The following is a 230,686-nucleotide window of genomic DNA, read 5'->3' on the forward strand; positions in this document are numbered from 1 at the left end:
ATATTCACCATGTTCTTGATAAGAGACTGTTAGAAGTACAGAAGGCAATGGAGGAAAAACTTTCAGAAATGACACTTGCTGATGTGAAAAAAGATATTGCAGTGTATACAGAGGAAGAGTAGTCTACAGAAGGCTTCGGATGAGTGATTATATCATCACAATTTCCGGAGCCTTTTCGTTTTTCATAATCAATGTAAAATCTTCAAAAGGAGTTGTAACAAAAAAAGTTACAAAAAGCTTGATGTAACTATTGACATTACATTAAATGGATGATATTGTATAGCTGCAAGATGTAATAACCATTGTTACAACATATCGAGGAGGTAATTTAAAATGCAGAAAGTAGTAGAATTTTTACAGAAAAACCCGGTTCAGTATTTAGCAACCGTCGGAAGAGATGGAAAGGCAAAATGCCGTCCATTCATGTTCTGTTTTGAGCAGGACGGAAAGCTTTGGTTCTGTACTAACAACACAAAGGATGTTTACAAGGATATGTTAGCAAATCCTGAAGTAGAAGTATCAGTATCTTCCCCTGAATACGCATGGATTCGCCTTCATGGCAAAGCAGTATTTGAGGACAACAAGAGTGTAAAGGAAGGATGCATGAACAATCCTATCGTTAAGGGACAGTACCAGACAGCAGATAATCCTATTTTTGAGGTATTCTATCTTGAAAATCCGCATGGTTTAATCGCAGATTTCTCTGGAAATCCACCTTATGAATTTTAAAGATAATTAACAGAAAAAATTACAGTCTTCGGGGCAAGGTGTAATTCCTGACCGGCAGTATAGTCTGCGAGCAAAAGCTGATATGGTGCAATTCCATAACCGACGGTAAAGTCCGGATGAGAGAAGATATGATAAAACAAGTCCCGCAGGGAATCCCGTCCTGCGGGCTGTTTTAATTGCCATGATGACATATAAAAAACTTACACCGATACTGAAAGGAGAGACTTTGAAATGACAAAAATGGATTATCTTAAACTTCTGGTGGATGAAATTCATTCAACAACAGTTGCAACGATAGGTTCAGATGGACATCCTCAGACAAGAATCATAGATATGATGTACTATGATGAAGAAGGTGTGTATTTCCTTACAGCAAAGGGAAAAGCATTTTATGACCAGTTAATGGAGCAGCAGTATGTGGCAATATCCGCAACAAAAGACAAAATTGCGGTGTCTCTGCGTGGAAAAATAAAGAACATCGGAAAAAAGAATCTTGATATTATGTTTGAAAAAAATCCATATATGAAGAAAATCTATCCGGGAGATACGAAAGATGCAATCGAAGTGTTTCGGCTGTATGAGGCACAGGGAGAGTATTTTGATATCAGCAATCCATCAAATATTGTGAGGGATACTATAACAATTGGAAAAACCGAGGCAGTTCAGACAGGGTATTTTATTGGAAAAGAATGTATTGGATGCAAACTGTGTTACTCTGTATGTCCGCAAAAATGCATTGATATATCTTCAGTTCCGGTTACTATCAACCAGAATCATTGTCTGCATTGCGGAATATGTGCAGAAATTTGTCCGAAGCAGTGTATTGAGAAAAGAGGTTCATTATGATTTTTAAGAAAATCAGAAAAGGGCATGCTGACTGGAGAAACTTTTTATGTAGTACTCCGGCAAGGGATTATGTATTCCAAAAGGATGCATATGAAGACCAGATTGACAGGGCAGCAAAGAATATAAGAAATACAGACTGTGTTATAATCGGGGCAGGAGCCGGGGCATCGACAGCTGCGGGAATCCAATATGGTGGTAAAAGGTTTACAGACAATTTTGCAGAATTTATAAAAAAATACGGTGAGTACTACATGACAGATATGTATGCAGCCGGATTTTATCCATATCCGTCTGAGGAGGCAAAGTGGGGATACTGGTCAAAACATGCATTGATGAACCGCTTTGATCCTCCGGCATTGCCGCTTTATACAGAGCTTTATGATATTGTAAAGAACAAAGAATATTTTGTACTTACAACCAATGTGGATCATCAGTTTTATAAAGCGGGATTCGATGAAAAAAGAATATTTGCAACACAGGGAGATTATGGGAAAATCCAGTGCCAGAAAGCCTGTCATCCAAAGACTTACGATGCAAAAGACCTGTTTCGTAAAATGGATAAAGCAAGAAGAGAATGCCTGATTCCATCAGAACTTGTACCAAAATGTCCGGTGTGTGGCGGCAATATGGCTATGAATCTCCGTTGTGATAATTATTTTGTGGAAGATGAAGCGTGGCATGAGGCAGCCGACAGGTATGCGGGGTTTCTGGAACAGCATAAAGATAAAAAGGTTGTTCTTTTGGAACTTGGAGTTGGATTTAATACGCCGATTATTATACGTTTCCCTTTTGAAAAGATGGTGAGGGAGAACTCGTCTTATAGTTTGATACGCCTGAATATGGATGAAGCGGTAGTTCCGGAAAGCTTCGGGGAACGTGCAATCGGTATTGGCGGTGATATGGCAAAGGCAATTACTGATATAAGGGGGCTGGTATTATGACACAGGATGAGCGAAGAGAATATCTGATTCAGTATCTTTTAAAAGAAGAAATACCGTTTGGCAGACAGAACATTCCTACGGATAAGCAGGGGCAGGAAAATCTGCTCCGCTCACTTATGAATGTCAGACCGCCAAGACCAATCAGTAATGATTTTTTGAAAATACAGGATGAGTATCTTACAGAAAGAAATATAGAGCGTGGAATCACAGATGTTGACACGCTTGCACCTGTAAAATCCGATTCGAGATTATATATCTGGCAGGGGGATATTACCACTTTGAAATGTGATGCGATCGTGAATGCGTGTAACTCACAGATGCTTGGTTGTTTTTCACCGATGCATGCCTGTATTGATAACTTTATTCATACTTATGCTGGAATGGAACTTCGTCTGAAAATGCATGAAATTATGGCAAAGCAGGGGCATGAAGAAGAGACCGGCAAAGCAAAGATAACATCGGGATACAATCTTCCGACAAAATATATTCTTCATACGGTAGGACCTATTATACAATGGAAAGTCACAAAAGAAGATGAAGACCTGTTGGCAAACTGCTACACAGAGTGCCTAAAGCTTGCAGCTGATACTGGTGTGGAATCTATTGCATTCTGTTGTTTGTCTACAGGTGTATTCCGTTTTCCACAGCAACGAGCTGCCGAGATTGCAACGAACACTGTAAAGCAGTATCTTAACAAAGACAGCAGAATAAAAAAGGTAATCTTTAATGTGTTTAAAGATGAAGATTTAAAAATATACAGTGGATTGTTATAAGCGTTTGTTGAAATATCCGATAAATCTTATTGTACTGTTACTGCCTGAGAATGTGATTTATATTGGAATCCGATGTTAAGTGAAAGGCTGGTGGGAAGAACGAGAATATTATTAAAAAAGTGGACAGTTCATATCGGCTGTTCTTTTTTTGTTTTCGGGCGTTAAAACGGCAATGTTTTTCTTGTGTACAGTAGAGAACTATAGTATAATGAAACCAGTTTTTTTGCATAAGTTTAAAAGCTATAATAAGGAAATCGGCAAACCAGATGAAAGTCTGGGACGCAAAGCTACAGGGCCTGTAAAATGGCAGCCAGCTGCATAAAATGAGGTGCACTGTCTGTCTGACAGTGCTTTTTACAATGTTATTTCATAGATGTAACAATAATGATTTTATTAGGAAAGAAAGAGGAAAATAAAAGTATGAAAAAGGCAAAACGTTGTCTGATTGCAGTGGTGTCAGGTGTACTTGTAGCAACTGCTGTCTTGTCTGGATGCGGAAAGTCAAAGAAAGAAGTATCTAAAAACGATGATCATCTTACAGTTTATCTGTGGGAAAATCGTTTGATGAAAAATATTGCACCCTATATCCATGAACAGTTTCCTAATCAGGATATTGAATTTATTATTGGTAACAATGATACCGATTTATACAGTTATTTTAAAGAACATGATGAATTACCGGATATCATAACAGTACGTCGATTTTCTGGAACAGATGCACAGGACTTACAGCCTTATCTAATGGATTTTGCTTCTTATGATGTTGTTTCTAAGTATTATTCCTATGCGGTGCAATATTATAAGAATGCGGAGGATGAAATCCAGTGGCTGCCAATCTGTGGTATTCCGCAGACGATCATTGCCAACAAAACACTGTTTGATCAGTATGGAATTAAGATTCCAAAAAATTATGAGGAATATGTACAGGCCTGTCAGCAGTTTTATGATAATGGCATAAAACCGTATTCCATGGATCTTGGTGAAGACTGGTCTAATAATGAAATCATCCAGGCTGCGGCAATCGGTGAGTTTACAAGCCTGGATGGTATTGAATGGCGAAACGGTGCAGAGACTGCAGCGGATGAAGTAAAGTTTGATGATACATTATGGAAACGTATTTTTTCAGAAACCAGTCAGTTTCTTAAGGACTCGCACTTTAGTAAAGAAGATATCAATATTGACATCGATACAGGAACCCAGATGTTTGTCGAGGGAAAATCGGCAATGTTTCATGGACATCCGACGGTTATGCAGCAGCTACAGAAACAGATGGATGCGGAGCTGATCCGTATTCCTTACTTTTCACAGATATCGGATGAATCCTATGTGTACATGACTCCATCCTTAAACATTGCATTTAACAAAAACCTAGAAAAAGACCGGGAGAAACTGGATACTGCACTGGATGTGCTGGATTGTATGATTTCAGAAGAGGGGCAAAAGCTGATTGCGGATGGAAGCGGTGTTATTTCATTGAATACAGATGTTCCAACCATGATGCAGGATGTGCCTGGACTGGAAGTGGAAATTAATAATAATGCTGTTTATATCCGATATTCCGCTCAAAAATCATTTGATGCAAGTCTTGAGGCTGTTCACGGATTACTGTCAGGGGAAATGGATGAAACACAGGCTTATGATACTTTGCGCAGTGTAATGAATCGTAAAGATCCAGAAGAAAAATCAACGGTGAATTTTGAAAATGAATATTCCATTTCACTGAACGATAGAAATGGCCGTGATGCAGCATCTTCCATTTTAACTACGATCAGAGAAGAAAATGATGCACAGCTGGCTCTGGCACCATATTATTATTTTACTTCTTCTATGTACAAAGGAGAATGCAGCAGTAGCCGGGTTGGCATGATGACAGCGAAGAGTTCAGATACAGCATTATATTTTGCAAAAATTAATGGTAAACAGGTTTATGAACTCGTGGAAAATTATCTCGACGATGCTGATGAGAATTTTTATGTAACCAATAAATACGAATTACCAATTGCATCCGGTATGAAAATGATCGTCAATCAAGCGGAAAGTGGATTTTCATTAAAGAACTTGACAGTTAATGATAAGAAAATAGACAAAGAAAAGGAATACTCTATTCTTCTTACAGACACCACAATGTCTGTTTTGAAAAAAATAAATCCACAATGTGAGATTGAGCAGCTTAAAGATACAACATTATCAAGTGCATGGATCGAAGCAATGTCAAAAGGACAGCAGCCGTCAGCACCGGAAGACTATATAGAGGTTGAACAGTAAAAGTGGAGATAGAACAAACGATAAATAAAAGAAAAAAAATAACAAGGCTGTTGCTTATACTACTTATTATTCTTTTAAGCTTAGTTTGTATAAAGTATCTTATAAGTAAGTCTAGTAAGTATATCAGCGAAAATGGAAAAAGCAGTATGAGAGCTGTTGTTGAACAGATACAGCAGACCTATGATCTTCAGGTGAGTGGGTACTACAGCCAGCTGCAGTTGGTTGAGGAATTTTTGCTTCATGAGAGGGAGCTGTCTCTTGAAACGGATACGAACAAAAGTTTCTTTGAAGCATGGGAAAAAGAATCGGAAAGTACACTTATATTCCTTCAGGAAAATGGTCAGGCAATATCAGCAGGTGGAACAAAAATGCGGATTGATATGCCAAGTAAATTTCTGCTGGACTTAAAGAATGGATACAATATTGGAAAACTGGTGCGTCTTGATTATGATCAGGAGAAAAAAGACGGTTATCTGGTTGCAATCCCATGTCAGGAATACACTATCAATGGGGAAACTTATACGGCAATTGGAACGGTGTATGATCATTCGAAACTGGATTCCATGTTAAAACTGAAAGGTTATGATGGGAAAGCATATTTGTTCATGCTGGATTATGACGGAAATATTACATATACGAACCTGAGTGGTGATAAATACCAGCGTAATTATTCTTTGTTAAAACATTTAAAAGGGGAACAGGCTATTACAGAAGAAGAGGCTGATTTGTTCAAAAAGAAGTTTGATAACAGAGAATCCGGAGTTGCACTTTTGGGAAAACAGAATCCCTATTATCTGGGGTATTGCCCGATAGAAAGCAACAACACCATTTTGGTATGCATTGTGGAAAAGGGAGTTGTTGACAATGTGCTGATGGATTACCAGAAGACGGTGTTGTTTACAACAATACTTATGGCAGGTTTTATACTTTTACTTTTTGCCGGATTATTCTACAGTATTTCCAGACTTAGTCTTGCAGATCAAAAAGCAGAATATGAAAAAAGAAATAATGACCTTCATTTACAAACAATGAAGGAAATGGAAGTAGTCAATCAAAAACTGAAAAAGGCAAAGAACGCTGCAACAGAGGCTTTGCAGACAGCTGAAAATGCAAATAAGGCGAAAACGGATTTCCTGTCTAATATGTCACATGATATTCGTACACCTATGAATGCAATCATTGGTATCACGTCTTTGATCAGACATGATGCAGGTAATAAAGCAAAAGTTATAGAGTATGCAGATAAAATAGATATTTCATCACAGCATCTGTTAGGAATTATTAATGATGTTTTGGATATGAGTAAGATTGAGGCAGGAAAAACAGTCTTCAAGTATTCTGACTTTTCTATTTTGGATTTTATGCAGGAACTTGACACTATATTTCATTCTCAAATATATGAAAAGCAGCAGACCTTTACAATCATAAAAGAAAATATTCAGCATGAGTGGGTGAATGGGGATCAGGTTCATTTGATGCAGATTTTCAGCAACCTGCTGTCTAATGCCATAAAATATACGCAGGAAGGTGGAAAAATTCAGCTTCTGGTAGAAGAATGTGAGACAAAGTCATCTGTCTATGCAAAGTACCGTTTCTTAGTTAGCGATAATGGTTTGGGAATATCGGCAGATTTCAAAAAAACAATCTTTGATCCGTTTACTCGCGCTGAAAGTTCTGTGACTAATAAGATACAGGGAACCGGACTTGGAATGGCTATTACCAGGAACCTGGTTGAGGCAATGGGAGGCACCATTGACGTGGAGAGTGAACTGGGACAGGGAAGCTGTTTTGAGGTTCTCATGGATCTGAAAATTGCAGAGGATAGAACGGTTGCTCTGGCGGCACAAGAAGAAACAGATGAGCAGGATGGTAATATCCTTCAGGGAATGAGATTCCTGTGTGCAGAGGATAATGAGCTGAACGCAGAGATCCTGACGGAACTGTTAAAGATTGAAGGTGCGGAATGTACCATCTGTGAAAATGGAGAAGAGATTTTGAAAGCATTTGAGCAGTCTGCTCCAGGTGATTATGACATGATCCTGATGGATGTGCAGATGCCTATTATGAATGGTTATGAGGCAACGAAAGCAATCCGCAGAAGTTCCCATGAGCTGGCAAAGAAGATTCCGATCATTGCCATGACCGCCAATGCATTTTCAGAAGACATTCAGCATTCTCTTGCGGCTGGCATGAATGCACATGTTTCAAAACCGGTTGAGATGAAGGTACTGGAAAAGACGATCAGAAGCATAAAATCTGGTGGGGGGGGGTACCGAACCGCAGGTTATTGAACAGTGACAAATGGATTTGATGCGGCAGTGCAATTTTATCTCAGTCGAGAAGACTCCCACTTCTGCAAGTGGTGAGTAATAACAAGTCTTTCTCAGTGGGAGTACAATCTCCGACTGAGATAAACGCTCCGCGGGGATGTGCAGTGATTCTGAGAAGAATATGTCAGCTTTCGCTGACCAGAATCACGCACCAAGTCTCACGTGCGTTCGACTTGAATAAAACAGGAGGTTGACAAGGAGATGTATAGAGAAATATATTTGACAGACAGACAGGAGATTTTATATGATTTCGAGAGCAAAGAAATATGTGGCAGTGTTACTGGTTTTTGTATGCGTGTGTATGATATTTTCTCCCCAGACTGTATATGCAGCCGAGGACAGTTCGCAGCATGAAACTGTCAAAGTCGGTTTCTTTGCCATGGATGGTTATCATGTGATGGATGAAGAAGGCAACCGCAGTGGGTATGGCTATGATTTTCTTCGGCTGATGGCCCGTTATTGGGATGTAGATTACGAGTATGTCGGATATGATAAGAGCTGGGATGATATGCAGCAGATGCTTGAAGATGGCGAGATTGACATGGTAACATCTGCCCGCAAAACACCGGACAGAGAAGAAAAGTTTGATTTTTCACGTCCGATCGGAACCAATTATGGGATGCTGACCGTCCGCAGTGACAACAGCACGATTGTGGACGGCAATTACAGCACTTACAACGGTATGCGTGTGGCGCTTTTGAATGGAAACACCCGGAATGAAGAGTTTGCGGATTTTGCAGACGACAAAGAATTTACATATGTTCCATCTTATTTTGATACGACCACAGAAATGGATGAAGCCCTTCAGAGCGAAAAAGTTGATGCGATTGTTACCAGTTCTCTGAGAAAAACAAACAATGAGCGAATCGTGGAGAAATTTGGCAGCAGCGATTTCTATGTCATTGTTAAAAAAGGCAATACAGAATTGCTGAATGAGATCAATTATGCAATCGATCAGATGAATGCAGTTGAGGGTGACTGGAAAACGACGCTTTACAATAAAAATTATGAAAGTATAGAAACTAAGAATCTGGAATATACGGAGAAAGAAAAAAGTATTATTTCACAGTATTCCAAGGACAACCCGCTTCATGTTCTGTGTGATCCGACCCGTTATCCATATTCTTATAATGAAAATGGTGAGATGAAGGGTATTATCCCGGATTACTTCCGGAAAATTGCAGACTATGCCGGGATTTCCTATGAGTTTCTTACACCTGCCACCAGAGATGAGTATATTGCTTATCAGAAAAATAAGGAAACCACAGATATGAGCATCGATGCGCGCCTGGAAACAGATAACTATGCTGAGACGAAAAAATGGGGGATTACTGCACCTTTCATTACGATGCAGCTGGCAAGGGTGACACGGCGTGACTTTGATGGAAAAATTAATGTTGTTACTACTGTTGACCAGACAGCATCAAATTCAATTGAAGATGCAATGGCACCCGGTGCAGAAAAACTGATGTGCAGTACCCGACAGGAAATGATGGAAGCTGTCCGTGAGGGTAAAGCAGATGCCGCCTTCGTCTACTATTACATGGCACAGGCGTTTGTGAACAGTGACACTACGGGCACCATGACATATACTATGCTGGAACAGCCTATATTCACCTACCGCATGGTAATTTCATCAACTGAGAACCATGCGCTGGCTGGTATTCTGACGAAAGCAATGTATGCCATGCCCCAAAATCTTGTTGAAAATCTTGCAGCACAGTATACCACATACAAAGCAACAGAGCTGACATTTGTTGACTGGATACGTCTGCATCCTGTTGTTACTGTTTGGGTTCTTCTTATTTTTGGATGGCTGCTGACTACTATGGCTGTGATAATGGTGCGTCTCAGTGCAAGAAAAAAAGCTCAGAAGGCGGCCCAGGAGAAAGCTGAGGAAATGGCGGAACTGGCAGAGCATGCACAGGCTGCAAACAAGGCAAAAACAGCATTTCTGTCACATATGTCCCATGATATGAGGACACCGATGAATGCAATCATAGGATTTACCGGTATTGCAATGAAAAACAATCCGTCAGACGAAGTGAAAAATTGTCTGGAAAAGATTGACGAAAGCTCAGAGCATTTACTGTCGCTGATCAATGATATATTAGATCTGACCCGCATCGAAAGTGGAAAAGTGAATTACAATCCGGTACCGGCGGATGTGAAAAACATTACAGATTCTGCATTGGATATTACAAAAGGTTTTCTTATGAACAGGGATATCAACTTTAAAATTCAGCGTGAAGAAGCAAAGATTCCAAATGTACTTGCGGATCCTGCACGCCTGCGCGATGTGCTGGTCAATATTCTGAGCAATGCCGTGAAATTCACTCCGGATGGAGGGACGATTACATTTGAAGCCCGGTGTCAGGAAAAGGACGGGGATGGATATATAAATATGCGTTACCGCATTTCGGATACTGGTATTGGCATGAGTGAGGAATTTACAAAAGAAGTTTTTGAGGAATTTGCACAGGAAGATTCCGGTGTGAGAACGCAGTACCATGGAGTTGGACTGGGGATGGCTATCGTAAAGAAGTATGTAGATATGATGGGCGGAACCATTTCCGTGCAGAGTAAAAAGCATGAGGGAACCACATTTACTGTGGATATTCCTTTGGAAATTACAGATAAGGAATGTAATAAGTCAGACACAGGCTTTTCTGAAAAGGTAAATCTTACAGGTGTGAATGTCCTTCTTGCAGAGGATAATGAACTGAATGCAGAGATTGCTGCCGTGCAGTTGGAAGAGTTAGGGATGAATGTAGAAAGAGCTGTGGATGGAAAGAATGCTGTTGAGATTTTCAGAAATCATCCGGAAGGCACATTTGATGTAATCCTGATGGATATCATGATGCCTGAAATGAATGGTTATGAAGCAACAAAAGCAATCAGGGCAATGAATGACAGACCGGATGGAAAAAACATTCCTATTATAGCAATGACAGCTAATTCATTTGCAGAAGATGTTCAGGCATCACTGGATGCAGGGATGAACGCACATTTGTCAAAGCCGATTGTGATTGATGAAGTTATAAAAACGATTTTAAGGTATGTATATAAATGATTAGCAGAGGTTCATGAATTAGTGGAATACAATTGACAGGAGGAACTTATGAGAAGAAATACCAATCTGTGCGCAGGTGGTATCGCTTGTTGATGTTTATGATGCACTTACAAGTGAAAGATGTTATAAGAAAGCATTTAATCATGACACAGCGATTCAAATGATTCTGGATGGGCAATGCGGACAATTTAACCCCATCCTTCTGAAATGTTTGAAAGAACTGAGTCTTCAATTTTCAAATATGTTTGATAAGGAAATGGATGAAAATAGCTATCGCCATGAAGTACAGAGACTTTCTAATGAAATACTCAGCGACAGATCTTTACCGAATCAAAATTATTCACAGAGTGTTGTCAAGGTCATGCAGGAAAAGATCGATTTCTTCAAATCAAACAGTGGAATGTACTCAATTGATTACAATGCAATTTCAGGCCAATTAACTATCTTAAACGGAGAACATCAGATATTATGTCAGAGAGATAATCCGAAATTCAATTTGTTCAAAGAATTTGGAGTAAATGAAGAAGAGGTTCAATGTATTCGTGTTTTATTACATCAGACATCTGTACAAAATAAAGAAATATCTGCCACGATAAAAGCGACGGCGGATAATAACAGTCAGATGTATAGAATGAAATTGCATACATTGTGGTCGCCTTTAAAGAAGGATGGATACATTGGAATCATTGGATATTTTGACACTGTAAAATAAATATGAAGATTACAATCATAGAGTGTATGGAATCAAATCCATATGCTCTTTTTCTTGAAATAAGTATGCTTCAATTAGCTGAGTGGATATGTTTGAAGATGAAAGAGAAAGAATACTAAGGTGGTCGGCTTTTACAGATGAACAAGAAGTTTAGGTTACTGTTCACACGCTACTATCCCGCGAGGCGTTTTGGCATGAATATGCCAAAATCCCGAAACATTGTACAACCTTTACAAATTCGTCCATTATCATTGCTATTTTTTGGTAAAAAGAGTATACTTTAAAGCACTAAACACCAGGAGTATAAAATTATGAACACACACTCATCCGGATATTACAGCATAGACAAAGACTATAATATCCTAAGCTATAACGACACTGCCAAACAACTGTACCCCAATCTCCAGCCGGGAGTGAAATGCTATAAGGCACTTATGGGGCTTGATTCCCCATGCCCGCCCTGCCCTGTAGCACTGGGGATACAGGGGCCAAAGACCTACCTGGATCCGATCCGTCATATTTATGAGACAGTTGATGCAGTAGAGACTGTACAGCCCGACGGTAGCAGAGGACATGCACTTGTATTCAGCACAGTAGCCGAAGGAGAAAGCCTGTCAAAGTCTATTCCCACAGGTGAGAACTCTCTCCGTCTGCTGGGTGCCATCAACCTGCTTGCTTCTGACTACATGTCTGTTTATGGCGTAAACCGGGAAACCGGGAAAATCTCCGTATATCGTTCCAGATTTACTGATGCTTTTGCGGATATTAAAGATAATGCGGACTATAAGCTGTCATTTAATTTTCTCATCCAGAAATATATTCATCCGGATGAGCGTTCCTATGTGTCCAGACACCTGAATTATGAAACCCTGCTGGAAAGACTTTCTCAGGAAGCCTCTTTCAAAATCCATTTCAGGGTTGTCACAGATACTGTCCATTACTATTATCTGCTCATTGCCAGAAACGGAAACGCCGATGACTATCGGGATTTCGTAATTGCAGTGGCCTGTGAAGACAATGATGTGACAGCACGCAAAATCTATGAAAATCAGCTCCACTCTCTTCTGGCATCCATTACCCATGCTGCCGGCTACTTTCATCTCGACCTTACAGATGATAAGATTCTGAAGATCGGAGGCACTTCTGCCCTGGCCTATAAGATAGATGCTGACGTTTCCATTGACCATTTTATTGCAGAGACTGCTGTTTTTATACCGGTATTAAAGGACAGAAACGATTTCATTAACGCATTTTGCCGCAGTTCCCTGATGAAAAGCTACGAGGACGGTCAGGTAGAGGTCACCAGAGTTTCCCGCTGTCTCTACGATGACAATATAACCAGGCTTTCCAAATATGTGACAAGACTGCTGCTCAATCCTTCCAATAACCATCTGGAAGCAATTCTCTACGGTGAGGATGTCACCAGAACACAGGAAGCCTATGAGACACAGGTAAGTATTGTCCAGACACTGAGCAGCAACTACCTGAACGTATACCTGATCAATCCCAGAGAAAAAACTCTCTCTGTGATCAAGCAGGAAGACCGCGATGTCCCTGCTCCAGACAAAAAACACAACAATACATACCCCTATGATCTTTTCCTCTCAGGCTATATCCGGCAGCGTGTATATCCGGATGACCGTACAATGCTGGAAGAATCACTGGAACTGGATAATGTAATGAGTGTTTTGTCCGGTCAGTCCGAATACAAGGGGAATTACCGGATAAATGACAGGGATGGTATCCATTACTATCAGTTCCGCTTTATCAAAAACGAAGACTCCGGTATCATTGTTCTGGGATTTTTGAATGTGGACGATGTGGTGGAATCAGAAATCAGACACCAGAAGCTTCTCAAAGAAGCTCTTGATACTGCCGAACGTGCCAATGCAGAGAAATCCAATTTTCTTTCCCGTATGTCCCACGATATGCGTACGCCGTTGAATGGGATCATTGGTCTGCTGGAAATTGATAAAAAGCACGAAAATGATATCGGATTCTTGAAAAGTAATCGTGAAAAAGCATTCATTTCAGCCAGTCATCTGCTCTCTCTTATCAATGATGTACTGGATATGTCCAAGATCGAGGAGGGCGGACTTGTACTCAACCATGAACCTTTTGATCTGATCAGATATGAAAAAGAGACACAGATGCTGATTGATATGCAGGCACAGAAAAACGGCATTGATTTCACCGTTCATATCGCACCGGAGATATACGAACATCCCTTTGTATACGGCAGCCCTCTGCACCTCCGTCGTGCCATGATGAATATTTACAGTAACTGTATCAAATACAACAGAGAAAATGGGGCAATCCATACGGAGATCCATGCTCTCCCTTCCCATGATCATAAGCTGGTCTGCAGATGGACGATCTCTGATACGGGAATCGGCATCAACAAAGAATATCTGGAGAAGATCTTTGAACCCTTTACTCAGGAGAATATGGATGCCCGAAGTGTATATCATGGCACCGGACTGGGTATGAGCATTGCCAAAGCGCTATTTGAACAGATGGGTGGTACCATTGAGATTTCCAGTACTCCGGGTATCGGAAGTACTTTTGTGATCACTTTGCCATTTGAAGAGGCAGAAGAAACGGATATCTCTTCTGAGCCAGAATCTGAGCGAAACTCCATTCAGGGCATAAAGATCTTGCTGGCAGAGGATAATGAAATAAACAGAGAAGTGGCACAGGTACTCCTTGAAGAGGAAGGTGCTGTGGTAACTGCAGTATCCAATGGCAGGGAAGCTGTAAAACTTTTCTCCCGTCACCCCGAGGGGACATTTGATGTGATACTTATGGATATTATGATGCCTCTGATGGACGGATACGAGGCCACACGCCAGATCCGGAAGCTTGACAGGACGGATGCTTCTTCCATTCCCATCATCGCACTGACCGCTAATGCTTTTGCAGAGGATGTACGCCATGCACTGGACTGTGGTATGAACGCACATCTGGCCAAACCACTGGATGTAGAAAAAATGATCCATACGATTGCCTGTTACTGTTCAAGGGTATGCATAAGTCATTGTAAAAAGTGACGAATTTTTATTTTTTTATATTGTGGATAATCATGTTCAGCAGAAAAAACTGTGTTTATAGTTTTTTCTGCTGTTCCTTGTTGTGTGATACGAATCATGTTCTGTCATCAGCTTATAGCGAAGTTGTTGTTGTCGGTGCAGGAGCAGATGCAGTAGATTATAAACTGATCAGTATTTGCCATAAAGGAGATATTGTCGTATCACAGGACTACGGTGTAGCTGCAATGGCATTGGGAAAAGGTGCTTATGCTATTCATCAATCAGGTAAATGGTACACGAATGATAATATTGATCAGATGCTAATGGAACGACAGAAGCTATAAAGACTTAAAACAAAAACAGAAGAGTGCAATATCAGATAAAACATACAAAATGTACTTGAAGTTTTATCTTGAGAATCAGCGAATGCCGGATGCTACTGAAATGAATGATATATGCAAAAGGTTGTTTACGGCAGTTCAATCGCTTGCTTCTAAAACGGAATATGAAGAATTTTATAAAATTGTGGAAAAGCGTGAAAAAAGTTATGAAGAACGTATCCTAAGAGACATTCAGAGTGGAATTACACTGGAAACACTTATGGCAAAAAAACATAAGAAAATGTCGGAAGTAAGTTAGAACTGCTCTCAGGAGCATCGAGCAGCACAGAGAAATTTTGCTGAATGATATCCAGTGTTTTCCGCTTTTTCTGTAATTCTTTTTTTCCCCGGACGGTAACAGCCTGTTCAGATTCAAGATTTTCAATTTGTTTCTGGATTTTATTAGAGCTTGGGATTTTGGTAACACCGAGATCCTGAAGCTCTTTTTTTAGTGAATCGTGGAGTTGGTATTCTGCCTGATGCTTGGTCCGGTATGCTTTTGGATTTTTAGAAGATTTATAATCTTCAATTACTTTAAGGCAAAGCCGGTAAGAATCACAGTGTTTTTGAATGATTTTCTGCATGCTCAGATCACTGGTGATTTGTGCTATTCTCAGATCAGCCGCTTTAACAGAAGCATCAACATCAGAAATATGCTGCTGGAAATCTTCATAATTCAGCAGGTTATTTTCAGAAAGGTAGTTGAAGGTACGAGCCGCTTCTTTCAGGTTATTGAGTTTTGCCCATCGTTCAAAACCTTCACGATTGCCTGTTGTTACATAGGTGGAAATATTGATATACAGGCGAGCTTCTCTGGATAGGTGCCTTGGAGCTTTCGCTTTGCTACGATTTTTAGCCAGACGTATACGGACATTTTCCTTTCAGTGCTTCGTCTGCAAATTGCTGCCCTAAGCGCTGGGCAGTTTCGGCATCAACTTCTCCAGGTTTGAAGGACTGGATCAGATGAAATGCCAGGTTATCACTTTTATCCATTCCATTCTTTTTTGCATGTTCTCTCGTCATGGCAAATTCCATATCAGCTGTTTCAGGAGAACAGCCAAAACTGGAAACTAAAAGTTTTTCATCTGTCTTATCTGGATTTGTAATATAGTCCAGTATTTTCTTGTCTGCTACTTTAATGGGGAAGATCTTAAGATACGCCATAATTCTTTCACCATCTCTTTCAATTCTTGCATTTCTTCTGGATATAGATCTCCGGTGGTATTTACCTTTTTTGCAATCTGGTTGATATTTACACCAATCTTGTGCATTTCCTCATACTGTTTCTTCAGTGGAGAGGTAACGTTGCTTTCAGCGTTTTTCAATTTAGGGCAGGGTACCCTAAATTGGGATTTCCCGGAAGTGTATCCTCACTTCCTGTCCTTGCTGTTTTACCCCTCTATTAGTTAAAGTCAGGAGAACCAGGAAAATGCAAAAGAATTTGGCAGGTAGTACGGGAGTTAAAAATATGGTATGATTATGGGCAGGATATCAGAATAATCAGGAGTTGAATAAACTGTGAAGAAAGAAGAAATTTTTGAATATGTGAAGAAACAGTATGGTACGGTGCGGAGTATTTATGGGCACAATCACCGGATAATGCTGTGCTGCGACATAAGAATGGAAAATGGTATGCTGTAGTTATGAGTGTTGAAAAATGCAAACTCGGATTGGAAGGAAATGAATTTGTCGATATTATGAATGTAAAATGTGATCCGGAAATGACAAGTGTGATTATTCAGAACTTTGGATTTTTGTCAGGATACCATATGAACAAACAGCACTGGATCACAATTTTACTGGATGGATCAGTAAGTGAAGCAAAGACATTAGATTTTTTGGATATGAGTTATGACCTGATTGATGGAGCAGACAGAAAGGAAAACAAATGAGAAAAGCGATTGTATATGCATCTGTACATCATGGAAATACAGAAAAAATAGTAAAGGGAATAGCAGAAGAGTGCCAGGTAGATTTGATTGATGCTGTAAAACAGCCAGATGCAGATCTGAGCAGTTATGATATGATTGGGTTTGCATCAGGAATCTATTTTTCAAAATTTCATCAGTCGATATTGAGATTTGCAGAGAAGAATCTACCGGACGATAAAAGGGTATTTCTGATCTGTACTTATGGTGGAAGTGCGAATTATAAATCCATAGAGCAGATTTTGGACAAGAAGCATTCTACAGCAATCGGAAAATTCGGATGCAAGGGCTATGACACATTTGGCCCATTTAAACTGGTGGGTGGTATAGCAAAAGGGCATCCAGATGAAAAAGATATAAAAAATGCAGTTGAGTTTGTAAAAGGACTTTAAATAGTTTAGCGAAAAAGAAAAACTGGGGAACAGTCCTCGGTTTTCTGATATTTGCGGGTCAGTCTTCAATTTGAAAAATCTCTTCTACTGGCATTTTCAGATAATGTGCCAGACGGATTGCAATTTCGAGAGACGCATTTCGCTTACCACGCTCAATGCGTCCGATGGTATCACTGCAAGAACCGACAGCTTTTGCAAGATCCGCCTGAACGAGATTTCGTTTTTCACGGATATCTTTAAGTGTGTTGTTAATTGCCATTTTATCACTTCCTTTATTATTTTCAGCAGGAGCAGGCTAGAAGTCTGCAGTTGATCTTTAATGAAAACCAGGGATTTCTGCCCCTTTGCATTTTCCGATTACTTTCCCAAAGATTTTAAAAGAATCAGATTCATAAATCTGGATTGGATGATACTTTTCATTCAATGAAACAAGGTAAACTCCATCTGGTCCGTCATGCAGCTCTTTGATATAGGTATTGCCATTGAGATAGAAGATACCGATTTCACCGTTGGAGATACTGTCTTGTTTATGAACCCATGCAACATCTCCGGTATGATACATTGGTTCCATACTGTCACCAGATATGCGGATTCCAAAATCCGTTTTCTCGGGTGCAAGATGACAGCAGGATAGCGCATTTTGAAAGGAGTTTTTATGAGTATACGTGTACTTTTCATCTGCCACGACAGTGTTTAAGGAATGGAGCAAAAGTCTTGATTTTATTGGATTTCTTGGATGAAAGTATAGAATTTACACACTATTTATACCTTTGGAAGACCGAATCGGCTTAGTTAGAATAGTAAAGACACAGGTTGAATCTTGCGTCTTTTTTCTTAGATTATGTGATCATATATTACTTGAAAAATTAAATAACACATGATAAATTATAAATGTGACGTAAAAAGAGTCACATTTTATAAAAAGGTGATTAATATGAAAGAATTTTTGGAAAAATCATTACAGCAAAATGTAATAATGACGGAGAATAAAGAGGTATATAAAAAGCTCCCGTTAGCATATCGTGGAAGATATAATATTTTTACGGTAGAGATGAATGCTGTATTATGGATGGCTATTCATCCCAAAGAGGATGTCGGACTTGTTATGTTACGTAGAGACAGAGCTGGCGTAGAAAAAATGACAGGATTAAACTGTGCAATATTTCTTGATCGAACTACATTTTATATAAAAGAAAAATTGATGGAAGAAGGAATTCCTTTTGTTATAGACGGAAAGCAAGTATTTCTTCCATTTATTGGTTATTTGCTGAGTAAGGAAAATGAAAGAGAATTGCCACCAGTTCATTTGATTTCGTTTTTGACACAAAAAATGCTTCTGATTGCCATTTATGAACGTTGGAATGAAGTGAGAGTATCTGGTGCGGCAAAACGTTTGGAAGTGTCAACAAAATCTGCAAGCCGGTGCTTTGATGAGTTGGAATATTTAAATGTTAAGGTGTTGGGCATGAAAGGTAAATCAAGAGTTATCAATATTCCGGATGACCGAGAACAATTATGGCAGCAGATTGAGAGTGTGTTAAGAAATCCAGTGATCCGAAGATTTATATTGAGAAAAGATATGAAACTTGAAAAGAAAGCAGGTATTTCTGCTTTATGCGAGTATTCTCTTTTGTCCGATAACGCTTATCCTACCTATGCGGTAACGAAGAAAGAGCTGAAAGCTAGTGGAGTGAAAGAAGAAAAGCAAGCAAGTGAATTGGAAGAAATTGGATGTGTTGTTTTGGAAGTTGGATATTTCACTGATTTTTTGGGAAAAGGCTTGCAGGACCCTTTGAGTGTAGTACTGTCACTGACAGAAGAAGAGCAAGAAGAGGAACGGGTAGATATTTCTATTAATGAGATGTTTGAGGAATATGTATGGTCAAGGGATTAGATACATTTCAGAAGTACTTTAAAGATTATGAAGAACAGTATGTTTTAATAGGTGGCGCAGCCTGTGATATTCTGTTTGAAAAACTAAGAAATGCGAGGTTATGCACAATGAAAAAAATACTATTTATCTGCCACGGCAATGTTTAAGGGATGCCGTGAAAGCCTTGGTTTTAAAGGATTTTTTGATGATTGACGAATAATTTGCACCTTATTTACACCTTTGGAAGACCGGATCGGAATAATAGAGAAAATAAAGAAATAGATAAATATAACAGGAAGTAATTTTGTCATATTGGAAATAATTAAAATTTGCTGAACCGTGTTGATTTTTTTGATTGATTGAGTATAATGAAAGTAAGAACAGAAATGTTCTCGATGTAAGAGCATCGTTAAAAGTTGGGCTGCAGGTGGAGCAGGATAAAATTCCATCTCATTAGATGTCTTAACTGGGCATCGAGCTTGGCAACTTGGATAAAGTTGTAGTCCACGTGGGGGACTTAATGATTTTCACGTCATTATTGATATCTTAACTGGATATCGAGGCTGACAACCAGCAGAAAACTCTTTTTAAAAGAAATTCTTAGAGGAGTGTGGTTAAGTATCACACTCCTCTTTATGTATGAGGTGTAAATGGCAACAAAGGTAGATAAGAAAAACGCAATACGACAAGGTATTATAGAGGCGGCAATTGTATATAGCCAGAGTTTGGCGGGTAAAACGTTTCTGTATGTATATGGAGATGAATATTTTGAAGTTTCTTTTCCGGTGGATCATTTTCTGCATTTAACAGGAGTGGAGACAATACTTTCTGCAAAGGATTTTTATAGGAATGCAAAAAAGGCTATTCTTACAAATAATCAGTTCTATTTTGATGCAAGACATATATATGCAAATGCCAAAAAGAAACTGCCATGTTTGAAGCGGTTGCCAGAATTAACAAATGAGATGGTTTGTGTTCTTAAGGATATGCAGACTATGACAATTACATATAAGCTCAGCGTTACAAATTTGGAATTTACATTGGGGCTGACAGAAAACACAGATAGAGGTGGAAACAAGATTAATGATTTTTTCTTGCCAATGTCTTTGCGAGTTAAGGATTCATCTGTTGAAAAAAGTAACGATGGAGAAATCATAGATTTCATTTTTTCAAAGGATGCCAGTGTAGCGAAGTATGATATTTTATTGGTTGAAGATAAGGATAAGAAAATTCCAGGTTGCATAAAGCATTTGATTAGTGACAGCTTTTATTATGAAGCAAATGAATAATTACATATAAAATAATCAGAGCATCGGGGAACTGGTGCTTTTTGTTTTGTAGGGAAATAGGAGTTATTGTATATGTTTAGACAAGACAAATTAGAAAGGAAGATCCTTCTACCGTAGCAGATGACAACTTTCATTTCATGACTGCTTTTTCTCTTGTCCGCCAACTGATCGGCACCCGAAGTTGTCCGGAAAAATCGGATTTTATGTGTTAGTTTACATGATAGGCATCCGTTTTAATAAATCTATCTGAATAGGAAATAGTTGCTATATCGGCTAAAAAAACAGCACAATAGATAAAATGAATGGTGTTTTTGCCGATAGTGTGATATACTAATCAGTAGATTAGTACGTTTTGGAGTTGATTTATGATGGAGGATGGTAGATGAAATACCTTTTAGTTGCTGATATAGCAAAAAAATGGAATGTGTCAGAGCGCAGTGTTAGAAATTACTGTGCCCAGGGGCGTGTGAATGGTGCGTTTCTTACTGGTAAGACATGGAATATTCCAGAAAACGCAGAGAAACCAGAGCGTATCAATAAGAAAAAAGAAGAACCGATTACGCTGCTGGATATTCTAAAAGAGCAGAAGACCAGTAAATATACTGGTGGGATTTATCATAAGACACAGATTGATTTGACCTATAATTCTAACCATATGGAGGGAAGTCGCCTGACACACGATCAAACTAGATATATCTTTGAAACCAATACTATTGGCGTAGAAAAAGAAGTGCTGAATGTGGATGATGTGATCGAAACGGCAAATCACTTCCGGTGCATTGACATGATTATTGATCATGCAAAAGCGACTTTGACGGAGAAATTCATCAAAGAACTTCACTTGATTTTGAAGAACGGCACCAGCGATTCTAGAAAAGATTGGTTTGCTGTTGGTGATTATAAGAAACTTCCGAATGAAGTCGGTGGTATGAATACCGCACTTCCGGAAAAAGTTGCCGATAAAATGAAGGCATTGCTGACGGAATACAACGCCAAAGAAGAAAAGACCTTTGAGGATATTCTTGACTTCCATGTGAAGTTTGAGCGAATTCATCCGTTCCAGGATGGTAATGGGCGTGTGGGCAGATTGATTATGTTTAAGGAGTGTCTAAAATACAATATTGTTCCGTTCATTATTGAGGATAATTTGAAGCTGTTCTATTATCGTGGATTGAAGGAATGGGACAACGAAAAAGGTTATCTGACCGATACCTGTCTGACAGCACAAGATAAGTATAAGGCGTATTTGGATTATTTTAGGATTGAATATTAAACGAGCTAATTTCCAGACTATATAATAGCTAAAATGACTTTTGGAAAAAGGCAAACAAAGAATTGAGTTATAAATGGAGAAAGCGGATATGAATGACAAAAAAGGTGTAATATATATTCTCACAAATCCTTCTTTTCCAGATTATGTGAAAATAGGATATGCAGATAATATAGATAAACGATTGAAACAATTGAATCGCAGCGAATGTATTCCATTCGCATTCCGAGTATATGCGACATACGAAGTGAATTCAAGATTGTCAGATTTGAAGTTACATGCGATTATTGATAAGTTGAATCCTGATTTACGTTCTGTTGATGAATTTAATGGTCAGAAAAGAGTGCGTGAATTCTACGCAATGAAGCCAGAAGAAGCATACGCAATTTTGGAGGCAATGGCAGAAATTCACGATTGCAAGGAGAATCTGAAATTAGTTGTTCCAAGTGATGTAGAAGCACAGGAGGAACAGTTGGCACAGGAAATTGACACAGAGAGCCATGAAAAAGCGGAGAATTTTTCATTTGCAAAATGTCAGATTTATGTTGGAGAAGAAATTGAATATTATGATGATCCAAGTATTAAGTGCAAGGTTGTTGGGGACAGAAAAGTGGAGTATCAAGGAAAAGAAATGTCGTTGACGGCTGCTGCAAAACTCATATCTGGAAAGAAATATTCGATTGCAGGTCCGAGATTTTTTAAATATAAAGGCGAGTGGTTAAATGATATTAGGGCTCGTATAGGATTTTAATTTTACCAATGATGTTCTGATAATATTTGTTATCAGGAACTATCTACAGAAGAGGGAGGCTGTATTCATGACGATAATATCTAAAAAGCAGATGTCCGAAGAAGATATAAAGCTTCAATATATTACACCAGCGATTACGGCAAAATGGGACATCAAGAAAATAACGATGGAAACCAATATAACAGATGGAAAAATTAATCTGAAGGGGAATTTTATTACCAGAGAAAAGCCGAAACGTGCAGATTATGTTCTATATTTGAATCCTAACAATCCGATTGCGATTGTAGAAGCAAAAGATAATAAACATAGTATTTCACATGGTTTACAGCAGGCGATGGCCTATGCCAGTATGTTGGATATTCCGTTTGCTTATAGTTCAAATGGAGACGGATTTTTTGAACATGATTTTCTGACTGGGAAAGAGCGTGAATTAGATCTTGATGAATTTCCAACAGAAGAAGAGCTATATTGCAGATACAAAAATGGAGCAAATAATGGAGAAGGTCTGTCAGAAAATCAGGAAAAAATGATTCAACAGCCATATTATAGTAGCCAGAAGACATATCCGCCTCGTTATTATCAACGTATTGCAATTAATCGAACAGTAGATGCAATTTCCATGGGTAAAGATCGCCTGCTTTTAGTTATGGCAACCGGAACTGGAAAAACATATACAGCGTTTCAAATAGTATACAGGTTATTAAAAAGTGGTATGAAAAGCAAAATACTTTATCTTGCTGACCGTAATAATCTCGTGGATCAGTCTATTCAACAGGACTTTGCACCATTAGAAAAAGTAATACATAAAGTTAATTTTTCAAAGGATGATCCGAGTACGATTACGTCATATCAGGTTTATTTTTCATTGTATCAACAGTTGGCAGGTGGAAATGATGACCAGGAAGAGGATATTAATAATACAATTCTTAAACTGAAACAGTTATTTAGACCTGATTTTTTTGATTTGATCATCGTAGACGAGTGTCATAGAGGTTCAGCCAAAAAAGAAAGCAACTGGAGGAAAATACTGGAATATTTTGCATCAGCAACACAGATTGGTATGACTGCTACACCAAAAGAAACAAAATATATATCAAACATTGATTATTTTGGTGAACCGATTTACACATACAGCTTAAAAGAAGGCATAGAGGATGGATTCCTTGCTCCATTTAAGGTAATTAATGTTATGACAGATATTGGAGAAGGGTGGAGACCTCGTAAAGGACAATGTGATATTTACGGAAATGAAATTGAAGATCGAATTTATACCAATAGTGATTATGATTACAATATTATTATAGAAGACCGTATTCAACAGGTTGCAGCAGAAATTACAAATTATCTAAAAAGCACAGATCGTATGGCAAAAACAATTGTATTTTGTGCGACAGAAGATGCGGCAGAAAGAATGAGGGTAGCATTAGTAAATCAGAATTCGGACATGGTACAAAAAAATCCTGATTATGTGGTTCGGATTACCGGTAGTGATACATATGGAAAAAGCAAGTTAGACTATTTTATATCTGTCAGAGAAAAATATCCGGTAATTGCTACAACTTCAAAATTATTATCCACAGGATCAGACTGTAAAATGACAAAATTGATTGTGCTGGATGAAATGATTGGTTCCATGACAGAGTTTAAGCAAATTATAGGTCGTGGAACACGTTTACGGGAAAAAGAAGGAAAAACACATTTTGTTGTTATGGATTTCCGAAATGTCAGTAGATTATTTGCCGATCCAGATTGGGATGGTCCAATTGAGATGGACGAGGATTTTAATCCTAAGTCCGGGTCGGGAAAAAATACTAAACCACCTGTAGGACCAGGCCCCGATCCTGTAGATCCAAAGCAGCCGAAGCCAATTGTGAATCGTGATGGATGTCAGGTGAAAATTGTCTATAAGACTGTATCCGTTTATGACGCAAATGGAAAATTGCTTCGTCAAGAAAGCATTATCGACTACACGAAGGAGAATATTCTGGGTGCATATGCTTCTTTGGATAATTTTATTCGAAAATGGTCGGCAGAAGAAAAGAAAGAAAAAATCAGGGGACTTTTGCGTGAACAGGGGATTGATCTTGAAACATTGAAGGAAGATCAGGGAATGTCAGATGTTGATGATTTTGACTTTATATGTCATGTTGCATTTGATAAGAAACCATTGACACGCAAAGAACGTGCTGAAAATGTTAAGAAAAGAGATTTCCTGAATAAATATAGTGGTGCTGCCAGAGAAGTATTAGAGGCATTATTGGACAAATATATGAATACGGGAATATATGAAATAGAAAAGACAGAAATATTGAAACTGGATCCTTTTATGAAAATGGGAAAGCCACAGAAGATAGCTTCTTATTTTGGCGGTAAGGATGGATATTTAAAAGCAGTGAAAGAACTGGAAAATGCAATTTATGATGGAGGAGCAGCATAAGAATGGGAAATATGTCAAATTTTGTAAAAAGAGTAAGAGATATCATGCGTAATGATGCGGGTATCAATGGTGATGCACAGCGTATTGAGCAGATAGCATGGATGCTCTTTTTGAAAGTATATGATGCAAAAGAACAGGATTGGGAATGGGATGAAGAAGACTATCAGTCCATTATTCCAGAAAAATGTCGTTGGAGAAACTGGGGACATGATGAAGATGGAAAAGGAATGACAGGAGATATTCTCTTGGATTTCGTAAACAATACATTGTTTCCAACGTTGAAAAATCTTCCAGTCAATGCAGATACTCCAATAAAAAAGGCTATTGTGCAGACAACATTTGCTGATGCGAATAACTATATGAAAGATGGTGTTCTTCTACGTCAGGTTATTGGTGTAATTGATGAGTTGGATTTGACAGATTATGAAGAAAGTCATGCTTTTGGAGAAATTTATGAAACAATTTTGAAAGAATTACAGAGTGCAGGCTCTTCTGGAGAGTTTTACACACCTCGTGCAGTGACAGATTTTATGGCACAGATGATAAAACCACAGATAGGCGAAAAAATGGCAGATTTTGCTTGTGGTACAGGTGGATTTATCACAAGCTGGTTAAAAGAACTAAAGAAAAAGGTTAAGACAACCGAGGATGAAGAAATGTATGCAAACTCTATATATGGAATTGAAAAGAAGCAATTTCCGTATATGCTTTGTATCACAAATATGTTATTACATGATTTAGATGTTCCTCAGGTTTTCCATGACAACACATTGTTGAGAGATGTTCTTGATTACACAGAGGATGATCAGGTGGATGTTATTCTTATGAATCCTCCCTATGGAGGCTCAGAGAAAACAGAAGTCAAAAATCATTTTCCATCCGATCTTGCGAGCAGTGAGACGGCAGATCTTTTTATGTCAGTTATTATGTATCGTTTGAAAGAAAATGGTAGAGCAGCGGTAATTTTACCAGATGGATTTTTATTTGGAACAGACAATGCAAAAGTAGCCATTAAAACAAAACTGTTTTCTGCGTTTAATGTACACACAATTGTTCGTATGCCTGGAAGTGTTTTTTCTCCGTATACATCAATCACAACCAATATTTTGTTCTTTGATAGAAATGGTACTACAAAAGAAACATGGTTTTACCGTCTGGATATGCCAGAAGGATACAAGCATTTCAGTAAGACAAAACCTATGAAATCAGAGCATTTTGCACCGGCAGTCGAATGGTGGGAAAACCGCCAGGAAATACAGGAAGAGGGATTTGATAAGGCAAAGAAATACAGCATTGATGAAATCAAAGAGAAGAACTATAACATAGACCTTTGCGGATATCCTCATGAGGAAGAAGAAATTTTACCACCAAAGGAATTGATTCAGCAGTATCAGGAAAAAAGAGCCAGTTTAAATGCTGATATTGATAGAATTCTGGCGCAGATAACTGATATTTTGGGAATAAATCTGGAGGAGAACTAATGACTGGACAGCAATTAAAAAATTCAATATTACAAATGGCCGTGCAGGGAAAACTGGTTCCGCAGGATCCAAATGATGAGCCAGCATCTGTTCTCTTGGAACGTATTAGAGCCGAGAAAGAACAGTTGATAAAAGAAGGAAAAATTAAGAAAGAAAAGAATCCTTCTATAATCTTCCGGGGAGCCGATAATTTGCCTTATGAGAAGATTGGAAAGAACGAACCGATATGTATTGCGGATGATGTGCCATTTGAGATTCCGGAGAGTTGGGAGTGGGTACGTTGGGGAACATTGTCAGAATCTATTCAGTATGGCTACAATGCCCCGGCACAAGAAAACGGACGAATAAAGATGGTTCGCATTAGTGATATTCAGGATAATTCTGTAATGTGGGAAACAGTTCCTTACTGCGACATAAAAGAAGGAGAAATTGATGCGTACCTTCTGAAACCCAATGACATTCTGTTTGCAAGAACAGGTGGAACAGTTGGAAAATCTTATCTTGTACAAGAAATTCCAGAAGAAGCTATTTATGCAGGTTACTTAATCAGAACCAGATATAGTAACCAGTTGTGTCCGCAATACTTGAAATACTTTATGGAGAGCGAATTGTATTGGTCACAATTACGAGAAGGCACTATTGCTACCGCACAGCCAAACTGTAATGGAAAAACACTGGGAAATATGCTTGTACCAATTCCTCCATCACATGAGCAAATTCGCATTGTTGAAAAACTTAATGCAGTTATGGCTCATGTAATTGAATATGGCACAATCGATTCAAGATCAAAACATTTGAACAATATTTTCCCAGAGCGACTTAAAAAATCCATTCTCCAAGAAGCCGTTCAAGGTAAACTTGTACCACAAGACCCTAACGATGAACCAGCCGCCGTTCTTTTGGAACGTATTCGTGCAGAGAAGCAAAAGTTAATAGCTGAAGGTAAAATTAAGAAAAATAAGCACGAATCCATTATTTTCAGAAGGGATAATTCTCATTATGAGAAGTTGGACGGAATTGAGCATTGTATTGACGATGAAATACCGTTTGAGATTCCGGAAACATGGGAATGGATTAGGCTAGGATCGTTATTTACTATCAATCCGAGAAACAATATAGCTGACGATACGGTTGTCGGATTTATGCCAATGCCACTATTAAAAGATGGATTTCACAGCGGTCATACCTATGAAACAAAGCTATGGAAAGATGTAAAATCTGGTTTTACACATTTTGCAAATAATGATGTTGTAATCGCCAAAATCACACCCTGTTTTCAAAATAGAAAATCTGCTGTGATTCACGACCTTCCAAGTGGCTATGGTGCAGGAACTACAGAGCTTCATGTTCTTCGTGATTACACAAAAATGTTATATATACCTTACTTTTTAATGATTTGCAAAACTCATGATTTTATCCAAAACGGCATGAAAAATTTTAGTGGAACAGCTGGACAACAACGTGTAGGGAAAGACTTTATTTTTAATTATTTAGTACCACTTCCACCGGTAAATGAGCAAAAAAGAATTGTAGAAAAAGTAAATGTTTTAATAAAATCTTGTGATATTTTGTAAAATCAGGCATACACTTCAAACTTCTGGAGTGCATGCCTTTCCCGTTACCAATTTATGATTGTATCTACGATTGCACGCTGTTCAGTGGATGTTTTTCTGAGATAAATACGGGTAGTTTCAATGCTTTCATGTCCCATAAGGTCAGCAAGAAACGCTATATCATTGCAGCGTTCCAAGAAACTTTTTGCAAATCGGTGCCGGAATGAATGTGGATATACCACTGCAGGATTGATATTATATCTCACCGCTAATTTTTTTAGCTGTCCAGAAATGCCACGAGTAGTAATACGCTCGCCATACTTGTTCAAAAAAATGAAGCCACTTTCTTGTTGCTTTTCAGCCAACCAAGAAAGGGCTTCATTTTGCAATTCTTTGGGGATATAAATTCTACGCAACTTTCCGCCTTTGGAGTATAAATCAAGATGTCCCAATTTAACATGTTCAGCTTTGATCTGAATCAATTCACTGACTCTTGCTCCCGTGGCGGCAAGGAAACGAATTACGAAATACCAAAACATTTCATCATCTTTTTTCAGACATGATTTGAAGTATTCATAGTCCGCTTCACTAATTACATTTTCCAGATAACTTTTCTGCTGCACTCGTACAAACGGTAACTTCAATTTTTCTTTCCCAATAGATTCCAGATAACAGTTCAGTGCACGCAGTCTGAGATTTACGGTCTTTGGCTTATAATTTTCTATAAGCCATACCTTGTATTCTCGTAGCTTTTTCTGCGTGATATCATCGTATTGTTGTCCGTACTGTTTAATAGCAAACATATACGATGATATCGTGTTTTCTGAGAGATTGCTTTCTCTCAAGTGTCTTTCAAATTTTTCGTTTTCTATCATGACGAAAGACCTCCTTTCGTCAGATATTATACAATCAAGGATTAAATCAAAGAGATTTTATCAAATAATTCTCTCTGCTTTTCCACGATACGTTTCTGTTCTGCTAACGGTGGAATAGGGAATAACATATTCATAACACTGTTTCGGTCTATTCCAGGGATAACTCCTTGCCCCTTAGACTTTATCTGATTAAAATTTGCTTGTAAGAATAAACGGATATAAAGCATATCAAGTGTTGAAAATTTTTTTATTGCCATAATTTGCCTTGCAATATGTGCTTTTTCAATATCGCAAATCACTGTTTTTCCATATCCAGAACCTTTGCATACCAACAAAATATCACCATAATTTACAATTATTTTAGGCATTTCCGTCCAACGATTTATTAAAACGCCATTTTCCGATAAACTACTGGCTCCTGTAATATATGGAATTCCATTGCATTTATCGTTATATTCTTCAGGCTTAAAATCAGTTCCGGAAAGCAGCGAAATAATCTGTCCTAACCTCGTCCACTCCCAACTTTCCGGAATCTCAAACGGTATTTCATCGTCAATACAACGCTCAATTCCGTCCAACTTCTCATAATGAGAATCATGGTGTGCTACTTTTTGAAATTACATCTGTCCAATAGGACTTCTAATTGCTCAACAATGCGTACCTGTTCATTATATGGAGGTAATGCTACTAAATATTTTTTAATTTCACCCATACCCAAATCAGGAACACCAATGGATTGTCTTGCCTTTATTGAATGGAGTAGTATCTGAGGACTTTCCAAATAATAACGAATATATGGAGCATAAACCAAAAGTGGACGAACAACGCAACATGAGTATGACACTAAGAATTCTCTGTCTATTTCTACCAATCTTGCTTTTCCTAATGCGGCACCAATTCTAGAGTAAATAATATCATGTTTCTTCGGTAAAGCCTTTCTGGACAACCTTTCAAAATCTGCTCTTGAAATATATTTGACATTTTGAGTGTAGTTTATTGTTCCATCATCCAACAAATCTTTTGCAGACAGAAAAAGTACACCTACGTCAGAAGATACAGATTTCGGCATATTGTGATCAATATCTCCAATCAAGCTACATATATTTTTCAGACGAGTCCATGTCCAGTTTTCCGGTATTTCAAAAGGAATTTCATCATCAATGCAAACTTCCTCTGAACCACGCTTTTCATAATGAGAATTATCCCTTCTGAAAATAACGGATTCGTGCTTGTCTTTTTTTATTTTTCCTTCAGCTATTAACTTTTGCTTTTCTGCACGAATACGTTCCAGGAGAACAGATGCTGGTTCATCTGATGGATTCTGTGGAACAAGTTTTCCTTGAACTGCCTCCTGTAAGATAGATTTTTTTATTCTATCAGGGAAAGCATTGTTTAGAGATTCTGTTTCAGAATATGTAGTACTGTAAGTATCAACATAAGGCAATATTTTTTTGAGCCTTTTAATAATACGTTTTTGCTCCTCTTCAGGTGGAACTGGTATAAGTGCTCGATATAGTTTAGCATCATTAATTGCAGGATAGGCAACGCCTTTGGCATTGTCAGTGCTATTTGCGTATGCATCGAAGTCTGGTGACATCAAATAATAAAACAGGAATTTATTGTAAAAACCAGTGTGACAAGTAAGCGCAGCAAAGCCAGTACTAGCAATAGGTTGATGGCTAAAAGTTCGATTAACAATGCACATATTATGCAGATATGGACGCACAGTAGAATAAAGAATATCACCAATAGCAACAATTTTTCTTGCCCTTGATGGTGCTTTATCTGCAGTGATAATAAATTCTTTATCATTAAGTTTTTGATTTTTGTTATCAATAGATCCAATATCTATATAACAAAAATCATCTATCGGTTTCATTTGCCCTCTATTGTAAACAATTTTACCAAGTCTCACCCATTCCCAACTCTCCGGTATCTCAAACGGCACTTCATCCGCAATACATACCGGCTCATTCCTTCCAATCTTCTCATAAGGCAAATTATCAGAAAATAGACATTAAAAACAAATCTGCAATGAAATATAATAAATCCACATTGCTTCCATAAAATCAATTCTACGATAAAGACATACCGTCTAGACAGCTACTTTTTAAGCTCTTACCCAAAAGACATATAATATATAGGCTCAAATGGTGAAAGCGCCCATTTGGGCCTATTATTGTATGAATTCATGTGTTACAACCAGAGCAAGATCCACCCGTGTATTACAGTATTGTTATTTTGACAATTTTGTATTACTTACGAGTAGCAGACTTGATGGGGGTTACGTCCCCATACCCACGTGAAAATATAATTGCTGGCAATTACATTTTAGCAGACACGCAAACGTTTCTGAGTAAGCGTCACAGACAACAAAATAAGGAAATTTTGATAAGGCATTCACCTGGAATGGGTGAGTGTTTTTTTGTTTTTAAGTATTCAATTAACCGAAAAAATAAAAAAATTTTCATCAGGGAGCTGTAAAAATACTTCTCAGCGTTTCGTTTTATGTAAGGGTATTTTGGACAGGAAAAAAATTTTATCAAGAGCCTGTATTTATGCCCTTCATCTTTTGAATATATGTAAGGACATTTTTTGAGCCGGCATAAAAATGTTTTTTACAACACTTAGAAATAGAAACGAGGCGAGAAAAAGAATGAAATATGAATACATGAAGGAGTCAGAGCAGATGATTCAGTACTTCCAGTTTCCGAAGTTTTTGCTAAAGCTTCGAATTTCTCAAAATGCAAAATTTCTTTATATGATTTTGTATGACCGGGCGCGGATATCAAGAAAGAATAGTTGGATAGACAAGTATGGAAATGTTTATCTGATATTTCCAATAGATGAATTGTCTGTTCAAATCGGCAAATGTAAATCTTCTGTAAAAACAGCATTGAAGGAATTAGATGATGAGGGATTATTGGTTCGCAGGTCTGGTGGATTTTCAAAACCAAATCATTTATATGTAAAAATTCCATCTGATGAGATTGGGCTACAGCCGGTTGAGAATAAAGCGGTTGAAAAGATGGCTGTAACAGAGCCGGAAAAGCAACCATCATCTGGCAGTAAAAATGGTTGTGCAGGAGTCGGAAATGTGGCACCTAGTGAAGTAACTGAGAAATATAAAAGAAATAAATATCATGAAGTAAATTATTACTATGAGGAAGGAGAGAGTTTGTGATGAGAGAAGAAGATACTGTATGTGTAGGCATTGATGGTTTGCAATACTGCAAAATCTGTGGGGAAGCGAAAGAAACATTTTTCCCCAAGGGTGGATTTATGGGGATGAAGAAACATTCCAGGCAATGTGCCTGTGACAGAAAAGCATATGAAGAAGAACAAAAATATTTTAAGGACAAAGAGCACCGGGAATTAGTCAGCAGAAATACGAGCATCTGTTTTGACGAGAGCAGAATGGAAGAGTGGACATTTGAGAATGCAGATATGTCAGATACGGTAATGCATAAGGCAAAAAATTATGTTGATAACTGGGAGAAAATGAAAAGAAATCATATCGGGTGTTTGTTCTGGGGACCGGTTGGTACCGGGAAAAGTTATATTGCCGGGTGTATTGCCAATGAACTTTTAAAGCAGGAAGTAACGGTAAAGATGACAAATTTCAATACCATTATCGATGATATATTTCCACTGGCAGACAAAACGGAATATATCAATGCATTGGTTTCCTATCAGCTTTTGATTATTGATGATCTTGGAGTGGAACGAAATTCAGAATATGCGTTAGGAATTATTTTTAGTGTCATAGACCGCAGAATCTGTTCGGGACGCCCTTTGATCATCACAACCAATCTTCCGCTGAAAGAAATAAAAAGTGAGACCATGTTGGATAAAAGGCGTATCTATGACCGTATTTTAGAAATGTGTACACCAATGTATGTTGGAGGCACAAGTAAACGAGAAGTAATTGCAAGTATGAAAATGGAGAAAGCGAAAACGTTGTTGAATACCAACAGAGAGGAGGAATGCGAATGAATCATACAGAAAAAACAATACCTGTTTGGAAGAAATATTCTTTAAATGTTTCCGAAGCAGCAGAATATTACGGAATTGGCGAAAAGAGATTAAGACAGATCGCAGGTGAAAGTGAAGGAGCAGATTTTATTTTGAAAGTAGGTTCTCATATCCGATTCAAAAGGAAATTGTTTGAAGATTATCTAGATACAGCCAGTACAGTTTAAGTAACAGAATAGAAGAAATAGTAATGAAAATAATGTTCATTTTGTCTTAGCGAAGGGAAGGTCTTGTGGTATAATGAAGAAATTGAGACGGTCTTCCAAGTTAAATGAACATTTGATGAAGGAGACGAAATATTATGAGTGAAAAAAGGAGAAATCATAGGTTGTATATTACACAATGGAGAAATTTTTAAATTGAAAATAGCAAGGTGTAAAATGGAAAAACATACACCTTATTTTACACCTTTTGCTGACGATATTATGCGAAAATAAACCAGGTTATGCCAGAAAGCAAAAATTCACAGAGGCTTACAAAGCCAGAAATATCAAGAAAAACTAAGAAATGCGAGGTTATGCAACAATGATAAAAATACTATTTGTTTGCCACGGCAATATCTGCCGTTCCACTATGGCAGAATATGTTATGAAAGATTTAGTTAAAAAATTCGGTCTGGAGGATTCGTTTTACATTGATTCCGCAGCTACCAGTCGGGAGGAAATCGGCAATCAGGTTCATCATGGAACACGCCGAAAATTACAAAAAATGGGAATCCCTTGTGGAGATCACAGGGCACGTCAGATGAAAAAATCAGAATATGATGAATTTGATTATATCATCGGAATGGATCGTGAGAATAGAAGAAATATGATGCGGATTTTAGGAGAAGATCCAGAGAACAAGGTTCAGTTGCTTTTGGATTTTACAGATTCTCCGAGAAGTATTGCGGATCCATGGTATACAGGTAATTTTGACATTACTTACGATGATATAAAAGAAGGATGCGAAGCCCTTTTGCAATATATTACAGAACATGATATGATAAGTGAGCGTTAGCAGAATAGAATGGAAAAGAATACATAACTTTTCATAACTGTTGACGTAAAAGAAACTTAAGCAAGAGGATTTTAAATGAATGTTTTAAATATTGAACATGTTAGTAAATTATATGGAGAGAAAAAGATTTTTGATGATGTTTCTTATGGAATTCACGAAGGCGATAAGATTGGAATTATTGGAATCAATGGAACCGGAAAGACAACATTATTAAAAATTATTGCGGGGTTGGAAGAACCAGATGAGGGACAGGTAATCCGCCAGAATGGATTGCGTGTAACATATCTTCCGCAGAACCCGGAATTTCCAGATGGAGCAACGGTACTGTCTTATGTCGCTGATGGGAAACTGAGTCAGGATTGGGCAACGGAAAGTGAAGCTAAGACAGTGTTGAATAATTTGGGGATTACAGAACATGATGCTTTGATTGAGCATTTGTCGGGAGGACAGAAAAAACGTGTTGCACTTGCGCGAACGTTAGTGAATCCGGCAGATGTACTGATTTTGGACGAGCCTACGAACCATATTGATAATGAGATGGCTATATGGCTGGAGGATTATTTGAACCGATTCCGTGGTGTTGTAATTATGGTTACACATGATCGTTATTTTCTGGATCGTGTAACGAACAAGATTTTGGAGATTAGTCATGGTAAGCTTTATTCTTATGTGGCGAATTATTCAAAGTTTTTGGAGATGAAGGCGCAACGCGAGGAGATGGAACTGGCAACGGAGCGAAAACGACAGAGTGTACTTCGTATGGAATTGGAGTGGGCAAAAAGAGGGTGTCGTGCACGTTCAACAAAGCAGAGAGCCAGATTGGAAAGATTGGAAGCTTTAAAGGCCGGGAAAGCACCTGTTACAGATCAGAATGTAGAGCTTGATTCAATTGGAACGCGAATGGGGAAAAAGACGATCGAGCTGCACCATGTAAGTAAGAGTTATGGAGAGAAGAGGGTAATCGACGATTTTGATTATATTGTGTTAAAGAATCAGTGTTTAGGAATTATCGGACCGAATGGGTGTGGAAAGTCTACATTGATGAAGATTATCACAGGAGTGATTCAGCCGGATGAAGGTGAAGTTGAAATCGGAGATACAATTAAAATCGGTTATTTCGCGCAGGAAGTCACAGATATGGATGGCAAACAGAGAGTGATTGATTACATTAAAGATGTGGCCGAGTATGTACCGACAAAGGAAGGGCGAATTACGGCTTCGCAGATGCTGGAGCGATTTTTGTTTGATGGGGCAATGCAATATACTCCGATTGAAAAATTGTCTGGTGGAGAGAAGCGAAGATTGTATTTATGCAAGGTTTTGATGGAATCTCCGAATGTATTGATTCTCGATGAGCCGACAAATGATTTGGATATTCCAACGTTGACTATTTTGGAAGATTATTTGGATTCATTTTCTGGAATTATTATTACGGTATCCCATGATCGATATTTTTTGGATAATGTAGTTGAGCGAATTTTTGCATTTGAAGGAAATGGTAAATTAAAACAGTATGAAGGTGCATATACGGATTATCTGGAAACAAGGCAGAGAATGGGAATGGGAGAAACCGGAAGTAATCCGGGAAGTGGTTCCGGAAAAGCGATAAATACGCCGGAAGAAAAGAAAAGTAACGCGAAAGAATGGAAACAGAATCAACCGGTGAAATTAAAGTTTAGTTTCAAAGAACAACGAGAATATGATATGATAGATGACGAGATTGCTGAACTGGAAGAAAAAATTGGGAATCTGGATGCAGCAATTATGGAGAATGCGACGAATTCTGCAAAACTTTCAGAATTGATGGGAGAAAAATCGGAGGCGGAAGCACAGCTTGAAGAAAAAATGGATCGCTGGGTGTATTTGAATGATTTGGCTGAAAAGATTGAAGCGCAGAAAAAATAGCATTTTTGTTACAAAAGATATAGACAGCGTGCAACAAAATTACATAAATTTAACGTATTATGCACGTTTCGTTTATTGATTTGAAAATATAGTCGAAGTATACTGATTACGATGAAGGATGGAGGAAGATAACAATGAAGAAACCTGTATTAGTAATTATGGCAGCAGGTATGGGCAGCAGATATGGTGGATTAAAACAGATTGATCCGGTAGATAATGAAGGACATATTATTATGGATTTTTCCATTTATGATGCAAAGCGTGCCGGATTTGAAAAAGTAGTATTCATCATCAAGAAAGCAATTGAGAAGGAATTTAAAGCGGGAATTGGAGACAGAATCAGCCAGTATATGGATGTCGAGTATGTATATCAGGAACTGGATACACTGCCGGAAGGATTTGAAGTTCCGGAGGGACGCGTAAAACCATTTGGTACAGGACATGCAATTTTAAGCTGTAAAGATGTAGTAGATGGACCATTTGCAGTAATTAATGCAGATGATTATTATGGAGTACATGCATTCCAGGAGATTTATAATTATCTGACTGAAAACGAAGATGATGAGAAGTATCATTATGCAATGGTAGGCTACATTTTGTCTAATACATTGACAGAGAATGGATATGTTTCCAGAGGAATCTGTGAGATGGATAAGGATGCATTTCTGACAGGAATCACAGAACGTACACACATAGAGCAGCGTGATATGGGCGTACAGTTTACAGAGGATGATGGGCAGACATGGGAAGATATTGCGGCAGATAGTATTGTGTCTATGAACATGTTTGGATTTACAGCAAGTATGTTAAAAGAACTGGAATGTCGTTTCCCAGAGTTTTTGGAAAAAGGATTGGAAGAAAATCCTATGAAATGTGAGTATTTCCTTCCATCTGTAGTAAGTGATCTGATCGAGGAAGATAAAGCAGATGTTAAAGTCCTGCGTTCAGAAGACAGATGGTACGGAATTACATATAAAGAGGACAAAGAAGCTGTTGTTTCAGCGGTCCAGAAGTTAAAGGATACAGGTGTTTATCCACAACATTTGTGGGAAGCATAAGCATGAATCCTAATTAAAGATTTTATGTTTGACAGCATTGTAAAAGAAAGGATGAAAAGATTATGGCAATTTTAGTAGCAGGTGGAGCAGGATATATTGGAAGCCATACTTGTGTGGAACTTCTGAATAGAGGATATGAAGTTGTTGTTATTGACAATTTGTATAATTCAAGTGAAGTGGCATTAGAGAGAGTACAGGAGATTACAGGAAAATCTTTGAAGTTTTATGAGGGGGATGTCCTTAATCGAGAAGATCTTGATCCTATCTTTGAAAATGAAAATATTGAAGCGGTGATTAATTTCGCCGGATTAAAAGCTGTTGGTGAGTCTGTTCAGAAACCTTGGGAGTATTACCACAACAATATTACAGGTACACTGATTTTGACAGATGTGATGAGAAAACATGGATGTAAAAATATTATTTTCAGTTCTTCCGCAACAGTATACGGAGACCCTGCGGAGATTCCGATTACAGAAAATTGTCCAAAGGGAGAGATTACGAATCCATATGGAAGAACAAAAGGAATGTTAGAGCAGATTTTAACAGATTTATATGTTGGAGATCCAGAATGGAATGTGATGCTGCTTCGTTATTTCAATCCAATCGGAGCACATGAATCAGGAAGAATTGGTGAGGATCCAAAGGGTATTCCGAACAATTTGGTGCCATATATTGCGCAGGTTGCAGTAGGTAAGTTGAAATGTCTTGGTGTATTTGGTGATGATTATGATACACCGGATGGAACAGGCGTACGTGATTATATTCATGTAGTTGATCTTGCGGTTGGCCATGTGAAAGCAATTGAAAAGATGAAAGGACAGACAGGAGTTCATATCTATAATCTTGGAACAGGTGTTGGATATAGTGTTCTGGATGTTGTGAAAGCGTATGAAAAGGCTTGTGGAAAGAAAATTCCATACGAGATTAAACCTAGAAGAGCCGGAGATATTGCAACATGTTATTGTGATGCAACAAAAGCAAAGGAAGAGCTTGGCTGGGTAGCAGAGCGTGGTATTGAAGAGATGTGTGCAGATTCATGGAGATGGCAGTCACACAATCCGAATGGATACAGAGACGAAGAGTAATAGGTAGTTAAAAACTATGAGTGGTTGTCAACGAAAGTTGGCAGCCACTTTTTCTATTGGGATGTGTACGAAAAAACTTTTGAGAAATAATGTAGAAAGTGTTGACAAAAACAAGTATAGTTGCTATTATAAAAAAACAGAACGCACTCTGTTTTATAAATAAAACAAAATAGCGTTTGTGGGAAAGTGGGAGATACTATGAGAAGACAAGTATATTCTTTACTCGTTGATAACAATCCGGGTGTTTTAAGTAGGATTGCAGGATTGTTCAGTAGACGAGGCTACAGTATTGACAGTATCACAGCAGGTAGAACTGCAGATTCAAGATTTACCAGAATTACGGTAGTAACATCGGGTGATGAATTGATTTTGGAACAGATTGAAAAGCAGCTTCGTAAACTTGTAGATGTGAGAAGTATTAAGAAATTACAGGATGAAGATTCTGTGTATCGTGAATTGATGCTGGTTAAGATTAGAGCAAATTCAAAACAGAGAAGTGAAGTTGTTTCTGTTGCAGATATCTTCCGTGCGAAGATTGTTGACGTAGAGCAGGATTCACTTATGATTGAGCTTACTGGAAATCAGTCAAAATTGGAAGCATTTTTAAATTTGCTGGATGGTTATGAGATTTTAGAGCTTGCAAGAACCGGAATCACAGGATTGTCAAGAGGAAGCAAAGATATTACATATTTATAATCCTTATAGAATATCGAAGTAGGGATTGCAGTAATTTTTAATTTAGAAGCTAGAGGTTTAAAAGCCTTTAACTAGATACAAATCAGTCGGGATAATCCGACATGAAATTTTAGGAGGAATGGCAAATGGCAGCAAAAATTTATTATCAGGAAGACTGTAACCTTTCAATGTTAGAGGGAAAAACAATTGCAATTATTGGATATGGTAGCCAGGGACATGCACATGCATTGAACCTGAAAGATTCTGGATGCAATGTTATTATCGGTCTGTATGAAGGAAGCAAATCTTGGAAGAAAGCTGAAGAGCAGGGATTTAAAGTATATACAGCAGCAGAAGCAGCTAAGAGAGCTGATATTATTATGATTCTGATCAATGATGAGAAACAGGCTGCACTTTATAAAAAAGATATCGCACCAAATCTGGAAGAGGGAAATATGTTAATGTTCGCTCATGGATTTAATATCCATTTCAATCAGATTATACCACCGGCAAATGTTGATGTTACAATGATTGCCCCTAAAGGACCAGGACACACAGTAAGAAGTGAGTATCAGGTAGGTAAGGGAGTTCCTTGTCTGGTAGCTGTTGAACAGGATGCTACAGGTAAAGCTCTTGATATTGCACTTGCATATGCAGCAGGAATCGGTGGAGCAAGAGCCGGAGTTCTTGAGACAACATTCAGAACAGAGACAGAGACAGACTTGTTTGGTGAGCAGGCAGTACTTTGCGGTGGTGTTTGTGCATTAATGCAGGCAGGTTTTGAAACATTATGCGAAGCTGGATACGATCCAAGAAATGCTTACTTTGAGTGTATTCACGAGATGAAACTGATCGTTGATTTGATTTATCAGTCAGGATTTGAAGGAATGAGATATTCTATTTCAAATACAGCTGAGTATGGTGATTATATTACAGGACCAAAGATCATTACAGAAGATACAAAGAAAGCAATGAAAAAGATCCTTACAGATATTCAGGATGGTACATTTGCAAAAGACTTCCTGTTAGATATGTCAGAAGCAGGCGGACAGGCTCATTTCAAAGCCATGAGAAAACTGGCAGCAGAACATCCATCAGAGAAGGTTGGAGCTGAGATTAGAAAACTCTATAGCTGGAGTGATGAGGATAAACTGATCAATAACTAATTAGAAAATCAGGAAAAGATAAGATTAGATAAAAGGCATTGTTCTACAACAATAATAGTTGTAGGGCAGTGCTTTTTTATATATTAGGAAAGTGCTTTCCTAATATATAAAAATCGCTCCGCTAAGGATGCACACTGTGGTGTACAATGTAGGTGTTGCAAGCGACCGTCACAAGCGCAATAAAAAACATCCGCCATGACGGTAGCGGATGTTTTAAAATCGTCTATATATTAATTAAGCAATGCTGTTTACAGATTTTGAAAGACGAGCAATCTTTCTTGAAACTGTATTTTTGTGGTATACACCTTTGCTTCCAGCTTTTGTGATTTCAACGATAGCAGCTTTGAGAGCTGTCTTAGCAGCCTCAACGTCTTTCTGTGCAACTGCAGCGTCTACTTTCTTAATAGCAGTTTTAACTTTAGATTTGATTGCTTTGTTTCTAGCAGCTTTAGTTTCGTTAACTAAAATTCTTTTTTTAGCAGATTTAATGTTAGCCAATCTGAGCACCTCCAAATAATAATAAATTTTCAAATGTAATAATATCTCAAGCGGATGATAAATCACCACTTTACTTGTCCACATTAGACTCGGACACGGACGTTCTAATGGAACATACTCGTTTATTTTATGCTAATAGGAAGAACTTGTCAATACATAATTTGAAAAATAATGTAAAAAATACAAGTAGAAAAAAGGAAAAGAGGAAAAATTGACGATGTTAGAAAAATATAATGTGAGAACCGATCTTGCGTTGGAAGAAAAAGAACGCTTTGAATCAGATCAGGTTGAAATTCCGGGAGTGATTTTAGAGGAAGAGTATGAAGACGAACTGGAGATTCAGATTACAAAGGTAAAAATCGAAACGGAAAACGGAGCTAAAAGCATGGGAAAACCAGTAGGAGTATATTTGACGATTGAAGCACCTAATATGGCAATGTCAGATGAAGATTATCACAGAGAAATTTCCGAAAAGCTTGCAAGAAAAATTGGGGAGATAATACATTTGCAGGAGAAAGAAATTTGCTCCGTTTTAGTTGTAGGACTAGGCAATCGTCAGGTGACGCCGGATGCACTTGGCCCGTATGTTGTAGATAATTTAAGAGTGACGAGGCATATTATGAAAGAGTATGGGAAATATGCAATGGAAATGGAAGAAAATGGAATTGTCAGCGCGATTGTGCCGGGGGTGATGGGACAGACGGGGATGGAAACGCTTGAGATTATAAAAGGCATTGTGTCAGAGACAAAACCAGATATGGTTATTGCGATTGATGCATTGGCTGCACGAAATTCAAAACGATTAAATCGAACGATTCAGATTGCAGATACGGGAATTCATCCGGGTTCAGGAGTAGGAAATCATAGGAGTGGTCTTACAAAAGAGACACTGGGTATTCCGGTAATCGGAATTGGAGTTCCGACAGTTGTAGATGCAGCGACGATTGTTAATGATACTATGGAAAACCTAATTAGTGCGCTGGAAACATCGGAGGTGTTAAAAGGAGTCGGAAATGTATTGCGAAGCTATAATAATAGTGAAAAATATGAGCTGATTAAAGAGTTGATATCACCACATTTAAATGGAATGTTTGTCACACCAAAAAATGAAGATGAGCTTGTAAAACAAATCAGCTATACTTTATCTGAATCGTTAAATATGCTTTTTACAGAAATGAAAACGAATAATTAAAAAAGTTATTTCATATATAAATATAACGGAAATATTGTGTGAATATGTCTAAGTATAAATGTCTGTCATTTAGATGCTGTTTAATATAGAAAGGAAAGGTCGTGGAAAATATGAAGATACCAAGGTGGGGGACAAAGGCGGCAGGTATTGTTGTGTTGACGTTGGTATTTTCATATGCTTGCGGAGGTATGAAACCGGGAGTAGCGATGATAAAATATCAATTCGATGAAATGTTGATACAACATCTTGGGACTATGTTTTTGCCATCCATTGTATTTGCAAGTGAACTGTCAGGAAAAAATGCTGCAAAACAATGGGTGCTTAAGAGTACGATGGGGTGGTTTCCGTTCATTGGGTATGTTACCGAACAAGGAGAATATAAGCAGGTGATGGAGGATGAAGATACAATTGCGAAGATTCTGGAGTGCCAGGCGAATGACGAAAATCATGTTGATGAAAAAGGAAGCCTGGTAACAAATGAAATTCAAGAGGAAGAAGTTGTGCCTGCACAGAGTCAACCGGTTCTTGATTTGTCGATAGAAAGATTAAGAGATTTTGATTATCTACTGAGTAATTTCTATATTGTAGACAGTTCAACAATGATTGGACCGGAGCAATTGAATGCGGACACATTGCTTAGTGAGAATATGAAAATAGATCAGAGCAGTCAAGGACCGAAAATTTTGATTTTTCATACGCATTCGCAAGAAACATTTGCAGACTCTATACCAGGAGATCCAGGCACCAGTATTGTAGGAATTGGAGAGTATCTGACACAGCTTTTAAATGCGAAAGGGATAGAGACAATCCATGACACAGGGGTTTATGATATTATCAATGGAAAACTAGATAGAAGTAATGCCTATGAAAATGCAGAGGCCTCTGTCAGACCAATACTGGAGGCGAATCCTTCCGTTGAAGTAGCAATAGATCTACATAGGGATGGAGTGGCAGAAGAGACACATCTTGTGACAGATATTGGAGGGAAGCAGACGGCGAAAATTATGTTTTTTAATGGACTTAGCCGAACCAGGACAAATGGTGATATTGAATATTTATATAATCCTTACATACAGGATAATTTGGCGTTTTCGCTTCAAATGCAGCTTGCCTGTGAACGGATGTATCCAGGATTTGCGAGACATATTTATTTGAGAGGGTATCGCTATAATTTACATTTACTTCCAAAATCTTTACTGATTGAGGCAGGGGCTCAAACCAATACAGTAGAAGAAATGAAAAATGCGATGGAGGTACTTGCTGTGACCCTGCAGAATGTACTGACAGGATAAAAATAGAAAAAGAACATATGTTTGTAAAATGGAGAAAAAGATATTGAAAAGTAATTGAGATTCGTGATAATATAAAGAAGTATGCCATGAGGCAGTCTGTGTCTGATGGAATAAGATCAAATTTCTGGAAAGATACAGGAAGCAAGAGAAGGAGAGAGGATATGGCGAATAAAAATACATATGATGCAGATAGTATTGCGGTATTGGAAGGGCTGGAGGCGGTTCGTAAAAGACCGGGTATGTATATAGGAAGTGTATCTACAAAAGGATTGAACCATTTGATTTATGAAATTGTAGACAATGCAGTGGATGAACATCTTGCCGGATACTGTTCTGAGATTCGTGTGACATTGGAGAAGGATGGTTCCGCTACGGTTGAAGACAATGGACGAGGCGTACCGGTGGGGATGCATCAAAAGGGAGTCTCAGCAGCGAGACTTGTATACACAACATTGCATGCAGGAGGAAAGTTTGACGATTCGGCGTATAAAACAAGCGGAGGTCTTCATGGGGTTGGATCTTCAGTCGTGAATGCATTGTCGACACATATGGATGTGTGGATTAGTAGAGAAGGGGCAATCCACCATGATGCATATGAGAGAGGTATTCCTACAATTGAATTGGAGAGTGGATTACTTCCGGTTGTCGGAAAGACAAGAAAAACCGGAACTAAGGTGAATTTTTTGCCGGATGATACAATCTTTGAAAAGACGAAATTTCGTGCAGAAGAAGTAAAGAGTCGTATGCATGAGACAGCCTATCTGAACCCGAATCTTACAATTGTCTTTGATGATAAACGTCCGGGAAGCGAAGAACACGTTGAATATCACGAACCAGATGGAATTATAGGTTTTATCCGTGATTTGAATAAAAAGAAAGAAGTACTTCATGATCCGATTTATTTCAAAGGAGAAGCGGATGGAATTGAAGTGGAGGCTGTTATTCAATACGTAAATGAGTTCCATGAAAATGTACTTGGATTTTGTAATAATATTTATAATTCGGAAGGTGGTACACATCTGACTGGATTTAAAACAACTTTTACAACAGTGATGAATCAGTACGCACGTGAACTTGGAATATTGAAAGAAAAGGATGCGAACTTTACAGGAGCAGATATTCGTAATGGTATGACTGCAATTGTATCGATCAAGCATCCGGACCCGCGTTTCGAGGGACAGACAAAGACGAAACTTGATAATCCAGATGCAGCAAAAGCAACTGGCAAAGTGACTGGAGATGAGATTGTTCTGTATTTCGACCGTAACCTGGAAACATTAAAGACAGTGTTGTCCAGTGCAGAAAAGGCAGCGAAGATTCGTAAGACAGAAGAAAAAGCAAAGACAAATCTTTTGACAAAACAGAAGTATTCATTTGACAGTAATGGAAAACTGGCGAATTGCGAGAGTCGTGATCCGAAGAAATGTGAAATATTTATTGTTGAGGGAGATTCGGCAGGTGGTTCAGCAAAGACTGCCAGAAACAGAAATTATCAGGCAATCCTGCCAATCCGCGGTAAGATATTAAATGTCGAAAAGGCAAGCATTGATAAAGTGCTGGCTAATGCAGAGATAAAAACAATGATCAATGCATTTGGATGTGGATTTTCAGAAGGATACGGCAATGATTTTGATATTACTAAATTGCGATACGACAAGATTATTATTATGGCCGATGCCGATGTAGATGGAGCGCATATTTCTACATTATTATTAACACTGTTTTATCGCTTTATGCCAGAATTGATTTATGAAGGACATGTGTATATTGCGATGCCGCCACTTTATAAGGCAATGCCGAAGAAGGGGGAGGAAGAGTATTTATATGATGATGCAGCCCTTGAACGTTATCGGAAAACTCATGAGGGTGGATTTACATTGCAGCGATATAAAGGTCTTGGAGAGATGGATGCCCAGCAGCTTTGGGAGACAACATTGGATCCGGAAACAAGACTTTTGAAATTAGTAGAAATTGAAGATGCACGTATGGCATCCAGTGTTACAGAGATGTTGATGGGGACAGAAGTGCCACCACGCAGGGCATTTATTTATGAAAATGCAACGGAAGCCGAACTGGATATCTAAGATGCCTGGAAGGAGAAAATTATGAGCAATAATGAATCACAGATTATCAGAACAGAATATTCTGATTTGATGAAAAAATCTTATATCGATTATGCCATGAGTGTAATTATTGCACGTGCATTGCCAGATGTAAGAGATGGTCTTAAGCCGGTACAGCGAAGAACATTGTATGATATGCATGAGTTGGGAATCCGCTATGACAAACCTTATAGAAAATGTGCCCGTATCGTCGGAGATACAATGGGTAAATATCATCCGCATGGAGATAGTTCAATCTATGATGCGCTTGTTGTAATGGCACAGGATTTCAAAAAAGGAATGGTACTGGTAGATGGGCATGGTAACTTTGGTTCCATTGAGGGTGATGGTGCTGCTGCAATGCGTTATACAGAAGCAAGACTTACTAAATTTACGCAGGAAGCATATTTATCAGATTTGGATAAAAATGTTATTGATTTTGGGCCGAACTTTGATGAGACAGAGAAAGAGCCGTTGGTACTTCCGGCACGTGTGCCTAATTTGTTGATCAATGGTGCGGAAGGAATTGCGGTCGGTATGGCAACAAGCATTCCTACACATAATCTTGCAGAAGTAGTAGATGCGGTAAAAGCATATATGAAAAATGATGCGATTACTACAAAGCAATTGATGAAGTATGTGAAGGGACCTGATTTTCCAACAGGAGGAATAGTTGTAAATAAAGATGATTTACTTTCAATTTATGAATCCGGACAAGGAAAAATTAAGATTCGTGGGAAGGTAGAAGTCGAAGATTTAAAAGGTGGAAAGAAACAGCTTGTTATCACTGAGATTCCATATACAATGATTGGTTCTGGAATTTCTAAATTTTTAAATGATGTGGCGAATCTGGTAGAAACGAAAAAAACAACAGATATTGTAGATATTTCAAACCAGTCTTCAAAAGAGGGAATTCGAATTGTACTGGAATTGAAGCGTGGTGCGGATGTAGAGAATCTGAAAAATATGCTATACAAGAAAACACGTCTGGAAGATACATTTGGAGTAAATATGCTGGCTGTAGCAGACGGGCGACCAGAGACACTGGGACTTAAAAAGATCATTGAATATCATGTCGATTTTCAGTTTGAGGTAACAACGCGAAAATATAAGACATTACTTGCAAAAGAACAGGAAAAACGAGAAGTTCAGGAAGGATTGATCAAAGCTTGTGATGTGATCGATCTTATTATTGAAATATTGAGAGGCAGTAAGTCTGTGAAAGATGCAAAAGCCTGTCTGGTAAATGGGGTGACAGATAATATCAAATTTAAATCAAATATTTCTAAAAAGATGGCAGCAATGCTTAGATTTACAGAACGTCAGGCGACAGCAATTCTTGAAATGCGTCTGTATAAATTAATAGGACTCGAAATTGAAGCACTTCAAAAAGAACATGAGATAACAGTGGCGAATATTAAAAGATATGAAGATATTTTGAATAATTATGATTCAATGTCAGAAGTTATCATAGGCGAATTGGATAACTTTAAAAAGGAATATGGAAGGAAACGCCGCACAGTTGTAGAGAATGCTGAGGAAGCTGTATTTGAAGAAAAGAAAATCGAGGAGCAAGAAGTTGTATTTTTGATGGACCGATTTGGATATTCTAAGACGGTTGATGTCAGTGTTTATGAGCGTAACAAAGAAGCTGCGGATAAAGAAAGCAAGTATGTTGTGCATTGTATGAATACAGGGAAGATTTGTTTCTTTACAGACGCAGGGCGAATGCATCAGGTGAAAGTGCTTGATCTTCCGTATGGGAAATTCAGAGATAAGGGAACCCCGATTGATAATCTGACAAATTATTCGAGTGCCGAAGAACAAATTATCATGGTATGTGATGCAGAGCAGATGAGATTTGTAAAATTACTGTTTGCGACAAAGCAAGGGATGCTCAAGCAGGTGGATGGAAGTGAATTCCAGGTTGCAAAACGTACAATTGCAGCAACAAAGCTTCAAGAAGATGATGAATTACTAAGTGTACAGGTTGTAACAGACAATCAGTGTGTGGTGCTGCAGACGAAGAATGGATATTTCTTAAAATTTTCTGCTGCAGATGTTCCGAAAAAGAAAAAAGGAGCTGTAGGAGTGAGAGGTATCCGTTTGCAGAAAAATGATGAGATGGAACATGTTTATTTATATGAAGATGGTATAGAGACAAAGATTCAGTATAATGAAAAAGAAGTGACATTAAATCGTTTGAAACTCGCAAAAAGAGATGGAGTTGGTACAAAGTATCGAGGATAAACGCTACGTGAGGATGCGCAGTGATTCTGATAGGAATATTAAAATAAAATATTAAAATAAAATGCAAACCCTCTTGCATTGTAGATTGAAAAGTGTTATAGTAGGCATTAGTTACATAAAGGATTTGGCAGAAGAGTGAACGAAAGTTCACTCTTCTTTATTGCATTGTGAGAAAGGAAGTATAACGTGTCAAGAAGAGAACAATACGAACAACAGACAGAAGAACTTTTAGAACCAATCGTTACCGGACATGGATTTGAACTGGTGGATGTGGAATATGTAAAGGAAGCGGGAACCTGGTATCTGCGAGCTTATATTGATAAGCCAGGTGGAATCACAGTGGATGATTGTGAGGTTGTAAGCCGTCAGTTTTCGGATATTCTGGATGAGAAAGACTATATTGAAGATGCTTATATTTTTGAAGTGAGTTCTCCGGGACTTGGTCGTCCGTTGAAAAAGGAGAAAGATTTTAAGAGAAGCATGGGAGAGGAAGTTGAGATTCGTACATATCGGGCAATTGACCGTCAGAAGGAATTTACCGGTATTCTGAAAGCATATGATAATGATACCGTAACAATTGCTTACGAAGATGACACGGAGCAGATATTTAATAAAAGTGATATCGCTTTGATCCGTCTTGCTCTGGATTTTTAAACAATAAAATTGAGCAGTAACAAGAAGTTGAAAAAATAGAAATGAAATTTTATAAATTTAGGAGGAATGAATAATGAACACAGAATTACTGGAAGCCTTGACAATTTTGGAAGAAGAAAAAAATATCAGTAAAGATACTATGATGGATGCAATCGAAAATTCATTGATCAGCGCTTGTAAAAATCATTTTGGAACATCTGATAACATCAAAATTATTATGAATCGTGAAACATGTGATTATTCTGTATATGCAGAAAAAGAAGTTGTAGAGGAAGTATTTGATCCGGCAATCGAGATCAGTCTGGAAGATGCTGAAAAGCTGGATTCATCTTTGCACATTGGAGATATCGCTCAAATTCCTGTAGAATCAAAATCATTTGGACGTATCGCAACACAGAATGCAAAGAACCTGATTTTGCAGAAAATCAGAGAAGAGGAACGAAAAGTAGTATTTGATCAGTATTTTGCAAAAGAAAAAGATATCGTAACAGGTATTGTTCAGCGTTATGTAGGCAAGAATATCAGCATCAACCTTGGTAAAGCAGATGCGATGCTGACAGAGAACGAACAGGTAAAAGGCGAAAAGTTTGAGCCAACAGAGAGAATTAAACTCTATATTGTAGAGGTTAAGAATACAACAAAGGGACCGAAGATCCTTGTGTCAAGAACACATCCGGAACTTGTAAAACGTTTGTTTGAAGCAGAAGTTGCAGAAGTAAAAGACGGAACAGTAGAGATTAAGAGTATTGCACGTGAGGCAGGTTCTCGTACAAAGATGGCAGTATGGTCTAATGATGAGAATGTGGATCCTGTAGGAGCATGTGTCGGAATGAATGGAGCACGTGTGAATGCTGTTGTAAATGAACTTCGTGGAGAAAAAATTGATATTATTAACTGGAGTGATAATCCGGCATTATTAATTGAAAATGCTTTGAGTCCTGCAAAGGTTATTTCGGTTATGGCTGACCCGGATGAGAAAACAGCAAGCGTGATTGTACCAGATTACCAGCTTTCACTTGCAATTGGTAAAGAAGGACAGAATGCAAGACTTGCAGCTCGTCTTACAGGATATAAGATTGATATTAAGAGTGAAACACAGGCAATCGAAGCAGGAGAACTTCCAGAAGATTACATGGATCAGATGAACAACATGGAAGAAGATGAAGAGGGATATGTAGGAGAGTACGAGACAGATGCAGAAGATGCAGATGCTCAGTATGATAATACAGAAGACGATGTAGAAGAATTCGAATTTGTAGAAACAGAAGAATAATTCATATTCATCTTTGGAAGGAGATAAGATAGTTGACGACAAAGCGAAAGATACCAATGCGAAAATGTGTTGGCTGCGGCGAAATGAAACCGAAGAAAGAATTGATGCGTGTTTTAAGAACAGAAGAGAATGAATTTGTTCTGGATACAACAGGCAAGAAGAATGGACGTGGCGCATATCTGTGCATGTCAAAAGATTGTTTTGAAAAGGCAGTAAAGAGTAAAGGGCTTGAGAGGTCTTTCAAACAGGCAATTCCGACAGAGGTGTACGATCGTCTGGAAAAGGAGATGAGTGAACTTGAAACCAGATAAGATATTGTCTCTGATAGGACTTGCAACAAAGGCAGGAAGATGCGTGAGTGGAGAATTTATGACAGAACGAGAAACAAAGTGTGGTCGTGCCACACTTGTGATCGTAGCAGAAGATTCATCTGATAATACAAAAAAGAAGTTTCGGGACATGTGTGAATTTTATAAGGTTCCAATTTATTTTTACGGAGATAAAGATACCTTAGGGCATGCAATGGGAAAAGAATTCCGTGCATCTCTGGCAATATTGGATGAAGGATTTGCAAAGGGAATTCAAAAACAATTTGAAACAGTCAACGAGTAATTGCATAAAGGAGGTAGTTTATAATATGACAAAATTGAGAGTACATGAGTTAGCAAAAGAGTTGGGAATGGACAACAAAGAGTTATTAGATATTCTTGCAAAGAAAAAAGTGGAAGTGAAAAGCCATATGAGTACTTTGGAAGAGCAGGTTACAGATACAATCCGTAGCGAGTATGCAAAGAAAAAAGCTGAGAATACAGAGGACGGAGCTCCGAAAAAGAAAACAATCGTACAGGTATTTCGTCCACAGAATTCTAAGAGTGGAAAAATGCAGAATGGAAATCGTCAGGGACAGCGTCCACAGAATGGAAACCGCCAGGGACAGCGCCCACAGAATGAAAACAGAACTGCAAAACCTGCAAATCAGGGTCAGAATACACAGGGAGTGGCAGCAGCAAAACCACAGTCAAACGGCGTAAACGGATCACGTCCACAGAATGCGGAACAGGGTCAGAGAAGAAATGACAGGCCTCAAGGCGGACGCTTTAACAATAATGACAGAAACGATAGAAATGATCGTGGCGGACGCTTTAATAACAATGACAGAAACGATAGAAACGATCGTGGCGGACGCTTTAATAATAATGACAGAAACGATAGAAATGATCGTGGCGGACGCTTTAACAATAATGACAGAAACGATAGAAATGATCGTGGCGGACGCTTTAATAATAATGACAGAAATGATAGAAACGACAGAAATGACAGAGGTAATTCACGTCCACAGGGAAGACAGGGACAGGGACGCAGAGAAGATCGTGATTCTATTCCGGCACCAATGGTAGAACAGCAGAAAACTCAGAGAAATAAAGCAAAAGACAAAGAGAAAGATTACAAGAAGAAAGAGCTTCGTGACGGAGAGTTTGAGAATAAAGGCAAAAAAGGTAAAAAGCAGAAACAGGTAGCTGAAGCGAAAAAACCTCAGAAACCACAGCCGAAGCCGGTTGAGGTGGAAGAAGAAATTAAACAGATTACAATTCCTGAAGTTCTTACAATCCAGGAACTTGCTGATAAGATGAAGATTGTTCCATCTGTAATTATTAAAAAGTTGTTTATGCAGGGCAAGATTGTAACAGTAAACCAGGAAATTGATTATGAGACAGCAGAAGAAATCGCAATGGAATTCGATGTTCTTTGTGAGAAAGAAGTAGTTGTCGATGTGATTGAAGAACTTTTGAAAGAAGACGAAGAGGATGAAGCAGATATGGTGAAACGTCCTCCTGTTGTCTGTGTTATGGGTCACGTTGACCATGGTAAAACATCATTGCTTGACGCAATCCGTCATTCGAATGTGATCGATCGTGAGGCAGGTGGTATTACACAGCATATTGGTGCATCTGTTGTAGAAGTTGATGGAGAAAAAATTACATTTCTGGATACACCTGGACATGAAGCATTTACAGCTATGCGTATGCGTGGTGCAAGTTCTACAGACATCGCAATCCTTGTAGTAGCCGCAGATGATGGTGTTATGCCACAGACAGTAGAGGCTATCAACCATGCAAAGGCTGCCGGAATTGAAATTATTGTTGCAATCAACAAGATTGATAAACCAAGTGCTAATGTGGAACGTGTAAAACAGGAATTGACAGAGTATGAATTGATTCCGGAAGACTGGGGCGGAAGTACAATTTTTGTACCAGTATCAGCACATACAAAAGAAGGAATCAAAGAATTACTTGAGATGGTTCTTTTAACAGCAGAAGTTATGGAGTTAAAAGCAAATCCAAATCGTGCAGCAAGAGGTCTTGTTATTGAAGCTCAGTTGGATAAAGGAAAAGGATCTGTTGCAACTGTACTTGTGCAGAAAGGTACTCTGCATGTTGGAGATGCAATCGCAGCTGGTTCTGCACATGGTAAAGTACGTGCAATGATGGACGATAAAGGTCGTCGCGTGAAAGAAGCAGGACCTTCACAGCCAGTTGAGATTCTTGGTCTTAATGACGTGCCAAATGCCGGAGAAGTATTTGTGGGATGTGAAACAGAAAAAGCTGCAAGAAACTTTGCTGAGACATTTATTGCACAGAATAAAGCAAAGCTTTTGGAAGAAACAAAAAGTAAGATGTCTTTGGATGATCTGTTCACACAGATTCAGGAAGGCAATTTGAAAGAATTGAACATTGTTGTAAAAGCTGATGTTCAGGGTTCTGTAGAGGCAATGAAACAGAGCTTACTTAAGCTTTCTAATGATGAAGTAGTGATTAAGATTATCCATGGTGGTGTTGGCGCGATCAATGAATCAGATGTAACATTGGCATCTGCATCGAATGCAATTATTATCGGATTTAACGTTCGTCCGGATGCAACAGCAAAAGACATTGCAGAGCGTGAAGGTGTTGACTTGAGATTGTATCGTGTTATTTATAGTGCGATTGAAGATGTGGAAGCAGCTATGAAAGGTATGCTTGATCCAGTATTTGAAGAAAAAGTACTTGGTCACGCAGAAGTGCGTCAGACATTTAAAGCATCCGGTGTTGGTACAATTGCAGGTTCTTATGTACAGGATGGTATCTTCGAGCGTAACTGTTCAGTGCGTCTGACTCGTGATGGTATTGTAATCTTTGATGGACCTCTTGCATCACTGAAACGTTTTAAAGATGATGTAAAAGAAGTAAAAGCCGGATATGAGTGTGGATTTGTATTTGAAAATTACAATGACATTAAAGAGGGTGACCTTGTAGAAGCATACAAGATGGTTGAAGTAGAAAGAAAATAATCTAAAAATACTGCTCCGGACAGAATCTGTTCGGGGCAGAACGTATAAGGAGCGATGAAACATGAGAAAGAACAGTATAAAAAATACAAGAGTGAATGCAGAAGTTCATCATGAGTTAAGTAATATACTGCGTGGCGGGATTAAAGATCCACGAGTTGCACCGATGACATCCGTTGTAGCGGTTGAAGTAGCTCCGGATTTAAAGACCTGCAAGGCGTATATCAGCGTGCTGGGAGATAAAAAAGCTCAGGAAGATACGTTGAAAGGCTTGCAGAGTGCAGAAGGATATATCCGTCGTGAGCTTGCAAGAACAATCAATATGAGAAATACTCCGGAAATTACATTTATTTTAGACCAGTCCATTGAATATGGAGTAAACATGAGTAAGATGATAGATGATTTGACAAAAAAAGGTGAGGAATAAACATGAGTATTGTTTTATCTGAAATTTTAGCAGAAAAGCAGACGGTTGCTCTCGGGGGACATATACGTCCGGATGGAGATTGTGTCGGTTCTGTAATGGGACTATATCTTTATTTGCAGGAAGAATATCCTAAGCTGCAGGTTGATGTATATCTGGAAAATTTAGCAGATTGTTTTCTTTTTGTTCAGGATACAAATAAAATTCATAGTGAAATTGATGATTCAAAGGTTTATGATCTTTTTATTTGTATGGATTGCGGAGATAAAGAACGATTAGGGTTTTCTGCACCACTTTTTGAGAATGCAAAGATGACGGCATGTATCGATCATCATGTGAGCAATGAGGCGTTTGCAGATTATAATGAGATAATTCCGGATGCAAGCTCGACATCAGAATTAGTTTATCGATTGATAGACAAAGATAAAATCAGTTTGCATTGCGCGGAAGCACTTTATATGGGAATTGCCCATGATACTGGAGTGTTCCAATATTCCTGTACAGCACCGGAAACAATGGAGGCTGCGGCAGAATTGCTCCGTAAGGGTGTAAATGGAAGTGATATTATCGATAAGACATTTTATGAAAAGACATATGTACAAAATCAAATCCTCGGGAAAGCATTGCTTGAGAGTATGATGGTATTAGACAAGAAATGTATTTTTTCTTATGTATCAAAAAGAGATATGGAATTTTTTGATGCAGTGCCATCGGATTTAGAAGGAATTGTAAGTCAGCTTCGGTACACCACAGGGATAGAAGTCGCAATTTTTATGTATGAGACAGGATATCAGGAATATAAGGTGAGTCTTCGCTCAAAAGATGCTGTTGATGTTAGTAAAATCGCAAAATACTTTGGCGGTGGCGGACATGTTAAAGCTGCAGGTTGTACGATGAAAGGTACAGTGCATGATGTGGTAAATAATCTTATGAAAGAAATTGATATACAGTTAAAAGCAATTGGCGCAAAGGAATAGGCTTCATGATAAACGGAATTCTGAATATATACAAAGAAAAAGGCTATACATCCCATGATGTAGTAGCAAAGCTTAGAGGAATCGTAGGACAAAAAAAGATTGGGCATACAGGAACACTTGATCCGGATGCAGAAGGTGTATTGCCGGTGTGTCTTGGTAGAGCAACAAAGCTTTGTGATATGCTGACTGACAAAAATAAGACATACGAGACAATACTGCTTTTGGGAAAGACAACGGATACACAGGATATTTCAGGAGAAGTGTTAAAAATGGGAGACACATCCGCACTGACAGAAGAACAAGTGAAAAATTGCATTTGTGGATATATCGGTGAGTATGATCAGCTTCCACCAATGTATTCGGCCTTGAAGGTGAATGGAAAAAAATTATATGAATTGGCTCGTGAAGGGAAAGAAGTAGAACGAAAAACAAGAAAAGTTCAGATTTTAGATATTCAAATTAAGGAAGTAAAATTACCGCGTGTAAGGATGGAAGTGAGTTGCTCGAAAGGAACTTATATAAGGACGCTTTGTCATGATATAGGCGAAGAGTTGGGCTGCGGTGGTTGTATGGAACAACTCCTTCGCACACGTGTGAGTTGTTTTAACTTAAAAGATAGTTTGAAACTTGATGAAGTCAGAGCATATCGCGAACAAGAAAGGCTTGCAGAAATATTGATTCCAATTGATGAGATGTTTTCGGATAAAAAAGCAGCTATTGTAATGAAAAAGTTTGAAGCACTTGCATACAATGGAAATGAATTGAAAATGTCTATGATAAAATTAAAAGAAGAACCAAAGGCAACAGAATTTGTTGAAGGGGAACAAATAAGATTATATGATCAGGCACAACATTTCATCGGCATTTTTGTTTATCATGAAAATGAACGAAAATTCGTGGTAGAGAAGATGTTTTTGGATCAGGAGGAATTAAAAAAGTAGCATGCAATATATAACAGACATAAATGCATATCAAAGCGAAAAAAAATCTGCAGTAACTTTGGGAAAGTTTGATTGCCTTCATCGTGGACATCAAAAGTTGATCGGACGTGTCAAGGAGTTGGCATCCGAAGAAATTCAAAGTGTAGTGTGTGCATTTGATATGGGAAGAAATTCTTTACTCACCAAAGAGGAGAGAAAAGAACGACTGGAACAAGAAGTGGATTGCTTTATCGCATGTCCGTTTACAAAAGAAATCCGAGAAATGGAAGCAGAACAGTTTATCTTGCAGATTCTTGCTGAAAAATTTCATGCAGCAGTAGTTGTTGTCGGAGAAGATTTTCAGTTTGGACATGAGAAACGTGGCGATGTGGTAATGCTGGAAAAATATGCAGCGCAATGTGGATATCAGCTGGATGTAATCAAAAAAGAAATGTATGAGGGCAGGGAAATCAGTAGCACTTATGTAAGAGAAGCACTTGCAGAAGGAAATGTGACGTTAGCCAATAATCTTCTTGGATATTTATACGGAACCGAGGGTGTTGTGGAATACGGACACCAGTTGGGGAGAACATTGGGATTTCCCACAATGAATATTACATGGGACGAGCATAAGATCGCACCGAAGTTCGGCGTGTATGCATGCGAGATTGAAATTGACGGTGCGAGATATTATGGAATTGGGAATGTAGGGATTAAACCGACAGTGGAAAATGAACCGCATTTGTTGACGGAAGTGTATGTGTTTGATTATTCTGGAGATACTTATGGAAAATATGTAAAGGTATGGTTTCATGAGTTTGAACGGCCAGAGACAAAGTTTGCATCGATTGATGAATTGAAAGCACGCGTAGATAAAGATATTTTGTATGGGAAAAACTTCTTTACAAAATAAGAGAGTTATGTTATATTTAATAACTGTGAGCCGACGTTCGGTAATTGGATGACTCCAACCATTGCTTAATGTCAGGCGGTCATAAAAGATATTTATTAGGAGGAAAAGAACATGATTTCTAAAGAAAAGAAACAGGCAATTATTGCAGAATATGGAAGATGCGAAGGAGATACAGGATCTCCGGAAGTACAGGTAGCTATCTTGACAGCAAGAATCAACGAGCTGACAGATCACTTCAAAGCTAATCCAAAAGATCACCACTCAAGAAGAGGTCTTTTGAAAATGGTTGGACAGAGAAGAGGACTTCTTGCATACTTAAAGAAAATTGATATCGAAAGATATCGTGCTTTGATTGAGAAACTTGGATTAAGAAAATAATTTTAGTTGCTCAAAAGCCTAAGAGATAACGAAAAGTCTGATATGAGAAAAATCATATCAGGCTTTTTCTTTGCCCTTGCGTAAGCAATGGACCTATGTTATAATGTAAAAGATTGCGGGCAGGAGATGGATTCCCGAGACCACTGAAAAGTGTAAGAATGTTTTCTTGTTTTTTTCAGTAGTTTCGGACACTTCTGCTGACAACGAAGGAAAAAGCAGAAGAGTGGATTATAGATGAGACACTTTTCAGAAAGATAAAATAAAAAGGAGAACAAACATGTATAAAAAGTTTGAAATGGAACTTGCCGGAAGAACTTTGAGAGTCGATGTAGATCGTGTTGCAAAACAGGCAAACGGAGCAGTTCTGATGCACTATGGAGATACGACTGTATTGTGTACAGCAACAGCTTCAGAGAAACCAAGAGATGGTATTGATTTCTTCCCATTAAGTGTTGAATATAACGAAAGAATGTATGCTGTGGGTAAGATTCCGGGTGGATTTAATAAACGAGAGGGAAAAGCATCTGAGAATGCAATTTTAACATGTCGTGTAATCGACCGTCCGATGCGTCCATTATTCCCAAAAGATTACAGAAATGATGTAACACTGGAGAATTTGGTTATGTCAGTGGATCAGGATTGTAGTCCTGAACTTACAGCAATGCTCGGAGCTGCGATCGCAACAAGCATTTCTGATATTCCATTTGATGGACCGATTTCTACAACACAGGTCGGTTTAGTTGATGGAGAATTTGTATTTAATCCAACAGCAGCACAGAAAGCTGTATCAGATCTTGCTCTTACAGTTGCATCTACAAAAGAGAAAGTAATCATGATCGAAGCGGGTGCAAATGAAGTGCCTGAAGATAAAATGATCGAGGCTATTTTTGCTGCACACGAGATGAACCAGAAAGTTATCGCATTTATTGATACAATCGTTGCAGAGTGCGGAAAAGAAAAACATGCATATGAGAGCTGTGCAGTTCCGGAAGAATTGTTTACTGCAATTAAAGAGATTGTTCCTCCGGCAGAGATGGAGGATGCGGTATTTACAGATGACAAACAGACAAGAGAAGAGAATATCCGTGTTATTACAGAAAAATTAGAAGAAGCATTTGCTGAGAATGAAGAATGGCTTGCGGTACTCGGAGAAGCTGTTTATCAGTACCAGAAGAAGACAGTTAGAAAGATGATCCTGAAAGATCATAAGCGTCCGGATGGACGTGCAATCGACCAGATTCGTCCACTGGCAGCAGAGGTAGATTTGATTCCTAGAGTACATGGTTCTGCAATGTTTACACGTGGACAGACACAGATCTGCACACTGACAACACTGGCACCATTGTCAGAAGCACAGAAATTAGATGGATTGGATGAAGCAGAGACTACAAAGAGATATATGCATCATTATAATTTCCCATCATATTCTGTAGGAGAGACAAAACCATCAAGAGGACCTGGACGTCGTGAGATTGGACACGGAGCATTGGCTGAGAGAGCGTTAGTGCCTGTATTGCCAAGCGAAAGCGAATTCCCATATGCAATCCGTACAGTCTCAGAAACATTTGAATCAAACGGTTCTACTTCACAGGCTAGTATTTGTGCATCTAGTATGTCATTGATGACAGCGGGTGTACCAATCAAGGCAGCAGTAGCCGGTATTTCAGCAGGTCTTGTAACTGGTGAGACAGATGATGATTATCTTGTACTGACAGATATTCAGGGATTAGAAGATTTCTTTGGAGATATGGATTTCAAGGTTGCCGGAACACACAAAGGTATCACAGCAATCCAGATGGATATTAAGATTCATGGTCTGACAAGAGCAATTATTGAGGAAGCAATCGCAGCTACTAAGAAAGCAAGAACTTACATTTTGGATGAAGTTATGAATAAAGCAATTGCGCAGCCAAGAGAAGAAGTAGGCACATATGCACCTAAGATTATGCAGATGCAGATTGATCCACAGAAGATTGGTGACGTAGTTGGACAGCGCGGAAAGACAATCAATGCAATCATTGAGCAGACAGGCGTGAAGATTGACATTACAGATGAAGGTGCTGTATCAATCTGTGGAACAGATAAAGAGAAGATGGAAGAAGCTGCAAAGATGATCCACATTATCGTAACAGATTACGAAGCAGGCCAGATTTTTGAAGGTAAAGTAACAAGCATCAAGGAATTTGGAGCATTTGTTGAATTCGCTCCTGGAAAAGAAGGAATGGTTCACATTTCCAAGATTTCGAAAGAGAGAATCAACAAAGTAGAAGATGTTCTTAATATCGGTGATGTTGTAAAAGTTGTTTGCATGGGCAAAGATAAGATGGGAAGATTCAGCTTCAGCATGCGAGATGTAGCAGAATAATAAAAAATAAGAGTTTAGGCGAGGAATGTGTATGAACACAGACCTCGCCTTTTTGTATATTAGGAAAGTGCTTTCCTAATATACAAAAACCGCTCCGCTAAGGATGCGCACTGCGGCGTATAATGTAGGTGTCGCAAGCGACCGCCGCAGGCACAAGAATGTGTCAAGGCACATTCTTTTTCCATAATATATTACAAAAAAGTCCGGTGAATATTTTTAGTCATAATTCTTCTGCCACTTCATATATTGTTTAAAGAGGTGGACAAGATGAGGGAAAATAAAAAAAGGCAACAAATATTAAATGTCCTGGCAAAGTCGATTCGAGCAATCATAGAAAATGAAGAATTAGATTTTGAAAAATTAGAAGAGATTCGTCTGCGTATTGACCAGCCATTGATTGTGGAGTATGAAAATGTAGAGATGCTACTGCCATCAAAAGCAAAAAACAAGCATATTGTAACAAAAGAAGAAATTCGAGAGACAATGGATTATATTTGTAAATATTCGTTGTATGCATACGAACAGGAATTGAAACAGGGATTCGTTACAATAGAGGGAGGACATCGGGCTGGCGTTATGGGAAAAGTGATATTAGAAAATAACAGAGTAAAAAATCTACAGTACATATCTTCGGTGAATATTCGTGTTGCACATGAAATAATCGGATGCGCAGATTCAATCATGCAGTATATAACAAAAAACAGAGAAGTATGTCATACGTTAATCATATCACCGCCACGATGCGGGAAGACAACACTGATCAGAGATATCATTCGCCAGATATCCGATGGAAATCAATATGTTCGGGGATGCACGGTGGGGGTAGTAGATGAACGGTCAGAATTAGGTGGGTGTTATCTTGGTGTGGCACAGAATCATCTTGGAATGCGGACAGATATTTTGGATTGTTGTCCCAAAGCAGAAGGAATGATCATGCTGATCCGGTCAATGGCACCACACGTACTTGCAATTGATGAGATTGGAACAAGTGAAGATGTTCATGCGGTAGAATATGCAATGCAATGTGGATGTAAATTAATTGCAAGTGTACATGGAATGGACATGGAGGAAGCATCGCAAAAGCCGGTACTTGGAGATCTGATAAGGAAGCGTCGGTTTGAACGTTATGTTATTTTGGAAAACAGGCATCATCCGGGGGAAATCAAAACGATTTATGATGAGCGGGGGAGTTTGCTATGCAGCGGATTATAGGCGGTATACTGGTGATTGCTGCAACGAGCGGGATTGGTTTTTTGTACAGTAAAGAATTACAAATTTATCTGGAAAAAATGTTGTATATCCGGCATTTAATTTATTTATTAAAGGGGGAATTAGAATATTGTGTCGCACCGATAGGTGAAGTATTCGGAAAGATAGCACAGCGGGTAAAACAACCATACAAAAACTGGCTTTTAGCAATGCAAAAGCAGGTAGAAAACAGAGAGGCAGATGAATTTTTTACAATTTGGATGCGTACGATTGATCAATACTTGGGAGAATTAAGTCTAAAGCCGTCTCATTTAATTCAATTAAAGGAGCTGGGATGCTATCTGGGACAAAATCACACAGCAGTAGAAAGCCGAAATCTGCAGCTTTATATTGAACGGCTTGAACTGGAAATTGAGAAGATGAGAGAAGGAATTGAGACAAAAAGACGGATTGGAAGTTGTCTGGGAGTGATGGCAGGAATTTTTCTGGTAGTGATATTATTGTGATACGGAGGGACACCATGACGATCAATTTAATTTTTAAAATAGCGGCAGTTGGGATTCTGGTGTCTATTCTAAGCCAAGTGCTAAAGCATAGTGGCAGAGACGAGCAGGCATTTCTTGTAAGTTTTGCAGCACTTGTTCTTGTGCTTTCCTGGGTACTGCCGTATATTTACGACTTGTTTATTACGATGAAACAATTATTTGCATTATAAAATGGACGGAAGGTAAAGATAATTTTAGGAGTCGGGCAAAGCAAGGTGAAGGTAATATGAATATTGTTCAGATAGGGATTGTCGGAGTATTAGGTGTGCTGATGGCAGTACAGTTTAAAAATGGCAGATCAGAATATGGGATTTATATAAGCGTGGCGGTAAGCATTTTGATTTTTGCATGTATTGTAGAAAGATTAACAATTTTTGTTGATGCAATTGAAGAAATCCGACAGTATTTGAATATGAATACAGTATATCTATATACGTTGTTAAAGATGATTGGAATTACTTATATTGCAGAATTTTGCTCTAGCATTTGCAAAGATGCAGGGTATCAGACAATATCTGTGCAAATAGAAATATTTAGTAAACTGACAATACTTGTCCTTGGTATTCCGGTTCTGCTTACGTTGTTAGAGACAATACAGGAGTTCCTTTCATGAGAAATAAAAGGGGATATTTAATACTATTATTTTTATTTATCTGTGTGAATATGTGTTTCTATGTAAGTGCTGCCGAAACTGAAAAAGATCAAAGCGATATACTACAGGAAGAAATAAAAAATAAGATTTTGGGAGAAGTGGATTTTTCTGAAATAAATCAAAATCTGAAGCTGTTATTTCCGGATGAAAAAATTTGTTTTCAAGATATAGTGGAAACATTGATGCAAGGAAATCTTCAAGAAACAGGAATGAAGATACTTTCGTATGTAAAAGACCAGATTAGTTATGAATTTCGTGCAAATAAAACAAATTTGGTACATATTCTTTTTATTGCAATCACAGCAGCGGTATTTACAAATTTTTCAAATGCATTGCAAAATAAACAAGTGGGGGAGATTAGTTTTTATATTTTATATATGCTTTTGATCACAATGAGTTTGAACTCGTTTCGGATTGCAATATCTGGCATAGAGGAAAAAATGGAAAATATTCTGGAATTTATGAAAGTACTCTGTCCGGGATATCTTTTGTCGGTGGTGTTTGCGGCGGGAAGCAGCAGTGCATTGATGTTTTACAATTTTATTTTGGTGCTGATCTATCTGGTAGAGATAGTGGTATTTCGCTTTTTGCTTCCAATCATAAATTTATACATTATGATTCAGGTAATGAACTATATGCTGGAAGAGGAGGTATTGTCAGAATTCGCAGAGCTGGTAAAAAAAGGAATACAGTGGAGCCTGAAAAGTCTGATCGGTATTGTAATTGGAGTGAATGTTGTACAGGGACTTCTGGGACCTGCGATGGATACACTTAAGAAGAGTGCATGGACAAAATCACTGACAGCAATTCCGGGGATTGGGAATACATTTGGAAGTGTAACGGATGTAATATTTGGAACAGCAGTATTGATTAAAAATGGAATAGGAATGGCAGGGGCAATCGTGATTGTTGGAATTTGTCTTATGCCGATCATCCAGACAGCACTCTTGACTTTTTTGTATAAGCTTGTTGCGGCAATGATACAGCCGATATCTGATTCAAGGATCACAGGTTGTATCAGCAGTGTAAGTGAGGGGTATGAATTGCTGTTACAGATTATTATAACTACAATGATACTGTTTTTGATTACGATTGCTGTAGTGGCAGCAGCTGCCACCTGAGAGGTGAAAAGAGAATGGATTTGCTCTATGAATGGATTCAGAATCTGGTCTGTTATCTGGTTATATTTACTGCTGTTTTGGAAGTGCTGCCGGGAAAAGAGTATAAAAAATATATTCAGTTTTTTGCAGGGCTTGTGCTTATCCTACTTTTGGTAACACCGATTTTAAAAGTGACAGGAATGGAACAAAATTTTTGGGAGATATATAATAATCGAGAGTATGAGCAGGAGAAAAGAGAGTTGCTGGAAAAAGATAATTATTTTGAAAATATAGATATTATAGATTTTCTTCCGGAGGATTGGGAAAATGGAGAGGAAATGGAAACAGATTCTGGAACAATGGAAAGATAATTTAAGTAGAAAAAACCAGTTACTGCTGATATTTCTTGTGGGAATTTTACTGTTGGTTGTTGCATTTCCTGTATCAAAAAAAGATTCGAAAGCAGAGAAAACGATACAAGAGACAAGTTCTGTAAGAAATGTGCAGACAAATCTGGAAAATTATGAGGAGTATCTGGAAAAACGTCTGACAAATGCTCTGGAATCAGTAGATGGGGTTGGAAGAACAGAAATTGTTATTACCTTAAAATCATCTGGGCAGAAAATCGTGGAAAAAGATCAAAGTATAAACAATCAGTCTGATTCAAACACAAATGAGGCGGGGATAACAAACAGTTCTGAAACAAAAAGTTCAGATGGAACCAGTATTTATGAGCGTCAGTCAGATGGGACAGAAATTCCATATGTGAGTAAGGAACTGACTCCGGAAATAGCAGGAGTGCTTGTTGTGGCAGATGGTGGAGATAATGCTGTTGTAGTGAAGAATATTACAGACGCAATCCGGGCATTATTTGGAGTGGAAGCGCATAAGATTAAAATAATGAAACGGACAGATACATAAGGGAGGTTTTACATGAAACAAATATTCAAAAAGAACCAAATTATTATTACTACGCTGGCTGTTATGATTGCAATTGCCGGATATTTGAATTATTCAGGGAAACTATTTGGAGAAACGAAAAGTGGAACGGAAGAGACAAATGCAGATATGGCAAATAAGGAACTTTTGGATATTTCGGAGGATGATCTTGGAAACAATGAAATCGCAAGCAATGATTCGGATGTGGAAGGAACCCCAGGCGAGGCAGTTTTGACAAGCGGAAGCATGGAATCCACTGTGGCACAGGCTAAAATATCACGCGAACAAGTGCGTTCAGAAAATAAAGAGATGCTACAGTCGATCATTGACAGTACTACAGTCAGTGAAGAAGAAAAACAAGATGCGATTGCACAGATGCTGAAAATGACGGAATTATCTGAACAAGAGATGGCGATAGAAACATTGATGTCATCAAAAGGTTTTTCGGATGCAGTCGTTAATCTTACAGAAGATTCGGCAGATATTGTTGTAAATGCAGCCGAACTGACAGATGCAAATCGAGCTCAAATTGAAGATATTGTAACAAGAAAAACTGAAATAGCGCCGGAAAATATTGTGATCAGTCCAATTCATGCAAGTGAATAAAATCAAAACATAAAAGAAGAGTGGATAAAAATTATATATCAGTGCGAATTCTTAATGTAAAGCATTGCGGGGAAAAAAAGAATGTGATAAAATAAACTCCATATGCGATAATGTTTGATAGGAGATAATAATATGTCTGATTTTACAAATGAGATAAAGAAAAGAAGAACCTTTGCGATAATTTCTCATCCGGATGCAGGAAAGACAACACTTACAGAAAAATTCCTGTTATATGGAGGTGCAATTAACCAAGCAGGTTCAGTGAAAGGAAAAGCAACAGCAAAGCATGCAGTTTCAGACTGGATGGAGATTGAAAAGGAAAGAGGTATTTCTGTTACTTCTTCGGTTTTACAGTTTAATTATGGTGGATATTGTATCAATATTCTGGATACACCTGGACATCAGGATTTCTCGGAAGATACGTACCGTACTTTGATGGCTGCGGATTCTGCGGTGATGGTAATTGATGCATCGAAAGGTGTTGAAGCACAGACGAGAAAACTGTTCAAGGTATGTGTAATGCGTCATATACCAATCTTTACATTTATTAATAAGATGGATAGAGATGCGATGGATACATTTGAACTCTTGGATGATATTGAAAAAGAGTTGGGGATTGCAACTTGCCCTGTAAACTGGCCAATTGGTTCTGGAAAAGCGTTTAAAGGTGTATATGACCGTCAGAAAAATGAAGTGGAATTATTTTCTGATACACAGAAGGGTACACGCATGGGAGAAGTCGAGATACTTGGTGCCGATGACCCGAGTCTTGATGAAATCCTTGGCGATGAGGCGAAAAGTACCTTGGCAGATGAGATCGAATTGTTAGATGGTGCCGCAGCTGAATTTGATATGGAGCTTGTTTCAAAAGGAGAACTTTCACCGGTATTCTTTGGTTCTGCGCTTACAAACTTTGGCGTGGAGACATTTTTGAAACATTTCCTGGCAATGACAAGTTCTCCGCTTCCAAGAAAGTCAGATCATGGGCTGATTGATCCGTTGAAAGAAAAAGATTTTTCTGCATTTGTATTTAAAATTCAGGCTAATATGAATAAGGCACATCGTGACCGTATTGCATTTATGAGAATCTGTTCTGGTGAGTTTGATGCGGGAATGTCTGTATATCATGTGCAGGGTGGAAAGGATATTCGTTTGTCTCAGCCACAACAGATGATGGCAAGTGAACGTAAAATGATTGAAAAAGCGTATGCAGGAGATATTATCGGTGTATTTGATCCGGGTATCTTTTCGATTGGAGATACATTGACAACATCAAAAGAAAGATTTGCATATGAAGGAATTCCGACATTTGCACCGGAACATTTTGCAAGAGTGCGTCAGGTTGATACAATGAAACGTAAGCAGTTTGTAAAGGGTATTAATCAGATTGCTCAGGAAGGTGCAATCCAGATTTTCCAGGAATACAATACAGGAATGGAAGAAATTATCGTTGGAGTAGTTGGTGTCCTGCAGTTTGATGTTTTGAAATATCGTTTGCAAAATGAATATAATGTGGAGATCAGACTGGAAAATCTGCCTTACGAATATATTCGCTGGATTGAAAACGATGAAATTGACATGGCTAAATTGTCTGGTACTTCAGATATGAAGAAGATTAAAGATTTGAAAGACCGTCCATTATTGTTATTTGTGCATGAATGGAGTATTCGTATGACATTGGAAAGAAACGAGGGACTGCAGCTTTCGGAATTTGGACGTTCTTAAAGAAAACAGACAAATTTCTTTGCAAATAGACTAATATTTGGTATAATACTTACAGATTGAACCATACAGGAGGTTTTGAAAAATGGCGAAGGAAGAAAGAACCACTTATACAATACACAATGACAGCAGCAAAGGAGAAGTTAAGATTGCAGATGAAGTAGTAGCAATCATTGCAGCACTTGCAGCAACAGAAGTTGAAGGCGTTGCATCTATGGCAGGCAATATCACAAACGAACTGATTAGTAAGCTCGGCATGAAAAATTTGTCTAAAGGTGTGAAGGTTGACGTGCTGGAAGGTGTTGTGACAGTTTCACTGGCATTAAATCTGAAGTATAATTATAGCATTATGACTGTAACAGAGAAGGTGCAGGAGAAAGTAAAAGCAGCAATCGAGAATATGACAGGTCTGGAAGTAGCAGATATTAATATTCGTGTGGCTGGAGTTGAGATGGATAATCAGGAATAAAAGTTTGATTATTCTAAGAAGCGGCGTAGTAAAAAGGATGTCGTACAGACATCCTTTTTCTTACCTGATGGGTCGTGATAAAAAGTTGTAAGCAGCTTTTTATGATCTGAATAACAATAAAGAAACATGAGAGAAAATGTGGAAAGGAGCTGTTATGAAAAGAACAGAACTTCGAGAGCATATATTTAAGATGCTTTTTCAGATAGAATTTAATGAGATGGACGAGATGCCGGAACATTTGCAATTATATTTTGCAAGTCTGGAGAATGCGACAGAGCAGGATAAAGAATATATAGAGAATAAGTATCATGCAGTTGTAGAGAAAGTTTCTGAGATTGATGATCTGATCAATGAAAAATGTGAAGGATGGAAAACAACTCGTATGAACAAAGTGGATCTTACGATTCTGCGACTGGCGGTATACGAGATTAAGTGGGACGAAGATGTTCCGACTGGAGTAGCGATTAACGAGGCAGTAGAACTCTCTAAGAGATTCAGTGGAGAAGAGGGACCTGCTTTTGTAAATGGTGTGCTGGCTAAAATCGCAAACTAGTGTTAATCGGATAATAGCAGACATTAGGAGGCATAACATATGCGTAATGTTTATTCGGTTAAACAAGTTAATTCTTATGTGAAGAATATGTTTAGCCAGGATTTTATGCTGAATCACATATATGTAAAAGGAGAAGTATCGAATTGTAAATATCATACTTCTGGTCATATTTATTTTTCGCTGAAAGATGAGTCCGGAACGATAGCATGCGTTATGTTCGCAAGTGCAAGGTCGGGGCTTTCTTTTCGTATGCAGGAAGGGCAGAATGTAATCGTGCTTGGTTCTGTAAGCGTGTACGAAAGAGACGGAAAATATCAGCTTTACGCAAAAGAGATTATCTTGGATGGGGCAGGAGCACTATATGAACGATTTGAGGCTTTGAAGAAAGAGCTTGAGGAGATGGGGATGTTTGCTGCCGAGTACAAGCAGCCGATACCACGCTATGTGAAGAGCGTCGGTATTGTGACAGCACCGACAGGAGCGGCAGTGCGAGACATCATCAATATTTCTAAGCGAAGAAATCCTTATGTACAGTTGATTTTATATCCTGCACTTGTACAGGGAGAAGACGCAGCTGCAAGTATCGTCCGTGGAATCCGGATGATGGAACAACAAAACGTAGATGTGATCATTGTCGGACGTGGCGGAGGCTCAATGGAAGATTTATGGGCATTTAATGAAGAGGCTGTGGCAAGAGCAATTTTCGAATGCACAATTCCGATTATTTCTGCCGTTGGGCATGAGACAGATACGTTGATATCGGATTATGTTGCCGATTTGAGGGCACCTACACCATCTGCGGCAGCAGAATTGGCAGTATACGAACTATCTTCGGTTCAGATAATGTGTGAAGAATATAAGAGAAGAATGTATCAACAGATAAGGCAGCGTATAGATTTTTCCAGACGGCAGACGGAACAGATGGCATTTCGATTAAAAGTAGCTCATCCACGTCAGAAATTGAATGAACAAAGACAATATCTGGCTGATTTAGACAGTCGTATGCGTATCAGAATGAATTCGGCATTGGAAGAGAGCAGGCATAAACTGGCAATTTATATAGAGAAAATGAAAGGATTGTCACCGCTTCAGAAATTGAATCAAGGGTATGCATATGTAACGGATAAATCGGGGCGGACAGTGAGAAGCATTAAAGATACAAAGCAAGGAGAAGTACTTGATGTGTATGTGACAGATGGGCGTGTTCGTACACAGGTGGTGGATATATATAAGGAGGAGTATGATGTTAGAAGAGAAGAAGAGTGAACAGAAAGAGACACAGATTCCTCTGGAAGAGTTATTTTCAAAATTAGAGGAAGTAGTTAAGAATCTGGAAAATCCGGAAAGCTCTTTGGAAGAATCCTTTCAGTATTACAACGAGGGAATGCAGCTTTTAAAGAGATGTAACGAGACAATTGATTCTGTAGAAAAGAAAGTACTTGTTTTAGATGAGGAAGGAGAGACGTATGAATTTTAAAGAAGAACAAAAGAAAAGAATAGAGCAGATCGAAGCAATTCTAATGCGTTATCTTCCAAAACAAGAAGGAAAACAAAAAATCATTATGGAGGCCATGGAATATAGTTTGATGGCAGGAGGCAAGCGGTTACGTCCAATGCTGATGTGGGAGACATACCGTATGTTTTCAGGAACATCAGAAGCAATCTATCCGTTTATGGCAGCTATGGAGATGATACATACATATTCTCTTGTACATGATGATCTTCCGGCAATGGACAACGATGAATATCGTAGAGGACGTAAGACAACACATGTTGTTTATGGAGAAGATATGGGAATCCTTGCCGGAGATGCACTTTTGAATTATGCATTTGAGACAGCAGTTTCAGCATTTTCTATAGAAGGTGTAGATGCGGGGAATATAGGAGAAGCACTTCAAGTGCTAGCTAAAAAAGCTGGAATTTATGGGATGATAGGTGGTCAGGTTGTAGATGTAAAGTGTACCGGTCAGAGTATTTCAGGAGATACACTGGATTTTATATACCGCTTGAAAACAGGTGCATTGATTGAAGGCTCAATGATGATTGGAGCAATTCTTGCAGGTGCATCAAAAGAAGAAATTAAGAGCGTGGAGACAATAGCACAAAAAGTCGGGCTGGCATTTCAGATTCAGGATGATATTTTAGATGTGACAAGCACAGCAGAAGTGTTAGGAAAACCAATCCACAGTGATGAAAAAAATGAAAAGACAACGTATGTAACCTGGAAAGGAATTGAAGCTGCAAAAGCAGAGGTAAAACAGCTTTCCGAGGAAGCAGTTAAGGAATTGAAAAGACTTGAGAGTACAGACGAGTACTTGGAGTTGCTGCTCGAGTCATTAATATACAGGAAGAAATAAGGAGGAGTTCCTTATGGTTTTAGAAAAGATTCAAAAAGCAAATGACATTAAAAACTTAGAGCCAGAGGAATTGGAAGTATTAGCTAAGGAGATCAGAAGCTTCTTGATTGAAAAAATAAGCTGCACCGGAGGGCATTTGGCCTCAAATTTAGGTGTAGTAGAGCTTACGATGGCACTGCATCTTGCACTTGATTTCCCGGAAGATAAATTAATCTGGGATGTAGGGCATCAGGCATATACGCATAAATTACTGACAGGACGTAAAGCTGGATTTGATGATCTGAGAAAATATGGCGGGATGAGCGGATTTCCAAAGCGCAAAGAAAGTGATTGTGATGCGTTTGATACCGGGCATAGTTCAACATCTATCTCAGCCGGACTTGGATATGTGGCAGCCAGAGACATCCAGAAACAGAAGTATCATGTTGTGTCTGTTATTGGAGACGGATCATTGACCGGAGGCATGGCATATGAGGCCTTGAACAATGCTGCACATGTAAAAAGTAATTTTATTATTGTTTTAAATGATAATAATATGTCCATTTCACCGAACGTAGGAGGTGTATCAAATTATTTGAGTGGGCTTCGCACAGCAACTGCTTATACAGAATTGAAGCGTGGCGTAGAAGATACGTTGAAAAAGATTCCTGTTAAGGGAGAAAAACTGGTTTCACAGATTAAAAAGACAAAGAGTGGATTGAAACAGTTTCTTGTGCCGGGAATGTTTTTTGAAGATATGGGGATTACGTATCTTGGACCGGTAGACGGACATGATATAAGAAAACTTTATAAAGTATTTAGTGAAGCAAAACGATTGAATCATGCTGTGCTTGTACATGTTCTTACGAAAAAGGGTAAAGGTTATTTACCGGCAGAGGAAAATCCATCCCGGTTTCATGGTACTCCGCCATTTGTTATTGAAACAGGGGAAGCAAAGCAGAAATCCGAAAAGGATTCTTATACAGATGTATTTTCAAAAGTAATAACAGATGTTGGAAAGAAAGATGAAAAGGTCGTAACGATTACAGCTGCAATGGCAGATGGAACAGGGTTAAACCGATTTGCAAAACATTTTCCGGACAGATTCTTTGATGTGGGAATAGCAGAGGAGCATGCACTGACATTTGCAGCAGGACTGGCGGCTGGTGGTATGAAGCCTGTCGTAGCATTGTATTCTTCATTTTTACAGCGTGCCTATGATCAGGCAATTCATGATGTCTGTCTCCAGAATCTTCCGGTTGTGCTTGCCGTAGATCGTGCCGGTCTGGTTGGAAGTGACGGGGAAACGCATCAGGGACTTTTTGACTTGTCATTTTTAACAACGATTCCAAATATGACGATCATGTCTCCGAAAAATCGCTGGGAGATGGCTGATATGGTTCGCTATGCAATTGATTTTCAATATCCGATTGCACTTCGATATCCAAGAGGAGCAGCATACGAAGGCTTTAAAGAATTCCGGGCGCCGATTGAATATGGTAAAAGTGAGATGTTGTATCAGGAATCCGAGATTGCAATTATTTTTGTTGGACATATGGCAAAGCTGGCCAAAGATGTCAGAGAAGAATTGAAAAACAGAGGATATTCTTGTACGTTGGTCAATGCGAGATTTGTAAAACCATTAGACAAAGAGATGCTCGTACAATTGGCTGCAAACCATCGTATATATGTGACAATTGAAGAAAATGTCCTGTCCGGTGGATTTGGTCAGCAGGTATTGGATTGTGTGGAGCGTGAAAGATTAGATGTTTATGTACACAGTTTTGGAATTCCGGATGATTATGTAGAGCATGGCAATGTAGATGTACTGCGAAAAGAAGTTGGTCTGGAGAAAACAAACATAGTTGAAAAAATTATTACAGATTATAATATAGCAAGGAATGAATAACATGAAGGAACGATTAGACGTATTATTAGTAAAACGGAATCTTGCAGAATCTCGCGAGAAGGCAAAAGCGATTATTATGTCCGGTAATGTTTTTGTCGAGGGACAGCGAGAAGATAAAGCTGGTACGACATTTCCGGAAGAAGTACAGATTGAGATTAAGGGGCATACACTTCCGTATGTAAGTCGTGGTGGATTAAAACTGGAAAAAGCAATGAAAGTTTTTGATGTTACGGTAGAAGGTAAGGTATGTACAGATGTTGGTTCTTCAACAGGAGGTTTTACAGATTGTATGCTGCAAAACGGGGCAGTGAAAGTATTTGCAATTGATGTGGGAAGAGGTCAGTTGGATTGGAAACTTCGTCAGGATGAACGGGTTGTATGTATGGAAAAAACAAATATCCGTTATGTTACTCCGGAAGATATAGGAGAACCGATTGATTTTTCATCCATTGATGTATCATTCATATCATTGACAAAAGTATTGGAGCCGATTCGCAATTATTTAACACCGGAGGGTGAGATTGTGGCTTTGATTAAACCTCAGTTTGAAGCAGGAAGAGAAAAAGTTGGAAAGAAAGGGGTAGTCAGAGAGCGAAGCACACACCACGAAGTGATTGAAAAAGTTGCACAGTATGCACACTCGATAGGATTTGAAATATTAAATATTGATTTTTCGCCTATTAAAGGACCAGAGGGAAACATCGAATATTTGATTCATTTGAAAAAATGTCCAGATGGACAGCCGCCGGAAATTTCAGTAGATTTATCTAGTGTCGTGGATCATGCGTTCGAGGAGCTGGCACGTTGAGGATAAGAACATGGATAGATTTTATGTGATTACAAATCAATTAAAAGATACAGACTATCGAATAACAAATGAAATTAAAGAATACATTGAAAAAAATGGAAAAACTTGTGTAATCGCTCAAAAAGACGAAGAGGGTTATTTGATTCCGGGAACAGTGCCAAAAGATATACAATGTGCAATAGTTCTTGGAGGAGATGGGACTTTAATTCGTGCTGCAAGAGAATTGGAAGGATATCATATTCCATTACTTGGTGTAAACATGGGAACATTGGGGTATCTTGCAGAGGTAGAATTGCATGATTATCGTACAGCTCTGGACAAGTTGTTTGCAAAAGAGCCAGAAGTGGAAGATCGTATGATGTTGCGAGGAAGTGTTAATGGAGGAAAATCGCACGTTGCAGTGAATGATATTGTAGTGACGCGTTCGGGAGAGCTTCGTGTGGTACATCTGGATATTTATGTGAACGGAGCACTTTTAAATAGTTATCGTGCGGATGGAGTAATCATATCGACACCGACAGGAACAACAGGATATAATCTGTCTGCGGGAGGACCGATTGTTGAGCCAACGGCAAGTATGTTTGTAATTACTCCGATTTGTTCGCATGCACTTAATGCAAGTAGCGTCGTACTTTCGGCAGAGGATACAATAGAAGTAAAAGTCTGTGAAGGTAGATATGGAAGACAAGAGCATGCGTTAGTTACATTTGATGGGGCGGAAGAGATTGCTGTTCGTACAGGAGACCGTGTTGTGGTTCAAAAAGCTGAAGATACTACAAAGCTGATTAAATTGAATAAAGAAAGTTTCATGATAACTATGCGAGAAAAAATGAAAGGAAATTAGGAAAATGAAGGTTAGTCGTCATGCAAAAATAATTGAATTGATCAATCAGTATGATATTGAAACCCAGGAAGAATTGGCAGATCGTTTGAATCAATCCGGATTTAAAGTGACTCAGGCTACAGTTTCCAGAGATATTCGTGATCTAAAGCTGACGAAAATGTCAGTAGATGGAGGAAAACAGAAATACGTTATTATTAAGCCGGAAGATGGCGGTATGACGGAAAAATATATGAGGGTATTACGAGATGGGTATGTATCCATGGACATGGCACAAAATATACTTGTGATAAAAACTGTATCAGGAATGGCTATGGCAGTTGCGGCTGCTATAGATGCTATGCAGTGGAAAGAAGTGGTCGGATGTATTGCCGGAGATGATACGATTATGTGTGCAATCCGAACAGTAGAAGACACAACCTGTGTGATGGATAAGATTAGAAAAATTGCAACAAGAGGATAATAAAAGAAATTATGTTAGAAAATCTGCATGTAAAAAATCTGGCGTTGATTGATGAAGTTGAGGTTGATTTTCAGCCTGGATTAAATATTCTGACAGGAGAAACCGGAGCTGGAAAATCAATTTTATTAGGTTCTGTGAATCTGGCATTAGGTGGTAAATACAGTGCGGATATGCTTCGTACAGGAGCTAAATTCGGACTGGTGGAATTGACATTTACAATTGAAAATGAAAAGTTAGAAAAACAGCTCGAGGCAATGGATATTTATCCGGAAGATGGGCGGATTGTATTGAACCGAAAGCTGATGGAAGGAAGAAGTGTCAGTAAGATTAACGGAGAAACCGTAAATATGACGACGCTTCGTGAAGTGGCATGTATGCTGATTGACATTCATGAGCAGCATGTGCATCAGTCACTTCTTCATAAGAGAAATCATCTGGTTTTTCTGGATTTATATGCGAAAGATAAAATTGAGCCGTTGAAAGAAAAAGTTGCAAAGGCTTATCATACTTACATGGATTATCAGAAGAAGCTGGATAATTTCAGTATGGATGAGAGAGAACGGCAAAAGGAAATATCACTGGCAGAATTTGAAATACATGAAATAGAAGAGGCAAATCTTCAGGATGGCGAAGATGAAGATTTGGAACAGCTTTATCAGAGAATGGCAGCAGGTAAGAAAATCGCAGAAGCAATCAGTGAGGCTTATCAATATACCAGTGAAGATTCTTCTGGTAATGCAAGTGATTATTTAAGCAGGGCAATCCGAGCACTTCAGGATGTCTCATCAGTGGATGAACAAGGAATGTCTCTATACGACCAGCTGTCAGAAATTGATAGCTTATTAAATGATTTTAACAGAGAATTATCAGACTACGCAAAAAGCTTTGAATTTTCGGAAGAAGATTTTTATGAGACAGAGAATCGTTTGAATATCATTAATCGTTTAAAAACAAAATTTGGTAATTCTGTCAGTGAAGTTTTGGAATATTGTGAAGAAAAAAAACAGAGACTAAACGAACTGGAAGATTATGAAGCATGCATGAATGAGTTAAAAGAAAAATTGCAAAGTGCAGAAGAAGAATATGTGAAGCAGGCAAATGCATTGACAATGGAGCGTGAAAAAGCAGCAATTCCATTTGTTGAGGAAATAAAAAAAGGATTGAAAGATTTGAATTTTCTGGATGTGCAATTTGAAATGCGTTTTACAAAACATGATCGATATGGACTGGGTGGAATGGATGATGCTGAATTTTATATGTCAACCAATCCAGGTGAAGCCTTAAAACCAATGGGAATGGCAGCATCCGGTGGTGAACTGTCCAGAATTATGCTTGTAATTAAAACAATTCTTGCCGGGCAGGAAGATACACCAACGTTAATATTTGATGAGATTGATACGGGAATCAGTGGTATTACGGCAGGAAAAGTTGCAGAAAAGATGCGATTTATCGGAAAGTCCAGACAAGTTTTATGTATTACGCATCTGGCACAAATCGCATCAAAAGCAGATGCCCATTATTTGATTCAAAAGCAGGCAAAAGAAAACGTAACAAAAACAGAAATTATACCATTATCAAAAGAAAATTCAATTCATGAACTCGCGAGATTACTTGGAGGCGATAAGATGACAGCAAGTATTCTTGAGAGTGCAAAAGAGATGAAAGAATTGGCAATGAGTGAAATATAATACCAGTGTGAAATTGTGTTTCTTTCACATACTAAAAACGAACACCAGGGAAATAAGTTTCCTGTGGATGTTCGTTTTTTCTGTTAGTAGAAAAAGTTCCATTATTAAAAAAGTAACGAAAGAAGGTATGTGAGATGAAACAGGACAGAAAGAAAAAAATCCTTTGCGTAGTTATTCTTATCATTACGATGGCGATGTTTGGAAAGATGGGCTGGAATGTATCTTGGGCAGCAACGCAAAAAGAGGTGACAACAGAGCAACTGGATGAAGATGTGGTTTTAGTAGGAGGGATGCCAATTGGAATTTACATGGAAACGGATGGGGTATTGGTCTTAAATACACAAAAAATAAAAGGCGTTGACGGAAAAGAGTATAATCCGGCTAAAAAACAAGTGAAGTCGGGAGACTATATTATCGGAATAAATGGAGTGGAAATTCATGATAAAAAGCAATTGATGGAACAGGTTGAAAAACTGAATGATCAGGAGGTAGAACTGTCAATATATAGAGAACAAAAGAATTTAAATGTAAAAATGAAAGCAGTAGAGTCTGCGGCAAAGAAATATAAACTGGGAATCTGGGTAAGAGATAATGTACAAGGTTTAGGAACAATTACATTTTTGACAAAAAACAGTGAATTCGGAGCACTCGGTCATGGAATCCATGATATGGATACAAGTGTATTGATGAAAATAGCAAATGGAAGAATATACAGAACAAGTATACGTTCAGTTGTGAAAGGGTCCGAGGGAACTCCGGGGAGCATGGAGGGACTTATTGTATATAATCGCAATAATCAATTAGGGTCGATTAAAAAGAATACAGAGGTTGGAATATATGGAATATTAGATGACTTAAATACATTATTTGAAGAACAATATGCTGTACAGATTGCAAAAAAAGAAGAAATTAGAAAAGGAAAAGCAACAATTCGTTGCTTTTTAGACGGAGAAGTGAAAGAATATGATGTCGAAATTTTGGAGATTGATAAGACACCGAATGAAATAAATAAAGGAATTACATTACAAGTTACAGATTCTGAATTGTTAGAAAAAACAGGTGGAATTGTGCAGGGAATGAGTGGTTCGCCAATACTTCAAGACGGAAAATTAGTCGGTGCAGTTACACATGTATTTGTTAATAATTCTACAAAGGGATATGGAATATTTGCAGAAACAATGTTGAAAGAAGCCGAAAAATGCAACATGTAACTGCTGTCTTTTGTCGAATTGAGACGCATGAAAGCTCTTGATTCTCATCGACAAGGCTTATATAATAGTGAAATGGTAAAGGAAAAGCGGGACGATGAGAGTAGAAGGGGTGGAGGAGGACACTATATGGAAGCATTGAAAGTGGCCATTGCCGACGATAATGAATTAATGCTGGATATGCTAGGAGAGCTAATTTCTTCAGATAAAGACTTAAACATTGTTGGAAAAGCAAAAAACGGAGAGGAGATTTGTCAGATAATCAAAGAACAGAAACCGGATGTTGTACTTTTAGATCTGATTATGCCGAAGATGGATGGACTTACTGTTATGGAATATGTAAATCGAGATAAAGCAGTAAGTAAACAGCCAAGTTTTATTATCGTTACAGCAGTGGGAAAAGAGAAAATTACAGAAGATGCTTTCAATCGCGGAGCAGATTATTATATTATGAAGCCGTTTAATAAACAAACATTATTAAATCGAATCAAGGATTCGCGCAGAACGTGGAGAATTCCGGAGAAAAATATAAATGAAATAGTAGAAAAGAATCCAATCAGTGAAGAATCATTACTCAATACAGTAACAAATATGTTGCATGAAATTGGAATTCCGGCACATATCAAAGGCTATCACTACCTGAGAGACGCTATTATAATGGCGGTAGAAGATATGGAAGTATTAAATGCAATTACAAAAATATTGTATCCTACTGTAGCAAAAAAGTATCAGACAACCTCGAGTCGTGTAGAGCGTGCAATTCGACATGCGATAGAAGTTGCGTGGAGCAGAGGTAAATTAGATACATTAGATCGTTTATTTGGATATACTGTCAGTAACGGAAAAGGAAAACCGACAAATTCTGAATTCATTGCCTTAATCGCAGATACCATCCAGTTAGAATATAAAAACAAATAATAAAAACTACTGTGATTCGCTGTATATATGCGAAATAAGGCTTTTAATTAAAAATGAAATGCGTTATAATAATTTTATGATTATTCAAAAAAGCAAGGCTGAAAAAAGCGAAAAACGGGAGGGTTATTATGAAAAATATTTTATTTGCATCTTCAGAATGCGTTCCATTTATTAAAACAGGAGGTCTGGCGGATGTAGTTGGTTCGCTTCCAAAATATTTTGATAAAGATAAATATGATGTCCGAGTTGTTCTTCCAAAATATAATTGTATGTTTCAAAAATGGAAAGATATGATGGAATATGTAGATCATTTTTATATGGAACTTGCAGGTGAGGATCGTTATGTCGGAATCATGACTTGTGAATATGAGGGGATTCGCTTTTACTTTATCGATAATGAATATTATTTCAATGGTTTTGCACCTTATGATGGGGATCCAAAGTGGAATATTGAAAAATTTGCATTTTTCTCAAAAGCTGTATTAAGTATTCTCCCGGTTATCGGATTCCGCCCGGATCTGATTCATTGTCATGACTGGCAGACAGGATTGATTCCTGTATATTTGGATAATTTCCGTTATCTTGGAGAATACTATCGAGGAATTAAGTCTATTATGACAATACATAATCTGAAGTTCCAGGGTGTATGGGATAGAGAAACAGTACAGGCAATCACAGGACTTCCAGATTATTATTTTGTTCCGGATAAGATGGAAGCATATAAAGATGCAAACCTGCTTAAAGGTGGTATCGTATATGCAGACAAGGTTACAACTGTAAGCCAGACTTATGCGGAAGAAATTAAAACTCCATTCTATGGAGAAGCGTTAGATGGATTAATGAATGCACGTTCTAATGATCTTTGTGGCATTGTGAATGGATTAGATTATGATGACTATAATCCTGAGAAGGATTCAAGAATTGTAAAGAATTTTAATGTGGGAGATTTCCGAAAATTAAAACCAATGAATAAAGCTGCTTTGCAGGAGGAACTTGGTCTTGACAGAGATCCAAAGGCTATGATGATTGGTATGGTTTCCAGACTGACAGATCAGAAGGGCTTCGATCTGGTAGATTATATGATGGATGAATTATGTCAGGATGCAGTACAGATCGTAGTACTTGGAACTGGTGAAGCAAAATATGAGAATATGTTCCGTCATTTTGCATGGAAATATTCAGGAAAGGTTTCTGCAAACATCTTTTATTCAGAAGATCTTTCACATAAGATTTATGCATCATGTGACGCATTTTTAATGCCGTCTCTGTTTGAACCATGTGGATTGAGTCAGTTGATGAGTCTTAGATACGGAACTCTTCCAATTGTTCGAGAGACAGGTGGATTAAAAGATACAGTACAGCCTTACAATGAATATGAGAAAACAGGAACAGGATTTAGTTTCGCAAATTATAATGCACATGAAATGTTGAATACTGTTCGATATGCAGAACATATTTACTATGATAGAAAGCGCGACTGGAATAAGATGGTTGAGCGTGCTATGGAAGAAGATTTTTCTTGGGGAAATTCTGCAATCCAGTATCAGAATTTGTATGCAAGCCTGATTGGGGAATAGAAGCAAAGCAAGTAATATAAACACGACAGATTTAGGAGAAGGACATGAAGATAATTGATAAATTGAACGAAGATAGAATTCATATTTCGTTCGAGGTGTTTCCACCAAAAACAGATGCAGGATTTGAAAAAGTGAAAGATGCAACAGATAAAATTGCCCAGTTAAACCCGTCATATATTAGCGTTACATATGGTGCCGGCGGAGGAACAAGTAAGAATACAGCAAAGATTGCATCACACATAAAACATGAGCTTGGAGTAGAAAGCCTGGCACATCTTACGTGTGCGTCATCTACAAAAGAAGAAGTGCGACAAGTAATTGAAAATCTGAAACAGTTGGAAATTGAAAATATTCTTGCCCTTCGAGGAGATATCGTACCGGGAATGACCTTTCCAAGTGAAGACCGTTTTCATTATGCATATGAATTGGTTGAAGAGATAAAGAAACATGGAGATTTCTGTATAGGTGCCGCATGTTACCCGGAGGGACATGTGGAAAATGAACACAAAGAAGATGATATCAAATATTTAAAACAAAAAGTAGATAGTGGAGTTGATTTCCTGACAACACAGATGTTTTTTGATAATGATATTCATTATAACTTTTTGTATCGGATTCGTGAAGCGGGTATTACCGTCCCAGTTCTTCCGGGAATCATGCCGATTACTACAGCGGCTCAGATGAAACGTAGTCAGGAATTGTCAGGAACCGTATTTCCAAGAAGATTTCTGGCATTGCTGGATCGGTTTGGCGATTATCCGGATGCAATGAAACAAGCAGGAATCGCATATGCTACAGATCAGATTATCGATTTGCTTGCTAATGGAGTGAAAAATATCCATGTCTATTCTATGAATAAACCGGAAGTGGCGGCTAAAATCATGGAGAATCTTTCAGAAGTAATAAAATGTTAGGAGTATAGGATAATGGACCAACTGACAAAGGAAGCTGTCCGTTATCTTGGATATGGGAGAAATGCGGTAGATGATCAAACGCGAACAATGATTGCAGAGAGTTTTGAAATATTGCAGTCAATTGCAGGCAGAAAATCCATCTATCGCATCTTTTGTTTAGAACATCTGGGAGATAATCGGATATCATTTGGAAATTTAGAAGTACAAAGCAAGAGTCTTGCAAAAAATTTAAAAGGCTGTGATAAAATAGTAGTGTTTGGTGCTACTTTAGGAATTGGAGTAGACCAGTTGATACGTAGAACATCACTTACAGATATGGCAAAAGCAGTTGTTCTTCAAGCTTGTGCGGCAGCGTTGCTGGAAGAGTATTGTGATGAATGTCAGGAAAAAATTGAAGTGCAGATGCGAAAAGAGGGATATTATTTAAGACCGCGATTTAGTCCGGGATATGGAGATTTTTCGATTGAACATCAGTACTATATTACGAGAATGATAGACAGTGCAAAGACAATTGGATTAACCATAACAGACAGTTTGATGATGACACCAACCAAATCAGTAACGGCGGTGATCGGACTTAGCACTTCAGAAGAAAATTGTCATAGACAAGGATGCGAAGCGTGTTCAAAGAAGGACTGCATATATAGAAGGGACATAATATGATATTGGAGCAATTAGGAAAGAGACTTTTATTTTTTGATGGGGGAATGGGAACTCTTCTTCAGGAGAAGGGATTAAAACCGGGAGAGCTTCCAGAGACATGGAATCTAAATCATCCTGAGGATATTATAGGAATACATCAGGAATATATAGAGGCAGGAAGTGACATTGTGCTTACGAATACGTTTGGAGCTAATGCACTGAAGTTTAAGGACGACACCTATCCACTGAAAAAAATTGTAGAGGCGGCTGTTCAAAACGTAAAAACAGCGCAGGAACGAGCAGGGAAAAAAGTTTACACGGCATTGGATGTAGGTCCGACAGGAAAACTTTTAAAACCGATGGGAGACCTTGACTTTGAAGATGCTTATAACGCATTTAAAGAAGTGATGATTTATGGAGAACAGGCCGGTGTAGATCTCATTCATATTGAAACAATGAGTGATACCTATGAGATTAAGGCAGCAGTTCTTGCAGCAAAAGAAAATACAAAATTGCCCGTTTTTGTGACAGCAATTTTTGATGAACGCAAGAAATTATTGACAGGTGCAGATATTCCGGTTTTTGTCAGTATGTTGGAAGGACTTCGAGTTGATGCTCTTGGAATTAACTGTGGATTGGGACCGAAACAAATGTTTCCAATGCTGGAAGAATTGCAAAAATATTCTTCTTTACCAATTGTTGTGAAACCAAATGCAGGACTTCCAAAACAGCGTGGAAATGAAACTTATTATGATGTTGAGCCGGAAGAGTTCGCACAGACAATGGAAAAAATAGTGGATATGGGTGCCGCTATTATTGGAGGTTGTTGTGGAACGACACCAGATCACATCCGTGCTATGATTACGATGTGTAAAGATAAACAGATAAAACCAGTCATAAAGAAGACGGAAACAATCGTGTCCTCATATGGTAAATCTGTTATATTTGGAAATGGTTCTAAAATTATCGGGGAGCGTATCAATCCAACAGGAAAGAAAAAATTCAAACAAGCTTTAAAAGATCATGACCTGGATTACATTTTAAAGGAAGGTATCATGCAGGAAGAAAAAGGGGCACATATTTTAGATGTGAATGTAGGGCTTCCGGATATCGATGAAAAACAGATGATGATAGAAGCAATAACGAGCTTGCAAGGAGTGACAAGTCTTCCACTCCAGATCGATACAGTAGATATCAATGCCATGGAAGCAGCACTTCGTATTTATAATGGAAAGCCTATGGTCAATTCCGTCAGTGGAAAAAAAGAATCGATGGATGCAGTATTTCCTTTGATTCAAAAATATGGTGGTGTAGTTGTCGGACTGACATTGGATGAAAATGGAATACCTGCGACAGCAGATGGTCGAGTAGAGATTGCAAAAAAAATAATAGCGGAAGCAGCTAAGTATGGGATTGATAAAAAAGACATCGTAATTGATGTGTTGGCAATGACAATTAGTTCAGAGCCGCAAGGGGCAATTATCACATTAGATGCATTGCATCGCGTAAGACATGAGCTCGGAGTTCATACAATTCTTGGGGTTTCAAATATTTCATTCGGGTTGCCAATGCGCCCGATTGTGAATTCGCATTTTTATACAATGGCGATGTATAATGGGCTAAGTTGTGGAATTGTAAATCCGGCATCGGAAGAAATGATGAAGTCATTTGATGCATATCATGCATTGATGAATTACGATATAAATTGTGAACGATATATCGGAAAATATTCAGGTCAGACTACAACCGTATCAACAACACAGACAGGTTCAATGACATTACAGATGGCAATTGAAAAAGGTGTGAAAGATGAAGCACGACAGATCACACTTGAACAGGTAAAAACAGAGCAGCCATTGGATATCATCAATACACAACTGATTCCGGCACTGGATCATGTTGGAAAAGGCTTTGAGAAAGGAACTGTTTTTTTGCCACAATTATTGATGAGTGCAGAGGCAGCTAAAACAGCGTTTGCAGTGCTGAAAGAGCAGATGAGCGGCAATGAAGATGCTGAAGAGAAAAAAGAAAAAGTTGTTCTGGCAACCGTAAAAGGGGATATACATGACATTGGTAAGAATATTGTAAAAGTTTTATTGGAAAACTATAGTTTTGATGTTATTGATCTTGGTAAAGATGTTCCGCCAGAAACAATTCTTGAAGCTGTTCAGGAGCAAGATGTAAAGCTGGTAGGTCTTAGTGCATTAATGACAACAACTGTAGTGAGTATGGAGGAGACAATTAAGTTATTACGAAAAGAGGCTCCAGATTGCAAAGTGATGGTTGGCGGTGCGGTTTTAAATCAAGATTATGCGGATATGATCGGTGCAGATTTTTATGGAAAAGATGCAATGCAGTCGGTGTATTATGCACAAAAATTATTACAGAATAAATAAAAGGAGGAATATACAATTATGATGAGAGGATTACAGACTACAGTAAGAATGATCAGAAGAAGAGTATTTACAGAAGTTGCAAAATTAGGTTTCAAAGCAAATGCAGAGACATTAATTGATGATATGGAAGCAATTCCATATGAAATTGTTACCGAGGATCAGGATTACCGAGATAGCCGTTATCGAGCAAGAGCTGTTGTGCGTGAAAGATTGCGTTTGGCAATGGGGTTATCTCTTCGTCCAGAGAATAAACCTGTGCATCTTACACAGGGAGTAGAAGCAAGTAATATTTCGGAAAAATATTATGAGCCACCATTGATGCAGGTAATTCCTTCAGCATGTGAAGCATGTGAGGAAAGAGGATATGAAGTATCTAATATGTGCAAAGGTTGTCTTGCACATCCATGTCAGGAAGTCTGTCCAAAGGGTGCAATTTCCATGGTGGATGGAAAATCATATATAGACCAGACAAAGTGCATTAAGTGTGGAAAATGCAAGTCTGCCTGTCCATATGACGCAATTGCAAAAAAAGAACGTCCATGTAAAAATGCATGTGGAGTTGGAGCAATTGTATCGGATAAAATGGGAAGAGCTTATATTGATCCTGACAAGTGTGTATCATGCGGTATGTGTATGGTAAGTTGTCCATTTGGAGCAATTTCTGATAAATCGCAGATATTCCAGCTTGCACGTGCTTTAAGTGAAGGGGAAGAAATTGTTGCAGAAATCGCACCGGCATTTGTAGGTCAGTTTGGAGAAAATATTACTGCAAGAAATATTAAAGCTGCATTGCAGGAAATGGGATTTTCAGAAGCGTATGAAGTCGCACTTGGAGCAGATATCGGGGCAGTGGCAGAGGCACATCACTATGTAAATAAAGTTGTATCAGGAGAACTCCCGTTTCTTCTTACATCATGTTGTCCATCCTGGGCAATGCTTGCAAAAAAACAGTTTCCAGATTTGATCGATCAGATTTCACAGGAGCTGACACCTATGGTTGCAACGGCAAGAACAATTAAGCAGGAGCATCCAAATGCAAAGGTTGTGTTTATCGGACCATGCGCAGCAAAGAAACTGGAGGCTTCCAGAAGGACAGTAAGAAGTGATGTAGATTTTGTTGTGACATTTGAAGAGTTGCAGGCTATGTTTGATGCAAAAGGAATTGATTTGACAAAATATGAAGCAGAATCTTCTTTCCATGATGCAACCGGTGCAGGACGTGGATATGCATGTGCAGGCGGCGTTGCAGCAGCAATTGAAGAATGTATTAAAGAGTATTATCCAGGTGTAGACGTAAACATCGAACATGCAGAGGGTCTTGCAGAATGTAGAAAAACACTGCTTCTTGCAAAAGCCGGCAAGATGAATGGCTGCCTGATTGAAGGAATGGGATGCCCGGGAGGATGCGTTGCAGGAGCAGGAACTAACATTCCAATTCCACAGGCTAAGAAAGATGTTGCAACTTATGTGAAGAACTCAACAAAATCAATTCCACCAAAGGAATTAGAGAATATTGAATTAAAATAGTCTGATAGTTTAGAAATAAAAAGCAGGCATAGAATGACACGAAAAAGCAGTTCTATGTCTGCTTTACATTTGAAAAATGCTATGTTATTATATGAAATAGTATGTTTTTAATTTACAGGAGGAGAAGGCAATGCAGCCATATGGAGTAAACCAATTAAGAAAAATGTTTTTAGAGTTCTTTGAGAGCAAAGGACATCTTGCGATGAAGAGCTTTTCGCTGGTGCCTCATAACGATAAAAGTTTGTTACTGATCAATTCAGGAATGGCACCATTAAAACCATATTTTACAGGACAGGAGATTCCACCTAGAACACGTGTGACAACATGTCAGAAGTGTATTCGTACAGGCGATATTGAGAATGTAGGTAAGACAGCACGTCACGGTACATTTTTTGAGATGCTTGGAAACTTTTCGTTTGGAGATTATTTCAAAGAAGAAGCAATCGAATGGTCATGGGAGTTCTTGACAGAAGTAGTCGGACTGGATCCGGAAAGATTATATCCATCTATTTATGAGAATGATGACGAGGCTTTTGAAATCTGGAATAAAAAGATGGGAATCCCGGCAGAGAGAATTTTCAGATTTGGTAAAGAAGATAACTTCTGGGAGCATGGTTCAGGTCCTTGCGGTCCATGCTCAGAGATTTATTATGATCGTGGAGAAAAATACGGATGTGGTAAACCAGGATGTACAGTAGGTTGTGAATGCGACCGTTACATGGAAATCTGGAACAATGTATTTACACAGTTTGATAACGATGGCAATGGAAATTATTCTGAATTAGAGCAGAAGAATATTGATACAGGTATGGGATTAGAGCGTCTTGCAAGTGTTGTACAGGACGTTGATTCAATTTTTGATGTTGATACAATTAAGGCACTTCGAGATCATGTATCTAAGCTTGCAAACAAAGAATATGGAAAAGATTATAATACGGATGTTTCACTCCGTGTTATCACAGATCACGTGCGTTCTGTAACATTTATGATTTCTGATGGTATTATGCCTTCAAATGAAGGCCGTGGATATGTACTTCGTCGTCTGCTTCGTCGTGCATGCCGTCATGGAAGATTATTAGGAATCGAGGGAAATTTCCTGCCAGAACTTGCAGAGACTGTAATTGCCGGTTCGAAAGACGGATATCCTGAATTGGAAGAAAAGAAAGAATTTATTTTAAAGGTTATAGCAAAAGAGGAAGAGCAGTTTAATAAAACAATCGACCAGGGTCTTGGAATCCTTTCTGATATGATTGCAAACATGGAAGAAAAAGGTGAGAAAACATTGTCCGGTGAAGATGCATTCCGTCTTTATGACACATATGGATTCCCATTAGATCTGACAAAAGAAATTCTGGAAGAAAAAGATTTGGATGTAGATGAAGACGGATTCCATGCAGCAATGGAAATCCAGAGAAAGACTGCCCGTGATGCCCGTGAAGTGACAAACTATATGGGAGCTGACGTAACTGTATATGAGTCTATCGATCCAAGCGTAACAAGCAAGTTTGTTGGTTATGATAATCTGACATATGAATCAAACGTAACAGTACTGACTTCTGAGACAGCAGTGGTTGATGCTCTTTCAGATGGAGAAAGAGGAACTGTATTTGTAGAGGAAACACCATTTTATGCAACAAGTGGTGGACAAGAAGCAGATACTGGTGTGATTCGTACAGCAGATGGTGAATTTAAAGTAGAAGATACGATTAAGCTTCTCGGTGGTAAGATTGGTCATGTAGGTATTGTGACAAAAGGTATGATTAAAGTAGCAGACAAGGCTACTCTTGAAGTAAACGCAGAAAAACGAGCACTTTCTGCTCGTAACCATAGCGCTACTCATTTGCTTCAGAAAGCACTTCGTATAGTACTTGGCAATCATGTTGAGCAGGCAGGTTCAAGTGTAAATGAAGACAGATTACGTTTTGACTTTACTCATTTTTCTGCAATGACAGCAGAAGAACTTGAGAAGGTTGAGAAGATTGTAAATGATGCAATTCAGAAAGCACTTCCAGTTGTGATTAAGAATATGCCGATTGAAGAGGCTAAAAAGACAGGCGCACAGGCATTGTTTGGTGAAAAATATGGAGATGTCGTACGTGTTGTAAATATGGGTGATTTTTCAATTGAGTTCTGTGGAGGTACTCATGTATCTAATACATCTGAAATCATGGCTCTCAAGATTGTATCTGAGTCAGGTGTTGCAGCTGGAGTACGTCGTATTGAGGCACTTACATCAGAGGGCTTATTGAAATATTATAGCGATTTGGAAAATAAACTTCGTGATGCAGCAAAACTTTTGAAAACAACACCAGATACAGTTTCAGAGAAGATTGCTCATCTTCAGGCAGAAAATAAAACTCTTCATAGTGAGCTGGAGAGCTTGAAGAGTAAGATGGCACAGGATGCAGCCGGAGATATTATGAATCAGGTGAAGGAAATTTCAGGTGTTAAATTGCTTGCAGCAGAACTTGACGGTGTAGACATGAATGGTCTTCGTGATCTTGGAGACCAGATGAAAGAAAAACTTGATGACGGAGTAGTCGTATTGGCATCAGGTAATGATGGCAAAGTAAGCTTGATGGTTATGGCAACAGATGGAGCTATGAAAAAAGGAGCACATGCCGGTAATCTTGTCAAAGCAATTGCAGGATGTGTAGGCGGTGGCGGCGGTGGTCGTCCAAACATGGCTCAGGCTGGAGGAAAGAATCCGGCAGGTATTGCAGATGCATTGAAAAAGGCAGAAGAGGTACTTTCTGAGCAACTTGCATAGGAATATCATGTGAATCCTAACAAAAATTATAACAATTTTTGTTGAAAAAACAGTTGACGTAGCTGAAAAATATGTTATAATCATTTGTAGTGCAATAAATATACCCGAACAGTCGTATGATGCACAATACAAGGCTGGAGGGGAGGTTAGGTGTGAGACTATGTCAAATGTAATCGTTAAAGAAAACGAAACGTTAGATAGTGCTTTACGCAGATTCAAAAGAAACTGTGCGAAAGCTGGCATTCAGCAGGAGATTCGTAAAAGAGAACATTACGAAAAGCCAAGCGTAAGACGTAAAAAGAAATCTGAAGCTGCTAGAAAACGTAAGTATAATTAATAGTGCAGATTAACAAGGTACTGAATTCAGTGCCTTGTTTTTTATTACATGAGAAATTACATTTCTCGTGTATTCAAGTCGAACGTCCGTGAGACTTGGCGCGTGATTCTGCTCAGCGAAGCTGACATATTCCTATCAGAATCACTGCGCATCCTCGCGGAGCGTTTATCTCAGTCGGAGATTGGACTCCCACTGAGATAAATTTGCTATTACTCACCACCTAAAGAGGTGGGAGTCTTCTCGACTGAGATAAAAATCTTCTGGTAGGATTGGTAGTACAGTGTACAATGTAGATTTCGCAGGCACTGGTACGCGCAAAGCCCATTTTTAAGAAATTATTTTACAAGGTTTCAGTGATACTTTTATCACGTTAATGTAACAGTGTTGTAAAATAATAAAATTTCTTATTGACAACAGAGGATAATGCTTATACAATAAAGAACGAAGACAAAGATGTCGGAAAGCTTGCAGACTAACTGCATGCTTTTTCTAGTTTTAGGAGGTAGATTAGAATGTCATACGTAGATGAAGTCATTGAATTAGTAGTGAAAAAAAATCCAGCAGAACCTGAATTTCATCAGGCAGTAAAAGAGGTATTAGAGTCTCTTCGTGTAGTAGTAGAAGCAAATGAAGAAAAATTCCGTAAAGATGCTTTACTTGAAAGATTGGTTGAGCCAGAAAGACAGATTAAATTCCGCGTTCCATGGGTAGATGATAAAGGACAGGTACAGGTTAATACAGGATATCGTGTACAGTTTAATAGTGCTATTGGACCATACAAAGGAGGACTTCGTCTGCATCCATCTGTTAACCTTGGAATTATCAAATTCCTTGGATTTGAGCAGATCTTTAAAAACTCTTTGACAGGTCTTCCAATCGGTGGAGGTAAAGGTGGATCAGATTTCGATCCTAAGGGAAAATCAGACAGAGAAGTTATGGCGTTCTGCCAGAGCTTTATGACAGAGCTTTGCAAATATATCGGAGCTGATACAGATGTTCCAGCAGGAGATATCGGAACAGGTGCAAGAGAGATTGGTTATATGTTCGGACAGTACAAGAGAATCCGTGGACTGTATGAAGGTGTTCTGACAGGTAAAGGATTAAGCTATGGTGGATCTTTAGCTCGTACAGAGGCTACTGGATATGGTCTGTTATATTTCACAGAAGAGATGCTGAAATTAAACGGACAGGATATCGCAGGTAAGACAGTAGCAGTTTCTGGTGCTGGTAACGTAGCAATCTATGCAACAGAAAAGGCTCAGCAGCTTGGTGCTAAAGTTGTAACAGTAAGTGATTCTACAGGATGGGTATATGATCCAGACGGAATCGATGTTGCAGCACTGAAAGAAATCAAAGAAGTAAAACGTGCAAGACTTACAGAATATAAGAATTATCGTCCAAATTCAGAATATCATGAAGGAAGAGGCGTATGGAATGTCAAAGTAGATATTGCTCTTCCATGTGCTACACAGAATGAACTTCATCTTGAGGATGCAAAAGCACTTGTTGCTAATGGATGTATAGCTGTTGCAGAAGGTGCTAATATGCCTACAACAATGGAAGCTACAGAGTACTTACAGGAGCATGGAGTACTGTTTGCACCAGGTAAAGCATCTAATGCCGGTGGTGTTGCTACATCTGCACTTGAGATGTCACAGAACAGTGAGAGATTGAGCTGGACATTTGAAGAAGTAGATTCTAAACTGAAAAATATCATGGTTAATATTTGCCATAATGCAGCTGATGCAGCTGAAAAATACGGATTTAAAGGCAACTATGTTGTAGGTGCTAACATTGCCGGATTTGAGAAAGTTGCTGACGCTATGACAGCTCAGGGAATCTGCTAATCAGATAAAAAATGATTGACATTTTAAAATTAAAATTGTATAGTTACCTTGTAAAAGGGAGTAATCGACGTACATAGTGCGTTCACGATGTCGTCAATACGATGGGTCTACCTATCCGTATCGTGATGAAATGATGAGACTTTTGCTGTATCATAATTAGATTGATACAGCAAAAGTCTCTTTTTTTATATATTAGCAAAAGTTTTTTTCCTAATATGTAAAATGATTCCTTTTAAATAATTTGAAAGAAGGAGAGAACTGGTATGAAAGAATACTATCATATGACTGGTGAAGAAGTCTGTCAAAGTGTGAATGGAACTCTGGAACCATTGACAGAATCGCAGGTGAAAGAACATATTGCAAAATATGGCCGGAATGAAATTGAGACTGTAGGAAAGAAATCTGTACTACAGTTGTTTTTGGAACAATTCAAAGATTTTTTAGTTATTATACTAATCATTTCTGCAATCGTATCTGGTGTGCTTGGAGATTGGGAAAGTGCGCTTGTAATATTGGTTGTAATTACGATGAATGCAGTGCTCGGAACTGTTCAAACACGAAAAGCTGAACAGTCATTGGAGAGCTTGAAAAAACTGTCAGGTCCAGAGGCTAAAGTACTTAGAAATGGAAATGTTGTATTGCTCCCATCTACAGAAATTACAGTAGGAGATATTGTTCATCTAGATGCAGGAGATTTCATTCCGGCAGACGGAAGAATTTTGGAAGCAGCGACGCTCAAGGTTGATGAGAGTGCATTGACAGGAGAAAGTGTAGGAGTTGAAAAAACAACAATATGTATAAAAGGTGAGTCAGAAATTGCACTTGGCGATAGGACTAACATGTTGTATTCAGGTAGTTTTGTTACCTATGGAAGAGCTACCTATATTGTAACAGGAATTGGTATGAATACGGAAGTTGGTAAAATTGCAGGCATGATACAAAATGCAGCAGACAAGAAAACTCCGTTACAAGTAAATCTGGATCAATTTGGACAGAAGCTGTCAATTTTGATATTAATATTCTGTGGCGTTCTCTTTGGAGTAAATATTTTGCAAGGAGGAAGTGTAGGAGATGCATTCATGTTTGCGGTTGCGCTGGCAGTAGCAGCAATTCCAGAGGCACTTAGTTCGATAGTGACAATAGTGTTGTCATTCGGAACACAGAAAATGGCAAAAGAAAATGCGATCATCCGAAAATTACAAGCTGTTGAAGGACTTGGCAGTGTGTCAGTAATCTGCTCTGATAAAACAGGAACATTGACACAAAATAAGATGACTGTAGAAGATTATTATGTAAATAAAACAAGAATTTCGTCAGAAGACATTGATATGGATTCTGAAATTCAAAGAAAGTTATTTACATTTAGTGTTTTGTGTAATGATGCATCTAACATTGATGGTGTTGAAATTGGAGATCCTACAGAGACAGCACTTTTGAATGTTGGTGGAAAATTGGATATTAATGTTGAAGAAATTCGAGCAAGATATCCAAGGGAAAGCGAGATTCCGTTTGATAGTGATCGGAAAATGATGTCGACAAAACATACAATAGAAGGCATTCCTGTTATGGTTGTAAAAGGGGCAACGGATGTATTATTATCCAGAGCAACACAAATAATGGAGAATGGAATAATCCGTCCGATTACAAAAGAGGATAAACAAAAAATTGAAGAGGACAATCAGAAATTTTCAAGAGAAGGATTGCGAGTATTAGGATTTGCATATAAGAAAGTTGTGGACGAGTGGGAATTATCATATGATGATGAAAATAATTTGATTTTCTTAGGTATGATAGCAATGATGGACCCTCCGAGAGAAGAATCAATGGCGGCGGTAGCAGAATGTAAGAAAGCTGGAATACGTCCGATTATGATAACAGGAGATCATAAAGTAACAGCAGCTGCAATTGCAAAGAGAATAGGCATTCTGCAAGATGAATCAGAAGCATGTGAAGGCGCTCAGATTGAAGGCATGTCAGATGAAGAATTACAGGATTTTGTTGAGCATATATCTGTATATGCAAGAGTATCTCCGGAACATAAGATCCGAATTGTCCGTGCATGGCAAGAAAAAGGAAATGTCGTAGCAATGACAGGAGATGGCGTGAATGATGCTCCTGCATTAAAACAGGCAGATATAGGTGTCGCAATGGGAATTACGGGAAGCGAGGTTGCAAAAGATGCTTCAGCGGTTGTTCTGACAGACGATAATTTTGCAACAATTGTGAAATCGGTAGAAAATGGAAGAAATTTATACCGAAATATAAAACTGGCAATTTTATTCCTTTTATCAGGTAATTTTGGAGCGATTTTAGCGGTACTATATGCATCGGTTATGAACTTACCGGTTCCGTTTGCTCCGGTTCATTTGTTGTTTATTAATCTGTTGACAGACAGCCTTCCGGCAATTGCACTTGGATTAGAACCGCATACGAAAGAGGTCATGCTGGATAAACCTAGACCGATGCAGGAATCAATCTTAACAAGATCTTTTTTGGCGAGAATCGGGGTTGATGGTTTTGTAATTGGTGCAATCTCTATGATAGCATTTCTGATAGGATATCGCAGCGGAAATACAACGCTTGCAAGCACAATGGCATTTGCAACGCTGTGTTTGGGAAGATTGGTACATGGATTTAACTGTAAGTCAGATAAACCGGTAATATTTACAAGAAGATTCTTTAATAATAAATATCTGCTGGGTGCATTTGCATTAGGAACGATTTTGGTAACATTAGTAATTATGATTCCGGGCTTACAAGGATTATTCAAGGTTCAGACATTGACAATAACACAGCTTTTGATGGTATATTTCCTTGCATTTTTAAATCTTCCGGTGATTCAGTTGATAAAAACTATTCAAGGATATTATAAATCCAGAAAAAAATAATACAAAAAATGAGCAATCGTTTGTGATTGCTCATTTTTGTTGATGAAAACAATTTAGGTATAACGTTTAATTGTTTCTTGGAGTACATATTTTTTGTCATTATAACGATCAAAAATATAACTATTTGCTTTATGTTCCAATTTATCAGGAAGTGGAGATAATGATACATTTTCTCCATATTTACGCTGTAATGCCCGTTCCAATAAGTAATCACATACCTGAGGATTCTTTGGAAGGAGTGGGCCATGAAGATATGTTGCAATAACGTTCTTATAAACTACACCTTCATAACCGGATTTTCCAGTGTTGCCAAGTCCGAAGAATACCTTTCCAAATGGTGTATGGTCATTGATATAGGTACGTCCGCCATGGTTTTCAAAGCCGACAACAGGATCAGAGAAGAGAGGGCTTTGTAAAATGATGTTTCGAATCAGACGTTCAGGTTCCCATTCTGTTGTGATATTGAGAATACCAAGCCCCTCAATCATTTTTTTATCAGTTTTATAATATTTACCTAATAATTGATAACCACCACATACAGCAAGAACAACGCCACCTTGCTCAACGTAATTTTTAAAATCAGCTTTGATCTCTTTTAAATATCCGCAAACCAGTTCCTGTTCTCTGTCAGATCCACCACCTAATAGTACAATATCAAGTTTGGAAAAATCAATTTTGTCGCCAGAAAGAAAAGGAATGACTTCTGCTTCGATCCCACGCCACTCTAAACGTTTACGAAAACATTGAATATTGCCGCGGTCACCATAAAGATTCAATAAATCAGGATAAAGATGTCCGATTGTTAATTTCATGATTTCAGTTCTCCTTCCGTTTCCTTTTGCATCTCATTTAATAAGTGGTTTGTGCGATACAGACCAGAGTAGTTGACAATAATATAAAGATTTTTTGTGCCATTCTTAGTTAAATCTTCAACAGACTGTTTTAAATCTGTAGTAGAACCACAAGGAATATCCTCATATTTTAAACGCAGTCCCATATCGTGTCGGCGAGTTCCATTTGTAAGGATGGTAGATACATTGGCATCTGCAAGATACTGGAAATCTACATCCCAAAGCCAGGAGACATCTTCACCATCCTGATAGGTATCATTAATCTGGATAATGATATCTTTTGGTTTTGGATCTTTGAGTACAAGTGAAACCTTTTGCTGGAATCCAATTGGATTCTTAGATAAATGAAGTTGTACACGTGCACCGTTGATATTAAAAATATCTTCGCGATTATTACCATAATCGAAAGATTCTATCATACTCTGGAAATGTTGTTGTGGTGCGTGTAATGCACGTAATGCCACATAAGCGGATAATGTGTTATAAATATTGTATGGAGTACGCGCTGTGGATTGAATATGCATGCCATCCATATCAAAGGAATATAATTCATCCTTTAATACAACATTGGTTGTTGTATAATCCGGGTCTGGACGTTTAAATCCACAATTTGGACAATGATAGATACCAAGTTGTCCATAATGGAAAAATTCATATTCAAGTTTTGTACCACAAGAACGACAGAAAATACTTTCACGAATCTCAGAACGGGAAATGTCATCAAAAATCTGTTCACTGATTCCATACGTGATGTAAGAATTACCACAGTCCTTTGCAAGAGAGTAGGATAAAATATCATCGCAGTTAATGATCAATGTTGTATCAGGGACACTTGTGACAGCTGTTTTCAACTTATTGTAAGTGATATCAACCTCACCAAAGCGATCCAATTGGTCACGTGAAATATTAGTTAATAAAGCACAGTCAGGTTTGAGCTGAGGAAGAACATTGACAGATGCGATTTCATCTACCTCGATGCAGGCGTAGTCTGCATCTAAATGTCCGTGCTTATCAGTAGAAAGAACAAATGCAGAAATGATACCGTTCATCATATTGGCACCTGTTCGGTTAATGATAACCTTCTTTCCCTCCGCCTTCAATGCGTGATATAAAATACTGTTTGTTGTAGTTTTTCCGTTTGTTCCCATTGTTACAATGGTCTTTTCACGTACTTGTTTTGACATCGTGTTCAAAATATTAGGGTCAATGATTCGCGCAACATACCCAGGGAGAGTAACTCCACTTCCGCGATTCATTTTTTTAATCAAAATACTGGTTAGTTTCGCACAGCGAATTGCTAATCTGCTTCTTAATTTCATAATGACTCACTCTTTCATTCTTTATGTTTTATAGTCAGCAAGAACTAAAATATAGAATTCTGCCGATACTTGTACTATTATAAGTGAAGAGACATAATAAAACAAGGAAATCGAGGAATTTCTGAATATTTTATAAAGATACTGGAATTTTTTTGTGGCTATGATAAAATGAATGCTATAAAAAGGAAAACGAGGTTGGTTAATATTGAAAAAAAATAACTTAGAGAAAAAGACAGAAAAAAAACAAGAAGTAAAACGTATTCCAACAACGAGATATACACCGAATCCAGAGCAAGGACTGACTTCACAACAAGTGCAGGAACACAGGTTGCATGGATGGACAAACAGGGCGGTAGATCCACCATCAAAGACAACTCGTGATATTATTCATGAGAATGTATTTACGTATTTTAACTTGATTTTCTTGATTTTGGCAATATTGTTGTGCCTTGTCGGTTCATTTCGAAATCTGACATTTTTACCGGTTATTATTGCTAACACGTTAATAGGAATTATACAGGAGATCCGAGCAAAAAAGGTACTGGATAATCTGACGATGCTTAATGCACCGCATGCAATGGTTATAAGAGATGGAAAACAAAGCCTGGTAGATGCAGAAAAATTAGTGCTCGACGATATTGTGGTTTTTAAAGCAGGAAATCAGATTTGTGCAGATGCTGAAGTATGTTTAGGTACTGTGCAGGTCAATGAATCTCTTTTGACAGGAGAAGCGGACGAGATTACAAAACAGCCGGGAGACATATTGATGTCTGGAAGCTTTATTGTATCGGGAGAATGTCGGGCTCGTTTGGATAAAGTAGGAGAGGATTCTTACATTTCAAAATTGACTTTGCAGGCAAAAGAGATGCAGGACAGCGAACAATCAGAGATGATACGTGCTCTGGATAAATTAGTACTGGTTGCCGGAATTGCAATTATTCCAATTGGAATCCTTTTATTTGTACAGGCTTTCTTTTTTCAAGGGGAAGGATTTCGTTCTAGCGTAACATCTATGGTCGCAGCAGTAATTGGAATGATCCCAGAAGGATTGTATTTGCTTGCTAGTGTGGCATTAGCAGTTAGTGCCATGCGTCTTGCTACAAAGAAGGTTCTGCTTCATGATATGAAGTGTATCGAAACACTTGCCCGTGTAAATGTACTTTGTGTAGATAAAACAGGAACAATCACAGATAATACAATGGAAGTCCGGGAGTTTAAACCGACAGATGAATATGATAAAGAGACTATGGCACCGCTTAGTCAGCTGATTGGAGATTTTGCTGCGGCAATGGATAGAGATAACATTACGATGGAAGCAATTAAAAGGAGTTTTCCACATGCTTCTGGACGCAAACCGATTTCAAAAACGGGATTTTCATCAGCAACAAAGTATAGTAGTGTTACATTTGAAGACGAAGCATATGTATTAGGTGCACCAGAGTTTGTTTTGAAAGAAGCGTATGAAAAATATGAGGAAGACATTGAAAGTTATGCCGCTAAGGGGCTGCGAGTTCTGGTATTTGGAACATATGATGGAGAAATAGATGGAAATGAATTGGCAAAACCAATTTGCCCATTAGGATATTTGATGCTGGCAAATCCAATCCGTAAAGCTGCAAAAGAAACCTTTTCATATTTTGCAGAGCAAGGAGTTGAAGTGAAAGTTATTTCCGGGGATAATCCACGTACAGTGTCGGAGGTTGCCAAAGAAGCCGGGGTAGAAGGCGCAGAACGCTATATCGATGCATCTACACTCAAAGATGAAGAAGAAATGAGAGATGCAGTATTAAAATATAATGTATTTGGACGAGTTACTCCGAATCAAAAGAGGCAGTTTGTTCAGATGTTGAAGGATGCAGGAAAAACAGTAGCCATGACAGGAGATGGTGTCAATGATGTACTTGCATTGAAGGATGCAGACTGCAGTATTGCGATGGCATCAGGAAGTGATGCAGCGGCACAAGCATCCCAGCTTGTGTTACTGGAATCAGATTTTTCGTGTATGCCACAGGTTGTATTGGAAGGACGTCGTGTTGTAAATAATATTCAGCGTTCGGCAAGCTTGTTCCTTGTGAAGAATATTTTCTCATTTTTATTGTCGATGTTCTCTGTGGTATTTATGATTACTTATCCATTGGAACCATCACAGATTTCTTTGATCAGTATGTTTACGATTGGTGTTCCGGCTTTCTTCCTTGCATTGGAGCCAAACAAAAATATTATCAAAGGTCATTTCCTTACAAATGTGTTCTTGAAAGCATTACCGGCAGCATTGACAGATGTCCTGGCGGTAGGGGCTTTGGTGATATTTGGACAGACTTTTGGTGTGGATTCAAAAGATATTTCGACTGCAGCAACGATGCTGCTTGCAATAGTCGGATTTATGATTTTGTTTAAGATTAGTGCACCAATGAATAAATTACGTGTTGGAATTCTTATGGGGTGTATCGCAGGGCTATTGTTCTGCAGTGTATATCTTCATAGACTGTTTGCAATCACAGGAATGTCTGTAAAATGCATTATGTTGTTTGTAGTATTTTCAATTGCAACAGAATCAGCATTTAGATTTTTGACAATTCTTGTAGATAAAACAAGGTTTTATTATTTGCGACTTCGTGGAAAAGCGACGGAATGATTATAAATGAAAGCTGCTGACTTATAGAGCATAAGTCAGCAGCTTTTTTAAGTGATGATGAAATTGTTTGTTTTCGTTGTTTAATTTCATTCGTTCTGAACTGGTTTTGTTCTGAGCTAAATAAACATCATATTGTGCAAGAAGTGTTTGATGATCTGGATATACACCCTGCCCCCATTGAATCAACAGCCAGTTCATTGTTTCAGAATTCCAGTATTGCATGGGAATATTAGCAGTTTTTAATGTTGTAATATATTTTAAGGCTTCGATAGACAAATGTTCTAATTCAGCATTCAAAGCAGGTGATTCAAATTCTTTGTTTCCAAATTTTTCCAGTATTTTAATTGGAATGCTTTTTCGTTTGGACTCTCGTTGGATAAGCATAGAACTTTTTGTAACAATTTCATTTAGTCTTTGTGCAGCATTCCAATAAGTTACAAAAGAGTCTGCTTCAGGTTTTTTCTTTGCTTGTTTTGCTTCTTCTTCCATATTAAATGTACGGAAAACACGTTTCTTTCCACCACCTAATTCTAAATCATAGGCCTTCCTTTTTTCCTGATTCGATAATATTCGATAAGCCTCGAGGATTTCCTGCATCTGGGCAGTGGTATCGATATCTGTATGCATATTGGCATCCGGATGATACACTTTTGCCAATGCGTTTTTAGCAGCTGTAATTTCTTCTAAACTGGCGTCTCGGGAAACGCCAAGTATATGATAATATGTGCGTTTTGCCATAAGTTCTCCTTGATTGTTAATAAATACCTAGTTATTTATTGTAAGGCAAGAAATAAAAAAAATCAACTGTTTAAGCAACATGAAAGTAGAAAGAAAGTAATTTTTTCAGACAATCCCAGAAGCTGGCTTTATCACTAGAAACAGCAGCCAGAATTTGGATTCGTCCTATTTCTTCTCCGTTTAATTTATAAATCAAATTTCCAACGGAATCTCCTTTTTGGATAGGTGCGTGCAGTTCTTTTTTTAATTCTAAGTGCTTTGTTATAGCCGATAGATTTTGTCCATTAGTATCGAGATATTGAAATGTAGTTTTGTATTTGCAAGGAATGTTTTCTTTTACACCGCCAATTATTTTTATTTTTCCGAGTTTAGGAGGTGAATAATCTTTATAAATCTGGCAGGAGGCAAACCCATAATTTAATAAAGTGACAGCATCTTGAAAACGAGTTTTAGAATTATCGGCACCAAGAATCACGGCAATTAATTCGATATCATTTTTTTTGGCAGTTGCAGAGACACAAAACTTTGCTAATCCTGTGGAGCCGGTTTTCAGGCCAGTGGCATATTCATATTGACGAATAAGTTTATTCGTGTTAGTGAGTCCAAATTCAGATGTCCCTTTACGTGTTGTATGAGTGATGTTTTCCATCCAGATAGTACAATAATCATGAATCTGAGGATATTTTGTAATCAGTTCCTTTGACATGAGTGCAATGTCCCGTGCACTTGTTTCATGACCATCTGCATCCAGTCCATTACAGTTGATGAATGTGGTGTGGTTCATACCTAATTCTTTTGCACGTTGATTCATTTGTCGGACAAATTCTTCCTCGCTGCCGCAAATATATTCCGCCATGCATACACATGCGTCATTTGCACTTGCGACAGAAATGCATTTTAGCATGGTATCTACACTTTGGGTTTCACCAACCTCTAAAAATACTTGAGAACCTCCCATAGAAGCGGCATGTTCTGAAACAGGCACAGTATCATCTAAGTGTATTTTTCCTTCTTCCAAAGCGTCAAAAATCAGAAGCATTGTCATGATTTTCGTTACACTGGCAGGCGGACGTGGTGTATCGGGATCTTTTTCGTAAAGGATAGTTCCGGTAGATGCCTCCATTAAGATTGCAGAAGGCGCATGTAATTCAATGTTGGCGAGTATTTTGGGATTTTTTTGATTTTCTTTGGCAAAAAGGATGAAATTATGATTTCCTATTACGAGGATTATCAATCCTAGAATCAGACAAAAACTTCGTAGAAATAATATTTTTTTGTTTTTCAAAGGACACACACCATAAAACTATTTAATCTATTTATATTCATATCCTGTTTTAGTAATTCGAATATATTATCTCAAAATATTGATGATCTAATCAAAACAATATTGCGGGAATGGTTCATATATTGCGGAAACTCAAGGATTGCAATAGTTGAATTCCAAAAAGAAAAATGTTAATATAAAATGGATTGGGCATATTTGTCGTATAAAAATGAAAAATTATTAAGATAATAGGAAACGAGGAAACATAACATATGTGGAAAATGTGGTTTTGTATAGTTATTCTGTTATTAATAGCGGGCGTGTTTGCTGAGGTTAAAAGAGAATTACACACATTTTGTATTACGAGATACAAAGTACTGTCACCAAAATGGAATGGTGAAAAAAGCGGTAAAATCATATTTTTGAGTGACCTCCACAATCATGAGTACGGCTTACATAATAAGAAACTGATCGATAAGATAAGGATGGAAAATCCAGAGCTGATTTTAATTGGAGGAGATATTCTGGTCGGAAAAGAAGATATCTCATATGAATCAGCAGCAAAATTCGTGGAAGCAATCTGTAAGATTGCACCGGTGTATTATGCAAATGGAAATCATGAACAACGTATGAAAGAAAAGCCGGAAAAATATGGAGATGCATTTGTTAAATATAAAAAACGATTGCTCGATGCAGGAGTTTGTTTTTTGGAAAATGAAAGTGCAGAAGTAGAGTTGGATGGAAATAAATTGTCTTTGACAGGCTTGGAATTACGGATAGAAGTATATGAAAAGATGAAAACTCATAAGGTGACTAAAGGTGATATAGCACAGAAGGTTGGTTCGGCAAAGCAGGAAGAGATTCAGATATTGCTGGCGCATAATCCAGAATATATGGAGGCGTACCAGGCATGGGGGGCAGATATTACTTTGTCCGGGCATTTGCATGGAGGTTTGATTTGTCTTCCGAATGGCAAAAGTGTAATAACACCGCAATTTCATCTTTTTCCAAAGCATGCAGGAGAGATGAAAGTCAAAGGAAATCAGACAGCAATCGTAAGTCGTGGTCTGGGAACACATACAGTCAATATTCGGTTGTTTAATCCGGCAGAATTGATCGTATTTCAAATAAGTAAACAGTAAAGAGAGAATACATATGGGGATTCCTATAAAATTAGAGGTGTTTGAGGGACCATTAGATTTGCTTTTGCACCTGATTGATAAAAACAAAGTAGATATTTACGATATTCCAATTGTTGAAATTACAAATCAGTATATGGAATATATACATCAGATGCAAAGAGAAGATCTTAATATTATGAGTGAATTTTTGCTGATGGCTGCTACATTATTAGATATAAAATGCAAAATGTTGCTTCCGAAGGAAGTAAACGAAGAAGGCGAGGAAGAAGATCCGCGTCAAGAGCTTGTGGAACAATTACTACAATATAAAATGTATAAATATATGGCTTATGAGCTAAAAGATAGGGAAATGGATTCGGAGTATATTATGTATAAGAATCCGTCAGTTCCTGATGAAATTTTAAAATATGAAGAGCCGGTTGATTTAGATTTGCTATTGGGAGATTTGAATCTGCAGAGATTACATAAAATTTTCGAAGAAGTCATGAAGCGGCAGGAGCGAAAAATTGATCCTATTCGAAGTAAATTTGGAAAAATAGAAAAAGAAGAGGTTCCCCTTCCGGATAAGATGGCTTATGTAGAATCTTATGCAAGAACACATGGCAGGTTTAGTTTCCGACAATTATTGATGGAACAAAAAAGCAAGATGCATGTGGTAGTAACCTTTCTTGCGATTTTAGAAATGATGAAGAGCGGAATGATCAAGGTAGAGCAGGAAGAGACTTGTGGTGAGATTATCATAGAGTCTCAGATACAGGAGTGTTAATAAAATGAAAAAAGAAAAGGAACTTCAGGGGGCGATAGAAGCAATTCTTTTTACAATGGGAGAATCTGTTGAGCTAAATAAGATTGCACGTGCAATTGAACAGGATGAAGAGACAACGTTAGAATTGATACATAAATTGATGAAACGATATGAAGCAAAGGATCGAGGGATTCGGATTATCGAGTTAGATCATGCGTTTCAGATGTGTACCAAAAAAGAAGCTTATGAATATTTAATTCGTGTTGCAAGACAACCGAAGAAACATGTTTTAACGGATGTATTATTGGAAACTATGTCTATTATAGCGTATAAACAGCCGGTTACAAAAATTGAGATTGAAAAAATCAGAGGTGTGAAATCAGATCATGCAGTTAATAAGCTGGTTGAATATGGTTTAGCAGAAGAGGTTGGAAGGTTAGATGCTCCGGGACGCCCTATTTTATTTGGAACAACAGAAGAGTTTTTGCGGAGATTTTGTGTACAGTCTTTAGATGAACTTCCGATGCTTAATACGGATCAAATTGAGCAGTTTAAAGAAGAGGCGGAAGATGAAGCGGAACTGAAATTGAATTTGTAAAGTAGATTCGTTTGTAAAGTTGTAATTTGCAAGACATATAGCAAATAGATTAGCATATAATAGTTAATAAATAATGTCGGGTGAATTTATGATGCTGAAGAAAAACAGAATATTAAACAAAAAGAGAGCCATGGAGGTGTTGATGCTTGCATCGATATTTATCATTGGCTTTTATTTTTTGTGGGATTTTATCTGCTCGAATAAAGAAATTTATTCTGTTCCGATAAGTATGGTGAATGAGACGAGGGTGTATACTACTAGAAAATCAGAAAATACAAAAGAAACAGAAGCATCTGAAAAAGATAAGATTCAGGAACCGCATGGTTTATATGCTCAATCTGCGGTGCTCATGGATGCAAAAAGCGGGAGAATATTGTTTGAAAAAAATGGGGGACAAAAACGTGCGATGGCAAGCACAACAAAGATTATGACCTGCATTCTTGCATTAGAATATGGTGATTTGGATGATGTTGTTACAGCAAGTACAAATGCAGTAAATCAGCCTAAAGTACGATTGGGAGTTGTCGAAGGAGAAAAAATTTTGTTGAGGGATTTGTTATATTCATTGATGTTGGAATCCCATAATGATGCGGCGGTCATGATTGCAGAACATATTGGAGGCAGTGTGGAGGGTTTTGCAGATATGATGAATCAAAAAGCACAAAGCTTAGGATGTAAAAATACTTATTTTATTACACCAAATGGATTAGATGCTTCAGACAAAAACGGAGGTCATCAGACAACAGCAGAAGAACTTGCACAAATCATGAAATATTGTATACAGGATTCAGAACAGGCAAAACAGTTTTTGGCAATATCACAGACGGAAATATATCATTTTGAAGATTGCTCACATGTATACAAGTATACATGCAACAACCATAACGCATTTTTGAAAATGATGGAGGGTGCAATAGCAGGGAAAACAGGATTTACGGGTGAGGCAGGATATTGTTATGTAGGAGCTTTGGAACAAAATAATAAAAAATTAATTGTTGCACTTTTAGGTTGTGGCTGGCCAAATAACAAGGGCTATAAATGGCAGGATACACGTAAATTGATACAATATGGATTGGACTCATTTGAATATGTTATGATAGGAAAGGAAAACATTTCAAAAGAATTGGCAGATATTAAAATTCCAGTTGTAAATGGAGTTCCGGATAATGGGAAAATAAGTGGAAAATCGTATACAAAAGTGTGGATGAAATATATGGAAGATGGAGAAAATACAGATTCAGCAGAGTTGGAACAGCTTTTGGTTCGGAAAGATCAAAAAGTACATTTGCAAATTGTACTGAAAAAACAGTTATATGCACCGGTTGAAGCAAAAACAGAAGTGGGAGAAATACAGTACTTATTAGATGGAAATGTCGTAAAAAGACAAACGCTGATAGTAAAAAATGCCATTGAAAGGAGAAATTATAAATGGTGTGCAAGAAAAACAGTGGAAAACTTCCTATTATAATAGTAATGTGAATTGAAATTGCAATAACGTGAAAATTAAGAAACGTGTGAAAAAAATGACAAAATATGTATTTTGTTGATTGAAATTTAGATAAGAGTGGTTTATACTAGAATAGGCAAAAATTTTGGTTTATTTTAAAAATATTTACAATATGGAGGGCTAGAATATGAGCTACAATGCAACTGGAAACCCAGCAAGCAGAAGAATTGCCGCAATGCTTGATCAGGGAAGCTTTGTTGAAATCGGTGGTGCTGTAACAGCAAGAAATACAGATTTTAACTTACAGACAAAAGAAACTCCGTCTGACGGCGTTATTACCGGTTATGGAGTGATTGATGGCAATCTTGTGTATGTATACAGTCAGGATGCTACAGTGTTAAAGGGTGCTATCGGAGAGATGCATGCAAAAAAAATCGCAAATATTTATGATATGGCAATGAAGATGGGAGCACCTGTGATCGGTCTTGTAGATTGTGCAGGACTTAGACTTCAGGAAGCAACAGACGCACTAGAGGCATTTGGAAGCCTGTATCATAAACAGGCAATGGCTTCAGGTGTTGTACCACAGATCACAGCAATCTTTGGAATGTGTGGTGGCGGATTGGCAGTTGTTCCAGGACTTACAGATTTTACATTTATGGAAAGCAAAGAAGGAAAGCTTTTTGTAAATTCACCAAATGCTTTGGAAGGAAACGAAGTTTCTAAATGTGATACAGCAAGTGCTGCATATCAGAGTGAGACAGCAGGTCTTGTTGATGGAATTGGAACAGAGGCAGAAATCCTTGGACAGATCCGTACATTGATTAGCATGATCCCAGCAAATAATGAAGATGATGCTTCATATGAAGAGTGTACAGATGATCTGAACCGTGTTTGTTCTGATCTTGCAAACGCAGCAGAAGACACAGGTATTGCACTTGCAACAATCGCTGACAACAATGTATTCTTTGAGACAAAAAAAGATTATGCGAAAGAGATGGTAACAGGATTTATCCGTCTGAATGGTATGACAGTCGGAGCTGTTGCAAATCGTTCTAAAGTATATGACGCTGAAGGAAATGCAGAAAGCTTTGATGCAGTTCTTACAGTTGACGGATGCAAGAAAGCAACAGACTTCATCAACTTCTGTGATGCATTCTCTATCCCGGTACTTACATTGACAAGTGTGACAGGATTTGAGGCGACAAAAGAAGCTGAGAAAGATATGGCAAGAAGTGTTGCAAAACTCACATATGCATTTGCAAATGCAACAGTTCCAAAAGTAAACGTAATCGTAGGTAAAGCATTCGGAAGTGCTTATGTTGCAATGAATAGTAAATCAATCGGAGCAGATATGGTATTTGCATGGCCAACAGCAGAAGTTGGAATGATGGATGCAACTATGGCTGCTAAGATCATGTATGAAGGTGCTGACGCAGATACATTGAAAGAGAAAGCAGCAGAGTATAAAGAACTTCAGTCAAGTCCAATGTCTGCAGCAAGAAGAGGATATGTTGATGCAATCATCGAAGCAGCAGATACAAGAAAATATGTAATCGGAGCATTCGAGATGTTGTTCACAAAGAGAGAGGATCGTCCGGACAAAAAACACGGTACGGTTTAGTGAGGTGAGGCAAAGTGAAGAAAAAATTCAGTTTATTAGGACTTGTCCTCATTTTAGTCTTGAGTCTTGTAGGATGTGGAAGCAAGGCTAGTGAAGAGGCAGAATATGATCAGGCTACGATGGAACAGTATGCTGACACAATCGTTACAAGTTTCAGTAATATGTCCGAGGAGAATCTGGATCAGTTTGCTGACATGTCAGACCTCGAATTGAATCTGACATTGATGCAGTCAGGTCTTCCAATCGAAGCAGATGATTTTAAATCTATGATTGATGCTTGGAAAGCAGGTTTGGATGAGTGCGGTACAATCTCAGATCTTGGGGATTATGAGCTGACAGTAAAGAGCAGCAGCGCTACATTGACTGTACCATTCAAAGGCGAAACAAGAGATGGTGACCTGGAATTCACATTTGACGAGAAGATGAACATGGACAGCATCACAGTCAATGGCCACTATGGCATGGCTGAGATTTTGAAAAAAGCAGGACTTAACACAGTGTTAGGTATGGGAACTGTATTTGTTGTATTGATCTTTATCTCATTTATCATTTCCCTGTTTAAATTTATTCCTGCAATTCAGAATAAGTTTAGTAAAAAACCACAGGCTGAAACAAAGAAGGAAGCTTCTGCAGCAGCACCGGCACCAGTTGAAGTGGTACCGGCAACAGATGATAGTGAGCTTATTGCTGTAATTTCAGCAGCAATCGCAGCATCAGAGGGAACTTCAACAGACGGTTTTGTTGTTCGTTCTATTAAGAGAAGAAAATCCAATAAGTGGAGTTAATCAGGAGGATACAAGAATGAAAAACTATACAATTACAGTAAATGGCAATGTATATGACGTAACAGTAGAAGAAAAAGGTGCAGGAGCAGCACCAGTTGCAGCAGCACCTGTAGCAGCAACACCAGTTGCAGCACCTGCAGCAGCACCAGCTAAAGCGGCAGGAGCAGGAAGCATCCAGGTTAAAGCAGGAGCAGCAGGTAAAGTATTTAAAGTAGAAGCAAGCGTTGGACAGAAAGTAGAAGCTGGTGATGCAGTAGTTATCATTGAAGCTATGAAGATGGAAATCCCAGTAGTTGCCCCAGAGGCTGGTACAGTTGCTAGTATTGATGTAGCAGTAGGAGACGCCGTAGAATCAGGAGCAGTTTTAGCTACATTAAACTAGTTAGACCAGGAGGTTTGAAAAATGGAATATATTTCAAATACGCTATCGAACCTCGTGCAGCAGACGGCATTTATGAATCTTACATTTGGTAACCTGATCATGATTGCAGTTGCATGTGTGTTCTTATATTTAGCAATCAGACATGGCTTTGAGCCGTTGCTGCTTGTTCCAATCGCATTTGGTATGTTGCTTGTTAATATCTATCCAGATATTATGCTTCATGCAGAAGATGCGGCAAATGGAACAGGTGGACTTCTTTATTACTTTTATGTATTAGATGAGTGGTCAATTCTTCCATCATTGATTTTCCTTGGTGTTGGAGCAATGACAGATTTCGGACCATTGATCGCTAACCCAAAGAGTTTCCTTCTTGGAGCAGCAGCACAGTTTGGTATTTTTGCAGCTTATCTTGGAGCTATGGCTATGGGATTCTCTGATAAAGCGGCAGCAGCAATTTCTATCATCGGTGGAGCTGATGGACCAACATCCATCTTCCTTGCAGGTAAATTGTCACAGACTGCAATTATGGGACCAATCGCAGTAGCAGCATATTCATATATGTCATTGGTACCAATTATCCAGCCACCAATTATGAAGCTCCTCACAACAGAGAAAGAGCGTAAAATTAAGATGGAACAGCTCCGTCCGGTATCAAAATTGGAGAGAATTTTGTTCCCAATTATTGTTACGATCGTAGTATGTACAATTCTTCCAACAACAGCTCCATTGGTTGGTATGCTGATGCTTGGTAACTTGTTCAAAGAATCAGGTGTTGTTAGACAGCTTTCTGATACAGCTTCTAACGCATTGATGTACATCGTTGTTATCTTGCTTGGTACATCAGTAGGTGCTACAACAAGTGCGGAAGCATTTTTGAACTGGGATACAATCAAAATTGTAATTCTTGGTTTGATCGCATTTGCATTTGGTACCGCAGCAGGTGTTGTCTTTGGTAAGATTATGTGTAAGGCTACAGGTGGAAAAGTAAATCCGCTGATCGGTTCAGCAGGTGTATCTGCCGTTCCTATGGCAGCACGTGTTTCTCAGAAAGTTGGTGCAGAAGCAGATCCTACAAACTTCTTGCTGATGCATGCAATGGGACCAAACGTTGCCGGAGTTATCGGTACAGCAGTTGCGGCCGGAACATTTATGGCCATCTTCGGTGTGAAGTAGAATATTAGTGGAGGACAAATACAATGGCAGAAGTTGTAAAAAAACCAGTTAAAATTACAGAAACAATTCTGCGTGATGCTCATCAGTCTCTGATTGCTACAAGAATGACAACAGAGCAGATGCTGCCAATCGTAGAGAAAATGGATAAAGTCGGATACCATGCAGTAGAGTGTTGGGGAGGAGCTACATTTGATGCTTCCCTTCGTTTCTTAAAAGAAGATCCATGGGAGAGACTTCGTAAATTCAGAGATGGATTTAAAAATACAAAATTACAGATGTTATTCCGTGGACAGAATATCCTTGGATATCGTCCATATGCAGATGATGTTGTAGAATATTTCGTTCAGAAATCTGTTGCAAACGGAATTGATATCATTCGTATTTTCGATTGTATGAATGATATCCGTAACTTACAGACAGCAGTTACAGCAGCAAACAAAGAAAAAGCACATGCTCAGGTAGCAATGTCTTATACATTGGGTGATGCTTATACACTGGAATACTGGAAAGATCTTGCGAAGAGAATCGAGGATATGGGTGCAAACTCTATCTGTGTTAAAGATATGGCAGGTCTTCTTGTACCTTACAAAGCAACAGAACTTGTACAGGCATTAAAAGATACAGTAAATATTCCGATCGAGATGCATACACATTACACATCTGGTGTTGCATCAATGACATATTTGAAATCTGTAGAGGCAGGTGCTGACATTATTGATACAGCAATTTCTCCATTTGCAATGGGAACATCACAGCCGGCTACAGAGGTTATGGTAGAGACATTCAAGGGAACAGAATATGACACAGGCTTAGATCAGACATTACTTTCTGAGATTGCTGATTACTTCAGACCTATTCGTGATGAAGCGTTAGACAGTGGTCTGCTCAATCCAAAGAACCTTGGTGTAAATATCAAGACTCTTCTTTACCAGGTACCAGGCGGTATGCTTTCAAACCTGACATCACAGCTTGCTGAGCAGGGAGCAGAGGACAAGTTCTATGATGTATTGGAAGAAGTACCACGCGTACGTAAAGATCTTGGTGAGCCACCACTTGTAACACCTTCTTCACAGATTGTTGGTACACAGGCTGTATTCAATGTATTGATGGGTGAACGTTATAAAATGGCTACAAAAGAAACAAAAGATGTTCTTGCTGGAAAATATGGAAAGACTGCAAAACCAGTTAATCCAGAAGTACAGAAGAAAGTTATCGGAGAGGATGCGGAAATCATTACATGTCGTCCGGCAGATTTGATTCCAGATGAGCTTGATACACTTCGTAAAGAGTGTGCACAGTACATTCAGCAGGATGAAGATGTATTGACATATGCATTATTCCCACAGGTAGCTATTGATTTCTTTAAATACAGAGAAGCACAGCAGACAAAAGTAGATGCAACGGTTGCAGATACAGAAAATGGAGCATATCCAGTATAAGAATAAGTAAAATATCAGGGTCGCTTTCGGTTTGAAAGGGACCCTTTTTCTTTGGAGAGAAATATAGGAAATACAGACAAATATTTTAATTGGTAAAAAAGCAAAGAAATATGTTATAATAAAAATAGTGTGGTTCAGGCTTGATAAAACATTATATCAGCTGGGAGATGACTCCCACCTCTATAGGTGGTGAGAAACAAGCTGGTATCAGTGGGGGAGTCAATCCCCCATCTGATATAGCCTCCGGCAGGATTGCAGAGGTGCGCAGTAGAAGTATGTCATGCAATTGCATGACGCGCACCTCGCAGCAAGAATGCCGAGGCATTCTTGAATAGAATAGATTTGCCTGAAACGGGAATGAAAGAGAGGTAATTGAAATGAATCAGATTGCAGACAGAATTGCAAATTTCCAAGAGCTTATGAAGAAGCATAAAATAGACGCATATATTGTTCCGACAGCAGATTATCATCAGAGCGAATATGTGGGGGATTATTTTAAAGAACGCGAATTTTTAACTGGCTTTACCGGATCAGCAGGAACTGCAGTTGTAACAAAAAATAGTGCATACTTGTGGACTGATGGACGTTATTTCTTACAGGCAGCTACACAGTTAAAAGGGACAGGAGTCCAACTGATGAAGATGGGAGAACCGGAAGTTCCTACAATTGAGGAGTTTTTAAAAGCAGAATTAAAAGAAAATGAAGTTCTCGGATTTGACGGAAGAACCATTGGGGAACAAGAAGGTGAACAGTTTGCTGAAATCGTAGAAGAAAAGAATGGAAATATTGTATATGAATATGATTTGTTAGGAGAACTTTGGAGTAATCGACCAGAGATGTCAAAGAAACCAGCATTTTTACTTCCGTTGAATTACGCAGGCGAAAGTGTAGAATCAAAACTTACAAGAGTACGTAAGGTGATGAAAGAACACAAGGCAACAATGCAGATTCTGGCAAGCCTGGATGATATTGATTGGATGCTTAATATACGTGGTGATGATGTAGAATATTCTCCATTGTTGTTAAGTTATGCAATTGTTAAAATGGACGAAGTGGAATTGTATGTAGATGCGGAAAAAATAGATGAGCAACTAAAAAAGCATTTACAAGATAACCATGTAAAAGTATATGCATATGATTCTATTTATCAGAGAGTGAAAGAAATATCTGAAAACGAGACTGTAATGGTAGATCCAAGACAGGTGAATTATGCTTTGTTTAATAACATTCCAAAGGAAGTTAAAGTTGTAAAAGAAGAAAATCCAATTATTCTAATGAAGGCGGTTAAGAACGATATAGAAGTTGAGAATATTCGAAATGCACATATAAAAGATGGAGTGGCTCATACAAAATACATGTATTGGCTGAAAAAACATGTCGGAAAAGAAAAGATTACAGAAATTAGTGCTTCAGATAAACTGGCAGCCTTTCGTGCAGAGCAGGAAGGATATTTGTGGCCAAGTTTTGGACCAATCAGTGCATATAAAGAGCATGGTGCAATCGTTCATTATTCTGCAACAGAGGAAACTGATGTGGAATTAAGACCAGAAGGATTGCTGCTTAGTGATACAGGCGGAAACTATTGGGAAGGATCGACAGATATTACGAGAACAATAGCTCTTGGAGAGGTGTCGGCTGAGGAAAAACGTCATTTCACAACAGTGGCAATTAGTATGCTGAAATTGGCTGAAACTACATTTTTGTATGGTTGTACAGGAATGAATCTTGATTGTATTGCACGTGAACCATTCTGGCGTCAACATTTAAACTATAATCATGGAACAGGACATGGAGTTGGATATTTAGCAAACATTCATGAGGAACCACAGCGCTTCCAATGGAAGTTCAATCAAGACAACAATCATCCGTTAGAAGAGCACATGGTGATTACAGATGAGCCGGGATTGTATATTGAAGGCTCTCATGGTGTGCGAATTGAAAATGAATTGCTGGTAAAGAAAGATGTGTCAAATGAATATGGTCAGTTTATGAAATTTGAGATCTTGACTTTTGTTCCAATCGATCTGGATGCGATTGATGCAACAATTATGACAACAGAAGAAAAAGAACTGTTAAATTCATATCATAAAGATGTTTATAGTATAGTTTCTCCGTATTTAAACGATGAAGAAAAAGAATGGCTTAAGCTTTATACAAGAGAAGTTTAAATAATTAACATGAAAGAAAAAGAGGATTTCAAAGTGGTCGAAAACAGTACAAATGAATTGCAGATGAGAATAGAGGAAAAATATCGAGATCTCAGTAAAGGACAGAAACGTGTGGCGGAATATGTGCTGGATAATTATGATAAAGCAGTATTTTTGACTGCTGCGAGATTAGGAGAAGTAGTAGGTGTCAGCGAATCTACAGTGGTGCGTTTTGCAACACAGCTTGGATATAAAGGGTATCCGGAATTTCAAAAAGCATTAGAAGAACTGGTGAGGAACAGATTGAATTCTATTCAACGAATGAAAGTGACATATGGAAGAATTAGTCAGTCTCAAATCTTAGAAACGGTGCTTCAATCAGATATTGAAAAAATAAAACAGACATTGAATGGAATTGATCATTCAGCCTTCAATCAAGCGATTGATACTATTTTAAATGCAAGAAAAATATATGTGCTTGGGATTCGAAGTTGTGCACCATTGGCAGCTTTTATGAGTTTCTATTTGAATTTACTTTGTGATAATGTAATTGCGGTAAATACAAACAGTTCAAGTGAGATTTTTGAACAGCTGATTCGAATTGGAGAAGAAGATGTGATCATAGGGATTAGTTTTCCTAGATATTCTCAAAGAACATTGAAAGCATTGGAATTTGCCAGTAAACGCAAAGCAAAAATTATTACATTGACGGACAGTGTCCATTCACCGATAAATATATATTCTTCATGTAATCTGATCGCACGAAGTGATATGGCATCAATTGTAGATTCCCTGGTAGCACCATTGAGTGTAGTGAATGCATTGATAGTTGCATTATGTATGAAAAAACAGGAAGAAGTAATAGGGACACTTGAGACATTAGAACAAATTTGGGGTGAATACCAAGTTTACAGTGGAGATGAACTGAATCGTATCGAGGATAATTCTGAAGTGTAAGAGTACCTGTTAAATGTGGTATTCAAAGAAATATAGAAGATAGGATAATGGAAGTATATGAGTAAAGTAATAGTTATAGGAGGAGGAGCAGCCGGAGCTGTTGCGGCAATTTTTGCGGCAAGAAACGGACATCGGGTAGAACTCTTTGAGAAAAATGAAAAAATTGGAAAAAAGTTATTCATAACTGGAAAAGGCCGCTGTAATGTAACAAATGCAGGAGATATGGATGCGCTATTTGATGCAGTAAAGAGTAATCCAAAATTTTTATACAGTGCTTTTTATAGCTTTACCAATGAACAGGCAATGGATTTTTTTGAAGAATTGGGTGTTCGTTTAAAAGTGGAAAGAGGAAACAGAGTCTTTCCGGAGTCAGACCATTCGTCTGATATTATTCATGCATTGAAGCATGAATTAGAGCGATTAGGTGTAGAAATACATTTTTGTACGGAAGTAAAAGATGTGCTGGTGGAACATGAAAAGTTTACAGGCGTTGTTTTGAAAAATGGGAAGAAAGTTTCTGGAGATGCCTGTGTTGTTGCAACAGGAGGAATTTCTTATGCATCTACAGGGTCTACGGGGGATGGATATCGTTTCGCAGAAAAAACAGGGCATAAGGTAACGGAATTATATCCATCACTTGTGCCTATGGAAGTAAAAGAATGGTATGCAAAGGAATTGCAAGGATTATCCCTTCGAAATGTCCGGGGAACCATTTTGGATGGCAAGAAGAAATTATATGATGAATTTGGCGAGATGCTATTTACACATTATGGCGTCAGCGGTCCAATCATCATCAGTGCAAGCAGTGTTGTTGGGAAAAAATTGCAAGATAAAGAACTTACACTGCAGATTGATTTGAAACCGGCACTAAGCAGAGAACAACTAGACCAGAGAGTTTTAAGGGATTTTGAAGAAAATAAAAACAAACAATTTAAAAACGCAGTAGATAAGTTGTTTCCGGCAAAACTTAAACCTATTATGATAGAGCTAAGTGGAATTTCGCCAGAGAAGAAAGTAAATGAAATTTCAAAGGAAGAGAGACTTTGCTTTGTTGATCTGATAAAGAATTTTAAAATGACATTAACAGGATTGCGTAGCTATAATGAAGCAATTATCACAAAAGGTGGAGTAAGCGTGAAGGATATTGATCCTGGAACGATGGAATCGAAGAAAGTTTCGGGATTGTATTTTGCCGGAGAGGTATTAGATCTTGATGCATTGACAGGTGGATTTAATTTGCAGATTGCCTGGTCTACAGGATATTTGGCAGGAATTTCGATACAATAAATATTAAGAAAGAGGAAGCAAAAATGGGATATAATGTAGCAATTGACGGCCCGGCAGGAGCAGGAAAAAGTACGATTGCAAAGCTGGTTGCAAAAGAAAAAGGATATATTTATGTAGATACTGGTGCAATGTACAGAGGGCTTGCAATTCATTTTATAAAAAAAGGAATTAAAGCAGAAGATATAAAAGGAATCGTGGAAGCCTGCAAAGATGCAGAAGTGAGTATCGTTTATGAAAACGATGTACAGCAGATATATTTGAATGGTGAAAATGTAACAGCTATGCTTCGAACGGAAGAAGTTGGTAATATGGCTTCTAAAACATCGGCAATTCCGGCAGTACGCGAGAAATTATTAGAACTTCAAAGAACACTGGCAAGAGAAAAAGATGTTATTATGGATGGCCGTGACATTGGCACAAATATTCTGCCGAATGCAGATGTGAAAATTTATCTGACAGCGAGCGTTGAAACAAGAGCAACACGCAGGTACAAAGAACTTCTGGAAAAAGGAGAAAACTGTGTGTATGAAGAAATCGCGCAAGACATCAAGGAACGAGATGAACGCGATATGAATCGAGAGATTGCTCCGTTAAAACAGGCAGAAGATGCTATTTTAGTAGATAGTTCAGAAATGACAATAGATGAAGTTGTAAAAACAATCTGCAACTATTGTAAATAGGAGGAGCTTATGGAAGTGATTCGTGCAAAAACCGCAGGATTTTGCTTTGGTGTAAAACGCGCAGTAGATACCGTATATGAACAATTAGAAAAGGCTTCGGAAAGTACAACGATATACACATATGGTCCGATCATTCATAATGAAGAAGTTGTAAAAGATATGAAACAAAAAGGAGTTATCGTACTTCAAAGTGAAGCAGAACTGGATGCGTTGACAGAAGGAACGGTGATTATTCGTTCACACGGAGTGGAGAAAGCGATTTATGACAAGTTAAATGCGAAAGGAATTAAGATTGTAGATGCAACCTGCCCTTTTGTGAAAAAGATCCATAATATTGTACAAAAAGAAAGCACAAACGGAAATTATATTATTATAGTAGGAAACCCACAGCATCCGGAAGTAGAGGGGATTCGTGGCTGGGCTGGTATAAAAGCTGTGGTGGTACAAACGAAAGAAGATATAGACAAGTTGACAATTCCGGAAAATGAAAAGGTCTGTGTTGTTTCTCAAACGACATTTAATTACAATAAATTTAAAGAATTAGTTGAAATTATTTTAAAAAAGAGTTATGATGTAAGTGTTTTAAATACAATCTGTAATGCTACAAAGGAGCGCCAGACAGAGGCACAACGCATTGCAGAAGAGGTGGATGCTATGATCGTGATTGGTGATAAACATAGTTCCAATACCCAGAAGTTATTTGAAATATGCAAAAACGCATGTAAAGATACGTACTACATACAGACACTTGACGATTTGGATATGAATCAATTAGGGTCAGTGGAAACAGTAGGTATTACAGCAGGGGCATCCACGCCCAACAATATAATTGAGGAGGTTCAAAATAATGTCAGAATTATCTTTTGAACAAATGTTAGATGAGTCATTCAAAACAATTCATAATGGAGAGGTTGTAGAGGGTACAGTTATCGATGTGAAACCTGAAGAGATTATCCTTAATATCGGATACAAAGCCGATGGTATTATTACAAAGAGCGAGTACTCAAATGATCAGTCTGTAGACTTAACTGAAGCAGTAAAAGTTGGAGATGCTATGACTGTAAAAGTGTTAAAAGTAAATGATGGTGAAGGTCAGGTATTACTGACATATAAGAGACTTGCAGCTGAAAAAGGAAATGAGAGATTAAAAGAAGCTTTTGAGAACAAAGAAGTATTAAAAGCAACTGTAACACAGATTCTTGGCGGTGGACTTTGCGCAGAGGTTGAAGGTGCAAGAGTATTTATCCCGGCAAGTCTGGTATCTGATTCTTATGAAAAAGATTTGAGCAAATACGATGGACAGGAAATCGAGTTCGTGATCAGTGAGTTCAATCCAAGAAGAAACCGTGTTATCGGTGATAGAAGACAGCTTCTTGTTGCAGAGAGAGCTGAAAAACAGAAAGAACTTTTTGCAAAACTGAATGTTGGTGATGTAGTAGAAGGAACAGTTAAAAATGTAACTGATTTCGGTGCATTTATCGATCTTGGTGGTGTTGATGGCTTACTCCATATTTCAGAGATGTCTTGGGGAAGAGTTGAGAACCCTAAGAAAGTATTCCATGTAGGAGATACAGTAAAAGTTCTTATTAAAGATATCAATGATACTAAGATTGCACTTAGCTTGAAATTCCCAGAGACAAATCCATGGGCTGATGCTTCAGAAAAATTTGCAGTAGGTTCAGTAGTAACAGGTAAAGTTGCTCGTATGACAGACTTCGGAGCATTTGTTGAGTTGACACCAGGTGTTGATGCATTACTTCATGTATCACAGATTTCAAGAGCACATGTAGAAAAACCTTCAGATGTTCTTGCAGTTGGACAGGAGATAACAGCTAAAGTCGTTGATTTGAACGAAGCAGATAAGAAAATCAGCCTGAGCATGAAAGCACTTGAGAGCACTGATGATTCTCAGGAAGCGACAGAAGAATAATTTTAGTTGTAAAAAGATATATACAATAGAAGAGGTCTGCTAGATCTTTTCGAATTCTTTGAAGAACGTAAAGGACCAGCATCCGTTAGGAGCTGGTCTTTTTTAATGCAAAAATGATGAAAAATTCACAATCTAAAAATGAACGAAATTAGCTTTATGTACATCAAAAGATACAAAGACTTATCAAAATATACTGGATTTTGTATACATAATTTAGTAAAATTGTGATTAATGTAAGGGAAAGGAGAAAAAAGAATGGGATTGTTAACATTTAAAGGTGGGATTCATCCAAATGATGGTAAAAGTCTTGCAAAAGATCAGCCAATTAAAGAAGTAATTCCAACAGGAAAGATGATTTATCCATTGTCTCAGCATATAGGCGCTCCGGCAACTGCAATTGTCGCAAAGGGAGATGCTGTGTTAAAGGGGCAGAAGATTGCGGAAGCAGGTGGATTTGTCTCAGCGCCAATCTATTCATCTGTATCAGGTAAAGTGCTTGCATTGGAAAAACATTTGAACCCGACAGGAAACAGTGTGGATTGTATTGTGATTGAAAATGATGGTGAATATAATGAAGTGGAATATTCTTGCTCAAAAGCATTAGGAGAACTGTCAAAAGAAGAAATTCTTAACAAAATTGGCGAAGCGGGAATTGTAGGTATGGGAGGTGCAGGTTTCCCAACACGTGTTAAGTTGTCACCGAAGGAACCAGATAAAATTGAATATATTATAGCAAACTGTGCAGAATGTGAGCCATATATTACAGCAGATTACAGAAGAATGCTTGAAAATACAGAAGAACTGGTAAGTGGTATGCGTGTTGTATTGTCATTGTTTGAGAATGCAAAAGGAATTTTTGGTGTAGAAGATAATAAAAAAGACTGTATTGAAAAATTACAGGAAGCAGTTAAAGATGAACCTCGTATGGAAGTGCGCATTTTGCAGACAAAATATCCACAAGGAGCAGAGCGTCAGCTTATTTATGCTCTGACAAAGCGGGCAATTAATTCATCAATGCTGCCAGCCGACGCAGGATGTATTGTAGATAATGTGGAAACATTGGTGGGAATCCATAATGCGGTTATAAATGGAAAACCTTTAATGGAACGAATTGTGACTGTCAGTGGAGATGCTGTGGTACGTCCGGGAAACTTTAAAGTATTATTAGGAACAAATCATCAGGAAGTAATCGAGGCAGCAGGTGGCTTTAACTGTTCACCTGAGAAAGTAATTTCTGGTGGCCCGATGATGGGATTTGCAATGATTTCTCTGGATACTCCAATTACAAAGACATCGTCCTCTATTCTGGCATTTGAGAAAGATGTTGTTGCAGCAAGTTCTGAATCAGCCTGTATTAACTGTGGACGCTGTGTAGAAGTCTGTCCTAGTAGAATCATTCCGTCCAGATTGGCAGATTTTGCTCAGCGATTTAATGAAGAGGCATTTTTGAAATGGAATGGACTTGAATGTGTAGAATGTGGCTCTTGCAGTTATGTGTGTCCGGCAAAACGTCAATTGAAACAATCCATTGGTGCGATGAAAAAAATTGCACTTGCAAATAAGAGAAAAAAATAGAGAGGTGAAAGACAGTGAATGAACAGTTAAAAGTATCATCTTCTCCACACATTAGGGATAAGGTGACAACCAGCAACATTATGCTGATGGTAGTGATCGCACTGTTACCAGCAACTTTCTTCGGAATTTATAACTTCCGTCATGAACATGCATGGGTACTTGTGGTTGTTACAACTTTAACGGCGGTAGCTACAGAGTATATTTATGAGCGATTAATGCATAAAACTATTACAATCAAGGATTTTAGTGCAGTAGTAACCGGATTATTGCTTGCATTAAACCTTCCTCCTACACTTCCTGTATGGATGGGAGCTTTAGGCTCGATATTTGCAATTCTGGTTGTAAAGCAGCTTTTCGGTGGGCTTGGCCAGAACTTCATGAACCCGGCACTTGGAGCCAGATGTTTTCTTTTGATTTCTTTTACAGGAAAGATGACGTATTTTGTATATGATGGTGTAACAGGAGCGACTCCGTTAGCTGAATTAAAGGCGGGAGAAACTGTTAATACAATGAATATGCTTATTGGAAATATTCGTGGAACAATCGGAGAGACATCTGTACTTGCAATCATGATCGGTGCAATGTTTTTAATTCTTCTTGGGATTATTGATCTTAGAATTCCGGGTACTTATATTGTAACATTTGTGATTTTTATTTCTATTTTTGGTGGACATGGTTTTGATCCGCAGTTTATCACAGCACATCTTTGTGGTGGTGGTCTGATGCTTGGAGCCTGGTTTATGGCTACCGATTATGTTACATCACCGATTACAAAAAGCGGACAGATAGTATATGGTATCTGCCTAGGTGTGCTAACTGGATTATTCCGTTTGTTCGGAGGATCTGCAGAAGGAGTTTCTTATGCGATTATTATCAGTAACCTTTTAGTTCCATTGATTGAAAAGGTTACTCTTCCAAAACCATTCGGTAAAGGAGGAGAAAAATAATGAATAAGATTATAAAAAATACAGGGATTTTGATGGCAATCACATTGGTTGCGGGAGCACTTTTGGGTCTGGTATATGAAGTAACAAAAATACCAATCGCACAGGCTCAGGAAGATGCAAAACAAGAAGCCTATAGAACAGTTCTTGCAGATGCAGATACATTTGTAAATGAAGAAGGTTTTAAAGAAAGTAAGGCTCAGAAAATTTTGAATAAAGCAGGTTATGTAAGCGACGATATTTCAGAAGTTGTTGTCGGACAAGATACTTCAGGAGAAACTGTAGGATATGTTATTACTGTTACATCTCATGAAGGATATGGCGGAGATATTCAGATTTCAGTTGGTATTGAGACAGATGGAACAGTAAAAGGTATTGAAATGCTCTCTATCAGTGAAACAGCAGGTCTTGGTATGAAGGCGACAGAGGCTGATTTTAAAGATCAGTTTAAAGATAAAAAGGTTGAAAAATTCTCTTATACAAAATCAGGAGAAGAAGGCGATGATAAAATTGATGCATTGAGTGGTGCAACAATTACAACAAATGCAGTAACAAATGCAGTAGATTCTGCGTTGGCGTATTTTCAAGAAGAGTTAGGAGGTAGTGTAAATGAATAAATATACAGAACGTTTATATAACGGACTAATCAAAGAAAACCCTACCTTCGTGTTAATGCTTGGCATGTGTCCGACATTGGCGGTTACAACATCTGCTATTAACGGTGTTGGTATGGGACTTTCAACAACAGTTGTATTGGTGTTATCCAATATGTTGATCTCTATGCTTCGTAAAATCATTCCGGATTCGGTGAGAATGCCGGCGTTTATCGTGGTAGTTGCTTCTTTCGTAACAATTGTACAGTTTCTTCTCGAAGGATTTGTTCCAAGCCTTTATGACTCATTAGGGTTATATATTCCGCTGATCGTTGTAAACTGTATTATTCTTGGAAGAGCAGAAAGCTATGCTTCAAAGAATCCGGTTCTTCCATCCATTTTTGATGGACTTGGTATGGGACTTGGCTTTACAGTTGGTTTGACATCAATTGGTATTGTCAGAGAACTAATCGGTGCCGGAACACTTTTTAATTATCAGATACTTCCGGATTCTTATCAGCCGATTACAATTTTCATTCTTGCACCAGGAGCATTCTTTGTTCTTGCATGCCTGACTGCATTGCAAAATGTAATGAAGAAAAAAGCAATTGCAAAAGGTGATCCGAATGCAGCAAAAATCGGATGCGGAGCAGGTTGTGAATCATGTGGAAAGCGTTTGGAGTGTGGTGGCAGTACTACAATAGAGACAGATAAGAAAGAGGAGGAACAGAAATGAAAGAATTATTGTTAATTGCAGTAGGTTCTGCATTTGTAAACAATGTCGTATTGAGTCAGTTCCTTGGAATTTGTCCGTTCCTCGGTGTTTCAAAGAACACAAAGACTGCGGCAGGTATGGGAGGTGCCGTTATCTTTGTTATTACAATATCTTCCTTTGTTACTGGTTTGATCTACAAGTTTATTCTTATTCCGACAGGCTTTGAATATTTACAGACAATCGTATTTATTTTAGTTATTGCAGCTCTGGTTCAGTTTGTAGAAATGTTTTTGAAGAAGGTTATGCCTCCACTATATAACGCACTTGGAGTATTTCTTCCATTGATTACAACAAACTGTGCGGTTTTAGGTGTTGCGTTGACAAATGTGCAGAAATCTTATTCAATTTTAGAAGGTGTTGTAAATGGAATTGCAACAGCATTTGGATTCCTTGTCTCAATTGTGTTGATGGCAGGTGTTCGTGAAAAAATTGAATACAATGATATTCCGGAAGCATTTAAAGGAACACCAATCGTGCTTGTAACTGCAGGATTGATGGCGATAGCATTTTTTGGCTTCTCAGGATTGATTTAGGAGGGAAAATATGATTACAGGTATTATACTGGCAGCCGTTATTGTCGGCGGAACAGGATTGTTCATCGGTGTTTTCCTTGGAGTGTCTGGGAAAAAATTTGCCGTTGAAGTAGATGAACGTGAAGAAGCAATTCTCGGTGTACTCCCGGGAAATAACTGCGGTGGTTGCGGGTATGCAGGATGTTCAGGTCTTGCAGCAGCAATTGTAGCAGGAGAGGCAGAAGTAAGCGGATGTCCTGTTGGTGGTTCTCCGGTTGCAGTCAAGATAGGTGAAATCATGGGTGTTTCAGCAGACGGACAGGAAAAAATGACAGCATTTGTAAAATGCGCGGGAACTTGCGAGAAAGCACAAGATGAGTATGAGTATCATGGAGTGAGAGACTGTGTTATGGTTAATATGATGCAGGATGCCGGACCAAAAGGCTGTGATTACGGATGTCTTGGGTTTGGAAACTGTGTGAAGGCATGTCCATTTGATGCAATCCATATTGTAAATGGAATTGCAGTGGTAGATAAAGAAAAATGTAAGGCATGTGGAAAATGTATTGCTGCATGTCCAAAAAAATTGATTGAACTTGTTCCATACAAACAGCAGACATTTGTACAGTGCAATTCTAATGATAAAGGAAAAGCCCTGATGGATGTCTGTGCAGTAGGGTGTATTGGATGTAAGCTGTGTGAGAAAAACTGTGAAGCAGGAGCTATAACAGTTACAAATTTCCTGGCACATATTGATGCATCTAAATGTACTAATTGCGGAGTTTGTGCAGATAAATGTCCACGAAAAGTCATTGTTCCGAGAAAAATTCCGGTATCTTAATAGATTTGTAATTAAAATAATAGAAAGAATAAAAAAGTCTTTGCTATATAAGGTAAAGACTTTTTTATTTCTATTATTCTACTGTAAGAAGTTTGTAATCAGATGTAATAAAAATAGCTTTTATGTTATCTAACTGTTTGATTAATTTAGAGGCATCTTCGTAGCCAAGAGCATAGCAGGTCGTACTAAGGGCATCGCCATCTACAGAGTTGTCAGAAATAATAGTTACTTGATAAAGATCATTTTGACATGGATAACCGGTAGAAGTATCCAGTATATGATGGTAAATGGTGTCGCCTACTTTGAAATAGCGTTCATAATTACCGGAAGATACAACGGACCTATCTGTAATTTCAAGTTGTGTGATGGGTTCATTTTGTTTGTCAAAAGGTTTTTGGATTCCGATATGAAAAGGCTGTCCATCGTAACGATTGCCTACTGCCAAAATATTTCCTCCTAGATTAATTAAGGCGTGATGGACGTTCATACTGAGTAAATATTCCTTTAAACGATCAGCAATATATCCTTTGGCAATTCCTCCTAAGTCAATTTGTGCTTCTGGATCTAATAATGTTACAGAATTGCCATTGAGGACAATATTTTGATACCCTACATGAGTTAATGCATTGGAAATGTCTTCGCTGTTTGGTAGTGTTCCACTGTGTTCACCATTAAAGTCCCAAAGTTTACTGACAGGAGCAATTGTAATATCAAATTTCCCATTTGAAAGTTTACAGTAATACAAAGCAGTTTTTAGAATATCGATGGTTTCATCAGATACATTGACAGGATTTCCATGTGCGGAATTAATCTGAGCAATTTCACTTGTTGGAATTTCTGTGCTGAATTTATTTTCATATTCCTGACACATTTCTTTGCAGTTTTCTAACACATCAGGGTCTGCATTCCATGCCTGGATTTGAATGACGGTATCAAAATAAACACCAGATACTTGAATAAGTTCCTCTTTTTTTTGCGAAGTACAACCAAAAATCGAACAAAAAGTAAAAAAAGTAAGTAACAATGCGATATATTTTTTCATATGCACCTCAAATTCTATTTCTTATTGTATAATATAAAAAATACACTTTATTATAACGGAAAACAGAAAGTTATACAATCGAACATGTGGTTGCATTTCTGAAAATGCTGTGCTATGATGGTATGCAAGAGGTAGAGTATGAAGAAAAAAGATTGGATATTGATTACTGTGATTCTTGCGATTGCAGGGATTTTTTTTGTCCTACATATAACAAGCGGCAGGACAATACAGGGAAAAGCAGAAGTATATGTGGCCGGCAAAATATATGGTACTTATGATCTTTCCAAGGAACAAAAGATTGTTATACAAGATTCGAATGTATTAATGATAAAAGACGGGAGGGCACAGATGGAAAGTGCAGATTGTCCGGATCAGATATGTGTAAGGCAGAAAGCTATTTCGAAAGAAGGCGAAAGCATTATTTGTCTGCCTAATAAAGTAGTTGTGTCGATTGTTGATGGAGAAGAGAAAGAATTAGATGCTGTAACGAACTAGAAGGAGGCTGGCAATATGAAGAACAGAGTGGCTTATTTTGGTGTTTTTACGGCACTTGCTTTGATGTTTAGTTACATTGAAACTATGATACCTATTCAATTTGGAGTTCCCGGTATTAAATTGGGGTTTGCTAATATAATGATCGTAATTATGCTTTATAAAGGCAGTGCTAAGGAGGCTTTATTACTTTCAATTGTTAGAATTATGCTCTCAGGTTTTTTATTTGGTAATTTATCAAGTATTTTATATAGCATTGCCGGAGGTGTATTAAGTCTGGGAATTATGACGCTGTTAAAGAAGCAAGGCGGCTTTAGTGTAATTGGAGTCAGTGTAGCTGGCGGTGTGAGTCATAATGTGGGTCAGCTCATTGTTGCTATGCTGGTGGTTGAGACATATCAAGTGGGATATTATTTCCCTGTGTTACTTGTAGCAGGTGTTTTAACCGGATTGGGAATAGGAGTTGTATCACAAGAAGTTTTAAAGCGTATCAGGAACATTTGTTTTGAATAGAGGAAAAAGGAGTTCTATTTATATGATTTCTTATATAAGAGGAGAATTGGTAGCAGTTGAGAAAGATAAAATAGTGGTGGATGTGAATGGTGTAGGATGGGGAATTTATATGCCGGAACAGACAATGGGACGTTTACCGTCAATTGGCGAAGAAGTAAAAATTCACACCTATCTGAATGTGCGTGAAGATGCGATGCAGTTATATGGATTTTGCACGAGAGATGATTTGGAAATTTTTAAATTAGTTATAGGAGTAAGTGGTATAGGTCCGAAAGGCGGATTAAATATTCTATCAAGTTTATCAGCAGATGATCTTCGATTTGCAGTGCTGTCCGGGGATGCAAAAGCGATATCAGCAGCACCTGGAATTGGGAAGAAGACAGCCGAAAAGTTGATCATTGAATTGAAAGACAAATTGAATTTAGAAGAAGTATTAGAAAACAAGGCGAATGGGGATGGCTTTCAGGAGTCAAATACATCAGGCGGTACAAGTGAAATCCAATCAGAAGCGGTTCAGGCATTGGTTGCGCTTGGGTATGGAAGTACGGAAAGTCTTCGGGCAGTCAAGAAAGTATCAGCAAAATGCGAGACAGTTGAGGATGTGTTGAAGGCGGCACTTAAAAATTTGTTTTAGAACGGCTGATGTTATTATATTACCAAAGCACATATAAGCACTGGTCAAAATCTAAATACCGGCAAAAGCAATGACAGAGGGATAATATGGGAAAACGAATTATTACAACGGAAAATCTGGAAGAAGATATAAAAATAGAAAATAATTTGAGGCCACAGTATTTGAAAGACTATATTGGTCAGGAAAAAGCAAAGAAAACACTGGAGATCTATATTAAAGCAGCAAAAGAACGTGGAGACGCCTTAGATCATGTGTTATTTTATGGTCCTCCGGGGCTTGGAAAGACAACACTTGCTGGTATTATTGCAAATGAAATGGGTGTTAATATAAAGATTACATCTGGTCCTGCTATCGAAAAACCTGGAGAGATGGCAGCAATTCTGAATAATCTGCAAGAAAATGATATTTTATTTGTTGATGAGATTCATAGATTAAATCGGCAGGTTGAAGAAGTTCTTTATCCGGCAATGGAAGATTATGCAATTGATATCATGATCGGAAAAGGGGCATCAGCAAGATCTATCCGCTTAGATCTTCCTAAATTTACATTAGTAGGTGCAACAACAAGAGCAGGAATGCTAACAGCACCCTTGAGAGATCGTTTTGGAGTTATTCATCATCTGGAATTATATACAGAAGAAGAATTAACTACGATTATATTGCGTTCAGCAAAGGTGTTGGAAGTTGAAATAGAAGAAAGCGGAGCTGTGGAGTTGGCAAAGCGTTCAAGAGGAACTCCGCGTCTTGCTAATCGTTTATTAAAACGAGTACGAGATTTTGCACAAGTAAAATATGATGGAGTGATTACAGAGGAAGTGGCAAATTACGCACTGAATTTGTTAGATGTTGATACGTATGGACTAGATCACATAGACCGAATGATCTTACTTACAATGATTGAAAAATTCCAAGGTGGACCGGTAGGACTTGAAACTCTGGCTGCATCTATAGCAGAAGATGCGGGAACACTGGAAGATGTATATGAACCATATCTCTTAAAAAATGGATTTATACAGAGAACTCCGAGAGGAAGAGTTGTGACGGAGTTGGCATATAAACATCTTGGGATTGAGATATAATTTAAAAAATGGTTGGTTTTTGTGTTTATATAGTTTATAATAGCAATGAAGAAACGCAAGGAGGAAGCTATGAGTTCAGCAAAACATTTTACAGAAGTTTTAATAGGTGGAAAAGTATATACGTTAAGTGGATTTGAGGGAGAAGAGTATTTACAAAAAGTATCTTCTTATCTGAACCATAAAATTACAGAATGCACGAACAGTGAAGGATATCGAAAACAGAGTGCAGATACAAGAAATGTGCTCCTTGCTCTGAATATTGCAGATGATTATTTTAAAGCAAAAAAACAGGGCGATTCGCTGGAGAGTGATATTGAACTGAAAGATAAAGAGATGTATGATTTAAAACATGAGTTGATTTCTGTTCAGATTAAGCTGGAGAATGCAGAAAAAGAACTGGCGAAGATGAAAGAAGAGAATAATGATCTGCAGATGCAGATTGTAAAATTGGAAACTGAGATGAAGAATCACAGAAAGTAAAATATAGTAGGCTGTCTGGTTCAGACAGCCTATTTAATATATCAACCATATATTGATATAGAAAAGGGAGTCTATATGAATTTAAAGTATGATTTAAATAAAAATCAAGACAGAAAAATAGAAATTCTTGCACCGGCGGGTTCCTACGAAAGCTTTCATGCAGCGATTGTGGCCGGAGCGGATGCAGTCTATGCCGGCGGACCGAAGTTTGGTGCAAGGGCATTTGCTGAGAATTTTACGGAAGATCAGCTTTTAAATGCAATTGATTATGCACATTTACATCAGAGAAAATTTTACCTTACAGTAAATACCTTGTTGAAGGACTATGAAATTGAACAGCTTCCGGAATATCTGGAACCGCTTTATCAAAGAGGGCTGGATGCAGTAATTGTTCAGGATATGGGAGTTTTAAATGTAGTGCGGCAATATTTCCCGGATATGGACATACATGCAAGTACACAAATGACGGTTACCGGAGTAAATGGGGCACAATTTTTAAAAGAAAACGGGGCAGTGCGTGTTGTTCCGGCGAGAGAAATTTCATTGGAAGAAGTTCGTAATATAAAATCTGTAACAGGTATGGAGATGGAATGTTTTGTACATGGAGCATTGTGCTATTGCTATTCCGGACAGTGTTTGCTTAGCAGTCTGATCGGAGGGCGGAGCGGAAATAGAGGGCAATGTGCTCAACCTTGCAGACTTCCTTATACAGTAGATGGAGAAAAAGGATATCTACTTAGTTTAAAAGATATTTGTACTTTGGATATCATTCCGGATTTGATTGAGGCAGGGATTGATTCTTTTAAAATTGAAGGTCGAATGAAACGTCCGGAGTATGTTGCCGGTGTAACATCATTATATCGTAAATATGTAGATTTATATCTGAAAAATCCTCAAAAACCATATTTGGTGGATGATAAAGACAAAGAGATGCTGATGGATTTGTTTAACCGAGGCGGGTTTCACACCGGATATTATAAACAGAAAAATGGTCGTAATATGATTACAATTCAAAAGCCGAATCATATTGGAGTTAAAGTCGGGGCGGTGCTTTCTCAAAAAGGAAGAGAAGTTCAGATGAGAGCTCTGACTGATATAGCTGCAGGTGATTTGATTGAATTTAAAAATGAGGCACAGCGTTATACCACTGGAAAATCTTGTAAGCAGGGAGAAGTGATAACAATTCTTGCGCCAAAAGGAATGAGACTGCCTGCGGGTGAAGTTTTATATCGTGTTCAGAGTCCGGAATTACTGAATACTTTAGAGATAATGTATTCAAAAGGAAAGGTAATTGAAAAACTTTATGGATACATTTCAATGGAAGCAGGAAAAGCAGCAAAATTAGTAGTTTGTAAAGATGAATATAGCGTAGAAGTAGAATCGGAACAACAAGTTGAAGCAGCAAGCAGCCGTCCGCTCGATGAAGAGAGAATTAAAAAACAGCTACAGAAAACAGGAAATACGGAATTTGCGTTTGATATGTTAGATGTCGAATTACATGGAGAAGTCTTTCTTCCGATGCAGCAACTTAATGAAATGAGACGAAAAGCGTTAGAAGAATTAGAAAAAAAGATACAGGATTCTTTTCATAGAAAAACAGCCGAAAAGAAAGTTTTACAAGAAGAAATATTGGATACAGTATCGGTGAAATTTAGTAAGAAAGAGAATAAGCTGTCTGTTTTGGTTGAGACACAAGAACAATTAGAAGCAGTTTTAGAAAATGATAATTCAGTTGCATGTATCTATGTTGACAGTAATCTTGATACAACAGGATTAGATACGGAACTATGGAAAGGGATATCGGATAGGATTCATAAAAAGAATATAGAAGTATTTTTAGCAATGCCACGTATTTTTCGAAATCAGACGATAGAGATTTTTGAACAGGCATATGACAGCATTTTGACAAGATACTTTGATGGAATGTTGATTCGAAGCATGGAAGAATATCAGTTTTTAAAATCAAAAAATTATTCGGATAACATTCGTTTGGATTATAATTTATATATTATGAATAGATTTGCAAAACAATTCTGGAAAAAGCAGGGTATTACTTATGGTACAATACCGGTTGAATTAAATAAAAGCGAAATTGTAAACCTGGATTCAAAACAGGATGAGATGATTGTATACGGGTATATTCCGGCAATGGTGACAGCCCAGTGCGTGACATCTACGGTTCACGGGTGTAAAAAAGATTGTAAGATCACGATGTTAAAGGATCGGTATCAGAATGAATTTCCGGTCAAAAATCAGTGTAGAGATTGTTATAATGTAATTTATAATACAGCGCCACTGTATCTGATAGACCTGAAAGAAGATTTGGAAGAATTGAATGCAGAACGGTATCGCATTCAGTTTTCAATAGAAAACAGAGACGAAGTGAAGCAAATTTTGAACCAATGTAATAGCATGTTTAGTGATGAAAAGGGAGAGCTGTTTTCACAAAAGGATTCTATTACGAGAGGACATTTCAGAAGAGGAGTTTCTTGAAAATTTTAGAAAAGATTATTATTAGGTAGGTGGAAAAGTGGTTAATATTATAATAGAACTTTCAAAATATATTATTATATTTTTGATGACTGCATATACATTTTCGTGCTTTTCTATCTTTGTACAAGAATACGAAGAGAGCGAAAGACACATTCTGATTCGTCAGAATATATTAATGTTTTTAATACATTTTATGGCTTATATGGTTATGTATTTAAAAGCAGGAGAACAGAAACTAATTGTTTTTTACGGATGTCAGGTTGTATATTTTATTGCAGTAATCGTATTGTATCGGATTATCTATCCGAATGTATCCAGTTTGATTGTAAACAATATGTGTATGTTGATCAGTATTGGATTAATCATGATCACAAGACTGGAGTTTGCAGATGCAGTAAAACAGTTTATTTATGCAATTGTAGGTGCGGTGATTGGACTTGTTGTTCCGGTTATTATTCGTAAGATGAAGACATTGATAGATTGGACATATATATATGCGGGTGTAGGATTTGCATTTTTGTGTCTTGTTGCAGTGTTTGCTGCAACTTCCGGAGGTGCGAAGTTAGGATTTACAATTGCTGGATTTGGAGTGCAGCCATCAGAATTTGTAAAAATATTGTTTGTGTTTTTTGTTGCAGCGAGTTTGCAAAAATCAACAGACTTTAAAAATGTTTTGATTACAACAGCAATTGCGGCAGCGCATGTACTTATTTTAGTTTTATCAACAGATTTGGGAGCGGCACTGATTTTCTTTGTCGTATATCTGGTTATGCTGTATGTGGCAACAAGACAACCACTGTATGCAATAGCAGGAATTGGTGCAGGAAGTGTTGCGGCTATGCTGGGATATCGTTTGTTTGCACATATTAAAGTACGAGTATCTGTATGGAAGGATCCGTTCGCTTCATATAACGAGGGCGGGTATCAGGTAGCACAGTCATTATTTGCGATTGGTACCGGCAGCTGGTTTGGAATGGGACTGATGCAGGGAAGTCCAGATTTGATACCGGTAGCAGAGTCGGACTTTATATTCGCAGCAATTGCCGAGGAGATGGGACTGATTTATGCGTTATGTCTGATTTTGATTTGTGTAAGCTGTTATGTTATGTTTTTAAATATTGCAATGGAAATTAGAAATCAATTTTATAAATTGGTTGCACTGGGATTGGGAACCTGCTACATTTTCCAGGTGTTTTTGATGATTGGAGGAGTAACGAAATTTATTCCTTCTACAGGAGTTACACTGCCATTGGTAAGTTATGGTGGAAGTTCCATGTTAAGTACAATGATTATGTTTGGTATCATACAAGGTTTGTACATAGTCAGAGAAGATGAAGTTGAAAAAAGAGAATTAAAAAGAGCAAGAAAAGAGAGAGTAGTAAGAAATGAAACGGGAAGAACGTCCAAAAAGAACAAAACAAAATTCGAAGAAGTCCCGAAACAAAGAATTCGCTAGAGTTACGTATATTTTTGTATTGTTGTTCCTTGCGTTGATGGGATATCTTGTTTATTTTAATCTTGTGCGTGCACAGAAAATTGTGAACAACCCACACAATGAACGACAGAATAATTTTGCACAACAGGTAGTCAGAGGCAATATCACAGACAAGAATGGAGTTGTGCTTGCAGAAACGCAAACGGATGAAGCGGGAAATGAATCGAGAGTGTATCCATATGGAGATGTATTTGCACATGTTATAGGGTATGATTCCAGTCTTGGAAAAACCGGATTGGAATCAGTAGAAAATTTCGAACTTTTAACATCGAATGCATTTTTCTTGGAGAAGATTAGAAATGAGTTTCAGGACACAAAAAATATCGGAGATACAGTTGTAACAACGTTGGATGCCCAGCTTCAACAAGCGGCATATGATGCACTTGCAGACAATAAAGGTGCGGTAGTTGTCTTGGATCCAGCTACAGGAAAGATACTGGCAATGGTGTCAAAACCGACTTTTGATCCGAATCAGATTGAAACAGAGTGGGATTATTTGAATTCGGATAGTGATAATAGTCCGCTTTTAAATCGTGTGACGCAGGGAGCATATGCTCCGGGATCAACATTTAAAATTGTAACGGCGTTAGAGTTTATGAGAGAAAATCCAGATTATGCAAATTATACATATGATTGTCAGGGAGCTATTACTTGGGGAGATACTACAATTCATTGTTTTGCAAGTACTGTTCATGGGCTGGAAGATTTAAGAAGCTCTTTTGCAAATTCATGTAATTCCTCTTTTGCAAATATAGGGTTGTCATTAAATAAAACATCTTATAGACAAACAGCGGAGGAATTATTGTTTAATAAAAAACTTCCATCGGTATTGGATTATTCTAAGAGTTCTTTTGCGGTGGATGAGAATACCGGAGAAGCAGAGATAATGATGACAGCTATGGGGCAGGGAAACACCCTGGTCAGTCCTTATCACATGGCACTTATCACATCAGCAGTGGCGAATGGAGGAACACTGATGCGCCCATATCTGGTTGATAAAGTGACGAACCATACTGGTAATGAAATTAGTAAAAATGTACCAAAGAGTTATAAAAAGCTTATGACTTCAGATGAAGCGGCTCAGCTTAAAGAATATATGCGTGCGGTAGTAGAAGAAGGAACCGGAATGGATTTGAATTATGGCTCTTATACGGTTGCCGGAAAGACCGGAACAGCAGAGTACAGTATGGATGATGGTGAAAAAACCCATTCTTGGTTTGTTGGTTTTACCAATGTAGATAATCCAGAGTTGGTGATCAGTGTTATTATCGAAGGATATGATGGAAACAGTGGTGCAAAAGCAGTGCCGATAGCAAAGCAGATTTTGGATTCATATTATAACAGATAATGAAAGAGCAGGGAAAAGAATGCAGATTAGATGTTTTTGTGACTTATATGTTAGTGAACGATTTGAAAAAAAGAAGAATCAAGTGCTGAAAAAATTAATGGAAAGGAAATTTCAAACACCTTTTTACTTGATTACATTGGCACAGGGAGAACAGAATCATCTTGATATATATTCTTCTCTGCTGTTACAACAAGGAATTTATGATGATGAGACAATATTTATTGTTGGGATAGCCGAAGATTATACATCAGCAATGAGTCTTGTTGAATGTATCACACAGGACACAGTTGAAAAAACGGGTGGTGTAGAGATTAGGGCGTATATAGTAGAACAACAAAGAAGATTTGAAGAAAGCAGAGGGTGAAAAATGCTCCATGTAATCCTGTTTATATTAAAGTTAATAGGGTATCTGATACTGGGAATTATCGTGTTACTTGCTTTAATGCTTATTACAGTATTGTTATCACCATTTTGTTATCAGGCAAGAGGCAAATGTGATAAAGAAATAAAAAATCTTGATGTTCATGGGTCATTTACGTATCTGTTTCATCTGATTTCGGGAGAGATAAATTACAAAAAAGAGCAATTTACCTGGAAAATACGAATTGCCTGGATACAAAAAAGTAATATTGCCGAAACAACAGATGTAAAAAAAGAAAATGTAAAGAAGAGCGATGTACTACAATCAGATAATGATAAAATATTGACTGCTATGGAAGAAAAAGAGGGAGAACAACCAATCCACAAGCCGAAGGCTGTGGTGTCAGAAACAAAGGAAGAGCATGTGCAAGAAGAGACTACTTCAGAAAAAAAAGCTGAAATCAAGTCAAAAAAAGAAAAAAAATCAAGTCTTTATGAAAGAGCAGTCTCTAAATTGCGGACACTTAGGTGTACAGTTCAAAAGGTTTGTGATAAGATAAAATTACTTATTCAAAAAAAGAATATCTTAATGGCATTTATAACAGAAGAGACACATGTGGCAGCATTAAAAAAGCTTATTTGTGAATTAAAGAAATTGTTGAAAAAATATTGCCCCAAAAAAGTAGAGGGAGATATCCATTTTGGATTTGAAGAGCCTGATTTGACAGGGAAAGTTTTAGCAGTGCTGGGAATGATATATCCGTTGGTTGGAGAACATCTAAATATCAGTCCGGATTTTGAAAAGTCTGTTTTGGATGGAAGATTATTTATAAAAGGAAAAATCAGAATCTCGAGTATCGTAAAGATGGCATGGAATCTTATTTGGACAAAAAATGTCAGAATAACAATTGGAGATATTAGGAAATTCAGTTTTGATGAAGGAGGAGTACAAAATGGCTGATACAAATAATTTTAAAGATACAGTAGGTGCTTTGTTTAAGGGGATGGATGGAGTAGTATCTTCAAAGACAGTAGTAGGAGAGGCAATTCATACAGATGGAGTGACAATACTTCCGCTCTTAGATGTTTCGTTTGGACTTGGTGCCGGTGCATTTGATAACGATAAGAAAGAAAGAACCGGTGGAGGTATTGGTGGAAAAATCACACCAAGTGCTGTGCTGGTGATTAAAGATGGAACAACACGATTGGTAAATATTAAGAATCAAGATACGATGACAAAATTGCTTGATATGGTACCTGGAATTTTAGATAAATTTACAACAAGAAAAGAAGACACTGTAACAGAAGAAGACGTTGCAGAAATGTTGGATGATGCAGAATAAAGACAGAAAGAACTGCATAAGCATAAATAAGAAGTGGATATGATAGATGGAATAGAATGAAACGAGTGATAGGGTTTGCATTTTTTTGTGCAGCAATAGGGATGGTAATCGCATGGATGATGCCAGAGACTTTGTTTTTTCGTATAATGCTGTTTCTTGGATTTATGATAGCGGGATATATATTATTCTGTAAATAAGAAACCCAAAAGGGTTATTGAACAGTAACCTGTTTGATCATATGCTTGACAGAAAAAAGAAAAGACTCAATATTCAAAGAGAATACTGAGTCTTTTTAATCCGTGTCTGTAAAGCGGTCATTTACAATCCGCTCTGTCTGAAAACGATACTTAAATTAAGCACGTTCTACGCGTCCTGATTTCAGGCATGATGTACATACGTACATTCTTTTAGCTCCGCCTTCAGTCTGAACTCTAACAGACTTTACATTTGATTTCCACATTTTTGGTGATTTTCTATGAGAGTGACTTACGTTGTTTCCGAAGTGAGCACCCTTTTCACAAATAGCACATTTAGCCATCACAAACACCTCCTAACAATTTGAAATAGTCTATAATTAGACTCACAACACTGATATTCTAGCAGAAAGCTGCAATGAATGCAAGCGTTTTTTTGAATTAGTGACATTTATTTTTAATTTTCTCGATATTTTTTAAAGAAAGATGGTTCACAGAATATAGTTTTCATGCTAATATAATCATATCTGTATTAAAAAGTATAGGTTTGAAATCCATTTGAAATTGGAGGTATATAGAAATGAAAGGTAGTATGAGTACAGATCTGGGGATTATTACAATCAACCCGGAAGTAATTGCGAAGTATGCAGGTTCCGTTGCAGTAGAGTGCTTTGGAGTTGTAGGTATGGCAGCTGTGAATATGAAAGACGGTCTTGTAAAATTATTAAAAAGAGAGAGTCTGACTCATGGGATTCAGATTGAGATTTCAGATGAGAACAGTTTAACTCTGAATTTTCATGTGATTGTTGCTTATGGTGTAAATATTCTGTCTGTGTCAGATAATTTGATGAATAATGTAAAATATAAAGTAGAAGAATTCACCGGTATGACAGTCGATAAAATTAACATCTTCGTTGAAGGTGTCAGAGTGATTGATTAAGGAGGATATTGATCGTGGCAACGAATTCGATAAATGCAGAGCTGCTTACAAAGATGTTTCTTGCAGGAGCAGCAAATCTGGAAGCTAAAAAAGAATATATTAATGAATTGAATGTATTCCCGGTTCCAGACGGAGATACAGGTACAAATATGACACTTACAATTATGTCAGCTGCAAAAGAAGTACAAGGTTTGGAGTCTGCAGATATGACAGCACTTGCGAAAGCAATTTCGTCTGGTTCATTAAGAGGAGCAAGAGGTAACTCGGGAGTTATTCTTTCCCAGCTTCTTCGTGGATTTACAAAAGAAATCAAAGAACATAAAGAAGTAGATGTGCAGGCATTGGCGTCAGCGTGTGAACGTGCAACAGCAACTGCTTATAAAGCGGTTATGAAGCCAAAAGAGGGAACAATTCTGACAGTGGCAAAAGGTGCATCAGAGAAAGCCCGTGAGATGGCTGAGACAACGAACGATTTGGAAGTATTCATTCCAGAAGTTATCGCATATGCAAAAGAAGTTCTTTCTAAAACACCTGAGATGCTTCCGGTATTAAAAGAAGCAGGAGTTGTGGATTCTGGCGGACAGGGTCTTCTTGAAGTGCTGAATGGTGCATATGATGCTTTCCAAGGTAAAGAGATTGATTATAGTGCAATTGAATCCAGTGTGGGAACAACGATGGTTAAGCCGGATGCACAGGCACAGACAGATATCAAATTTGGATATTGTACAGAATTTATAATTATGACAGAAAAAGCATTTACAGAGAAAGATGAGCATGAATTTAAAGCTTTTCTGGAATCTATAGGTGATTCGATTGTATGTGTAGCAGATGAAGATATTGTTAAAATCCATGTGCATACGAATGATCCAGGACTTGCAATTCAGAGAGCTCTTACTTATGGACAGCTTTCGCGTATGAAGATTGATAATATGAGAGAAGAACATCAGGAAAAATTAATCCGTGATGCAGAAAAACTTGCAGCAGAGCAGGCAAAAAAAGAGCCACGTAAAGATGTGGGATTTATTGCTGTATCTATCGGTGAAGGAATGAATGAGATTTTCCGTGAGCTGGGAGTTGATTATATCATTGAAGGCGGTCAGACAATGAACCCAAGTACAGAAGATATGTTGACAGCAATTGATCAGGTCAATGCAGATCATATCTTTATTCTTCCGAATAATAAGAATATCATTCTTGCAGCAAACCAGGCACAGGCATTGACGGAGGATAAAGACATTATCGTAGTTCCAACAAAGACAGTTCCTCAAGGAATTACAGCAATTATTAACTATGTGCCCGAAGAGGACGCAAAGGCTAATGAAGAGATGATGAAAGAAGAAATCCAGAATGTTAAGACGGGTCAGGTGACATATGCGGTTCGTGATACACACATTGATGATAAAGAAATTCACGAAGGTGATATCATGGGTATCGGGGATGAAGGAATCCTTTCAGTAGGGCAGTCTGTAGAAGCAACAACAAAAGAGATGTTGTCCTTGATGGCAGATGAAGACAGCGAATTGATCAGTATTTATTATGGACAAGATATTCAGGAAGAAGATGCAGAGAAACTTGCATCTGAAATTGAAGAATTATATCCAGATGCAGATGTAGATCTTCATTGTGGTGGACAGCCAATTTATTATTATGTGCTGTCAGTAGAATAAAAAGTAAGAGGGTTCTATAAAACAGAGATCAAAAGAGATTGAATAACAGATCGGTTTTCTATGTGAAGACTGATCTGTTTTAAAATATAAGGTGATATAAAAGATGAACGAGACAGCAAGGATCAGTACCCTGAAAGGAATTGGAGAGAAGACAGAAAAGATATTTCAAAAAGCAGGAATCTATACAATTGGAGATTTGATCAGATATTTCCCGAGAGGTTATGATGTGTATGAAGAGCCTGTGCCAATCAGTGAATTAGAAGAAGGAAAAACAATGACTGTTACCGGGAGTATTTATGGGAGAATCCAGGTTGGCGGAAGTCCTAAGATGCAGATTACAACAGTATATTTAAAAGATATTTCAGGAACACTAAAGGTTATATGGTTTCGCATGCCGTTTTTGCGAAATACATTGGCAAAAGCAGGGGCAATCACACTTCGAGGGCGTGTTATCCGAAAAAAAGAAGGGCTTGTAATGGAACATCCGGAAGTGTTTTGCCCTGCATCCAAATACGATCTGAAACAAGATACGCTTCAGCCGATTTATCCATTAGTTACCGGGCTTACCAATCACGCAGTGATGAAAGCAGTCAGGCAGGTGTTGGAAGAGTGTGATGTGGGAGAGGGAATCTTGCCAAAAGATATGGTGAGGGAATATCAGCTTTCTGATTATCGCCGGGCAATTTATGGAATTCATTTTCCAAAAGATAAAGAAGAATTTTATCATGCGAGAAAACGACTTGTCTTTGAGGAATTTATGTTGTTTATTCTTTCACTTCGTATGCTGAAAGAAAGCGAGGAACGTGTTTTAAATCCGTATTGTTTTCGCAAGCAACCGCAAATTGAGAAATTTTTAAACAGTCTGCCATTTGAACTTACGGATGCGCAAAAAACAGTCTGGAGAGAAATAAAAAATGATATGGCAGGAATCCATGTGATGTCGAGACTTGTGCAAGGGGATGTAGGTTCTGGAAAAACGATTGTTGCATTGCTTGCAATGATGTATACAGGACTAAATGGATATCAGGCTGCGATGATGGCACCAACAGAGGTTTTGGCAAGACAACATTTTGAAAACATCAATCATATGTTGCAGGAATATGAGATTTCATTGAAAGTGGGACTTTTGACGGGCTCTATGACAGCCAGACAAAAAAGAATTGTTTATGAAGCAGTTGAAGCAGGTGAAATTCAGTTGGTTATAGGCACACATGCATTAATCCAGGAAAAGGTGATTTACAAAAATCTGGCTCTGGTCGTGACAGATGAACAGCATCGTTTTGGAGTAAAACAGCGTGAAAGTTTGGCAAATAAAGGTGTAAGTCCACATATTCTTGTGATGAGTGCGACACCGATTCCAAGAACTCTGGCAATTATAGTGTATGGGGATTTAGATATTTCTGTAATAAACGAGCTCCCGAAAAATAGACTTCCGATAAAAAATTGTGTCGTTGATACGGGCTATCGCAATACAGCATATCGGTTTATAAAAAATCAGATAGCACAGGGAAGACAATGTTATGTGATTTGTCCTATGGTTGAAGAAAGTGAGACACTTGAAGTAGAAAATGTTACAGATTATACGGAAAATTTGCAGGAAATAATGGGTGTGAACATTAAGGTACAATGCCTTCATGGTAAAATGAAGCAGTCTCAGAAAGACGAGATTATGGAAGCATTTTCAAAAAATGAAATTCAAGTATTAGTCTCAACAACTGTAATTGAAGTCGGAATTGATGTGCCGAATTCGACAGTCATGCTGATTGAAAATGCAGAACGATTTGGACTTGCACAGTTACATCAGTTGCGCGGGCGAGTCGGAAGAGGAAAGTATCAATCATATTGTATTTTTATGAGTGCGTCAAAATCCAAAGAGACAAAAGAACGCTTGGATATTTTGAATGAATCAAATGATGGATTTTTTATAGCGAGTGAAGACTTGAGGCTTAGAGGTCCCGGAGATTTATTCGGAATCAGGCAGAGTGGTATTCTTGATTTTAAGCTTGGGGATGTCTTTCAGGACTCACAGGTGCTTCAACAGGCAAGTGAAGTTGCAAATCTGATTCTGGAAGAAGATCCACAACTTGAAAAAGAAAAATATGAATCTTTAAAACAACAAGTTCAAAAAATCATTCAGGGAGGAATGCTTGAGACAACATTGTAATAAAAAGATTTGAGTATAGAAATTAAAATAGGAAAAATTCCCAGTGTAAAAGTTTGAATCCTTCATATACTATGAGTGTAACAACACAGTTACAACAAAAAACGTAACGAAAAGAGAGTTACAAAAAGACGCAAAAGGAGGAAACAAACATGGCAAATCGTTCATCAAACAGAGCAGCTGTGCCAGAAGCGAAAGGTGCATTAGACAAATTTAAATATGAGGTAGCAAGTGAACTTGGAGTTCCGTTGTCAGATGGATACAACGGGGATCTGACATCAAAACAGAATGGTTCTGTTGGCGGTTATATGGTTAAAAAGATGATCGAGCAGCAGGAAAAACAGATGGCAGGTAAATAACAACCATAGAAAATATGAAGAAAAGGCACTTAGGAATTGACCTAGGTGCTTTTTTCTGCTAAAATTCACCATGTTAGACAGGAGGAGTCTTATGAGAGTAATAGCAGGAAGTGCAAAACGATTACAATTAAAAACACTGGATGGGATGGAGACGAGACCGACGACGGATCGAATTAAAGAAACATTGTTTAATATGATATCCCCATATATTTATGATAGCATATTTTTAGATTTGTTCAGTGGAAGTGGAGGAATCGGGATAGAGGCGCTTAGCAGAGGTGCGAAAGAAGCGGTATTTGTGGAAAAGAATCCTCGTGCGATGGAATGTATTAAAGAAAATTTAAAATATACAAAATTAGATAAGAAAGCGATGACTATGACAAAGGATGTCATGACAGCGTTGTATCAATTGGAAGGTGAAAAAACTTTCGATTATATTTTCATGGATCCACCATATAATCAGGAACTGGAGAAGATGGTGCTATCTTATTTATCGAAATCAGAACTGGTTTATGAAGATACCGTAATTATCGTAGAAGCTTCATTAGATACAGAGTTTTCTTATCTGGAACAGATGGGATTTCGAATGATTAAAACAAAAGAATATAAAACAAACAAACATGTCTTTATAGAAAAAGAGGGGAAACAAGAAATATGTTAAGAGCAATATATCCGGGAAGCTTTGATCCGGTTACAAATGGACATCTGGACGTGATCAGAAGATCTAGTAAAATGGTTGACGAATTGATTGTCGGAGTGCTGAATAATAATGCTAAAATGCCGTTGTTTTCTGTCGAAGAACGTGTTAGAATGTTAAAGGAAGTGACAAAAGATATACCAAATGTTCGGATTTATCCTTTTGATGGCTTGTTGATTGATTTTGCTGCCAAGATGGAGGCAGGGGTTGTAATTCGTGGCTTGCGTGCAATCACAGATTTTGAATATGAGTTACAGATGTCCCAGACGAATCACAAACTGAATCCGGACGTTGAGACCATATTTTTGACGACTAGTATAGAATATTCATATTTAAGTTCTACAACTGTAAAAGAAATTGCTTCTTATGGTGGAGATATTACACAGTTTGTGCCGGAAGCGGTAGTTGGAAAGCTTGAACAGAAGATGAAAGAAAAAAGGAGAGTATAATCATGAGCAGTCGTATTGAACAGATTATTGAAGAGATTGAAGAGTACATAGACAGAGATTGTAAATATCAGCCATTGTCTACTACTAAAATTATTGTTAACAAAGAGCATTTAGATGAATTGTTAAGAGAGCTTCGTATGAAAACGCCAGACGAGATCAAACGTTATCAGAAGATTATCGCTAATCGAGATGCGATTCTGGCAGATGCACAGGCGAAAGCTGATGCTATGATCGAAGAAGCACAGGTACAGACAACAGAACTTGTAAGTGAACATGAGATTATGCAGCAGGCATATGCACAGGCAAACGAGATTGTAACACAGGCTACTGCACAGGCGCAGGAGATTGTTGACAATGCTACTTCTGATGCAAATGCAATTCGTATGGGAGCAATTCAGTATACGGATGACCTTCTTTCTAATGCTGAGAACATTATTGGACATACTTTGGACAGTTATTCTACAAAATATGATGGACTGATCAATTCATTGCAGGAGTGTTATGATGTAGTACGTTCAAATCGTGCAGAACTTGTACAGGATGATGGACTTGTTCCGGAAGATGTAGATGCATAGAAGTGCTCATAGTGATTTAAAATAGAAAGACAAGTATGAATTAAATTTTACAATAAAGCATACATAGAATACTGGCGGTCACTGCGGCTGCCAGTTTTTGTTTTGTATAGGAACATATGGACAGACCGGTATCATGAAGCATACAGTTAGTTTGGGCAACAGAGCAGAAACCGCCAAAGGCTGTAAGTCCTACACATAGAATATATCGTGTCTGGAATGAAAACGGAAGATTCGCAAGAAGTTTGAGTCCGTTTGTAATTTCAAGAGAAGAAAAGATTATCTGGAAAATAGGGGAACGGAATGGAATCTGCTGACAAAGTGTTAGCAAGACAGAAAAAAATATGATATATCCGCCTATTTTTACAAGTGATTCAAAGCTATCAAGAACTGCAAGGTCAAAGGCCTCTATAGACCAGACAGGTTTGTGGAATGAAAAATGCCTATTTAAAGGTGTAAAATGATAGCGTTTACGTTCGAAAATACTGATAAGGTATGATGAGAAAAATAAAATAAAGAGAGTAGGGAGCAAAAGTTTTTCTTTGTTTAATGTTTTAAGTACAAGATAATTCATAATAAAAGAAGGGCTTGTATTGTTACAGAAAGACAACAAATAACGCCCTTCTTCTTGTGAGATGAGCCCATCACGTACAAAGTCCGCAACTGTTTTCGCACCGAGAGGATAACCACACAAAAATCCAACCAGAATACAATAACTGGAAGGTTTGGATACACCGAATATATAAGAAATAAAACTGCCAAACATGTTTGTAATGTAGCAGATATTTTTGGTAGATAAAAGAAAAGTGCTTAATAAGAGAAACGGAAACAAAGTAGGAATAATAATATGAAACCAGAGCAAGAGTCCGTTTGAGGCTCCAAGTAAAACTGCTTTTGGAAAAATAAGCATAGATATAAACAAGATAACACTGGAAATACCAAGAAAAGTTTTTTGCATAAAGACTACTCCATTCGGATGACCTAAGAGAAAGTGGGTTGGTAAAGATATATGAAACAACTTGATTTTTTATGATTCCTGTGACACAATGAAGTATGATATGATTATTGTATATACTGTAAAAAACAGTGAAAATAAAGACACGAGGAATGCAATAGAATGATAAAATTACCGGAAAAATTTGAGAATAAAATGAAAGAATTACTGCAGGATGAATATGACAATTATTTGCAGTGTTATGATGAACCACGCTATTATGGACTGCGTGTGAATACAAATAAAATATCAGTAGAAGATTTTTTGAAGATTGCGCCATGGTCATTAACACCGGTTCCATGGATACCAAATGGATTTTATTATGATGGAGATAAAATACAGCCGTCGAAACATCCATATTATTTTGCCGGATTGTATTATCTTCAGGAGCCGAGTGCAATGACGCCTGCAAGCCGTATTCCGGTTGAACCAGGAGAACGTGTTCTGGATGTATGTGCTGCTCCCGGTGGAAAAGCTACAGAATTAGGAGCAAAATTAAAAGGAGAGGGTGTACTGATCGCCAATGATATCAGCAATTCAAGAGCAAGAGGGTTGCTCAAAAATCTGGAATTGTTTGGTATTGGAAATATGATGGTGATCAGTGAGGAACCGGGAAAACTTGTGGAATATTTTCCGGAGTATTTTGATAAAATACTGATTGATGCACCATGTTCCGGAGAGGGAATGTTCCGAAAAGATAAAAAGATGGTAAAAGCGTGGGAAGAGCATGGACCGGAGTTCTTCTCTAAATTGCAAAGAAGTATCATTACACAGGCAGCAGCGATGTTGAAACCGGGTGGAATGATATTGTATTCAACTTGCACGTTTGATCCGTTGGAAAATGAGAAAACAGTAGAATACCTGCTAGAGACATGTCCTGAGTTTAAAATTTGTGAAATGGAGGGATATGAGGGCTTCTGTGAAGGAATTCCGAAATATGTTGAAAATCATAGTGAGGAATATCGTAAGACAGTTCGTATTTTTCCACATAAGATGCAAGGCGAAGGCCATTATCTTGCTTTAGTAAAAAAAGGTGATGACAATGTAGAAGGAAAAAATGAAAAACCAGCAAAACCAAAAGAAGGGGTGAAAAAACTTCCAGAAGAACTGGAACAGTTTTTAAAGGAGCTGTCATGGGATATTGATAAATCTCGATTGGATATTCGCGAAGAGCGTGTTTACTATATGCCAGAGAATCTTCCGATGTTAAAAGGAGTGCGTTTCCTTCGTTCAGGACTTTTGTTAGGAGAAGTGAAAAAGAACCGTTTTGAGCCGAGCCAGGCACTGGCAATGTGTTTAAAAAAGGAGGAATATCCACGCATATTAGATTTGCCGGTGTCGGACGACAGAGTAATAAAATATTTAAAAGGGGAAACACTGGATGTAGAAGATATTACTTCAAGGAAAGAAAAAGGGTGGTATCTTGTCTGCGTGGACGGTTATCCGTTAGGTTTTGGAAAACTTGCAAACCAGACGTTGAAGAATAAATATCTTCCGGGTTGGCGTTGGATGTCATAATAAGGAACACTTTTAAAGGCCGGTGTTAAGCATTTAAAGTAGGGGAGAAGAAAGATGAAAATTAGATTGGATAAGTATCTTGCTGATATGGGGAAAGGTACACGAAGTGAAGTGAAGAAAGCAATCAGTAAAGGACTTGTCCGGGTGAATAATGTGATTGTCAAGAAACCGGAAACAAAGTTGGATACAGATTCAGACCATGTTTTGTTTGATGGAGTTTTGGTGGGTTATGCACAGCATGAATATTATATGTTGAATAAACCGGCCGGTGTGATTTCAGCAACGGAAGATAAACGTGAAAAAACAGTAATAGATTTAATTATAGAAAGGAAGAGAAAAGATCTTTTCCCTGTCGGAAGACTTGATCGAGATACAGAAGGATTGTTGCTTATTTCAAATGATGGTGAACTTGCACATAGACTTTTGTCACCATCAAAGCATGTGGATAAAGTGTATTATGCAAAAATTGATGGGGAGGTAACAATTGAAGATGTAGAGGCATTTCAACAAGGGGTTGACATAGGGGAAGAAAAATTGACTCGTCCTGCAAAGCTTCGGGTTTTAAAATCAGGAACACAGTCAGAAATAGAGCTTACGATATGTGAAGGTAAGTTTCATCAAGTAAAGAGAATGTTTCAAGCAGTAGGAAAAGAAGTAGTATATTTGAAACGTCTTCAGATGGGAACATTGATTTTAGACGAATCATTGAAGCCAGGAGAATATCGTGAATTGACAGAACAGGAGATTGCAGATTTATGTTTTTACCAATAAGTAAAGAAGATATGAAGAGGAGAGGATGGAAGCAGGTAGACTTCGTATATGTAATTGGAGATGCCTATGTGGACCATCCTTCTTTTGGTCATGCAATTATAAGCAGAATATTGGAATCCAGGGGATATAAAGTGGGGATTATATCACAACCAGACTGGAAAGATAAAAATAGTGTAACGATTTTTGGAGAACCAAGACTTGGTTTCCTCGTATCGGCAGGAAATATGGATTCTATGGTAAACCATTATTCTGTTTCGAAAAAAAGAAGACCATCCGATGCGTATACACCAGGAGGGGTGATGGGAAAGCGACCAGACTATGCGGCGGTTGTATATGGTAATCTAATTCGTCAGACTTATAAGAATACACCAATCATTCTTGGCGGAATCGAGGCAAGTTTACGCCGATTGGCACATTATGATTATTGGTCAGATAAAGTAAAGCGTTCTGTTCTGCTGGATTCAGGGGCAGATATGATTTCTTATGGAATGGGTGAGCGCTCTATTGTAGAGATTGCAGATGCATTGAATGCAGGAATTGAAATACAGGATCTTACGTATTTAGATGGAACTGTTGTAAAAGTGAAAGATCTCGATTCTATATATGATGCCGAGATTTTACCTAGTTTTGAAGAAATAAAGGAAAGCAAAGAAACTTATGCCAGAAGTTTCTATAAGCAATATTGTAATACAGATCCTTTCTCTGGGAAAAGATTGGTTGAACCATATAACGAACATTTATATGTGGTGCAGAATCCACCGGCAAAACCACTTACACAGATGGAAATGGATGATGTGTATGCACTGCCTTATATGAGAACCTTTCATCCGTCCTATAAAAAAGATGGTGGGATTCCGGCAGCAAAGGAGATACAATTTAGTCTGATCAGTAACAGAGGGTGTTTTGGAGGATGCAGCTTCTGTGCATTGACCTTTCATCAGGGGCGTATTATTCAGACTCGTAGTAAAGAATCGCTGGTCCAGGAGGCAAAATTATGTATTCAGGAGCCAGAATTTAAAGGATATATTCACGATGTGGGAGGACCAACAGCGAATTTTAGACAACCTGCATGTAAAAAGCAATTAAAATATGGGGCATGTACAAATAAGCAATGTTTGTTTCCAGAACCATGTAAGAATTTAGTTGCAGATCATAAAGAATATATTGATATATTGCGTACATTGAGAAGTCTGCCAAAAGTGAAAAAGGTATTTATCCGTTCAGGTATTCGATTTGATTATTTGCTTGCGGATAAAGATCCGACATTTTTAAAAGAACTCTGCGAATATCATGTCAGCGGACAACTAAAAGTTGCTCCGGAGCATGTTTCAGATGCAGTATTGCAGAAGATGGGAAAACCGAAAAATTCAGTGTATGAGACATTTACAAAGAAATTTTATAAGATGAATGAACAGCTTGAAAAAAAACAATATCTCGTACCATATTTGATGTCTTCACACCCGGGTTCGACACTGAAAGAAGCGGTGGAACTTGCTGAGTATTGCAGAGATTTAGGCTATATGCCGGAACAGGTACAGGATTTTTATCCAACTCCATCAACAATATCTACATGTATGTATTATACAGGATTGGATCCAAGAACAATGGAAGCGGTTTATGTACCAAAGAATCCGCATGAAAAAGCAATGCAAAGAGCACTCATACAATATCGTAATCCGGCAAATTATAATCTTGTAAAAGAGGCACTAGTTAAGGCGGGTAGAACAGATCTGATTGGATTTGACGAACAGTGTCTGATACGGCCTAGACAATTTGCAAAAGAAAAGCAGGATGCGGCGCCAAAACGTAAAGGCACAAATGTACAAAAGAAAAAAGCAGGGACTCGTGTAAATTCAAAAAACAGAGTAGATACTAAAAACAACAGAGTACGCTCTGGAAAGCGGAACAAAACAGAGAAGAGACGATAGGAGGTTGAATATGAAAATAGCAATCGTTACAGGAGCTTCTTCTGGAATGGGAAGAGAATTTGCAAAACAAATTACACATTTCTATAAAAATTTAGATGAAATCTGGGTAATTGCCAGACGAAAAGAACGGCTGGAAGAATTAGAAAAAACATTGCTGGTACCAGTGAGAATATTTTGTGGGGATTTGCTTCATCCTCCGGTTTATCATGAATTAAGGGTAGCGTTAGAGGAAGAAAAGCCAGATATACGTATGCTGGTAAATGCGGCCGGATTCGGGAAAAGTGGGCTGGCAGAAGATATTTTAAAGGAAGATCAAAAAGTGCAATTAAAGATGATCGACCTGAATTGTATTGCGTTATCAAGAATGACATTTTTGTGTCTGGAATATATGAAAGAAGGAAGCAGGATTATTAACCTGGCTTCTGCGGCAGCGTTTTGTCCACAACCAGAGTTTGTTGTGTATGCTGCTACAAAATCCTATGTTTTGAGTTTTTCGAGAGGATTAAACCGAGAGCTGAGACCACGCAATATTTATGTAACGGCAGTATGTCCCGGACCTGTAGATACAGAGTTTTTTAAAGTATCAGGTGAACTGGAAAATGTGTTGAAAAAATTAACCCTTGTAAAAGCTTCAAATGTAGTCAAAAAAGCACTGCAGGATTCAAGAAAGAAAAAAGAAGTTTCAGTTTATGGAATAGCAATGAAATGTGCCTGGGCAGGGACAAAAGTGATTCCACATTCTGTGATATTAAAAGCAATGACGAGAAAGAAGTAAGGAGATAGTATTACAAATGAAGAAAAGAAAAAAAGGTTCTCCGGGATATCTGGATTATAAAAAAAGAATGGAGATTCTTCGTGCAGTGATTTATTTTTTAATCGTTGCAGCAATTATACTACTGGGGTACAGCCAGACTCATACTAAGAAGAATTTACTTACAGTGGTTGGAATTGTAGGATGTCTGCCGGCCTGTAAAGTATTGGTCGGGGTGATTACAAGGTGGCCGTATCATTCCATTGCTGCGGATAAGGCGAAAGAGATTACTCAGAAAGCATCTCTTCTTACTTTAGCATTTGATCTTGTCGTGACAAGTACAGAAAAAATCATGCCAATCGAGTGCGTTGTGATTTCAGGAAATAAAATATTTGGATATGTTTCCAATTCAAAAGTAGATTTGAATTATGCAGCGAAGCATATTAAAACAATTTTGAATCAAAATCAATATGAAGGATTAACAGTAAAATTGTTTGATCAGTATTCCGCATTTCTGGCAAGAGCAGAAGGCCTTAATAATATTCAGACGATTGAGAAAAGTGATATGAAAGAGTATGAAGAGGGCATAAAAAATATTATTTTAAATATTTCTCTATAAAACAGATAAAGAAAAGGATATGTTATGCAAGAATTACATGTGACAGCGAATGAAGCAGGACAACGGTTGGATAAACTTTTGGCTAAATTTTTGAATCAGGCTCCAAAAAGTTTTCTATACAAAATGATGAGAAAAAAGAATATTGTCCTGAACGGAAAAAAATGTACAGGAAATGAGAAACTGAAACAAGGTGACAGTATAAAATTATTTTTTTCAGATGAGACAATAGAGAAGTTTTCAGCAGGAACTTATGTAACACCGAAGAAAGAAAAAATAAATATGCTTCCGATTATATATGAAGATGAACAGGTTTTGCTTATGAATAAACCAGTAGGTGTATTATCGCAGAAAGCAAAGGATTCCGATGTATCTGCAGTTGAGATATTGATAAATTATTTAATAGAAACAAACCAGCTTTCTAAAGAGCAGTTCAGAACCTTTCATCCATCCATTTGCAATCGTCTGGATCGGAATACAAGCGGAATTTTGGTGGCCGGAAAAACATTACCGGCACTTCAGGAGATGAATCGTTTCTTTAAAGAGCGTACAATTGCAAAATATTATCGGTGTCTTGTAAAAGGCAGAGTAATAAAAAACGAGGATTACATCAAAGGATATTTGGTAAAGGACCAGAAAACAAACAAGGTGAGTATAACAAAGAAAAAGACCGAAGAAGGTGTTCCAATAGAAACAGAATATTGTGTCATTCAGAGCAATGACGAAGTGAGTTTGCTGGAAGTGCATCTTATTACCGGAAAGACACATCAGATTCGAGCTCATCTTGCATCCATAGGACATCCTATTATTGGAGATTACAAATACGGGGATAAGCAGATCAATGAGATGTACCGACAAGAATATGGTCTAAAATCGCAGCTTTTACATGCATATCGTCTGGAAATGCCGTCATCGGATGGAAGTCTGGCATATTTAAATGATAAAAAATTTGTTGCCGAGCTTCCTGATAAATTTATTAAAATCTGTAAGGATAAGGGTGTGTTATAATGGGAACATGGAATTCCAGAGGACTTAGAGGATCTACACTGGAGGATTTGATAAACCGGACCAATGAGCAGTATGAAGAATTGGGACTTGCATTGATCCAGAAGATTCCGACACCAATTACTCCGGTACAGATGGATAAAGAACATCGGCATATCACACTGGCATATTTTGATAAAATCAGTACAGTAGATTATATCGGTGCAGTGCAGGGGATTCCCATCTGTTTTGATGCAAAAGAATGTAGTGCGGATACATTTCCGCTGCAGAATGTACACGAACATCAGATTTCTTTTATGGAAAAATATGAAAAGCAGGGAGGAATTTCATTTCTAATCATATATTATACGACGAAAGATGTGCTGTATTATATGAGATTTGAAGAAATAAAAAAGTTTTGGGAGCGTGCAATGCATGGGGGACGAAAGAGCTTCCGGTTTGATGAGCTGGATTCCCAATATATTATTCAACAGAAAAACAGGGCGTTTATTCCGTATTTAAATTATGTTCAAAAGGATTTAGATACAAGGGATTGACATTCAGAAAGAAAATTCGTATAATAACGTAAGATTTTAGTGTTTTAGCACGATAAAGTGAAGGGGCAAAGAATTATGGAACAGAAATTACATACACCGGAAGGTGTCAGAGACATCTACAATTCAGAATGCAAGAAAAAACTGGCAGTTCAAGATAAACTACATCAGCTTTTGCATTTATACGGATATCAGGATATTCAGACACCTACATTTGAATATTTCGATGTATTCCGAAAAGAAATCGGTACAATTGATTCCAGAGAATTATATAAATTTTTTGATCGCGAGGGTAATACACTTGCACTTCGTCCGGATATGACACCATCTATTGCAAGGGCAGTTGCAACATTATTTGAAACAGACCGTGTGCCACTTCGTCTCTGTTATGTAGGTAATACATTTATCAATCGCACAAGCTATCAGGGAAGACTGAAAGAGAATACACAGCTTGGAGCTGAATTGATCGGAGATGATTCTATTGAAGCAGATGCAGAGATGATTGCGATGGTTGTAGATGGAATGAAACAGATAGGACTTTCTGAGTTTCAGGTGAGTATCGGACATGTTGATTTTTTGAAAAGTCTGATGGATGAGACAAAATTGTCGGAAGAAATTAAGGAAGAATTATATTCATTGATCTTGAATCGTAATTTCTTCGGAGTAGATGAAGTACTTACAGAAAATCATGTGAGCAAAAAAATCCGTGATGAATTTCAAGTGCTGCCTGAATTAATGGGTGGAGTAGAAGTGTTGAAAAAAGCATCTGCTGTAGCTACAGACAATAAAGCAAAAAAAGCAGTCGCACGTATGCTTAAAATTTACAAGATCCTTGCTTTTTATGGAGTGGAAGATCATATTACATTTGATATGAGCATGTGTGGTAATTATGGGTATTACACCGGGGTTGTATTTAAGGCATATACATATGGAACCGGAGATGCAGTTGTGAGTGGTGGACGTTATGATCATTTGATAGAAAAGTTTGGAAAGCAGACACCGTCGATTGGATTTGCAATTATTATTGATGAGCTGATGAGTGCACTCAGCCGTCAGAAAATTGCAGTTGAAACAGAAAAGACAAATCTTATTGTATATACAGATACCACATTAAAATGGGCCGTTTCTCTTGCAAAAGAATTCCGTCTCAGAGGAAAATGTATGGAATTAATAAAAAGAGAAGAACTGGAATCAAAAGAAGTTTATGTGGAGTATGGAAGACAGATGCATGCAGTTAGTTTAATGTATCTGAATGAAAACAGAACGATTACAATGGTGAACCTGCGAAGCGGGAAAGAACGGGTAATTGATGTAGCAAAGAGGACAAAAACAGAATCAAATTAAGAAATAGAGGGAACACAGATGAGATATTTAACATTTGCTCTGACAAAAGGACGACTTGCAAAGAAAACATTAGAGATGTTAGAAAATCTTGGAATCACTTGTGAAGAAATGAAAGATAAGGATTCCAGAAAATTGATTTTTGTCAATGAAGAGTTGAAACTTAAGTTCTTCCTTGCGAAGGGACCGGATGTTCCGACTTATGTAGAATACGGAGCAGCCGATATTGGAGTGGTCGGAAAAGATACAATCGTGGAAGAAGGACGTAAAATACATGAGGTGCTGGATCTTGGTTTTGGAAAATGTAAGATGTGCGTATGTGGTTACGAAAGCGCACGGGAATTGTTGCAGCACCATGAGTTGATTCGTGTTGCCACAAAGTATCCTAATATTGCAAAGGATTATTTTTATAATAAAAAACATCAGACAGTTGAAATTGTAAAAATGAATGGTTCTATTGAGCTGGCACCAATTGTTGGACTTTCTGAAGTGATTGTAGATATTGTTGAAACCGGAACTACGTTGAAAGAGAATGGTTTGGTCGTGTTAGAGGAAGTGTGCCCACTTTCTGCAAGAATGATCGTTAATCCGGTGAGCATGCGTATGGAGAATGAAAGAATTAATGAATTGATTACAAATTTACGTAATCTCTTACAGGAGGAGAAAAATGCGAATTGAGAAATTAGACGAAAATACGAAGAAAAATCTTCTGGAAAATCTTTTGAAACGTAGTCCGAACAGCTATGGTTCTTATGAAGCAAGTGTGCAGGAAATCCTGGATACAGTCAAAGAAAAAAGAGATGCTGCCTTATTTGAATATACTGAGAAATTTGATAAAGCAGTGATTAACGCACAGAATATTCAAGTGACTGAAGAAGAGATAAAGGAAGCTTATGAATGTGTAGATGAAGAGTTACTGAGAATCATAAGAAGGGCATTAAAAAATATTGAATCTTACCATGCAAAACAAATGCAGTATAGTTGGTTTGACAGTAAACCTGATGGAACAATACTTGGACAGAAAGTTACGGCTCTTCAACGTGTCGGAGTTTATGTTCCGGGTGGAAAGGCGGTTTATCCATCTTCTGTTTTGATGAATATTATGCCTGCAAAAGTTGCCGGAGTTGAGGAAATCATTATGGTGACACCTCCCGGAAAAGACGGAAAGGTAAATCCTACAACACTGGTTGCTGCAAAAGAAGCAGGAGCAACAGCAGTTTATAAGGTTGGTGGAGCACAGGCAATTGCAGCACTTGCGTATGGAACAGAGAGTATACCAAAGGTAGATAAGATTGTCGGACCAGGTAATATTTACGTCGCACTTGCAAAGAAAGCTGTATATGGACATGTAAGTATTGATTCTATTGCCGGACCAAGCGAGATTCTTGTTTTGGCAGATGAGACTGCAAATCCACGTTATGTCGCAGCAGATCTGCTCTCTCAGGCAGAACATGACGAACTGGCTTCTGCAATTCTTGTGACAACAAGTAGTGAACTTGCAGAAAAAGTATCAGCAGAGACGGACAAATTTATTCAGGAGTTATCCAGAGGTGAGATTATTCAGAAATCACTGGATAATTATGGACACATTTTAGTTGCAGATACAATGGAAGATGCAATTGATGCTGCAAATGAGATTGCATCAGAACATTTAGAGATTATGACAGCAAACCCATTTGATGTTATGACAAAGATTCGCAATGCCGGGGCTATTTTTATCGGAGAATACAGCAGCGAACCTTTGGGAGATTATTTCGCAGGACCAAATCATATCCTGCCTACAAATGGAACTGCAAAATTCTTCTCTCCATTGTCAGTGGATGATTTTTTAAAGAAATCCAGCATCATTTCTTATTCAAGAAATGCGTTAAGTGAGATTCATGAAGATATTGAAAAATTTGCAGAAGCAGAACAACTGACAGCACATGCAAATTCTATTAAAGTAAGATTTGAATAAAAGAGCTGACATTATTATTGTTAATAGAAATTAGTAGATAAGGAGATTATCTCAGTGGAAAAAAGAATCGGAAATTGTATAAGAAAAACAAAAGAAACAGATATTGCAATTACAATTAATTTAGATGGACAGGGAAAGAATCAAATTGATACAGGTATTCCGTTTTTTGATCATATGTTAAATGGATTCGCAAGACATGGACTGTTTGATCTGGATGTAAAGGTTGTTGGTGATCTTGAGGTGGATTGTCACCATACTGTAGAAGATACAGGTATTGTGTTAGGACAGGCAATCGCAGAAGCTTTGGGAGATAAAGCAGGCATCAAACGTTATGGCTCATTCCTGCTTCCAATGGATGAGACACTTGCACTTTGCGCAATTGACCTTTCAGGTCGTCCGTATCTGAATTTTCAGGCTGAATTTCCAACCGAGCATATTGGTGGATTAGATACTGAGATGATCAAAGAATTCTTTTATGCCGTAAGTTACAGTGCAGCCATGAATCTGCATTTGAAAATTATGGATGACGGAAACAGTCATCATATGGCAGAGGCTTTATTCAAAGCATTCGGGAAAGCGTTAGATGCTGCAACTATGGAAGAGCCTCGTATGAAAGACGTCTGGTCTACAAAAGGCAGCTTATAGGTTACTGCTTGGAGGAATCCAATAACAGTAACACTTATAAAGGAGTGGTAACATAACATGAGTTATAAAAGACTGACCCCATGTATTTTGATCGATGGGGGTAAAGCAGTTCGCTGGTTTGATGACAAAACAGTGATCGCAGAAGACGTAGTAGAATTGGCAAGGCAGTATAGCGAGCATGGTGCGGATGAACTGCTTATATTTGATTTGTCCAATTCAGATGAAGAGCACGATATGACGATCGATCTGATGAAAAAGATAAATCGCGTCATTGGAATTCCAATGGTGGTAGGCGGAAATATTTCCCGACAGGAAGATGTGAAAAAAATTCTATATGCGGGTGCAAAACGTGCAATGTTAAATATGTCAAAACCAATATCGGTAGAATTATTAAAAGAAGTGTCACAGCGGTTTGGCAAACATCGTATTGCTGTATCTATGAATGATTTTGATCAGTTGTTTAAGCACCAGCATCTGATTGATGAATCGGCCTCGGAATTAGTATTTATGCATCGTTTGGATCTTGCATCTGTAGAGAATATTACAGATATACCATGTGTTGTTGTGACAGACACAATGGAACGGTCAGAAATTGTGAAAATATTAAAGTCGCAAGGTGTAAAGGGAGTGTCTGGTAAATTTATCAGTCAGCAGGATATGGATTTTAATCAGTTTAAAAATGTTTGTTTAGAAGAAGGAATACAGATGACTTCCTTTGAAAGTATGATGGATTTTTCAGAATTAAAATTAAATTCAGATGGTTTAATTCCAGTTATTGTTCAGGATTATCAGACAAATGAAGTGCTGATGCTTGCATACATGGATAAGGAAGCATTTGAGCATACGATTATGACCGGCAAAATGACATATTTTAGCCGGAGCAGGAAAGCACAGTGGGTAAAAGGAGAAACTTCTGGACATTACCAGTATGTGAAATCTTTAACAGCGGATTGTGATAACGATACTCTTTTGGCAAGAGTGCATCAGATTGGAGCAGCGTGTCATACTGGAAACAGAACTTGTTTCTTTAAGCCAATCGTAGGAAATGATGTCGAGCAAAAGAATCCTCTTCAGATTTTTGAGGCAGTATATAATACGATAGTGGACAGAAAGAAAAATCCAAAAGAAGGTTCTTATACGAATTATCTTTTTGATAAAGGTCTGGATAAGATTTTAAAGAAAGTTGGAGAAGAGGCAACAGAGATTGTAATCGCTGCAAAGAATCCAAATCAGGAAGAAGTCAAGTATGAAATTTCTGATTTCTTATATCATATGATGGTGCTGATGGTTGAACGCGGAATCACATGGGAAGATATTACAAAGGAACTTTCTGAAAGATAGAAAAACGATTTGTACAGATAGTTCTAGTGAACAAAAAAAAGACATAGTATGCAGTAGGGAATACGGTATACTATGTCTTTTTTGGAGGTGTTTTTATGCTCAGTGAAACGGAAGAACGCAGAAAACAATTATTACACCAGGTGAGAGGAGTAAAGCAATATCAGGGATGGGATATTCCGGCAATACATCCGAGATATAGAAATAGCTATCAATCACTTTACGCAAAAGAAGAACGAACAGAAAAAAGTACTTTTCAGCTGAGATGCGTCATTGCAATTATATGTTTTGCCGGATTTGTATGGATGAAACAAGAGGATGTGAAGATTATCAATGTAACTAGCACTCAGATTGTTAATCAGATTGGAAAAACGTTTTTATACAGCTCTTTTATTGGACAGTAAAATATCAATTTGCTCAATCATAGTAAATTGGAAATAGAGGTTGCAAATTTTTCAACTAAAAGCTATGATTAAACAAGTGACTTTTACAAAAAATAAAAGGAGGACTTCATGAGAAAACTAGCATTAGATGATGAGATATTAATGAAAATCGAGAAGCCTGCCCGTTATATCGGAGGGGAAGTGAACTCGGTTATGAAAGATAAAGAGAATATAGATGTGCGCTTTGCCATGTGTTTTCCAGATGTATACGAAATTGGAATGTCACATCTGGGTATACAGATTTTGTATGATATGTTTAATCGAAGAGAAGATGTCTGGTGTGAACGTGTGTATTCTCCATGGACAGATCTTGATAAGATTATGAGAGAAGAACAGATTCCGTTATTCGCACTGGAATCTCAGGAACCTGTTAAAAATTTTGATTTTCTTGGAATTACGATTCAGTTTGAAATGTGTTACACAAATATTTTGCAGGTATTAGAATTGAGTCAGATTCCGCTTCATAGTACAGAACGAACAGAGGAAGATCCTATTGTGATTGGAGGCGGTCCGTGTGCTTACAATCCGGAACCACTTGCAGATTTCTTTGATTTATTTTATATAGGTGAGGGAGAAACAGTATATGATGAACTGTTAGATACATATAAAAAATGCAAGTCAGAAGGAAAGAGCAGAAAAGAATTTTTGGAAATGGCAGCCGGGATCGAAGGGATTTATGTGCCACAGTTCTATGAGCCGGAATATAACGAAGATGGGACTTTAAAAGCATTTCATAGAATAAATGAGCATGCGCCTGCAAAAGTGAGAAAACAGGTCGTTATGGATGTGACAGATACGACATATCCGATGAAGCCTGTTGTTCCATATATAAAAGCTACACAGGACAGAGTGGTTCTTGAAATCCAGCGTGGATGTATCAGAGGGTGTCGTTTCTGTCAGGCAGGCATGATTTACAGACCGGTTCGCGAACGTAATGTAGAGACATTAAAAGAATATGCAAGAACAATGTTAGATAGCACCGGACATGAAGAAATTTCACTGAGTTCGTTGAGCTCCAGTGATTATTCACAGCTAGAAGAACTGGTTAATTTCTTAATTGAGGAATTTCCGGGAAAAGGAATTAATATCTCACTTCCGTCTCTTCGAATTGATGCATTTTCATTAGATGTTATGAGCAAGGTTCAGGATATCCGAAAGAGCAGTCTGACATTTGCACCGGAGGCTGGTTCCCAACGAATGAGAAATGTTATCAATAAAGGACTGACAGAAGATGATATTATCAATGGTGCAGGACAGGCATTTGAAGGCGGCTGGACAAAAGTAAAGCTTTATTTTATGCTTGGTCTTCCAGGAGAGACGGAAGAAGATATGAAAGAGATTGCACATTTGTCAGAGAGAGTAGCAAGACGTTATTATGAGATTCCGAAAGAAGAACGTCATGGTAAATGCCAGATTACAGCAAGTTCTTCATTCTTTGTACCAAAGCCGTTTACGCCATTTCAGTGGGCACAAATGTGTACAGCAGAGGAATATATTGAACGTGCACATATAGTACGACATGAATTTCAGGAACAGTTGAACCGTAAGAGTTTGAAATACAACTGGCATGAAGCAGATTTAACTGTGTTGGAAGGTGTATTTGCAAGAGGTGATAGAAAAACAGCAAAAGTATTAGAGGAAGCGTATCGTCTAGGATGTCTGTATGATTCTTGGTCAGAAAGCTTTAACAATGAGTTATGGATGCAGGCTTTTGAGAATACCGGAATCGATCCGGCATTTTATAATTTGCGTAAACGTGAGATGGATGAATTATTCCCTTGGGATTTCATTGATATAGGTGTGACGAGAAAGTTCTTAGAAAGAGAATGGAATCGTGCCATGAATGGAGAGGTAACACCGAACTGCCGTCAGCAGTGTTCAGGCTGCGGGGCAGCACAGTTTGGAGGAGGTGTCTGTTATGAAGGCAAGAATTAAATTTAAAAAATATGGTGCACTTCGTTTTATCGGACATCTGGATGTTATGCGCTATTTTCAGAAGGTTATGCGTCGCGCACAAATTCCAATTGCATTTACGGGAGGTTATAGTCCACATATGATCATGTCATTTGCAAGCCCGCTTGGAATCGGATTGACTAGTGAGGGTGAGTATTTTGACATTGAACTTACAGAGCCAATTGAAAGTGAAAAGGCTGTACGTCAGATGAATGAAGTTGGTGTAGAGGGAATTGAAGTACTTAGTTTTCGTCAGATTGCAGAAGAAAAGAAAGCCACCGGTATGGCAATCGTTGCAGCAGCAGATTATCTGGTAGGACTTAGAAAAGGATTGTTTCCGGATAATTTAGAAGAACTGGTTCAAAATTTTATAGCTCAGGATCAGATTGAAGTTTTGAAACAAACGAAAAGAAGCGAAAAAGTCGTAGATATTCGACCGATGATCTATCAGATGAAAATGCAAAATAATTGTTCGGATTGTTTCGAGAGTCCGACAGATACCCGTGTGGTTGCACTTCAACTTGCGGCAGGAAGTGTAGAAAATTTAAAACCTGATTTGGTTATGTCTGCATTTTTGGATTTTGCAGGAATCAAAGAGTCCGATGTAACATGTGCATATCATCGAATGGAAATGTATGCAAATACAGCAGAAGAGGGACAACCGCGGAATCTGGTTTCCTTAGAGAACCTTGGAAAAGAAATTGTAGGAAAGTAGTGAAGAAGATGGAACGAAAAATTCTCATGACAAGAGAAGATGGAATTGTTTGGACATATTTTCAAGAGAATGATGAAATAATTGAAATTCATTGTAATGATATGGAGCAGACAGAGCAACAAACTCCTGTGCTGGGGAATATTTATATTGGTAAGGTGCAGAATATTGTAGCCAATATCGGAGCAGCTTTTATTGATATTGGAGGCGTAAACTGCTATTACGATATGAGTCAGGCTGAGACTGCACTATTTACAAATAAAATCGGAAAGAAACCATTGTGTATCGGAGATGAGCTTGTAGTTCAGATAAGCCGGGAGGCGGTAAAAACAAAGGCACCTACGGTGAGCAGTAATCTGAATTTTACAGGCAGATATGCAGTTTTGACATCGGGCAACACAAGAATCGGAGTATCTGCAAAGCTGGCAAAATCAGAACGTGAAGAGTACAGGCGAAAGCTTGGAGATCTTGCGAATGAAGAATATGGGATTATTGTGCGGACGAATGCAAAAGATGTTCCATTTGATATTGTTCTGGATGAGATTGAGCAGTTGAAGAAACGATATGAATCAATTAAAGAGCATGCAGTACATAGAACCTGTTATTCTTGCTTAGAGATGGCTATGCAGCCATATTTGTCAGGACTTAAAAATGTGTATACGAATGGTTTGTCAGAAATCCAGGTGGAATGCGAAGATTTGTATGAAGAAGTGCGGTCATATTTTGAAAAAGAACAGCCGGAATTATTAGAAATATTACATTTTTATGAAAATGATAAGCTGTCGCTTTCAAGTTTATATAATCTGCATACAATCAGAGACAGGGCAATGAATGAACGTGTTTGGCTTAAGCATGGCGGATATCTTGTGATGCAGCCAACAGAGGCACTGACAGTAATTGATGTGAATTCAGGAAAATGTGTTTCGAAGAAAAAGACGCCGGAAACTTATTTGAAATTAAATCTGGAGGCAGCACAAGAGATTGCAAAACAGCTTCGACTTCGAAATATTTCCGGAATTATACTGGTTGACTTTATAAATATGGATGACGATGAATTGATGCAGCAGTTAATTAAAGAAATGCGTATCCTGTGTGGCAAGGATCCTGTTCAGACAACAGTGGTAGATGTAACAGGATTACAGCTTATGGAAATTACAAGAAAAAAAGTACGAAAACCATTATATGAATGTTGGAGAAAAAGATGAGTAAGAAAGAATTAAAAACCAACGCAATGCGTTTGTTAGACCGATTAAAAATACCATATGAATATGAAACTTATGAATGCGATGAATTTGTCAGTGGCGTGCAGACAGCAGAACAAATCGGGCTGCCACATGAACAGGTATATAAGACATTAGTTACAACCGGTAAGAGCGGAGAGCATTATGTTTTTGTGATTCCAATAGAAAAAGAATTAAATCTCAAAGAGGCAGCAAAGGCAGTACATGAAAAATCAGTTGAAATGCTGCATGTAAAAGACATTACTAAAGTGACTGGATATGTTCGCGGCGGATGTACTGCGATTGGCATGAAAAAGCAGTTTCCGACAGTGATAGACAGCTCAGCAAAGAGCCTGGAAGAAATCTACGTAAGTGGTGGAAAAATCGGAATGCAGTTAAAACTTGCACCCGAAAATTTGAAAAAGGCTGCAAATGCAGAGTTTGCAGATATTATTTTTCATTAAAAAGTGGATTTACAACTTTGGATTTAGCAGTTATAATGTTGAACTGCGGATGCACCTTGCATTCATGAAGAAGTAAACCAATGCTTCCGAACAGAACAGGATGATAAAGTGTTGTAAGTATGTATACAACAGTACGTTGGAGGATTGAAAATGAAAAAAGTAGTAAAATTTGGTGGAAGTTCACTGGCAAGCGCAGAACAGTTTAAGAAAGTCGGAAAGATTATTCGTGCGGATGAATCAAGAAAATTTGTGGTTCCGTCTGCACCAGGAAAAAGATTTTCAAATGATATAAAAGTAACAGACATGTTATACAGCTGTTATGGAGCGGCGATCCGAGAGAAAAAATTTGTAAATCAATTAGACGATATTCATGCACGATATCAGGAAATCATAGAAGGACTGAATCTGACATTATCTTTAGATAAAGAGTTTGAAACGATCCGTGAAGATTTTGGAAAGAAAATCGGCAGAGAGTATGCAGCGTCAAGAGGCGAATTTTTAAATGGTAAGATTATGGCAGCATATCTCGGATTTGAATTTGTTGATGCAGCAGAAGTAATCCGATTTAACGAAGATGGGACATTTGATGATGACACTACAAATGAATTGCTTGCAGAAAGACTGAAAGAATCAAAAGGGGCTGTAATCCCTGGATTCTACGGAGCAACTGAAGCTGGAAGAATTGTTACATTTTCAAGAGGCGGTTCTGATATTACAGGTTCACTTGTTGCACTGGCTGTTTCAGCAGATTTGTATGAGAACTGGACGGATGTATCAGGATGCTTGATTGCAGATCCAAGAATTGTAAAAAATCCAAAGCCAATTGATACAATTACATACAAAGAACTTAGAGAGTTGTCATATATGGGAGCAAGTGTATTACATGAAGATGCCATTTTCCCAGTAAGAAAAGTAGGAATCCCTATCAATATTCGTAATACAAACGCACCGGAAGATAAAGGTACGCTGATTGTAGAGGGAACATGCAGACAGCCTAAATATACAATTACAGGAATTGCAGGTACAGATGGTTTTGCTTCTGTAACAATTGAAAAAGCAATGATGAACTCAGAAATTGGATTTTGTCGTAAGGTACTGCAAGTGTTTGAAGATAATGATATTTCTATCGAACATATGCCATCAGGAATCGATACAATGACAATTTTTGTACACAAAGATGAATTTGAAGAGAAAGAACAGAAAGTACTTTCAGAGATTCATAAGGCGGTTAAACCAGATCACATTGAGTTAGAATCAGATTTGGCATTGATTGCAATTGTTGGACGTGGTATGCGTGCAACACGCGGAACAGCAGGTCGTATTTTCTCTGCATTGGCACATGCACATATCAATGTAAAGATGATCGATCAGGGTTCAAGCGAGCTTAACATCATCGTCGGTGTAAGACATGATGATTTTAAAAATGCAATTCGTGCTTTATATGAAATTTTCGTTGAAACACGAATTTAATACAATTAAGGTGGGATATTGAGAAATGAATATTTTGTTCTTTTTGAAGCCGAAGAATGACGTGGCATATATTTATGACTACTGTACACTTCGGCAGGTGTTGGAAACGATGGAATTTCACAAATATGCAAGTATTCCAATGCTGAATAAAGAAGGCGAATATGTTGGGACAATGACAGAAGGGGATCTTCTTTGGGGAATTAAGAACTATACTGATTTGAATGTAAAGAAATCAGAAACAATCTTTATTAAGGATTTTCCACGTAGGGCAGACTATGATGTAGTACGTGCAGATTCTGATATGGAAGATTTGATAAAGAAAGCAATGAATCAAAATTTTGTTCCGGTTGTAGATGACCAGAATAAATTCATAGGAATTATAACAAGAAAGAGCATCATCGAGTATTGTTTTGAAAATATGAAGCAGATGGAAGAAGCCAACTAAAAACGGAAGAACTTTTGATAAAAAAGCTAAAGAATTTTACAGAACGCTAGAAAAGAATTGACAGAGATTGTGAAAATAGTGTATATTAATATCGTTGTCACATAAGTGGCAACGATATATGCTGCCTTGGCGCAGTCGGTAGCGCGTCGCCTTGGTAAGGCGGAGGCCGGGGGTTCAAGTCCCCTAGGCAGCTTTGAACTTAGTCCCGAAAGCACTGATGTATGCGGTGCTTCCGGGGCTTTTTGGATTTTGAAATAGAATTCGTAGGAAAACAATTAAATATATAGTAAAAAATACAGTGCGCAAGCTGTGTCAAAGCCTGAGCACTGTATCTTTTTTGTAGAAATTATTATAATTTTTCAGAATCTAAAATAATTGTAAACGGGCCATCGTTTATGAGAGAAATCTTCATGTCTGCACCAAAGCTTCCAGTTTGTACAATGCCAACTTGTTCCTTGCACTTGGAGATAATATATTCGTAGAGTGCGTTTGCTTTGTCTGGATTGCCGGCATCTATAAAACTCGGACGATTGCCTTTTTTGCAATTTGCGTAAAGGGTAAATTGTGAAATTAAAAGAAGTTCTCCGTCGACATCTGCTAAGGATAGGTTTGTCTTTCCATTTTCATCTTCAAAAATACGAAGCCCGATTAATTTGCGGATTAATTTATCAGCAATTTCTTCCGTGTCTGATTCAGCTACACCAATTAAAACCATAAAGCCCTTTCCAATCTGTCCAATGACCGTACCATCAACAGAAACAGAAGATTCGGTAACTCTTTGTATTACAAATCTCATCTTAAATAAATCCTCCTTGGATAAAAATAAAGCGTTGAATTTATTTTATCGTGTGCTGTAAAAAAAGTCTATAAAAACATGAAACATTTTGTTGCAAAATATAATTTGTAAGTAAGTAAAATGCTAAGCGATTGTCCTAAAAATAAAAGGCTTTTGTAAGCCAGAAAGATATGGTGAGCATATGGAACATTTCGAACGAAACCAACTTATTCCTCTTCGTGATGCATTAAATTCTTTGATGAAATTTGTAAGGGAAATACCGAGTGTCGGAATTCCGCAATTTTATTGTTTTCTGGATTACATGAAGAACAACATTGAAATCTATTTATACGCCCCGATGGATGCAAATGAATGGGAAACGTTATTTTTGCGTTTAAAAGACATCTTGATCCGGGATTGGCGAGAAGCCAATCATAGCGTATGGGGAATTCCTGCTTTTGATTTATTGATAGGTGAACGTGAAAATAAAACAGAACTTTGTTTAGAATTCCTTCAATTAGTCTCGGTTATAGACGGGTTTTTCTGAAAATCATCTTGCTGTCATATCTGATTTATGGTAAAATCAATTGCAGATTTTACGATAGTAGGAGGCAACTATGGAGAACGAAACTGTTTCAAAAAACTTTATAGAACAGGAAATAGATAAAGATCTGGCGGAAGGTGTATATGATCATGTGTGTACACGATTCCCACCGGAGCCGAATGGATATTTGCATATTGGACATGCGAAATCTATTTTGCTGAACTATGGATTAGCGCAGGAATATGATGGGGAATTTCACATGCGTTTTGATGATACGAATCCGACAAAAGAGAAGATGGAATTCGTAGATTCGATCAAAGAAGATATCAAATGGCTAGGAGCTGACTGGAAGCAACATTTATATTTTGCATCAGATTATTTTGATCAGATGTATGATTGCGCAGTGAAATTGATAAAAAAAGGAAAAGCATATGTGTGTGATCTGACAGCGGAAGAGATCCGTCAGTATAGAGGAACTTTAACTGAAGCTGGAAAAGAAAGTCCATACCGCAACAGAAGTGTAGAAGAGAATCTTCAGTTGTTTGAAGAGATGCGTGATGGCAAGTATGAAGATGGAACAAAAGTACTTCGTGCTAAGATTGACATGGCATCACCAAATATTAACATGAGAGACCCTGTTATTTATCGTGTTGCACATATGACGCATCACAATACAGGAGATAAGTGGTGTATTTATCCGATGTACGATTTTGCACATCCAATTGAGGATGCAATCGAAGGAATCACACATTCTATTTGTACATTGGAGTTTGAAGATCACAGACCATTGTATGATTGGGTAGTAAGAGAATGTGAATTTACTATGCCGCCAAGACAGATTGAGTTTGCAAAATTATATCTGACAAATGTAGTGACTGGTAAGCGTTATATTAAGAAGCTGGTAGAAGACAAGATTGTAGATGGCTGGGATGATCCACGTCTTGTGTCCATTGCAGCACTTAGAAGAAGAGGATTTACACCGGAATCAATTAAGATGTTTATTGAAATGTGCGGAATTTCAAAGGCACAGAGTTCGGTTGATTATGCAATGTTAGAGTATTGTATCCGTGAAGATCTGAAGTTGAAAAAATCTCGAATGATGGCAGTATTAGATCCTATCAAACTTGTTATCGATAATTATCCAGAAGGACAGATTGAATATCTGGACGTACCTAACAATCTTGAAAATGAGGAGCTTGGAACAAGAAAAGTACCATTCTGCCGTGAACTTTATATTGAACGAGATGACTTTATGGAAGAACCACCGAAGAAATATTTCCGACTCTTTCCAGATAATGAAGTCCGCCTGATGTCAGCATATTTTGTTAAATGTGTTGGATATGAGAAGGATGAAGATGGTAATGTTACAGTTGTACATTGTACTTATGATCCGGAAACAAAGAGTGGAAGCGGCTTTACAGGAAGAAAAGTGAAAGGAACAATTCACTGGGTAGCAGCGCCAACAGCTCAAAAAGCAGAAGTGAGATTGTATGAGAATCTTGTTGATGAAGAGAAGGGTGTATATAACAAAGAAGATGGTTCTTTGAACTTGAATCCAAATTCATTGACAATTTTAAAAGAATGCTATGTAGAACCAAGTTTTCAGGATGCGAAAGCATATGATAGCTTCCAGTTCGTACGAACAGGTTACTTCTGTATTGATGCGAAGGATTCAACAACAGAGAATCTGGTGTTTAACCGCATTGTTTCATTGAAGAGTTCATTTAAACTTCCAAAGAAATAAGGTTTATGAATGAATTAACAATTAGCTTACAGCCAAAATCAGGCAAACCATTATATGAACAGATTTATTTATATATCAAAGAAGATATTCAGAACGGACGTATGAAGAGCAGCGAGAAACTGCCTTCAACAAGATCGTTGTGTAAATATTTAGAAGTAAGTAGAAGTACAGTGGAACTGGCATATGAACAATTACTTTCAGAAGGATATGTGAAGGCAGTACCTTATAAGGGATATTATGTAACAGATATTAAAGGATTATATCAAATTAAGAATAGTTCGAGAGAGTATCAGGAGAAAGAACAGTCGCAAAAGAGACAGTATTTGTATGATTTTACTCCCAATGGGGTGGATTTAAGAGGATTCCCTTATAATGCATGGAGAAAATTATCAAAGGAATGTTTGGCAGACGATAAAGCTGAAATGTTTCGGCTGGGAAACCCGCAGGGGGAACTGGGATTGAGAAATGCGATATGCAATTATCTACATCAGGCGAGAGGTGTTAACTGCTCGCCTGATCAGATTATTGTAGGCGCAGGAAATGATTATCTATATATGGTTCTTACAACGGTAATGGGAAATCACCATAAAATTGCATTTGAGAATCCGACTTATAAACGAGACTATCAGTTGTTTTATAATTTGTCATACGAGACATGCACGGTAGATATAGACGAACAGGGGATGGATGTTTCAAAACTGGAGCAGTCGAATGCTGACATTGCATTTGTTATGCCATCGCATCAATATCCACTTGGAATTGTTATGCCGGTAAAACGCAGACTAGAGCTCCTCCAATGGGCAGAAAAGAAAGCAGACAGGTATATTATAGAGGATGATTATGACAGTGAATTCCGTTACAAGGGGAAACCTATCCCAGCATTACAAGGATATGATAATCATGAAAAAGTAATTTATGTGGGAACCTTTTCGAAATCTATAGCACCTGCAATACGTGTAAGTTATATTGTATTACCTCGCATATTACTTCAACAATATTGGGAAAAAAGCGGATTTTTAAATTCAACTGTTTCAAAAGTGGATCAGCTTATATTACAGAAATTTATTGAAGAAGGATATTATGAGCGGCATTTGAACAAGACAAGAGCCCTATACAAAGGGCGTCATGACAGATTGCTTGCATCATTAAAATGTCTCAGAACGCAGTTTGATATTTCAGGAGAAAATGCAGGAGTGCATTTGTTACTACATTGTAAGAATAAAATGTCGGAGACAGAGTTGATTCAAAGAGCAGCGGATAAAGACGTGAAAGTGTACGGATTGTCAGAATACTATGTTAAACAACAGATGCAAAAACAGGCTACGATTCTTCTTGGATATGCAAATATGCAGGAGAAAAGTATTGTTGAGGCAGTGCGATTGTTAAAAGAAGCATGGACAGAAAAAGACGCATAAAGTAAGTTCTTTTCTTACTTTATGCGTCTTTTTTCATAATTAAAGGTTTTCATCTCTTTTTAAAGAAACATATTCCCGTTCTTTCACTGGCTGAAGATCGTTGTCTAAATCAAAATCGTCTTCTTCAAAAATATCATTTTCTGTATGCTCATGTGAAAAGTACTTTTTGAAAGCATAAACGGAAATACCAATACCTATTCCGGTAAGCAGACATCTAGAAAGCAATTTTATAAATTTATTCATGGTTTTGATCCCCTTTCAATCAGAAATAATCTTGAATCTTAATGTATTTTAATACTTTTTGGGGTAAAATACAATTCTTTCTTGGATTTTCTGCATAAGAGAATTTGCCCAAGCTTAAAAATCGTGCTATAATATGCGGTATTATACAAGGCAGATGAACTTAACAGGAGGAGAATGATGAATCATCCAGCGGTGAAAAAAGCGAAAAATAAAATACTGGAAATTGTCTTCAGCCGTACAGCATTAGTTTTATTATTGATTTTACTACAACTGGGAGCAATGTTTGTACTGTCTACAATTCTGCGGGATTATGCGGTATATGTGTATTCATTAGAGCTGATTGCTCAGATCTTAATTGTCGTATATATCATAAATGATAAAACATGTCCGGAATTTACATGCACATGGATGCTATTGATTTTAATCTTTCCTGTATTTGGATGTTTGTTTTATGTTTATGTAAAACTTGAACTTGGAACGAGGATGTTTGGCAAACGGTTATGTGATGTTCAGATGGAAACCTGGCCGTATTTGAAACAACAAAAGGAAATTGTAGAAGAATTGCAGGTTAGTAAGCCAGCCAACGCAAATCTTGCCAGATATATGGCGAATCAGCTGCATTACCCAACATATCGCAATACAAAAGCAATGTATTTTAGTTGCGGAGAAGAAAAATTTCCGGAGCTTTTAAAACAGTTGAAAATGGCTCAAAAATATATTTTTTTAGAGTATTTTATTGTCGCGGAAGGATATATGTGGGAATCAATACTTGAGATTTTGAAGCAGAAAGTGGCAGAGGGCGTAGAAGTTCGTTTTATGTATGATGGTATGTGCAGCATTTCTCTGCTTCCATACAAATATCCGGAGGAAATCCAACGCTATGGTATTAAATGTAAAATGTTTAGTCCAATCCGACCGGTTTTGTCAACCGTACAGAATAACCGTGATCATCGTAAGATTTGTGTTATTGATGGAAAGGTAGGATTTACAGGCGGAATTAACCTTGCAGATGAGTATATAAATAAAAAAGAACGTTTTGGCTATTGGAAAGATACAGCTGTCATGCTTCAAGGTGATGCGGTGCAGAGTTTGACAATGATGTTTTTACAGATGTGGAATGCAACGGAGCTGCTTCCGGAACAGTATGAATCATATTTGACAGACATGTCAACAGAACTGAAAAGAGAATTAGGGTTTGTTATTCCATATGCAGATAGTCCATATGATCATGAAAATGTTGGTGAAGAAGTTTATTGCCATATTTTAAATCATGCCAAGAAATATGTGCATATTATGACGCCATATCTAATACTGGATCGCGAAATGCTAGATGCTTTATGCCGCGCTGCAAAAAGTGAAATCGATGTAAAAATTATTATGCCACATATTCCGGATAAGTGGTATGCATTTGCGGTGGCAAAGACATACTATGAAGAACTTATCGAAGCCGGAGTGAAAATATATGAGTTTACGCCAGGTTTTGTACATGCAAAAATATTTGTGTCCGATGATGATACAGCAACAGTTGGAACGATTAACTTGGATTATCGTAGTTTGTTTCTTCATTTTGAGTGCGGGACATTTATTTATAATAATCCAATCGTACATGATGTGGAGGCAGATTTCCAAAAGACATTGACGCAATGCGAAAGGGTATCAGTTGCAGATGTTAAAAAAATAAGTCCGTTTATGTTTATTTGTGGACGAGTATTGCGGTTAATTGCACCATTAATGTAAAAACCAGCAAAATTTCGTAAAAAAGATTTTACTTTGTTTGAAAAATATAGTATAATTCATTAGGTGGCTCATTAATAAGAGTACCTAATAAGAATTAAAAAGTTCAAATACGCAGGAGGATTTGATATGGTTAAAGCAGTGGTTGGAGCGAACTGGGGCGATGAAGGAAAAGGTAAGATTACCGATATGCTCGGAAAAGAATCAGATATTATCGTTCGTTTTCAGGGAGGAGCTAATGCAGGACATACAATCGTGAATGATTATGGAAAGTTTGCTCTGCATACTCTGCCTTCAGGTGTGTTTTATGATCATACAACAAGTATTATTGGTAATGGAGTAGCATTAGATATTCCAAAATTATTTGGAGAGATTCAGTCTGTAATAGAAAAAGGAGTTCCGGCTCCAAAGATTCTTGTATCAGATCGTGCACAGATTGTGATGTCTTATCATAAACTGTTTGATGCTTACGAGGAAGAACGTCTGGCAGGAAAATCATTTGGATCTACAAAATCAGGAATCGCACCTTTTTATTCAGATAAGTATGCTAAGATTGGTTTCCAGGTAAGTGAATTGTTTGATGATGATTTGCTTAAAGAAAAAGTTGTTCGAATCGCAGAACAGAAAAATGTATTGTTGGAGCACTTATATCATAAACCATTATTGAATCCAGATGATTTATATAACGAATTGATGGAATATAAGAAAATGGTAGAACCATATGTATGTAATGTATCGTTGTTCCTTCATAATGCAATTAAAGAAGGAAAAAATATTCTTCTTGAAGGACAGCTGGGATCATTGAAAGATCCAGATCATGGAATTTACCCAATGGTTACATCATCTTCTACACTGGCTGCATATGGTGCAATCGGTGCAGGAATTCCACCATATGAAATTAAACAGATTATCACTGTATGTAAAGCATATTCGAGTGCTGTAGGAGCAGGTGCTTTTGTAAGTGAGATTTTTGGTGATGAAGCAGATGAATTGAGAAAACGCGGCGGAGATGGCGGTGAATTTGGAGCTACTACAGGTCGTCCAAGACGTATGGGATGGTTTGACTGTGTTGCTTCTAAATATGGATGCAGAATGCAGGGAGCAACAGATGTTGCATTTACAGTTTTAGATGTACTTGGATATCTTGAAGAGATTCCGGTTTGCGTTGGATATGAGATTAACGGAGAAGTGACGACAGAATTTCCTGTAACACATTTGCTTGAGAAAGCAAAACCAGTATACAAAGTGCTTCCAGGCTGGAAAGAAGATATTCGTGGTATCAAAAAATATGAGGATCTTCCGGAAAACTGCCGTAAATACATTGAATTTATTGAGGAACAGATTGGATATCCAATCACTATGGTTAGCAACGGACCAGGACGAGATGATATTATTTATAGAAATAAATAAGAATGCAAAAAGTGTCAGAAGTTTTTCTGGCACTTTTTTTGCGGGGAAATGTGCGTTAATATTCTTATAAAAAATAATTTCCGGCATATTTTTATTGTTCGGCTAATATAATGATAGAGCTGAAGTAAAAAGGAGGAGATGTTGATATGCAGCAAAACAGCATGAAAATTAAACAAAAACAAAAAGTCATTTCAACAGAAGAATATTTAATGAAAAAGGGATTGCTTTACCAAAATCGATCGGAAGAGCAAATAAAATCCATAACAATACCTCAAAACTGTATTGTTATGGAATTAGAAATGTTATATGTGTAAAAAAATTATTTTTCAGGAGAATCATCGGAATGCTTTGCTAAACGATAAATTAGAATATAAGCATATAATAAAACTGGTAAGATAATTGTGGAAGCAATAGCTGCTTTTAATAAATCTGATGTATAAGCTGAGTCAATCAGTGCCAATATTAAGGTGCAGATATAAAGTCCGGCTAAGAGGATGGCACCTATCAGAGCAAATATCCGAGTTAATTTGTGCATAGAATCAATCCTTTCTAAAAAGTACTGTAAGCATTATAGCTGAATTATTAAGAAAATACAAACAATTTCTGGGTATTATGAAGAATGTTTAAACGATAAAAGAAATATTTTAGTTGCAAATCATTGTGAATTGACATAGAATATTAAAAGACGAGTTATTACTTAGATAAAGGAGTTAAATACGATGAGCGATAAAAGTTTATTAGAACAGTGGAGAGCTACTGCATATGATCAGAGCTTAAGCAAAACAGAATTAGAAAATTTCTGGAGTAAATATTTTACAATTGAGAAAGATATTTATGTAGAACTTTTAAAGAATCCAGACGAAGAGGTTCGTGGAACTTTAAAAGAGGTGGCAGCAAAATATGGACAGGATGTTATGACAATGGTTGGATTCTTGGATGGAATCAATGACAGCTTAAAAGTTGCCAATCCAATTGAGACAATGACAGAAGACACTGAAATTAATTTAGTATTCGATAAAGAATTACTTTATAAGAATATGATTGATGCAAAAGCAGACTGGCTGTATGGATTGCCACAGTGGGATGATATTTTTGATGAAGAAACAAAGAAACGTCTTTACAGAGAACAAAAACAGTCAGGAACAATCCGTAAAGAGAAAAAAATCGGAAGAAATGATCCATGTCCATGTGGAAGTGGAAAAAAATATAAAAAATGTTGTGGACGTAATATCTAATTGTGCATAATATGATGTGAATTAAGACATAATAAGAGGGAGTTCAAAAAAAGGAGGAACTTTTATTATGCCAGATTTAAGATGTACCGTACAGACATGTGTACACAATCAGAAATTTTTATGTGACCTGGATAGCATTGAAGTTGGAGGTCATGATGCCAGAACAACAAGTGAAACTTGTTGCGACAGTTTTCAGGAACGGACAGGAGATTCATATTCCAATTCCAGCATGACAGGTCAGGCTTCAGATTTGACAAAGATTGACTGTAAGGCAACAGAGTGTATGTATAACGAACATTGTGCCTGCCATGCAGGGAAAATCAGCGTAGAAGGAAGTAATGCATGTGATTGTGATGGAACAGAATGTGCGACATTTACGTGCGTTTGCTAAAATGATAAGTATGATTAATCCAGGAAGAAATTCCTGGATTTTTTATTGCACAGAAAATTCCATTTCCTAGTATTTGACATATTTGATGTTATACTGTTGTTGACGTAATATCTTTGCCGCGTTATAATCTTCTTAATGCATAAAAATAAAGATTTCATGAAAGAAAGGGTGACAATACGCTATGGATCAGTCAGCTGAGAAAGAAAAAGATGTCACAAAAAAAGACGATAAAGTGAAAGAAAAAGAAAAGAAAAAGTCGGTTGAGAACAGCGGGTATTATATTAATAGACCTAAATTTGGAAACAATGGACCTTCAAAATTGAAACAACAATTTAGTCAGGGGCTAACCCTACTGTTGGTAGTTATAGTCTGCCTTTTGATTTATTTTGCACTTTTACGATTGGAAAGGATTTCAAATGTTATTTATCTTGTTTTGGGAATACTTAAGCCTATAATATATGGGTTTGCAATTGCGTATCTTTTAAACCCAATTGTAAAAAAAGTAGATGAATATTTGATTCCACATATCAATAAACATTTTCCAAATAGTAAAAAAGCAGCGCAGATTTCAAGAGGTACAGGTATATTTGTTGCGGTTGTTTTGTTGATTTCAATTATTACAGCACTGTGCAATATGATGCTTCCGGAATTATATAAGAGTATTTGGAACATGGTGTCCACAGTTCCGAGCCAGTTGAATACAGCAGTTGATCAAATTACAAAGATGATGTCAAAAGATACTACTACCGGACAGCTTTTTACAAATGTACTCATGCAGGCGACGGATTTTATTCAAAATTGGATGAAGACAGATTTATTAGAACAAGTTAATGTTGTAATGTCTAACCTGACAGTTGGAGTGATTAATGTTGTAAAAGAATTGTTTAACGGAATTATTGGAATCATCATTTCTGTTTATGTGCTTTGGGGAAAAGAAGTATTTTCCCAGCAGGCAAAAAAGATAGTTTACGCGATTTTCAAACCAAATTCTGCGAATATGATCTTGCATCTGACGATTAAAAGCAATGAAATCTTTGGCGGATTTATTATCGGGAAGATCATAGACTCTGTTATTATTGGAATATTATGCTTTATTGGTCTGAGTATATTAAAGATGCCATACGCATTACTTGTCAGTGTGATTGTAGGTGTTACAAATGTAATTCCGTTTTTTGGTCCATATATAGGGGCGATACCGAGTGCGATTTTGATCACTCTTTCAAATCCGATAAAGGGTCTGTACTTTTTAATTTTTATTTTGATTTTACAACAGATAGATGGAAATATTATCGGACCTAAAATTATCGGAAATTCGACAGGTCTGTCGGCTTTTTGGGTTGTGTTTTCGATTTTGTTAGGAGGAGGTTTGTTTGGAATACCAGGAATGATTCTTGGTGTGCCTACATTTGCAGTATTGTCTTATATTGTGACAATGCTTATAAACCATAATCTGGAGAAAAAGAATCTGCCGATAGAGGCATCGTGTTATGATGAGTTGAGTTATGTGGACACAGACGGGACATACGTTCATTCTGACAGAAATGAATTTAAAAAATATAAAGGGGAATAGAAATGCCAATTCGAGTACAAAATGATTTACCGGTAAAAGAAATACTGGAACAAGAAAATATATTTGTAATGGATGAATATCGTGCGGCACATCAGCAGATACGTCCAATCAGCATCGGACTTTTGAATCTGATGCCATTAAAGGAGGATACGGAACTTCAGATACTGCGGTCGTTGTCTAATACACCGTTGCAGGTTGACGTGACATTTGTGAGAGTTAGCAGCCATGTTTCTAAAAATACTTCAACCAGTCATATTTATAAATTTTATGAGTCGTTTGAAAGTATTAAGAATAAAAAATTTGATGGATTTATTATTACAGGGGCACCGGTAGAGCAGATGCCGTTTGAAGAGGTTGACTACTGGGAAGAATTAAAAGAAATTATGGAGTGGACGAAAACAAATGTTACATCAACACTTCATTTATGCTGGGGAGCGCAGGCTGGAATTTATTATCACTATGGGATTGATAAGGTGATGTTATCGGAAAAGAAGTTTGGTGTGTTCCCGCATCATGTACGTGATCGTAAGATTCCGCTGGTACGTGGGTTTGATGATATATTTTATGCACCACATTCCAGACATACTGAGGTTCCTTTAAAAGAACTGGAGGCCGATGACCGTATTAGAATCCTTGCTGATTCAGATGAGGCAGGTGTTTTCTTGTGTATGGCAGAAGAGGGAAAACAGGTTTTTGTTATGGGACATCCTGAATATGATCGTATGACATTGGATACAGAGTATAAGCGAGACTGCGCAAAAGGATTGGATATCCAGATACCAATCAACTATTATCCGGATAATAATCCGGACAATAAACCAAATTTGCTGTGGAGATCGCACGCAAATACTTTATATAGTAACTGGCTGAATTATTACGTATATCAGGTGACTCCATATAATCTGTACGGAGCACCGGATTTTAGCTAAGAGTGTATAAAAACAAGATAAGAGTATTACGAGGAAAATATAATGGAAGATACATATTTTTCAGATAAGGTAAATGCATTAAAAACAGGTGTATTTGCCACGCTGAATCAAAAGAAAGCAGAACTTATCCGGAGAGGAAGAAAAGTGTATAACTTATCGGTCGGAACACCTGATTTTCCACCGGCACCGCATATTATGAAAGCAATGGAGGATGCATGCAAGAATCCGGAGAATTATAAATATTCATTGGAAGACAGGCCGGAATTGTTAGAGGCACTTCAATTTCATTATAAACGTCGTTTTAATGTGAATGTTGAAAAAGATGAAATTACTTCAGTAAATGGTTCACAAGAAGGCATGGCACATATAGGAATGGTTTTGTGTAATCCGGGAGATACAATCCTTGTGCCAAATCCAGGGTATCCATTGTTTGAAACAAGTGGAATGATGGCTGATGCAAAGATAGAGTATTATCCGATTAAAGAGGAAAATGGGTATCTGCCAGACTTGGATGCAATACCGGAAGAGATACTTGCGCGGACAAAATATATGATTGTATCTTATCCGTTAAATCCTGTATGTGTATGTGCGCCGGATGAATTTTATGAACGCCTGATAATATTTGCAAAAGAGCATGACATTATTATCATTCATGATAATGCTTATTCCGATATTATTTATACACGAAAACAAGGACGATCCTTTTTATCGTTTGCTGGTGCAAAAGAGGTGGGAGTGGAGTTTTATTCTTTGTCAAAGTCTTTTAATCTGACAGGAGCAAGAATCTCTTTTGTGGTAGGAAATAAGCAGATTATAAATAAATTAAAGGTTTTTCGTTCACAGATAGATTATGGAGTGTTTCTTCCTGTTCAATATGCAGCAATTGCGGCATTGACAGGACCGCTTGATGTGGTAGAAGAACAACGTCAGGAGTATGAAAAGCGAAATAAAATGCTTTGTGGTGGTTTACGCTCAATTGGGTGGGATGTACCGGATAGCCAAGGCACGATGTTTGTGTGGGCAAAAATTCCGGAAAAATATAAATCATCTGTTGAATTTTGCCTGGATTTAATGGAGAAAACAGGCGTTATTGTTACACCTGGAAATGCTTTTGGCAGTAGAGGGGAAGGTTATGTGAGAATGGCTTTGGTAGTTGGCGAAGAAACGATTTCAGAGTTGTTATCAGTGTTGGAAGAATCAAATATATTTTCAAAATAGATACAAAATATTTACAAGAAAAATATTTAATACGTTAGATGGGAGAATGGCAGTATGCAGCGAATTGCAAAATTTCATAAAGTAAGTGAAGAAAGATTCGTAAATGACTGGAAGGATACTTTTGAGGAAACAAGTGAAGCAGAGATTAAAAAAATCTATGAGGATATCTCGTTACCTAAAAGAGCAACTGCAGGTTCGGCAGGATACGATTTCTACGCACCGATGGATATTTGTCTTCAGCCAGGCGAGACAATAAAGATTCCAACAGGCGTTCGAGTTGAGATGGAACCAAATTGGGTTTTGAAATGTTATCCTAGAAGTGGACTTGGATTCAAATTCCGTTTACAGTTAAATAATACGGTTGGCATTATCGATAGTGATTATTTTTATTCGGATAATGAAGGACATATTTTTGCAAAGCTTACGAATGATACAAATGAAGGTAAGACAGTACAGATTTCAGCGGGAAATGGTTTTATGCAGGGGATATTTGTTGAATATGGAATTACAGTAGATGATGATGTAACAGATATTCGAAATGGTGGATTTGGAAGTACTACAAAATAGAAAATAGATCGACTGTTGCAAAATAGTGATGCAACAGTCGATTTTTTAATTTTTATTGATTTTTATATAGCTTCTTCCGGTGATCGTGCGATTGAAAATAAGAAAACATGCGACGATGATACAACCGATAACAAAACCTATAATATTAAAACAAGCTGTCATAATTAAAAGAATTAAACGCATGAATTTTAATGCATAACCAAGTTCGTAATTGGGCTGGGTGTAGTCTGCTACAGCAACAAAAGCCATGTATAGCATTACTTCGGAATTAAACCAGCCGGATTGTACTGAAAATTCTCCCATTACGATACCGGCAATCACACTAAGTGGAGTACTTAGCATACTGGGTGTATTTAAGGCTGCAAGCCGTAAGCCATCAATCGATAATTCTAAGATTAAAAATTGATAAAAGAGGGCAATGTTTACAGTATCTTGTACCACGACAAAGGAAAAAATATCAGGGAGCAATTCTAAATTTTGCATAAACAACAAAAATACCGGAGTTAAAAATACAGTTCCAAAAGAAATCAATGCACGTGAAAATTTCAGATAGATACCGGTGATTTTTGGAAAATAGTAATCATTTGCTTCTTCTACCATATCAAAGACGGAAGTTGGCAAAATCATTGCCGAAGGAGAATTGTCGACTAGAATTACAACTTTTCCTTCTAAAATACAGGCGGCAGCAGTATCAGGACGTTCAGAGAACTTAAATTTGGGAAAAGGGTTAAACCATTTCCGCCTGAACATTGCTTCAGCAAGGCTTTGCTGATTCATGCGAAGATCATCTACTTGCATATTTTTGAGGATGTTTTTGATTTCTTCAAGTAAGGGCTGGTTAACCCGGTCTTTCATATAGCAAATTGCGATATCTGTCCGAGAAGTCTGACCACCCTCTGTAATTTCCATAATAAGGTGGGGATCACGGATTCTTCTTCGGATTAAAGCTGTGTTAAATACAATTGTTTCAACAAAACCATCACGTGAGCCACGAAGAGATTTGTCCTTTTCTGGTTCGTCAACATTTCTAGAAGGGTATGTTCTGCAATCAATTGCAAAGCAGAAAGAATATCCTTCTATAAATAAACATGTTATTCCTGAAAGAACATCTCTTATAATTTCATCGTAATCCTGTATGATGTCTATTTCTGCGTGTGGAATAAAGCATTCTGCAAATAATGTGGCATCAGAGGGGAGTTCATCTGGTTTTAATTTGTATAAAGAATCCAGTATCTTTAACAGAGTTTCATCTTTGGTAAAACCATCAATAAAATAGAAGACTGCTTGTTTGTCTGCGATTTTGATACTGCGGCGGATTATATCAAAACTTTCATGGATTGGAAGTGTTGTATCCATATATTTAATGTTTTCATAAAACGATGAAGTCATTTGTCCTTGAAATTTAGTAATCATAATATAAGCCTCTTTCTTTTGATTCATTACAGTAACTATAGAATCCCCTCAGCACAAAAGAATTATTCGCTGTCTTTACATTTTGTAAAAGGTCTGTTATGCTTTATGAGAAGGATATTAAGAAATATTAAAAATCATGCTAAAAAAATAATTTATATATTGACATTTTGGGTGAAGTGTGATAAATTAATATCTGCATGAGGCAAAAGAAAGAAGAGTATCCACTCTCACCATAGCACAAGTAAGTGACTATTGGTTTGATATTGATGATTTTATCTTTTGAAAGATAGATGTATTGATTCGGGTGGAGCAGATTCACTCGATTTTTTTGTTTCAAAAATATGTTTCGCAAACAAACAACCTAAAGGAAATTCATTTGACGGAGGTATACGACAATTAGCGATTTAATGATTAACGAACAGATTAGAGACAGAGAGGTTCGTCTGATTAGTGAAGACGGAGAACAGCTGGGAGTCATGTCAGCAAGAGAAGCTTTTAAGCTTGCACAGGAAGCAGAACTTGACCTTGTCAAGATTGCACCAACAGCAAAGCCACCGGTATGTAAGATTATCGATTATGGAAAATACAAATATGAGCTGACAAGAAAAGAAAAAGAAGCAAAGAAAAAACAGAAGACTGTTGAAGTTAAAGAAGTGCGTTTGTCACCGAATATCGATACAAATGATTTGAATACAAAGGTGAATAATGCGAAGAAATTCATCACAAAAGGAAATAAAGTAAAGGTTACACTTCGTTTCCGAGGAAGAGAAATGGCACATGTACAGCAGAGCAAGCATATTCTTGATGATTTTGCAGCTATGCTTGAGGATGTAGCAACAGTCGAGAAGCCGGCAAAGATGGAAGGTCGGAACATGAGCATGGTTTTAACTATAAAACGTTAAAAATAAAAAACAGAAGCAACGATAAAGGAGGAAATCATCATGCCAAAAATTAAAACAAATAGAGCGGCAGCAAAACGTTTCAAAGCAACAGGAACAGGAAAACTGAAAAGAAATAAAGCTTACAAGAGCCATATCTTAACAAAGAAGACAACTAAGAGAAAAAGAAATCTTAGAAAGTCTACAATCACAGATGCAACAAACGTAAAGAACATGAAGAAAGTTTTACCATATCTGTAAGATTTGAAAGTATTGAAGGAGGATTAAGAAATGGCACGTATTAAAGGCGGAATGAACGCAAAAAAGAAACACAATAGAACATTAAAACTTGCTAAAGGATATAGAGGAGCACGTTCAAAACAGTATAGAGTTGCAAAACAGTCTGTAATGAGAGCTCTTACATCTGCATACGCAGGAAGAAAACAGCGCAAACGTCAGATGAGACAGCTGTGGATCGCTCGTATCAATGCAGCAGCAAGAATGAATGGTCTTTCATACAGCAAATTTATGTATGGACTGAAACTCGCAGGTGTTGAGATGAACAGAAAAATGCTTGCTGAGCTTGCAGTAAACGATAAAGAAGGATTTGCAACACTTGCAGAAGTTGCTAAATCTAAACTTGCTTAATTTTAACCAGAAGAATAAAAAAGAAAGGGTTCGATTTTCGATCCCTTTCTTTTTTTATTCTGGTTTTGATAATTGCTCTACAAGCTGAAAGATGAGAGTTTGATTGCTTTTGTCTAAACGTTCATATGCACGACATAATTGATAATTTCGCTCCGACACCTGCTTGTATTCTAGTTGATATTCCAAGGTGTGACGGGCATCTGAATAACAAAGTATGTAGTCAATAGATACATCAAAAAATTTTGACAGATCAATTAAAATATCTGCTGGGAGAGAAGATGTTCCGTTTTCTATCCTGCTGATAGTTTGTTGAGAAACATTTAGCTTTGCAGCCAATTCTTCTTGAAGTATATTTCGTTCTTTTCGAAGTTCTTTTACACGATTCTGCACAATTTTACACTCCTTCATGTTATACTATCTATTTTATCCAATATTTTCCATTGTGCTATCCAAGATAGGAGTGTATACATACTCATATTTAGCGTGTAAAGAACAAATATAGGATTAATATACTACGAATCGAGAAACAAATGGTAAAATATAAATGGGTGATGAAAATGTTAAATAATACAATTGGAAAGAATATAAGACGAGTACGTGAAATAAATGATATGAATCAGGAAGAGGTTGCAGCACAATTGAATATTCGCCGACAGACGTTATCTGCATATGAGACAGGCCGCTCTGTTCCTAATATTTATATTTTACTAGAACTTGCATCGTTTTTTAGAGTATCCATTGAAGATTTGACAAGAAATGTAAAATTATAGGTTACCGGTCGCACTATGTGGGTCGGCAACCTTATATGATGTCAGTCTTGTAATGCATATGGAAAATGATGTATAATATAAACGAGTTTAATTTATCTGGTATCTATAGAAAAAGATATGATTGTTTGCGGATACCAAAATTTATATAAGTTCAAGACAGATGAGGAGGCCGGAATAAGATGGAAGAAGTGACATGGTTTTTTGAAGACGAAGATGGAAAATGTGTGGCAAGTGTGCAACTGGGAATTGATGATATGAGATATGCTGTTCAATATTTGAAAAATGATGTAGAGAATGGAAGATATATACTTGGATATACAAAGGCTGATGGTAAAAGAAGAGTTTTTAAAGGTTCTCGACAAATTGTGAATCATATGTCTGATGACAAAAAAGAAATAATTCCAGATGAAGTAGTAGAAACAGAAGTGGAAAACAAGAAGAATGAAATAGTTGAATAAAAAACGAGCAGAGAAAAAACTCTGCCCCTTTTTTGCCCCTTTTTACTAAATTAAGTAATAAAAAATCCCGAAAACGCTGCAATTATCAGTGCTTTTCGGGATAAATTAAATGCGGAAGATGGGACTTGAACCCACACAAGCGCAATGCTTACAAGATCCTTAGTCTTGCTCGTCTGCCAGTTCCGACACTTCCGCATATGGTAAATAAGTACATGTAAAATAAATAATCTATGAAATAGATGCGGAAGATGGGACTTGAACCCACACGATCGCATTGATCACAAGATCCTTAGTCTTGCTCGTCTGCCAGTTCCGACACTTCCGCTTGTTTTGTTTTCGTAGCTGTACTTACGCCACGAATAGTATAATACAATGAGTTGAGAAGAATGTCAACACATTTTTTTGACTTTTTTAAATTTTTTGAAAAATTATTGAAATTACAAAAATAAGGAAATGTTAAATAGCTAATGAATATAATAATACTGTGGGAAAATAAAAAATAAAAAAATAAAGGAAATTTGAAAGTTTTGTCGAATATAATATTATGGAGAGTATACAAAGGAGGAGATCATGTATTATTCGGAAGAGCTAATAGAAGAAATCAGAATGAAAAACGATATAGTAGATGTCATTTCCAATTATGTACGACTTCAGAAGAAAGGAAGTTCCTATTTTGGACTTTGCCCGTTTCACAATGAAAAGTCCCCGTCTTTTTCTGTAAGCAGAGACAAGCAGATGTACTATTGCTTTGGTTGTGGGGCTGGTGGGACAGTATTTACATTTCTTATGGAATATGAGAATTATTCTTTCCTTGAAGCGGTTCAATATCTTGCAGAGCGTGCAGGAGTAGAACTGCCTAAAGAAGAATATTCAAAAGAAGCAAAGGAACGATCTGATTTGAAAGCGACCTTGTTGGAAATCAATAAGATTGCTGCACAATATTATTATGTTCAGTTAAAATCTGAACGCGGTGCAGTTGCTTATGATTATTTGACAGACAGAGGACTTTCAGAAGAGACCATAAAATCTTTTGGGCTTGGATTTGCAACAAAGTATAGTAATGATCTGTACAATTATCTTAAACGTAAAGGGTATAGTGAAGAATTGATCCGTCAGGCAGGGCTGATTAATATTGATGAAAAAAATGGAGTTTATGATAAGTTTTGGAATCGTGTTATGTTTCCGATTATGGATGCAAATAGTCGAGTAATTGGATTTGGTGGCCGGGTTATGGGAGATGCAAAGCCAAAATATTTAAATTCCCCAGAAACAGCGGTTTTTGATAAAAGCAGAAATTTGTATGGGCTGAACCGGGCACGTACATCGAGAAAATCATATTTCCTTGTTTGTGAAGGTTATATGGATGTTATTTCACTTCATCAGGCAGGATTTACGAATGCAGTTGCGTCTTTAGGAACTGCGTTGACATCAGGACATGCTTCATTGATCAAACGATATGTAAGTGAAGTATATCTTACATATGATAGCGATGATGCCGGTACGCGTGCAGCACTTCGGGCAGTTCCGATTATGAGAGAAGCTGGGATTGCAGCAAAAGTTATCCGAATGGATCCATATAAGGACCCAGATGAATTTATTAAAAATTTAGGTGCAGAGGAGTTTGAAAAAAGGATTGAAAATGCCAGGAACGGCTTTATGTTCAGTTTGGAAATATTGTCAAAGAATTATGATATGGAATCTCCAGAAGAAAAAACAGCCTTTTTTCAGGAAACAGCAAAACGCTTAATAGAATTTGAGGATGAGCTGGAGCGTAATAACTATATAGAAGCTGTTGCAAAAGCATATCGCGTAAATCCAGACAGTCTTCAAAAACTTGTCACAAAGACGGCAATTAAAGAAGGTTTGGCAAGTCCTACGAAGCGCCCTAAAAATTTGAATCAAAATAAAGATTCAGTATCAAAAAAGGAAGATGGGAATAAGAGAGCACAGAAGATTTTGCTTACATGGTTGATTGACCAGCCTAAGTTGTTCCAGATAATTGAGGAGTATGTTACTCCGGAGGATTTTACAGAAACAAATTATCAAAAAGTAGCCGAATTATTATATGAGCAATATCATTTAGGAGAATTAAATCCAGCAAGAATATTGAATCATTTTACGGAAGAGGAAGAACATAGGGAAGTGGCAGCATTGTTTAATACTCGTATACGGGAGTTAACTACCGAGGAAGAAAAAGATCGTGCTATAAAAGAAACCATAATAAAAGTTAAGAATAACAGTATTGATCATCAAACAATGAATTTAAATCCAACAGATATGGTTGGGTTACAGCGACTTATGGAGTCGAAGAGAAAGCTTCAGAACATTGGAAAATTGCATATTTCTCTAGATTAAGGATAAAATAAAACAAGATATCTGTATGACGATGCAGATAGAGGAAGGAAGGACACATGGAAGATATTACACAGAAATTTTTAGAGCGCCTGAAAGAATTGGTTGCCCTGGGCAAGAAAAAGAAAAGTATTCTTGAAATTCAAGAAATCAACGATTTTTTCCGCGATATGGATTTGTCAACGGAACAAATGGAAAGGGTTTTTGAATATCTTGAAGCGAACAATATTGACGTATTACGTATTAATTCGGATGATGACGATGATGTGGATTTGGATGCAATTATGTCGGATGAAGAAGATGTAGATGTCGAGAATATTGATCTTTCAGTTCCGGATGGAGTTAGTGTAGAGGATCCTGTTCGTATGTATTTAAAGGAAATCGGTAAAGTACCACTCTTAAGTGCTGAGCGAGAGATTGAGCTGGCACAGCGCATGGAAGAAGGCGATGAAGAAGCAAAAAAAGAACTTGCTGAGGCAAACCTTCGTCTGGTTGTCAGCATTGCAAAGAGATATGTAGGACGAGGAATGCTATTTTTAGATTTGATTCAGGAAGGTAACCTTGGTTTGATCAAAGCAGTTGAAAAATTTGATTATCACAAAGGTTATAAATTCAGTACTTATGCTACATGGTGGATTCGTCAGGCTATTACACGTGCTATTGCAGATCAGGCAAGAACAATCCGAATTCCTGTTCATATGGTAGAGACAATTAATAAATTGATTCGTGTGTCACGTCAATTACTGCAGGAACTTGGGCGTGAACCAACGCCGGAAGAGATTGCAAAAGAACTGGACATGCCGGTAGAGCGTGTGCGAGAGATATTAAAAATATCTCAGGAACCAGTTTCCTTAGAAACACCTATCGGAGAAGAAGAAGACAGTCATTTAGGAGATTTTATTCAGGATGATAATGTTCCTGTTCCGGCAGAAGCAGCAGCTCAGACTTTATTAAAAGAACAGTTAGATGAAGTGCTTGATACTTTGACTGAAAGAGAACAGAAAGTTTTAAGACTTCGTTTTGGTATGAACGACGGACGAGCAAGAACATTGGAAGAAGTAGGAAAAGAATTTGATGTAACACGTGAACGTATTCGTCAGATTGAAGCGAAGGCACTTCGTAAACTTCGTCATCCAAGTAGAAGTAGAAAACTTCGTGATTATTTAGATTAAGAGGATATCATATGGAATTATCAAAGAGACTGCAGGCAGTTGCAGATCTGGTAACACCAGGATATACAATTGCGGATGTAGGCACAGATCATGCCTACATCCCAATTTATCTTGTGGAAAAAGGAATTGTTCAAAGAGCGGTGGCTATGGATATTAATGAAGGTCCGTTGGATCGTGCAACAGAACATATTAAAGAAAATAAATTGGAAAATCAGATACAAACACGTTTGTCTAATGGGTTGCAACATTTACAAAAGGGTGAAGTGGACACAGTCATTCTTGCAGGAATGGGTGGAAATCTGATGATTAATATTTTAAATGAGGATTTTAATAAAACAAATTCCTTGAAAGAATGCATCCTGCAGCCACAATCAGAAGTGTTTAAAGTGAGAACCTTTCTTTTAGAGAAAGGCTTTTTGTTCATAGAAGAGAATATGGTTTTAGATGATGGAAAATATTATCCGATGATGAAAGTAATTCCCCCTGAAAAAATAGAAGAAATAAAACCAGCTTTCTGGTCAGAGATTGAAATACGTTATGGAAAATTACTGCTGGAAGAAAAAAATCCGATTTTAAAACAATTTCTCGAACGAGAGTCTGGCATTAGGAAAGATATTTTAAGTAAGTTAGAACGAGTAGAAGGGATACATATTTCTGAGCGAAAAGCAGAATTAAATCAGGAACTTTTCCAAATCAAGGAGGGGTTGAAATACTATGCAATGTAAAGAAATCATAGAAATAATAGAAGAAAACTATCCAAAAGAGGCTGCATTAACTTTCGATAATGTAGGACTACAAGCTGGACGTAGCACCAAAAAAGTATCAAAAATACTTTTAGCTTTAGACGCTACTACTCCAGTGATAGAACTTGCAGAAAAACAGGATGTTGATATGTTAATCACACATCATCCGTTGATTTTTTCACCGTTAAAATCTATTACGGATCAAGATTTTGTCGGAAGGAGGATTTTACGTCTAATTCAGGATGACATAGCATATTATGCAATGCATACAAATTATGATGTACTGGGGATGGCAGAGCTGTCAGAAGAAATATTGCAATTAAAAGAAACAGAAGTTTTAGATGTTACAGGAGAATTTTTCGGAATTTCACAAGGAATCGGTCGTGTCGGATTATTAGAATCAACTATGAGTTTAAGATCTTTTTGCGATTATGTGAAGGAAAAATTAGTGCTTAGTAATATAAAAGTATTTGGAGATTTAGACAAGAAGATTAAGAAAGTTGCAATTTCTCCGGGATCTGGAAAAAGTGAGATAGCAGTAGCATTAAAACATAATGTTGATGTGCTTGTTACAGGAGATATAGGGCACCATGAAGGCTTAGATGCTATGGAACAGGGACTTGCGATTATCGATGCGGGTCATTATGGAACAGAATATATCTTTGTGGATGATATGAAAAAATATTTATCACAGAGATGTCTGGGAGTTGAAATTATAACAGAACCTGTATCACATCCATTTCAAGTTGTATAGGTGAGAGCAGGAGAAAGGTGAGTGCAAGATGGAAGAAAGAATGTGTAAAGTAACAGTTGATGATAAAATTGTTGAATACAAGGAAGGCACAAAATATCAGACAATAGCACGGGATTTTCAAAAGTATTATGACCATCAAATTGTACTGGCTGTTATAGAAGATAATCGCTTGCAAGAGCTGAATAAAGCAGTGGAGGGAGACATAAAACTAAGCTTTATTACAACTGCAGATAAGGCCGGGTTTGAAACTTATAGACGAAGCATGTGTTTTCTACTTGTAAAAGCGGTTCATGATATAGGCGGACATGATAAGGTTGAGCGTGTTCGAATACATTTTTCTGTAAGTAAAGGATATTATTGTACAGTAGATGGTGAAATTACGGTTAATGCTGAGTTTTTAAGTCGTGTTGATGCTCGAATGCGTGAGATGGCAGAGCAGAAGATTCAAATAGAAAAGAAGTCGATACCGACTTCAAAAGCGATAGAACTGTTTCATAAACATAAAATGTATGATAAGGAACAGTTGTTTGAATATCGTAGAGTATCTACAGTGAACATCTATAGTATTAATGAGTTTGAAGATTATTATTATGGATATATGGTACCAGATACAGGATATTTAAAAAATTTTTCACTTCATTTATATGGAAAAGGCTTTGTGATTCAATTTCCAACCATGAGTGACCCTATATGTGTTCCTGAATTTGAACCTCGTGAAAAGTTATTTAAAGTTCAGAATGAGTCTATTGAATGGGGAGATTTACAGGGGATTGATACAGTTGGGGCTTTAAATGATATGATTACAAAGCATGATATGCGTGAAATCGTACTTGTTCAGGAAGCTTATCAGGAACGTAAAATCGGAGAAATCGCAGAGCAGATTGCAGAACATCCAGAAATAAAGTTTGTGCTGATCGCAGGTCCATCGTCTTCTGGAAAGACGACATTTTCCCATCGTCTGTCCATTCAACTTAAAGTGAACGGACTTACACCGCATCCGATTGCAGTTGACAATTATTTTGTAAATCGTGAAAATACTCCAAAAGATAAAGATGGTAATTATAATTTTGAATGCTTAGAAGCAATTGATGTAAAAAAGTTTAATGAAGATATGACAGCACTTTTAAATGGAGAAAAAGTATATCTTCCAATTTTTGATTTTAAGACAGGAATGCGTAACTATTCAACAATACCGAAACAATTAGGTGAGAATGATATTTTAGTAATAGAAGGAATCCACTGTCTAAATCCAAAATTAACAGAAAATCTGAATAATAACAATAAATTTAAAATTTATATTAGTGCACTTACACAGTTGAATATAGATGAACACAATCGTATTCCATCAACAGACGGAAGATTAATACGTCGTATTGTAAGAGATGCTGAAACACGTGGAACATCGGCCACTAAAACAATTGCAATGTGGAATTCAGTCAGAAAAGGAGAAGAGGAAAATATTTTCCCATTTCAGGAAGAAGCAGATGTGATGTTCAATTCGTCCCTTGTGTATGAATTAGCCGTGCTTAAGCAATATGTAGAACCATTATTGTTTGGAGTTGATAAACATGCTCCTGAATATATTGAAGCGAAAAGATTATTAAAGTTTTTCGATTATTTTATAGGAATAAGCAATGAAAATGTTCCGACGAATTCATTGTTGAGAGAATTTATCGGCGGCGGTTGTTTCCGCGTATAAATCAAAAAACGAGTCTAAGTAATTTTTTTATTGAGAAAATTACCTGGACTCGTTTTTGGTATTAAATATAGTTGTTTAGCAATCGTAAAATTTTTTGATTCCATCCAGGCGGCTATGCATGTTTTGCAAAAGTAAATCTGCAATTGTTATAGCAGCCATGGATTCTACTACAACAACAGCTCGAGGAACAATGATTGGGTCATGTCTTCCTTTGATAACTAATTCGGTATTTTTCTTGTCCTCGGTGACCGTCTGTTGCGGTTGTGCAATAGAAGGAGTAGGTTTTATAGCAGTGCGGAAAATTAAAGTATCCCCATCACTCATACCGCCTAATACACCACCAGAATGATTGGTTTTTTTATGGATTTCGTTATCTTTCACATAAAAAGCATCATTATTTGTGCTTCCATTTAATTCTGCAACATGAAATCCGTCTCCAATTTCAAAAGCCTTTACGGCACCAATAGAGAATATTGCTTGTGCAAGGCAGGAATCCAGTTTATCAAAAACAGGTTCGCCGATTCCAACAGGAAGTCCCTCAACGCGACATTCAATAATACCACCGGCAGAATCTGAATTTTCAAGCATCTTATCAAGATATTCAGAGGCGTGTTTGGCAATCTCATTATTAGGCATATATAATTTGTTTTCATTAATTTCATTGTAATGATAGTCTGATTCATCAACACAGATAGGACCGATAGATTTTGCATAAGTGCAAATATGTATACCAAGTTCATTTAGTAAGGCAGATGCTACAGCACCGGCAGCAACACGGCCAATAGTCTCTCTTCCGGAAGAACGTCCTCCACCGCGATAATCGCGAAAGCCATATTTCTGTGTGAATGTATAATCAGCGTGTCCCGGGCGATATACAGATGCAATATTACTGTAATCACGAGAACGCTGGTCTTGATTACGTACCATTAAAGAAATCGGCGTCCCGGTTGTATATCCTTCAAATATGCCTGACAATATTTCAACCTGGTCTGTTTCCTGTCTCATAGTTGTGTATTTGCTTTGTCCTGGCTTTCTGCGATTTAGGAAAGCCTGTATATCAGATTCTTGAAGTTTCAGTCCGGCAGGGCATCCATCGATTACAACACCGATTGCTGCACCATGAGATTCACCCCAGGTAGAAACTTGAAATAAACGTCCATATATTGAGCCACTCATTTAAAATCTCCTCCTTATGTTTGTGTAATATTTCATTAAAAAACATATAGCTTATTATATAAGAAGAAAAATGAACATGCAATTACTAATTGGGGTGAAATTTTTAAGAAAATTTGAATTTTGATAAAACCTTAAGATTTTACTGTACAATTGCAAGAATTCATAATATAATTGAGCCTAGATGTTGATTTATAAAAGGGGAGATACAACATGAAACAAAGAAAGATAACTAAAGGTAATAAAGAAAAGCAAATCAACAATACTGATTTTAAAGAAACAGATAAATTCCTAGAAGCTGAGGATGATACATTTGAAGAAGTAGACGAGGACTTGGGAACTGAGGATGATGCATTTGAAGAGGTCGATGAAAGTGCAGAAATCGAGGAGAATGATTTTACAGAAGCAGATGCTCAGGATGAAGAAGTTCCTGGAGGGGTAGACAATATAGAGGAATATGATGAATCAGAAAATGAAGATTTGTTTACATCTCAAGATGATTTCACAAGTGAGATTATAAATTTGGATGATAAGACAGATAAGAAAAAAAATAAAAAAGGGAAAAAAGTATTGTGGATAACACTGGGATCAATAGCAGGTGTGGTTGCAATTGTTTATTTAGGAATATCGTTTTTCTTTATGTCGCATTATTATATAAATACAGAGATTAACGGTCATGATTTTTCTATGAAAACAGCAGCAGATGTTGAAAAATATATGAAAGATCAAGTGAAAAATTACAGTTTAACAGTGTTGGAGATGGAACAGGCAGTAGATATTATTGATGGAGATACGATTGATCTGGAGTATAAAGCATCCGATGAAGCCGAAGCTGCAATTAAAGACCAGAATGCTTTTTTATGGCCAGCAGGTATTTTTTCTAAGAAATCTTGTCATATTAAACTGGAGGTTTCGTATGATGAAAGTAAATTGCAACAAGAGATTCAAAATCTGCAAACAGTGACGAGAGAACAAATAGAACCTAAATCAGCATATCCTAAATTTGATGGAAACCAATTTGTAATTGAGCCGGAAGTAAAAGGTACTGCAGTAGACCAGGACGTATTGAATGAAAAGATCAATCAATATATTACAGAGTTTAAATCAGAGCTTGATATGGAAAAAGAAGGGTGCTATAAGAAACCTGTTTATACTTCTGATTCAAAAGAGGTAAAAGCTGCTTGTGATGAGATGAATAAGTACTTACAGGCAAGTATTACATATACAATGACAGAGAATGTAGTTGTTGATAAATCTGTTATTAATAGCTGGGTAACAGTAGATGATGATATGAAAGTTTCTTTTGATGAGAATGCAGTCAGAGATTGGTTAACAGCATTTGGAGATAAGTATGATACCGTAGGAACTACCAGAACAATTACGACGCCTACAGGAAAAACGGTAGAAGTTTCTGGTGGAACATATGGCTGGTCAATTGATGAAGATACTGAATTTACAGCATTGACAAACAGTATTAAGAACGGAGAAGTTGTTACAAAAGAGCCGGCATATTATCAGACTGCAGCATCACATAGTGCACAAGACTGGGGTGATACTTATGCAGAAGTAGATATTTCAGCACAGCATATGTGGTATATTTCAGGGGGCTCCGTTGTGTTGGAGACAGATGTCGTTACCGGGGAGCCGATTCCGGAAAAAGAAACAACCTTGGGAGTATATGATATTTTGGAGAAATCTTTAAATAAAACCTTGATCGGAGAAGATAATCCGGTTACCGGAAAGCCAATTTATCAGACACCGGTATCATATTGGATGCGTGTTACATGGAGCGGTATTGGTTTTCATGATGCGATATGGCAGCCTGCTTTTGGAGGAACACTCTATCGAGATGGAGCAGGTTCACACGGATGTATTAACATGCCGCTTGATATGGCAGCAGCACTATATAATGTAATATCAGTGGGGACTCCGGTAATTGTTCATAATTAGAGAACTTATACATTTAAAGTTGTATTACACGTTCGACTTGAATTGGAATTATATAAAAAAAAGCAAAATAGGACAGCTTCTTTGAAAACAGCTGTCCTATTATAGAAAGAGGAAATTATGTACGAGTTATTAAGAAAAGATGGGAAAGCAAAACGTGGTCGTTTTCATACAGTGCATGGAACAATCGAAACACCCGTATTTATGAATGTTGGAACAGCAGCAGCAATTAAAGGTGCAGTTTCTACAGATGATTTACGTCAGATAAAAACACAAGTAGAGTTATCTAATACATATCATCTGCATGTACGTCCGGGAGATGAAGTTGTAAAGAAATTAGGTGGTTTACATCAGTTTATGAACTGGGACAAACCGATTTTGACAGATTCAGGCGGATTTCAAGTGTTTTCTCTGGCTGATTTAAGAAAGATTAAAGAAGAGGGTGTGCATTTCCATTCTCATATCGACGGACGTAAAATTTTCATGGGACCTGAGCAGAGTATGCAGATCCAGTCAAATCTTGCATCTACTATAGCAATGGCGTTTGACGAGTGTCCATCGAGTGTTGCAGATCGTAGATATATGGAAAATTCGGTTGCACGTACAACACGCTGGTTGAAACGATGCAAGGATGAAATGGAGAGGTTAAATTCATTGCCGGATACAATCAATAAGCAACAGTTACTGTTTGGGATAAACCAAGGCGGAGTATACGAAGATATTCGAGTTGAACACGCAAAACAGATTTCAAAACTGGATTTACCGGGATATGCGGTAGGCGGTCTGGCAGTGGGTGAAAGCCACGAAGAAATGTATCGCATTTTAGATGCAGTTGTTCCGGTATTGCCTGAAAATAAACCAACATATTTGATGGGAGTTGGAACACCGGCTAATATATTAGAAGCAGTTGACAGGGGTGTTGATTTCTTTGACTGTGTATATCCAAGCCGTAATGGACGTCATGGACATGTTTATACGAATCATGGCAAGTTGAATTTGTTTAATGCGAAATTTGAACTTGACAATCGTCCGATAGAAGAAGGTTGTCAGTGTCCGGCATGCAGAAGCTATAGCAGGGCATATATTCGTCATCTTTTGAAAGCAAAAGAAATGCTAGGTATGCGTCTTTGTGTATTACATAATTTGTATTTTTATAACACAATGATGGAAGAAATAAGAGATGCTATTGATGCAGGAGAGTATCAGGCATACAAAAAGCGCAAATTAGATAATATGTCACAACCATTAGACTAAAAATATAAAAAATTATAAAAAGGCAAAGAAAAAACAAAAATTAACTTGAAGAATAGTTGATTTATGTGTATAGTAATAGTATTGCTTTTTAATATAGGAGGATATATCATGCAAGGAATTGGAATTATTTTAATTTATGTTGTAATTCTTGGTGCAATGTGGTTCTTACTTATGAGACCTCAGAAAAAAGAACAGAAGAGAATTCAGGCAATGCTTTCAACAATGGAAGTCGGAGATACAGTTTTAACAACAAGTGGTTTTTATGGTGTTATTATTGATATCTCAGAAGAGGATGTGATTGTAGAATTCGGTAACAATAAAAACTGCCGTATTCCAATGCAGAAAGCTGCAATTGCACAGCTTGAGAAGCCAGGAACATCTACAGAAGCATAAGTTAAAGGGGTGAAAAGTTAAACTTTTCATCCTTTTTTGTTGCAGAAATTTATCGAATATTCACTTTTTATTGCTTCTTTTTTATAATTATGCAACACTTTTACGAATTAAAGGGTTGAAACGAAAGCAAAAATACGTTATTATAAGTACATTCGAGCAATTAAATGTAGAATATATAATCTGTGACAAACGGATAAACCATTTTATTTATGGAAGGGTGAAACATTATGAAACTGAAAATTGGTGTGATTAAAGGAGACGGTATCGGGCCGGAAGTTGTAAATGAAGCAATGAAAGTGTTAGATAAAGTCGGTGTTGTATACGGACATGAATTTGACTATACACAACTTTTAATGGGAGGAGCATCGATTGACACATACGGAGTTCCATTGACGGATGAGACAATTGAACTTGCAAAGAATAGTGATGCAGTATTACTTGGATCTATAGGCGGAGATGCTAAGACGTCACCTTGGTATAAACTAGAACCATCTAAAAGACCGGAAGCGGGGTTGCTGAAGATTAGAAAAGCATTGAATCTGTTTGCAAATTTAAGACCGGCGGTGTTATATGACGAATTAAAAGGAGCCTGTCCTTTAAAAGAAGAAATTACAGAGGGCGGCTTTGATATGATGATCATGCGTGAGCTGACTGGTGGTTTGTATTTTGGAGAACGTTCGACGGAAGAGAAAAATGGTGTTTTAACAGCGACAGATTCTCTGACATATACAGAAGATGAAATCCGACGTATTGCAAAGCGTGGTTTTGACATTGCGATGAAACGTCGTAAAAAAGTTACGAGTGTAGATAAGGCAAATGTGTTGGATTCATCCAGATTGTGGCGTAAAGTTGTAGAAGAAGTTGCAAAAGACTATCCGGAAGTAACTTTAGAACACATGCTTGTAGATAATTGTGCGATGCAGCTTGTGAAAAACCCACGCCAGTTTGATGTTATTTTAACAGAGAATATGTTTGGAGATATTCTTTCGGATGAAGCGAGTATGATGACTGGTTCCATCGGAATGCTTGCCTCAGCAAGTCTGAATGAAACAAAATTTGGAATGTATGAACCAAGTGGCGGATCAGCACCGGATATTGCAGGGAAAGGAATTGCCAATCCAATCGCAACGATTCTTTCAGCAGCAATGATGCTTCGTTTTTCATTTGACCTGGACCAGGAAGCGGATGCTATTGAAAATGCTGTAGAGAACGTATTGAAAGACGGATATCGTACAATAGATATTATGTCAGAAGGAAAAGTACAGATTGGAACAGCAGAAATGGGAAATAAAATCTGTTCATATATTACAAAATAGATAAAAGTCATAAAAAGAGAGGATGAATTGTCATGAGAAGTGATACAGTAACGAAAGGTATGCAGCAGGCACCACATCGTTCTTTGTTTAACGCACTTGGATTAACGAAGGAAGAATTAGAACGCCCATTGATTGGAGTTGTAAGTTCTTATAATGAGATTGTTCCGGGACATATGAATCTGGATAAGATTACAGAAGCCGTAAAATTAGGAGTTGCAATGGCTGGCGGTACGCCAATTATGGTTCCTGCAATTGCAGTGTGCGACGGAATTGCTATGGGACATATCGGTATGAAATATTCTCTGGTAACAAGAGATTTGATAGCAGATTCGACAGAAGCACTTGCAATGGCACACCAGTTTGATGGTTTGGTTATGATTCCAAACTGTGATAAAAACGTGCCGGGATTACTTATGGCAGCTGCAAGAGTAAATATTCCTACTATTTTTGTAAGTGGAGGACCAATGCTCGCAGGTCATGTAAAGGGCGAAAAAAGAAGTTTGTCAAGTATGTTCGAAGCAGTCGGTTCTTATGCAGCAGGTAAGATGACAGAAGAAGATGTCTGTGAATTTGAAAATAAAGTTTGTCCGACATGCGGATCATGTTCAGGAATGTATACAGCAAACAGTATGAACTGTCTAACAGAAGTTCTTGGTATGGGGCTTCCTGGAAATGGAACAATCCCAGCGGTTTATTCTGCAAGAATTCAGCTTGCAAAACATGCAGGAATGCAGGTAATGGAGCTTGTGAGAAATAATATCCGACCAAGAGATATTATGACAGAGGATGCAATTTTGAATGCATTGACAGTAGATATGGCGTTGGGCTGCTCTACAAATAGTATGCTTCATATTCCTGCAATCGCGCATGAGATTGGAATGGATTTTGAGATTGATTTTGCAAATGGAATCAGCGAGAAAACACCAAATCTTTGTCATCTTGCACCGGCAGGTCCGACATATATGGAAGACTTGAATGAAGCAGGCGGTGTTCCTGCTGTGATGAATGAATTAAATAAAAAAGGACTTCTTCATACAGATTGTTTAACAGTCACAGGAAAAACGGTTGGAGAGAATATTGCCGGAGCAGTAAATAGAAATCCGGAAGTTATACGCCCGATTGATAATCCATATACTCCAACAGGAGGTTTAGCAGTTTTAAAAGGCAATCTTGCACCGGATGGAAGTGTTGTGAAACGTTCAGCCGTTGTTGATGAAATGTTGGTACATGAGGGGCCGGCAAGAGTATTTGATTGTGAAGATGATGCTATCGCAGCAATTAAAGGAGGTAAAATTAAAGCTGGGGATGTTGTTGTGATTCGCTATGAAGGTCCAAAGGGTGGCCCGGGAATGCGTGAAATGTTGAACCCTACATCTGCAATTGCAGGAATGGGGTTGGGTTCCTCAGTAGCACTGATCACAGATGGTCGTTTCAGTGGTGCTTCCAGAGGTGCTTCTATCGGACATGTTTCTCCGGAAGCAGCAGTTGGCGGACCAATAGCGTTGGTAGAAGAAGGAGATATTATCAAAATCAATATCCCAGAGCTTTCTATTCAGCTTGATGTATCGGAAGAAGAACTTGCTGAAAGAAAATCAAAATGGGTTCCAAGAGAACCAAAAGTGAAAACAGGTTATCTTGCAAGGTATGCATCTATGGTTACATCTGGAAACCGAGGAGCAATTTTGGAAGTGCCAAAAAACAATTAGGAGGTGCCTTAGGGTGCAGTTGACAGGATCAGAAATAGTAATTGAATGTTTAAAAGAACAAGGCGTAGACACTGTATTTGGTTATCCGGGAGGAGCAATTCTTAATGTGTATGATGCATTATATAAACATCGTTCAGAAATACGTCATATCTTAACATCGCATGAACAAGGTGCTTCGCATGCAGCAGATGGATATGCAAGAGCTACGGGGAAAGTTGGAGTGTGTCTGGCTACCAGCGGACCTGGGGCTACCAATCTGGTAACAGGAATCGCAACTGCTTATATGGATTCCGTACCATTAGTGGCTATTACATGTAATGTAGGGGTATCGTTGCTTGGTAAGGACAGTTTTCAGGAAATAGACATTACTGGTATTACAATGCCGATTACAAAGCATAATTATATTGTAAAAGATGTAAATGATTTGGCAGACACCATTCGTAAAGCTTTTGATATTGCAAGAAGTGGCAGACCGGGACCAGTGTTGATCGATATTCCAAAAGATGTTACGGCAGAGAAAGCAGAATACATAAAAACAGAGCCTATAATGACTAAAAAATCCAATGTAGAAATTAAAGAAGAAGATATCGATTTGGCAGTTTCAATGATAGAAAAGTCTGAAAAACCATTTATTTTTGTAGGTGGCGGAACAGTGATCTCTAATGCTAACCAAGAATTGATGCAATTTGTAAATTTGGTGGATGCACCGGTTACAGATTCATTAATGGGAAAAGGAGCGTTTCCAGGAACTGATGAACGTTATACAGGAATGCTTGGAATGCATGGAACAAAAGCATCAAATTACGGTGTGAGTGAATGCGATTTATTGGTTGTAATCGGGGCCCGTTTTTCAGATCGTGTGACAGGAAACACGGCAAAATTTGCAAAAAATGCAAAAATTCTTCAGATTGATATCGATCCTGCAGAGATGAATAAAAATGTATTGATTACAGCAGGAGTTGTAGGAGATATTGCAGAAGTATTAAGTAAAATAAATAGCAAATTAAAACAGCAATCCCATACGGAGTGGATTGAAAAAATCAAAGATTATAAGCAAAAGTATCCGTTAAAATATCATGAAGCCGGACTGACAGGACCATTTATAATAGAAGAAATTTATCGCCAGACAAATGGGGAGGCAATCATTACAACAGAAGTAGGACAGCATCAGATGTGGGCAGCCCAGTATTATAAATACAGCGAGCCTAGAACGCTTCTTACATCAGGTGGCTTAGGAACAATGGGATATGGTCTTGGCGCGTCATTAGGAGCCAAGGTGGGATGTCCAGACAAGACTGTTATAAATATTGCCGGGGATGGATGTTTCCGTATGAACATGAATGAAATTGCTACAGCAGTAAGACATCAGATCCCAATTATTGAGGTAGTTATTAATAATCATGTTTTGGGTATGGTTCGTCAGTGGCAGAATTTATTTTATGAAGAGCGTTACTCGGCAACAGTGTTAAATGATAGCGTTGACTTTGTAAAATTAGCAGAAGCGATGGGCGCAAAAGGAATTTGTGCAACATCAAGAGAAGAATTCAATTCAGCTTTTGAAGAGGCATTAAAAGCAAATGTACCAGTATTGATTGATTGTCAGATTGACTGTGATGATAAGGTATGGCCGATGGTTGCACCAGGAAAAGCAATCAGTGATGTATTTGACGAAGATGATATGAAATAGAAATGAAAGCAGAAATAGGAGGAACAAAAAATGAGCAGAGTGTATAACTTTTCAGCCGGACCGGCTGTGCTTCCAGAGGAAGTGCTTCAGGCAGCAGCAGATGAAATGATGGATTACAAGGGAACAGGAATGTCCGTTATGGAGATGAGCCATCGCTCGAAACCATTTGAAGAAATCATTACAGAAGCAGAAGCAGACCTGCGAGATTTGATGGAAATTCCGGATAATTATAAAGTGTTATTCCTGCAGGGTGGAGCTTCACAGCAATTTGCTGCAATTCCAATGAATCTGATGAAAAATGGTGTGGCAGATTACATCATTACAGGACAATGGGCAAAAAAAGCAGCACAGGAAGCAGAAAAATATGGAAAGGTAAACAGAATTGCTTCATCTGAGGATAAAGTATTTTCTTATATACCGGATTGCTCGGATCTTCCGATTGATGATAATGCGGATTATGTATATATCTGTGAAAATAATACAATCTATGGAACAAAGTATAAGGAGCTTCCAAATACAAAAGGAAAGATTTTAGTAGCGGATGTTTCTTCTTGCTTTTTGTCTGAACCTGTTGATGTGACAAAATATGGTGTTATTTATGGTGGAGTTCAGAAAAATATCGGACCGGCCGGAACAGTTATCGTTATTATTCGTGAAGACCTGATTCGTGACGATGTATTTCCGGGTACACCTACAATGTTGAAATACAAAACACAGGCAGATGCAAAATCTTTGTATAATACACCGCCGGCATATGGCATTTATATTTGTGGTAAAGTATTCAAATGGCTCAAGAAAATGGGTGGACTTGAAGCAATGAAAGAAAGAAATGAAAAGAAAGCAAAATTACTTTATGATTTTCTGGATCAGAGTCAGTTATTTAAGGGAACAGTTGTTAAAGAAGACCGCTCCTTGATGAATGTTCCTTTTGTAACAGGAAATGAAGAATTAGATGCCAAATTTGTAAAAGAAGCAAAAGCAGCTGGACTTGAAAACCTGAAAGGACATAGAACAGTTGGTGGTATGCGTGCCAGCATTTATAATGCAATGCCATATGAAGGTGTTGAAGCACTCGTTGCATTTATGAAAAAATTTGAGGAGGAGAACTTATAAGATGTATAATTATCATTGCTTAAATCCAATCGCACAGATTGGTTTGGATATTTTCAATGAAGCTTATCAGAAAACAGATGCAGTTGATAATGCGGATGCAATTTTAGTCCGTAGCGCAGCAATGCATGATATGGAGTTTTCAACATCCTTAAAAGCTATTGCACGTGCAGGTGCTGGAGTGAATAATATTCCATTAGATAAGTGTGCAGAAAAAGGTATTGTTGTTTTCAATACACCAGGTGCAAACGCAAATGGTGTAAAAGAGCTTGTGATTGCAGGTATGTTGCTTGCATCCAGAGATGTTATCGGTGGAATTGACTGGGTAAAAGAGCATGAAGCAGATGCGGATTTAGCAAAAGCAGCTGAAAAGGCAAAAAAAGCATTTGCAGGAACAGAGATACAGGGTAAGAAACTTGGTGTGATTGGTCTTGGAGCAATTGGGGTATTGGTTGCCAATGCAGCAGTACATCTTGGAATGGACGTGTATGGGTATGATCCATATGTTTCCGTAGATTCTGCATGGAAGCTTTCAAGAAATATTCATCATGCGAAGACAGTGGATGAAATATATAAAGAATGCGATTATATTACAATCCATGTTCCGGCCTTAGATAGCACAAAAGGGATGATTAATCGTGATGCTATTCAGTTGATGAAAGAAAATGTTGTTGTATTGAATTTTGCAAGAGATGTCCTGGTAGATACAGGAGCAATGGTTGAAGCGTTGGAAGAAGGAAAAGTGAGACGTTATGTAACAGATTTTCCAATTCCGGAAATTGCAGGAGTAAAAGGAGCAATTGTAATTCCGCATCTTGGAGCATCTACAGAGGAATCAGAAGATAATTGTGCTGTTATGGCAGCAAAAGAATTACGTGATTATCTGGAAAATGGAAATATTACTCATTCTGTAAATTATCCAGATTGTAATATGGGAACAAAAGAAGAGAGTGGACACCGCATTACTATTCTTCATAAAAATATTCCAAACATGTTAGGTCAGTTCACAGCATTGCTTGCACAGGAAAATATGAATATTTCTCAGATGACTAACAAGAGTAGAAAAGAGTATGCATATGTTATGATTGATGTTGAAGCAGAAGTAACGCAGGAATTGGAAGAAAAATTGAATGTTATCGAAGGTGTTTTGAAGGTTAGAGTGATTAAATAATATCAACTTAATAAGAATAAAATTATAGGCAGAAGTATAACGGGGTACTTAGACGATGTTATACTTCTGCTTTTTTATGCATTAAAGTGTTGACAAATGTTGTATGGTTGTATACAATTATACAAGAATGTAAATATACAAGAATACTTGCATCGAAAAGTAAACACATTACGGCTCCATCAGAATACAACAAAAGTTGCGTCTTGATGAAACTGTAATGGCGTAAATGATTTATGAATTGGAGGAAAGCACAAATGGAAAATAGAAAAGTATTTATGAATAAGCAGACAAATCTTTTGGAACTAGAAGAACATATGTATCCGCTCGTGGATGTGGAAACACCAAATGTATTCCGCAATTTATTTCATTATGATGAGATTCCTAAGATTGCATTTAATGATCGTATTGTTCCTCATCATATGCCGGAAGAAATCTGGATTACAGATACTACATTTCGTGACGGACAGCAATCGAGGGCTCCTTATACAACAGAACAGATTGTAACAATTTATGATTATTTTCATCGTTTAGGTGGACCGCAGGGAAAGATTCGTCAAAGTGAATTTTTCCTTTACAGTAAAAAAGACCGTGATGCAGTTTACAAATGTCTTGAAAAAGGATATAAATTTCCAGAAGTTACAAGTTGGATCCGTGCAAGCAAAAAAGATTTTCAATTGGTTAAAGATATCGGCTTGAAAGAAACAGGAATTTTGGTAAGTTGTTCAGATTATCATATTTTTTATAAATTAAAAATGACACGACGTGAAGCAATGGAACATTATTTATCAGTTGTGCGTGAATGTATGGAAACAGGAGTGCGTCCGAGATGTCATTTGGAAGATATTACAAGATCTGACATTTATGGTTTTGTTATTCCTTTCTGTTTAGAATTGATGAAACTGATGGAAGAATATCAGATTCCAGTTAAGATTCGTGTGTGCGATACAATGGGATATGGAGTGAATTTCCCGGGTGCAGTAATCCCACGATCTATTCCAGGAATTATTTATGGATTGATGGTACATGCTGGTGTTCCAAGTGAGTTGATCGAGTTCCATGGACATAATGATTTCTATAAAGCAGTTAATAATTCAACTACTGCATGGCTTTACGGAGCATCAGGAGTAAACTGTTCCTTGTTTGGGATTGGAGAACGTACAGGAAACACCCCATTGGAAGCAATGGTCTTCGAATATGCACAATTACGCGGTACATTAGATGGTATGGATACAAGAGTGATAACAGAATTGGCTGATTACTATGAAAAAGAAATTGGGTATAAAGTTCCATCAAGAACACCGTTTGTAGGAAAGAACTTCAATGTAACAAGAGCCGGAATCCATGCAGATGGAATGTTGAAAAACGAAGAAATTTATAACATATTTGATACAGATAAATTTTTAGGAAGACCTGCGTTGGTTTCTGTATCAAATACTTCCGGAATAGCTGGGATTGTGTATTGGATCAATGCTTATTATAAATTGCCAAAAGAGAGACAGGTCGACAAAACATCTATGCTTGTAACAACATTAAAATCATGGGTTGACAAACAATATGAAGAAGGTCGAGTTACGGTCTTGACAGATGAGGAATTAGTTGACAAAATAGATAGTATATGTGAGGAATTACATATTACATTGTAACTTGGGAGGCAACAAATAAGAATGGAAGACTATCAGGATCATTCCTTAAGCAGTCGTGTATTCCAGAAGATCCGAGAAGATATTATAAAAGGAAAATATCAGGAGCATGATGAATTAAGAGAAAATACCATCGGCAAAGAACTTGGGGTTAGTCGTACACCGGTACGTGAAGCACTAAGACAATTAGAATTAGAAGGACTTGTTACGATTGTTCCAAACAAAGGTGCGTATGTGACAGGAATTTCAACGAAAGATGTAATGGATATTTATGCAATACGCTCTATGTTGGAAGGGTTGTGTGCACGTTGGGCAACAGAAAATATTACAGAAGAGCAATTGGATGAATTAGAAGAGATTGTATTACTTTCTGAATTTCATACAAAGAAAGAAGGAGGAAGTAATGCAGAGCAGGTGACCGTATTAGATGGAAGATTCCATACAGTGCTTTATGAGGCAAGCGGAAGCAGAATATTAAGTCGTACGATGATTGATTTTCACAAATTTGTACAGCGCGCCAGAAAGTCTTCAGTTATTTCTGAGGAACGTGCCAGAAAATCAATTCGAGAACATAAACAGATTTTACGTGCGATTAAAGATAAAGATACAGATTTAGCTGAGCAGTTGGCAAATGAACATATTATGCATGTGATTCAGAATTTAAAAAAACAAGGATATGACGAAACAGAATAGTGCTAGTTCAAAATAAAATGTTTGAAAAAAGAAAACATAGGAGGACGAAAAAATGGCAAAAATCAAAATGGCAACACCTATCGTTGAAATGGATGGAGATGAAATGACAAGAATTCTCTGGAAGATGATCAAAGAGAATTTGTTGGAACCATTTATTGAACTGAATACAGAATATTATGATTTGGGTCTGGAACATAGAAATGAAACAAATGATCAGGTAACGATTGATTCGGCAATTGCGACAAAAAAATATAAGGTTGCTGTAAAATGTGCGACAATTACTCCGAACGCAGCTCGTATGGATGAATACGATCTTAAAGAAATGTGGAAGAGCCCAAATGGAACAATTCGTGCAATTTTGGATGGAACTGTTTTTCGTGCACCAATCGTTGTGAAAGGAATCGAACCTTGTGTAAAAAATTGGAAAAAACCAATCACAATTGCAAGACATGCATATGGAGATGTATATAAGGGATCTGAAATGAAAATTCCTGCTGCCGGAAAAGTAGAATTGGTTTATACAGCAGAAGACGGAACACAGACAAAAGAACTCGTACATGAGTTTGACGGACCGGGTATTGTACAGGGTATGCACAATATTAATTCCTCTATCGAAAGTTTTGCAAGAAGCTGTTTCAACTACGCATTAGATACAAAACAAGATTTATGGTTTGCGACAAAAGATACAATTTCTAAGAAATATGACCATACATTTAAAGATATTTTCCAGGAAATTTATGACGCTGAGTACGATGGAAAATTTAAAGAAGCTGGAATTGAGTATTTCTATACACTGATTGATGATGCAGTTGCACGCGTAATGAAATCAGAAGGTGGTTATATCTGGGCATGTAAGAACTATGATGGAGATGTTATGAGTGATATGGTTTCTTCTGCATTTGGTTCCCTTGCAATGATGACATCTGTACTTGTTTCTCCAGATGGATACTATGAATATGAAGCAGCTCATGGTACAGTACAGCGCCACTACTACAAACATCTGAAGGGTGAAGAGACATCTACAAACTCTGTAGCAACTATTTTTGCATGGACAGGAGCACTTAGAAAACGTGGTGAGATGGATGGAAATGCAGAATTAATGGAATTTGCAGATCGTCTTGACAAGGCAACAATTGATACAATTGAAGCAGGAGAGATGACAAAAGATCTTGCACTTATTACTACAATAGAAAATCCAACAGTTCTCAATAGTGAAGAATTTATTAAAGCAATTGCAAAAAGATTATAAATATATGAAAGACACCCAATCTAAGGTGAGAGGGTGTCTTTTTTATATATTAGGAAAGTGCTTTCCTAATATATAAAAATCGCTCCGCTAAGGATGCGCACTGCGGCGTACAATGTAGGTGTCGCAAGCGACCGCCGCAGGCGCAAGAATGTGCAAAGCACATTCTTTGTTCTGAAATATATCTATTCTTCGGCTAAATCAGCCCATTGTTCATAAAGGGTTTCTAATTCTTCTTCATTTGAAGATTTTTCAATAGCGAGTTCCTGACATTTTACAGAATTAGAATAAATATCTTCTTGTGTCATCAATTCATCAATTTCCTGATTTCGTGTTTCTAAAACAGCAATTCGTTCTTCTGTCTTTTTTAAATCATTTTTACGCTTTCGCTCACGAGCCTGTGCTTCTTTCTGCTCTTGCCAACTTAACTTTTGACCAAAAGGCTCCTGAGATTCAGAAAAAGTGTTTGGATTAGTAACTTTTGAATTGACAGAAGTTTCCGGAGAAACAGGAGCATATTTTGCAGTTAATTCCTCTTTTTTCTCAAGATAATAGTCATAGTTTCCAATGTAATTTACAAATGTCTGGTTTACCAATTCCAAAATACGTGAAGCAGTCTGATTAATAAAATAACGGTCATGAGAAACATATAAGATTGTTCCGGTATAATCGTTTAAGGCCTGCTCAAGAATTTCCTTTGAAGTGATATCCAAATGGTTTGTGGGCTCATCAAGAATCAAAAAGTTTGCTTCGGAGAGCATTAATTTTGCAAGCGAAACACGACCTTTTTCACCACCGCTTAAATCACGGATGAGTTTAAACACATCGTCTGCAGTAAACTGAAAAGCAGCTAAAGTGTTTCGAATCTGAGTATTTGTTAGTGATGGATAGTCATCGGAAATTTCTTCAAAAATAGTCTTATTATCATGAAGTACGTGGTGCTCCTGATCATAGTATCCAATCTTTACCTTAGAACCTAAAGTAAAAGCACCTTCATCGGCATCTAATACCTGATTTAAAATTTTTAATAAAGTTGTTTTTCCGGTTCCGTTATCTCCGATGATTGCAACATGCTCACCACGTTTGATTTCAAATGAAATATCGGAAAACAGGGTTTGCGTCTCAAATCTTTTTGTTAAATGTTCAACTGTTAAAACATCATTACCACTGATACAAGATGGATTCAGCTCAAAATGCATTTCCTGTGTGGAATCCATCGGTTTGTCAATACGTTCTATTTTGTCAAGCATTTTTTCGCGGCTTTCAGCACGCTTGATAGATTTTTCTCGATTAAAAGATTTTAATTTTTCAATTACTGCCTCTTGGTGTTTGATTTCTCTTTGTTGATTTAAATATTCTTTCATCTGTGCATCGCGTAACTGACGTTTTTTTTCGGCGTAATCTTTATAATTACCATTATACATACGAAGATGCCCTTGATCTATTTCAACAACCTTAGTTACGACTCTGTTTAAGAAGAAACGGTCATGTGATACGATGAATACAGCTCCCGGGTAATTTAACAGATATGTTTCTAACCAGGATATAGAATTTAAGTCCAAATGGTTGGTCGGCTCATCTAATAATAGGATATCTGGTTTTGTTAACAGAAGTTTGCCTAAGGAAACACGCGTTTTTTGTCCACCTGATAGCGTGCTGGCTTCCTTTGAAAACTCATTTTCCTGAAAACCAAGTCCTTTTAACACCCCTATGATTTCACTTTCATATGCATATCCGTTCTTGGATTCAAATTCAGACATCAGACGGTTGTAAGTATTCAAGCGAGTCTGTAATTCATCACCGGATAAGCCCTTTAATTCGTGTTCAATCGTACGAATTTGTTCTTCAAGTTTTATAATGTCTGCTTTTGCAGTTTTTAATTCTTCGTAAATACTATTTCCACTGATTAGATTTTGCTGCTGTGCAAGATAACCAATTGTTTTCCCTTTTGTAAGAACAATATTCCCGCTGTCTGTTGGCTCTTCGCCAATGATCATTTTTAAAATTGTTGATTTTCCGGCACCATTCACACCGACAAAAGCAACCTTTTCTCTATCTTCAATATGGAAAGAACCATCTTTTACAATGATGCGTTCCCCGAAAGATTTATTTAGATTATGACATGCAAGTATCATATATACATCCTCCTATATTTAAGCATATCGTATTCATTATATCGAAATTTAGATAAAATACAACTAAAGAATTTAGGTTTCACAAAAAAATTCAGATAAAATAGTGTGAAAACCGACGAAATATAAAAAAATTTTAGATAAAATACAAAAAAAGTATGTCAAAAGTTTGACTTTGTTAAAATAAAACTTTATAATAGATATAGTTTATATTTGGAGGACGATAAGTGTGGAGTCAAGAGGAATATCAAAAGCTGTTATTGGGAGACTTCCAAGATATTACAGATATCTTGGTGAACTCAATGAAGCCGGAGTAGAAAGAATATCATCAAGTGATTTAAGTAAAAAAATGCATGTAACAGCATCACAGATTCGCCAGGATTTGAATAATTTTGGTGGATTTGGCCAACAAGGATATGGTTATAATGTAAAGTATCTTCGCACGGAGATTGGCAAGATACTGGGATTGGACCAGAGTCACAATATGGTAATCATAGGAGCAGGTAATTTAGGACAGGCACTTGCAAATTATGCATCTTTTGCAAGAAACGGATTTATTTTAAAGGGAATCTTTGATGTGAATCCTGAATTGAAAGGAAAAGTGATCAGAGACATTCCAATTCGAATGATGGATGAATTAGAGACAGTTCTTCAGGAAGAAAATATTGATATTGCGGCACTCACAATTCCAAAAACAAAAGCGGTTGAAGTATCTGATATTCTGGTACGTAATGGTATTAAAGCAATTTGGAATTTTGCACATACAGATTTGAATCTTCCGAAAGATGTGATTGTAGAAAGTGTCCATTTATCTGATAGCTTGATGAAGTTGTCCTATAATATTACCCGATACAAAGAAGAACACGGGGAAGATTAGAAGTATCATAACGTGCAAAAGGGTTGTTTAATGCTTTTGCACGTTATTTGTATTTACGCGAGCAACGAGCCAAAGTCCGTGCTTGCACGAGACCTTGGCGACTGCCGCGATAACTTGAGAAACTCGCGAAGCGTGTTTCTCATAGTTTGGAGAAAATTATTTTATTTCGTGCTTTGAGAAAGGATGAGTAAAAATGAGATATTTGCCTACTGGAAATTGGATGCAAAAAGCTGACGCACACACGATTCATGAAATAGGAATTCCATCTCTGGTGCTAATGGAGAGAGCTGCATTGGGAATTGCTGAGGTTATAAAATCGAAAGTTCAGAAGAATAAAAAGATACTGATAGTTTGTGGCTCCGGAAATAATGGAGGAGACGGATTTGCAATCGCAAGATTGTTACATGATGAGAATTATTCCGTAGGAATTGCATTTGTTGGAAAAACAGAGTCAATGAGCGATGAATGTAAACAACAATATTGTATTTGTAAAAATATTGGGATATCGATAGAGACAGAAATTCCTGATGAAGAGTATGGTGTGATCGTAGATGCGATTTTTGGCGTTGGACTTTGCCGGGAGATAAGCGGTAAATATGCTTCTGTGATAGAGTGTTTAAATGCAATGAAAGGATATAAAGTTGCGGTAGATATACCCTCGGGAGTCAATTCTTTGGACGGAAAAATTTTAGGTATAGCGTTTAAAGCGGACTTGACGGTTTCTGTACAATGTGAGAAACTAGGAACTGTTCTGTATCCGGGAAAAGATTTTGCAGGAGAAGTAGTTGTAAAATCAATCGGTATCAATACAGAACTTTATCAAAATAATATAGAAATATGTTATACACTGGAACAAGATGATCTTTGCACATGTCTGCCGAAACGTGTGGCAAATTCACATAAAGGAACATATGGGAAAGTGCTTATGATTACCGGAAGCAAGGGAATGGCCGGAGCAGCATATTTAAGTGCAAAAGCAGCATATGTAAGCGGAGCAGGGCTTGTTCAGATATATACTGCCAAAGAAAATAGAAGCATTCTTCAACAACTGCTGCCAGAAGCAATTATCTCCACTTATACAGAATATTCTGAAGAAGAATTGAAACAATTATTAAATTGGGCAGATGTTGTATGTATTGGATGTGGACTTGGCCAGGAAAAAACAGCAGATAAATTATTACAAGGGGTATTTCAATTCTGTAAAGTCCCATGTATTATTGATGCAGATGGAATCAATCTTTTATCTGAAAAGATGGAATTGCTTGAAGAAAGTACATTTCCGATAGCATTAACTCCACACATGAAGGAAATGACGAGACTTTTAAAGTGCTCGGTCGCAAAATTAAATGCAGATCGTATGAATATATTGACTGATTTTGTGAAACGGTATCCTGTTGTTTGTGCGTTGAAAGACGCTCGTACGCTTGTAGCAAAAGAGAATCATCCTTTATTTGTAAATACTGCAGGAAATAGTGCGATGGCAAAAGCAGGTTCGGGAGATGTTCTTGCTGGAGTGATCACAGGGCTTACAGCACAACATATGAATTTGTATGATAGTGTTGTGTCAGGAGTGTATCTTCATGCAAACGGAGGAGATTATGCAAAAAAAAGCTGTGGCGTTTACAGTGTACTGGCAGAAGATTTGATTTCAGGAATAAAAGATGTACTAAAGCAGGTAGAACAGTAACATTTGATATGGAGGAATAGAACATGAAACAATATACACGTGTGTATGCAAAAATTGATCTGGATGCAATTGCATATAACATGGAACAAATGAAGGAGCGAATCGGAACAGGAGCAAAGTTGGTTGCGGTTATTAAAACAGATGGATATGGACATGGTGCGATTCCGATTGCCAGAATGTTCGAATCAGTAGATTATGTATGGGGTTATGCGACAGCTAGTCTTGATGAAGCTGCTCTCTTGCGTAAGGCTGGAATTTGTAAGCCAATTCTTGTATTGGGATGTGTATTTCCAGATCAGTATGAGGATATGATCCGTTACGAAGTACGTCCTGCTACATATACAGAAGAAATGGCAATAGAAATATCAAAACAGGCTGTTAAATTAAATAAAACGGCATATTTGCATATTAAAATCGATACAGGAATGGGACGTATTGGTTTTGCAGTATCGGATGAAACGGCAGATATTGTTGAACAGATAAGTAAATTACCAAATATAAAAATTGAAGGAATGTTCACGCATTTTGCGAAGGCAGATGAAAAAGATAAAAGCTATACATATCAACAGCATGAGAAATTTGTTTGGATGAAACAGGCACTGGAAGAGAAAAATCTGGAAATTCCATATATTGATTGCGATAATAGTGCTGGAATTATAGATTTTCCCAATATGAAGCATAATCTGGCAAGAGCAGGAATCTCTTTATATGGAATGTATCCGTCTGATGAGGTAAATAAAAATGCAATTTCATTAAAACCGGCATTAGAATTAATCAGTCATATTTCTTTTGTGAAAAATGTAGAAGCTGGTACTTCAATCAGTTACGGAGGTACATTTGTGGCACCAAAAGCAATGCGAATAGCTACAATACCTGTCGGATATGGAGATGGATATCCACGTTCTCTTTCAAACAAAGGATCTGTTTTGATTCATGGAAAACGTGCTCGTATTCTGGGAAGAGTTTGTATGGATCAGTTTTTAGTAGATGTTACTGATATCCCGGAAGCAAAATTTATGGATGAAGTTGTGCTGGTAGGGAAAGATCAGACAGAAACTATAACAATAGACGAGTTGGCAGAGCTTAGCGGAAGATTTAACTATGAATTTATATGCTGCCTTGGAAAACGAATCCCAAGAGTTTATATTCAGGATGGGAAAATAGTAGAACAGATTGATTATTTTGCATAGCAAAACTTAAAGTGAATACAATTACACAAAGAATTCTCGTTCCTGCTTTTAGAATAACTATAAAAAAAGCGGACATACTAATATTAAAATATGATGAGAATCGGAGTGTGGAAAATTTGGTTGTAAAGCGTGGAGATATTTACTATGCAGACCTAAGTCCGATTATCGGTTCGGAACAAGGTGGCGTACGCCCGGTCCTGATCATTCAAAATGATGTTGGAAATCGTCACAGTCCGACTATAATCTGTGCTGCTATTACATCACGTATGAATAAAGCAAAATTACCGACGCATATTGAAATTAGTTCAGGAAGATACCATTTAGTAAAAGATTCTGTTATATTGCTGGAACAGATTCGAACAATAGATAAGCAACGACTTCGGGAATATGTATGCCATGTAGACAGTAGAATGATGGGAAAGGTTAACCATGCAATTCAAATCAGTCTTGGTCTGGATACATAAACACTTTACAGATAAACCAAATAGTGGTAGTATAAACAAGATAATGTGTCATGTTGCCTAAGCAATTTGTCACACCGGAAAAGAAAAAAGAAGAGGAGAATGAGAAATGTCAGGACATTCTAAATTTGCGAATATTAAACACAAAAAAGAAAAAAATGATGCAGCAAAAGGAAAAATCTTTACTAAGATTGGTCGTGAACTTGCTGTAGCCGTTAAGGAAGGTGGCGGACCTGACCCGACTAGTAACAGTAGACTTCGTGATGTGATCGCTAAGGCAAAATCAAATAACATGCCGAATGATACGATTGAAAGAAATATTAAAAAAGCAGCTGGTGAAGGTTCAGGCGATAATTATGAACATATTACATATGAAGGATATGGACCGAACGGAACAGCAATTATTGTCAGAACACTGACAGATAATAAGAACAGAACAGCTTCTAATGTCAGAAATGCATTTACAAAGGGCAGTGGTAACGTAGGAACACCTGGATGTGTGTCTTTCATGTTTGACGAAAAAGGACAGATCATTGTTGATAAAGAAGAATGCGATATGGATGCAGATGAATTGATGATGCTTGCACTTGATTCAGGAGCAGAAGATTTCGTGGATAATGATGATAGCTATGAAATTCTTACAACTCCTGAAGATTTCAGTGATGTTCGTCTGAAATTAGAAGAAGCAGGAATTGCTATGGTGAATGCTGAAGTGACAATGATTCCGCAGACATATGTTGAGCTGACGGAAGAGGAAGACCTTAAAAATATTCAAAAGACATTAGATCTTCTTGAAGAAGATGACGATGTACAGGATGTATATCACAACTGGGACGAGTAATATGAATGAGGATACTGTATCGAAGGATATAGTATCCTTTTTGCTTGTCATATATTAAAAATGATATCTGAATAATAAGAATAGGTATATTTTAAAAAATTCACTCCATACTATATAGAAAATGTAAGGAGGAATTTGGGATAATGGATAAATCTTTAAAAAATACATCTAAAGAAAATAAAGAAAGCAGGGAAGAACGGGAAGAAATCCGTGAAGAAATAAAGGAAACCGGAACACTATGTTTAGAAAATGATAAACATCATCACAAAATCCAGATGATTGCAATTATTGGAGAAATTGAAGGGCATGAGGCATTATCCGGAAATACAAAATCTACGAAATATGAACACATTATTCCCAAACTGGCACAAGTGGAGGATGATGAAGAAACAGAGGGGGTTCTTATTTTGTTAAATACATTAGGGGGTGATGTTGAAGCTGGACTTGCAATCGCAGAAATGATTGCATCTCTTAGTAAACCTTCGGTATCTCTGGTGCTTGGAGGAAGTCATTCAATAGGAGGACCGCTTGCAGTTTCAGCAGATTATTCATTTATTGTACCAAGTGGAACAATGATTGTACATCCGGTCCGTTCCAATGGAATGTTTATCGGGGTCTATCAAAGCTATCGAAATATGGAACGTACACAAGACCGTATAACCAGCTTTATTTCAAAACATTCAAATATAAGTCAGGCAAGACTGGAAGAACTAATGCTTGATCCAACTCAACTTGTAAAAGATGTTGGAACTATGCTGGAAGGCATTGATGCGGTGAAAGAAGGAATGATCAATGAGGTTGGCGGAATCAGTCAGGCATTGAATAAACTACACGAAATGATTGAAGAACAAAAAAAATAATGTTATACTATATTGAGTATGTTTAACACCAAGGGGGATGTATCATGGCTGCAAAGTCAACCAAGAAACGAAAGACAACAACCAAAAAACCAACTAAAAAACAGCAGCAGGAGAATGCTGCAATTCGCGATGAAATATGTATTTTATGCGTACTTGCTGTATGTATTTTACTATTGATCAGCAACTTCGGCATTGGAGGTATGGTCGGAGAAGCTGTATCATCTGTGTTGTTTGGCTTATTTGGCTGGATTGCATATTTAATCCCTGTGCTTATATTTAGCGTGGTCGCTTTTCTAATTTCAAACAGAGGAAACAGCCACGCGTACATAAAAAGTATTGCATTATTTGTACTTGTTGTATTGCTTGCAACATTGCTTGAACTTATTATGAATCCATATGACGCAACAGCAGGGCTTATGACATATTATCACCAGTCAAGTGTAAACCGAACAGCGGGTGGCCTGTTTGGCGGATTTTTAATGAAATTATTGTGTCCGCTTATCGGGAAAGCAGGAACTTATGTCGTTGTGATAGTTCTGGCAATCGTATGTGTTATCTTAATTACAGAAAAATCATTACTTAAGCCACTGGGGCGAAAGAGTAAAGTAGTATATGAGGATGCTAAGAAATTAAAAGAAACAACAGCTATAAAGTCAGCACAGAAAAGAGCAGCACAAAAGAAAGAAAAGACGGCAAGATTAGAAGAACAAGCAAAAGAACAGCAAAGCACTGTATCGAAACCGACACAAAAACGCAACAAAAAAGTATCAGGTGTTTCGTTTGCTACAACATTGTTGGAAACACCTATACGTGGAAAGTCACCGGAACTTAAGGAATTAATCCCGGAAGAACCAGTAGAAGATATGAGTATCAAACCATTGGATGAGATGCCGGAGCTTACAATAGAATCTCCATTTGATGATGTAGATGTGCCAGATATGAGCGAACCTGTTCCAGAGACAGAAACGATGGCTGTCGAAGAAGCAATTGCACCGATAGAATCTGTGTCTGTATCGGAAGAACCAGAAGAGACAGACATGACTGAAACAACAACAAAACAGACACGGAAACACTCATCACCGGAAGAAAAGGCGGCGGTAACAAAAGAAACAGAATCTGTGGAAGCAGCCGTTCAGGCACAGAATACAGCACCTGCTAAGAAGTATCTTACTCCACCATTAGATTTATTAAAAAAGGGAAAAGCATCCGGAGGCGATTCGAATGCACATTTGCGTGCCACTGCAATGAAGTTAGAGCAGACGCTTTTGAATTTTGGAGTGAAGGTTCATGTGACAAATGCCAGTTGTGGTCCGGCTGTGACAAGATATGAGCTTCAACCAGAACAAGGCGTTAAAGTTAGCAAAATTGTAGGGCTTGCAGACGACATTAAACTAAATCTGGCAGTGTCAGATCTTCGAATTGAAGCTCCGATTCCTGGAAAAGCAGCAGTCGGGATTGAAGTACCTAATGAAGAAAATACAGCAGTAATGCTCCGAGATCTTTTAGAAGCACCTGAATTTCAGAAAAGTAAAGCAAAACTTGCATTTGCTGTAGGTAAAGATATTGCAGGAAAAGTAATTGTAGCTGATATTGCAAAAATGCCTCATTTACTTGTGGCAGGTGCAACGGGGTCTGGAAAATCCGTGTGTATCAATACAATTATTATGAGTCTTATTTACAAAGCAGACCCGGAAGATGTCAAATTGATCATGGTTGATCCAAAGGTTGTAGAATTAAATGTTTATAATGGAATTCCACATTTGCTTATTCCGGTAGTGACAGATCCTCGTAAAGCGGCTGGGGCTTTGAACTGGGCAGTTGCAGAGATGATGAAACGATATCAACTGTTTGCAGAATATAACGTACGTGATTTGAAAGGATTTAATGAAAAAGTTTCAAATCTCGAGCCGGCTGAAAATAATCCGAAAAAAATGGCTCAGATTGTGATTATTGTCGACGAGCTGGCAGATTTGATGATGGTAGCTCCAAAAGATGTAGAGGGTGCAATTTGTCGTTTGGCTCAGCTGGCACGTGCTGCTGGTATACATTTAATTCTGGCAACACAAAGACCATCTGTAAATGTTATCACAGGATTGATTAAAGCCAATATGCCATCACGTATTGCATTTGCGGTATCTTCGGGTGTAGATTCTCGAACGATTATAGACATGAATGGAGCAGAAAAGCTTCTTGGAAAAGGAGATATGCTCTTTTATCCGACTGGTTATCCAAAACCAGTACGTGTACAAGGTTCCTTTGTTTCTGATAAAGAAGTTCAGCAGGTTGTAGATTACCTGATCAATCAGAATGGCGGGGCAAATTATAGTAGTGACTTAGAAGAACATCTAAGTAATGATAATTCCGTGGAACTTTCCGGTAGTGCAGTTTTTTCCGGAAATTCCTCAGAAACGGAAGATAATCGGGATCATTATTTTGCGGATGCAGGCTTCTTCATTATAGAAAAAGAAAAGGCATCGATCGGAATGCTACAGAGAATGTTCAAAATAGGATTTAATCGAGCCGCAAGAATTATGGATCAGCTTGCAGAAGCACAGGTGGTAGGACCCGAAGAAGGTACAAAACCGAGGAAGGTATTGATGACCAAAGAAGAATTTGAAGAGTATTTAGGAACAGGTAAGAAGGAGGATTAGCAATGAAAACAGATATTCAAATTGCACAGGAGGCACAGATGCTGCCAATTAAAGAGGTGGCAGCAAACGCAGGTATTACAGAGGATGATTTAGAATTTTACGGAAAATATAAAGCAAAGCTTTCAGAAGATTTCTGGGATAAGATTAAAGATAATCCGGATGGAAAACTGGTATTGGTAACAGCAATCAATCCAACTCCTGCAGGAGAGGGAAAAACAACAACATCTGTTGGATTAGGACAGGCATTTGCCAAGTTAGATAAAAAAGCAATCATTGCACTTCGCGAACCATCTCTTGGACCTTGTTTCGGAATTAAAGGAGGAGCTGCAGGTGGCGGTTATGCACAGGTTGTTCCGATGGAAGATTTGAACCTACATTTCACAGGAGATTTCCATGCAATTACATCTGCTAATAATCTGCTTGCTGCAATGTTAGATAATCACATCCAGCAGGGAAATGCTCTTCAGATTGATCCACGACAGGTTGTATGGAAACGTTGTGTTGATATGAATGACAGAGTGTTGCGTAATATTGTTGTAGGTCTTGGGAACAAGATGGACGGAATGGTTCGTGAAGATCATTTTGTTATTACAGTAGCTTCTGAAATTATGGCAATCCTTTGCCTCGCTGATGATTTGCAGGATTTAAAACGCAGACTTGGAAGAATCATCGTTGCATATAATTTTAACGGGGATCCTGTTACTGCAGATGATTTACAGGCGACAGGCGCAATGACTGCGTTACTCAAAGATGCGATCAAGCCAAACTTGATTCAGACATTAGAACACACTCCGGCCTTAGTCCATGGAGGTCCATTTGCTAATATCGCACATGGCTGCAATAGTGTGCGTGCAACAAAGATGGCTTTAAAAATGGCAGATATTGCAATCACAGAAGCTGGATTCGGTGCAGATCTCGGTGCTGAAAAATTCATGGATATCAAATGCAGAAAAGCGGGTTTAAAACCAGATGCTGTTGTTTTAGTTGCAACAGTACGAGCATTGAAGTATAATGGTGGAGTTGCCAAAGCTGATTTGGCAGAAGAGAATCTGGATGCACTGAAAAAAGGAATCGTGAATTTAGAGAAACATATTGAAAATATACAGAAATTCGGAGTACCTGTAATAGTTACACTGAATTCATTTATAACAGATACAGATGCTGAAAATGAATATATTCGTCAGTTCTGCGAAGAAAGAGGCTGTGAATTCGCACTTTCAGAAGTATGGGAAAAGGGCGGAGAAGGCGGAATTGCACTTGCAGAAAAGGTATTGAATACATTGGAAAATAAAGAAAGCCACTTCCATACGCTTTATGAAGACGAATTGTCTTTGAAAGAAAAAATCGAGAAAATTTCAAAAGAGATTTATGGTGCAGATGGTGTGGTTTATGAGCCGGCAGCACAAAAGCAGATTACAAAAATAGAAGCAATGGGATTTGGCGAATTTCCAATATGTATGGCGAAAAATCAATATTCATTCTCAGATGATGCAAAGAAGCTGGGAAGACCAGAAAACTTTGATATTCATATTCGTGAGGTTTATGTTGATGCAGGAGCAGGATTTGTTGTTGCACTGACAGGTTCGGTTATGACTATGCCTGGACTTCCAAAAGTGCCAGCTGCCAACAATATCGATGTGTCTGAAGATGGAAAAATTACAGGACTGTTTTAAGGAGAAACAAAAACAATGCAGTTAATCGATGGAAAAAAGATTTCAAAAGAAATTAAGGATGAATTAAAAGAAGAAGTAGCCGTATTAAAGGCGAATGGAAAAGAAGTGTGTCTTGCTGTTGTTCAAGTGGGAAACGATCCGGCATCTTCAGTTTATGTAAATAATAAAAAGAAAGCCTGTGCTTATATTGGTATCGAATCAGAAAGCTATGAACTGGCAGAAGAGACAACAGAAGAGGAGTTATTGCTTCTAATTGATCGTTTGAATAAAGAAGAACATGTAAATGGAATACTGGTTCAGTTGCCGCTTCCGGCCCATATTGACGAAGATAAGATCATACGTGCTATTTCTCCGGATAAGGATGTAGACGGATTTCATCCAGTCAGCGTAGGACGTCTGTGGATTGGAGAGAAAGGATTTTTATCTTGTACTCCGGCAGGTATTATTCAGTTATTAAAACGTTCCGGGATTACAATAGATGGAAAAGAATGTGTGATTGTCGGACGTAGCAATATCGTAGGAAAACCGATGGCTGCATTACTTTTAAGAGAAAATGGAACAGTTACAGTTACGCATTCACATACAAATAATTTAAAAGATATTACAAAGAGAGCGGATATTTTGATTGTTGCAATTGGCAGAAAGCAATTTATAACAGCAGACTATGTAAAAGAGGGTGCAGTTGTTATCGATGTGGGCATGCATCGTGATGAGAATAATAAGCTTTGCGGAGATGTTGCATTTGACGAAGTAGCAGAGCATACATCTGCAATTACCCCGGTTCCAGGAGGCGTAGGACCGATGACGATTGCAATGCTAATGAACAACTGTGTAGAAACAGTAAGAAAATAGGAGGAACCATTTATGAAATGTGCAAATTGTGGTGCAGATATTCCAGCGGGAATGCTTATATGTCCTGACTGTGGCACAGAAGTTCAGATGGTTCCGGACTATAATCCTTTAGATGATGTACTTACTCGTGAAGTAAAAGGTTCTGTAGAGGATGTGACACGCCCGTTGCCTAATAGCAGTGGTCAGGTACAGCAGCAAAGAAATCGTTCAAGACAACAACCACAGAATTCAACGCGTGTATTGAGTCAGGGAGAGTTAGACCGTATCCGTTCAAATCAGATGCGGACATCTCAAAAAAGCAATTATCGCGGGAGAGATACAGTTGGAGAAGAGAGGATCAGACCAACAAGACGTGATACAAGGGCACAACAGACGGATTATAGAACAGCGGATGAACGACGGCGTCAAAAAGCATTGCGGATGCAGCAGGCAAAAAAGAAACGTCGAAATACGATGATTGTTGTTATGGTTATTTTAGTTGCAGTTGGAATTAGTGGGATCCTTCTTTATCAGAATTCTTATTCGGGAACTTTAAACAAAGCAGAGAAAGCTTATCAGTCTAGTGAATATAGTAAAGCCATTCGCTATTACAATCTTGCAATTGCAAAAGACAATACGCGTGCGACAGCATATGTAGGACTATCAAAAGTATATATTGCCCAGGATGAATTGGATAAAGCAGAAAACATGTTCTTAAATGCGATTGATTCACAGCCGGAAAATGCAGATTTGTATGAGGCTCTTGCACAATTTTATATCAAGACGGATCAGGCAGATAAAATTTCAGGTACTTTGGACGGCAGTAGCAAAAATGTATTAAAAGAGATGAGTGATTATGTTTCTGACATGCCGGAATTTAGTCTGGAAGAAGGAACATATACAGAAGTGCAACAGGTTTCCTTGTCTGGAAATGGGAAAATTTATTATACAACAGACGGGAATGAACCGACAACTGACAGTACGTTATATACTGAGCCGATTCTGATTGAAGATGGTACGGTTGTTATAAAAGCAATTTGTGTAAATAAAAAGGGAATTCCTAGTTTGGTTGCAACCAAAACATATCAGGTTGAGATTCCAATTGAAGATGCACCAGCTGTTACACCATCTACCGGGCAATATACTTCTGCAACGCAGATCAGTATTACAGTTCCGGAAGGATATACAGCATATTATACAATGGATAATACAACACCAACAACAGCATCAACGCAATACACCGGTCCAATTGACATGCCGGAGGGACAGACTATTTTTTCCGCGATTCTTGTCAACAAGAATGGAAAAACAACACAGGTCACAAAAAGAAATTATGTATTGAATTTACAATAATATAAAAAGAAATCTGTTGGATAAAAAAGAATTCTTCAGATTTCTTTTTTGTTTATGAGATTAAAAACAGTAAAAATAGCATGCATTTGAAGTCTGATTTTTAGAACGGCAATTTTGAAAAAATCCAGTGTATTTATTACCAAAAATAAAGAAAAAATTTTGGTGATAATTCTTCACCTAATTTTCCAGATTGCCTTGTGTGAAAAGATTAACAGTGCTATAATATAAACATGTTAAAAAAATAACACATTGAAGGAGATGTAGTATAATGAGTCGATTTACATTACCAAGAGACATTTATCATGGAAAAGGATGTTTGGAAGAACTGAAAAATTTGAAAGGAACAAAAGCAATCCTCGTTGTAGGTGGTGGCTCTATGAAACGTCAGGGCTTTCTTGACAGAGCAGTGAACTACTTAAAAGAGGCAGGAATGGAAGTAGAATTATTCGAAGGCGTTGAGCCAGATCCATCTGTAGAGACTGTTATGAAAGGTGCTGAAGTAATGCGTGCATTCCAGCCAGACTGGATTGTTGCAATGGGTGGAGGATCACCAATCGATGCAGCAAAGGCAATGTGGGCATTTTATGAATATCCAGAAATTACTTTTGAAGATTTGATTACACCATTTAGTTTTCCAGAATTAAGACAGAAAGCAAAATTCTGTGCAATTCCATCTACATCTGGAACTGCAACAGAGGTAACAGCATTTTCAGTAATCACAAACTATCAGACAGGTGTAAAATATCCGCTTGCTGACTTTAATATCACTCCAGATGTTGCAATCGTAGATCCAGATCTTGTTGCAGGACTTCCTGTAAAACAGGTTGCATACACAGGTATGGATGCTTTAACACACGCTATTGAAGCATATGTATCAACATTGAATTGCCCATTCACAGATCCTCTTGCACTGCAGGCAATTGAGATGGTTCTGGAATATCTTCCAGCATCATACAACTGCAATATGGTAGCAAGAGAGCAGATGCACTATGCACAGTGTCTTGCCGGTATGGCATTCTCAAATGCATTGCTTGGTATCGTACATTCTATGGCACACAAAACAGGAGCAGCATTCTCAACAGGTCATATTCCACATGGTTGTGCAAATGCTATTTATCTGCCATACGTTATCAAATACAATGCAAAAGATCCTGTAGCAGCTTCACGTTATGCTGAAATCGCACGTAGAATGGGACTGGAAGGTGTTTCAGAGCAGGCATTGATCAATAGCCTTTGCAACAAAATCGATGAATTCAATGTAAAATTGAATATTCCAAAGACATTGAAAGAATTTGGAATCAACGAAGACGAATTCAAAGAAAAAGTTGCCAAGATTGCAGAGCTTGCAGTTGGTGATGCATGTACAGGCTCTAACCCACGTGCAATCGATCCTGCAAACATGGAAAAACTGTTAACATGCACATACTATGGTACAGAAGTAGATTTCTAATTTAATTTGCAAAAAAGGGGCGGGTGTCAGTAGAGCATCGGCCCCATTTTTTGTTGTATCGTTAAAATCTTCACTTGCCAAGCTGAATCATATAGCGTATTATAATTAAAGGGCGTTTTTTATTTCCGAACTAGGTATTGAGTTAGAAATGAAAGAGGAATAAGAGAAACCTAAATAAAAGGAGGAAGATCATGTATAAAATTTTAAAAGCAGAAAAACTGGCCGATAAGATTTTTTTGATGGATGTACATGCACCACGTGTTGCAAGTCACTGTCAGCCGGGACAGTTTGTTATCGTAAAGATGGATGACAAAGGAGAGAGAATTCCACTTACTATTTGCGATTATGATCGTGAAGCCGGAACAATCACAATTGTATTTCAGGAAGTTGGAGCATCTACGATAAGGATGGCTGATCTGAAAGAAGGAGACAGTTTCCGTGACTTTGTCGGACCACTTGGATGTCCATCAGAATTTGTTCATGAAGATCTCGAAGAATTAAAGAAGAAAAAAATCGTTTTTGTAGCTGGAGGTGTTGGTGCCGCACCTGTTTATCCACAGGTAAAATGGTTACATGCTCATGGAATTGAAGCAGATGTTATCCTTGGTGCAAAGACAAAAGATATGGTAATTCTTGAAAAGGAACTGGAAGCAGTTGCTGGTAATTTATATGTAACAACAGACGATGGCTCTTACGGACGTTCCGGAATGGTTACAGCTACCTTAGAAGACTTGGTTAGCAAAGAAGGAAAAACATATGATTCATGTGTCGCAATCGGACCAATGATTATGATGAAATTTGTTTGTCTGTTAACTAAAAAATTAGAGATTCCTACAATTGTCAGCATGAACCCGATCATGGTTGATGGTACAGGAATGTGTGGAGCTTGCCGTCTGCAGGTCGGTGATGAAATTAAATTCGCATGTGTAGATGGACCAGAGTTTGATGGACATCTTGTAGATTTCGATCAGGCAATGAAGAGAAGTCGGATGTATAAGACAGAAGAGGGTCGTGCGATTCTGAAACTGCAGGAAGGTGATACACATCACGGTGGCTGCGGAAATTGCGGAGGTGACAACTAATGGCAGATGTATTAAAGAAAGTTCCTGTAAGAGAACAGGATCCAAAAGTACGTGCAACTAATTTTGAAGAAGTATGTCTTGGATACAATAAAGAAGAGGCAATGGAAGAAGCTACTCGTTGCATTAACTGTAAAAATGCAAAATGTATTCAGGGATGTCCTGTATCTATCAATATTCCAGGATTTATTCATGAAGTAAAAGAAGGTAATATCGAAGAGGCTTATAAGATTATCGGACAGTCTTCAGCATTACCTGCTATTTGCGGACGTGTATGTCCACAGGAATCACAGTGTGAAGGAAAATGTATCCGTGGCATCAAAGGTGAGCCGATTTCTATCGGTAAACTGGAGAGATTTGTTGCAGATTATGCTTTGGAGCATGATATTAAACCAGTTGGAGCAGAAGAAAAGAACGGACATAAAGTTGCTGTTATCGGTTCAGGTCCTTCAGGACTTACATGTGCCGGCGACCTTGCAAAACTTGGTTACGATGTAACTGTATTTGAAGCACTTCATGAACTCGGTGGAGTATTGGTATATGGAATTCCAGAATTCCGTCTTCCAAAACAGAAAGTTGTAGCAAAAGAGATTGAAAAAGTAAAAGAGCTTGGAGTTAAATTTGAGACAAACGTTGTAATCGGAAAATCTACAACAATTGATATGTTGATTGAAGATGAAGGGTTTGAATCTGTATTTATCGGTTCAGGTGCAGGTCTTCCTAAATTTATGGGTATTCCTGGTGAAAATGCAAATGGCGTATTCTCTGCTAATGAGTATTTGACAAGAAGTAACTTGATGAAAGCTTTTGACGATTCTTATGACACACCAATTTCAGCCGGACATAAAGTAGCTGTTGTAGGTGGTGGTAACGTTGCTATGGATGCTGCAAGAACAGCACTTCGTCTTGGTGCAGAAGTACATGTTGTATATCGTCGTAGTGAAGAAGAACTTCCAGCACGAGTAGAAGAAGTGCATCATGCAAAAGAAGAGGGAATCATTTTTGATTTGCTGAGAAATCCAAAAGAAATCAAAGTAGATGAGAATGGTAACGTAACTGGAATGACAGTCGTTAAAATGGAACTTGGAGAGCCGGATGCATCAGGAAGAAGACGTCCTGTTGAAGTTGCAGGTTCTGAATATGACATTGATGTAGATACAGTGATTATGTCACTTGGTACATCACCAAACCCATTGATCTCTTCTACAACTGAAGGGCTGGAGATTAATAAATGGAAATGTATCGTAGCAGAAGAAGAAACTGGAAAAACATCTAAAGAGGGTGTATATGCCGGTGGAGATGCTGTTACCGGTGCAGCTACAGTTATCCTTGCAATGGGTGCCGGTAAAGCAGCGGCAAAGGGTATTGACGAATATCTTAGCAATAAATAGTTTAGAGAGAGTAATTTTGCACTGAATAATTTTAGATGCAATGCATAAAATAATTATGAGGATATAGGTTTTTCCTATATCCTCGTTTTTTAGACATTAGGGGATTTATATGAAGATCACATTGATTACAGTTGGAAAAATAAAAGAAAAGTATTTGAAAGATGCAATTTCAGAATATAGTAAACGTTTGAGCCGTTATTGCAAATTAGAAATCATAGAAGTTGCTGATGAAAAAACTCCTGATAACGCAAGTCAGATTGTTGAAGACGGAATTCGTGATAAAGAAGGAGAACGTATCTTAAAATATGTGAAAGAAGATGCATTTGTTGTTACTTTAGAAATCAAGGGAAAACTCTTGACCTCTGAAGAACTGGCTGATAAAATTGAAACTCTGGGTATTCAAGGGACCAGTCATATCATATTTATTATTGGTGGTTCAATAGGCCTTGGAAATGAGGTGTTAAAACGCTCAAACTATGCGTTGAGTTTTTCTAAAATGACATTTCCACACCAACTGATGCGTGTAATTTTACTGGAACAGATATATCGGAGTTATAGAATAATAAATCACGAACCATACCACAAGTAAGTCATTTAATAGATAAAAAATATAAGCAAAAGAAGAGGATTTTAAAACATGCAAGAAGCAACACAAGATATACAGGAAGAAGGCATGGCATTCTTAGAAACTGTCAAAGAAAAATTGAAACAGAAATTGGCACAGCTTTATGAAACTCTTTTGGACGGACAAAAAGAGATAGATCAGATGCAAGAATATTTCTGGGATAATTATACAGAGATGGATGAATATGGTTATGAATATTATGATAACCAACAGGCATTACTGCAACAGGTAAATGCAAATCAGAATACATTGTCAATGAAACATCGACTTGAGTCTTTGTTAGATTCACCTTTTTTCGGACGTGTTGATTTTCTGTATGATGGAGACGAAGAACCCGAATCATTTTATATTGGCATTGCAAATTTTGCAGAAGACACTGGAAGGCAGCCTCTTATTTATGACTGGAGAGCACCGATAAGCAGTTTATTTTATGATTATGATAAAGGCAATGCTTCTTATGAAGCACCGGCTGGAATAATTACAGGTGAAATTACAGCAAAAGGACAATATAAAATAAAAAAAGGTAAAATTATATATGCTTTTGAAAGTGATATGCTGATAGATGATGAAATTTTAAAACAAGAATTAGGAAGCAATGGCGATGTTCAATTAAAAAGCATTATTAGAACAATACAAAAAGAACAAAATGAGATTATCAGGAACACCAAGGATCAAATATTGATTATTCAGGGGGCAGCGGGAAGTGGAAAAACATCTATTGCTTTACACAGAATTGCTTATCTGCTATATCATGATCGTAAAAATTTAAAATCATCAAACATTTTAATTTTATCTCCCAATAGTGTGTTTTCTGATTATATTTCACATATTCTTCCAGAACTTGGTGAAGAGAATATTCAGGAAATGAGTTTTGATATTTTTGCTTACAAAGAATTAAAAGAATTTGTCTATGATTGCGAAGATCGCTATCATCAATTGGAACGGCAGTTACATGATTGTCCATCAAGTGAGATTCATCGTTACAGATACAAACAGTCTTTTGATTTTATCGGACAGATGGAAGGTTTTCTTGCTGCATTAGAAGATCGCTTGATTGATTTTCATGATATTGAATGGCGTGGATACCATAAGTCAGAAGAAGATTTAATCCAATTATTTTATTTCAAATTTCAAGACACTCCGATTTTGGTAAGAATGGATGCAATTAAAGAATATTTTATTGATGAGGTTGAAACCAGTATGGGACGTGATCTTAAGGAAGATGAACACATTTATTTTGATGAACTTTTTGATAAAATGTATCAGACAAAAGATTTGTATATTATTTATAATTGGTTTTTAGAAGATATAGATTCTCCAGTGTTGCCAAAAGTGTCGTATGAACGTCGCATACTGAAATATGAAGATGTATATCCGATGCTCTATTTAAAATATCGACTCTATGGAAAGAAACAGCATCACCGTATTAAACATGTGGTGATTGATGAAATGCAGGATTATTCTTATTTACAGTATACAATTTTACAAACAATGTTTGATTGCAAGATGACGATACTTGGAGATAAGGCACAATCTATGGATGAACAAACACAAGATGTTCTTGCTTTCCTGCCGAAAATATTTGGAAAACAAGTTCGGAAAATTGTTATGAATAAGAGTTATCGAAATACAGTTGAAATTGCAAAGTATGCAGCAGGACTGACAGGTATTTGTGATTTGGAATTGTTTGACCGTCATGGAAAAGACGTGGTAGAAAAAACTTTTTCATCAGTAGAATCAGTAATTTCTGAAATTTTGAAAAATATTAATTTGGATAAATATGAAACAGCAGCGGTTTTAGCCAGAACAGAGAAGGAAGCTTTTGAATTATATAGTTTATTAAAAAGAAAAGATGAAAATGTCTCTTATATGGATCGAGATACATCTGTTTTTCAGAAAGGGCTGACGATCACCACATACTACCTTGCAAAAGGATTAGAGTTTGATCAAGTTTTCACTGTTCGTTCGGATATTGAAACAAATATGTCAAAACAGGCAGATTATATTTGTGCGACAAGAGCGTTACATGAGTTATATATGTATACCTTGGAAAATAATAAATAAAAAATCTTTGTTCATTCATAGAAAAGAAAGTTCTCTCATAGATTTTTTATAAAAAAGAATACGTGATCGTGTATATGAGAGCAAAGCAGAAGCAAGATCAGTTAAAGAATAAGATTACTTCTGTTACAGGAATGCCCGATGAGGTTATTTTAGGAGCATCGGTTATAAATATACTTGGATATCATAAGTTATATATAGAAAACTATCGTGGAATCCTTGAATATACTTCTTGCCTGATACGTATTCAGACAAAACAGACACAAATACGTGTTGTTGGAAAGAAATTAAAAATAGAATATTATACAAATTTAGAAATGAAAATCACAGGAGATATTTGTTCGATAGAATTTTGTAAATAAGGAGTTTTCTATTGATACATTCAATCATCCAATATCTTCAAGGGTATTTGATTTTATGCGTGGAAGGAGATTCGGCAGAGCGCTTTTTGAATTTATGTTCATATCATAAAATATATATATGGAATGTAACCATTCATGACAATGTTTATGAATTACAAATAAGAATCAAAGATTTTCGAAAAATCCGCCCGATTGCCCGGAAAACGCATACACATGTAAAAATAAAAAATCGTTTTGGCTTTCCGTTCTTTATATATTCTCATAAAGTAAGGGTTTTCTTTCTTGTTGGAATTATTTTTTGTATCTGTTTGTTAAAAGAATGCTCCGCCAGAATATGGGATGTGCATTTTAGCGGAAATCAAGAACTGACTGCAGAATCACTAATGGATTTTTTGCAGACAATTTCTATATATCCTGGAATGCGTAAAGAAAAAATAGATTGTTTTCAGGTAAATAAAGTACTTCGTGAACAATATCCTGAGATTGTATGGGTGTCTACTTCGCTAGATGGAAGTATTCTTCAAATTAAAATCAAAGAAAATGAAATGCGAAGAAATAACATACCTTCATTGGAAGACGCAGAAGGGATAGATTTGATCGCAACTTGTGATGGAGTTATAACACAAATTATAACAAGAAAAGGAATCCCCCTTGTACATGTCGGAGATCAAGTAAAAAAAGGAGATATCCTGGTATCTGGAAGATTGGAAATCAAGAATGATTCCCAGGAAATTATCCGTTATCAATATGAACATTCTGATGCGGATATTTTTGCAGATACAATAAAAGTATATACGGATAAAATTTCAAGGAAGTATAAGCAAAAACAGTATAATAAAAAAGAACAACGATTTACTATCTTTTTTAGGATAAAATCCTGGTCTATTGAAATTGGAAGCCTGAGAAATTCCTTTTCGAATGTTGAAAAGGAATCAGTGGAATATCAGATTCAATTTGGTGAAAATTTTAAATTGCCGATTTATTATGGATATGCGAAGGCTAAGGGGTATCATTTTATACCCAAAAATTATTCAAAAGAAGAATTAAAAACAAAATTGAATTTGAATTTTGAACAATTTCTCCAAAAATTGGAAGAAAAGGGTATTCAAATAACAGGGAAAAGTGTTAATATACATTTATATGACGTTTTTGCATCGGCAGATGGAACATTATATTTAAATCAGACAATTACACAACCTGTCGAGACAGAAATGATGGAAATTGAAAGGAACGAACCGGAATGAGCTTATCGGAATTAAATATTGATATCCCGGCTGAACACGAAAAAAACGTGTTCGGCCAGTTTGATGTATTTGCGAAAAAAATAGAACGTACATTTCATGTAACATTGATCTCACGAGATGGCATAATTAAAATTCTTGGTGAACAGTCACTGGCGCAGAAAGCATATCGTGTACTTAGCCAGCTTACAGAATTATCCCGCAGAGGAAATACGATCACAGAACAAAATGTAAATTATGCAATTTCACTTGTGTTTGAGGGCCAGGAAGAAGAAATTGTAGAAATAGATAAAGATTTAATTTGTCATACATTACAAGGAAAACCAATCAAACCAAAGACACTTGGTCAGAAAAAATATGTAGATGCGATACGGAATGGAATGATCACTTTCGGATTAGGACCGGCAGGAACGGGAAAAACGTATTTAGCAATGGCAATGGCAATCACTGCATTTAAAAATAATGAGGTGAGTCGAATTATTTTAACAAGACCTGCTATTGAAGCAGGAGAAAAGCTTGGATTCCTTCCAGGTGATCTGCAGAGCAAGATCGATCCATATCTCCGACCGTTATATGATGCATTATATCAGATTATGGGAGCGGAGAGCTTTATTAAAAATCAGGAAAAGGGATTGATTGAAGTGGCCCCTCTCGCATATATGAGAGGACGTACTTTGGATAATGCGTTTATCATTCTGGATGAAGCACAAAATACAACACCTGCCCAGATGAAGATGTTTCTTACGCGAATCGGGTTTGGTTCCAAGGTTGTTATTACCGGAGATTCTTCGCAGAAGGATTTACCGGCAGGAAGTGTGTCTGGATTAGATGTTGCGGTAAAGGTAGTCAAAGATATTGAAGATATCAGCATTTGTACTTTGACAAGTAAGGATGTTGTGCGCCATCCACTTGTACAACGTATTGTAAAAGCGTATGAAGCATACGAAAATAAAAGTACTCGTTCGGGGAAAACAAATGCAAAAAGGAGAAAATCATGAGTTTATATATAGAAGATGAGAGCAGTATTACACTTCCGATTGAGACGGAATCAATTGCAAATCTTGTGGTAGAAGCAGCATTGGATTATATTCAGTGTCCGTTTGAAGCAGAAGTAAACTTGTTACTGACAGATGATGAAGCAATTCATGAAATGAATCAGGAATTTAGACAGGTAGACCGCTCTACAGATGTATTGTCTTTTCCAATGTTAGAATATGCAAATCCAGGTGATTTTTCAGAAATTGAAGAACAAGAAGATGCATTCAACCCAGAGACCGGAGAATTGATGCTTGGAGATATTGTGATTTCAAAAGAACATGTTCTTGCACAGGCAGAAGCTTATGCACATTCTCCAAAGCGGGAGTTTGCTTTTCTTATTGCACATAGTATGCTTCATCTATTTGGGTTCGATCACATGGAAGAGGAAGAACGTATGATAATGGAAGCAAAGCAGCGGGAAATTATGGAAAAAGTACAAATATTACGCTAACTGACGGAGGGGATGATGACGAATTTACAAAGTAATAAAAAAACAAAGAAAAAAGATGATTTTTTGATGCAGGGAGCAATATTGGCAATTGCAATGTTTCTTACAAAAATCATCGGAGTTGTATATAGAATTCCATTGACAAATATCCTGGGAGACGAAGGAAACGGATTCTACGGTTATGCATTTGAGGTTTATGCGATGGCCTTGATGCTTTCAACATTTAGTCTTCCTGTTGCAGTTTCAAAGTTAGTTTCAGCAAGACTTGCAATGCATCAGAAACGAAATGCGTTTCGAGTGTTTCTTGGAGCGTTGGCATTTTCAATTGTCGTAGGACTGGTTATCTCACTTTTAATCTTTTTTGGAGCAGGGGCAATTTCTACGCATATGATGGAATCTCCGCTCAGTGTATATGCACTTCGAGTATTGGCTGTAGGTCTTTTTATTGTTGCTGTTCTTGGTGTTCTTCGAGGCTATTTCCAGGGACTTGGAACTATGGTCCCAACTGCGATCTCGCAGATCATTGAGCAGATTATCAATGCAATCGTAAGTATTGCAGGGGCAAAAGTACTGTTTGATGTTGGGGCAGCAGCAGGTAAAAAATCAGGAGAAGAATTACTTGGTCCGGCATATGGAGCTGCCGGTGGAACTCTTGGAACAGTAGTGGGTGCATTTGCGGCGTTATTATTCTTGCTTTTTGCGATTTTCTTATATCGAAATAATATTCGTAGACAGTTAAAAAGTGATACTACTCGTAGAAAAGAAAGTTATAAGCGTATAATTAAAATCCTGTTAATTACAATTGCACCGATTGTTTTCAGTACCGCAATTTATAATATCAATCAGATTTTAGATCTGACAATATTCAATAAGGTTATGGCAGCACAAGGATTTACGGAGAAAGAGTATATGGCTTTACAGGGAATTTATACTGGAAAGTATAATACATTGATTAATGTGCCGCTTGCAATGGCAAATGGATTGGCGGCTTCAATTATTCCGAGTATGACAACAGCCGTTGCAGTGCATGACAAAAACCAGATTCATGAAAAAATCAGTCAATCGATTCGATTTACAATGATTATTGCAATTCCATGTTTTATTGGATTTATTGTACTTGGGTCTCCGCTTATGGTTCTTTTGTATAATGATACAAGCAAAACACCGGCAACATTGCTCGCTATTGGCTCGATTACGGTTGTTTTGTATTGCTGGTCAACTGTTTCAAACTCAATTTTACAAGGTCTTGATAAGTTATCTGAACCTGCTAAAAATGCAGGGATTTCATTGGTTGTACATTTGATCGCATTATTTATTATGTTAGTTGTATTAAAATGGAATATCTATGCGTTAGTAGGAAGTAATATTGTTTTTGCAATTTGTATGTGCCTGCTCAATGCACGTGCAATTCATAAAGCATGTGATTATCGCCAGGAAATTGATAATACATTTGTCAAACCATTGATTGCAGCATTGATTATGGGTGCAGTTACGTATCTTGTACATTTCATTTTTGATCTTTTGGTTGGAGGGCGTTTTGCTGCAACATGTATTGCAATTTTATTTGCAGTGATTGTTTATGCATTTGCATTATTAAAACTCGGGACATTGTCAAATGATGACATCCGGGCATTACCACAGGGAGATAAGATTTTACATATTTGTAAAAAATTCCATCTGCTTCCAAAATATAGAATGTTATAAATTTAACTGAATAAGAAATAAAAAGAAGCCAATACTATATAAAAAAGGAGAGATCCTATGAGAAAATATTTTATTGGCTTTTTTTCTATTATTTTAATAGTATTTAGTGTAATTACAGTAGGATATCAATTGACTTATAAGTATACGAATACAAAAGCTCAACAGAGTAAGGAACAGATGCTGACAGAACGTATTGAAAAATCAGGAAGCATCAGCACAAAAGGGGATGCAGTAAAAAATAACGGGTATTATATTTCTTCCCTGCAAGGATATATTGTCGTATATTGTGATGACCATAAAACGGTATATGAAGTAACCGATATTCCGATAAATTCACTTCCTAAAGATATACAGGAAAAAGTAATGAATTCAATGTATATTGAAAGTGCAGAGGAGTTATATCAATTTTTAGAAAACTATTCAAGCTGAGAGTAGAGAATTTTGGCAGACGGGTAGACGAAATAAAAAAAATAGTGTAGTATAGTTATGTTTACGAGAAATTTACATGGAAAAGTAAAGTGAGGAATTACAATGGATGAGCGAAAGATAGCAAGAATTAATGAATTATATAGAAAATCAAAAGCAGAAGGACTGACAGAATCCGAGAAAAAAGAACAGAAACTTTTACGACAGGAGTATCTGGAAAGTATTCGCGGTAACCTGCGCAGCCAGTTAAATAATATCGATATCAAGGAAAAAGATGGAAGTATCATAAACCTTGGTGAAAAATACGGAAGAAAAATTGGAAACTAGGAAGGGTGTTTGAATTATGTTAAATGGACTTCCGGGGGATCCGGTTATGTTGTTAAGTGTCGTAAATACAAAATTACGAGATCAATATCACGACCTAAATGTATTGTGTGATGATATGAATGTTGCAAAAGAAGAGATAGAATCAAAATTAAATGCGATTGATTATTTCTATGATAGTAACCGTAATCAATTTGTTTAATGATAGGACAAAGGCAGGTTTGCGAAAAGTTATTTCGTAAGCCTGCCGTTTTATATATTAGAAAAGCAGTTGAAAAAAAACATTTTGTAACGTATAATATAATATCGTCTTAATATTGAAAGGAACATTGGAAAACGATGGAATATAATAACAATAAAGAAATAGAAAAAATATTAGAAGAGATTGATATAAGTGAAGAAGCACCAATTGAAGAGCCTATGCGCCAGTATTATTTTATCAAAAAAGGGAGAGCGTATGTTGCCGAGTTGAGCGAAAAATTAGATCGCCCTCTTTATGTCTGTGTAAACACTTTTGGTTGTCAGATGAACGCGAAAGACTCTGAAAAATTGCTTGGTATTCTTGAACAGATGGGTTATAAAGAAGAAACAGATGAAAATAAAGCAGATTTTGTTATTTATAATACCTGTACTGTTCGTGAAAATGCGAATCTGCGTGTTTATGGACGTCTTGGACAGCTTAACCGCATTAAAAAGAAGAACCCACATATGATGATTGGATTATGCGGATGCATGATGCAGGAACCGGAAGTTGTAGAAAAGTTAAAGAAGAGTTACAGATTTGTTGATCTGATTTTTGGAACCCATAATATTTATAAATTTGCAGAACTGATTGTAACATGCTTTGAATCAGAACGTATGGTGATCGATATCTGGAAGGATACGGATAAAATTGTTGAAGATTTGCCGACAGATCGTAAGTATTCATTCAAATCTGGTGTAAATATTATGTTTGGCTGTAATAATTTCTGCAGCTATTGTATTGTACCTTATGTGCGTGGACGAGAAAGAAGCCGTAATCCGAAAGATATTATTCGAGAGATAGAGAAGCTGGTTGCTGATGGAGTAGTAGAAGTCATGCTTCTTGGACAAAATGTAAATTCATACGGGAAAAATCTGGATGAGCCAATGACATTTGCTCAACTTTTACAGGAGATTGAAAAAATAGAAGGGCTTGAACGTATCCGTTTTATGACCTCCCATCCAAAGGATTTATCAGATGAACTGATTGAAGTAATGGCACATTCAAAAAAAATCTGTAAACACCTTCATTTACCGGTTCAATCAGGAAGTACAGATATCTTAAAGAAGATGAATAGAAGGTATACAAAAGAACAGTATTTATTACTGGTAGAGAAAATCAAAAAGGCAATTCCGGATATTTCACTTACAACAGATATTATTGTTGGATTTCCGGGAGAGACAGAAGAAGATTTTCAGGAAACGTTGGATGTAGTACGTAAGGTGCGCTATGACAGTGCCTTTACATTCCAATATTCAAAGCGTACAGGAACTCCTGCTGCCGTACTTGAAGACCAGATTTCACCGGAGGTCATGAAAGATCGTTTTGATCGTCTGTTAAAAGAAGTCCAGACAATCTCAGCAGAAGTGTGCAGTGTACATAAAGGAACGATACAGCGTGTTCTTGTTGAAACCAAAAATGATCATGACGAGCATCTGGTGACAGGTCGTATGAGCAACAATCTGCTTGTTCATTTTCCGGGAGATGCTTCATTGATTGGAAAATTAGTTGATGTTGAACTCAAAGAATGTCATGGATTTTATTATATGGGAGAAATCGTTTCTTAAGAAAAAATTTTTCGGGCAATATTTTTACCAAAAACGTCCAAACTATGTAGCAAAACTATATAGGAGGACGTTTTTGCATGAAAAGATTAAAAGAATATACTGGATTGTGGGCTTTAGGCGGAATGTTATATTATGGAATAGAAGTAATTTTTCGAGGTTTTTCACATTGGTCTATGTTTGTGCTGGGAGGAATCTGCATGATGTTTTGTGGGCAGCAGGGAGTGTGGACAAAGTGGGAGGACCCATTGTGGATGCAGGTAGTAAGATGTTCAATCTTTGTTACAGCAGGAGAATTTATTACAGGAATTATTGTAAATAAATGGTTGAAGCTGAATGTATGGGATTATTCGGATCAGCCGTTTCATCTTCTTGGACAAATTTGTTTTGCATTCATTATTTTATTTTCCGGGTTATGCGTGATAGCGATTTATTTATCAGCGTATTTTTTACACTTTATTTGTGGTGAAAAAAAACCACATATCCATGTTTTATAAAAAGTCGAAAAATGTTATAATAAATTGGATTTCTTTTGAGATACATTAATTTGAATTGAAAGGATGGCGTAATAAGTGGCTGAAATGACACCGATGATGCAGCAATATATGGAGACAAAGTCTCAATATCCGGACTGCATTTTATTTTATAGATTAGGTGATTTCTATGAGATGTTTTTTGATGATGCATTGACTGCATCCAAAGAATTAGAAATCACATTGACAGGAAAGAATTGTGGGATGGAAGAACGTGCACCAATGTGCGGAGTTCCTTATCACGCAGTAGATGGATATTTGACAAAATTAGTATCTAAAGGATATAAAGTAGCAATCTGTGAGCAGGTTGAGGATCCAAAACAGGCAAAAGGTATTGTGAAGCGTGAAGTAGTGCGAATTGTAACACCTGGAACTATTTTGGATGCAGCCGCAATTGACGAGAGCAAGAATAATTATATTATGTGTATTGTATACATTGCGGATCGCTATGGATTGTCAGTTGCAGATGTAACTACCGGAGATTATTTTGTGACAGAACTGCCGGACGGACAAAAATTAAAAGATGAAATTTTTAAATTTATGCCGTCAGAAATTATTTGCAATGAATCATTCTATATGAGTGGAATGGATCTTGAAGATATGAAAAATCGACTTGGAATTACAATTTATTCATTGGAATCATGGTATTTTGATGATGAAATTTGTAAATCTAAATTAATGGAACATTTCAAGGTGTCTTCGCTGCAAGGACTTGGACTTTCGGATTATGATTGTGGAGTGATCAGTGCGGGGGCACTGCTTCAATATTTATTGGAAACACAAAAAAATGATCTGTCCCATATGACACATATCACACCGTATACGACCGGAAAATATATGATGCTGGATAGTTCTACAAGACGGAATCTGGAGTTATGTGAAACTTTACGTGAGAAACAAAAAAGAGGCTCCTTATTATGGGTATTGGATAAAACCAAAACAGCTATGGGTGCTAGAACATTACGAAAATATATTGAACAACCGTTGATTGAGCGTACCGAAATAGAACGTCGTCTGGATGCTGTTACAGAATTAAAAGAAGAGGCTATTTCCAGAGAAGAGATCAGAGAGTATTTATCTCCTGTATATGACTTAGAAAGATTGATTACAAGAATTACGTATGGCTCAGCCAATCCGCGAGATCTTACTGCTTTTTCAACATCATTGGAAATGCTGCCGGCTATCCATTATATATTAGAAGATATGAAATCCGACTTGTTATGTGAGATTTGTAAAGAAATGGATACGCTGGAGGATTTATGTTCCCTTGTAAAATCAGCAATTGCACAAGAACCACCAATTGCTATGAAAGAAGGAAATATTATACGCGATGGCTACAGCGAGGAAGTAGATACACTTCGTCGTGCAAAATCGGATGGAAAAACATGGCTTGCGAAACTGGAAGAGCAGGAACGTGAAAAGACAGGAATTAAAAACCTAAAGATTAAATATAACAAAGTGTTTGGATATTATTTGGAAGTAACAAATTCTTATAAAGAGCTTGTGCCGGAATATTATACCCGTAAACAGACACTGGCAAATTCGGAAAGATATATTACATCTGAATTAAAAGAACTGGAAGACACTATTTTAGGTGCAGAAGATAAACTTTATGCACTGGAATATGAATTATATTGTACTGTTCGAGATACGATTGCAGGAGAAGTTATCCGAATTCAGAAAACAGCGAAAGCCGTTGCAGCATTGGATGTGTTTACATCACTTGCACTTGTTGCAGAACGCAATAACTATATCCGCCCTACAATCAATGTTCAGGGAAAAATTGATATTAAAGATGGGCGACATCCAGTTGTAGAGCAGATGATTCCAAATGGCTCATTTATTTGCAATGATACCGTGCTGGATGATAAAAAGCAGAGGATTTCTATTATTACAGGTCCGAATATGGCTGGTAAATCTACATATATGAGACAAGTTGCCCTTATTGTGCTGATGGCACAGCTTGGCTCTTATGTGCCTGCTTCTAAAGCAAACATTGGACTTGTGGATCGTATTTTTACCAGAGTCGGAGCCTCAGATGATCTTGCATCAGGACAAAGTACATTTATGGTAGAGATGACGGAAGTAGCTAATATTTTACGAAATGCTACAAGTAAGAGTCTGCTTGTATTGGATGAAATTGGTCGAGGAACAAGTACATTTGACGGCCTTTCTATTGCATGGGCAGTTGTAGAATATATCAGTGATGCAAAATTACTTGGCGCGAAAACATTATTTGCAACACATTATCATGAGCTAACAGAGTTAGAAGGAAAAATCAACAATGTAAACAATTATTGTATCGCGGTGAAAGAAAAGGGTGATGATATCGTATTTTTGCGAAAGATTGTAAAAGGCGGAGCAGACAAGAGTTATGGTATTCAGGTAGCAAAACTGGCAGGAGTTCCGGATATTGTAATCAATCGAGCAAAAGAAATCGTAGAGGAACTGGCGGATGAAGATATTACTTCACGTGTCAGTGAAATTGCTTCCAGAGAGGCTGAAGCAAAGAAAAAAACAAAGTCTAAAAAATATGATGAAGTAGATATTGCACAGTTTTCTTTATTCGATACAGTAAAAGACGATGATGTTCTTGAAGAACTGAAATCTATTGATGTAGGTAATCTGACTCCAATCGATGCCTTAAATACCATTTACAGACTTCAGAACAAATTAAAAAATCGCTGGTAAAAGGAGTACATAATGCAGCATATTCAAGTATTAGATCAGGTTACAATTGATAAAATTGCCGCTGGGGAAGTGATTGAACGACCGGCTTCTATTGTGAAAGAACTTGTAGAAAATGCGATTGATGCCGGAGCAACACATGTTACAATTGAGATCGAAGAAGGTGGAATCTCATTGATCCGTATTACCGATGACGGAAGTGGTATTATGAAAGAAGATATCCGCAATGCATTTTTGCGTCATTCTACAAGTAAGATCCGTAATGTGGAGGATTTGCTTCACATTACATCTCTTGGATTTAGAGGAGAGGCATTATCAAGCATTGCGGCAGTTACAAAGGTGGAAGTAATCACAAAAACAAAAGAGGCTATACTTGGAACAAGATATGTAATTGAAGGCGGACAAGAACTTTCATTAGATGAAGCCGGATCTTCTGACGGAACAACTTTTATAATAAGACAGTTATTCTATAATGTCCCTGCAAGACGCAAATTTTTAAAAACTGCAATGACAGAAGCGGGACATGTACAAGATTTGTTAATACGATTGGCATTATCTCATCCGGAAGTTGCATTTCGATTTTTAAATAATAATCAAGAGAAGCTTAGAACTTCCGGAAGCGGAAAATTAAAGGATGTGATCTATAATATTTATGGACGTGATGTTGCATCTAATTTACTGGAATTGGATTATCGGCAAGGAGGCATTCATATTACCGGGTATCTTGGGAAACCTTTGATCACAAGAGGAAATCGTAATTTTGAGACATTTTTTGTGAACGGACGTTATGTAAAAAGTACGATGATCTCAAGAGCTGTTGAAGATGCGTATAAAGATTTCATGATGCAACATAAATTTCCATTTGTAGTATTGC

The 230,686-nt window shown here is 37.5% G+C and carries 215 protein-coding genes, 3 tRNA genes, 2 pseudogenes and 2 riboswitches (2 of these 222 cut by a window edge); of the genes and pseudogenes, 196 read left to right on the forward strand and 24 right to left on the reverse strand.

The features are described from left to right. The 12 genes and pseudogenes from H8S40_RS05800 to H8S40_RS16115 all read left to right on the forward strand — a co-directional run. A protein-coding gene (locus H8S40_RS05800) for an Rrf2 family transcriptional regulator (protein WP_009243644.1) crosses the window boundary here: on the forward strand, positions 1-122 show its final stretch. Its footprint begins 313 nt before the window's first position; 122 of the gene's 435 nt are visible here — the last part of the coding sequence; its start codon lies off the left edge, out of view; its stop codon occupies positions 120-122. Positions 123-333: 211 nt separating this feature from the next. Further along, positions 334-729 (forward strand): pyridoxamine 5'-phosphate oxidase family protein, encoded by a 396-nt coding sequence (locus H8S40_RS05805; protein ID WP_004844992.1) that lies wholly within the window; start codon positions 334-336, stop codon positions 727-729. A 20-nt stretch (positions 730-749) separates the two neighbouring features. Beyond that, a riboswitch (FMN riboswitch) is annotated at positions 750-861 on the forward strand. Positions 862-960: 99 nt separating this feature from the next. After that, positions 961-1,575 (forward strand): 4Fe-4S binding protein, encoded by a 615-nt coding sequence (locus H8S40_RS05810; RefSeq protein WP_186864823.1) that lies wholly within the window; start codon positions 961-963, stop codon positions 1,573-1,575. Next, entirely contained in the window at positions 1,572-2,516 is a 945-nt protein-coding gene (locus tag H8S40_RS05815) for an SIR2 family NAD-dependent protein deacylase (protein WP_186864824.1), read from the forward strand. Before H8S40_RS05810 ends, H8S40_RS05815 begins: the two co-directional genes overlap by 4 nt. Further along, positions 2,513-3,289 (forward strand): protein-ADP-ribose hydrolase, encoded by a 777-nt coding sequence (locus H8S40_RS05820; protein WP_072522433.1) that lies wholly within the window; start codon positions 2,513-2,515, stop codon positions 3,287-3,289. Before H8S40_RS05815 ends, H8S40_RS05820 begins: the two co-directional genes overlap by 4 nt. A 246-nt stretch (positions 3,290-3,535) precedes the next feature. Beyond that, positions 3,536-3,611: riboswitch (cyclic di-GMP riboswitch) on the forward strand. A 98-nt stretch (positions 3,612-3,709) separates the two neighbouring features. Next, positions 3,710-5,554: an ABC transporter substrate-binding protein gene (locus H8S40_RS05825; protein WP_186864825.1), complete on the forward strand. Its 1,845-nt coding sequence runs from the start codon at positions 3,710-3,712 to the stop codon at positions 5,552-5,554. Positions 5,555-5,700: 146 nt separating this feature from the next. Further along, positions 5,701-7,845, forward strand: coding sequence for an ATP-binding protein (locus H8S40_RS05830; protein WP_186864826.1), 2,145 nt, complete (start codon positions 5,701-5,703; stop codon positions 7,843-7,845). Between the two features lie 283 nt (positions 7,846-8,128). Beyond that, complete coding sequence (locus H8S40_RS05835; RefSeq protein WP_186864827.1) at positions 8,129-10,957, forward strand: transporter substrate-binding domain-containing protein; 2,829 nt, start codon at positions 8,129-8,131, stop codon at positions 10,955-10,957. Positions 10,958-11,033: 76 nt separating this feature from the next. Further along, a complete protein-coding gene (locus H8S40_RS05840; RefSeq protein ID WP_186864828.1) occupies positions 11,034-11,669 on the forward strand; it encodes a hypothetical protein in 636 nt (211 codons plus the stop codon). Between the two features lie 311 nt (positions 11,670-11,980). Then, a complete protein-coding gene (locus tag H8S40_RS05845) occupies positions 11,981-14,719 on the forward strand; it encodes a response regulator (protein WP_186864829.1) in 2,739 nt (912 codons plus the stop codon). A gap of 74 nt (positions 14,720-14,793) precedes the next feature. Beyond that, positions 14,794-15,030: pseudogene (locus H8S40_RS05850) on the forward strand (DUF188 domain-containing protein); the annotation flags it as partial. A gap of 112 nt (positions 15,031-15,142) precedes the next feature. Beyond that, the gene (locus tag H8S40_RS16115) at positions 15,143-15,337 is read left to right on the forward strand and encodes a hypothetical protein (protein WP_243238193.1); all 195 of its coding nucleotides are present in this window, start codon (positions 15,143-15,145) and stop codon (positions 15,335-15,337) included. Here the strand turns inward: H8S40_RS16115 and H8S40_RS16120 are convergent. From H8S40_RS16120 to H8S40_RS05865, 3 genes and pseudogenes are all read right to left on the reverse strand, one after another. Further along, positions 15,297-15,662 carry a hypothetical protein gene (locus H8S40_RS16120; RefSeq protein WP_243238194.1) on the reverse strand — a complete coding sequence of 122 codons (366 nt, stop codon included), beginning with the start codon at positions 15,660-15,662 and terminating at the stop codon, positions 15,297-15,299. The genes H8S40_RS16115 and H8S40_RS16120 overlap by 41 nt on opposite strands. Before the next feature lie 280 nt (positions 15,663-15,942). Next, positions 15,943-16,242, reverse strand: a pseudogene (locus H8S40_RS16125) (relaxase/mobilization nuclease domain-containing protein); the annotation flags it as partial. Continuing rightward, positions 16,209-16,349, reverse strand: a complete 141-nt coding sequence (locus tag H8S40_RS05865; RefSeq protein ID WP_243238196.1) for a MobC family plasmid mobilization relaxosome protein — start codon at positions 16,347-16,349, stop codon at positions 16,209-16,211. The pseudogene H8S40_RS16125 and the gene H8S40_RS05865, both read right to left, overlap by 34 nt. Before the next feature lie 270 nt (positions 16,350-16,619). Between H8S40_RS05865 and H8S40_RS05870 the strand changes: the two genes are divergently transcribed. Together H8S40_RS05870 and H8S40_RS05875 are read left to right on the forward strand one after the other, a co-directional pair. Further along, entirely contained in the window at positions 16,620-16,970 is a 351-nt protein-coding gene (locus tag H8S40_RS05870; RefSeq protein ID WP_436286261.1) for an MmcQ/YjbR family DNA-binding protein, read from the forward strand. Further along, a complete protein-coding gene (locus tag H8S40_RS05875) occupies positions 16,967-17,398 on the forward strand; it encodes a flavodoxin family protein (RefSeq protein ID WP_118723776.1) in 432 nt (143 codons plus the stop codon). The genes H8S40_RS05870 and H8S40_RS05875 overlap by 4 nt, the downstream gene beginning before the upstream one ends. Positions 17,399-17,456: 58 nt before the next feature. Here the strand turns inward: H8S40_RS05875 and H8S40_RS05880 are convergent, their stop codons facing one another. Continuing rightward, positions 17,457-17,657: a helix-turn-helix transcriptional regulator gene (locus tag H8S40_RS05880; RefSeq protein ID WP_118737030.1), complete on the reverse strand. Its 201-nt coding sequence runs from the start codon at positions 17,655-17,657 to the stop codon at positions 17,457-17,459. A gap of 57 nt (positions 17,658-17,714) precedes the next feature. After that, positions 17,715-18,083: a S24 family peptidase gene (locus tag H8S40_RS05885; protein WP_240576915.1), complete on the reverse strand. Its 369-nt coding sequence runs from the start codon at positions 18,081-18,083 to the stop codon at positions 17,715-17,717. A 249-nt stretch (positions 18,084-18,332) separates the two neighbouring features. On the opposite strand from H8S40_RS05885, the gene H8S40_RS05890 reads away from it, so the two are divergent. The 8 genes from H8S40_RS05890 to H8S40_RS05925 all read left to right on the forward strand — a co-directional run bounded on the left by H8S40_RS05890 (position 18,333) and on the right by H8S40_RS05925 (position 28,073). Continuing rightward, entirely contained in the window at positions 18,333-19,292 is a 960-nt protein-coding gene (locus H8S40_RS05890; RefSeq protein ID WP_186864830.1) for a hypothetical protein, read from the forward strand. Beyond that, positions 19,277-19,438: a hypothetical protein gene (locus tag H8S40_RS05895; RefSeq protein WP_186865704.1), complete on the forward strand. Its 162-nt coding sequence runs from the start codon at positions 19,277-19,279 to the stop codon at positions 19,436-19,438. The genes H8S40_RS05890 and H8S40_RS05895 overlap by 16 nt, the downstream gene beginning before the upstream one ends. A gap of 483 nt (positions 19,439-19,921) precedes the next feature. Then, positions 19,922-20,560, forward strand: a complete 639-nt coding sequence (locus tag H8S40_RS16130; protein WP_243238197.1) for a PBECR4 domain-containing protein — start codon at positions 19,922-19,924, stop codon at positions 20,558-20,560. A gap of 382 nt (positions 20,561-20,942) precedes the next feature. Beyond that, positions 20,943-21,833, forward strand: a complete 891-nt coding sequence (locus H8S40_RS05905; protein ID WP_186864831.1) for a Fic family protein — start codon at positions 20,943-20,945, stop codon at positions 21,831-21,833. Between the two features lie 88 nt (positions 21,834-21,921). After that, positions 21,922-22,581 carry a GIY-YIG nuclease family protein gene (locus tag H8S40_RS05910; protein ID WP_186864832.1) on the forward strand — a complete coding sequence of 220 codons (660 nt, stop codon included), beginning with the start codon at positions 21,922-21,924 and terminating at the stop codon, positions 22,579-22,581. A 67-nt stretch (positions 22,582-22,648) separates the two neighbouring features. Continuing rightward, a complete protein-coding gene (gene hsdR, locus H8S40_RS05915) occupies positions 22,649-25,018 on the forward strand; it encodes an EcoAI/FtnUII family type I restriction enzme subunit R (RefSeq protein WP_186864833.1) in 2,370 nt (789 codons plus the stop codon). 2 nt (positions 25,019-25,020) lie between these two features. Continuing rightward, positions 25,021-26,499, forward strand: a complete 1,479-nt coding sequence (locus H8S40_RS05920; protein ID WP_186864834.1) for a class I SAM-dependent DNA methyltransferase — start codon at positions 25,021-25,023, stop codon at positions 26,497-26,499. Further along, positions 26,499-28,073, forward strand: coding sequence for a restriction endonuclease subunit S (locus H8S40_RS05925; protein WP_186864835.1), 1,575 nt, complete (start codon positions 26,499-26,501; stop codon positions 28,071-28,073). The genes H8S40_RS05920 and H8S40_RS05925 overlap by 1 nt, the downstream gene beginning before the upstream one ends. A gap of 44 nt (positions 28,074-28,117) precedes the next feature. Here H8S40_RS05925 and H8S40_RS05930 read toward each other — a convergent pair whose 3' ends face one another. Genes H8S40_RS05930 through H8S40_RS05940 form a run of 3 tightly spaced genes read right to left on the reverse strand, consistent with a single transcriptional unit; the run spans position 28,118 to position 30,806 of the window. Next, positions 28,118-28,927: a tyrosine-type recombinase/integrase gene (locus tag H8S40_RS05930; RefSeq protein WP_186864836.1), complete on the reverse strand. Its 810-nt coding sequence runs from the start codon at positions 28,925-28,927 to the stop codon at positions 28,118-28,120. A 41-nt stretch (positions 28,928-28,968) separates the two neighbouring features. Next, positions 28,969-29,505, reverse strand: coding sequence for a restriction endonuclease subunit S (locus tag H8S40_RS05935; RefSeq protein WP_186864837.1), 537 nt, complete (start codon positions 29,503-29,505; stop codon positions 28,969-28,971). Positions 29,506-29,531: 26 nt separating this feature from the next. Beyond that, positions 29,532-30,806: a restriction endonuclease subunit S gene (locus tag H8S40_RS05940; protein ID WP_186864838.1), complete on the reverse strand. Its 1,275-nt coding sequence runs from the start codon at positions 30,804-30,806 to the stop codon at positions 29,532-29,534. Positions 30,807-31,583: 777 nt separating this feature from the next. On the opposite strand from H8S40_RS05940, the gene H8S40_RS05945 reads away from it, so the two are divergent. From H8S40_RS05945 to ilvC, 9 genes are all read left to right on the forward strand, one after another. Then, positions 31,584-32,111, forward strand: a complete 528-nt coding sequence (locus tag H8S40_RS05945) for a replication initiator protein A (protein WP_186864839.1) — start codon at positions 31,584-31,586, stop codon at positions 32,109-32,111. Further along, positions 32,111-32,923 carry an ATP-binding protein gene (locus H8S40_RS05950; protein WP_186864840.1) on the forward strand — a complete coding sequence of 271 codons (813 nt, stop codon included), beginning with the start codon at positions 32,111-32,113 and terminating at the stop codon, positions 32,921-32,923. The genes H8S40_RS05945 and H8S40_RS05950 overlap by 1 nt, the downstream gene beginning before the upstream one ends. Continuing rightward, positions 32,920-33,129, forward strand: a complete 210-nt coding sequence (locus H8S40_RS05955) for a MerR family transcriptional regulator (RefSeq protein WP_186864841.1) — start codon at positions 32,920-32,922, stop codon at positions 33,127-33,129. Before H8S40_RS05950 ends, H8S40_RS05955 begins: the two co-directional genes overlap by 4 nt. A 358-nt stretch (positions 33,130-33,487) precedes the next feature. Next, positions 33,488-33,961, forward strand: a complete 474-nt coding sequence (locus H8S40_RS05960) for a low molecular weight protein-tyrosine-phosphatase (protein WP_186864842.1) — start codon at positions 33,488-33,490, stop codon at positions 33,959-33,961. Positions 33,962-34,036: 75 nt separating this feature from the next. Further along, on the forward strand, positions 34,037-35,866 hold the full coding sequence (locus H8S40_RS05965) for an ATP-binding cassette domain-containing protein (protein ID WP_186864843.1): 1,830 nt from the start codon (positions 34,037-34,039) through the stop codon (positions 35,864-35,866). Positions 35,867-36,000: 134 nt separating this feature from the next. Then, positions 36,001-36,924 (forward strand): nucleotidyltransferase family protein, encoded by a 924-nt coding sequence (locus H8S40_RS05970; RefSeq protein WP_118723771.1) that lies wholly within the window; start codon positions 36,001-36,003, stop codon positions 36,922-36,924. 62 nt (positions 36,925-36,986) lie between these two features. Further along, positions 36,987-38,009 (forward strand): UDP-glucose 4-epimerase GalE, encoded by a 1,023-nt coding sequence (gene galE, locus H8S40_RS05975; protein ID WP_022076101.1) that lies wholly within the window; start codon positions 36,987-36,989, stop codon positions 38,007-38,009. 198 nt (positions 38,010-38,207) lie between these two features. Continuing rightward, a complete protein-coding gene (ilvN, locus tag H8S40_RS05980) occupies positions 38,208-38,705 on the forward strand; it encodes an acetolactate synthase small subunit (RefSeq protein WP_118723770.1) in 498 nt (165 codons plus the stop codon). A gap of 125 nt (positions 38,706-38,830) precedes the next feature. Further along, the gene (gene ilvC / locus H8S40_RS05985; RefSeq protein WP_022076103.1) at positions 38,831-39,850 is read left to right on the forward strand and encodes a ketol-acid reductoisomerase; all 1,020 of its coding nucleotides are present in this window, start codon (positions 38,831-38,833) and stop codon (positions 39,848-39,850) included. A gap of 234 nt (positions 39,851-40,084) precedes the next feature. Here ilvC and rpsT read toward each other — a convergent pair whose 3' ends face one another. Further along, positions 40,085-40,348, reverse strand: a complete 264-nt coding sequence (gene rpsT, locus H8S40_RS05990; RefSeq protein ID WP_117989851.1) for a 30S ribosomal protein S20 — start codon at positions 40,346-40,348, stop codon at positions 40,085-40,087. Positions 40,349-40,565: 217 nt separating this feature from the next. On the opposite strand from rpsT, the gene gpr reads away from it, so the two are divergent. The 45 genes from gpr (at position 40,566) to H8S40_RS06215 (ending at position 91,277) form a co-directional block, all read left to right on the forward strand. Then, a complete protein-coding gene (gpr, locus tag H8S40_RS05995) occupies positions 40,566-41,540 on the forward strand; it encodes a GPR endopeptidase (RefSeq protein ID WP_117989852.1) in 975 nt (324 codons plus the stop codon). A gap of 110 nt (positions 41,541-41,650) precedes the next feature. Further along, positions 41,651-42,832: a stage II sporulation protein P gene (spoIIP, locus tag H8S40_RS06000; protein ID WP_117989853.1), complete on the forward strand. Its 1,182-nt coding sequence runs from the start codon at positions 41,651-41,653 to the stop codon at positions 42,830-42,832. Positions 42,833-42,993: 161 nt separating this feature from the next. Continuing rightward, positions 42,994-44,916, forward strand: a complete 1,923-nt coding sequence (locus H8S40_RS06005; protein ID WP_117989920.1) for a DNA gyrase/topoisomerase IV subunit B — start codon at positions 42,994-42,996, stop codon at positions 44,914-44,916. Between the two features lie 21 nt (positions 44,917-44,937). Then, positions 44,938-47,184: a DNA gyrase/topoisomerase IV subunit A gene (locus H8S40_RS06010; RefSeq protein ID WP_186864844.1), complete on the forward strand. Its 2,247-nt coding sequence runs from the start codon at positions 44,938-44,940 to the stop codon at positions 47,182-47,184. Positions 47,185-47,370: 186 nt separating this feature from the next. Continuing rightward, positions 47,371-47,838: a ribosome maturation factor RimP gene (gene rimP, locus H8S40_RS06015; protein WP_117989854.1), complete on the forward strand. Its 468-nt coding sequence runs from the start codon at positions 47,371-47,373 to the stop codon at positions 47,836-47,838. Between the two features lie 73 nt (positions 47,839-47,911). After that, positions 47,912-49,111, forward strand: a complete 1,200-nt coding sequence (gene nusA / locus H8S40_RS06020; protein ID WP_117989855.1) for a transcription termination factor NusA — start codon at positions 47,912-47,914, stop codon at positions 49,109-49,111. 56 nt (positions 49,112-49,167) lie between these two features. Then, positions 49,168-49,422 (forward strand): RNase P modulator RnpM, encoded by a 255-nt coding sequence (gene rnpM, locus H8S40_RS06025; RefSeq protein ID WP_366482671.1) that lies wholly within the window; start codon positions 49,168-49,170, stop codon positions 49,420-49,422. Continuing rightward, on the forward strand, positions 49,409-49,723 hold the full coding sequence (locus H8S40_RS06030; RefSeq protein ID WP_117989857.1) for a L7Ae/L30e/S12e/Gadd45 family ribosomal protein: 315 nt from the start codon (positions 49,409-49,411) through the stop codon (positions 49,721-49,723). The genes rnpM and H8S40_RS06030 overlap by 14 nt, the downstream gene beginning before the upstream one ends. A 25-nt stretch (positions 49,724-49,748) precedes the next feature. Beyond that, positions 49,749-52,439: a translation initiation factor IF-2 gene (gene infB / locus H8S40_RS06035; RefSeq protein ID WP_186864845.1), complete on the forward strand. Its 2,691-nt coding sequence runs from the start codon at positions 49,749-49,751 to the stop codon at positions 52,437-52,439. Between the two features lie 61 nt (positions 52,440-52,500). After that, a complete protein-coding gene (gene rbfA / locus H8S40_RS06040) occupies positions 52,501-52,863 on the forward strand; it encodes a 30S ribosome-binding factor RbfA (protein ID WP_117989858.1) in 363 nt (120 codons plus the stop codon). A gap of 2 nt (positions 52,864-52,865) precedes the next feature. After that, positions 52,866-53,837, forward strand: a complete 972-nt coding sequence (locus H8S40_RS06045) for a DHH family phosphoesterase (RefSeq protein ID WP_186864846.1) — start codon at positions 52,866-52,868, stop codon at positions 53,835-53,837. A 5-nt stretch (positions 53,838-53,842) separates the two neighbouring features. Next, entirely contained in the window at positions 53,843-54,778 is a 936-nt protein-coding gene (truB, locus tag H8S40_RS06050) for a tRNA pseudouridine(55) synthase TruB (RefSeq protein WP_186864847.1), read from the forward strand. Between the two features lies 1 nt (position 54,779). Beyond that, entirely contained in the window at positions 54,780-55,670 is an 891-nt protein-coding gene (locus H8S40_RS06055) for a bifunctional riboflavin kinase/FAD synthetase (RefSeq protein ID WP_186864848.1), read from the forward strand. Between the two features lie 111 nt (positions 55,671-55,781). Next, positions 55,782-56,048 (forward strand): 30S ribosomal protein S15, encoded by a 267-nt coding sequence (gene rpsO / locus H8S40_RS06060; RefSeq protein WP_022076118.1) that lies wholly within the window; start codon positions 55,782-55,784, stop codon positions 56,046-56,048. Between the two features lie 277 nt (positions 56,049-56,325). Further along, entirely contained in the window at positions 56,326-58,413 is a 2,088-nt protein-coding gene (locus H8S40_RS06065) for a polyribonucleotide nucleotidyltransferase (protein WP_121055295.1), read from the forward strand. Positions 58,414-58,680: 267 nt separating this feature from the next. After that, positions 58,681-59,625 (forward strand): stage III sporulation protein AA, encoded by a 945-nt coding sequence (gene spoIIIAA, locus H8S40_RS06070; protein ID WP_022076120.1) that lies wholly within the window; start codon positions 58,681-58,683, stop codon positions 59,623-59,625. Continuing rightward, the gene (locus H8S40_RS06075; protein ID WP_022076121.1) at positions 59,610-60,128 is read left to right on the forward strand and encodes a stage III sporulation protein AB; all 519 of its coding nucleotides are present in this window, start codon (positions 59,610-59,612) and stop codon (positions 60,126-60,128) included. The genes spoIIIAA and H8S40_RS06075 overlap by 16 nt, the downstream gene beginning before the upstream one ends. Positions 60,129-60,142: 14 nt before the next feature. Next, positions 60,143-60,337, forward strand: a complete 195-nt coding sequence (spoIIIAC, locus tag H8S40_RS06080; protein WP_022076122.1) for a stage III sporulation protein AC — start codon at positions 60,143-60,145, stop codon at positions 60,335-60,337. A gap of 56 nt (positions 60,338-60,393) precedes the next feature. Beyond that, a complete protein-coding gene (spoIIIAD, locus tag H8S40_RS06085) occupies positions 60,394-60,780 on the forward strand; it encodes a stage III sporulation protein AD (RefSeq protein ID WP_022076123.1) in 387 nt (128 codons plus the stop codon). Next, complete coding sequence (locus tag H8S40_RS06090; RefSeq protein WP_186864849.1) at positions 60,777-61,940, forward strand: stage III sporulation protein AE; 1,164 nt, start codon at positions 60,777-60,779, stop codon at positions 61,938-61,940. Before spoIIIAD ends, H8S40_RS06090 begins: the two co-directional genes overlap by 4 nt. Positions 61,941-61,954: 14 nt before the next feature. Further along, positions 61,955-62,290 (forward strand): stage III sporulation protein AF, encoded by a 336-nt coding sequence (locus H8S40_RS06095; protein WP_022076125.1) that lies wholly within the window; start codon positions 61,955-61,957, stop codon positions 62,288-62,290. Next, positions 62,247-62,840 (forward strand): SpoIIIAG-related protein, encoded by a 594-nt coding sequence (locus tag H8S40_RS06100; RefSeq protein ID WP_186864850.1) that lies wholly within the window; start codon positions 62,247-62,249, stop codon positions 62,838-62,840. The genes H8S40_RS06095 and H8S40_RS06100 overlap by 44 nt, the downstream gene beginning before the upstream one ends. Before the next feature lie 12 nt (positions 62,841-62,852). Further along, positions 62,853-63,464, forward strand: a complete 612-nt coding sequence (locus tag H8S40_RS06105) for a SpoIIIAH-like family protein (protein ID WP_022076127.1) — start codon at positions 62,853-62,855, stop codon at positions 63,462-63,464. 132 nt (positions 63,465-63,596) lie between these two features. Continuing rightward, entirely contained in the window at positions 63,597-65,189 is a 1,593-nt protein-coding gene (locus tag H8S40_RS06110; RefSeq protein ID WP_022076128.1) for a peptide chain release factor 3, read from the forward strand. Between the two features lie 82 nt (positions 65,190-65,271). Beyond that, positions 65,272-65,655, forward strand: coding sequence for an Asp23/Gls24 family envelope stress response protein (locus H8S40_RS06115; RefSeq protein WP_022076129.1), 384 nt, complete (start codon positions 65,272-65,274; stop codon positions 65,653-65,655). 154 nt (positions 65,656-65,809) lie between these two features. Continuing rightward, positions 65,810-66,208, forward strand: a complete 399-nt coding sequence (nusB, locus tag H8S40_RS06120; protein WP_022076130.1) for a transcription antitermination factor NusB — start codon at positions 65,810-65,812, stop codon at positions 66,206-66,208. A 39-nt stretch (positions 66,209-66,247) separates the two neighbouring features. Further along, positions 66,248-67,474 (forward strand): exodeoxyribonuclease VII large subunit, encoded by a 1,227-nt coding sequence (xseA, locus tag H8S40_RS06125; RefSeq protein WP_186864851.1) that lies wholly within the window; start codon positions 66,248-66,250, stop codon positions 67,472-67,474. Next, positions 67,452-67,685, forward strand: a complete 234-nt coding sequence (xseB, locus tag H8S40_RS06130) for an exodeoxyribonuclease VII small subunit (protein ID WP_022076132.1) — start codon at positions 67,452-67,454, stop codon at positions 67,683-67,685. Before xseA ends, xseB begins: the two co-directional genes overlap by 23 nt. Continuing rightward, positions 67,675-68,565, forward strand: coding sequence for a polyprenyl synthetase family protein (locus H8S40_RS06135; protein ID WP_186864852.1), 891 nt, complete (start codon positions 67,675-67,677; stop codon positions 68,563-68,565). The genes xseB and H8S40_RS06135 overlap by 11 nt, the downstream gene beginning before the upstream one ends. A gap of 13 nt (positions 68,566-68,578) precedes the next feature. After that, entirely contained in the window at positions 68,579-70,453 is a 1,875-nt protein-coding gene (gene dxs / locus H8S40_RS06140) for a 1-deoxy-D-xylulose-5-phosphate synthase (RefSeq protein ID WP_186864853.1), read from the forward strand. A 1-nt stretch (position 70,454) separates the two neighbouring features. Further along, positions 70,455-71,261 (forward strand): TlyA family RNA methyltransferase, encoded by an 807-nt coding sequence (locus H8S40_RS06145; RefSeq protein WP_118723752.1) that lies wholly within the window; start codon positions 70,455-70,457, stop codon positions 71,259-71,261. Positions 71,262-71,271: 10 nt separating this feature from the next. Next, on the forward strand, positions 71,272-72,105 hold the full coding sequence (locus H8S40_RS06150; protein WP_186864854.1) for an NAD(+)/NADH kinase: 834 nt from the start codon (positions 71,272-71,274) through the stop codon (positions 72,103-72,105). Between the two features lie 4 nt (positions 72,106-72,109). Further along, positions 72,110-72,565 carry an arginine repressor gene (argR, locus tag H8S40_RS06155; RefSeq protein WP_022076137.1) on the forward strand — a complete coding sequence of 152 codons (456 nt, stop codon included), beginning with the start codon at positions 72,110-72,112 and terminating at the stop codon, positions 72,563-72,565. 11 nt (positions 72,566-72,576) lie between these two features. Next, positions 72,577-74,253, forward strand: coding sequence for a DNA repair protein RecN (gene recN, locus H8S40_RS06160; RefSeq protein ID WP_186864855.1), 1,677 nt, complete (start codon positions 72,577-72,579; stop codon positions 74,251-74,253). Positions 74,254-74,387: 134 nt separating this feature from the next. Continuing rightward, on the forward strand, positions 74,388-75,464 hold the full coding sequence (gene spoIVB / locus H8S40_RS06165) for a SpoIVB peptidase (protein WP_118723749.1): 1,077 nt from the start codon (positions 74,388-74,390) through the stop codon (positions 75,462-75,464). A gap of 126 nt (positions 75,465-75,590) precedes the next feature. Continuing rightward, entirely contained in the window at positions 75,591-76,379 is a 789-nt protein-coding gene (spo0A, locus tag H8S40_RS06170; RefSeq protein ID WP_118723748.1) for a sporulation transcription factor Spo0A, read from the forward strand. Between the two features lie 128 nt (positions 76,380-76,507). Next, positions 76,508-77,956 carry a glycogen synthase GlgA gene (glgA, locus tag H8S40_RS06175; RefSeq protein ID WP_118737013.1) on the forward strand — a complete coding sequence of 483 codons (1,449 nt, stop codon included), beginning with the start codon at positions 76,508-76,510 and terminating at the stop codon, positions 77,954-77,956. A gap of 44 nt (positions 77,957-78,000) precedes the next feature. Next, entirely contained in the window at positions 78,001-78,870 is an 870-nt protein-coding gene (gene metF / locus H8S40_RS06180; RefSeq protein ID WP_022076142.1) for a methylenetetrahydrofolate reductase [NAD(P)H], read from the forward strand. 12 nt (positions 78,871-78,882) lie between these two features. Beyond that, entirely contained in the window at positions 78,883-79,533 is a 651-nt protein-coding gene (locus H8S40_RS06185; RefSeq protein WP_118723746.1) for a vitamin B12 dependent-methionine synthase activation domain-containing protein, read from the forward strand. After that, the gene (locus H8S40_RS06190; protein WP_186864856.1) at positions 79,530-81,908 is read left to right on the forward strand and encodes a homocysteine S-methyltransferase family protein; all 2,379 of its coding nucleotides are present in this window, start codon (positions 79,530-79,532) and stop codon (positions 81,906-81,908) included. The genes H8S40_RS06185 and H8S40_RS06190 overlap by 4 nt, the downstream gene beginning before the upstream one ends. A gap of 18 nt (positions 81,909-81,926) precedes the next feature. Next, positions 81,927-83,435: a 4Fe-4S dicluster domain-containing protein gene (locus H8S40_RS06195; RefSeq protein ID WP_186864857.1), complete on the forward strand. Its 1,509-nt coding sequence runs from the start codon at positions 81,927-81,929 to the stop codon at positions 83,433-83,435. A 130-nt stretch (positions 83,436-83,565) separates the two neighbouring features. After that, entirely contained in the window at positions 83,566-86,205 is a 2,640-nt protein-coding gene (gene alaS, locus H8S40_RS06200; RefSeq protein ID WP_186864858.1) for an alanine--tRNA ligase, read from the forward strand. A 160-nt stretch (positions 86,206-86,365) separates the two neighbouring features. Further along, entirely contained in the window at positions 86,366-86,542 is a 177-nt protein-coding gene (rpsU, locus tag H8S40_RS06205) for a 30S ribosomal protein S21 (RefSeq protein WP_004054229.1), read from the forward strand. Between the two features lie 512 nt (positions 86,543-87,054). Then, positions 87,055-88,389 carry an NADP-specific glutamate dehydrogenase gene (gdhA, locus tag H8S40_RS06210; protein WP_022075141.1) on the forward strand — a complete coding sequence of 445 codons (1,335 nt, stop codon included), beginning with the start codon at positions 87,055-87,057 and terminating at the stop codon, positions 88,387-88,389. A 263-nt stretch (positions 88,390-88,652) separates the two neighbouring features. Beyond that, complete coding sequence (locus tag H8S40_RS06215) at positions 88,653-91,277, forward strand: cation-translocating P-type ATPase (protein ID WP_186864859.1); 2,625 nt, start codon at positions 88,653-88,655, stop codon at positions 91,275-91,277. A 53-nt stretch (positions 91,278-91,330) separates the two neighbouring features. On the opposite strand, the gene H8S40_RS06220 is transcribed toward H8S40_RS06215, so the two are convergent. Both H8S40_RS06220 and H8S40_RS06225 read right to left on the reverse strand, forming a co-directional pair. Next, a complete protein-coding gene (locus H8S40_RS06220; protein WP_186864860.1) occupies positions 91,331-92,089 on the reverse strand; it encodes a type 1 glutamine amidotransferase in 759 nt (252 codons plus the stop codon). Beyond that, positions 92,086-93,447, reverse strand: coding sequence for a Mur ligase family protein (locus H8S40_RS06225; RefSeq protein ID WP_118723741.1), 1,362 nt, complete (start codon positions 93,445-93,447; stop codon positions 92,086-92,088). The genes H8S40_RS06220 and H8S40_RS06225 overlap by 4 nt, the downstream gene beginning before the upstream one ends. Before the next feature lie 205 nt (positions 93,448-93,652). On the opposite strand from H8S40_RS06225, the gene H8S40_RS06230 reads away from it, so the two are divergent. Beyond that, the gene (locus H8S40_RS06230) at positions 93,653-96,082 is read left to right on the forward strand and encodes a cation-translocating P-type ATPase (protein WP_186864861.1); all 2,430 of its coding nucleotides are present in this window, start codon (positions 93,653-93,655) and stop codon (positions 96,080-96,082) included. A 21-nt stretch (positions 96,083-96,103) separates the two neighbouring features. On the opposite strand, the gene H8S40_RS06235 is transcribed toward H8S40_RS06230, so the two are convergent. Both H8S40_RS06235 and H8S40_RS06240 read right to left on the reverse strand, forming a co-directional pair. After that, positions 96,104-96,820 carry a J domain-containing protein gene (locus H8S40_RS06235; protein WP_118737008.1) on the reverse strand — a complete coding sequence of 239 codons (717 nt, stop codon included), beginning with the start codon at positions 96,818-96,820 and terminating at the stop codon, positions 96,104-96,106. 70 nt (positions 96,821-96,890) lie between these two features. Further along, on the reverse strand, positions 96,891-98,105 hold the full coding sequence (locus H8S40_RS06240; protein ID WP_243238198.1) for a D-alanyl-D-alanine carboxypeptidase family protein: 1,215 nt from the start codon (positions 98,103-98,105) through the stop codon (positions 96,891-96,893). A gap of 251 nt (positions 98,106-98,356) precedes the next feature. Between H8S40_RS06240 and H8S40_RS06245 the strand changes: the two genes are divergently transcribed. The 21 genes from H8S40_RS06245 to H8S40_RS06345 all read left to right on the forward strand — a co-directional run bounded on the left by H8S40_RS06245 (position 98,357) and on the right by H8S40_RS06345 (position 119,660). Beyond that, positions 98,357-99,226, forward strand: coding sequence for a metallophosphoesterase (locus H8S40_RS06245; RefSeq protein ID WP_243238199.1), 870 nt, complete (start codon positions 98,357-98,359; stop codon positions 99,224-99,226). Between the two features lie 13 nt (positions 99,227-99,239). Continuing rightward, a complete protein-coding gene (locus H8S40_RS06250; RefSeq protein ID WP_117989891.1) occupies positions 99,240-99,992 on the forward strand; it encodes a segregation and condensation protein A in 753 nt (250 codons plus the stop codon). A gap of 4 nt (positions 99,993-99,996) precedes the next feature. Beyond that, positions 99,997-100,569 (forward strand): SMC-Scp complex subunit ScpB, encoded by a 573-nt coding sequence (gene scpB / locus H8S40_RS06255; RefSeq protein WP_022076475.1) that lies wholly within the window; start codon positions 99,997-99,999, stop codon positions 100,567-100,569. 88 nt (positions 100,570-100,657) lie between these two features. Next, complete coding sequence (locus H8S40_RS06260; protein WP_243238201.1) at positions 100,658-102,037, forward strand: D-alanyl-D-alanine carboxypeptidase family protein; 1,380 nt, start codon at positions 100,658-100,660, stop codon at positions 102,035-102,037. A 166-nt stretch (positions 102,038-102,203) separates the two neighbouring features. After that, entirely contained in the window at positions 102,204-103,640 is a 1,437-nt protein-coding gene (locus H8S40_RS06265; protein ID WP_186864862.1) for an acyl-CoA carboxylase subunit beta, read from the forward strand. Between the two features lie 14 nt (positions 103,641-103,654). Beyond that, positions 103,655-104,425, forward strand: a complete 771-nt coding sequence (locus H8S40_RS06270; protein WP_118723735.1) for an OadG family transporter subunit — start codon at positions 103,655-103,657, stop codon at positions 104,423-104,425. Between the two features lie 16 nt (positions 104,426-104,441). Beyond that, positions 104,442-104,807, forward strand: coding sequence for a biotin/lipoyl-containing protein (locus H8S40_RS06275; RefSeq protein ID WP_022076471.1), 366 nt, complete (start codon positions 104,442-104,444; stop codon positions 104,805-104,807). 21 nt (positions 104,808-104,828) lie between these two features. Continuing rightward, positions 104,829-105,980 (forward strand): sodium ion-translocating decarboxylase subunit beta, encoded by a 1,152-nt coding sequence (locus H8S40_RS06280; protein WP_022076470.1) that lies wholly within the window; start codon positions 104,829-104,831, stop codon positions 105,978-105,980. A gap of 23 nt (positions 105,981-106,003) precedes the next feature. Continuing rightward, a complete protein-coding gene (locus tag H8S40_RS06285; RefSeq protein ID WP_022076469.1) occupies positions 106,004-107,419 on the forward strand; it encodes an oxaloacetate decarboxylase subunit alpha in 1,416 nt (471 codons plus the stop codon). Between the two features lie 377 nt (positions 107,420-107,796). Continuing rightward, positions 107,797-109,587, forward strand: a complete 1,791-nt coding sequence (locus H8S40_RS06290) for an aminopeptidase P family N-terminal domain-containing protein (RefSeq protein WP_186864863.1) — start codon at positions 107,797-107,799, stop codon at positions 109,585-109,587. 63 nt (positions 109,588-109,650) lie between these two features. Continuing rightward, positions 109,651-110,523: a MurR/RpiR family transcriptional regulator gene (locus H8S40_RS06295; protein WP_366482672.1), complete on the forward strand. Its 873-nt coding sequence runs from the start codon at positions 109,651-109,653 to the stop codon at positions 110,521-110,523. Positions 110,524-110,580: 57 nt separating this feature from the next. Next, on the forward strand, positions 110,581-111,810 hold the full coding sequence (locus H8S40_RS06300; protein ID WP_186864864.1) for a BaiN/RdsA family NAD(P)/FAD-dependent oxidoreductase: 1,230 nt from the start codon (positions 110,581-110,583) through the stop codon (positions 111,808-111,810). 23 nt (positions 111,811-111,833) lie between these two features. Beyond that, entirely contained in the window at positions 111,834-112,490 is a 657-nt protein-coding gene (gene cmk, locus H8S40_RS06305) for a (d)CMP kinase (protein WP_186864865.1), read from the forward strand. A gap of 9 nt (positions 112,491-112,499) precedes the next feature. After that, on the forward strand, positions 112,500-113,357 hold the full coding sequence (gene ispH / locus H8S40_RS06310) for a 4-hydroxy-3-methylbut-2-enyl diphosphate reductase (protein ID WP_186864866.1): 858 nt from the start codon (positions 112,500-112,502) through the stop codon (positions 113,355-113,357). Then, a complete protein-coding gene (rpsA, locus tag H8S40_RS06315) occupies positions 113,338-114,420 on the forward strand; it encodes a 30S ribosomal protein S1 (RefSeq protein ID WP_022076463.1) in 1,083 nt (360 codons plus the stop codon). The genes ispH and rpsA overlap by 20 nt, the downstream gene beginning before the upstream one ends. Before the next feature lie 255 nt (positions 114,421-114,675). Beyond that, positions 114,676-115,995: an electron transport complex subunit RsxC gene (rsxC, locus tag H8S40_RS06320; RefSeq protein ID WP_186864867.1), complete on the forward strand. Its 1,320-nt coding sequence runs from the start codon at positions 114,676-114,678 to the stop codon at positions 115,993-115,995. 14 nt (positions 115,996-116,009) lie between these two features. Next, the gene (locus H8S40_RS06325; protein ID WP_022076461.1) at positions 116,010-116,942 is read left to right on the forward strand and encodes an RnfABCDGE type electron transport complex subunit D; all 933 of its coding nucleotides are present in this window, start codon (positions 116,010-116,012) and stop codon (positions 116,940-116,942) included. Then, positions 116,942-117,556 (forward strand): RnfABCDGE type electron transport complex subunit G, encoded by a 615-nt coding sequence (locus tag H8S40_RS06330; protein ID WP_022076460.1) that lies wholly within the window; start codon positions 116,942-116,944, stop codon positions 117,554-117,556. The genes H8S40_RS06325 and H8S40_RS06330 overlap by 1 nt, the downstream gene beginning before the upstream one ends. After that, positions 117,549-118,268, forward strand: coding sequence for an electron transport complex subunit RsxE (gene rsxE / locus H8S40_RS06335; RefSeq protein ID WP_022076459.1), 720 nt, complete (start codon positions 117,549-117,551; stop codon positions 118,266-118,268). The genes H8S40_RS06330 and rsxE overlap by 8 nt, the downstream gene beginning before the upstream one ends. Next, on the forward strand, positions 118,265-118,840 hold the full coding sequence (locus tag H8S40_RS06340) for an electron transport complex protein RnfA (RefSeq protein ID WP_186864868.1): 576 nt from the start codon (positions 118,265-118,267) through the stop codon (positions 118,838-118,840). The genes rsxE and H8S40_RS06340 overlap by 4 nt, the downstream gene beginning before the upstream one ends. Before the next feature lie 10 nt (positions 118,841-118,850). Next, positions 118,851-119,660 (forward strand): RnfABCDGE type electron transport complex subunit B, encoded by an 810-nt coding sequence (locus H8S40_RS06345; RefSeq protein ID WP_186864869.1) that lies wholly within the window; start codon positions 118,851-118,853, stop codon positions 119,658-119,660. A gap of 73 nt (positions 119,661-119,733) precedes the next feature. On the opposite strand, the gene H8S40_RS06350 is transcribed toward H8S40_RS06345, so the two are convergent. After that, on the reverse strand, positions 119,734-120,702 hold the full coding sequence (locus H8S40_RS06350; RefSeq protein WP_186864870.1) for an FAD:protein FMN transferase: 969 nt from the start codon (positions 120,700-120,702) through the stop codon (positions 119,734-119,736). A gap of 138 nt (positions 120,703-120,840) precedes the next feature. On the opposite strand from H8S40_RS06350, the gene H8S40_RS06355 reads away from it, so the two are divergent. The 11 genes from H8S40_RS06355 to H8S40_RS06405 all read left to right on the forward strand — a co-directional run bounded on the left by H8S40_RS06355 (position 120,841) and on the right by H8S40_RS06405 (position 130,939). After that, a complete protein-coding gene (locus H8S40_RS06355) occupies positions 120,841-121,197 on the forward strand; it encodes a NusG domain II-containing protein (protein ID WP_186864871.1) in 357 nt (118 codons plus the stop codon). A gap of 15 nt (positions 121,198-121,212) precedes the next feature. Continuing rightward, positions 121,213-121,707 carry a Gx transporter family protein gene (locus tag H8S40_RS06360; RefSeq protein WP_186864872.1) on the forward strand — a complete coding sequence of 165 codons (495 nt, stop codon included), beginning with the start codon at positions 121,213-121,215 and terminating at the stop codon, positions 121,705-121,707. Between the two features lie 22 nt (positions 121,708-121,729). Beyond that, positions 121,730-122,341: a Holliday junction branch migration protein RuvA gene (ruvA, locus tag H8S40_RS06365; RefSeq protein WP_118723723.1), complete on the forward strand. Its 612-nt coding sequence runs from the start codon at positions 121,730-121,732 to the stop codon at positions 122,339-122,341. 86 nt (positions 122,342-122,427) lie between these two features. Beyond that, a complete protein-coding gene (gene ruvB / locus H8S40_RS06370) occupies positions 122,428-123,420 on the forward strand; it encodes a Holliday junction branch migration DNA helicase RuvB (RefSeq protein WP_022076452.1) in 993 nt (330 codons plus the stop codon). Positions 123,421-123,489: 69 nt separating this feature from the next. Beyond that, positions 123,490-123,900 (forward strand): cell division protein ZapA, encoded by a 411-nt coding sequence (locus H8S40_RS06375; protein ID WP_022076451.1) that lies wholly within the window; start codon positions 123,490-123,492, stop codon positions 123,898-123,900. A 75-nt stretch (positions 123,901-123,975) separates the two neighbouring features. Next, entirely contained in the window at positions 123,976-126,393 is a 2,418-nt protein-coding gene (locus tag H8S40_RS06380; RefSeq protein WP_186864873.1) for a U32 family peptidase, read from the forward strand. Between the two features lie 37 nt (positions 126,394-126,430). Next, entirely contained in the window at positions 126,431-127,849 is a 1,419-nt protein-coding gene (locus H8S40_RS06385; RefSeq protein WP_186864874.1) for an FtsW/RodA/SpoVE family cell cycle protein, read from the forward strand. Next, a complete protein-coding gene (locus H8S40_RS06390; protein ID WP_366482320.1) occupies positions 127,779-129,236 on the forward strand; it encodes a peptidoglycan D,D-transpeptidase FtsI family protein in 1,458 nt (485 codons plus the stop codon). The genes H8S40_RS06385 and H8S40_RS06390 overlap by 71 nt, the downstream gene beginning before the upstream one ends. Positions 129,237-129,255: 19 nt before the next feature. Next, positions 129,256-129,600: a hypothetical protein gene (locus H8S40_RS06395; RefSeq protein ID WP_022076447.1), complete on the forward strand. Its 345-nt coding sequence runs from the start codon at positions 129,256-129,258 to the stop codon at positions 129,598-129,600. A 3-nt stretch (positions 129,601-129,603) separates the two neighbouring features. Next, on the forward strand, positions 129,604-130,557 hold the full coding sequence (locus tag H8S40_RS06400; protein ID WP_118723719.1) for a DUF2953 domain-containing protein: 954 nt from the start codon (positions 129,604-129,606) through the stop codon (positions 130,555-130,557). Beyond that, on the forward strand, positions 130,550-130,939 hold the full coding sequence (locus tag H8S40_RS06405; protein WP_022076445.1) for a GerW family sporulation protein: 390 nt from the start codon (positions 130,550-130,552) through the stop codon (positions 130,937-130,939). Before H8S40_RS06400 ends, H8S40_RS06405 begins: the two co-directional genes overlap by 8 nt. A 352-nt stretch (positions 130,940-131,291) precedes the next feature. Here H8S40_RS06405 and rpmB read toward each other — a convergent pair whose 3' ends face one another. Continuing rightward, a complete protein-coding gene (gene rpmB / locus H8S40_RS06410; protein ID WP_022076443.1) occupies positions 131,292-131,477 on the reverse strand; it encodes a 50S ribosomal protein L28 in 186 nt (61 codons plus the stop codon). A gap of 236 nt (positions 131,478-131,713) precedes the next feature. Here rpmB and H8S40_RS06415 point away from each other — a divergent pair, with 236 nt between their 5' ends. The 7 genes from H8S40_RS06415 to H8S40_RS06445 all read left to right on the forward strand — a co-directional run bounded on the left by H8S40_RS06415 (position 131,714) and on the right by H8S40_RS06445 (position 137,981). Beyond that, a complete protein-coding gene (locus H8S40_RS06415; protein ID WP_117988934.1) occupies positions 131,714-132,073 on the forward strand; it encodes an Asp23/Gls24 family envelope stress response protein in 360 nt (119 codons plus the stop codon). Positions 132,074-132,087: 14 nt separating this feature from the next. Next, the gene (locus H8S40_RS06420) at positions 132,088-133,740 is read left to right on the forward strand and encodes a DAK2 domain-containing protein (RefSeq protein WP_118723718.1); all 1,653 of its coding nucleotides are present in this window, start codon (positions 132,088-132,090) and stop codon (positions 133,738-133,740) included. Between the two features lie 103 nt (positions 133,741-133,843). After that, the gene (recG, locus tag H8S40_RS06425) at positions 133,844-135,904 is read left to right on the forward strand and encodes an ATP-dependent DNA helicase RecG (RefSeq protein ID WP_186864875.1); all 2,061 of its coding nucleotides are present in this window, start codon (positions 133,844-133,846) and stop codon (positions 135,902-135,904) included. Positions 135,905-136,053: 149 nt separating this feature from the next. Then, positions 136,054-136,260, forward strand: coding sequence for an alpha/beta-type small acid-soluble spore protein (locus H8S40_RS06430; RefSeq protein WP_022076439.1), 207 nt, complete (start codon positions 136,054-136,056; stop codon positions 136,258-136,260). A 91-nt stretch (positions 136,261-136,351) separates the two neighbouring features. Continuing rightward, complete coding sequence (gene rsmD, locus H8S40_RS06435; RefSeq protein ID WP_022076438.1) at positions 136,352-136,921, forward strand: 16S rRNA (guanine(966)-N(2))-methyltransferase RsmD; 570 nt, start codon at positions 136,352-136,354, stop codon at positions 136,919-136,921. After that, positions 136,915-137,406, forward strand: a complete 492-nt coding sequence (coaD, locus tag H8S40_RS06440) for a pantetheine-phosphate adenylyltransferase (protein WP_118723715.1) — start codon at positions 136,915-136,917, stop codon at positions 137,404-137,406. The genes rsmD and coaD overlap by 7 nt, the downstream gene beginning before the upstream one ends. A 2-nt stretch (positions 137,407-137,408) precedes the next feature. Then, a complete protein-coding gene (locus tag H8S40_RS06445) occupies positions 137,409-137,981 on the forward strand; it encodes an ATP synthase subunit B family protein (protein ID WP_022076436.1) in 573 nt (190 codons plus the stop codon). Between the two features lie 40 nt (positions 137,982-138,021). Here H8S40_RS06445 and H8S40_RS06450 read toward each other — a convergent pair whose 3' ends face one another. Next, positions 138,022-138,936 carry a transporter gene (locus H8S40_RS06450; RefSeq protein WP_186864876.1) on the reverse strand — a complete coding sequence of 305 codons (915 nt, stop codon included), beginning with the start codon at positions 138,934-138,936 and terminating at the stop codon, positions 138,022-138,024. 159 nt (positions 138,937-139,095) lie between these two features. Between H8S40_RS06450 and H8S40_RS06455 the strand changes: the two genes are divergently transcribed. The 20 genes from H8S40_RS06455 to H8S40_RS06550 all read left to right on the forward strand — a co-directional run bounded on the left by H8S40_RS06455 (position 139,096) and on the right by H8S40_RS06550 (position 158,275). Then, positions 139,096-140,490 carry an RsmF rRNA methyltransferase first C-terminal domain-containing protein gene (locus H8S40_RS06455; protein ID WP_207723251.1) on the forward strand — a complete coding sequence of 465 codons (1,395 nt, stop codon included), beginning with the start codon at positions 139,096-139,098 and terminating at the stop codon, positions 140,488-140,490. Positions 140,491-140,544: 54 nt separating this feature from the next. Then, the gene (locus tag H8S40_RS06460; protein WP_022076433.1) at positions 140,545-141,261 is read left to right on the forward strand and encodes a pseudouridine synthase; all 717 of its coding nucleotides are present in this window, start codon (positions 140,545-140,547) and stop codon (positions 141,259-141,261) included. Continuing rightward, positions 141,246-143,189, forward strand: a complete 1,944-nt coding sequence (locus tag H8S40_RS06465) for a YgiQ family radical SAM protein (RefSeq protein ID WP_186864877.1) — start codon at positions 141,246-141,248, stop codon at positions 143,187-143,189. The genes H8S40_RS06460 and H8S40_RS06465 overlap by 16 nt, the downstream gene beginning before the upstream one ends. A 10-nt stretch (positions 143,190-143,199) precedes the next feature. Then, positions 143,200-143,964, forward strand: coding sequence for an SDR family NAD(P)-dependent oxidoreductase (locus tag H8S40_RS06470; RefSeq protein ID WP_186864878.1), 765 nt, complete (start codon positions 143,200-143,202; stop codon positions 143,962-143,964). Between the two features lie 16 nt (positions 143,965-143,980). Then, complete coding sequence (locus H8S40_RS06475; RefSeq protein ID WP_186864879.1) at positions 143,981-144,559, forward strand: hypothetical protein; 579 nt, start codon at positions 143,981-143,983, stop codon at positions 144,557-144,559. Between the two features lie 24 nt (positions 144,560-144,583). Next, positions 144,584-145,564: an RluA family pseudouridine synthase gene (locus H8S40_RS06480; protein ID WP_117988944.1), complete on the forward strand. Its 981-nt coding sequence runs from the start codon at positions 144,584-144,586 to the stop codon at positions 145,562-145,564. Continuing rightward, positions 145,564-146,097: a Holliday junction resolvase RecU gene (locus tag H8S40_RS06485; RefSeq protein WP_186864880.1), complete on the forward strand. Its 534-nt coding sequence runs from the start codon at positions 145,564-145,566 to the stop codon at positions 146,095-146,097. The genes H8S40_RS06480 and H8S40_RS06485 overlap by 1 nt, the downstream gene beginning before the upstream one ends. Before the next feature lie 75 nt (positions 146,098-146,172). Continuing rightward, complete coding sequence (gene hisZ / locus H8S40_RS06490) at positions 146,173-147,438, forward strand: ATP phosphoribosyltransferase regulatory subunit (protein ID WP_117988945.1); 1,266 nt, start codon at positions 146,173-146,175, stop codon at positions 147,436-147,438. 18 nt (positions 147,439-147,456) lie between these two features. Then, positions 147,457-148,113 carry an ATP phosphoribosyltransferase gene (gene hisG / locus H8S40_RS06495; RefSeq protein ID WP_186864881.1) on the forward strand — a complete coding sequence of 219 codons (657 nt, stop codon included), beginning with the start codon at positions 147,457-147,459 and terminating at the stop codon, positions 148,111-148,113. Next, positions 148,103-149,392, forward strand: a complete 1,290-nt coding sequence (gene hisD / locus H8S40_RS06500; RefSeq protein WP_186864882.1) for a histidinol dehydrogenase — start codon at positions 148,103-148,105, stop codon at positions 149,390-149,392. The genes hisG and hisD overlap by 11 nt, the downstream gene beginning before the upstream one ends. 54 nt (positions 149,393-149,446) lie before the next feature. Beyond that, positions 149,447-150,037: an imidazoleglycerol-phosphate dehydratase HisB gene (gene hisB, locus H8S40_RS06505; protein WP_186864883.1), complete on the forward strand. Its 591-nt coding sequence runs from the start codon at positions 149,447-149,449 to the stop codon at positions 150,035-150,037. Between the two features lie 57 nt (positions 150,038-150,094). Next, positions 150,095-151,378 carry a bifunctional phosphoribosyl-AMP cyclohydrolase/phosphoribosyl-ATP diphosphatase HisIE gene (gene hisIE / locus H8S40_RS16610; RefSeq protein WP_186864884.1) on the forward strand — a complete coding sequence of 428 codons (1,284 nt, stop codon included), beginning with the start codon at positions 150,095-150,097 and terminating at the stop codon, positions 151,376-151,378. 95 nt (positions 151,379-151,473) lie between these two features. Next, positions 151,474-151,779 carry a hypothetical protein gene (locus H8S40_RS06515; protein WP_118723710.1) on the forward strand — a complete coding sequence of 102 codons (306 nt, stop codon included), beginning with the start codon at positions 151,474-151,476 and terminating at the stop codon, positions 151,777-151,779. Positions 151,780-151,887: 108 nt separating this feature from the next. Then, the gene (locus tag H8S40_RS06520) at positions 151,888-153,753 is read left to right on the forward strand and encodes a TIGR03960 family B12-binding radical SAM protein (protein WP_022076421.1); all 1,866 of its coding nucleotides are present in this window, start codon (positions 151,888-151,890) and stop codon (positions 153,751-153,753) included. Beyond that, a complete protein-coding gene (locus H8S40_RS06525; protein WP_186864885.1) occupies positions 153,737-154,486 on the forward strand; it encodes a TIGR03936 family radical SAM-associated protein in 750 nt (249 codons plus the stop codon). The genes H8S40_RS06520 and H8S40_RS06525 overlap by 17 nt, the downstream gene beginning before the upstream one ends. 8 nt (positions 154,487-154,494) lie before the next feature. Then, positions 154,495-155,688: a ribonuclease E/G gene (locus H8S40_RS06530; RefSeq protein WP_186864886.1), complete on the forward strand. Its 1,194-nt coding sequence runs from the start codon at positions 154,495-154,497 to the stop codon at positions 155,686-155,688. Then, entirely contained in the window at positions 155,685-156,167 is a 483-nt protein-coding gene (gene ybaK / locus H8S40_RS06535) for a Cys-tRNA(Pro) deacylase (RefSeq protein WP_022076418.1), read from the forward strand. The genes H8S40_RS06530 and ybaK overlap by 4 nt, the downstream gene beginning before the upstream one ends. 150 nt (positions 156,168-156,317) lie before the next feature. Further along, positions 156,318-157,637, forward strand: a complete 1,320-nt coding sequence (locus H8S40_RS06540) for an aspartate kinase (RefSeq protein ID WP_022076417.1) — start codon at positions 156,318-156,320, stop codon at positions 157,635-157,637. A gap of 25 nt (positions 157,638-157,662) precedes the next feature. Next, complete coding sequence (locus H8S40_RS06545; RefSeq protein WP_022076416.1) at positions 157,663-158,082, forward strand: CBS domain-containing protein; 420 nt, start codon at positions 157,663-157,665, stop codon at positions 158,080-158,082. Between the two features lie 120 nt (positions 158,083-158,202). Next, a tRNA-Thr gene (locus tag H8S40_RS06550) sits at positions 158,203-158,275 on the forward strand. Positions 158,276-158,431: 156 nt separating this feature from the next. Here H8S40_RS06550 and dtd read toward each other — a convergent pair. Next, positions 158,432-158,878, reverse strand: a complete 447-nt coding sequence (dtd, locus tag H8S40_RS06555; protein ID WP_022076415.1) for a D-aminoacyl-tRNA deacylase — start codon at positions 158,876-158,878, stop codon at positions 158,432-158,434. Between the two features lie 181 nt (positions 158,879-159,059). Between dtd and H8S40_RS06560 the strand changes: the two genes are divergently transcribed. The 3 genes from H8S40_RS06560 (at position 159,060) to pdxR (ending at position 162,560) form a co-directional block, all read left to right on the forward strand. Beyond that, a complete protein-coding gene (locus H8S40_RS06560) occupies positions 159,060-159,404 on the forward strand; it encodes a hypothetical protein (RefSeq protein WP_022076414.1) in 345 nt (114 codons plus the stop codon). 70 nt (positions 159,405-159,474) lie between these two features. After that, on the forward strand, positions 159,475-161,145 hold the full coding sequence (locus tag H8S40_RS06565; RefSeq protein WP_022076413.1) for a glutamine--tRNA ligase/YqeY domain fusion protein: 1,671 nt from the start codon (positions 159,475-159,477) through the stop codon (positions 161,143-161,145). 5 nt (positions 161,146-161,150) lie between these two features. Beyond that, on the forward strand, positions 161,151-162,560 hold the full coding sequence (gene pdxR, locus H8S40_RS06570) for a MocR-like pyridoxine biosynthesis transcription factor PdxR (RefSeq protein ID WP_118723705.1): 1,410 nt from the start codon (positions 161,151-161,153) through the stop codon (positions 162,558-162,560). A gap of 39 nt (positions 162,561-162,599) precedes the next feature. On the opposite strand, the gene H8S40_RS06575 is transcribed toward pdxR, so the two are convergent. Further along, complete coding sequence (locus H8S40_RS06575) at positions 162,600-162,803, reverse strand: hypothetical protein (protein WP_186864887.1); 204 nt, start codon at positions 162,801-162,803, stop codon at positions 162,600-162,602. Between the two features lie 177 nt (positions 162,804-162,980). Between H8S40_RS06575 and cls the strand changes: the two genes are divergently transcribed. From cls to H8S40_RS06620, 9 genes are all read left to right on the forward strand, one after another. Next, positions 162,981-164,540, forward strand: coding sequence for a cardiolipin synthase (gene cls / locus H8S40_RS06580; protein WP_118723704.1), 1,560 nt, complete (start codon positions 162,981-162,983; stop codon positions 164,538-164,540). 126 nt (positions 164,541-164,666) lie between these two features. Continuing rightward, positions 164,667-165,947, forward strand: a complete 1,281-nt coding sequence (locus H8S40_RS06585) for an adenylosuccinate synthase (protein WP_118723703.1) — start codon at positions 164,667-164,669, stop codon at positions 165,945-165,947. A 146-nt stretch (positions 165,948-166,093) separates the two neighbouring features. After that, positions 166,094-166,261: a hypothetical protein gene (locus H8S40_RS06590; protein WP_172696940.1), complete on the forward strand. Its 168-nt coding sequence runs from the start codon at positions 166,094-166,096 to the stop codon at positions 166,259-166,261. 405 nt (positions 166,262-166,666) lie between these two features. Continuing rightward, complete coding sequence (locus H8S40_RS06595; protein ID WP_117988963.1) at positions 166,667-167,182, forward strand: SEC-C metal-binding domain-containing protein; 516 nt, start codon at positions 166,667-166,669, stop codon at positions 167,180-167,182. Between the two features lie 67 nt (positions 167,183-167,249). Further along, on the forward strand, positions 167,250-167,573 hold the full coding sequence (locus H8S40_RS06600) for a DUF1540 domain-containing protein (RefSeq protein WP_118723702.1): 324 nt from the start codon (positions 167,250-167,252) through the stop codon (positions 167,571-167,573). Positions 167,574-167,754: 181 nt separating this feature from the next. Further along, positions 167,755-169,143: an AI-2E family transporter gene (locus H8S40_RS06605; RefSeq protein WP_118723701.1), complete on the forward strand. Its 1,389-nt coding sequence runs from the start codon at positions 167,755-167,757 to the stop codon at positions 169,141-169,143. 2 nt (positions 169,144-169,145) lie between these two features. Then, on the forward strand, positions 169,146-170,072 hold the full coding sequence (gene metA / locus H8S40_RS06610) for a homoserine O-acetyltransferase MetA (protein ID WP_022074618.1): 927 nt from the start codon (positions 169,146-169,148) through the stop codon (positions 170,070-170,072). Positions 170,073-170,114: 42 nt separating this feature from the next. After that, positions 170,115-171,290 carry an aminotransferase class I/II-fold pyridoxal phosphate-dependent enzyme gene (locus tag H8S40_RS06615; protein ID WP_118736985.1) on the forward strand — a complete coding sequence of 392 codons (1,176 nt, stop codon included), beginning with the start codon at positions 170,115-170,117 and terminating at the stop codon, positions 171,288-171,290. A gap of 54 nt (positions 171,291-171,344) precedes the next feature. After that, the gene (locus H8S40_RS06620) at positions 171,345-171,857 is read left to right on the forward strand and encodes a dCTP deaminase/dUTPase family protein (protein ID WP_118736984.1); all 513 of its coding nucleotides are present in this window, start codon (positions 171,345-171,347) and stop codon (positions 171,855-171,857) included. A 45-nt stretch (positions 171,858-171,902) separates the two neighbouring features. Here the strand turns inward: H8S40_RS06620 and H8S40_RS06625 are convergent, their stop codons facing one another. Further along, on the reverse strand, positions 171,903-173,270 hold the full coding sequence (locus H8S40_RS06625) for a spore germination protein (protein WP_118723699.1): 1,368 nt from the start codon (positions 173,268-173,270) through the stop codon (positions 171,903-171,905). 407 nt (positions 173,271-173,677) lie between these two features. Between H8S40_RS06625 and infC the strand changes: the two genes are divergently transcribed. The 3 genes from infC to rplT are packed head-to-tail and all read left to right on the forward strand — an operon-like array spanning position 173,678 to position 174,796. Beyond that, the gene (gene infC, locus H8S40_RS06630) at positions 173,678-174,172 is read left to right on the forward strand and encodes a translation initiation factor IF-3 (protein WP_022076031.1); all 495 of its coding nucleotides are present in this window, start codon (positions 173,678-173,680) and stop codon (positions 174,170-174,172) included. Between the two features lie 39 nt (positions 174,173-174,211). After that, positions 174,212-174,409, forward strand: a complete 198-nt coding sequence (gene rpmI, locus H8S40_RS06635; protein WP_022076030.1) for a 50S ribosomal protein L35 — start codon at positions 174,212-174,214, stop codon at positions 174,407-174,409. 30 nt (positions 174,410-174,439) lie between these two features. After that, positions 174,440-174,796, forward strand: coding sequence for a 50S ribosomal protein L20 (gene rplT / locus H8S40_RS06640; protein WP_022076029.1), 357 nt, complete (start codon positions 174,440-174,442; stop codon positions 174,794-174,796). Positions 174,797-174,850: 54 nt separating this feature from the next. Here rplT and H8S40_RS06645 read toward each other — a convergent pair whose 3' ends face one another. Beyond that, positions 174,851-175,186, reverse strand: a complete 336-nt coding sequence (locus tag H8S40_RS06645) for a helix-turn-helix domain-containing protein (RefSeq protein ID WP_022076028.1) — start codon at positions 175,184-175,186, stop codon at positions 174,851-174,853. Between the two features lie 140 nt (positions 175,187-175,326). On the opposite strand from H8S40_RS06645, the gene H8S40_RS06650 reads away from it, so the two are divergent. Beyond that, a complete protein-coding gene (locus tag H8S40_RS06650; RefSeq protein ID WP_118723698.1) occupies positions 175,327-175,566 on the forward strand; it encodes a helix-turn-helix transcriptional regulator in 240 nt (79 codons plus the stop codon). A gap of 179 nt (positions 175,567-175,745) precedes the next feature. After that, positions 175,746-176,024, forward strand: a complete 279-nt coding sequence (locus H8S40_RS06655; RefSeq protein WP_186864888.1) for a hypothetical protein — start codon at positions 175,746-175,748, stop codon at positions 176,022-176,024. A 110-nt stretch (positions 176,025-176,134) separates the two neighbouring features. On the opposite strand, the gene H8S40_RS06660 is transcribed toward H8S40_RS06655, so the two are convergent. Together H8S40_RS06660 and H8S40_RS06665 are read right to left on the reverse strand one after the other, a co-directional pair. Continuing rightward, positions 176,135-176,219, reverse strand: a tRNA-Leu gene (locus tag H8S40_RS06660). A gap of 45 nt (positions 176,220-176,264) precedes the next feature. Continuing rightward, a tRNA-Leu gene (locus H8S40_RS06665) sits at positions 176,265-176,349 on the reverse strand. Positions 176,350-176,594: 245 nt separating this feature from the next. On the opposite strand from H8S40_RS06665, the gene dnaG reads away from it, so the two are divergent. The 5 genes from dnaG to H8S40_RS06690 are packed head-to-tail and all read left to right on the forward strand — an operon-like array spanning position 176,595 to position 182,744. Then, positions 176,595-178,379: a DNA primase gene (gene dnaG, locus H8S40_RS06670; protein ID WP_022075106.1), complete on the forward strand. Its 1,785-nt coding sequence runs from the start codon at positions 176,595-176,597 to the stop codon at positions 178,377-178,379. 56 nt (positions 178,380-178,435) lie between these two features. Then, positions 178,436-179,548: an RNA polymerase sigma factor RpoD gene (rpoD, locus tag H8S40_RS06675; RefSeq protein WP_118723696.1), complete on the forward strand. Its 1,113-nt coding sequence runs from the start codon at positions 178,436-178,438 to the stop codon at positions 179,546-179,548. Between the two features lie 11 nt (positions 179,549-179,559). After that, complete coding sequence (locus H8S40_RS06680; RefSeq protein WP_022075108.1) at positions 179,560-180,273, forward strand: tRNA (adenine(22)-N(1))-methyltransferase; 714 nt, start codon at positions 179,560-179,562, stop codon at positions 180,271-180,273. Beyond that, positions 180,263-181,045, forward strand: a complete 783-nt coding sequence (locus tag H8S40_RS06685; protein ID WP_186864889.1) for a Nif3-like dinuclear metal center hexameric protein — start codon at positions 180,263-180,265, stop codon at positions 181,043-181,045. The genes H8S40_RS06680 and H8S40_RS06685 overlap by 11 nt, the downstream gene beginning before the upstream one ends. 28 nt (positions 181,046-181,073) lie before the next feature. Then, entirely contained in the window at positions 181,074-182,744 is a 1,671-nt protein-coding gene (locus H8S40_RS06690) for a nucleoside kinase (RefSeq protein ID WP_186864890.1), read from the forward strand. A gap of 75 nt (positions 182,745-182,819) precedes the next feature. Here H8S40_RS06690 and aroC read toward each other — a convergent pair whose 3' ends face one another. Continuing rightward, positions 182,820-183,920 (reverse strand): chorismate synthase, encoded by a 1,101-nt coding sequence (gene aroC, locus H8S40_RS06695; protein ID WP_186864891.1) that lies wholly within the window; start codon positions 183,918-183,920, stop codon positions 182,820-182,822. A gap of 210 nt (positions 183,921-184,130) precedes the next feature. On the opposite strand from aroC, the gene H8S40_RS06700 reads away from it, so the two are divergent. From H8S40_RS06700 to H8S40_RS06750, 11 genes are all read left to right on the forward strand, one after another. Next, complete coding sequence (locus H8S40_RS06700; protein ID WP_186864892.1) at positions 184,131-185,867, forward strand: L,D-transpeptidase family protein; 1,737 nt, start codon at positions 184,131-184,133, stop codon at positions 185,865-185,867. Positions 185,868-185,984: 117 nt separating this feature from the next. Further along, a complete protein-coding gene (tgt, locus tag H8S40_RS06705) occupies positions 185,985-187,118 on the forward strand; it encodes a tRNA guanosine(34) transglycosylase Tgt (protein ID WP_186864893.1) in 1,134 nt (377 codons plus the stop codon). A gap of 108 nt (positions 187,119-187,226) precedes the next feature. Beyond that, complete coding sequence (gene yajC / locus H8S40_RS06710; protein WP_117988980.1) at positions 187,227-187,511, forward strand: preprotein translocase subunit YajC; 285 nt, start codon at positions 187,227-187,229, stop codon at positions 187,509-187,511. Between the two features lie 227 nt (positions 187,512-187,738). Continuing rightward, complete coding sequence (gene leuB / locus H8S40_RS06715) at positions 187,739-188,827, forward strand: 3-isopropylmalate dehydrogenase (RefSeq protein WP_186864894.1); 1,089 nt, start codon at positions 187,739-187,741, stop codon at positions 188,825-188,827. A gap of 32 nt (positions 188,828-188,859) precedes the next feature. Continuing rightward, complete coding sequence (gene ilvD / locus H8S40_RS06720; RefSeq protein WP_022075116.1) at positions 188,860-190,533, forward strand: dihydroxy-acid dehydratase; 1,674 nt, start codon at positions 188,860-188,862, stop codon at positions 190,531-190,533. Positions 190,534-190,546: 13 nt separating this feature from the next. Next, a complete protein-coding gene (gene ilvB / locus H8S40_RS06725) occupies positions 190,547-192,220 on the forward strand; it encodes a biosynthetic-type acetolactate synthase large subunit (RefSeq protein WP_186864895.1) in 1,674 nt (557 codons plus the stop codon). Between the two features lie 30 nt (positions 192,221-192,250). Then, positions 192,251-193,333 carry a 3-phosphoserine/phosphohydroxythreonine transaminase gene (gene serC, locus H8S40_RS06730; protein WP_186864896.1) on the forward strand — a complete coding sequence of 361 codons (1,083 nt, stop codon included), beginning with the start codon at positions 192,251-192,253 and terminating at the stop codon, positions 193,331-193,333. Between the two features lies 1 nt (position 193,334). Further along, on the forward strand, positions 193,335-194,501 hold the full coding sequence (locus H8S40_RS06735; protein ID WP_186864897.1) for a phosphoglycerate dehydrogenase: 1,167 nt from the start codon (positions 193,335-193,337) through the stop codon (positions 194,499-194,501). Between the two features lie 275 nt (positions 194,502-194,776). After that, on the forward strand, positions 194,777-196,144 hold the full coding sequence (locus H8S40_RS06740) for a hydroxymethylglutaryl-CoA lyase-like TIM-barrel protein (RefSeq protein ID WP_494545941.1): 1,368 nt from the start codon (positions 194,777-194,779) through the stop codon (positions 196,142-196,144). A gap of 21 nt (positions 196,145-196,165) precedes the next feature. Then, entirely contained in the window at positions 196,166-196,834 is a 669-nt protein-coding gene (locus H8S40_RS06745; protein ID WP_022075121.1) for a GntR family transcriptional regulator, read from the forward strand. A gap of 52 nt (positions 196,835-196,886) precedes the next feature. Next, positions 196,887-198,083 carry an NADP-dependent isocitrate dehydrogenase gene (locus H8S40_RS06750; protein ID WP_118723689.1) on the forward strand — a complete coding sequence of 399 codons (1,197 nt, stop codon included), beginning with the start codon at positions 196,887-196,889 and terminating at the stop codon, positions 198,081-198,083. Positions 198,084-198,265: 182 nt separating this feature from the next. Here H8S40_RS06750 and abc-f read toward each other — a convergent pair whose 3' ends face one another. Then, positions 198,266-200,215 carry a ribosomal protection-like ABC-F family protein gene (gene abc-f / locus H8S40_RS06755; RefSeq protein ID WP_118736974.1) on the reverse strand — a complete coding sequence of 650 codons (1,950 nt, stop codon included), beginning with the start codon at positions 200,213-200,215 and terminating at the stop codon, positions 198,266-198,268. 226 nt (positions 200,216-200,441) lie between these two features. Between abc-f and H8S40_RS06760 the strand changes: the two genes are divergently transcribed. The 27 genes from H8S40_RS06760 to mutL form a co-directional block, all read left to right on the forward strand. Beyond that, positions 200,442-201,089 (forward strand): redox-sensing transcriptional repressor Rex, encoded by a 648-nt coding sequence (locus H8S40_RS06760; RefSeq protein ID WP_117988989.1) that lies wholly within the window; start codon positions 200,442-200,444, stop codon positions 201,087-201,089. 193 nt (positions 201,090-201,282) lie between these two features. Beyond that, on the forward strand, positions 201,283-202,776 hold the full coding sequence (locus H8S40_RS06765; protein WP_186864899.1) for an NAD(P)H-hydrate dehydratase: 1,494 nt from the start codon (positions 201,283-201,285) through the stop codon (positions 202,774-202,776). Positions 202,777-202,799: 23 nt separating this feature from the next. Beyond that, on the forward strand, positions 202,800-203,966 hold the full coding sequence (gene alr / locus H8S40_RS06770) for an alanine racemase (protein WP_186864900.1): 1,167 nt from the start codon (positions 202,800-202,802) through the stop codon (positions 203,964-203,966). Between the two features lie 116 nt (positions 203,967-204,082). After that, a complete protein-coding gene (locus H8S40_RS06775; protein ID WP_022076094.1) occupies positions 204,083-204,430 on the forward strand; it encodes a type II toxin-antitoxin system PemK/MazF family toxin in 348 nt (115 codons plus the stop codon). A gap of 106 nt (positions 204,431-204,536) precedes the next feature. Continuing rightward, positions 204,537-205,268 carry a YebC/PmpR family DNA-binding transcriptional regulator gene (locus H8S40_RS06780; RefSeq protein ID WP_118723684.1) on the forward strand — a complete coding sequence of 244 codons (732 nt, stop codon included), beginning with the start codon at positions 204,537-204,539 and terminating at the stop codon, positions 205,266-205,268. A gap of 143 nt (positions 205,269-205,411) precedes the next feature. Beyond that, positions 205,412-206,128, forward strand: coding sequence for a ClpP family protease (locus H8S40_RS06785; RefSeq protein ID WP_186864901.1), 717 nt, complete (start codon positions 205,412-205,414; stop codon positions 206,126-206,128). A 44-nt stretch (positions 206,129-206,172) separates the two neighbouring features. After that, entirely contained in the window at positions 206,173-208,779 is a 2,607-nt protein-coding gene (locus H8S40_RS06790; RefSeq protein WP_186864902.1) for an FtsK/SpoIIIE family DNA translocase, read from the forward strand. Positions 208,780-208,781: 2 nt separating this feature from the next. Next, positions 208,782-210,452, forward strand: coding sequence for a formate--tetrahydrofolate ligase (locus tag H8S40_RS06795; protein ID WP_022076090.1), 1,671 nt, complete (start codon positions 208,782-208,784; stop codon positions 210,450-210,452). A gap of 15 nt (positions 210,453-210,467) precedes the next feature. Further along, a complete protein-coding gene (gene folD / locus H8S40_RS06800) occupies positions 210,468-211,304 on the forward strand; it encodes a bifunctional methylenetetrahydrofolate dehydrogenase/methenyltetrahydrofolate cyclohydrolase FolD (protein WP_022076089.1) in 837 nt (278 codons plus the stop codon). Positions 211,305-211,316: 12 nt separating this feature from the next. Beyond that, the gene (locus H8S40_RS06805; protein ID WP_118723680.1) at positions 211,317-212,636 is read left to right on the forward strand and encodes a chitobiase/beta-hexosaminidase C-terminal domain-containing protein; all 1,320 of its coding nucleotides are present in this window, start codon (positions 211,317-211,319) and stop codon (positions 212,634-212,636) included. A gap of 268 nt (positions 212,637-212,904) precedes the next feature. Then, positions 212,905-214,086 carry an iron-containing alcohol dehydrogenase gene (locus H8S40_RS06810; RefSeq protein WP_118723679.1) on the forward strand — a complete coding sequence of 394 codons (1,182 nt, stop codon included), beginning with the start codon at positions 212,905-212,907 and terminating at the stop codon, positions 214,084-214,086. A 191-nt stretch (positions 214,087-214,277) separates the two neighbouring features. After that, positions 214,278-215,168 (forward strand): sulfide/dihydroorotate dehydrogenase-like FAD/NAD-binding protein, encoded by an 891-nt coding sequence (locus tag H8S40_RS06815; RefSeq protein WP_186864903.1) that lies wholly within the window; start codon positions 214,278-214,280, stop codon positions 215,166-215,168. Then, positions 215,168-216,556, forward strand: coding sequence for an NADPH-dependent glutamate synthase (gene gltA / locus H8S40_RS06820; RefSeq protein WP_186864904.1), 1,389 nt, complete (start codon positions 215,168-215,170; stop codon positions 216,554-216,556). Before H8S40_RS06815 ends, gltA begins: the two co-directional genes overlap by 1 nt. 109 nt (positions 216,557-216,665) lie before the next feature. Continuing rightward, positions 216,666-217,145, forward strand: a complete 480-nt coding sequence (rlmH, locus tag H8S40_RS06825; protein WP_022076084.1) for a 23S rRNA (pseudouridine(1915)-N(3))-methyltransferase RlmH — start codon at positions 216,666-216,668, stop codon at positions 217,143-217,145. A gap of 48 nt (positions 217,146-217,193) precedes the next feature. Next, a complete protein-coding gene (locus H8S40_RS06830) occupies positions 217,194-219,245 on the forward strand; it encodes a HelD family protein (protein ID WP_186864905.1) in 2,052 nt (683 codons plus the stop codon). A 74-nt stretch (positions 219,246-219,319) separates the two neighbouring features. After that, positions 219,320-219,604 carry a YabP/YqfC family sporulation protein gene (locus H8S40_RS06835; RefSeq protein ID WP_022076082.1) on the forward strand — a complete coding sequence of 95 codons (285 nt, stop codon included), beginning with the start codon at positions 219,320-219,322 and terminating at the stop codon, positions 219,602-219,604. Between the two features lie 11 nt (positions 219,605-219,615). Next, the gene (locus H8S40_RS06840; protein ID WP_186864906.1) at positions 219,616-220,848 is read left to right on the forward strand and encodes a sporulation protein YqfD; all 1,233 of its coding nucleotides are present in this window, start codon (positions 219,616-219,618) and stop codon (positions 220,846-220,848) included. Beyond that, positions 220,845-221,843 (forward strand): PhoH family protein, encoded by a 999-nt coding sequence (locus tag H8S40_RS06845; RefSeq protein ID WP_186864907.1) that lies wholly within the window; start codon positions 220,845-220,847, stop codon positions 221,841-221,843. The genes H8S40_RS06840 and H8S40_RS06845 overlap by 4 nt, the downstream gene beginning before the upstream one ends. Then, positions 221,840-222,334, forward strand: coding sequence for an rRNA maturation RNase YbeY (gene ybeY / locus H8S40_RS06850; protein WP_117989005.1), 495 nt, complete (start codon positions 221,840-221,842; stop codon positions 222,332-222,334). The genes H8S40_RS06845 and ybeY overlap by 4 nt, the downstream gene beginning before the upstream one ends. 15 nt (positions 222,335-222,349) lie before the next feature. After that, positions 222,350-224,035, forward strand: a complete 1,686-nt coding sequence (locus tag H8S40_RS06855; RefSeq protein WP_186864908.1) for a putative polysaccharide biosynthesis protein — start codon at positions 222,350-222,352, stop codon at positions 224,033-224,035. 57 nt (positions 224,036-224,092) lie between these two features. Then, positions 224,093-224,464 (forward strand): hypothetical protein, encoded by a 372-nt coding sequence (locus H8S40_RS06860; RefSeq protein ID WP_022076077.1) that lies wholly within the window; start codon positions 224,093-224,095, stop codon positions 224,462-224,464. A 102-nt stretch (positions 224,465-224,566) separates the two neighbouring features. Continuing rightward, positions 224,567-224,788 carry a DUF896 domain-containing protein gene (locus tag H8S40_RS06865; protein WP_022076076.1) on the forward strand — a complete coding sequence of 74 codons (222 nt, stop codon included), beginning with the start codon at positions 224,567-224,569 and terminating at the stop codon, positions 224,786-224,788. Between the two features lie 16 nt (positions 224,789-224,804). Then, positions 224,805-224,987, forward strand: a complete 183-nt coding sequence (locus tag H8S40_RS06870; protein WP_022076075.1) for a DUF4250 domain-containing protein — start codon at positions 224,805-224,807, stop codon at positions 224,985-224,987. Between the two features lie 137 nt (positions 224,988-225,124). Further along, positions 225,125-226,594 carry a tRNA (N6-isopentenyl adenosine(37)-C2)-methylthiotransferase MiaB gene (miaB, locus tag H8S40_RS06875; protein WP_186864909.1) on the forward strand — a complete coding sequence of 490 codons (1,470 nt, stop codon included), beginning with the start codon at positions 225,125-225,127 and terminating at the stop codon, positions 226,592-226,594. A 77-nt stretch (positions 226,595-226,671) separates the two neighbouring features. Then, the gene (locus H8S40_RS06880) at positions 226,672-227,088 is read left to right on the forward strand and encodes a putative ABC transporter permease (protein WP_186864910.1); all 417 of its coding nucleotides are present in this window, start codon (positions 226,672-226,674) and stop codon (positions 227,086-227,088) included. Positions 227,089-227,172: 84 nt separating this feature from the next. After that, positions 227,173-229,815, forward strand: coding sequence for a DNA mismatch repair protein MutS (mutS, locus tag H8S40_RS06885; protein ID WP_366482673.1), 2,643 nt, complete (start codon positions 227,173-227,175; stop codon positions 229,813-229,815). Between the two features lie 12 nt (positions 229,816-229,827). Beyond that, a protein-coding gene (gene mutL / locus H8S40_RS06890; protein WP_186864911.1) for a DNA mismatch repair endonuclease MutL crosses the window boundary here: on the forward strand, positions 229,828-230,686 show its beginning. Its footprint extends 1,139 nt past the window's final position; only the first 859 of its 1,998 coding nucleotides appear in the window; its start codon is at positions 229,828-229,830; its stop codon lies off the right edge, out of view.

The sequence above is a fragment of the Ruminococcus hominis genome (assembly GCF_014287355.1).
GTDB classification, from domain to species: Bacteria; Bacillota; Clostridia; order Lachnospirales; family Lachnospiraceae; genus Schaedlerella; species Schaedlerella hominis.

Excerpts from the sequence above, each read along its gene's own strand:
- H8S40_RS05805 (WP_004844992.1), top strand. The coding sequence starts at position 334 with ATGCAGAAAGTAGTAGAATTTTTACAGAAAAACCCGGTTCAGTATTTA.
- H8S40_RS05810 (WP_186864823.1), top strand. The coding sequence starts at position 961 with ATGACAAAAATGGATTATCTTAAACTTCTGGTGGATGAAATTCATTCA.
- H8S40_RS05815 (WP_186864824.1), top strand. The coding sequence starts at position 1,572 with ATGATTTTTAAGAAAATCAGAAAAGGGCATGCTGACTGGAGAAACTTT.
- H8S40_RS05820 (WP_072522433.1), top strand. The coding sequence starts at position 2,513 with ATGACACAGGATGAGCGAAGAGAATATCTGATTCAGTATCTTTTAAAA.
- H8S40_RS05825 (WP_186864825.1), top strand. The coding sequence starts at position 3,710 with ATGAAAAAGGCAAAACGTTGTCTGATTGCAGTGGTGTCAGGTGTACTT.
- H8S40_RS05830 (WP_186864826.1), top strand. The coding sequence starts at position 5,701 with ATGAGAGCTGTTGTTGAACAGATACAGCAGACCTATGATCTTCAGGTG.
- H8S40_RS05835 (WP_186864827.1), top strand. The coding sequence starts at position 8,129 with ATGATTTCGAGAGCAAAGAAATATGTGGCAGTGTTACTGGTTTTTGTA.
- H8S40_RS05845 (WP_186864829.1), top strand. The coding sequence starts at position 11,981 with ATGAACACACACTCATCCGGATATTACAGCATAGACAAAGACTATAAT.
- H8S40_RS16115 (WP_243238193.1), top strand. The coding sequence starts at position 15,143 with ATGAATGATATATGCAAAAGGTTGTTTACGGCAGTTCAATCGCTTGCT.
- H8S40_RS16120 (WP_243238194.1), bottom strand. The coding sequence starts at position 15,662 with ATGCAGAAAATCATTCAAAAACACTGTGATTCTTACCGGCTTTGCCTT.
- H8S40_RS05865 (WP_243238196.1), bottom strand. The coding sequence starts at position 16,349 with ATGCACAAGATTGGTGTAAATATCAACCAGATTGCAAAAAAGGTAAAT.
- H8S40_RS05875 (WP_118723776.1), top strand. The coding sequence starts at position 16,967 with ATGAGAAAAGCGATTGTATATGCATCTGTACATCATGGAAATACAGAA.
- H8S40_RS05880 (WP_118737030.1), bottom strand. The coding sequence starts at position 17,657 with ATGGCAATTAACAACACACTTAAAGATATCCGTGAAAAACGAAATCTC.
- H8S40_RS05890 (WP_186864830.1), top strand. The coding sequence starts at position 18,333 with ATGAAAGAATTTTTGGAAAAATCATTACAGCAAAATGTAATAATGACG.
- H8S40_RS05895 (WP_186865704.1), top strand. The coding sequence starts at position 19,277 with ATGGTCAAGGGATTAGATACATTTCAGAAGTACTTTAAAGATTATGAA.
- H8S40_RS16130 (WP_243238197.1), top strand. The coding sequence starts at position 19,922 with ATGGCAACAAAGGTAGATAAGAAAAACGCAATACGACAAGGTATTATA.
- H8S40_RS05905 (WP_186864831.1), top strand. The coding sequence starts at position 20,943 with ATGAAATACCTTTTAGTTGCTGATATAGCAAAAAAATGGAATGTGTCA.
- H8S40_RS05910 (WP_186864832.1), top strand. The coding sequence starts at position 21,922 with ATGAATGACAAAAAAGGTGTAATATATATTCTCACAAATCCTTCTTTT.
- hsdR (WP_186864833.1), top strand. The coding sequence starts at position 22,649 with ATGACGATAATATCTAAAAAGCAGATGTCCGAAGAAGATATAAAGCTT.
- H8S40_RS05920 (WP_186864834.1), top strand. The coding sequence starts at position 25,021 with ATGGGAAATATGTCAAATTTTGTAAAAAGAGTAAGAGATATCATGCGT.
- H8S40_RS05925 (WP_186864835.1), top strand. The coding sequence starts at position 26,499 with ATGACTGGACAGCAATTAAAAAATTCAATATTACAAATGGCCGTGCAG.
- H8S40_RS05930 (WP_186864836.1), bottom strand. The coding sequence starts at position 28,927 with ATGATAGAAAACGAAAAATTTGAAAGACACTTGAGAGAAAGCAATCTC.
- H8S40_RS05940 (WP_186864838.1), bottom strand. The coding sequence starts at position 30,806 with ATGAAACCGATAGATGATTTTTGTTATATAGATATTGGATCTATTGAT.
- H8S40_RS05945 (WP_186864839.1), top strand. The coding sequence starts at position 31,584 with ATGAAATATGAATACATGAAGGAGTCAGAGCAGATGATTCAGTACTTC.
- H8S40_RS05950 (WP_186864840.1), top strand. The coding sequence starts at position 32,111 with ATGAGAGAAGAAGATACTGTATGTGTAGGCATTGATGGTTTGCAATAC.
- H8S40_RS05955 (WP_186864841.1), top strand. The coding sequence starts at position 32,920 with ATGAATCATACAGAAAAAACAATACCTGTTTGGAAGAAATATTCTTTA.
- H8S40_RS05960 (WP_186864842.1), top strand. The coding sequence starts at position 33,488 with ATGATAAAAATACTATTTGTTTGCCACGGCAATATCTGCCGTTCCACT.
- H8S40_RS05965 (WP_186864843.1), top strand. The coding sequence starts at position 34,037 with ATGAATGTTTTAAATATTGAACATGTTAGTAAATTATATGGAGAGAAA.
- H8S40_RS05970 (WP_118723771.1), top strand. The coding sequence starts at position 36,001 with ATGAAGAAACCTGTATTAGTAATTATGGCAGCAGGTATGGGCAGCAGA.
- galE (WP_022076101.1), top strand. The coding sequence starts at position 36,987 with ATGGCAATTTTAGTAGCAGGTGGAGCAGGATATATTGGAAGCCATACT.
- ilvN (WP_118723770.1), top strand. The coding sequence starts at position 38,208 with ATGAGAAGACAAGTATATTCTTTACTCGTTGATAACAATCCGGGTGTT.
- ilvC (WP_022076103.1), top strand. The coding sequence starts at position 38,831 with ATGGCAGCAAAAATTTATTATCAGGAAGACTGTAACCTTTCAATGTTA.
- gpr (WP_117989852.1), top strand. The coding sequence starts at position 40,566 with ATGTTAGAAAAATATAATGTGAGAACCGATCTTGCGTTGGAAGAAAAA.
- spoIIP (WP_117989853.1), top strand. The coding sequence starts at position 41,651 with ATGAAGATACCAAGGTGGGGGACAAAGGCGGCAGGTATTGTTGTGTTG.
- H8S40_RS06005 (WP_117989920.1), top strand. The coding sequence starts at position 42,994 with ATGGCGAATAAAAATACATATGATGCAGATAGTATTGCGGTATTGGAA.
- H8S40_RS06010 (WP_186864844.1), top strand. The coding sequence starts at position 44,938 with ATGAGCAATAATGAATCACAGATTATCAGAACAGAATATTCTGATTTG.
- nusA (WP_117989855.1), top strand. The coding sequence starts at position 47,912 with ATGAACACAGAATTACTGGAAGCCTTGACAATTTTGGAAGAAGAAAAA.
- rnpM (WP_366482671.1), top strand. The coding sequence starts at position 49,168 with ATGCGAAAATGTGTTGGCTGCGGCGAAATGAAACCGAAGAAAGAATTG.
- infB (WP_186864845.1), top strand. The coding sequence starts at position 49,749 with ATGACAAAATTGAGAGTACATGAGTTAGCAAAAGAGTTGGGAATGGAC.
- rbfA (WP_117989858.1), top strand. The coding sequence starts at position 52,501 with ATGAGAAAGAACAGTATAAAAAATACAAGAGTGAATGCAGAAGTTCAT.
- H8S40_RS06045 (WP_186864846.1), top strand. The coding sequence starts at position 52,866 with ATGAGTATTGTTTTATCTGAAATTTTAGCAGAAAAGCAGACGGTTGCT.
- truB (WP_186864847.1), top strand. The coding sequence starts at position 53,843 with ATGATAAACGGAATTCTGAATATATACAAAGAAAAAGGCTATACATCC.
- H8S40_RS06055 (WP_186864848.1), top strand. The coding sequence starts at position 54,780 with ATGCAATATATAACAGACATAAATGCATATCAAAGCGAAAAAAAATCT.
- rpsO (WP_022076118.1), top strand. The coding sequence starts at position 55,782 with ATGATTTCTAAAGAAAAGAAACAGGCAATTATTGCAGAATATGGAAGA.
- H8S40_RS06065 (WP_121055295.1), top strand. The coding sequence starts at position 56,326 with ATGTATAAAAAGTTTGAAATGGAACTTGCCGGAAGAACTTTGAGAGTC.
- spoIIIAA (WP_022076120.1), top strand. The coding sequence starts at position 58,681 with ATGAGGGAAAATAAAAAAAGGCAACAAATATTAAATGTCCTGGCAAAG.
- H8S40_RS06075 (WP_022076121.1), top strand. The coding sequence starts at position 59,610 with ATGCAGCGGATTATAGGCGGTATACTGGTGATTGCTGCAACGAGCGGG.
- spoIIIAC (WP_022076122.1), top strand. The coding sequence starts at position 60,143 with ATGACGATCAATTTAATTTTTAAAATAGCGGCAGTTGGGATTCTGGTG.
- spoIIIAD (WP_022076123.1), top strand. The coding sequence starts at position 60,394 with ATGAATATTGTTCAGATAGGGATTGTCGGAGTATTAGGTGTGCTGATG.
- H8S40_RS06090 (WP_186864849.1), top strand. The coding sequence starts at position 60,777 with ATGAGAAATAAAAGGGGATATTTAATACTATTATTTTTATTTATCTGT.
- H8S40_RS06095 (WP_022076125.1), top strand. The coding sequence starts at position 61,955 with ATGGATTTGCTCTATGAATGGATTCAGAATCTGGTCTGTTATCTGGTT.
- H8S40_RS06100 (WP_186864850.1), top strand. The coding sequence starts at position 62,247 with ATGGAGAGGAAATGGAAACAGATTCTGGAACAATGGAAAGATAATTTA.
- H8S40_RS06105 (WP_022076127.1), top strand. The coding sequence starts at position 62,853 with ATGAAACAAATATTCAAAAAGAACCAAATTATTATTACTACGCTGGCT.
- H8S40_RS06110 (WP_022076128.1), top strand. The coding sequence starts at position 63,597 with ATGTCTGATTTTACAAATGAGATAAAGAAAAGAAGAACCTTTGCGATA.
- H8S40_RS06115 (WP_022076129.1), top strand. The coding sequence starts at position 65,272 with ATGGCGAAGGAAGAAAGAACCACTTATACAATACACAATGACAGCAGC.
- nusB (WP_022076130.1), top strand. The coding sequence starts at position 65,810 with ATGAAAAGAACAGAACTTCGAGAGCATATATTTAAGATGCTTTTTCAG.
- xseA (WP_186864851.1), top strand. The coding sequence starts at position 66,248 with ATGCGTAATGTTTATTCGGTTAAACAAGTTAATTCTTATGTGAAGAAT.
- xseB (WP_022076132.1), top strand. The coding sequence starts at position 67,452 with ATGTTAGAAGAGAAGAAGAGTGAACAGAAAGAGACACAGATTCCTCTG.
- H8S40_RS06135 (WP_186864852.1), top strand. The coding sequence starts at position 67,675 with ATGAATTTTAAAGAAGAACAAAAGAAAAGAATAGAGCAGATCGAAGCA.
- dxs (WP_186864853.1), top strand. The coding sequence starts at position 68,579 with ATGGTTTTAGAAAAGATTCAAAAAGCAAATGACATTAAAAACTTAGAG.
- H8S40_RS06145 (WP_118723752.1), top strand. The coding sequence starts at position 70,455 with ATGAAGGAACGATTAGACGTATTATTAGTAAAACGGAATCTTGCAGAA.
- H8S40_RS06150 (WP_186864854.1), top strand. The coding sequence starts at position 71,272 with ATGGATAGATTTTATGTGATTACAAATCAATTAAAAGATACAGACTAT.
- argR (WP_022076137.1), top strand. The coding sequence starts at position 72,110 with ATGAAGGTTAGTCGTCATGCAAAAATAATTGAATTGATCAATCAGTAT.
- recN (WP_186864855.1), top strand. The coding sequence starts at position 72,577 with ATGTTAGAAAATCTGCATGTAAAAAATCTGGCGTTGATTGATGAAGTT.
- spoIVB (WP_118723749.1), top strand. The coding sequence starts at position 74,388 with ATGAAACAGGACAGAAAGAAAAAAATCCTTTGCGTAGTTATTCTTATC.
- spo0A (WP_118723748.1), top strand. The coding sequence starts at position 75,591 with ATGGAAGCATTGAAAGTGGCCATTGCCGACGATAATGAATTAATGCTG.
- glgA (WP_118737013.1), top strand. The coding sequence starts at position 76,508 with ATGAAAAATATTTTATTTGCATCTTCAGAATGCGTTCCATTTATTAAA.
- metF (WP_022076142.1), top strand. The coding sequence starts at position 78,001 with ATGAAGATAATTGATAAATTGAACGAAGATAGAATTCATATTTCGTTC.
- H8S40_RS06185 (WP_118723746.1), top strand. The coding sequence starts at position 78,883 with ATGGACCAACTGACAAAGGAAGCTGTCCGTTATCTTGGATATGGGAGA.
- H8S40_RS06190 (WP_186864856.1), top strand. The coding sequence starts at position 79,530 with ATGATATTGGAGCAATTAGGAAAGAGACTTTTATTTTTTGATGGGGGA.
- H8S40_RS06195 (WP_186864857.1), top strand. The coding sequence starts at position 81,927 with ATGATGAGAGGATTACAGACTACAGTAAGAATGATCAGAAGAAGAGTA.
- alaS (WP_186864858.1), top strand. The coding sequence starts at position 83,566 with ATGCAGCCATATGGAGTAAACCAATTAAGAAAAATGTTTTTAGAGTTC.
- rpsU (WP_004054229.1), top strand. The coding sequence starts at position 86,366 with ATGTCAAATGTAATCGTTAAAGAAAACGAAACGTTAGATAGTGCTTTA.
- gdhA (WP_022075141.1), top strand. The coding sequence starts at position 87,055 with ATGTCATACGTAGATGAAGTCATTGAATTAGTAGTGAAAAAAAATCCA.
- H8S40_RS06215 (WP_186864859.1), top strand. The coding sequence starts at position 88,653 with ATGAAAGAATACTATCATATGACTGGTGAAGAAGTCTGTCAAAGTGTG.
- H8S40_RS06220 (WP_186864860.1), bottom strand. The coding sequence starts at position 92,089 with ATGAAATTAACAATCGGACATCTTTATCCTGATTTATTGAATCTTTAT.
- H8S40_RS06225 (WP_118723741.1), bottom strand. The coding sequence starts at position 93,447 with ATGAAATTAAGAAGCAGATTAGCAATTCGCTGTGCGAAACTAACCAGT.
- H8S40_RS06235 (WP_118737008.1), bottom strand. The coding sequence starts at position 96,820 with ATGGCAAAACGCACATATTATCATATACTTGGCGTTTCCCGAGACGCC.
- H8S40_RS06245 (WP_243238199.1), top strand. The coding sequence starts at position 98,357 with ATGTGGAAAATGTGGTTTTGTATAGTTATTCTGTTATTAATAGCGGGC.
- H8S40_RS06250 (WP_117989891.1), top strand. The coding sequence starts at position 99,240 with ATGGGGATTCCTATAAAATTAGAGGTGTTTGAGGGACCATTAGATTTG.
- scpB (WP_022076475.1), top strand. The coding sequence starts at position 99,997 with ATGAAAAAAGAAAAGGAACTTCAGGGGGCGATAGAAGCAATTCTTTTT.
- H8S40_RS06260 (WP_243238201.1), top strand. The coding sequence starts at position 100,658 with ATGATGCTGAAGAAAAACAGAATATTAAACAAAAAGAGAGCCATGGAG.
- H8S40_RS06265 (WP_186864862.1), top strand. The coding sequence starts at position 102,204 with ATGAGCTACAATGCAACTGGAAACCCAGCAAGCAGAAGAATTGCCGCA.
- H8S40_RS06275 (WP_022076471.1), top strand. The coding sequence starts at position 104,442 with ATGAAAAACTATACAATTACAGTAAATGGCAATGTATATGACGTAACA.
- H8S40_RS06280 (WP_022076470.1), top strand. The coding sequence starts at position 104,829 with ATGGAATATATTTCAAATACGCTATCGAACCTCGTGCAGCAGACGGCA.
- H8S40_RS06285 (WP_022076469.1), top strand. The coding sequence starts at position 106,004 with ATGGCAGAAGTTGTAAAAAAACCAGTTAAAATTACAGAAACAATTCTG.
- H8S40_RS06290 (WP_186864863.1), top strand. The coding sequence starts at position 107,797 with ATGAATCAGATTGCAGACAGAATTGCAAATTTCCAAGAGCTTATGAAG.
- H8S40_RS06295 (WP_366482672.1), top strand. The coding sequence starts at position 109,651 with ATGAGAATAGAGGAAAAATATCGAGATCTCAGTAAAGGACAGAAACGT.
- H8S40_RS06300 (WP_186864864.1), top strand. The coding sequence starts at position 110,581 with ATGAGTAAAGTAATAGTTATAGGAGGAGGAGCAGCCGGAGCTGTTGCG.
- cmk (WP_186864865.1), top strand. The coding sequence starts at position 111,834 with ATGGGATATAATGTAGCAATTGACGGCCCGGCAGGAGCAGGAAAAAGT.
- ispH (WP_186864866.1), top strand. The coding sequence starts at position 112,500 with ATGGAAGTGATTCGTGCAAAAACCGCAGGATTTTGCTTTGGTGTAAAA.
- rpsA (WP_022076463.1), top strand. The coding sequence starts at position 113,338 with ATGTCAGAATTATCTTTTGAACAAATGTTAGATGAGTCATTCAAAACA.
- rsxC (WP_186864867.1), top strand. The coding sequence starts at position 114,676 with ATGGGATTGTTAACATTTAAAGGTGGGATTCATCCAAATGATGGTAAA.
- H8S40_RS06330 (WP_022076460.1), top strand. The coding sequence starts at position 116,942 with ATGAATAAGATTATAAAAAATACAGGGATTTTGATGGCAATCACATTG.
- rsxE (WP_022076459.1), top strand. The coding sequence starts at position 117,549 with ATGAATAAATATACAGAACGTTTATATAACGGACTAATCAAAGAAAAC.
- H8S40_RS06340 (WP_186864868.1), top strand. The coding sequence starts at position 118,265 with ATGAAAGAATTATTGTTAATTGCAGTAGGTTCTGCATTTGTAAACAAT.
- H8S40_RS06345 (WP_186864869.1), top strand. The coding sequence starts at position 118,851 with ATGATTACAGGTATTATACTGGCAGCCGTTATTGTCGGCGGAACAGGA.
- H8S40_RS06350 (WP_186864870.1), bottom strand. The coding sequence starts at position 120,702 with ATGAAAAAATATATCGCATTGTTACTTACTTTTTTTACTTTTTGTTCG.
- H8S40_RS06355 (WP_186864871.1), top strand. The coding sequence starts at position 120,841 with ATGAAGAAAAAAGATTGGATATTGATTACTGTGATTCTTGCGATTGCA.
- H8S40_RS06360 (WP_186864872.1), top strand. The coding sequence starts at position 121,213 with ATGAAGAACAGAGTGGCTTATTTTGGTGTTTTTACGGCACTTGCTTTG.
- ruvA (WP_118723723.1), top strand. The coding sequence starts at position 121,730 with ATGATTTCTTATATAAGAGGAGAATTGGTAGCAGTTGAGAAAGATAAA.
- ruvB (WP_022076452.1), top strand. The coding sequence starts at position 122,428 with ATGGGAAAACGAATTATTACAACGGAAAATCTGGAAGAAGATATAAAA.
- H8S40_RS06375 (WP_022076451.1), top strand. The coding sequence starts at position 123,490 with ATGAGTTCAGCAAAACATTTTACAGAAGTTTTAATAGGTGGAAAAGTA.
- H8S40_RS06380 (WP_186864873.1), top strand. The coding sequence starts at position 123,976 with ATGAATTTAAAGTATGATTTAAATAAAAATCAAGACAGAAAAATAGAA.
- H8S40_RS06390 (WP_366482320.1), top strand. The coding sequence starts at position 127,779 with ATGAAACGGGAAGAACGTCCAAAAAGAACAAAACAAAATTCGAAGAAG.
- H8S40_RS06395 (WP_022076447.1), top strand. The coding sequence starts at position 129,256 with ATGCAGATTAGATGTTTTTGTGACTTATATGTTAGTGAACGATTTGAA.
- H8S40_RS06400 (WP_118723719.1), top strand. The coding sequence starts at position 129,604 with ATGCTCCATGTAATCCTGTTTATATTAAAGTTAATAGGGTATCTGATA.
- H8S40_RS06405 (WP_022076445.1), top strand. The coding sequence starts at position 130,550 with ATGGCTGATACAAATAATTTTAAAGATACAGTAGGTGCTTTGTTTAAG.
- rpmB (WP_022076443.1), bottom strand. The coding sequence starts at position 131,477 with ATGGCTAAATGTGCTATTTGTGAAAAGGGTGCTCACTTCGGAAACAAC.
- H8S40_RS06415 (WP_117988934.1), top strand. The coding sequence starts at position 131,714 with ATGAAAGGTAGTATGAGTACAGATCTGGGGATTATTACAATCAACCCG.
- recG (WP_186864875.1), top strand. The coding sequence starts at position 133,844 with ATGAACGAGACAGCAAGGATCAGTACCCTGAAAGGAATTGGAGAGAAG.
- H8S40_RS06430 (WP_022076439.1), top strand. The coding sequence starts at position 136,054 with ATGGCAAATCGTTCATCAAACAGAGCAGCTGTGCCAGAAGCGAAAGGT.
- rsmD (WP_022076438.1), top strand. The coding sequence starts at position 136,352 with ATGAGAGTAATAGCAGGAAGTGCAAAACGATTACAATTAAAAACACTG.
- coaD (WP_118723715.1), top strand. The coding sequence starts at position 136,915 with ATGTTAAGAGCAATATATCCGGGAAGCTTTGATCCGGTTACAAATGGA.
- H8S40_RS06445 (WP_022076436.1), top strand. The coding sequence starts at position 137,409 with ATGAGCAGTCGTATTGAACAGATTATTGAAGAGATTGAAGAGTACATA.
- H8S40_RS06450 (WP_186864876.1), bottom strand. The coding sequence starts at position 138,936 with ATGCAAAAAACTTTTCTTGGTATTTCCAGTGTTATCTTGTTTATATCT.
- H8S40_RS06455 (WP_207723251.1), top strand. The coding sequence starts at position 139,096 with ATGATAAAATTACCGGAAAAATTTGAGAATAAAATGAAAGAATTACTG.
- H8S40_RS06460 (WP_022076433.1), top strand. The coding sequence starts at position 140,545 with ATGAAAATTAGATTGGATAAGTATCTTGCTGATATGGGGAAAGGTACA.
- H8S40_RS06465 (WP_186864877.1), top strand. The coding sequence starts at position 141,246 with ATGTTTTTACCAATAAGTAAAGAAGATATGAAGAGGAGAGGATGGAAG.
- H8S40_RS06470 (WP_186864878.1), top strand. The coding sequence starts at position 143,200 with ATGAAAATAGCAATCGTTACAGGAGCTTCTTCTGGAATGGGAAGAGAA.
- H8S40_RS06475 (WP_186864879.1), top strand. The coding sequence starts at position 143,981 with ATGAAGAAAAGAAAAAAAGGTTCTCCGGGATATCTGGATTATAAAAAA.
- H8S40_RS06480 (WP_117988944.1), top strand. The coding sequence starts at position 144,584 with ATGCAAGAATTACATGTGACAGCGAATGAAGCAGGACAACGGTTGGAT.
- H8S40_RS06485 (WP_186864880.1), top strand. The coding sequence starts at position 145,564 with ATGGGAACATGGAATTCCAGAGGACTTAGAGGATCTACACTGGAGGAT.
- hisZ (WP_117988945.1), top strand. The coding sequence starts at position 146,173 with ATGGAACAGAAATTACATACACCGGAAGGTGTCAGAGACATCTACAAT.
- hisG (WP_186864881.1), top strand. The coding sequence starts at position 147,457 with ATGAGATATTTAACATTTGCTCTGACAAAAGGACGACTTGCAAAGAAA.
- hisD (WP_186864882.1), top strand. The coding sequence starts at position 148,103 with ATGCGAATTGAGAAATTAGACGAAAATACGAAGAAAAATCTTCTGGAA.
- hisIE (WP_186864884.1), top strand. The coding sequence starts at position 150,095 with ATGAGTTATAAAAGACTGACCCCATGTATTTTGATCGATGGGGGTAAA.
- H8S40_RS06515 (WP_118723710.1), top strand. The coding sequence starts at position 151,474 with ATGCTCAGTGAAACGGAAGAACGCAGAAAACAATTATTACACCAGGTG.
- H8S40_RS06520 (WP_022076421.1), top strand. The coding sequence starts at position 151,888 with ATGAGAAAACTAGCATTAGATGATGAGATATTAATGAAAATCGAGAAG.
- H8S40_RS06525 (WP_186864885.1), top strand. The coding sequence starts at position 153,737 with ATGAAGGCAAGAATTAAATTTAAAAAATATGGTGCACTTCGTTTTATC.
- H8S40_RS06530 (WP_186864886.1), top strand. The coding sequence starts at position 154,495 with ATGGAACGAAAAATTCTCATGACAAGAGAAGATGGAATTGTTTGGACA.
- ybaK (WP_022076418.1), top strand. The coding sequence starts at position 155,685 with ATGAGTAAGAAAGAATTAAAAACCAACGCAATGCGTTTGTTAGACCGA.
- H8S40_RS06540 (WP_022076417.1), top strand. The coding sequence starts at position 156,318 with ATGAAAAAAGTAGTAAAATTTGGTGGAAGTTCACTGGCAAGCGCAGAA.
- H8S40_RS06545 (WP_022076416.1), top strand. The coding sequence starts at position 157,663 with ATGAATATTTTGTTCTTTTTGAAGCCGAAGAATGACGTGGCATATATT.
- dtd (WP_022076415.1), bottom strand. The coding sequence starts at position 158,878 with ATGAGATTTGTAATACAAAGAGTTACCGAATCTTCTGTTTCTGTTGAT.
- H8S40_RS06560 (WP_022076414.1), top strand. The coding sequence starts at position 159,060 with ATGGAACATTTCGAACGAAACCAACTTATTCCTCTTCGTGATGCATTA.
- H8S40_RS06565 (WP_022076413.1), top strand. The coding sequence starts at position 159,475 with ATGGAGAACGAAACTGTTTCAAAAAACTTTATAGAACAGGAAATAGAT.
- pdxR (WP_118723705.1), top strand. The coding sequence starts at position 161,151 with ATGAATGAATTAACAATTAGCTTACAGCCAAAATCAGGCAAACCATTA.
- H8S40_RS06575 (WP_186864887.1), bottom strand. The coding sequence starts at position 162,803 with ATGAATAAATTTATAAAATTGCTTTCTAGATGTCTGCTTACCGGAATA.
- cls (WP_118723704.1), top strand. The coding sequence starts at position 162,981 with ATGAATCATCCAGCGGTGAAAAAAGCGAAAAATAAAATACTGGAAATT.
- H8S40_RS06585 (WP_118723703.1), top strand. The coding sequence starts at position 164,667 with ATGGTTAAAGCAGTGGTTGGAGCGAACTGGGGCGATGAAGGAAAAGGT.
- H8S40_RS06590 (WP_172696940.1), top strand. The coding sequence starts at position 166,094 with ATGCAGCAAAACAGCATGAAAATTAAACAAAAACAAAAAGTCATTTCA.
- H8S40_RS06595 (WP_117988963.1), top strand. The coding sequence starts at position 166,667 with ATGAGCGATAAAAGTTTATTAGAACAGTGGAGAGCTACTGCATATGAT.
- H8S40_RS06600 (WP_118723702.1), top strand. The coding sequence starts at position 167,250 with ATGCCAGATTTAAGATGTACCGTACAGACATGTGTACACAATCAGAAA.
- H8S40_RS06605 (WP_118723701.1), top strand. The coding sequence starts at position 167,755 with ATGGATCAGTCAGCTGAGAAAGAAAAAGATGTCACAAAAAAAGACGAT.
- metA (WP_022074618.1), top strand. The coding sequence starts at position 169,146 with ATGCCAATTCGAGTACAAAATGATTTACCGGTAAAAGAAATACTGGAA.
- H8S40_RS06615 (WP_118736985.1), top strand. The coding sequence starts at position 170,115 with ATGGAAGATACATATTTTTCAGATAAGGTAAATGCATTAAAAACAGGT.
- H8S40_RS06620 (WP_118736984.1), top strand. The coding sequence starts at position 171,345 with ATGCAGCGAATTGCAAAATTTCATAAAGTAAGTGAAGAAAGATTCGTA.
- H8S40_RS06625 (WP_118723699.1), bottom strand. The coding sequence starts at position 173,270 with ATGATTACTAAATTTCAAGGACAAATGACTTCATCGTTTTATGAAAAC.
- infC (WP_022076031.1), top strand. The coding sequence starts at position 173,678 with ATGATTAACGAACAGATTAGAGACAGAGAGGTTCGTCTGATTAGTGAA.
- rpmI (WP_022076030.1), top strand. The coding sequence starts at position 174,212 with ATGCCAAAAATTAAAACAAATAGAGCGGCAGCAAAACGTTTCAAAGCA.
- rplT (WP_022076029.1), top strand. The coding sequence starts at position 174,440 with ATGGCACGTATTAAAGGCGGAATGAACGCAAAAAAGAAACACAATAGA.
- H8S40_RS06650 (WP_118723698.1), top strand. The coding sequence starts at position 175,327 with ATGGTAAAATATAAATGGGTGATGAAAATGTTAAATAATACAATTGGA.
- H8S40_RS06655 (WP_186864888.1), top strand. The coding sequence starts at position 175,746 with ATGGAAGAAGTGACATGGTTTTTTGAAGACGAAGATGGAAAATGTGTG.
- dnaG (WP_022075106.1), top strand. The coding sequence starts at position 176,595 with ATGTATTATTCGGAAGAGCTAATAGAAGAAATCAGAATGAAAAACGAT.
- rpoD (WP_118723696.1), top strand. The coding sequence starts at position 178,436 with ATGGAAGATATTACACAGAAATTTTTAGAGCGCCTGAAAGAATTGGTT.
- H8S40_RS06680 (WP_022075108.1), top strand. The coding sequence starts at position 179,560 with ATGGAATTATCAAAGAGACTGCAGGCAGTTGCAGATCTGGTAACACCA.
- H8S40_RS06685 (WP_186864889.1), top strand. The coding sequence starts at position 180,263 with ATGCAATGTAAAGAAATCATAGAAATAATAGAAGAAAACTATCCAAAA.
- H8S40_RS06690 (WP_186864890.1), top strand. The coding sequence starts at position 181,074 with ATGGAAGAAAGAATGTGTAAAGTAACAGTTGATGATAAAATTGTTGAA.
- aroC (WP_186864891.1), bottom strand. The coding sequence starts at position 183,920 with ATGAGTGGCTCAATATATGGACGTTTATTTCAAGTTTCTACCTGGGGT.
- H8S40_RS06700 (WP_186864892.1), top strand. The coding sequence starts at position 184,131 with ATGAAACAAAGAAAGATAACTAAAGGTAATAAAGAAAAGCAAATCAAC.
- tgt (WP_186864893.1), top strand. The coding sequence starts at position 185,985 with ATGTACGAGTTATTAAGAAAAGATGGGAAAGCAAAACGTGGTCGTTTT.
- yajC (WP_117988980.1), top strand. The coding sequence starts at position 187,227 with ATGCAAGGAATTGGAATTATTTTAATTTATGTTGTAATTCTTGGTGCA.
- leuB (WP_186864894.1), top strand. The coding sequence starts at position 187,739 with ATGAAACTGAAAATTGGTGTGATTAAAGGAGACGGTATCGGGCCGGAA.
- ilvD (WP_022075116.1), top strand. The coding sequence starts at position 188,860 with ATGAGAAGTGATACAGTAACGAAAGGTATGCAGCAGGCACCACATCGT.
- serC (WP_186864896.1), top strand. The coding sequence starts at position 192,251 with ATGAGCAGAGTGTATAACTTTTCAGCCGGACCGGCTGTGCTTCCAGAG.
- H8S40_RS06735 (WP_186864897.1), top strand. The coding sequence starts at position 193,335 with ATGTATAATTATCATTGCTTAAATCCAATCGCACAGATTGGTTTGGAT.
- H8S40_RS06740 (WP_494545941.1), top strand. The coding sequence starts at position 194,777 with ATGAATAAGCAGACAAATCTTTTGGAACTAGAAGAACATATGTATCCG.
- H8S40_RS06745 (WP_022075121.1), top strand. The coding sequence starts at position 196,166 with ATGGAAGACTATCAGGATCATTCCTTAAGCAGTCGTGTATTCCAGAAG.
- H8S40_RS06750 (WP_118723689.1), top strand. The coding sequence starts at position 196,887 with ATGGCAAAAATCAAAATGGCAACACCTATCGTTGAAATGGATGGAGAT.
- abc-f (WP_118736974.1), bottom strand. The coding sequence starts at position 200,215 with ATGATACTTGCATGTCATAATCTAAATAAATCTTTCGGGGAACGCATC.
- H8S40_RS06765 (WP_186864899.1), top strand. The coding sequence starts at position 201,283 with ATGAGATATTTGCCTACTGGAAATTGGATGCAAAAAGCTGACGCACAC.
- alr (WP_186864900.1), top strand. The coding sequence starts at position 202,800 with ATGAAACAATATACACGTGTGTATGCAAAAATTGATCTGGATGCAATT.
- H8S40_RS06780 (WP_118723684.1), top strand. The coding sequence starts at position 204,537 with ATGTCAGGACATTCTAAATTTGCGAATATTAAACACAAAAAAGAAAAA.
- H8S40_RS06785 (WP_186864901.1), top strand. The coding sequence starts at position 205,412 with ATGGATAAATCTTTAAAAAATACATCTAAAGAAAATAAAGAAAGCAGG.
- H8S40_RS06790 (WP_186864902.1), top strand. The coding sequence starts at position 206,173 with ATGGCTGCAAAGTCAACCAAGAAACGAAAGACAACAACCAAAAAACCA.
- H8S40_RS06795 (WP_022076090.1), top strand. The coding sequence starts at position 208,782 with ATGAAAACAGATATTCAAATTGCACAGGAGGCACAGATGCTGCCAATT.
- folD (WP_022076089.1), top strand. The coding sequence starts at position 210,468 with ATGCAGTTAATCGATGGAAAAAAGATTTCAAAAGAAATTAAGGATGAA.
- H8S40_RS06805 (WP_118723680.1), top strand. The coding sequence starts at position 211,317 with ATGAAATGTGCAAATTGTGGTGCAGATATTCCAGCGGGAATGCTTATA.
- H8S40_RS06810 (WP_118723679.1), top strand. The coding sequence starts at position 212,905 with ATGAGTCGATTTACATTACCAAGAGACATTTATCATGGAAAAGGATGT.
- H8S40_RS06815 (WP_186864903.1), top strand. The coding sequence starts at position 214,278 with ATGTATAAAATTTTAAAAGCAGAAAAACTGGCCGATAAGATTTTTTTG.
- gltA (WP_186864904.1), top strand. The coding sequence starts at position 215,168 with ATGGCAGATGTATTAAAGAAAGTTCCTGTAAGAGAACAGGATCCAAAA.
- rlmH (WP_022076084.1), top strand. The coding sequence starts at position 216,666 with ATGAAGATCACATTGATTACAGTTGGAAAAATAAAAGAAAAGTATTTG.
- H8S40_RS06830 (WP_186864905.1), top strand. The coding sequence starts at position 217,194 with ATGCAAGAAGCAACACAAGATATACAGGAAGAAGGCATGGCATTCTTA.
- H8S40_RS06835 (WP_022076082.1), top strand. The coding sequence starts at position 219,320 with ATGAGAGCAAAGCAGAAGCAAGATCAGTTAAAGAATAAGATTACTTCT.
- H8S40_RS06845 (WP_186864907.1), top strand. The coding sequence starts at position 220,845 with ATGAGCTTATCGGAATTAAATATTGATATCCCGGCTGAACACGAAAAA.
- ybeY (WP_117989005.1), top strand. The coding sequence starts at position 221,840 with ATGAGTTTATATATAGAAGATGAGAGCAGTATTACACTTCCGATTGAG.
- H8S40_RS06855 (WP_186864908.1), top strand. The coding sequence starts at position 222,350 with ATGACGAATTTACAAAGTAATAAAAAAACAAAGAAAAAAGATGATTTT.
- H8S40_RS06860 (WP_022076077.1), top strand. The coding sequence starts at position 224,093 with ATGAGAAAATATTTTATTGGCTTTTTTTCTATTATTTTAATAGTATTT.
- H8S40_RS06865 (WP_022076076.1), top strand. The coding sequence starts at position 224,567 with ATGGATGAGCGAAAGATAGCAAGAATTAATGAATTATATAGAAAATCA.
- H8S40_RS06870 (WP_022076075.1), top strand. The coding sequence starts at position 224,805 with ATGTTAAATGGACTTCCGGGGGATCCGGTTATGTTGTTAAGTGTCGTA.
- miaB (WP_186864909.1), top strand. The coding sequence starts at position 225,125 with ATGGAATATAATAACAATAAAGAAATAGAAAAAATATTAGAAGAGATT.
- H8S40_RS06880 (WP_186864910.1), top strand. The coding sequence starts at position 226,672 with ATGAAAAGATTAAAAGAATATACTGGATTGTGGGCTTTAGGCGGAATG.
- mutS (WP_366482673.1), top strand. The coding sequence starts at position 227,173 with ATGACACCGATGATGCAGCAATATATGGAGACAAAGTCTCAATATCCG.